233 protein-coding genes and 1 pseudogene (2 of these 234 only partly in view) are annotated in these 226261 nt (G+C 65.3%); 109 read left to right on the forward strand and 125 right to left on the reverse strand.

Annotation, left to right across the window (positions count from 1 at the left end; genetic code table 11):
• The 10 genes from N4S67_RS01105 to N4S67_RS01150 all read left to right on the forward strand — a co-directional run.
• Positions 1–359, forward strand: the final stretch of a protein-coding gene (locus tag N4S67_RS01105; protein WP_260991093.1) for a sodium/solute symporter. 1381 nt of this gene lie to the left of the window's left edge; the window shows 359 of its 1740 coding nt (coding positions 1382–1740); its start codon lies off the left edge, out of view; the stop codon is at positions 357–359.
• A 240-nt stretch (positions 360–599) separates the two neighbouring features.
• A complete protein-coding gene (locus N4S67_RS01110) occupies positions 600–938 on the forward strand; it encodes a DUF485 domain-containing protein (RefSeq protein ID WP_260991094.1) in 339 nt (112 codons plus the stop codon).
• A complete protein-coding gene (locus N4S67_RS01115) occupies positions 935–2575 on the forward strand; it encodes a solute symporter family protein (protein WP_260991095.1) in 1641 nt (546 codons plus the stop codon). Before N4S67_RS01110 ends, N4S67_RS01115 begins: the two co-directional genes overlap by 4 nt.
• A gap of 58 nt (positions 2576–2633) precedes the next feature.
• Positions 2634–3821 (forward strand): MFS transporter, encoded by a 1188-nt coding sequence (locus tag N4S67_RS01120; RefSeq protein WP_260991096.1) that lies wholly within the window; start codon positions 2634–2636, stop codon positions 3819–3821.
• 108 nt (positions 3822–3929) lie between these two features.
• Positions 3930–4952 (forward strand): amidohydrolase family protein, encoded by a 1023-nt coding sequence (locus N4S67_RS01125; RefSeq protein WP_260991097.1) that lies wholly within the window; start codon positions 3930–3932, stop codon positions 4950–4952.
• Positions 4949–6076 (forward strand): Gfo/Idh/MocA family protein, encoded by a 1128-nt coding sequence (locus N4S67_RS01130; protein ID WP_260991098.1) that lies wholly within the window; start codon positions 4949–4951, stop codon positions 6074–6076. The genes N4S67_RS01125 and N4S67_RS01130 overlap by 4 nt, the downstream gene beginning before the upstream one ends.
• Before the next feature lie 14 nt (positions 6077–6090).
• Positions 6091–7170 carry a Gfo/Idh/MocA family protein gene (locus N4S67_RS01135; protein WP_260991099.1) on the forward strand — a complete coding sequence of 360 codons (1080 nt, stop codon included), beginning with the start codon at positions 6091–6093 and terminating at the stop codon, positions 7168–7170.
• Positions 7167–8243, forward strand: a complete 1077-nt coding sequence (locus N4S67_RS01140; RefSeq protein ID WP_260991100.1) for an amidohydrolase family protein — start codon at positions 7167–7169, stop codon at positions 8241–8243. The genes N4S67_RS01135 and N4S67_RS01140 overlap by 4 nt, the downstream gene beginning before the upstream one ends.
• Entirely contained in the window at positions 8240–9301 is a 1062-nt protein-coding gene (locus tag N4S67_RS01145) for an Ldh family oxidoreductase (protein ID WP_260991101.1), read from the forward strand. Before N4S67_RS01140 ends, N4S67_RS01145 begins: the two co-directional genes overlap by 4 nt.
• Positions 9298–10170, forward strand: coding sequence for a fumarylacetoacetate hydrolase family protein (locus tag N4S67_RS01150; protein WP_260991102.1), 873 nt, complete (start codon positions 9298–9300; stop codon positions 10168–10170). The genes N4S67_RS01145 and N4S67_RS01150 overlap by 4 nt, the downstream gene beginning before the upstream one ends.
• A 74-nt stretch (positions 10171–10244) precedes the next feature.
• Here N4S67_RS01150 and N4S67_RS01155 read toward each other — a convergent pair whose 3' ends face one another.
• From N4S67_RS01155 to N4S67_RS01175, 5 genes are all read right to left on the reverse strand, one after another.
• On the reverse strand, positions 10245–11099 hold the full coding sequence (locus N4S67_RS01155; protein WP_260991103.1) for an endonuclease domain-containing protein: 855 nt from the start codon (positions 11097–11099) through the stop codon (positions 10245–10247).
• Between the two features lie 128 nt (positions 11100–11227).
• A complete protein-coding gene (locus N4S67_RS01160; RefSeq protein WP_260991104.1) occupies positions 11228–11971 on the reverse strand; it encodes an ABC transporter ATP-binding protein in 744 nt (247 codons plus the stop codon).
• A complete protein-coding gene (locus tag N4S67_RS01165; RefSeq protein WP_260991105.1) occupies positions 11964–12944 on the reverse strand; it encodes an ABC transporter permease in 981 nt (326 codons plus the stop codon). Before N4S67_RS01165 ends, N4S67_RS01160 begins: the two co-directional genes overlap by 8 nt.
• A complete protein-coding gene (locus N4S67_RS01170; RefSeq protein ID WP_260991106.1) occupies positions 12941–13780 on the reverse strand; it encodes an ABC transporter permease in 840 nt (279 codons plus the stop codon). Before N4S67_RS01170 ends, N4S67_RS01165 begins: the two co-directional genes overlap by 4 nt.
• 59 nt (positions 13781–13839) lie before the next feature.
• Positions 13840–14901 (reverse strand): ABC transporter substrate-binding protein, encoded by a 1062-nt coding sequence (locus N4S67_RS01175; RefSeq protein WP_260991107.1) that lies wholly within the window; start codon positions 14899–14901, stop codon positions 13840–13842.
• A gap of 227 nt (positions 14902–15128) precedes the next feature.
• On the opposite strand from N4S67_RS01175, the gene N4S67_RS01180 reads away from it, so the two are divergent.
• Genes N4S67_RS01180 through N4S67_RS01190 form a run of 3 tightly spaced genes read left to right on the forward strand, consistent with a single transcriptional unit; the run spans position 15129 to position 17472 of the window.
• Entirely contained in the window at positions 15129–16217 is a 1089-nt protein-coding gene (locus N4S67_RS01180; protein WP_260991108.1) for an LLM class flavin-dependent oxidoreductase, read from the forward strand.
• A complete protein-coding gene (locus N4S67_RS01185) occupies positions 16217–16762 on the forward strand; it encodes a carboxymuconolactone decarboxylase family protein (RefSeq protein WP_260991109.1) in 546 nt (181 codons plus the stop codon). The genes N4S67_RS01180 and N4S67_RS01185 overlap by 1 nt, the downstream gene beginning before the upstream one ends.
• Positions 16759–17472, forward strand: a complete 714-nt coding sequence (locus tag N4S67_RS01190; RefSeq protein ID WP_260991110.1) for an alpha/beta fold hydrolase — start codon at positions 16759–16761, stop codon at positions 17470–17472. The genes N4S67_RS01185 and N4S67_RS01190 overlap by 4 nt, the downstream gene beginning before the upstream one ends.
• Here N4S67_RS01190 and N4S67_RS01195 read toward each other — a convergent pair.
• Complete coding sequence (locus N4S67_RS01195; protein ID WP_260991111.1) at positions 17469–18767, reverse strand: PucR family transcriptional regulator; 1299 nt, start codon at positions 18765–18767, stop codon at positions 17469–17471. The genes N4S67_RS01190 and N4S67_RS01195 overlap by 4 nt on opposite strands.
• Positions 18768–18793: 26 nt before the next feature.
• Positions 18794–19786, reverse strand: a complete 993-nt coding sequence (locus tag N4S67_RS01200) for a Gfo/Idh/MocA family protein (RefSeq protein WP_260991112.1) — start codon at positions 19784–19786, stop codon at positions 18794–18796.
• Positions 19787–19930: 144 nt separating this feature from the next.
• Between N4S67_RS01200 and N4S67_RS01205 the strand changes: the two genes are divergently transcribed.
• The gene (locus N4S67_RS01205) at positions 19931–21082 is read left to right on the forward strand and encodes a flavin reductase (RefSeq protein WP_260991113.1); all 1152 of its coding nucleotides are present in this window, start codon (positions 19931–19933) and stop codon (positions 21080–21082) included.
• 33 nt (positions 21083–21115) lie between these two features.
• On the opposite strand, the gene N4S67_RS01210 is transcribed toward N4S67_RS01205, so the two are convergent.
• Both N4S67_RS01210 and N4S67_RS01215 read right to left on the reverse strand, forming a co-directional pair.
• Positions 21116–21283, reverse strand: a complete 168-nt coding sequence (locus tag N4S67_RS01210) for a DUF5302 domain-containing protein (RefSeq protein ID WP_260991114.1) — start codon at positions 21281–21283, stop codon at positions 21116–21118.
• A gap of 35 nt (positions 21284–21318) precedes the next feature.
• Positions 21319–21762 (reverse strand): PPOX class F420-dependent oxidoreductase, encoded by a 444-nt coding sequence (locus N4S67_RS01215; protein WP_260991115.1) that lies wholly within the window; start codon positions 21760–21762, stop codon positions 21319–21321.
• 31 nt (positions 21763–21793) lie between these two features.
• On the opposite strand from N4S67_RS01215, the gene N4S67_RS01220 reads away from it, so the two are divergent.
• The 3 genes from N4S67_RS01220 (at position 21794) to N4S67_RS01230 (ending at position 23996) form a co-directional block, all read left to right on the forward strand.
• Positions 21794–22624 (forward strand): class I SAM-dependent methyltransferase, encoded by an 831-nt coding sequence (locus N4S67_RS01220; protein ID WP_260991116.1) that lies wholly within the window; start codon positions 21794–21796, stop codon positions 22622–22624.
• Positions 22621–23142, forward strand: a complete 522-nt coding sequence (locus tag N4S67_RS01225; RefSeq protein WP_260991117.1) for a DUF1697 domain-containing protein — start codon at positions 22621–22623, stop codon at positions 23140–23142. Before N4S67_RS01220 ends, N4S67_RS01225 begins: the two co-directional genes overlap by 4 nt.
• An 83-nt stretch (positions 23143–23225) precedes the next feature.
• A complete protein-coding gene (locus tag N4S67_RS01230) occupies positions 23226–23996 on the forward strand; it encodes a class I SAM-dependent methyltransferase (RefSeq protein ID WP_390893240.1) in 771 nt (256 codons plus the stop codon).
• Here N4S67_RS01230 and N4S67_RS01235 read toward each other — a convergent pair.
• Entirely contained in the window at positions 23993–24358 is a 366-nt protein-coding gene (locus tag N4S67_RS01235) for a GntR family transcriptional regulator (RefSeq protein WP_260991119.1), read from the reverse strand. The genes N4S67_RS01230 and N4S67_RS01235 overlap by 4 nt on opposite strands.
• A gap of 36 nt (positions 24359–24394) precedes the next feature.
• Between N4S67_RS01235 and N4S67_RS01240 the strand changes: the two genes are divergently transcribed.
• On the forward strand, positions 24395–25108 hold the full coding sequence (locus N4S67_RS01240) for an NAD-dependent deacylase (RefSeq protein ID WP_260991120.1): 714 nt from the start codon (positions 24395–24397) through the stop codon (positions 25106–25108).
• A gap of 9 nt (positions 25109–25117) precedes the next feature.
• Here the strand turns inward: N4S67_RS01240 and N4S67_RS01245 are convergent, their stop codons facing one another.
• The 3 genes from N4S67_RS01245 to N4S67_RS01255 are packed head-to-tail and all read right to left on the reverse strand — an operon-like array spanning position 25118 to position 28693.
• Positions 25118–25756, reverse strand: a complete 639-nt coding sequence (locus tag N4S67_RS01245) for a class I SAM-dependent methyltransferase (RefSeq protein WP_260991121.1) — start codon at positions 25754–25756, stop codon at positions 25118–25120.
• Positions 25737–26435 carry a TetR/AcrR family transcriptional regulator gene (locus tag N4S67_RS01250; RefSeq protein ID WP_260991122.1) on the reverse strand — a complete coding sequence of 233 codons (699 nt, stop codon included), beginning with the start codon at positions 26433–26435 and terminating at the stop codon, positions 25737–25739. The genes N4S67_RS01245 and N4S67_RS01250 overlap by 20 nt, the downstream gene beginning before the upstream one ends.
• Positions 26432–28693, reverse strand: coding sequence for an MMPL family transporter (locus tag N4S67_RS01255; protein WP_260991123.1), 2262 nt, complete (start codon positions 28691–28693; stop codon positions 26432–26434). The genes N4S67_RS01250 and N4S67_RS01255 overlap by 4 nt, the downstream gene beginning before the upstream one ends.
• A 149-nt stretch (positions 28694–28842) precedes the next feature.
• On the opposite strand from N4S67_RS01255, the gene N4S67_RS01260 reads away from it, so the two are divergent.
• Positions 28843–29382 (forward strand): DoxX family protein, encoded by a 540-nt coding sequence (locus N4S67_RS01260; protein WP_260991124.1) that lies wholly within the window; start codon positions 28843–28845, stop codon positions 29380–29382.
• Positions 29383–29496: 114 nt separating this feature from the next.
• On the forward strand, positions 29497–29628 hold the full coding sequence (locus N4S67_RS01265; protein WP_260991125.1) for a hypothetical protein: 132 nt from the start codon (positions 29497–29499) through the stop codon (positions 29626–29628).
• 78 nt (positions 29629–29706) lie between these two features.
• Here the strand turns inward: N4S67_RS01265 and N4S67_RS01270 are convergent, their stop codons facing one another.
• From N4S67_RS01270 to N4S67_RS01280, 3 genes are read right to left on the reverse strand one after another with little or no spacing between them, the layout of a single operon-like run.
• A complete protein-coding gene (locus tag N4S67_RS01270) occupies positions 29707–30705 on the reverse strand; it encodes an NAD(P)H-dependent flavin oxidoreductase (protein WP_260991126.1) in 999 nt (332 codons plus the stop codon).
• A gap of 28 nt (positions 30706–30733) precedes the next feature.
• Positions 30734–31486: a 3-hydroxyacyl-CoA dehydrogenase gene (locus N4S67_RS01275; RefSeq protein WP_260991127.1), complete on the reverse strand. Its 753-nt coding sequence runs from the start codon at positions 31484–31486 to the stop codon at positions 30734–30736.
• 18 nt (positions 31487–31504) lie between these two features.
• Complete coding sequence (locus N4S67_RS01280) at positions 31505–32608, reverse strand: CaiB/BaiF CoA transferase family protein (protein ID WP_260991128.1); 1104 nt, start codon at positions 32606–32608, stop codon at positions 31505–31507.
• 94 nt (positions 32609–32702) lie between these two features.
• On the opposite strand from N4S67_RS01280, the gene N4S67_RS01285 reads away from it, so the two are divergent.
• Together N4S67_RS01285 and tet(V) are read left to right on the forward strand one after the other, a co-directional pair.
• The gene (locus N4S67_RS01285; protein ID WP_260991129.1) at positions 32703–33512 is read left to right on the forward strand and encodes an enoyl-CoA hydratase; all 810 of its coding nucleotides are present in this window, start codon (positions 32703–32705) and stop codon (positions 33510–33512) included.
• A gap of 75 nt (positions 33513–33587) precedes the next feature.
• Positions 33588–34868 (forward strand): tetracycline efflux MFS transporter Tet(V), encoded by a 1281-nt coding sequence (gene tet(V), locus N4S67_RS01290; RefSeq protein WP_260991130.1) that lies wholly within the window; start codon positions 33588–33590, stop codon positions 34866–34868.
• Here tet(V) and N4S67_RS01295 read toward each other — a convergent pair.
• The 3 genes from N4S67_RS01295 to N4S67_RS01305 are packed head-to-tail and all read right to left on the reverse strand — an operon-like array spanning position 34865 to position 37296.
• Positions 34865–35587 carry a CPBP family intramembrane glutamic endopeptidase gene (locus N4S67_RS01295; protein WP_260991131.1) on the reverse strand — a complete coding sequence of 241 codons (723 nt, stop codon included), beginning with the start codon at positions 35585–35587 and terminating at the stop codon, positions 34865–34867. The genes tet(V) and N4S67_RS01295 overlap by 4 nt on opposite strands.
• Positions 35584–36723 carry an NAD(P)H-binding protein gene (locus N4S67_RS01300; RefSeq protein WP_260992004.1) on the reverse strand — a complete coding sequence of 380 codons (1140 nt, stop codon included), beginning with the start codon at positions 36721–36723 and terminating at the stop codon, positions 35584–35586. The genes N4S67_RS01295 and N4S67_RS01300 overlap by 4 nt, the downstream gene beginning before the upstream one ends.
• 39 nt (positions 36724–36762) lie before the next feature.
• Positions 36763–37296 (reverse strand): gamma carbonic anhydrase family protein, encoded by a 534-nt coding sequence (locus tag N4S67_RS01305; protein ID WP_260991132.1) that lies wholly within the window; start codon positions 37294–37296, stop codon positions 36763–36765.
• Positions 37297–37344: 48 nt separating this feature from the next.
• On the opposite strand from N4S67_RS01305, the gene N4S67_RS01310 reads away from it, so the two are divergent.
• Positions 37345–37923 (forward strand): TetR/AcrR family transcriptional regulator, encoded by a 579-nt coding sequence (locus tag N4S67_RS01310; RefSeq protein WP_260991133.1) that lies wholly within the window; start codon positions 37345–37347, stop codon positions 37921–37923.
• Here the strand turns inward: N4S67_RS01310 and N4S67_RS01315 are convergent.
• Positions 37911–38867: a GlxA family transcriptional regulator gene (locus N4S67_RS01315; protein ID WP_260991134.1), complete on the reverse strand. Its 957-nt coding sequence runs from the start codon at positions 38865–38867 to the stop codon at positions 37911–37913. The genes N4S67_RS01310 and N4S67_RS01315 overlap by 13 nt on opposite strands.
• A 39-nt stretch (positions 38868–38906) precedes the next feature.
• Between N4S67_RS01315 and N4S67_RS01320 the strand changes: the two genes are divergently transcribed.
• Entirely contained in the window at positions 38907–40220 is a 1314-nt protein-coding gene (locus tag N4S67_RS01320; protein WP_260991135.1) for an MFS transporter, read from the forward strand.
• Between the two features lie 81 nt (positions 40221–40301).
• The gene (locus N4S67_RS01325; RefSeq protein ID WP_260991136.1) at positions 40302–41003 is read left to right on the forward strand and encodes a fasciclin domain-containing protein; all 702 of its coding nucleotides are present in this window, start codon (positions 40302–40304) and stop codon (positions 41001–41003) included.
• 19 nt (positions 41004–41022) lie between these two features.
• On the opposite strand, the gene N4S67_RS01330 is transcribed toward N4S67_RS01325, so the two are convergent.
• The 5 genes from N4S67_RS01330 to N4S67_RS01350 all read right to left on the reverse strand — a co-directional run bounded on the left by N4S67_RS01330 (position 41023) and on the right by N4S67_RS01350 (position 46546).
• Positions 41023–42165 carry an acyl-CoA dehydrogenase family protein gene (locus N4S67_RS01330; RefSeq protein WP_260991137.1) on the reverse strand — a complete coding sequence of 381 codons (1143 nt, stop codon included), beginning with the start codon at positions 42163–42165 and terminating at the stop codon, positions 41023–41025.
• Complete coding sequence (locus tag N4S67_RS01335) at positions 42165–42971, reverse strand: crotonase/enoyl-CoA hydratase family protein (RefSeq protein ID WP_260991138.1); 807 nt, start codon at positions 42969–42971, stop codon at positions 42165–42167. Before N4S67_RS01335 ends, N4S67_RS01330 begins: the two co-directional genes overlap by 1 nt.
• Positions 42968–44113: a thiolase family protein gene (locus N4S67_RS01340; protein ID WP_260991139.1), complete on the reverse strand. Its 1146-nt coding sequence runs from the start codon at positions 44111–44113 to the stop codon at positions 42968–42970. The genes N4S67_RS01335 and N4S67_RS01340 overlap by 4 nt, the downstream gene beginning before the upstream one ends.
• Positions 44114–44218: 105 nt before the next feature.
• On the reverse strand, positions 44219–45967 hold the full coding sequence (locus N4S67_RS01345; RefSeq protein WP_260991140.1) for a DUF3556 domain-containing protein: 1749 nt from the start codon (positions 45965–45967) through the stop codon (positions 44219–44221).
• A 57-nt stretch (positions 45968–46024) separates the two neighbouring features.
• A complete protein-coding gene (locus tag N4S67_RS01350) occupies positions 46025–46546 on the reverse strand; it encodes a DoxX family protein (protein ID WP_260991141.1) in 522 nt (173 codons plus the stop codon).
• Between the two features lie 150 nt (positions 46547–46696).
• Between N4S67_RS01350 and N4S67_RS01355 the strand changes: the two genes are divergently transcribed.
• The gene (locus tag N4S67_RS01355) at positions 46697–48202 is read left to right on the forward strand and encodes an HNH endonuclease signature motif containing protein (protein WP_260991142.1); all 1506 of its coding nucleotides are present in this window, start codon (positions 46697–46699) and stop codon (positions 48200–48202) included.
• On the opposite strand, the gene N4S67_RS01360 is transcribed toward N4S67_RS01355, so the two are convergent.
• From N4S67_RS01360 to N4S67_RS01375, 4 genes are read right to left on the reverse strand one after another with little or no spacing between them, the layout of a single operon-like run.
• Positions 48199–49458: a WSD1 family O-acyltransferase gene (locus tag N4S67_RS01360; RefSeq protein ID WP_260991143.1), complete on the reverse strand. Its 1260-nt coding sequence runs from the start codon at positions 49456–49458 to the stop codon at positions 48199–48201. The two genes, N4S67_RS01355 and N4S67_RS01360, sit on opposite strands and share 4 nt — an antisense overlap.
• A gap of 24 nt (positions 49459–49482) precedes the next feature.
• Complete coding sequence (locus tag N4S67_RS01365) at positions 49483–50382, reverse strand: alpha/beta fold hydrolase (protein ID WP_260991144.1); 900 nt, start codon at positions 50380–50382, stop codon at positions 49483–49485.
• Complete coding sequence (locus tag N4S67_RS01370; RefSeq protein WP_260991145.1) at positions 50382–51089, reverse strand: hypothetical protein; 708 nt, start codon at positions 51087–51089, stop codon at positions 50382–50384. The genes N4S67_RS01365 and N4S67_RS01370 overlap by 1 nt, the downstream gene beginning before the upstream one ends.
• A complete protein-coding gene (locus N4S67_RS01375) occupies positions 51086–51766 on the reverse strand; it encodes a tetratricopeptide repeat protein (RefSeq protein WP_260991146.1) in 681 nt (226 codons plus the stop codon). The genes N4S67_RS01370 and N4S67_RS01375 overlap by 4 nt, the downstream gene beginning before the upstream one ends.
• 157 nt (positions 51767–51923) lie before the next feature.
• Here N4S67_RS01375 and N4S67_RS01380 point away from each other — a divergent pair, with 157 nt between their 5' ends.
• Complete coding sequence (locus N4S67_RS01380) at positions 51924–52397, forward strand: Zn-ribbon domain-containing OB-fold protein (RefSeq protein ID WP_260991147.1); 474 nt, start codon at positions 51924–51926, stop codon at positions 52395–52397.
• Here N4S67_RS01380 and N4S67_RS01385 read toward each other — a convergent pair.
• The 6 genes from N4S67_RS01385 to N4S67_RS01410 all read right to left on the reverse strand — a co-directional run bounded on the left by N4S67_RS01385 (position 52369) and on the right by N4S67_RS01410 (position 56308).
• Positions 52369–52995 (reverse strand): TetR/AcrR family transcriptional regulator, encoded by a 627-nt coding sequence (locus tag N4S67_RS01385; protein WP_260991148.1) that lies wholly within the window; start codon positions 52993–52995, stop codon positions 52369–52371. The genes N4S67_RS01380 and N4S67_RS01385 overlap by 29 nt on opposite strands.
• Before the next feature lie 10 nt (positions 52996–53005).
• Positions 53006–53272 (reverse strand): cytochrome C oxidase subunit IV family protein, encoded by a 267-nt coding sequence (locus tag N4S67_RS01390; RefSeq protein WP_260991149.1) that lies wholly within the window; start codon positions 53270–53272, stop codon positions 53006–53008.
• Between the two features lie 3 nt (positions 53273–53275).
• A complete protein-coding gene (locus tag N4S67_RS01395) occupies positions 53276–53884 on the reverse strand; it encodes a cytochrome c oxidase subunit 3 family protein (RefSeq protein ID WP_260991150.1) in 609 nt (202 codons plus the stop codon).
• Positions 53881–54615, reverse strand: coding sequence for a hypothetical protein (locus tag N4S67_RS01400; protein WP_260991151.1), 735 nt, complete (start codon positions 54613–54615; stop codon positions 53881–53883). The genes N4S67_RS01395 and N4S67_RS01400 overlap by 4 nt, the downstream gene beginning before the upstream one ends.
• Before the next feature lie 59 nt (positions 54616–54674).
• Complete coding sequence (locus tag N4S67_RS01405; protein ID WP_260991152.1) at positions 54675–55412, reverse strand: Gfo/Idh/MocA family protein; 738 nt, start codon at positions 55410–55412, stop codon at positions 54675–54677.
• An 83-nt stretch (positions 55413–55495) separates the two neighbouring features.
• Positions 55496–56308 (reverse strand): NAD(P)-dependent oxidoreductase, encoded by an 813-nt coding sequence (locus N4S67_RS01410; protein ID WP_260991153.1) that lies wholly within the window; start codon positions 56306–56308, stop codon positions 55496–55498.
• A gap of 91 nt (positions 56309–56399) precedes the next feature.
• On the opposite strand from N4S67_RS01410, the gene N4S67_RS01415 reads away from it, so the two are divergent.
• A complete protein-coding gene (locus N4S67_RS01415; RefSeq protein WP_260991154.1) occupies positions 56400–57182 on the forward strand; it encodes an enoyl-CoA hydratase/isomerase family protein in 783 nt (260 codons plus the stop codon).
• Positions 57183–57200: 18 nt separating this feature from the next.
• Positions 57201–57938, forward strand: a complete 738-nt coding sequence (locus N4S67_RS01420; RefSeq protein WP_260991155.1) for an alpha/beta fold hydrolase — start codon at positions 57201–57203, stop codon at positions 57936–57938.
• Between the two features lie 7 nt (positions 57939–57945).
• On the opposite strand, the gene N4S67_RS01425 is transcribed toward N4S67_RS01420, so the two are convergent.
• The 8 genes from N4S67_RS01425 to N4S67_RS01460 all read right to left on the reverse strand — a co-directional run bounded on the left by N4S67_RS01425 (position 57946) and on the right by N4S67_RS01460 (position 65944).
• Positions 57946–59175 (reverse strand): CaiB/BaiF CoA transferase family protein, encoded by a 1230-nt coding sequence (locus N4S67_RS01425; RefSeq protein ID WP_260991156.1) that lies wholly within the window; start codon positions 59173–59175, stop codon positions 57946–57948.
• Positions 59176–59510: 335 nt separating this feature from the next.
• Entirely contained in the window at positions 59511–59792 is a 282-nt protein-coding gene (locus tag N4S67_RS01430) for an alpha/beta fold hydrolase (RefSeq protein ID WP_260991157.1), read from the reverse strand.
• Positions 59789–60349: an alpha/beta fold hydrolase gene (locus N4S67_RS01435; protein ID WP_260991158.1), complete on the reverse strand. Its 561-nt coding sequence runs from the start codon at positions 60347–60349 to the stop codon at positions 59789–59791. The genes N4S67_RS01430 and N4S67_RS01435 overlap by 4 nt, the downstream gene beginning before the upstream one ends.
• Before the next feature lie 5 nt (positions 60350–60354).
• Positions 60355–61110 carry an enoyl-CoA hydratase-related protein gene (locus N4S67_RS01440; protein ID WP_260991159.1) on the reverse strand — a complete coding sequence of 252 codons (756 nt, stop codon included), beginning with the start codon at positions 61108–61110 and terminating at the stop codon, positions 60355–60357.
• 10 nt (positions 61111–61120) lie between these two features.
• Complete coding sequence (locus N4S67_RS01445; RefSeq protein WP_260991160.1) at positions 61121–62263, reverse strand: acyl-CoA dehydrogenase family protein; 1143 nt, start codon at positions 62261–62263, stop codon at positions 61121–61123.
• Between the two features lie 6 nt (positions 62264–62269).
• Positions 62270–63562 (reverse strand): FAS1-like dehydratase domain-containing protein, encoded by a 1293-nt coding sequence (locus tag N4S67_RS01450; RefSeq protein ID WP_260991161.1) that lies wholly within the window; start codon positions 63560–63562, stop codon positions 62270–62272.
• 10 nt (positions 63563–63572) lie between these two features.
• Complete coding sequence (locus tag N4S67_RS01455; RefSeq protein ID WP_260991162.1) at positions 63573–64424, reverse strand: mycofactocin-coupled SDR family oxidoreductase; 852 nt, start codon at positions 64422–64424, stop codon at positions 63573–63575.
• A gap of 11 nt (positions 64425–64435) precedes the next feature.
• Complete coding sequence (locus N4S67_RS01460; protein WP_260991163.1) at positions 64436–65944, reverse strand: class I adenylate-forming enzyme family protein; 1509 nt, start codon at positions 65942–65944, stop codon at positions 64436–64438.
• 93 nt (positions 65945–66037) lie between these two features.
• On the opposite strand from N4S67_RS01460, the gene N4S67_RS01465 reads away from it, so the two are divergent.
• A complete protein-coding gene (locus tag N4S67_RS01465; protein ID WP_260991164.1) occupies positions 66038–67027 on the forward strand; it encodes an acyl-CoA dehydrogenase in 990 nt (329 codons plus the stop codon).
• Between the two features lie 5 nt (positions 67028–67032).
• On the opposite strand, the gene N4S67_RS01470 is transcribed toward N4S67_RS01465, so the two are convergent.
• The 4 genes from N4S67_RS01470 to N4S67_RS01485 all read right to left on the reverse strand — a co-directional run bounded on the left by N4S67_RS01470 (position 67033) and on the right by N4S67_RS01485 (position 71234).
• Positions 67033–68217 carry an acyl-CoA dehydrogenase family protein gene (locus N4S67_RS01470; protein ID WP_260991165.1) on the reverse strand — a complete coding sequence of 395 codons (1185 nt, stop codon included), beginning with the start codon at positions 68215–68217 and terminating at the stop codon, positions 67033–67035.
• Between the two features lie 2 nt (positions 68218–68219).
• Positions 68220–70478, reverse strand: coding sequence for an acyl-CoA dehydrogenase family protein (locus tag N4S67_RS01475; protein WP_260992005.1), 2259 nt, complete (start codon positions 70476–70478; stop codon positions 68220–68222).
• 89 nt (positions 70479–70567) lie between these two features.
• Positions 70568–70762 carry a ferredoxin gene (locus N4S67_RS01480; RefSeq protein WP_260991166.1) on the reverse strand — a complete coding sequence of 65 codons (195 nt, stop codon included), beginning with the start codon at positions 70760–70762 and terminating at the stop codon, positions 70568–70570.
• A 22-nt stretch (positions 70763–70784) separates the two neighbouring features.
• On the reverse strand, positions 70785–71234 hold the full coding sequence (locus tag N4S67_RS01485) for a lipoprotein LpqH (RefSeq protein WP_260991167.1): 450 nt from the start codon (positions 71232–71234) through the stop codon (positions 70785–70787).
• A gap of 66 nt (positions 71235–71300) precedes the next feature.
• On the opposite strand from N4S67_RS01485, the pseudogene N4S67_RS01490 reads away from it, so the two are divergent.
• Positions 71301–71423, forward strand: a pseudogene (locus N4S67_RS01490) (CAP domain-containing protein); the annotation flags it as partial.
• Here N4S67_RS01490 and N4S67_RS01495 read toward each other — a convergent pair.
• Positions 71420–71800: a DUF732 domain-containing protein gene (locus N4S67_RS01495; protein ID WP_260991168.1), complete on the reverse strand. Its 381-nt coding sequence runs from the start codon at positions 71798–71800 to the stop codon at positions 71420–71422. The pseudogene N4S67_RS01490 and the gene N4S67_RS01495 sit on opposite strands and share 4 nt — an antisense overlap.
• Positions 71801–71829: 29 nt before the next feature.
• Here N4S67_RS01495 and N4S67_RS01500 point away from each other — a divergent pair, with 29 nt between their 5' ends.
• On the forward strand, positions 71830–72318 hold the full coding sequence (locus N4S67_RS01500) for a CAP domain-containing protein (RefSeq protein ID WP_260991169.1): 489 nt from the start codon (positions 71830–71832) through the stop codon (positions 72316–72318).
• Here N4S67_RS01500 and N4S67_RS01505 read toward each other — a convergent pair.
• The 3 genes from N4S67_RS01505 to N4S67_RS01515 are packed head-to-tail and all read right to left on the reverse strand — an operon-like array spanning position 72315 to position 75507.
• Complete coding sequence (locus N4S67_RS01505; RefSeq protein ID WP_260991170.1) at positions 72315–73835, reverse strand: class I adenylate-forming enzyme family protein; 1521 nt, start codon at positions 73833–73835, stop codon at positions 72315–72317. The genes N4S67_RS01500 and N4S67_RS01505 overlap by 4 nt on opposite strands.
• Positions 73836–73837: 2 nt before the next feature.
• On the reverse strand, positions 73838–75031 hold the full coding sequence (locus N4S67_RS01510; protein WP_260991171.1) for a thiolase family protein: 1194 nt from the start codon (positions 75029–75031) through the stop codon (positions 73838–73840).
• A gap of 17 nt (positions 75032–75048) precedes the next feature.
• Positions 75049–75507, reverse strand: coding sequence for a MaoC family dehydratase (locus N4S67_RS01515; protein ID WP_260991172.1), 459 nt, complete (start codon positions 75505–75507; stop codon positions 75049–75051).
• Between the two features lie 94 nt (positions 75508–75601).
• Here N4S67_RS01515 and N4S67_RS01520 point away from each other — a divergent pair, with 94 nt between their 5' ends.
• From N4S67_RS01520 to N4S67_RS01530, 3 genes are read left to right on the forward strand one after another with little or no spacing between them, the layout of a single operon-like run.
• Positions 75602–76789 (forward strand): thiolase family protein, encoded by a 1188-nt coding sequence (locus tag N4S67_RS01520; protein ID WP_260991173.1) that lies wholly within the window; start codon positions 75602–75604, stop codon positions 76787–76789.
• A 1-nt stretch (position 76790) separates the two neighbouring features.
• On the forward strand, positions 76791–77216 hold the full coding sequence (locus N4S67_RS01525; RefSeq protein WP_260991174.1) for a Zn-ribbon domain-containing OB-fold protein: 426 nt from the start codon (positions 76791–76793) through the stop codon (positions 77214–77216).
• 2 nt (positions 77217–77218) lie between these two features.
• Complete coding sequence (locus N4S67_RS01530) at positions 77219–77728, forward strand: DinB family protein (RefSeq protein WP_260991175.1); 510 nt, start codon at positions 77219–77221, stop codon at positions 77726–77728.
• Here the strand turns inward: N4S67_RS01530 and N4S67_RS01535 are convergent.
• On the reverse strand, positions 77706–78302 hold the full coding sequence (locus tag N4S67_RS01535; protein WP_260991176.1) for a TetR/AcrR family transcriptional regulator: 597 nt from the start codon (positions 78300–78302) through the stop codon (positions 77706–77708). The two genes, N4S67_RS01530 and N4S67_RS01535, sit on opposite strands and share 23 nt — an antisense overlap.
• A gap of 146 nt (positions 78303–78448) precedes the next feature.
• On the opposite strand from N4S67_RS01535, the gene N4S67_RS01540 reads away from it, so the two are divergent.
• Positions 78449–79684, forward strand: a complete 1236-nt coding sequence (locus N4S67_RS01540; protein ID WP_260991177.1) for an amidohydrolase family protein — start codon at positions 78449–78451, stop codon at positions 79682–79684.
• Between the two features lie 46 nt (positions 79685–79730).
• Here the strand turns inward: N4S67_RS01540 and N4S67_RS01545 are convergent, their stop codons facing one another.
• Positions 79731–81122 (reverse strand): WS/DGAT/MGAT family O-acyltransferase, encoded by a 1392-nt coding sequence (locus N4S67_RS01545; protein ID WP_260991178.1) that lies wholly within the window; start codon positions 81120–81122, stop codon positions 79731–79733.
• Positions 81123–81236: 114 nt separating this feature from the next.
• Between N4S67_RS01545 and N4S67_RS01550 the strand changes: the two genes are divergently transcribed.
• Positions 81237–82043: a 1-acyl-sn-glycerol-3-phosphate acyltransferase gene (locus N4S67_RS01550; RefSeq protein ID WP_260991179.1), complete on the forward strand. Its 807-nt coding sequence runs from the start codon at positions 81237–81239 to the stop codon at positions 82041–82043.
• A gap of 2 nt (positions 82044–82045) precedes the next feature.
• Positions 82046–83605, forward strand: a complete 1560-nt coding sequence (fadD12, locus tag N4S67_RS01555) for an acyl-CoA ligase FadD12 (protein WP_260991180.1) — start codon at positions 82046–82048, stop codon at positions 83603–83605.
• 77 nt (positions 83606–83682) lie between these two features.
• Here fadD12 and N4S67_RS01560 read toward each other — a convergent pair whose 3' ends face one another.
• From N4S67_RS01560 to N4S67_RS01570, 3 genes are read right to left on the reverse strand one after another with little or no spacing between them, the layout of a single operon-like run.
• On the reverse strand, positions 83683–84573 hold the full coding sequence (locus tag N4S67_RS01560; RefSeq protein WP_260991181.1) for an alpha/beta fold hydrolase: 891 nt from the start codon (positions 84571–84573) through the stop codon (positions 83683–83685).
• Positions 84574–84575: 2 nt separating this feature from the next.
• Positions 84576–84875, reverse strand: coding sequence for a hypothetical protein (locus N4S67_RS01565; protein ID WP_260991182.1), 300 nt, complete (start codon positions 84873–84875; stop codon positions 84576–84578).
• Between the two features lie 11 nt (positions 84876–84886).
• On the reverse strand, positions 84887–86386 hold the full coding sequence (locus N4S67_RS01570) for a class I adenylate-forming enzyme family protein (protein WP_260991183.1): 1500 nt from the start codon (positions 86384–86386) through the stop codon (positions 84887–84889).
• A 118-nt stretch (positions 86387–86504) separates the two neighbouring features.
• On the opposite strand from N4S67_RS01570, the gene N4S67_RS01575 reads away from it, so the two are divergent.
• From N4S67_RS01575 to N4S67_RS01590, 4 genes are all read left to right on the forward strand, one after another.
• Positions 86505–87656 carry a thiolase family protein gene (locus N4S67_RS01575; protein WP_260991184.1) on the forward strand — a complete coding sequence of 384 codons (1152 nt, stop codon included), beginning with the start codon at positions 86505–86507 and terminating at the stop codon, positions 87654–87656.
• Positions 87657–87957: 301 nt separating this feature from the next.
• A complete protein-coding gene (locus tag N4S67_RS01580; RefSeq protein WP_260991185.1) occupies positions 87958–88104 on the forward strand; it encodes a hypothetical protein in 147 nt (48 codons plus the stop codon).
• 122 nt (positions 88105–88226) lie between these two features.
• Positions 88227–89711: a class I adenylate-forming enzyme family protein gene (locus N4S67_RS01585; protein WP_260992006.1), complete on the forward strand. Its 1485-nt coding sequence runs from the start codon at positions 88227–88229 to the stop codon at positions 89709–89711.
• The gene (locus tag N4S67_RS01590; protein WP_260991186.1) at positions 89708–90844 is read left to right on the forward strand and encodes an acyl-CoA dehydrogenase family protein; all 1137 of its coding nucleotides are present in this window, start codon (positions 89708–89710) and stop codon (positions 90842–90844) included. Before N4S67_RS01585 ends, N4S67_RS01590 begins: the two co-directional genes overlap by 4 nt.
• 8 nt (positions 90845–90852) lie before the next feature.
• Here the strand turns inward: N4S67_RS01590 and N4S67_RS01595 are convergent, their stop codons facing one another.
• Together N4S67_RS01595 and N4S67_RS01600 are read right to left on the reverse strand one after the other, a co-directional pair.
• The gene (locus N4S67_RS01595) at positions 90853–91767 is read right to left on the reverse strand and encodes a TIGR03619 family F420-dependent LLM class oxidoreductase (protein WP_260991187.1); all 915 of its coding nucleotides are present in this window, start codon (positions 91765–91767) and stop codon (positions 90853–90855) included.
• 1 nt (position 91768) lies between these two features.
• Entirely contained in the window at positions 91769–92578 is an 810-nt protein-coding gene (locus N4S67_RS01600; RefSeq protein ID WP_260991188.1) for an SDR family NAD(P)-dependent oxidoreductase, read from the reverse strand.
• A 176-nt stretch (positions 92579–92754) separates the two neighbouring features.
• Here N4S67_RS01600 and N4S67_RS01605 point away from each other — a divergent pair, with 176 nt between their 5' ends.
• From N4S67_RS01605 to N4S67_RS01630, 6 genes are all read left to right on the forward strand, one after another.
• Complete coding sequence (locus tag N4S67_RS01605; protein WP_260991189.1) at positions 92755–93387, forward strand: TetR/AcrR family transcriptional regulator; 633 nt, start codon at positions 92755–92757, stop codon at positions 93385–93387.
• Positions 93388–93550: 163 nt separating this feature from the next.
• Entirely contained in the window at positions 93551–94702 is a 1152-nt protein-coding gene (locus N4S67_RS01610; protein WP_260991190.1) for an amidohydrolase family protein, read from the forward strand.
• Complete coding sequence (locus tag N4S67_RS01615) at positions 94699–94941, forward strand: hypothetical protein (protein WP_260991191.1); 243 nt, start codon at positions 94699–94701, stop codon at positions 94939–94941. The genes N4S67_RS01610 and N4S67_RS01615 overlap by 4 nt, the downstream gene beginning before the upstream one ends.
• Before the next feature lies 1 nt (position 94942).
• Positions 94943–96100 (forward strand): acyl-CoA dehydrogenase family protein, encoded by a 1158-nt coding sequence (locus tag N4S67_RS01620; RefSeq protein ID WP_260991192.1) that lies wholly within the window; start codon positions 94943–94945, stop codon positions 96098–96100.
• A gap of 59 nt (positions 96101–96159) precedes the next feature.
• Positions 96160–97287, forward strand: a complete 1128-nt coding sequence (locus N4S67_RS01625) for an acetyl-CoA hydrolase/transferase C-terminal domain-containing protein (RefSeq protein ID WP_260992007.1) — start codon at positions 96160–96162, stop codon at positions 97285–97287.
• A 10-nt stretch (positions 97288–97297) separates the two neighbouring features.
• Positions 97298–98218, forward strand: coding sequence for an SDR family NAD(P)-dependent oxidoreductase (locus N4S67_RS01630; protein WP_260991193.1), 921 nt, complete (start codon positions 97298–97300; stop codon positions 98216–98218).
• Between the two features lie 14 nt (positions 98219–98232).
• Here the strand turns inward: N4S67_RS01630 and N4S67_RS01635 are convergent, their stop codons facing one another.
• Positions 98233–99792, reverse strand: a complete 1560-nt coding sequence (locus tag N4S67_RS01635; RefSeq protein WP_390893171.1) for an MFS transporter — start codon at positions 99790–99792, stop codon at positions 98233–98235.
• 60 nt (positions 99793–99852) lie between these two features.
• Here N4S67_RS01635 and N4S67_RS01640 point away from each other — a divergent pair, with 60 nt between their 5' ends.
• Positions 99853–100482, forward strand: coding sequence for a TetR/AcrR family transcriptional regulator (locus N4S67_RS01640; RefSeq protein ID WP_260991194.1), 630 nt, complete (start codon positions 99853–99855; stop codon positions 100480–100482).
• On the opposite strand, the gene N4S67_RS01645 is transcribed toward N4S67_RS01640, so the two are convergent.
• The 3 genes from N4S67_RS01645 to N4S67_RS01655 are packed head-to-tail and all read right to left on the reverse strand — an operon-like array spanning position 100483 to position 104134.
• Positions 100483–101433 (reverse strand): VOC family protein, encoded by a 951-nt coding sequence (locus N4S67_RS01645; protein ID WP_260991195.1) that lies wholly within the window; start codon positions 101431–101433, stop codon positions 100483–100485.
• On the reverse strand, positions 101433–102644 hold the full coding sequence (locus tag N4S67_RS01650; RefSeq protein ID WP_260991196.1) for a CaiB/BaiF CoA transferase family protein: 1212 nt from the start codon (positions 102642–102644) through the stop codon (positions 101433–101435). The genes N4S67_RS01645 and N4S67_RS01650 overlap by 1 nt, the downstream gene beginning before the upstream one ends.
• Positions 102641–104134 (reverse strand): aldehyde dehydrogenase family protein, encoded by a 1494-nt coding sequence (locus tag N4S67_RS01655; RefSeq protein WP_260991197.1) that lies wholly within the window; start codon positions 104132–104134, stop codon positions 102641–102643. The genes N4S67_RS01650 and N4S67_RS01655 overlap by 4 nt, the downstream gene beginning before the upstream one ends.
• A 113-nt stretch (positions 104135–104247) precedes the next feature.
• Here N4S67_RS01655 and N4S67_RS01660 point away from each other — a divergent pair, with 113 nt between their 5' ends.
• From N4S67_RS01660 to N4S67_RS01680, 5 genes are all read left to right on the forward strand, one after another.
• Positions 104248–105468 carry an acyl-CoA dehydrogenase family protein gene (locus tag N4S67_RS01660; protein ID WP_260991198.1) on the forward strand — a complete coding sequence of 407 codons (1221 nt, stop codon included), beginning with the start codon at positions 104248–104250 and terminating at the stop codon, positions 105466–105468.
• A gap of 44 nt (positions 105469–105512) precedes the next feature.
• Positions 105513–106463, forward strand: a complete 951-nt coding sequence (locus tag N4S67_RS01665) for an acyl-CoA dehydrogenase family protein (protein ID WP_260992009.1) — start codon at positions 105513–105515, stop codon at positions 106461–106463.
• A 13-nt stretch (positions 106464–106476) separates the two neighbouring features.
• Positions 106477–107619 carry an acyl-CoA dehydrogenase family protein gene (locus tag N4S67_RS01670; RefSeq protein WP_260991199.1) on the forward strand — a complete coding sequence of 381 codons (1143 nt, stop codon included), beginning with the start codon at positions 106477–106479 and terminating at the stop codon, positions 107617–107619.
• Between the two features lie 104 nt (positions 107620–107723).
• Positions 107724–108464 (forward strand): FadR/GntR family transcriptional regulator, encoded by a 741-nt coding sequence (locus tag N4S67_RS01675; RefSeq protein WP_260991200.1) that lies wholly within the window; start codon positions 107724–107726, stop codon positions 108462–108464.
• Positions 108461–109294 (forward strand): PaaI family thioesterase, encoded by an 834-nt coding sequence (locus N4S67_RS01680; protein ID WP_260991201.1) that lies wholly within the window; start codon positions 108461–108463, stop codon positions 109292–109294. Before N4S67_RS01675 ends, N4S67_RS01680 begins: the two co-directional genes overlap by 4 nt.
• A gap of 3 nt (positions 109295–109297) precedes the next feature.
• Here N4S67_RS01680 and N4S67_RS01685 read toward each other — a convergent pair whose 3' ends face one another.
• From N4S67_RS01685 to N4S67_RS01695, 3 genes are read right to left on the reverse strand one after another with little or no spacing between them, the layout of a single operon-like run.
• Positions 109298–110107 (reverse strand): enoyl-CoA hydratase/isomerase family protein, encoded by an 810-nt coding sequence (locus tag N4S67_RS01685; RefSeq protein ID WP_260991202.1) that lies wholly within the window; start codon positions 110105–110107, stop codon positions 109298–109300.
• A gap of 7 nt (positions 110108–110114) precedes the next feature.
• On the reverse strand, positions 110115–111275 hold the full coding sequence (locus N4S67_RS01690; protein ID WP_260991203.1) for a thiolase C-terminal domain-containing protein: 1161 nt from the start codon (positions 111273–111275) through the stop codon (positions 110115–110117).
• Entirely contained in the window at positions 111272–112489 is a 1218-nt protein-coding gene (locus N4S67_RS01695) for a Zn-ribbon domain-containing OB-fold protein (RefSeq protein ID WP_260991204.1), read from the reverse strand. The genes N4S67_RS01690 and N4S67_RS01695 overlap by 4 nt, the downstream gene beginning before the upstream one ends.
• A gap of 110 nt (positions 112490–112599) precedes the next feature.
• On the opposite strand from N4S67_RS01695, the gene N4S67_RS01700 reads away from it, so the two are divergent.
• From N4S67_RS01700 to N4S67_RS01730, 7 genes are all read left to right on the forward strand, one after another.
• Positions 112600–113469, forward strand: a complete 870-nt coding sequence (locus tag N4S67_RS01700; protein ID WP_260991205.1) for an SDR family oxidoreductase — start codon at positions 112600–112602, stop codon at positions 113467–113469.
• A 6-nt stretch (positions 113470–113475) separates the two neighbouring features.
• On the forward strand, positions 113476–114624 hold the full coding sequence (locus tag N4S67_RS01705) for an acyl-CoA dehydrogenase family protein (RefSeq protein WP_260991206.1): 1149 nt from the start codon (positions 113476–113478) through the stop codon (positions 114622–114624).
• A complete protein-coding gene (locus N4S67_RS01710; protein ID WP_260991207.1) occupies positions 114621–115697 on the forward strand; it encodes an acyl-CoA dehydrogenase family protein in 1077 nt (358 codons plus the stop codon). Before N4S67_RS01705 ends, N4S67_RS01710 begins: the two co-directional genes overlap by 4 nt.
• 29 nt (positions 115698–115726) lie before the next feature.
• Positions 115727–116506: an SDR family oxidoreductase gene (locus tag N4S67_RS01715; RefSeq protein ID WP_260991208.1), complete on the forward strand. Its 780-nt coding sequence runs from the start codon at positions 115727–115729 to the stop codon at positions 116504–116506.
• 81 nt (positions 116507–116587) lie between these two features.
• Positions 116588–117415: a mycofactocin-coupled SDR family oxidoreductase gene (locus N4S67_RS01720; RefSeq protein ID WP_260991209.1), complete on the forward strand. Its 828-nt coding sequence runs from the start codon at positions 116588–116590 to the stop codon at positions 117413–117415.
• On the forward strand, positions 117415–118218 hold the full coding sequence (locus N4S67_RS01725) for an SDR family oxidoreductase (RefSeq protein WP_260991210.1): 804 nt from the start codon (positions 117415–117417) through the stop codon (positions 118216–118218). Before N4S67_RS01720 ends, N4S67_RS01725 begins: the two co-directional genes overlap by 1 nt.
• 75 nt (positions 118219–118293) lie before the next feature.
• Positions 118294–119406, forward strand: a complete 1113-nt coding sequence (locus N4S67_RS01730; RefSeq protein WP_260992010.1) for a cytochrome P450 — start codon at positions 118294–118296, stop codon at positions 119404–119406.
• Here the strand turns inward: N4S67_RS01730 and fadD4 are convergent.
• Positions 119397–120959 (reverse strand): fatty-acid--CoA ligase FadD4, encoded by a 1563-nt coding sequence (gene fadD4, locus N4S67_RS01735; protein WP_260991211.1) that lies wholly within the window; start codon positions 120957–120959, stop codon positions 119397–119399. The two genes, N4S67_RS01730 and fadD4, sit on opposite strands and share 10 nt — an antisense overlap.
• A 114-nt stretch (positions 120960–121073) precedes the next feature.
• Here fadD4 and N4S67_RS01740 point away from each other — a divergent pair, with 114 nt between their 5' ends.
• Complete coding sequence (locus N4S67_RS01740) at positions 121074–121691, forward strand: cysteine hydrolase (RefSeq protein ID WP_260991212.1); 618 nt, start codon at positions 121074–121076, stop codon at positions 121689–121691.
• A 4-nt stretch (positions 121692–121695) separates the two neighbouring features.
• Here N4S67_RS01740 and N4S67_RS01745 read toward each other — a convergent pair whose 3' ends face one another.
• The 8 genes from N4S67_RS01745 to N4S67_RS01780 are packed head-to-tail and all read right to left on the reverse strand — an operon-like array spanning position 121696 to position 131358.
• Positions 121696–123162, reverse strand: a complete 1467-nt coding sequence (locus N4S67_RS01745; protein WP_260991213.1) for an MCE family protein — start codon at positions 123160–123162, stop codon at positions 121696–121698.
• 1 nt (position 123163) lies between these two features.
• A complete protein-coding gene (locus N4S67_RS01750) occupies positions 123164–124300 on the reverse strand; it encodes an MCE family protein (RefSeq protein ID WP_260991214.1) in 1137 nt (378 codons plus the stop codon).
• Positions 124297–125694, reverse strand: a complete 1398-nt coding sequence (locus tag N4S67_RS01755) for an MCE family protein (protein WP_260991215.1) — start codon at positions 125692–125694, stop codon at positions 124297–124299. The genes N4S67_RS01750 and N4S67_RS01755 overlap by 4 nt, the downstream gene beginning before the upstream one ends.
• On the reverse strand, positions 125694–127136 hold the full coding sequence (locus tag N4S67_RS01760; RefSeq protein ID WP_260991216.1) for an MCE family protein: 1443 nt from the start codon (positions 127134–127136) through the stop codon (positions 125694–125696). The genes N4S67_RS01755 and N4S67_RS01760 overlap by 1 nt, the downstream gene beginning before the upstream one ends.
• The gene (locus tag N4S67_RS01765) at positions 127133–128161 is read right to left on the reverse strand and encodes an MCE family protein (RefSeq protein ID WP_260991217.1); all 1029 of its coding nucleotides are present in this window, start codon (positions 128159–128161) and stop codon (positions 127133–127135) included. The genes N4S67_RS01760 and N4S67_RS01765 overlap by 4 nt, the downstream gene beginning before the upstream one ends.
• Positions 128158–129729, reverse strand: coding sequence for an MCE family protein (locus N4S67_RS01770; RefSeq protein ID WP_260991218.1), 1572 nt, complete (start codon positions 129727–129729; stop codon positions 128158–128160). The genes N4S67_RS01765 and N4S67_RS01770 overlap by 4 nt, the downstream gene beginning before the upstream one ends.
• 4 nt (positions 129730–129733) lie before the next feature.
• Positions 129734–130588, reverse strand: a complete 855-nt coding sequence (locus N4S67_RS01775) for an ABC transporter permease (protein ID WP_260991219.1) — start codon at positions 130586–130588, stop codon at positions 129734–129736.
• On the reverse strand, positions 130585–131358 hold the full coding sequence (locus N4S67_RS01780) for an MlaE family ABC transporter permease (protein WP_260991220.1): 774 nt from the start codon (positions 131356–131358) through the stop codon (positions 130585–130587). The genes N4S67_RS01775 and N4S67_RS01780 overlap by 4 nt, the downstream gene beginning before the upstream one ends.
• A 1117-nt stretch (positions 131359–132475) precedes the next feature.
• Here N4S67_RS01780 and N4S67_RS01785 point away from each other — a divergent pair.
• Positions 132476–132895, forward strand: coding sequence for a hypothetical protein (locus tag N4S67_RS01785; RefSeq protein WP_260991221.1), 420 nt, complete (start codon positions 132476–132478; stop codon positions 132893–132895).
• A gap of 8 nt (positions 132896–132903) precedes the next feature.
• On the opposite strand, the gene N4S67_RS01790 is transcribed toward N4S67_RS01785, so the two are convergent.
• Together N4S67_RS01790 and N4S67_RS01795 are read right to left on the reverse strand one after the other, a co-directional pair.
• Complete coding sequence (locus N4S67_RS01790) at positions 132904–133515, reverse strand: TetR/AcrR family transcriptional regulator (protein WP_260991222.1); 612 nt, start codon at positions 133513–133515, stop codon at positions 132904–132906.
• Entirely contained in the window at positions 133508–134518 is a 1011-nt protein-coding gene (locus N4S67_RS01795) for a Rieske (2Fe-2S) protein (protein WP_260991223.1), read from the reverse strand. Before N4S67_RS01795 ends, N4S67_RS01790 begins: the two co-directional genes overlap by 8 nt.
• Before the next feature lie 143 nt (positions 134519–134661).
• Here N4S67_RS01795 and N4S67_RS01800 point away from each other — a divergent pair, with 143 nt between their 5' ends.
• From N4S67_RS01800 to N4S67_RS01820, 5 genes are all read left to right on the forward strand, one after another.
• Positions 134662–135657: an LLM class flavin-dependent oxidoreductase gene (locus tag N4S67_RS01800; protein ID WP_260991224.1), complete on the forward strand. Its 996-nt coding sequence runs from the start codon at positions 134662–134664 to the stop codon at positions 135655–135657.
• A gap of 75 nt (positions 135658–135732) precedes the next feature.
• Complete coding sequence (locus N4S67_RS01805; RefSeq protein ID WP_260991225.1) at positions 135733–136524, forward strand: FadR/GntR family transcriptional regulator; 792 nt, start codon at positions 135733–135735, stop codon at positions 136522–136524.
• A 115-nt stretch (positions 136525–136639) separates the two neighbouring features.
• On the forward strand, positions 136640–137872 hold the full coding sequence (locus tag N4S67_RS01810; protein WP_260991226.1) for a CaiB/BaiF CoA transferase family protein: 1233 nt from the start codon (positions 136640–136642) through the stop codon (positions 137870–137872).
• A complete protein-coding gene (locus N4S67_RS01815; RefSeq protein WP_260991227.1) occupies positions 137869–138567 on the forward strand; it encodes a TetR/AcrR family transcriptional regulator in 699 nt (232 codons plus the stop codon). Before N4S67_RS01810 ends, N4S67_RS01815 begins: the two co-directional genes overlap by 4 nt.
• A gap of 1 nt (position 138568) precedes the next feature.
• Positions 138569–139777: a cytochrome P450 gene (locus N4S67_RS01820; protein ID WP_260991228.1), complete on the forward strand. Its 1209-nt coding sequence runs from the start codon at positions 138569–138571 to the stop codon at positions 139775–139777.
• 22 nt (positions 139778–139799) lie between these two features.
• On the opposite strand, the gene N4S67_RS01825 is transcribed toward N4S67_RS01820, so the two are convergent.
• From N4S67_RS01825 to N4S67_RS01855, 7 genes are all read right to left on the reverse strand, one after another.
• Positions 139800–141368 carry an AMP-binding protein gene (locus N4S67_RS01825; RefSeq protein ID WP_260991229.1) on the reverse strand — a complete coding sequence of 523 codons (1569 nt, stop codon included), beginning with the start codon at positions 141366–141368 and terminating at the stop codon, positions 139800–139802.
• Positions 141369–141370: 2 nt separating this feature from the next.
• Positions 141371–142528: a thiolase C-terminal domain-containing protein gene (locus N4S67_RS01830; RefSeq protein ID WP_260991230.1), complete on the reverse strand. Its 1158-nt coding sequence runs from the start codon at positions 142526–142528 to the stop codon at positions 141371–141373.
• On the reverse strand, positions 142525–142974 hold the full coding sequence (locus tag N4S67_RS01835; protein WP_260991231.1) for a Zn-ribbon domain-containing OB-fold protein: 450 nt from the start codon (positions 142972–142974) through the stop codon (positions 142525–142527). Before N4S67_RS01835 ends, N4S67_RS01830 begins: the two co-directional genes overlap by 4 nt.
• Positions 142975–142978: 4 nt before the next feature.
• Positions 142979–144187 carry an amidohydrolase family protein gene (locus tag N4S67_RS01840; protein WP_260991232.1) on the reverse strand — a complete coding sequence of 403 codons (1209 nt, stop codon included), beginning with the start codon at positions 144185–144187 and terminating at the stop codon, positions 142979–142981.
• A gap of 76 nt (positions 144188–144263) precedes the next feature.
• Complete coding sequence (locus N4S67_RS01845) at positions 144264–145073, reverse strand: enoyl-CoA hydratase/isomerase family protein (protein WP_260991233.1); 810 nt, start codon at positions 145071–145073, stop codon at positions 144264–144266.
• On the reverse strand, positions 145073–146176 hold the full coding sequence (locus N4S67_RS01850; RefSeq protein WP_260991234.1) for a serine hydrolase domain-containing protein: 1104 nt from the start codon (positions 146174–146176) through the stop codon (positions 145073–145075). Before N4S67_RS01850 ends, N4S67_RS01845 begins: the two co-directional genes overlap by 1 nt.
• Complete coding sequence (locus N4S67_RS01855; RefSeq protein ID WP_260991235.1) at positions 146173–147819, reverse strand: AMP-binding protein; 1647 nt, start codon at positions 147817–147819, stop codon at positions 146173–146175. Before N4S67_RS01855 ends, N4S67_RS01850 begins: the two co-directional genes overlap by 4 nt.
• A gap of 57 nt (positions 147820–147876) precedes the next feature.
• Here N4S67_RS01855 and N4S67_RS01860 point away from each other — a divergent pair, with 57 nt between their 5' ends.
• Positions 147877–148653 (forward strand): enoyl-CoA hydratase/isomerase family protein, encoded by a 777-nt coding sequence (locus tag N4S67_RS01860; protein ID WP_260991236.1) that lies wholly within the window; start codon positions 147877–147879, stop codon positions 148651–148653.
• A 34-nt stretch (positions 148654–148687) separates the two neighbouring features.
• On the opposite strand, the gene N4S67_RS01865 is transcribed toward N4S67_RS01860, so the two are convergent.
• The 7 genes from N4S67_RS01865 to N4S67_RS01895 are packed head-to-tail and all read right to left on the reverse strand — an operon-like array spanning position 148688 to position 155191.
• Entirely contained in the window at positions 148688–149803 is a 1116-nt protein-coding gene (locus N4S67_RS01865) for an acyl-CoA dehydrogenase family protein (RefSeq protein WP_260991237.1), read from the reverse strand.
• 7 nt (positions 149804–149810) lie between these two features.
• On the reverse strand, positions 149811–150989 hold the full coding sequence (locus N4S67_RS01870; protein WP_260991238.1) for an acyl-CoA dehydrogenase family protein: 1179 nt from the start codon (positions 150987–150989) through the stop codon (positions 149811–149813).
• Positions 150989–151777: an enoyl-CoA hydratase-related protein gene (locus N4S67_RS01875; protein WP_260991239.1), complete on the reverse strand. Its 789-nt coding sequence runs from the start codon at positions 151775–151777 to the stop codon at positions 150989–150991. The genes N4S67_RS01870 and N4S67_RS01875 overlap by 1 nt, the downstream gene beginning before the upstream one ends.
• Positions 151770–152606: an enoyl-CoA hydratase-related protein gene (locus N4S67_RS01880; protein WP_260991240.1), complete on the reverse strand. Its 837-nt coding sequence runs from the start codon at positions 152604–152606 to the stop codon at positions 151770–151772. Before N4S67_RS01880 ends, N4S67_RS01875 begins: the two co-directional genes overlap by 8 nt.
• Positions 152599–153492, reverse strand: a complete 894-nt coding sequence (locus N4S67_RS01885) for an SDR family oxidoreductase (protein ID WP_260991241.1) — start codon at positions 153490–153492, stop codon at positions 152599–152601. The genes N4S67_RS01880 and N4S67_RS01885 overlap by 8 nt, the downstream gene beginning before the upstream one ends.
• A 20-nt stretch (positions 153493–153512) precedes the next feature.
• Positions 153513–154391: an amidohydrolase family protein gene (locus N4S67_RS01890; RefSeq protein ID WP_260991242.1), complete on the reverse strand. Its 879-nt coding sequence runs from the start codon at positions 154389–154391 to the stop codon at positions 153513–153515.
• Between the two features lie 8 nt (positions 154392–154399).
• Positions 154400–155191 (reverse strand): enoyl-CoA hydratase/isomerase family protein, encoded by a 792-nt coding sequence (locus N4S67_RS01895; RefSeq protein ID WP_260991243.1) that lies wholly within the window; start codon positions 155189–155191, stop codon positions 154400–154402.
• Positions 155192–155237: 46 nt separating this feature from the next.
• On the opposite strand from N4S67_RS01895, the gene N4S67_RS01900 reads away from it, so the two are divergent.
• Genes N4S67_RS01900 through N4S67_RS01910 form a run of 3 tightly spaced genes read left to right on the forward strand, consistent with a single transcriptional unit; the run spans position 155238 to position 158723 of the window.
• A complete protein-coding gene (locus tag N4S67_RS01900) occupies positions 155238–156461 on the forward strand; it encodes an acyl-CoA dehydrogenase family protein (protein ID WP_260991244.1) in 1224 nt (407 codons plus the stop codon).
• The gene (locus N4S67_RS01905) at positions 156458–157660 is read left to right on the forward strand and encodes a CaiB/BaiF CoA transferase family protein (RefSeq protein WP_260991245.1); all 1203 of its coding nucleotides are present in this window, start codon (positions 156458–156460) and stop codon (positions 157658–157660) included. Before N4S67_RS01900 ends, N4S67_RS01905 begins: the two co-directional genes overlap by 4 nt.
• A gap of 22 nt (positions 157661–157682) precedes the next feature.
• Positions 157683–158723 (forward strand): hypothetical protein, encoded by a 1041-nt coding sequence (locus N4S67_RS01910; protein ID WP_260991246.1) that lies wholly within the window; start codon positions 157683–157685, stop codon positions 158721–158723.
• On the opposite strand, the gene N4S67_RS01915 is transcribed toward N4S67_RS01910, so the two are convergent.
• Genes N4S67_RS01915 through N4S67_RS01930 form a run of 4 tightly spaced genes read right to left on the reverse strand, consistent with a single transcriptional unit; the run spans position 158720 to position 161648 of the window.
• Entirely contained in the window at positions 158720–159469 is a 750-nt protein-coding gene (locus N4S67_RS01915) for a FadR/GntR family transcriptional regulator (protein WP_260991247.1), read from the reverse strand. The genes N4S67_RS01910 and N4S67_RS01915 overlap by 4 nt on opposite strands.
• A gap of 29 nt (positions 159470–159498) precedes the next feature.
• Positions 159499–160245: a FadR/GntR family transcriptional regulator gene (locus N4S67_RS01920; protein WP_260991248.1), complete on the reverse strand. Its 747-nt coding sequence runs from the start codon at positions 160243–160245 to the stop codon at positions 159499–159501.
• A 48-nt stretch (positions 160246–160293) separates the two neighbouring features.
• Positions 160294–161112 carry a mycofactocin-coupled SDR family oxidoreductase gene (locus N4S67_RS01925; RefSeq protein WP_260991249.1) on the reverse strand — a complete coding sequence of 273 codons (819 nt, stop codon included), beginning with the start codon at positions 161110–161112 and terminating at the stop codon, positions 160294–160296.
• Positions 161109–161648 carry a PaaI family thioesterase gene (locus N4S67_RS01930; RefSeq protein ID WP_260991250.1) on the reverse strand — a complete coding sequence of 180 codons (540 nt, stop codon included), beginning with the start codon at positions 161646–161648 and terminating at the stop codon, positions 161109–161111. Before N4S67_RS01930 ends, N4S67_RS01925 begins: the two co-directional genes overlap by 4 nt.
• Positions 161649–161795: 147 nt before the next feature.
• Between N4S67_RS01930 and N4S67_RS01935 the strand changes: the two genes are divergently transcribed.
• From N4S67_RS01935 to N4S67_RS01960, 6 genes are all read left to right on the forward strand, one after another.
• The gene (locus N4S67_RS01935; RefSeq protein WP_260991251.1) at positions 161796–163271 is read left to right on the forward strand and encodes an aldehyde dehydrogenase family protein; all 1476 of its coding nucleotides are present in this window, start codon (positions 161796–161798) and stop codon (positions 163269–163271) included.
• 37 nt (positions 163272–163308) lie between these two features.
• Positions 163309–164196, forward strand: a complete 888-nt coding sequence (locus N4S67_RS01940) for an SDR family NAD(P)-dependent oxidoreductase (RefSeq protein WP_390893241.1) — start codon at positions 163309–163311, stop codon at positions 164194–164196.
• Entirely contained in the window at positions 164186–164587 is a 402-nt protein-coding gene (locus tag N4S67_RS01945) for an acyl-CoA thioesterase (protein ID WP_260991253.1), read from the forward strand. Before N4S67_RS01940 ends, N4S67_RS01945 begins: the two co-directional genes overlap by 11 nt.
• A 217-nt stretch (positions 164588–164804) precedes the next feature.
• Complete coding sequence (locus tag N4S67_RS01950) at positions 164805–165581, forward strand: hypothetical protein (RefSeq protein ID WP_260991254.1); 777 nt, start codon at positions 164805–164807, stop codon at positions 165579–165581.
• Between the two features lie 3 nt (positions 165582–165584).
• The gene (locus N4S67_RS01955) at positions 165585–166217 is read left to right on the forward strand and encodes a cytochrome c oxidase subunit 3 (RefSeq protein ID WP_260991255.1); all 633 of its coding nucleotides are present in this window, start codon (positions 165585–165587) and stop codon (positions 166215–166217) included.
• Between the two features lie 2 nt (positions 166218–166219).
• Positions 166220–166483 carry a cytochrome C oxidase subunit IV family protein gene (locus tag N4S67_RS01960; RefSeq protein WP_260991256.1) on the forward strand — a complete coding sequence of 88 codons (264 nt, stop codon included), beginning with the start codon at positions 166220–166222 and terminating at the stop codon, positions 166481–166483.
• Positions 166484–166521: 38 nt separating this feature from the next.
• Here the strand turns inward: N4S67_RS01960 and N4S67_RS01965 are convergent, their stop codons facing one another.
• The 6 genes from N4S67_RS01965 to N4S67_RS01990 all read right to left on the reverse strand — a co-directional run bounded on the left by N4S67_RS01965 (position 166522) and on the right by N4S67_RS01990 (position 173682).
• Positions 166522–167919, reverse strand: a complete 1398-nt coding sequence (locus tag N4S67_RS01965; protein ID WP_260992011.1) for a phosphotransferase — start codon at positions 167917–167919, stop codon at positions 166522–166524.
• A gap of 145 nt (positions 167920–168064) precedes the next feature.
• Positions 168065–168946: a spirocyclase AveC family protein gene (locus N4S67_RS01970; RefSeq protein ID WP_260991257.1), complete on the reverse strand. Its 882-nt coding sequence runs from the start codon at positions 168944–168946 to the stop codon at positions 168065–168067.
• Between the two features lie 207 nt (positions 168947–169153).
• Entirely contained in the window at positions 169154–170275 is a 1122-nt protein-coding gene (locus N4S67_RS01975; RefSeq protein WP_260991258.1) for an ABC transporter substrate-binding protein, read from the reverse strand.
• A gap of 22 nt (positions 170276–170297) precedes the next feature.
• On the reverse strand, positions 170298–171305 hold the full coding sequence (locus tag N4S67_RS01980) for an NAD(P)H-dependent amine dehydrogenase family protein (protein WP_390893174.1): 1008 nt from the start codon (positions 171303–171305) through the stop codon (positions 170298–170300).
• Between the two features lie 41 nt (positions 171306–171346).
• Positions 171347–172450 (reverse strand): dihydrodipicolinate reductase, encoded by a 1104-nt coding sequence (locus tag N4S67_RS01985; RefSeq protein ID WP_260991259.1) that lies wholly within the window; start codon positions 172448–172450, stop codon positions 171347–171349.
• Entirely contained in the window at positions 172447–173682 is a 1236-nt protein-coding gene (locus N4S67_RS01990; protein ID WP_260991260.1) for a cytochrome P450, read from the reverse strand. The genes N4S67_RS01985 and N4S67_RS01990 overlap by 4 nt, the downstream gene beginning before the upstream one ends.
• A 139-nt stretch (positions 173683–173821) precedes the next feature.
• On the opposite strand from N4S67_RS01990, the gene N4S67_RS01995 reads away from it, so the two are divergent.
• Both N4S67_RS01995 and N4S67_RS02000 read left to right on the forward strand, forming a co-directional pair.
• Positions 173822–175114: an amidohydrolase family protein gene (locus N4S67_RS01995; protein ID WP_260991261.1), complete on the forward strand. Its 1293-nt coding sequence runs from the start codon at positions 173822–173824 to the stop codon at positions 175112–175114.
• 44 nt (positions 175115–175158) lie between these two features.
• Positions 175159–175824 carry a TetR/AcrR family transcriptional regulator gene (locus tag N4S67_RS02000; RefSeq protein WP_260991262.1) on the forward strand — a complete coding sequence of 222 codons (666 nt, stop codon included), beginning with the start codon at positions 175159–175161 and terminating at the stop codon, positions 175822–175824.
• Position 175825: 1 nt separating this feature from the next.
• On the opposite strand, the gene N4S67_RS02005 is transcribed toward N4S67_RS02000, so the two are convergent.
• From N4S67_RS02005 to N4S67_RS02020, 4 genes are read right to left on the reverse strand one after another with little or no spacing between them, the layout of a single operon-like run.
• On the reverse strand, positions 175826–176278 hold the full coding sequence (locus N4S67_RS02005; protein ID WP_260991263.1) for a nuclear transport factor 2 family protein: 453 nt from the start codon (positions 176276–176278) through the stop codon (positions 175826–175828).
• 38 nt (positions 176279–176316) lie between these two features.
• Complete coding sequence (locus tag N4S67_RS02010; RefSeq protein ID WP_260991264.1) at positions 176317–178692, reverse strand: CaiB/BaiF CoA transferase family protein; 2376 nt, start codon at positions 178690–178692, stop codon at positions 176317–176319.
• Positions 178693–178702: 10 nt separating this feature from the next.
• Positions 178703–179545 carry a hypothetical protein gene (locus tag N4S67_RS02015; RefSeq protein WP_260991265.1) on the reverse strand — a complete coding sequence of 281 codons (843 nt, stop codon included), beginning with the start codon at positions 179543–179545 and terminating at the stop codon, positions 178703–178705.
• On the reverse strand, positions 179542–180651 hold the full coding sequence (locus N4S67_RS02020) for an amidohydrolase family protein (protein ID WP_260991266.1): 1110 nt from the start codon (positions 180649–180651) through the stop codon (positions 179542–179544). The genes N4S67_RS02015 and N4S67_RS02020 overlap by 4 nt, the downstream gene beginning before the upstream one ends.
• 117 nt (positions 180652–180768) lie before the next feature.
• On the opposite strand from N4S67_RS02020, the gene N4S67_RS02025 reads away from it, so the two are divergent.
• A complete protein-coding gene (locus tag N4S67_RS02025) occupies positions 180769–182055 on the forward strand; it encodes an acyl-CoA dehydrogenase family protein (RefSeq protein ID WP_260991267.1) in 1287 nt (428 codons plus the stop codon).
• Between the two features lie 39 nt (positions 182056–182094).
• Positions 182095–182796 (forward strand): TetR/AcrR family transcriptional regulator C-terminal domain-containing protein, encoded by a 702-nt coding sequence (locus N4S67_RS02030; protein ID WP_260991268.1) that lies wholly within the window; start codon positions 182095–182097, stop codon positions 182794–182796.
• 7 nt (positions 182797–182803) lie between these two features.
• Here N4S67_RS02030 and N4S67_RS02035 read toward each other — a convergent pair whose 3' ends face one another.
• From N4S67_RS02035 to N4S67_RS02070, 8 genes are all read right to left on the reverse strand, one after another.
• A complete protein-coding gene (locus N4S67_RS02035; protein ID WP_260991269.1) occupies positions 182804–184015 on the reverse strand; it encodes a cytochrome P450 in 1212 nt (403 codons plus the stop codon).
• Between the two features lie 152 nt (positions 184016–184167).
• On the reverse strand, positions 184168–185028 hold the full coding sequence (locus N4S67_RS02040) for a hypothetical protein (protein ID WP_260991270.1): 861 nt from the start codon (positions 185026–185028) through the stop codon (positions 184168–184170).
• Positions 185025–186008 (reverse strand): LLM class flavin-dependent oxidoreductase, encoded by a 984-nt coding sequence (locus N4S67_RS02045; protein ID WP_260991271.1) that lies wholly within the window; start codon positions 186006–186008, stop codon positions 185025–185027. The genes N4S67_RS02040 and N4S67_RS02045 overlap by 4 nt, the downstream gene beginning before the upstream one ends.
• Positions 186005–187048, reverse strand: coding sequence for a Rieske 2Fe-2S domain-containing protein (locus tag N4S67_RS02050; protein WP_260991272.1), 1044 nt, complete (start codon positions 187046–187048; stop codon positions 186005–186007). Before N4S67_RS02050 ends, N4S67_RS02045 begins: the two co-directional genes overlap by 4 nt.
• 25 nt (positions 187049–187073) lie before the next feature.
• Positions 187074–187646 (reverse strand): hypothetical protein, encoded by a 573-nt coding sequence (locus tag N4S67_RS02055; RefSeq protein WP_260991273.1) that lies wholly within the window; start codon positions 187644–187646, stop codon positions 187074–187076.
• 110 nt (positions 187647–187756) lie between these two features.
• Complete coding sequence (locus N4S67_RS02060; protein WP_260991274.1) at positions 187757–188005, reverse strand: hypothetical protein; 249 nt, start codon at positions 188003–188005, stop codon at positions 187757–187759.
• Between the two features lie 118 nt (positions 188006–188123).
• Positions 188124–188714 (reverse strand): TetR/AcrR family transcriptional regulator, encoded by a 591-nt coding sequence (locus N4S67_RS02065; RefSeq protein WP_260991275.1) that lies wholly within the window; start codon positions 188712–188714, stop codon positions 188124–188126.
• Between the two features lie 90 nt (positions 188715–188804).
• Complete coding sequence (locus tag N4S67_RS02070; RefSeq protein WP_260991276.1) at positions 188805–189299, reverse strand: MarR family winged helix-turn-helix transcriptional regulator; 495 nt, start codon at positions 189297–189299, stop codon at positions 188805–188807.
• Between the two features lie 54 nt (positions 189300–189353).
• On the opposite strand from N4S67_RS02070, the gene N4S67_RS02075 reads away from it, so the two are divergent.
• Positions 189354–190268 (forward strand): spirocyclase AveC family protein, encoded by a 915-nt coding sequence (locus tag N4S67_RS02075; protein ID WP_260991277.1) that lies wholly within the window; start codon positions 189354–189356, stop codon positions 190266–190268.
• 15 nt (positions 190269–190283) lie between these two features.
• On the forward strand, positions 190284–190469 hold the full coding sequence (locus N4S67_RS02080; protein ID WP_260991278.1) for a DUF7156 family protein: 186 nt from the start codon (positions 190284–190286) through the stop codon (positions 190467–190469).
• Between the two features lie 8 nt (positions 190470–190477).
• Here the strand turns inward: N4S67_RS02080 and N4S67_RS02085 are convergent, their stop codons facing one another.
• A complete protein-coding gene (locus N4S67_RS02085; RefSeq protein ID WP_260991279.1) occupies positions 190478–190951 on the reverse strand; it encodes a VOC family protein in 474 nt (157 codons plus the stop codon).
• A gap of 29 nt (positions 190952–190980) precedes the next feature.
• Positions 190981–191580 carry a TetR/AcrR family transcriptional regulator gene (locus tag N4S67_RS02090; protein ID WP_260991280.1) on the reverse strand — a complete coding sequence of 200 codons (600 nt, stop codon included), beginning with the start codon at positions 191578–191580 and terminating at the stop codon, positions 190981–190983.
• Positions 191581–191678: 98 nt separating this feature from the next.
• Here N4S67_RS02090 and N4S67_RS02095 point away from each other — a divergent pair, with 98 nt between their 5' ends.
• Genes N4S67_RS02095 through N4S67_RS02105 form a run of 3 tightly spaced genes read left to right on the forward strand, consistent with a single transcriptional unit; the run spans position 191679 to position 195843 of the window.
• Positions 191679–192539 (forward strand): alpha/beta fold hydrolase, encoded by an 861-nt coding sequence (locus tag N4S67_RS02095; RefSeq protein ID WP_260991281.1) that lies wholly within the window; start codon positions 191679–191681, stop codon positions 192537–192539.
• Complete coding sequence (locus N4S67_RS02100; protein ID WP_260991282.1) at positions 192536–195433, forward strand: aminotransferase; 2898 nt, start codon at positions 192536–192538, stop codon at positions 195431–195433. Before N4S67_RS02095 ends, N4S67_RS02100 begins: the two co-directional genes overlap by 4 nt.
• 35 nt (positions 195434–195468) lie before the next feature.
• On the forward strand, positions 195469–195843 hold the full coding sequence (locus tag N4S67_RS02105) for a nuclear transport factor 2 family protein (RefSeq protein ID WP_260991283.1): 375 nt from the start codon (positions 195469–195471) through the stop codon (positions 195841–195843).
• 2 nt (positions 195844–195845) lie between these two features.
• Here the strand turns inward: N4S67_RS02105 and N4S67_RS02110 are convergent, their stop codons facing one another.
• Entirely contained in the window at positions 195846–196796 is a 951-nt protein-coding gene (locus N4S67_RS02110; protein ID WP_260992013.1) for a hypothetical protein, read from the reverse strand.
• A 31-nt stretch (positions 196797–196827) separates the two neighbouring features.
• Here N4S67_RS02110 and N4S67_RS02115 point away from each other — a divergent pair, with 31 nt between their 5' ends.
• Positions 196828–197610, forward strand: coding sequence for an adenylate/guanylate cyclase domain-containing protein (locus N4S67_RS02115; protein ID WP_260992014.1), 783 nt, complete (start codon positions 196828–196830; stop codon positions 197608–197610).
• Here the strand turns inward: N4S67_RS02115 and N4S67_RS02120 are convergent.
• Positions 197607–197762, reverse strand: a complete 156-nt coding sequence (locus N4S67_RS02120; protein WP_260991284.1) for a hypothetical protein — start codon at positions 197760–197762, stop codon at positions 197607–197609. The genes N4S67_RS02115 and N4S67_RS02120 overlap by 4 nt on opposite strands.
• A gap of 43 nt (positions 197763–197805) precedes the next feature.
• On the opposite strand from N4S67_RS02120, the gene N4S67_RS02125 reads away from it, so the two are divergent.
• Complete coding sequence (locus tag N4S67_RS02125) at positions 197806–198495, forward strand: guanylate cyclase (protein ID WP_260992015.1); 690 nt, start codon at positions 197806–197808, stop codon at positions 198493–198495.
• Here the strand turns inward: N4S67_RS02125 and N4S67_RS02130 are convergent.
• A complete protein-coding gene (locus N4S67_RS02130) occupies positions 198484–199782 on the reverse strand; it encodes a glycosyltransferase (RefSeq protein ID WP_260991285.1) in 1299 nt (432 codons plus the stop codon). The genes N4S67_RS02125 and N4S67_RS02130 overlap by 12 nt on opposite strands.
• A 47-nt stretch (positions 199783–199829) precedes the next feature.
• Between N4S67_RS02130 and N4S67_RS02135 the strand changes: the two genes are divergently transcribed.
• Positions 199830–200483, forward strand: a complete 654-nt coding sequence (locus tag N4S67_RS02135) for a TetR/AcrR family transcriptional regulator (protein WP_260991286.1) — start codon at positions 199830–199832, stop codon at positions 200481–200483.
• Here the strand turns inward: N4S67_RS02135 and N4S67_RS02140 are convergent.
• Positions 200480–201487: an LmeA family phospholipid-binding protein gene (locus tag N4S67_RS02140; protein WP_260991287.1), complete on the reverse strand. Its 1008-nt coding sequence runs from the start codon at positions 201485–201487 to the stop codon at positions 200480–200482. The genes N4S67_RS02135 and N4S67_RS02140 overlap by 4 nt on opposite strands.
• An 80-nt stretch (positions 201488–201567) precedes the next feature.
• Between N4S67_RS02140 and N4S67_RS02145 the strand changes: the two genes are divergently transcribed.
• From N4S67_RS02145 to N4S67_RS02160, 4 genes are all read left to right on the forward strand, one after another.
• Positions 201568–201744: a hypothetical protein gene (locus tag N4S67_RS02145; protein WP_260991288.1), complete on the forward strand. Its 177-nt coding sequence runs from the start codon at positions 201568–201570 to the stop codon at positions 201742–201744.
• Between the two features lie 132 nt (positions 201745–201876).
• Positions 201877–202506, forward strand: coding sequence for a TetR/AcrR family transcriptional regulator (locus tag N4S67_RS02150; RefSeq protein ID WP_390893177.1), 630 nt, complete (start codon positions 201877–201879; stop codon positions 202504–202506).
• A complete protein-coding gene (locus N4S67_RS02155; protein WP_260991289.1) occupies positions 202503–203327 on the forward strand; it encodes a hypothetical protein in 825 nt (274 codons plus the stop codon). Before N4S67_RS02150 ends, N4S67_RS02155 begins: the two co-directional genes overlap by 4 nt.
• Before the next feature lie 34 nt (positions 203328–203361).
• The gene (locus N4S67_RS02160) at positions 203362–203529 is read left to right on the forward strand and encodes a hypothetical protein (RefSeq protein WP_260991290.1); all 168 of its coding nucleotides are present in this window, start codon (positions 203362–203364) and stop codon (positions 203527–203529) included.
• On the opposite strand, the gene ychF is transcribed toward N4S67_RS02160, so the two are convergent.
• The gene (gene ychF / locus N4S67_RS02165) at positions 203526–204599 is read right to left on the reverse strand and encodes a redox-regulated ATPase YchF (protein WP_260991291.1); all 1074 of its coding nucleotides are present in this window, start codon (positions 204597–204599) and stop codon (positions 203526–203528) included. The genes N4S67_RS02160 and ychF overlap by 4 nt on opposite strands.
• Before the next feature lie 84 nt (positions 204600–204683).
• On the opposite strand from ychF, the gene N4S67_RS02170 reads away from it, so the two are divergent.
• Complete coding sequence (locus N4S67_RS02170) at positions 204684–205718, forward strand: DUF6542 domain-containing protein (RefSeq protein ID WP_260991292.1); 1035 nt, start codon at positions 204684–204686, stop codon at positions 205716–205718.
• On the opposite strand, the gene N4S67_RS02175 is transcribed toward N4S67_RS02170, so the two are convergent.
• Both N4S67_RS02175 and N4S67_RS02180 read right to left on the reverse strand, forming a co-directional pair.
• Positions 205715–207469, reverse strand: coding sequence for a penicillin-binding transpeptidase domain-containing protein (locus N4S67_RS02175; protein ID WP_390893178.1), 1755 nt, complete (start codon positions 207467–207469; stop codon positions 205715–205717). The two genes, N4S67_RS02170 and N4S67_RS02175, sit on opposite strands and share 4 nt — an antisense overlap.
• Positions 207469–208470, reverse strand: coding sequence for a 4-hydroxy-3-methylbut-2-enyl diphosphate reductase (locus N4S67_RS02180; protein ID WP_260991293.1), 1002 nt, complete (start codon positions 208468–208470; stop codon positions 207469–207471). The genes N4S67_RS02175 and N4S67_RS02180 overlap by 1 nt, the downstream gene beginning before the upstream one ends.
• Positions 208471–208534: 64 nt before the next feature.
• Here N4S67_RS02180 and N4S67_RS02185 point away from each other — a divergent pair, with 64 nt between their 5' ends.
• From N4S67_RS02185 to N4S67_RS02200, 4 genes are read left to right on the forward strand one after another with little or no spacing between them, the layout of a single operon-like run.
• Positions 208535–209098, forward strand: coding sequence for a lipid droplet-associated protein (locus N4S67_RS02185; protein WP_260991294.1), 564 nt, complete (start codon positions 208535–208537; stop codon positions 209096–209098).
• Positions 209095–210336, forward strand: coding sequence for an exodeoxyribonuclease VII large subunit (gene xseA, locus N4S67_RS02190; RefSeq protein WP_260991295.1), 1242 nt, complete (start codon positions 209095–209097; stop codon positions 210334–210336). The genes N4S67_RS02185 and xseA overlap by 4 nt, the downstream gene beginning before the upstream one ends.
• A complete protein-coding gene (locus N4S67_RS02195; protein ID WP_260991296.1) occupies positions 210323–210535 on the forward strand; it encodes an exodeoxyribonuclease VII small subunit in 213 nt (70 codons plus the stop codon). Before xseA ends, N4S67_RS02195 begins: the two co-directional genes overlap by 14 nt.
• A 51-nt stretch (positions 210536–210586) precedes the next feature.
• Positions 210587–211714, forward strand: a complete 1128-nt coding sequence (locus tag N4S67_RS02200) for a 3-beta-hydroxysteroid dehydrogenase (RefSeq protein WP_260991297.1) — start codon at positions 210587–210589, stop codon at positions 211712–211714.
• Between the two features lie 15 nt (positions 211715–211729).
• Here N4S67_RS02200 and N4S67_RS02205 read toward each other — a convergent pair whose 3' ends face one another.
• Complete coding sequence (locus N4S67_RS02205; RefSeq protein WP_260991298.1) at positions 211730–212155, reverse strand: DUF5994 family protein; 426 nt, start codon at positions 212153–212155, stop codon at positions 211730–211732.
• 236 nt (positions 212156–212391) lie between these two features.
• On the opposite strand from N4S67_RS02205, the gene N4S67_RS02210 reads away from it, so the two are divergent.
• Together N4S67_RS02210 and N4S67_RS02215 are read left to right on the forward strand one after the other, a co-directional pair.
• A complete protein-coding gene (locus tag N4S67_RS02210) occupies positions 212392–213108 on the forward strand; it encodes an alpha/beta fold hydrolase (RefSeq protein WP_260991299.1) in 717 nt (238 codons plus the stop codon).
• 50 nt (positions 213109–213158) lie between these two features.
• Positions 213159–213776 (forward strand): dihydrofolate reductase family protein, encoded by a 618-nt coding sequence (locus N4S67_RS02215; RefSeq protein ID WP_260991300.1) that lies wholly within the window; start codon positions 213159–213161, stop codon positions 213774–213776.
• Here the strand turns inward: N4S67_RS02215 and N4S67_RS02220 are convergent.
• On the reverse strand, positions 213773–214237 hold the full coding sequence (locus tag N4S67_RS02220) for an SRPBCC family protein (protein WP_390893179.1): 465 nt from the start codon (positions 214235–214237) through the stop codon (positions 213773–213775). The genes N4S67_RS02215 and N4S67_RS02220 overlap by 4 nt on opposite strands.
• 64 nt (positions 214238–214301) lie before the next feature.
• On the opposite strand from N4S67_RS02220, the gene N4S67_RS02225 reads away from it, so the two are divergent.
• Genes N4S67_RS02225 through N4S67_RS02240 form a run of 4 tightly spaced genes read left to right on the forward strand, consistent with a single transcriptional unit; the run spans position 214302 to position 218477 of the window.
• A complete protein-coding gene (locus N4S67_RS02225; RefSeq protein ID WP_260991301.1) occupies positions 214302–215066 on the forward strand; it encodes an SDR family NAD(P)-dependent oxidoreductase in 765 nt (254 codons plus the stop codon).
• A 2-nt stretch (positions 215067–215068) separates the two neighbouring features.
• The gene (locus N4S67_RS02230) at positions 215069–215896 is read left to right on the forward strand and encodes an SDR family NAD(P)-dependent oxidoreductase (RefSeq protein WP_260991302.1); all 828 of its coding nucleotides are present in this window, start codon (positions 215069–215071) and stop codon (positions 215894–215896) included.
• A gap of 11 nt (positions 215897–215907) precedes the next feature.
• Positions 215908–217137 (forward strand): AI-2E family transporter, encoded by a 1230-nt coding sequence (locus tag N4S67_RS02235; protein ID WP_260991303.1) that lies wholly within the window; start codon positions 215908–215910, stop codon positions 217135–217137.
• A 53-nt stretch (positions 217138–217190) separates the two neighbouring features.
• Positions 217191–218477, forward strand: a complete 1287-nt coding sequence (locus N4S67_RS02240; protein WP_260991304.1) for an HNH endonuclease signature motif containing protein — start codon at positions 217191–217193, stop codon at positions 218475–218477.
• A 6-nt stretch (positions 218478–218483) separates the two neighbouring features.
• On the opposite strand, the gene N4S67_RS02245 is transcribed toward N4S67_RS02240, so the two are convergent.
• Entirely contained in the window at positions 218484–219311 is an 828-nt protein-coding gene (locus tag N4S67_RS02245; protein WP_260991305.1) for a dienelactone hydrolase family protein, read from the reverse strand.
• Between the two features lie 9 nt (positions 219312–219320).
• Entirely contained in the window at positions 219321–219992 is a 672-nt protein-coding gene (locus N4S67_RS02250; protein ID WP_260991306.1) for a DUF4245 domain-containing protein, read from the reverse strand.
• Between the two features lie 54 nt (positions 219993–220046).
• Between N4S67_RS02250 and glpX the strand changes: the two genes are divergently transcribed.
• From glpX to N4S67_RS02270, 4 genes are all read left to right on the forward strand, one after another.
• Positions 220047–221075 (forward strand): class II fructose-bisphosphatase, encoded by a 1029-nt coding sequence (gene glpX / locus N4S67_RS02255; protein ID WP_260991307.1) that lies wholly within the window; start codon positions 220047–220049, stop codon positions 221073–221075.
• Between the two features lie 32 nt (positions 221076–221107).
• The gene (locus tag N4S67_RS02260; protein ID WP_260991308.1) at positions 221108–222532 is read left to right on the forward strand and encodes a class II fumarate hydratase; all 1425 of its coding nucleotides are present in this window, start codon (positions 221108–221110) and stop codon (positions 222530–222532) included.
• A gap of 22 nt (positions 222533–222554) precedes the next feature.
• Positions 222555–225272 (forward strand): AAA family ATPase, encoded by a 2718-nt coding sequence (locus N4S67_RS02265; protein ID WP_260991309.1) that lies wholly within the window; start codon positions 222555–222557, stop codon positions 225270–225272.
• An 81-nt stretch (positions 225273–225353) separates the two neighbouring features.
• Positions 225354–226261, forward strand: the start of a protein-coding gene (locus N4S67_RS02270; RefSeq protein WP_260991310.1) for a helix-turn-helix transcriptional regulator. It continues 1849 nt past the right edge of the window; only the first 908 of its 2757 coding nucleotides appear in the window; its start codon is at positions 225354–225356; the stop codon falls past the right edge of the window.

Here is a 226261-nt window from a genome sequence, read left to right on the forward strand (position 1 = left end):
TCGGTCTGGCCTTCGCCGTCGCCGCGTCGACCTTGTGCCCGCTGTTGGTCCTGGGCATCTGGTGGCGCGGGCTCACCGCGTTCGGCGCGACATGCGGGTTGGTAGTCGGCGGATTGCTGTCTGGGACCGCGGTCACGGTCGCGCTGGCGGGCGGCATCGACGAGGACGTCCTCGGCGGCTGGCCCGCGGTGCTGATCGGCTATCCGGCAGCGATCAGCGTGCCGGTCGCGTTCGCGACGATGATCCTGGCCAGCCGCCTCGGCCCCGGCTCCGCGCCCGCGGACGTCGCGCAGATCTTCGCGCGCATGCATGTGCCGGAACGGCTCGGGATGGGAATCGAGCGCGTGCCGCGGGGATGAGCGCTCGCGCGAAGACCAGAAAGTTCGGATGAGCGCTCGCGCGAAGACCAGAAAGTTCGGATGAGCGCTCGCGCGAAGACCAGACAGTTCGGATGAGCGCCGTTTATCGCAGGGATCGACCGCTCACCGCACCTTTCTCGGGCTTCGCCGTGTCGCATTCGTGAGCATTGGGTATGTGACCTGCATCTCATCTACCTTGCACAGTTGAGCCGTTCACACCTCGAGGGCAGGAGTCCGCAGATGACGCCGCGAACAGAGACCGCCGTCAGCGGTCAGGAGTACTTGGCCACGGAGGCCAGTCCGGAGTTCCAGGAGTTGCGAAGGAGACTGCGCCGCTTCGTCTTTCCGATGAGCGCGGTGTTCCTGCTTTGGTACTTCGCGTACGTGATGCTCGGCGCGTTCGCCCACGACTTCATGGCCATCAAGGTGTGGGGCGACATCAACGTCGGGATCCTGGTCGGCCTCGGCCAGTTCCTGTCCACGTTCCTGATCACGGCGATCTACGTGCGATTCGCCAACCGCGAACTCGATCCGCGCGCCGAGGCGATCCGCAACAAGCTCGAAGGAGGCGCGGCATGACCACCAGCCTGTTCGCCCAAGCCGACGCGACCGTCGGCAATCCGGTGGCCAACATCGGTATCTTCCTGCTGTTCGTTGCGGTGACGCTGTTCATCGTCATCCGGGCCAGCAAGAAGAACGCCACGGCAGCGGAGTTCTTCACCGCGGGCCGCTCATTCACCGGCCCCCAGAACGGCATCGCGATCTCCGGCGACTACCTGTCGGCCGCCAGCTTCCTCGGCATCGCAGGCGCCATCGCGGTCTACGGCTACGACGGCTTCCTGTACTCGATCGGCTTCCTGGTGGCCTGGCTCGTCGCGCTGCTACTTGTCGCCGAATTGCTGCGCAACGCAGGCAAATTCACGATGGCCGACGTGCTGAGCTTCCGGCTGAAGCAGCGACCGGTGCGGATGGCCGCCGCAACGACCACCCTGGCGGTCTGCCTGTTCTACCTGCTGGCGCAGATGGCGGGCGCGGGCGGCCTGGTCGCGCTGCTGCTCAACATCACCAGCGACATCGGCCAGGCCCTCGTGATCGCGGTGGTCGGCGTGTTGATGATCGTCTATGTGCTGATCGGCGGCATGAAGGGCACCACCTGGGTACAGATCATCAAGGCGGTGTTGCTGATCGGCGGCGCGGCGCTGATGACGGTGTGGGTGCTCGCCAAGTTCGGCGCCAACTTCTCCGAGATCCTCGGGGCGGCGCAGACCGCTGTGTCGGGTTCGTCGAGCGAAGCGGTCGCGGGCCGCGATGTGCTGGCACCGGGCGCGCAGTACGGCGCCTCGCTGACGTCGCAGATCAACTTCATCTCGTTGGCCCTGGCCCTGGTACTCGGCACCGCGGGACTGCCGCATGTCCTGATGCGCTTCTACACCGTGCCCACGGCCAAGGAGGCCCGTCGCTCCGTGGTCTGGGCGATCGTGCTCATCGGCGCCTTCTACCTGTTCACCTTGGCGCTGGGCTACGGTGCGGCGGCGCTCGTCGGACCCGACACCATCCTCGCCGCTCCGGGCGGGCAGAACTCGGCGGCGCCGCTGCTGGCGTTCGAACTCGGCGGCGTGATCCTGCTGGGCATCATCTCCGCGGTCGCGTTCGCGACGATTCTCGCGGTCGTCGCCGGGCTGACCATCACGGCCGCAACATCATTCGCGCACGACATCTACGCCAGTGTGCTGAAGAGCGATCAGGTCACCGAGAACCAGCAGGTGCGGGTCTCGCGCATCACGGTCGTGGTGATCGGCGCGCTGTCGATCGGCCTCGGCATCCTGGCCGCCGAACAGAACATCGCGTTCCTGGTGGCGCTGGCGTTCGCCGTGGCCGCCGCGGCGAACCTGCCGACCATCATCTACTCGCTGTACTGGCCGCGGTTCAACACCCGCGGCGCGTTGTGGAGCATGTACGGCGGTCTGATCTCGACGATCGTGCTGATCATCTTCTCGCCCGCCGTGTCCGGGGCGAAGACCGCGATGCTGCCGAACGTCGACTTCGCTTGGTTCCCGCTGGCCAACCCCGGCATCGTGTCGATCCCGCTGGCGTTCATCCTCGGCATCGTCGGCACGCTGAGCTCTTCTGACCGCGGTGACCCGGAGATCAACGCCGAGTTCGAGGTGCGGTCGCTGACGGGCGTCGGCGCCGAGAAGGCCATCACCGGCCACTAGGTGTGATCTCACACAGCGCACGGGATTAGGACGCCCCCCGAACGGGTTACATTGCCCCGTGAGCCTGCGACGATTCGCCTTCCCGCTGCTGGCGTACGCGTTCGCGGCCATCATGGGGGGCACTACCCTGCCGACCCCGATGTATGCCCTGTACGGCGAACGTCTGCACTTCTCGGTGCTGACCACCACCGTGGTCTACGCGACGTACGCGGGCGGCGTGCTGGTCACGCTGCTGGCGTTCGGCCGGTGGTCCGATGCGATCGGCAGGCGGCCCATTCTCCTGGCTGGGGTGGCGTCGGCACTGGGCAGTGCAATCGTGTTCCTGTTCGCCGACTCCGTGCCCGACCTGCTGATCGCACGGGTGCTCTCCGGCGTGTCGGCCGGGTTGTTCACCGGCACCGCGACGGCGGCGGTCATCGAGGCCGCGCCCGAGCGCTGGCGGGGCAGGGCGGCCGCGGTCGCCACGGTGGCCAACATCGGCGGCCTCGGCGCCGGACCGGTGCTGTCCGGTCTGCTGGTCGAGTACGCGCCCGCGCCGTTGCACCTGTCGTTCATCGTGCACATCGCGATGCTCGCGCTGGTGAGCGTCGCGGTCCTGGCGAGTCCGGAGACGTCGCCGCGTAGTGGGCACATCGGTGTGCAACGCCTCTCGTTGCCCGCGGAGGTTCGCGGCGAATTCGCCATCGCGGGCGTCGCAGCATTCGCGGGCTTCGCAGTCACCGGGCTGTTCACCGCCGTCGCACCCGCATTCCTCGCCGACGTCGTCGGCATCAGCAACCACGCCGTCGCCGGACTGATCGTCGGCCTCATCTTCGGCGCGTCGGCCGTCGCGCAGATCGCCTCGGACCGATTCGACCCACACCGCGCTATTGCGGCGGGCAGCGTGCTGCTGATCGTCGGCATGGTGATTCTGGCTGCGGCACTGCACTTCTCCTCGCTCACGGGCCTGATCGTCGCGGCGGTGGTTGCCGGCGTCGGCGTCGGCGTGAGCTTCAGTCGGGGCCTGGCCGCCGTTGCCGATAAGACGCCGCCCGAGCGCCGCGCGGAAGTCAACTCCACCTACTTCGTCGTCGTCTACGCCGCGATCTCACTGCCGGTCGTCGGCGAAGGGTTCGCCTCGCAGGCGCTCGGTCTGCGCACGGCCGGTGTCAGTTTCGCGGTGGCCGTCGCATTGCTTGCCGTCGTCTGCCTGGTCACGATCACGGTCCGGTTGTCGCGCGGGCGCGCGGCAGCGGCGAGGGCCTGAGGCGACCATGGCGTCGGCCGGGAGACCGATCGGCGGACATTCACGGTCGGCGTGAGTGTGCGCGCCCCTCAGCCGTCCTAGGCTCCGCAGTGAGACCCAGGAGGTTATGTGGACAAGGTCAGGGCGTCCCGCAACGACGGTCCCGTCATCGACATCCACTGTCACCGTGAATGCGCGCCGGTCGCGGAGTTCATGACGGAGCCCGCAAGGGCCGCGGGCAAGGTGGCACTCGGGCACGGCAACCCCACCACCCAGGCGGTGAACCGGCGCCAGCTCGAAGCGATCCGGCCGAAGATGGACCTGCTCGACGTGCGCCTGGCCGACATGGACGCGATGGGCGTGGATGTTCAGGCGGTCGCCGTCGCGGTCTACCAGTACTACTACTGGGCCGACCCCGAACTCGGGGCCAAGGTCGCGCGAATGATCAACGAGGAGTTCGTAGAGTCGACGTCACGCTATCCCGGCCGCTTCCTGCCGCTGGGCACCGTACCGCTGCAGGACACCGACGCGGCCGTCGGCGAATTGCGTTATCTCGCCGAGGAACTGGGCATGCGTGGCATCGAGATCGGCACCCATGTCGAGGGTGAGGAGATCTCCAGTGCGCGACTCGAGCCGTTTTGGGCCGAGGTGGAGAGACTCGGCCTGGTCGCCGTCGTCCACACCCAGGGTGCAACGCATCCGCAGCGCATGCAGGACCACAACTTCGTCAACATCGTCGGACACGCGTTCGAGGCGACCCTGGCCACGGCGCATCTGATCTTCGACGGCGTGGTCGAACGTCACCCGGACCTCAAGGTCGTCGTCGTACACGGCGGCGGCTACCTGCCCGCCTATGCCGCGCGGCTCGACCACGGCTGGCGGGCTCGCGAAGACGTCCGCGAAGGGGTGCCCGACCTGCCGACGACCTATCTGCGCAAGTTCTACTTCGACACCATGGTCTTCGAGCCGGGCCAACTGCAGTACCTCGTCGACACCTACGGCGCCGATCACGTGCTGCTCGGCACGGATTATCCGTACGACATGGGCGACGACGATCCCCTGGCGTTGCTGGGCGCGACGACCGGCCTCAAGCAGGACCAGATCGACCTCGTCGCGGGTGGCAACGCGGCGCGGCTCCTGGGGCTGACGTGAAGGCCCACGGCACAGTCGGATTGGCCGTTATCGGCTGCGGGACGGTCGGGCGCATCCGCGCAGTGCTGGCACGCGAATACCCGGGGATCGGCTGGCTCGGGTTGTGCGACGTCGACGAGCCGACGCTCAAGGGCCTGACCGACCACACCGAAGCCGACTTCGCCACCACCGACGTCGACGAACTTCTCGCGCGTCCCGAAGTGGGCGCGGTCATCGTCGCCACCGACGAACAGGAACACGTGGAGCCGATCCTGCGCTCCGTCGAGCTGGGTGTGCCGCTGTTCATCGAGAAGCCGCTGGCCACTCATCCTGTCGAGTCGGCGCGGGTGCTCGCCGCTATCCAGGACGCGGGCGTCGACGCCGTCGTCGGTTACACCCAGCGCTTCCGCCGCAGGTTTCAGACGGTCAAACAGCGGCTGCGCGACGGCCAGATCGGTGACGTGACAACGGTTGTCACACGTGCGTTCATGAACCGGATGGTGCCCGAGGCCACGTTGCGAAAGGTCGCCGACCCCGTTGGCTTGACCCCGATGGTGGTCTCGGGCACACACAGCCTCGACATGTGCATGTGGCTGATGGAAGGCCGCAAGCCGGTCCAGGTGTACGCCCGCTCGACCGACCGCACGCTCGGCGAGATCGGAACGAAGGACGGCACGTCGGGCATCTTCACGATGGACGACGGCGTCGTGTTCTCGATGAACATCAACTGGGCGCTGCCGACGGTATGGCCTGGCGCGGTGTACGGGTTGGAGATCGGCATCGTCGGCACGCAAGGCGTCATCGACGTCGAGGACACCCACCGCGACGTCATCCTCGCCTCGGAGATCGGCCAGCCGGCCGGCTATACGAGTCGCGGGTTCGCGCCGCCCACCGCCCGCCATGTCGACTTCATCGGAAGCTATCCGCCCGGCGACGTGTCCGGCGGCATGCTCTGGGGGCCGATGCGCGAGGAGACCACCACATGGTTTGCGCGCGTCTGCCGCGGTGTCGAGACGCCGCATGCGACCGCCGCCGACGGCCACCACAACCTGATCAACACGATGGCGATGGACCTTTCGGCCCGCACCGGTCGACCGGTATCGCTCCCGATCAGTCCCGAGGAACTCCTCGAGGGACTCACCTAGCCGGAAGGACGCGCATGCAGCAGATCAACCTCGGCATCATCGGCACCGGATGGTGCGGCGGAATCCGCGCCGTCACCGCGTCGCGCTGCCCGCTAGTCGGCGAGCTGCATCTGGCCGAGATCGACAGTGCTCGCCGGGACGACATTGCCGCGCAGACGAACCCGACGATAGTCACCGCCCGGTGGGAGGACCTCGTCGAGAATGCCGACATCGACGCGGTCGTCGTCTCGGCCACGCCGGAGCACCTGCACCACCCGATGACCAAGGCCGCACTCGAGGCCGGAAAGCACGTGCTCTTGGAGAAGCCGATCGCGCTCACCCTCGACGAGGCCGACGAACTGATCGAGATCGCCGATTCGCGAAAGCTCAAACTCACCATCGGTTACTCGCAGCGGTTCAACGCCAAGCAGGCGATGATCAAACGCGCAGTCGACGACGGCACACTGGGCCGCGTCACCAGTATTCTGCTGAGCCGCCACATCACGCGCTCGCTCGGCGCGAAAATCGGGTCGCGCACCAAACTCTCGCCTGCCGCGATGGAGGCCACCCACGACCTGGACTTCGCGTTCTGGTGCCTCGAGCCGCGCAGGCCGGTGCGCGTCTACTCGCAGAACGCCTGGGGCGTGCGCAAACCGACGCTCGACGTGCCCGATACCCAGTATCTGGTGGTCACCATGGACGACGGCGTCGTCGTGGCCGTGGGCGCGGGAATGTCACTGCCGCCGGGTTACCCCAACGCCTCGACCACATGGATGGAGGTCATCGGCACCGACGGCGCCGTGCTGGCCGACGCCAGCCACCGCGACATCGTGCTCAACACCGTGGCCGACGGCGTTCAGTTCCCGCTGTCGACGATGCCCGGCGAGTTCGTCGACCATGTGTACGCGGGTCCGATGGAAAGAGAGACAACGCATTTCATCGAAGCGGTAGCACTGGACCGCCCCGTGATGGTGGATCCGCACCTGGCACGAGTCACCATGGAGGTCTACCTGGCGGCGGACCTGTCCGCGGAGCTCAACCAGGTGGTCGAGCTGCCCCTGACGCGTGAACAGATTGGCGGCGCCCTCACCGGTTCGGCGGTCGGCCGGGCGTGACCGAGCAGGCCGAGTGGTGGCCCGACCTCGCGCCGCGGATCCTGCCCTCGGCCGCAGCGCGTCCCGCCTGCCTGTGCGTCGACGCCCACTCGCACCTATCGGTGCCGCCGGCCGCCGCGATCGCAAAGCCCTACTTCCGGCCGGAGTTCGAGCCGCGCGCGCTGTACTCCTCGGCCGAAACGCAGCGTTACAACGCCGAGTACCGGGCCAGCCCCCTGAACACGGCGCAGTTCGAACACGCCGAGCAGCGACTTGTCGACATGGACGCCCAGGGTGTGGACGTCCAGGTGCTGTCCGTGCCGCCCACCGAGTACTTCTACTGGCTTCCGGAACAGGAGGCGTTGCGCGTCAACCGGATTCAACATGAGCGCTTCGCCGAGGTGGTGGCGCGGTGGCCTGACCGTTTTGCGGCGGTGGCCAACGTCCCCCTCGCGCATCCCGCCCTGGCCGTCGAGATGCTGCGGGAAGCACGGCGTGACTTCGGTTTCGGCGGTGTCGAGATTAGCGCCGATGTGCTGGGGCGCGACCTCGATGACCGGCGCTTCGACCCGGTGTGGGAGGCAGTCGTCGAACTCGACATGACGGTGATCCTGCACCCGCAGGGGTTCACCCACGGCGAGCGGTTTCGCGACTACTACCTCGTCAACGTGATGTGTATGCCCCTGGCCTCAACTCTCGCGGTGACTCGGATGATCCTCGGTGGGGTGTGGGCCCGGCATCCGGCACTGCGGGTCATGGTGGTGCACGGGGGCGGGTACCTGCCCTTCTACGTGGCCCGCACCGACCACGCCTGGCGGGTCCGGCCTGAATTGCGCCACCACCTCGATGTGCCGCCCAGCGAAGTGCTGCGCTCGATCTATGTGGACACCAACGTGTTCGACCCGCCGATGGTGGAGCAGCTGGTGGCCGACCTCGGCGCCGACCATGTGTTGATGGGCACCGACTATCCGTTCGACATGAGCACCGTCGACCCGGTCGCATTCCTGGCGCAGGTCGATCTGGACGACGACACTCGAGCACTCGTGTTGGGCGGCAACGCAGCACGCCTGTTCGACATCAAGGTCGACGAATGACCACGCGCTTGCCCGCCGCCGAGCTGACCGAGTTCGCCGCGGCGATCCTTCGCGCCTGCGAGGTGTCTCCTGAGCACGCTGAGGTGACGGCATCGCGCCTGGTCGAGGCAGACATGCGCGGCCGGTCAGGGCACGGCCTCATCCGGTTGCAGCCGTATGTCCGCCGCATTCAGGCCGGTGGCATCAATGTGCGACCCCACATCCAGGTGGTCCACGAGACGCCGGTGTCGGCGCTGGTCGAGGGCGACAACGGGCTGGGACAGGTTGTGATGACGCGGGCCACCGAGCTGGCGATCGCCAAGGCGGCTGAAGTGGGAATCGCCTGGGTGGGTACCGTCGCATCCAACCACGCCGGGGCAGCCGGCCTGTACGCCGAAATGGCTGCCGAGGCAGGGCTTGTCGCGATGTACTTCGCGGTGGCCAACGCCAACGGCATGCCGCCGTGGGGCGGCCGCAACCCGATGCTCGGCACGAATCCGATCGCCATCGCGATTCCCACCGGCGATGTCCCGTTCCTCCTCGACATCGCCACCACCGCGACGTCGCACGGCAGCATCAAAGTGGCGGCGCGCGAAGGACGGCAACTGCCGGAGGGGTGGCTCGTCGACGCCGAGGGCCGTCCGATCACCGATCCGGCCCGCGCGCACGAGGGCTATCTCGTGCCGATGGGCGGGTACAAGGGATCGGGGCTGACGATCGCGATCGGCCTGCTCGCCGGTGTGCTCAACGGCGCAGCGTTCGGGTCCGACGTGGTGGATCACCGCAAGGATCAGGTCACGCCGACGAACACCGGGCAGTCGATTCTGGTGTTGCGTGCCGACCTGTTCCGTCCCGCCGACGAGGTACGCGCCGAGGTGACCCGGCATCTGAACGAACTGCGCGACTCCGGCGGCCACGACGGCGAGCGGGTGCGGTTGCCCGGTGACCGGGCGGCCGAGACGCGCGCGGACAACGAGGCGCTCGGACTGCCCGTGCCGCCGCAACTCGCGGCCGAGTTGAGTCAGCTCGCGACCGAACTCGGAGTCGACTCACCGCTGAAAGGGACGCAAAGTCAATGAGGCTGCTGACGTTTCGTTCGACCGCAGGCACGGGCATCGGCGTTCTCGACGGTGACGAGGTCGTGCCGCTCGCCGCGGATGCCGACCTACCCTCAAGCATGGTCGAGTTCGTCGCGCTCGGCCCGCAGGGGTTGGCACGTGCAGCGGCGGTGTTGGCGACGGCGCCGCGCCTTTCGGTCGACGAGGTGCGCGTGCTTGCGCCGATCCGGCCGCGCAACAACGTGATGTGCGTCGGGAAGAACTACGCCGAGCACGCAAGGGAGTTCGCGGGCAGTGGTTTCGACGCGTCGCAGAAGCAGGCCGTTCCGGAGGCGCCGGTGATCTTCACCAAGGCCCTGTCTGCGTTGGCGGGTCCTGGCGATGAGGTGAGGGTCAGCGACGACACAACCGCCACAAGCGATTACGAGGGCGAACTCGGCGTCGTCGTGGGTCCGGGAGGCCACAAGGTGGCCGAGGCCGACGCGTGGTCGCATGTGTACGGGTACACCATCGTCAACGACGTCACGATCCGCGACCTGCAGAAGCGGCATGTGCAGTTCTTCATCGGCAAGAGTGCGGCGACGTACTGCCCCGTCGGACCGGTGATCGTGACCGCCGACGAGGTCGACGATGTGACGGCGCTGCGGGTGCAGACCAGGATCAACGGCGACCTGCGCCAGGACGCGCCCGTCAAGGACCTGATCTTCGACATACCGCGACTGATCGCCGCGATATCGGCGGCCGTGTTTCTGGAGCCCGGTGACCTGATCGCGACCGGCACCCCCGCGGGGGTGGGCATCGGGTTCGCGCCGCCGAAGTTCCTGGCGCCGGGCGACCTGATGCAGGTCACCATCGACGGTATCGGCACGCTGACGAACCCCTGCGCCTGACGCCACCTCCGCCGAACGTTCCTTACCACCGGACAACTGGCGAAAATGTCGCGCGGTAAGGAACGTTCGCGGCACTAGACTGGCGCACCCGCAGCACGCAATGCCGCTCGCGTGCGCTCGACGATGACGTGCGGCCGGCGACGAACCATATCGCTGCTCACGCGGACGATCCGCCACCCCAGCGCTTCATACTCGGCTTGCTTATCGATGTCCTTGGCTCGGACATCCGGATCCTCCCAGTGTTGGGCCCCGTCGTACTCGACGCCGACCAACCAGTCATCCCAACCCATGTCGATTCGGCCGACGAACTCGCCGTCGTTGTCGAAGACATTGATCTGGGTCCGCTTCGGACGAAGACCGGCGTCCGTCAAGATCAATCGCGTGAGCGTCTCCTGCGGCGACTCTGACCCGGCGTCGGCAAGGCTGACCGCTTCTCGTAACTGCAGAAGACCACGGGCGCCGCGGTGGCGATCCGCCATCAGCTCGATATCGACCGGCTTCAGATCGGTCGCCTGCATCAAAGCATCCAGTCGGATGACCGCGGTTTTGAGCCCGCGTCGACGGCCTATGTCATATGCGGTGCGCGCGGGCGTGGTAGCGGGCAGCCCACCGACGACACAGATCTCGTCGTCGGTCAGCGCATCACTGTGCAGCAGAATGCCGTTCGTCTTGTGTCGATGCGGCTGGTTCAGTTCGGCCGGAAGGTGCGCGTCGATCCATTTCGAGCCGTGCAGCGCAGCGGCGGACAGACCCGCCAATGTCGCCCGCCGCGCTGCCCAAAGCCACGCTGCGAATGCCTTGTCGGCGGATGTCATCCGGTACCCCCGCGGAACATACACGTTCCGGTACACCTTTTCGTAGCGTGTCGAGAGCTGATACCGCGTGACAACCCCCGCCGAAACTGCCTCGCTGCCCATGAATGGACCCATGGCGATAGGACGCGCAGAACCTCAATCGCGTTCCACCCTCGCCGAACGTTCCGTACCGCTCTAGGAGTCATCAAGAATTCGAGCGGTACGGAACGTTCGCGGGTAGGTACGGGTAGGTACGGGTGGGGCTACGTAACCGCCATGGCGCCGAGGTTCTCGAACGTCTTGAACACGTCGGCCTTCATCAGTGCGACATCGGCGTCGGTGACGTCCCGCGGGAACGGCAGCGTGACGGTCACGTCGTCTGCGAGGCGACCGCCCTTGGCGAACACCAGGATTCGGTTCGACAGCTCGACGGCCTCACCCACGTCGTGGGTCACGAACACCACCGTCTTGCCCGTCTCCGCCCAGATCGTGTGCAGCTCCCTGCGCAGTGTGCGCGCGGTGATCGCGTCGAGGTGACTGAACGGCTCGTCCATGAACAGCACATCGGGTTCGGTCGAGAATGCGCGCGCGATACCGACGCGCTGCTGCATACCCCCGGACAATTCTCCGGGATACTTGCCGCCCTTGTCGCCGAGCTGCACCATCTCCAGATAGTGCTGGCACCTCGCACGCGTCGACTCGGAGCGGTCCTTCTGCACGAACAGCATGTTCTCCATCACGCTGCGCCATGGCAGCAGCCGCGCCGCCTGGAACACATAACCGGCCTGCGCAGGCTTTCCATTCTGCGTGATGCTCACCCGTCCGCTGGTTGGGACGTCGATACCGGACAGGATGTTCAGCAAGGTCGACTTGCCGCATCCCGACGGTCCGACGACCGAAACGAACGCGTGACCGCTGATGTTGAGGTTGACGTTCTCCAGGGCCACCACTTTGTCGGTGCCGAGGCCGAACTCCTTGTGCAGGTTGTCGATCGCGATGTCAGCCATTGTCGTTCTCGCTCCTCGAGTCGTCGGGTCCTTCGGTTGCCAGTGAGATGCTGCCCAGCGCCGCACCGGTGGCGGTCGCCGCGGCGACAGCGGCTTTCGTCGGTGCGTCGAACTGCTGCTCGACGACATCACCGGAGTCCAGGGAGGGCCGCCACTTGAACATCCGCTTGGAGAGTTGGTCGAACATGAACTTCTCGAACACCAACGCGAAGATCACGAAGAACAGCGCGTATCCGATGACGCCGTACGCGCGGTGCGCGTCGTACCAGAACTTGATCGTCCACCCTGCGCCGTCCATGCCGCCGAAGACCTCGGCGACGACCAGACCTTTCCAGCCCAGTGCGAAGCAGTACCGGGCCGCGGCGAACAAGAAGGGCAGCAGCGACGGGATGAGCACATGGCGGATGACCCGCTGTCGCGGCACATCGAACGCGCGCGCCATATCGAACAGGTCGGCAGGCGTATTACGCACTCCCTCACGGACGTTGATGATGACGAATGGCACCCCGGTCAACACGACGGTGATGATGGGTCCGATGTCACCGAAGCCGAACGCCAGGCTGCAGAACAGCGCCCAAGCGAGGTTCGGCATGGCGAGAATGGCCACCACCCAGTCGTTGAAGAACGCGTTGACCGCCTTGGACAGACCCATCGCGACGCCGATGATCGTACCGATCACCAACGCGATGACCATGCCGATCGCCAAGCGCTGCAACGAGATGGCAAAGGTCTCGTACAGGTTGTACGGCGCCACCGTCTTCAGCGTGATCTCGTCCCACATGAACTCGACGACCTGCAGAGGCGTCGGCAACACGTCGACGGCGAAGGGCCAGATGGTGGTCACCAGTTTGATCGCCAGCAGCCAGAAGACCACGCACACCACCGGGAACAGCAGCCGGCCGGTCAGTGAGGCCCGCCGGAACCTGCGCCACAATCGATCTGCGGTCGTCACGGGACGTTTCGGTGATGTCATGACTTGAGCTCCCCCCGCCACGCGAAGAACCGTCGTTCCAGCGACTCGAGCACGATCTTGTCCAGGAACAGCGCGAGCACGTAGAACGCCAGTATCCAGGTCAGGAATTCATCGAGTCGGAATAGCTGTGTGGCTGTCCGCATCTCGAAACCGATGCCCTCAGACGCGGCGAACACCTCGGTCAACACCGTGACCTTCCACGCAATGGAGAAGCCGAACCGCACACCGGTGAAGATGAACGGCGCAAGGTGCGGGATCACGATGTGCCGGTTGCGTTTGTACAGCGACACACCGAATGACTTCGCCATGTCGAGCAGGTCTTTGGGCAGGGACTTGATGCCTTCGGACACGTTGACGGTGATGATTGCAAAAGTCGTCAGGACGATCGCAAGGAGCGGCCCGACGGTTCGATTACCGAAGATGATGGCCGTGATCAGCGCCCAGATGAGACCGGGCGTCGTCACGCCGATCGTCACCGCGTCCCGGAAGAACCCGTTGAGGAAGCGGTTCTGCATCAGGATGCCGATGCCGACACCCACGACGAACGCGATCGTGAATCCGACCGCGATGCGCGACAGCGTCGTGGCGAAGGCGCCTGGCACCTCGCCGGTCGCCCACAGCTCGCCGAAGGTTCGAAAGACCGTCGACGGACCCGGCAGCAGGTTCTCGTCCATGACGCGCCCTGAGGCGAGTTCCCAGATGCCGAGGAAGAACACGTAGCCGGCGATGCGCCAGCCCCACGTCGTCATGCGGTCTTTGCGCTTGGCGGCGCGGACGAGGTCCTCCTCGCTCGTCCGCTTCGCCGGTGTCGGCGGCGAATCCAACGTCGTTGCCACGATGGCCTTTCGGTGTCGGTGGTCAGCCGGGGACGGCTGGCGCCGGCCCCGGCCCTACATCACTGGGGTGTGATCGCCTCGAAGCGAGGGGTCGGCGCGTCTGCGGCGAGGTAGTTCGGGTTGTCGGGATGCAGATGCTTCATGAGCTCCCACAGCTGCGTTTCGTTCTTGATCCACGCCTCATCCATCGCGACCTTGTCGACGAACCAGTCGGCGTCTCCGGACATGTAGTCGATGAGGTAGTTGATGTCCTCTTCGGACTCGACCGAGAAGTGCTGCGGATACTTCTGGATGATCTCGGGTTTCTGTTCCTTCCATTGGTCGACGCCCTGCTGCCACAAATCGAGGAACTTCGCGGCGAGATCCGGGTGGGCGTCGTACCACTCCTGCGTGGCGACGAAGTTGTTGCCGCTGACGTGGTTCAGTCCGTCGTTGTTGGGCGCGAACTCCTTGTAGAGCTGGAACGGCGACTTTCCGTCGTACATCAGTTCCAACTCGCCCTTGCGCATCTGCGGGATGGCGGCCTCGGGAATGATCGCTGCGGCCTCGCAGTCGCCGCGCAGGAGGTTCGTCGGGTTCACGAAGTGGTCGTTGACGAGCAAGTCGAAGTCACCGCCGCCGACCCGGTAGTCCAGATCGTGCATCTCCTTGGCGAGTACGCCCCAGAATGCGGCGTTGGATGTCGGCCCGGACACGCAGATCTTCGAACCCTTAGGGATGTCGGCGAGTGTCTTGTAGGGGTCGCCCTTGCGCTTGAACATCGGGACGCGCTGGTAGTTGTATTTGCCGAAGGTCACCGTCTTGATGCCGGTTTCGGCCTCGAGGACGGGCGTCTCCTGGGTGGACATCGAGACGATGTCGCCGTGGCCGCCGGCGAAGTAGGTGAACTCGTCCCACGTCGTGCTGGTCTCGATGCGGACGTTGTTGTCCTTCTCCCACTTGGCCAGGGTGCCGTTGTCCTTCATCATGTCCCACACCGCCTCGGGCGCGAACGCGAAGCGGATGACCTGCGGGTCGCCTTCGGAGCCACCGCCGCCACCCGACCCACCACTACAGCCCGCCACGAGTGTGAGCGCCAAACCCGCGGCCGCGGCAATGCGCATGGTTTTCTGGACTTTCACGGTGGCCTCCTGTTGTGCCCGTCTGTGATGCGTACCACTGCTGAGTACAGTGCCAGCGCGACCGGTGGCCTATGTCGTGGACCGTGAATTTCGGTCCCGACGGGTGTCGCGCCCTGTGACGGCTTCCGTCACGCAGGACTGCGGTGACGAATGTCGTGATCGAGGCGGCCGGGAATTCGCGGCCGACGCCACTGACCGGTGGAGTTCGGCGGCATTGACTTGACGTCATGCGACTCGGCTACTTCTCGATGCCCCTTCATCCGGCCGGCCGGAACTGGTCGGAGACCCTGCGGGAGGACCGTGAGGCGGTCATCCTCGCCGACCGGCTCGGCTTCCACGACGCGTTCATCGGCGAGCATCTCACCGACCGCCACGAGAACATCACCAACAGCCTGGTGTTCCTCGCGACGCTGATCTCCGACACCGAGCAGATCCGGCTTGGCACCGGGACGACGAACCTGTCGCAGCAACACCCCGTGCTGGTGGCCGCGAATTCGGCGATGTTCGACCACCTCGCCGACGGCAGGTTCATCCTCGGCATCAGCCCTGGCGCCCTGCCGTCGGACGCCGAAGCGCTCGGAATCCTCGACCAGGACCGCAACGAGATGTTCGCCGAGGCCATCGACGTCATCACCGCGATCTGGGAGGGCGAACCCCCGTATTCACTTGTGCGTGAGGGCGGCCGGTTCAACGTCACGACCGAACGCACCCTCGACCTGGAGCTCGGCGTCGGAATCCTGCCAAAGCCGCTGCAGCAGCCGCGTCCGGAAATCGTCGGCACCGTCGTCGCGCCCTTCTCGAAGGGCGTCATCGCCATGGGTGCCCGCAACTTCCATCCGCTGTCGGCCAACTTTCTTCTACCGCAGTGGGTTGCGACGCACTGGCCGAACTACGTTCAGGGCAAGGAGTCGGTAGGCGAAGCGGCCAACGCCGACGACTGGCGGGTAGCCCGCACCGTGTTCGTCAACGACGATCAACGAGTCGCCGAGGCATACGGGCGCAACGACACCGGCAGTCCGTATCGCTTCTACTACGACAAGATGCTGACCAAGATGCGCAAAATCGGCCGCCTCGAGCTGTTCAAGACGCACCGTGACCAGCCCGACGACGAGGTGACCCTCGACAGCGTGGTCGATCAGCTGGTGATCGCAGGCACTCCGGATCACGTCGCCGAGCAGCTGCTCGCATTTCGGGACCAGACCGGCGACTTCGGCGAGCTGGTCTACGCCGGGTTGGACTGGGCCGACCCCGAATTGGCGCGCCGATCGATGGAGTTGATGGCCGAACAGGTCATGCCGCGGATCAACGCGAGCTGATGGGCGGACCGGACCGGCTGCCGCTGCCGTCGACGCTGACCGCCGATCAGCGGGCCGCCGTCGAGAAGATCGAGTCCGGGCCGCGCGGCGCGCTGTTCGGACCGTTCGTCCCGCTGCTGCGCAGCCCGCACCTGATGACACGACTGCAGTTGGTCGGCGAACACCTGCGTTTCGACGCCGCGATCGCCCCGCACCTGACCGAGTTGGTGATCCTGATCGTTGCCCGACGCTGGGGTCAAGACTTCGAATGGGGTCATCACGCGCCACTGGCCAGGGCCGCCGGGCTGGGCGACGACGTCATCGCCGCGATCCGCGACGGCGCGGACATCACCGGACCGGACGACGTCCGTGCCGTGTGGCGACTCGTGGACGAGCTCGAAAACACCCGAGCGCTCAGCGATTCGACCTTCGCCTCGGCCCTCGGGACCGTCGGCGACACCGGCGTCGTCGAGGTGATCGCCACGGTGGGCTACTACACGACACTGGCGATGGTGATGAACGCCGCGAGAACACCGGTCCCCCACGACTACGAGCGACTGCCGTGAGCGCGCCGTTTCTCCTCCTGCACCCACTGGGGGCCGACGCGCGGTTCTGGGACCCGGTGCGCGCCGAACTCGGACCGCACCCGAGCACCGCACTCGACCTGCCCGGGCACGGTGCGTGCGCGCTACCGCCGCTCGGAGCCGGCGTCGACGCCTACGCGGCGGCCGTCGCCGAACAGGTGGACGAGCCGGTGCATCTGGTCGGCATGTCGCTGGGCGGTCTGGTGGCCCAGCAGCTCGCGGCCACGCGGCCCGACCTCGTCGCCTCCGTCGTGCTGGTGGACACCGTGTCGGTGTATCCGCAACCCATGCAACAAATGTGGCGAGATCGCGCCGAGATCGCCCGGTCGGGCGGGCTGAGCTCCCTGGTCGAGCCGATGGCCGCCATGTGGTTCAGCGCGAACCTGGCCGCGGCCGCGGATCCGCGGGTCGAGCAGGCGAGGCGCACATTCGCCGCGACGGACCCGGAGGGTTACGCGCGCAGCTGCGACTTGCTGGCAGGGGTCGACGTACGCGACGGCGTCGCCGCGCTGACCGTGCCCGTCGTGGTCGTCTGCGGCGAGGACGACGCGCCGCCGTTCCGCGACGCCGCGACGTGGCTGGCGCGCATGACCGGCGACGGGACGGTGTACTGGCTTCCCGGCCGGCACGCGTGTGCGATCGAGGAGCCCGAGAAATTCGCCGGCCTGCTCTGCGCCACCGTGCTGGACTAGCCCCGCTCGACGCCCTGCAGCAACCGCATCAGCCGCGCGGCGACCTGAAGCTCGGTGCGGCGTTCGCTCAGCGAATGACCAAGCAGCTCTTCGGCTTTGTGCAGACGGTTGCGCACGGTGTGCTCGTGCAGCTGCAGGTGCTCGGCGGCGGCCACGTGCGACCCGAAGCGGAACGAGGCCTCAAGTGTTTCGCGCAGCCGCGCCGCTTCGACGGTGTCGCCCGCCAACGCGCCGAGCTCGCGTTCGACGAATTGGCGTGCCTGCGACGGGTCGCGCATCAGCAGGATCTCCAATCCGACATCACGGTGGTGCACCACCGAGGGCGCCGAGGGCCGGTCCCATGCCGCCCTGATGCGTTCGGCGTCGAGTGCCTCGGCGAGCGTGGCTCGGAAGCCGTCGATACCGGCGTGCGAGTCGCCGACGGTCGCGGGCACGCCGGCCTCGACCAGGACGGCGTCCAGCGCCTCGAGCACCGTGCGCTTCCACTCGCCGATCCGGCCGAGCCACACCACCGTCGATGACAGCGTCAGCGGGTAGACCAGCGAGTGCTGACAGCTCACGGCGGCGCGGAGCCCCACGGCCAGCTGGGTGGCGGCGCCTTCGGCGACTGTCGGCAGCAGCACCGCGATGTGCCTGCTGGTCAGGTCGTAGGACAGGATCGCCGCGTCCGACGCCGACAGGACGCCACCCTCGTCGCGCAGGATGTCCCTGACCATGCCACGCCGCATGTGCGCCCGCGACCGGTTGAGCGCCTCGTAGTCACGGGTGTAGGTCTCGGCGACCTGGGATGCCACGAAGTCCTGATAGCCGAGGATCGTCTGGGTCAGCAGCTGCTGCGCCAGCGCCGCTTCGTCGCGGTCGATGTCGCGCTCGGCGATGACCTGGCGCAGGTGCGCGCTCCACGCCTCCCACATCGTGAAGAAGCTGACCCGGTACGACCGCTGCATGGCCTTCTGCGGAATCCGTAGCTGCGCCTGCACTTTCGCGAACGACAGCACCTGCTCGAGGTACACGTCCTCGAGGACCAGCTCGCCGGCGATGACCGAGCGCAGGCAGCGGGCGTTGGCCCGGATGCTGGCCGTCAGGTAGCCGCGGAACTCGTCGTCGTGGGCCTGGTTCGGGAACGCGATCGACAAGCACCGGCCGATGATGACGTCGGCCAGCTCGTCGACGTCGAACTCCTCGGCCAACTGTTGCACCCAGTCGGGCAACGGCCGCTCGTCGCGCCACAGGTGCAGCGGCGCCGGCATCGGGATGTCGGCGGACTGTGCGTCGGGGTCTCGATCAAGCGTCATGGACATGGCGATCCTAGTGGGCCGCACTACTGCACGGCCTCTACCGACCCACTGAGCGCCGAGCGGGTGATCGCCTCGAAGGTGCGTGCGTTGGCCACCATCTCCTCCGGCGGGATCGGATAGCTGGTTGCGCCTGCGGCCGCCCGGGCGAACGCTTCGATGTTCTCCCGCACCGATGGGTGCGGTGGGTAGAACCGCGACTGTGCCCTCGCACCGCGGACCTGACGGGTGACGTCCCAACCGTGCGGGTCTTCTGGGTGGGTGCGGTCGCGGATCTCCATCCATCCTTCGGAGCCCAGCAGTGCCACCCGGCCGACGAACGGTGTCGCGAGGATGGCCGTGATGAGTGCCGTCTGGCCCTTCTCGAATCCAAGGGTGATCGCCAGGGTGTCGCCGTTGGCGAAATTGGTGGCCTGTGTGGACAACCGCGCCCACACCTGCGTGGGTCGTCCGAAGATGCTGATCGCCAGATCCACCAGATGAATTCCGGTCGCCGACAGCGGGCCGACCGGCGCCTCGACGGCCGATAGCCGCCAGTTGTCGGCGGGCAGGTCGAGGAACTTGTCCTGGCTGAAATTGCCCTCGAAGACCAACGGGGTGCCGAGTTCACCGTCGGCGATCGCCTGCCGCATCGCCATGACGGCCGGCTCGAAACGCCGTTCGTGTCCGATACCGAGTTGCAGGCCCGCCGCAGTGATCGCATCGACCGCACGCTGCGCGTCGTGACCTGTTGTGCTGAGCGGCTTTTCGCAGAAGACGTGTTTGCCCCGGCCTGCGGCGGCGACGATCTGATCGGAGTGGAACTTGTGCGGGGTGCACAGGATCACCGCGTCAACCCCGTCGTCGCGCAACACCTCGTCCAGGTCGATCCGGATGTCGGTCAACCAGGGCTGCATGGCCGTCCGCGCGTCCTGGTCGACATCGACACCGGCAACGACCTGCACGTATTCGCTTGCGTCGAGGTCGCGCACCACTTTGCGGCCCCACCAGCCCAGGCCCACCACGGCAGCTCTGATCACAACGATCAGTCAAGGGGCCACTCAACGGGTGCGCATTGTCGCCGGACGTGAACTTCGCGCGCCGACGTGCCGCATTCCGTGAGTGATTGCTGTGGACGTCCGACGTTCAATTGACGTACCGACCCGAACGACGGGAGATCTGTCATGACGCAGGAGTACGTGAGCACCGCGGACGCGGTCGACGCGGACCTGTTCCGTCATGTCGTCGGTCATCTGGCCACCGGAGTGACCGTGGTGACCACCAGGGTCGACGGCCGAGACCACGGCATGACCGCCAGTTCCGTGACGTCTCTGTCGATGGACCCGCCGATGATGCTCGCCTGCGTCAACAACTCCGTGCCCACTGCGGCCGCCATCGAGCGTAGCGGCAGGTTCACGGTGAACGTGCTCGGTCAGTCGCACGGCGATCTGGCGTACCTGTTCGCCACCCCGCGACCGGACAAGTTCGCCGGTGTGCAGATCGTCCGTGGCGTCGGCGAGGTGCCGATCCTCGCCGAGGCGATCGCCGCGCTCGAATGTGAAGTCACCGAGCAGGTTTCCGGCGGCACCCACTCGGTGTTCCTCGGCCACGTGGTGGCCGCGACCGCGCGCGACGGCGCGGCCCCGCTGACCTACTTCCGAGGCGGCTTCGGGCGTTTCGAATTCGAGCGCAACGACCGCGCCTACGAGCAGGCCAGGGACATGGTGCTCAGCCGGGTGTTCGCCGCCGGTCAGGTGATCACGGTCGACGAACTCGCCGACGTCATCGACGGAGACCGGGCCCGTGCGTTCTACGCGCTCACCCGCTTGGCGACCGACGGCCTCATCCGGCGCGACCCCGAACGTGGCTACGTCATCGCCCCGTTCGACGTGCGCACCTCCGACGACACCTTCGAGGCGCGGCTGGCCATCGAACTGGGCGTCATCGATCGCGTTGCGGGTCAGGCCGATCCGAAGCAGCTCGACGTCGCGCGGCACCACCTAGACACCATGGCCCGCTACCTGGTCGACGATCACTTCGAGGACTTCCACGCGTACCTCGACGCCAACTACGCCTTCCACGAGTCGATCGTCGCGCTGTCGAAGAACCCGTTGCTGATCGCGGCGTTCGGGGCGTTGAGCATCAAGAACGTCATGGCCAGAAGCTTCGGCGTCACCGCGCAGTCGTCGGCGGCGTTCCTGGCCGTGCAGCGCGACCTGCTGACGGCCCTCGAGGTGGGCGACGCCGACGCCGCACGTGTGGCCGCGCGGTCGTACTGCGACCTGGCGAAGGCCCGCACGCGCCAGCTGCTGGCTTTGACCGGAGGGCAGGTGTGAGAGCCGCCGCCCTGGTGCTGGTGCGCCGGCTGGCTACCCGCTCTTACGGCGGAACTCCCGACGGTTCTCGAGTGGCCCGTGAGCTTTCGGCTGCTTAGCTCCCCTGTCCTTGTGGTCAGAACCGCCCGCCGCCTGGGCCTTCTTCCGCTCCAGCGCTTCCCGGAACCTGCGCTTTGTGTCGTCTTCCGGTTCATCGGCCATGACGGCAGCGTAGCGCCTGCCGATCGTCGAGTGCTCTACCTTTTCCCCGGCGGCATGCCGTACAGGTGCGCGATCGGCAGGGTCATCATGACGCGGCGATCTTCGACCATGGCGCGCCGGTAGTCGTCCCAATCTGGGTGTTCACCGGCAATGTTGCGGTACAAGGCAATCAACGCCTCGACCGTCTCGTCGTCCGGCGATGCGGCGGGCGGGGTCAGGACCGCATCGCCCTCGGCGACGGCGTACGACCATCCGTCGTCGGAGCTGACGTGAAGTGACGCTCGTGGATCGCGCCGCAGGTTGCGGGTCTTGGCCCGCGGTTCGGTGATCGACACGGCGATCGTCTGCTGACGCGGATCGAAGTAGTAGGAGACATGGGACAACTGCGGCCTGCCGTCGCGCTTGATGGTGGCGAGGACACCCAGCGAGTTCCCGCTGATCACCGCCAAAAGCTTGTCGTCGAAAACCTGCCGTCCCATGCTTCGAGCGTACGTCTCTACGATCGACTCGATGAGTGAGTCCACGATCGACGGCAACATTCTCGAAGGCGTCTCGGCCACCACGCTGTGGACCCTGCACAACCGCGCCAGCGAGGCCAAGCGCTCCGACGGGGTGATCCGCGACCCGTGGGCGGTCACGTTGTTCGACGCGATCTCCTACGACTACCTCAAGTTCGGCAACCCCAACCAATCGCACGCGTTGCGGGCGGTGGCTTTCGACACCGAGGCGCGGCGCTATCTGAGCGCTCACCCCCGGGCGGCGGTCGTGGCGCTGGCCGAGGGTCTGCAGACCAGCTTCTGGCGCCTGGCGCGACACGGCGTCGCTGACGAATTGATCTGGTATTCGGTCGATTTACCGCCTGTCATGGCGCTTCGGGAGACGCTCTTGCCGCACGACGACCGGATCGTCGCGCTGGCTCAATCGGCACTGGACCGCAGCTGGATGGACCGGGTCGACGCAGAGCACGGCGCGTTCATCACCGCCGAGGGTCTGCTGATGTACCTCGAGCCCGCCGACGCGCTGGGCCTGATCCGTGACTGCGCGGCCCGCTTCCCCGGCGGGACGATGATGTTCGACTCGATTCCGCAGTGGTTCAGCAAGCGCACGGTCAGCGGGAAGCTCAGGCTCTCCGATCGCTACCTCGCGCCGCCGATGCCGTTCTCGATGTCCGCCGACGAGGGTGAGGCACTTGCGGGCACGATCCCCGGGGTACGTCTCGCACGCGACATCGCCTATCCGCCCGGGCGCGCAATGTTCAAGATCGCCGCATGGCCGCCGCTGGACCGCATCGCCCTCTACCGCCGCGGCAGGCCGAGCATCACGCTGCTGGAGTTCGGATGACGCGCTACGCGGCGTTCCTGCGCGGAGTGAACGTCGGCGGAATAAACCTGAAGATGGCCGAGGTGGTCTCGGCGTTCGAGGACGCCGGATTCACCGACGTGCGAACGATTTTGGCCAGCGGGAATGTTCTCCTCAGCAGCCGCTCCGACGTCGCGGCCGTGCGGAAGAAAGCCGAGAAGGCGCTGCGCGACACGTTCGGCTACGACGCCTGGGTGCTGGCCTACGAGCTGGACGTCGTGCGGGCGATCTCCGAGGCCTATCCGTTCGACCGCGAGGTCGAAGGACACCACTCCTACGTCACGTTCGTGACCGATGAGCAGGTGCTCTCCGAACTCGCCGCGCTCGCGGGCGACGCCCAGCCCGACGAGAAGATCGAGCGCGGCGAAGGTGTCATCTACTGGCAGGTGCCCAAGACGGGAACGCTGGACACCACCATCGGCAAGACGATGGGCAAGAAGCGGTACAAGTCGTCGACGACCACCCGAAACCTGCGCACGCTGGACAAAGTGCTGCGGTAGGTAGATTCACTGGTGTGACACCGACCGCTCCCACGTCCAAAGCCGACGGCACCGTTTTGACCGGCGTCTCCGAAACAGCGCTGATGACGTTGCAGGTCCGCGCGAACGAGGCACGTCGGCCCGACTCGATCATCGATGATCCGATGGCGATCCAGTTGGCCGACTCCATCGAGTTCGACTTCGCCAAGTTCGGTTTCACGAGGCGTCAGGACATGGCGGTCCGGGCACTGGCATTCGACCGTCAGGCCCGCCGCTACCTCGCCGATCATCCGAAAGCCACCGTGGTGGCGCTCGCTGAGGGTTTGCAGACCAGCTTCTATCGCCTCGAGAGTGTCAGCGATCAATTCCGTTGGCTGACCGTCGATCTGCCACCGATGATCGACCTGCGCCGCAAACTTCTGCCTGCGTCGGACCGTGTGCAGTTGTGCGCGCAGTCCGCGCTGGATTTCAGCTGGATGGACCGGGTCGACTCGGATGACGGGGTGTTCATCACCGCCGAGGGACTACTGATGTACCTGCAGCCCGAGGAGTCGCTGGGTCTGATCGCCGAATGCGCGAAGCGGTTCCCCGGTGGACGGATGATGTTCGACCTTCCACCCGCGTGGTTCGCCAAGTGGATCAGCCGGGGCATGCTTCGGCCGTCGTTGCGCTACCGCGTGCCGCCGATGCCGTTCAGCCTGACGCCGTCGGAGGCCGCGAATCTGGTCAACGACATCCCCGGCATCCGTGCGGTGCACGACGTCGCGCTGCCGCCCGGTCGCGGCAAAGTGTTCAACGCCCTGACGTGGACTGTGCAACGGGTCACGCTGTTCGACAACGTGCGGCCGGTGCTGACGCTGCTGGAGTTCGGCTAGTCGAAGGCCGTTTCGATGTAGCGCAGGGCGTCGACCTTGCCCACCCCCAGCGCCTTGGCCGCTGAGACGAACGAGTGCGCCGCGGAGGCCATCGCGGCGTCTGCCGGATCCGCTCGCGCCACGAAAGTACCGAAACGGCCCCGTGTTTCGAGTATGCCTGCCGATTCCAGCTCACGATATGCACGAGCCACGGTGTTGACTGCGAGTCCGAGCTGACCAGCCAGTTCGCGCACCGTCGGCAAGCGCGTCCCCGGCGCCAGGCGGCCGTCGCGGACACCGTCGATCACCTGTGTCCTGAGTTGGTCGAACAGCGGCCCCGCAGCCTGCTGGTCGAGGCGAACCCAATCCCCCAATTCGGTCACGTGCCCCAGTATCACCCAAGCGGCTAGTTTGGTCATGTGCAGGTGACGGTCCTCAGCGGTGCGGGTATCTCGGCCGAAAGCGGTGTGCCGACGTTTCGCGACGCCGAAACCGGGCTGTGGGCAAAGGTCGATCCCTATGAGATCTCCAGCTCGGACGGGTGGAAGGCAAACCCGGAGAAGGTGTGGGCGTGGTACCTGTGGCGGCATTACATGATGGGTTCGGTACGGCCGAACAACGGGCACCTGGCCGTGGCGGACTGGCAGGACTACGCGGACGTGCACGTGGTCACGCAGAACGTCGACAACCTGCATGAGCGCGCAGGCAGCAAGAACGTCTACCACCTGCACGGCAGCCTGTTCGAGTTTCGTTGCGACTACTGCCAATCGGCATACGACGGCGAGCTGCCCGCCATGCCCGAGCCGGTCGAGACGGTCGACCCGCCGCAATGCCCGTGCGGCGGGCTGATCAGGCCGAATGTGGTCTGGTTCGGCGAGGCGCTGCCCGAGGATGCGTGGCAGCGTTCGGTGTCGGCGGTGACCGGCGCCGACATCGTGATCGTGGTCGGCACGTCGTCGATCGTGTACCCGGCGGCGGGCCTGCCCGAACTGGCACTGGCGAACGGCACGGCCGTCGTCGAGGTCAACCCTGAGCCCACGCCGCTGTCGGAGGCCGCGACGGCGGTAGTTCGGGAGTCGGCGGCCACCGCGCTGCCCGGCTTGCTGCAGCGCCTGCCCACTCTCCTCGGTTAGCGGTCCCCGTCACGACTTGACCGCGCGACCGATCGCGAACTCCGCCACCGGCAGTGGCACCCAGGCCGGCATAGTCCACTCCCGCCGGGCGCCGGACACCGCGAAGCCTGCACCGCTGATGATCTGCTCGGTGTGCCGATGCGTGTGACAGTTGCCGAGCAACCTCGGCCACAGCGTGGCGTCCGCTGCTTTTTGCAACCCGGCGCGCAAGCCGCCGCTCGCGACGTGCTCGAGGTAGCGCAGCTCTCCGCCTGGGCGCAGCAGCGAGTGCAACTGCCGCACAACGCTGTTCGGATCCTCAACCGAGCACAACACCATCGAGCACACCACCGCGTCGAACGGCGCTCCCCCCAAAGACAGCGCGAAGTCCTCGACGGCGTCACCGCTGACGGTCACCGGGACCGGCGCCTCAGCGGCCGCCTGATGCGCCATCGCCGCTAGCCGCTGTTCGGGTTCGACGGCCACCACCTCGGTGACCGTCGGGGGGTAGAACGCGAAATTCGTCCCGGTCCCTGCGCCCACCTCGAGCACGCGCCCGGTCAGACCCGCGAGGTTCTCCCGGCGCAACCGCTGGATCGCGTCGGTTTCGTGCCGAGAAAGATACATCCACACCCGCGCGAAGAACGGGTTATCCACGCTGCTGCTCATCCGTTGTCCCGTCTACGCTCAGTCGCCCCTTGAGCCACGTTATCGCCTCGTGCGCGGGCGCATCCAGGTCGACCATGTCGACGACGATGTGGCCGAGGCACGCCGCGGCAAGTACGCGGTCGGCGAAGGCCTCGACATCGCCCCAGGGCAGATAGGGCTTCGAGACCACCAGCGCCGCGACGCCATGGGCGACGCTCCACATCTCCATGGCCGCGGCCGTCGGGTCACCGGCGGGAAAGACGCCCTCGCGAATCAAACCCTCCACCGCACCGCGCATGTGGAGGAACGCCGAGCTGTTCAGCGCCACCTCCACATCGCTGCCGGGCCGGCCCTCGCCCATGGTGGCGATGCGATACAGCTCCGGGGTTTTCATGGCGAAGCGGACATACGCCAGGCCCTGCTCGCGCAGCACGTCGACCGTCGACGGCTGGCCCACCGCGGCCTGCTGCATCTCTTCGTCGAGCTTCTCGAAGTATCTGGCACACACCGCGTCGAGCAGTGCGTCCTTGTCGGCGAAGTGCAGATAGATCGACGGCGGAGTCACCCCGACACGCTGAGCGACCGACCGGATCGACACCTCCTTGGCGTGACCGGTCTCCAAGAGCAACTCTGTTGTCGCGTCGAGGATCTCTTCCCGTAACTGCTCACCGGAACCCCGCGGTGCGCGCTTTCGTCTCATCGGGTTGCGACGGGTTCCTTCACCGGCGCCACCTCGTCCGCCGACTCGCGCAAACCGATGCGTTCGTGCAGGCGGGCCAGCGGTTTGGGCGCCCACCAGTTCCACCTGCCGAGCACATGCATGAACGCGGGCACCAACGCCATGCGGACCAGTGTCGCATCAGCCAGCACCGCGAGGGTCAGACCGACACCGAACATCCGCATGAACGCCACCTGCGCGGCGATCAATGCCGCGAACGAGATCGCCATCAGCAGTGCCGCGGCGGTCACGACGCGCCCCGTCTTCGCCAATCCCAGAGCGACGCTCTCGTCGTTGTCCTCGCGGGTCCGCCCCGACTTCAGCCAGTACTCGCGGATGCGAGAGACCAGGAACACCTCGTAGTCCATCGACAATCCGAACGCGATGCAGAACAACAGCACCGGCATGTTCGCCACCAGCGTGCCGGTGGGCGTCGTGCCCAAGGCGCCGAGGTGGCCGTCCTGGAAGATCCACACCAGCGCGCCGAACGCCGCAGTGAGTGACAAGACGTTGAGTACCAACGCTTTCAACGGCAACACGACACTGTCGGTCAGCAGGAACAGCAACACGAATGTGATCGCCGCGATGACGCCGAGCACAAGGGGCAGTCGCGAGGTGATCGCCGACGAGCTGTCCCGGTTGATCTGCGCGACACCCGTCAGCTGGACCGGCACCCCGCCTGGCGTTTTCACTGCCCGCAGCTGGTCGAGCTGGGCCTCCGAGGCGTCGGAGAACAGCGGCGCGGCACTCGCCACTGTGAGGAACGCGCTGCCGTCGGCGAATCCGGTGGCCGCCGACGGCGGGCCCGCGGGTCTACCATCGGCGAAGGTGCCGCCGGGCGCCGACACCGACGACACGTCGGGCACCTGTGACAGCGCGGCCGCGTAGCCGTCGAGGTCGCTCGGCGCGATCTGTCGGGTGTCCGGAATGACAACGGTGACGTTGCGCGCGGAGTCCACTTCGAACTCGTCGCGAAGTTGGTCGCCGACCTGTCGTGCCGAGGCGGACTCCGGCAGCACGCGGTCGTCGGGAAAGCCCCACTTGGCGCCGAGGAACGGCGCTCCGAGCAACAGCAGCAGGGCGATGATCGCCAGACCGATTGGAACAGACCGTCGTACAACGAATTTGGTTGAGCGGTACCAGAACATCTGCTCGACGGGTTTGCGGACGGGGTCCGGCCGGTTGAACACCCAGCGGGCGAGGCGGCGGGCGTCGAGGGAATCCATCCGGTCGCCGAGCAGCACGATCGCCGCGGGCGCCACCACGATCGCGGCTACGGCCGCGAACGTCACCACCGCGACCCCCGCATACGCGAACGACTGCAGGAAGTACATCGGGAACAACACCATCGCCACCATCGAGAGCGCGACCGTCAGCGCCGAGAACAACACGGTGCGGCCCGCAGTCGCCATGGTGCGCACCAGTGCCCGGTCGCGGTCGGCGCCCTCGGCCAGTTCGTCGCGGTAGCGGCTGATGATCAGCAGTGTGTAGTCGATGGCCAGTGCCAAACCCATCGCGATGGAGAGGTTCATCGCGAAGATCGACACGTCGGTGATGAACGTGATGCCCCGCAGCACCGCCATCGACCCCAGGATCGCGAACCCGCCGACGGCCAACGGCAGCGCGGCGGCCATGAGCCCACCGAACACCCAGACCAGCACGACGAAGCTCAGCGGGATCGCGATGGCTTCCATCATCAGCAGGTCTTTTTCGCTCTGCGTGTTGATCTGGACGTACGTCATCGCCTCGCCGCCCGCACGCACGGTGACCCCGTCGCGGTCGTGCACGAGTCGGTCGGTCAGCTCTTTGGCGTGTTTCTGGGCCTCGCTCTCGCCGCCGGTGATCCCGGCGACGATCAGGCCCGTCTTGCCGTCCTTGCTGACCATCGCCGGCGCAGCGGTCGGCGGCGCGCTCCACGCGGAGACGACGTCGGCCACGTACGGGGAGGCCTGTAGCTGCGCAGCGATGTCGGCGCCGACCGAGCGCGCGGCGGGGCTCTGCGCGCCCTCGGTGCCGTCGTCGGTCACGCTGATCAACAACTCCATGTCGCCCTGGCCGAACTTGTCGACCAGCAGCTTGGTGGCGTGCGCCGATTCGGAGGTGGGGTCCTGGAATCCTCCAGCGGACAGGTGACCGGCCACCGGAATTCCGAAGAACCCGCAGGCCGCCATCACCAGCGCCGCGATGACGATGATCCGCCGCGGGGCGGCGATGGCCAGGTGTGCGATCCGTTGCAGCACGTCGCAATCCTTCCGCTGAGATACCAGCGCTAACTTAACAGTGATAAGTCAATATCGTCAACATCCGACCCGGACACGTTTGAGTTACCCCCGAGGTTCACCGTGATTCGGCCCGATGACTTTTTGCCCCTCTGGTAGTCGTATTCGGCATGACAACCACGGACCTCGCCCCAGCCACCACCCGCAACACCACAGCGGACGTCGGACTGCTGATTCTGCGCATCGGGGTAGGCGCAGCGATTCTTCAGGCGGGTCTGATCAAAGTCTTCGATTTCAGCACGACGGTTGGCTTCATGGAGTCCGCCGGATGGCGGCTCCCTGGGCTGGCCGCCTTCATGGTCACCGCGGCCGAGACGCTGGGCGGGCTCGGCCTGATCTTCGGCGCAGCCACGCCGTTGGCGGCGTTCGCAGTGATCAGCGCCATGGTCGACGCATGGGCGGTCAACGTGTCGGGCGGCGCGTTCTGGTCGGAGCCGTTCAACGTGCCGTTCCTGATCGGTATCGGCGCGACCGCGCTCCTGTTCACCGGTGCGGGCGCCTACTCAATCGACGCGAAGGTCCTCGGCCGCACGACCTTCTCGACGCGCCTCGCCGTCGGACTGCTCGTCGCGGCGTTCGCCGCGGCGATACTGACCTGGATCGCGCTGCTGGGGTCCAATCCGATCCACTTCACCGCGCCCGCGGGCTGACCAGCGCAAACTTACTTGCCGGTAAGTCCGGAACCTACTTCCCGGTAAGAATTGCCACCATTTTCCGAATCGAGACTCAATGATTCCTTAATGGTGATGGTTACTCTCCAGTACATGTGGATCGACGACACCAGTGCCGACGTCATCAAGGTTGACTTCGACGCGCTCTACCACGGCGATGTCCTGGTAGAGGGCGACACCTCGGAGCAACTCAACGACGAGCACACGCTGCCAGAAGCAGTGTGATCGAATGCCCGCCTTTGGCGGGCATTCAGTTTGCCCGCCGCGGGCGTACTTCGTTGATGCCTCTTTTTCTGTGACCTCTTACGCGACGTTTTCCTTCTCGACGGCTTCCACCATGCCGCCCAGTCGCCCGGTGATGATCTCCTCCGCCTCGTCGACGATCCGCGACACCAGTTCCCCGCAGGTCGGGATGTCGTTGATGAGACCCATCGACGTTCCCACGCTCCAGATGCCGGCGTCGAGATCGCCGATCTCGTAGACCTTGACGCCGCGCTTGCCGGCAACCAGATCCTTGACGTCCTCGAACTGACCGCCGTTGTCGAGAATCTGTACCACCTCACGTGACACCGCGTTGCTGGCCACCCGGGCCGTGTTGCGCAGCGGTCGGAAGATCAGCTCGGTGTCGAGCTCGCTGCCCGCCACGATCGCTTCCTTCACCTTCTGGTGGATCGCCGATTCGACGGTGCACATGAAGCGGCTGCCCATGTTGATGCCGTCGGCGCCCAAAGCCAGCGCGGCGACCAGCCCACGCGCGTCGGCGAAGCCGCCGGAGGCGATCATCGGAATTTCGATCTTGGTTGCCGCGGCAGGGATCAACACCAGACCGGGGATGTCGTCCTCGCCGGGATGCCCCGCGCACTCGAAGCCGTCGATGCTGATGCCGTCGACGCCCAGGCTCTGCGCCTTGACCGCGTGCCGCACCGAGGTGCACTTGTGCAGCACCTTGATGCCGTTGTCATGGAACATCGGAAGGTGCGGCGCCGGGTTCGAGCCCGCGGTCTCGACGATTTTGATGCCGGAATCGACGATCACCCGGCGGTACTCGTCGTACGGCGGGGGGTTGATCGTCGGCAGGATCGTCAGGTTGACGCCGAAGGGCTTGTCGGTCAGCTCACGGCACTTGGCGATCTCTTTGGCGAGGTCGGCCGGTGTCGGCTGCGTCAACGCCGTGATGAACCCCAGCGCGCCCGCGTTGGCCACGGCCGCAACGAGTTCCGCGCGGCCGACCCACTGCATGCCGCCCTGCACGACAGGATGCTCGATCCCGAAGGTCTCGGTGAACTTCGTGTTGATCGTCATCTGTGCTCCTCGCTCTTCGCGCAAGCGCTCATCGGGGCGCCATCCGGATCGCGCCGTCGAGGCGAATGACCTCGCCGTTGAGCATCGGGTTCTCGACGATGTGCACGGCAAGCGCGCCGTACTCGTCGGGATCGCCGAGCCGCGCCGGATGCGGTACCTGCTTGCCCAGCGAGGCCTGCGCCTCCTCCGGCAACGAGCCGAGCAGCGGAGTTTTGAACAGACCGGGGGCGATGGTGACGACGCGAATGAACTCGCGCGACAGGTCGCGGGCGATCGGCAGCGTCATGCCGACCACACCGCCCTTGGACGCCGAGTACGCCGCCTGACCGATCTGCCCCTCGAAGGCCGCGACCGAGGCGGTGTTGATGATGACGCCGCGCTCACCGTTGACGGGCTCGGTCTTGGCGATCCGCTCGGCGGCCAGGCGCAGCACGTTGAACGTGCCGATCAGGTTGACCTCGACGACCTTCTTGAAGCCGTCGAGCGGGAACGGCCCGTCCTTGCCCAGCGTCTTGACCGCGTTGCCGATGCCCGCGCAGTTGACGTTGATGCGCAGCGGACCCATCTTCTCCGCCGCGTCCAGCGCCGCGGTCACGGCTTCGGGATCGGTCACGTTGGTCTCGACGAACTGGGCGCGATCACCGAGTTCGGCGACGGCGTCCGCGCCCCTGAGGTCGATGACGACCACTGATGCGCCCTTGTCGAGCAGTCGTTTGGTGGTCGCCAGGCCCAGGCCTGACGCGCCGCCGGTCACAACGGCTACGGCGTCCTTGATCTCCACTACAGCGGATTCCTTTCTCTAAACCCAGTCTCGTAAGACGGCTTCGGTGTCGGCCCCGGCGTCACCGGGCGGGGTGGGGGTGGGCGGCACGCTGCGCGAGAACCGTGGCGCGGGCATGGGCTGCAGGTAGTCGCCGTCAGCCGAATCATCCCGGTAGAACGTGTCACGTTCGGTGACATGGGGTTCGGATTCGACCTCGCCGAAGGACAACACCGGCGTCACGCACGCGTCGCTGTCGGCGAACACCTTGGCCCAGTGATCGCGGTCCTTACTCGCGAAGGCCTCGGCGATGCGAGCCCGCAGTTCGGGCCAGCGGCTCATGTCGTTCTGGTCGGGCAGGTCCGCGCCGTCGAGACCCAGACCCTTGAGCGCCTCGGCGTAGAACTGCGGTTCGATCGCCCCGATGGCGACATGGCGACCGTCGGCGCAGGTATAGGTGTCGTAGTAGGGGGCGCCACCGTCGAGCATGTTGACGCCGCGCTCGTCGGACCACAGTCCGTCCTGGCGGAAGCTCCAGATCATCTGGGCCAGCACGCTGGAACCGTCGATCATCGCGGCGTCGACCACCTGGCCCTTGCCCGACGTCTGGCGCTCCCAGAGCGCCGAGAGGATGCCAACGAGGAGGAACATCGACCCACCGCCGAAATCACCGGTGAGGTTCAGCGGCGGCACGGGGCGTTCGCCCGCCCGTCCGATCGAGTGCAACACGCCGTTGAGCGAGATGTAGTTGATGTCGTGGCCGGCCTGCAGTCGGCGCGGTCCGGTCTGGCCCCAACCGGTCATGCGCCCGTAGACGAGTCGCTCGTTGACCTTCGCGCAGTCCTCCGGGCCGAGGCCGAGTCGTTCGGTCACGCCGGGTCGAAGCCCCTCGATCAACACGTCGGCCTTCGCGACCAACTTGAGCACGAGTTCGCGTCCCTCGTCGGACTTCAGGTCGGCGGTCACCGACCGACGGTTGCGCAGGGTGGCCTCGCGCTTACTGGTCGGGATGCCGCCGAGCTTGCCGGGGCGTTCCACGCGCACGACGTCGGCGCCGAGGTCGCCGAGGATCATCGCGGCGTGCGGGCCGGGGCCGATGCTCGCGAGTTCGATGACTCGCAATCCGTGAAGTGGTCCCGCCATGGTTGACCGCCCTTCCTTCGACAGACCGACGAACGTTGTCGACCGCGACATAGCTTACTTGTATAACCAAGTGGGTCCGACCTAGGGTGCAGCCATGACATCCGTCGACTCATACGTCGGTATCGACGACCTCACTGTCGCGTTGGTGGACGGCGTCCTGAGCGTGACCATGAACCGGCCGGACAGCTTGAACTCGCTGACGGCGCCGATGCTCACCACCATCGGCGACACGCTCGAGCGTGCGGCATCCGATCCGCGCGTGAAGGTCGTGCGACTCGGCGGCGCGGGGCGCGGCTTCTCCTCCGGCGCGGGAATCAGTGAAGAGGACCATGCCAATCCGGGCGCGAGCGGCACGCCCGCCGACGTGCTCGACGCGGCCAACCGAGCGGTACGGGCGATCGTGAACTCGCCGCAGCCTGTCGTCGCGGTTGTGCAGGGGCCCGCGGCGGGGGTGGGAGTGTCGCTGGCGTTGTCGTCGGATGTCGTATTGGCCTCCGAGAAAGCGTTTTTCATGCTTGCATTCACCAAAATCGGGCTGATGCCCGACGGCGGCGCGTCGGCGTTGATCGCTGCGGCGATCGGTCGCATCCGGGCGATGCGGATGGCGTTGTTGGCCGAGCGCATCACGGCCGCCGACGCCTACGAGTGGGGGCTGGTGACGGCGGTTCATCCGGCCGACGCGCTCGACGCCGAGGTGGACAAGGTGCTCGCGACGCTGGTGTCGGGCCCCGCGGTGGCTCTGCGCAAGACCAAGGACGCCGTCAACACCGCGACGTTGACCTCGTTCGAGAGCGCCCTCGAACTCGAGAAGCGCGGCCAACTGGAACTGCTGAACTCTCACGACTTCCGCGAAGGCACCAAGGCGTTCCAGCAGCGGCGCGCCCCGGAGTTCACCGACTCTTAGTCGTCGCGGGGACGACGGCTCACAGGGCCGAAATTCGGTGGACTCGCCCACCCCTCGTCGGCGACTATCCATTGTGTGAGCACGCAATTCGAACTCGAACAGCCGGTCCGCACCGGCGGCTGGCGTGTGCTCGCACCCTTCCGGATCCGCGAGTACCGCCTGCTGATCACCGCGGTCTCGTTGTCGATCTTCGCCGAAGGCATGTGGGCCGTCGTCATGGCCTTACAGGTCATCGAGCTGTCCAACGATCCGACGTCGCTGTCATTGGTCGCGACATGTCTCGGCGCAGGCCTCGTCGCCTTCGTTCTGGTCGGCGGCATCGCTGCGGATCGCATCAATCAGCGCTCCATCATCATCGCCGTCGAGGCGGTCAACCTTGTCGCGGTGTCGGCGGTCGCGGTGCTGGGACTGCTTGACCTGCTTCGGATCTGGCACATGGCGGTGGCCGCGGCCGTACTCGGTATCGCGGCGGCCTTCTTCTTCCCCGCCTACAGCGCGATCCTGCCCCGCATCCTGCCCGCAGAACAGCTGTTGGCCGCCAATGGTGTCGAAGGTGTCGTGCGACCGGTCTTCCAGCGCGCCGTCGGCCCCGCGATCGGGGGTGTCCTCATCGGTGCGACCTTCCCCGCACTCGGCGCCGTGACGGTGGCCGTACTGTTCGCCATCGGACTGGCGCTGCTGGTGGCGACCCGGCCTGCGAAAATCGCAGCGACCGAACCGGATCCAGAACGCCCGCACGTGTTGCGCGATCTGCGCGAAGGCTTCGTCTTCGTGCTCGGCACGCCGTGGCTTTTGTGGACCTTGCTGTTCGCCAGCGTGTTCGTGCTCGTCGTCCTGGGTCCGATCGAGGTGCTTCTGCCGTTCATCGCCAACGACCGCTTCGAGGACGGCGCGCGGATGTACGGATTCGTCCTCGCGTTCTTCGGAGCCGGCAGCGCCCTCGGGGCGTTGAGCGTCTCGTCGTGGCGGCTGCCGCGTCGCTACCTGACGGTCATGATGGCGATGTGGAGCGTCGGCGCCGTTCCGCTGGTGGTGTTCGGGTTCACGTCGTCGTTCGCGTTGATGGCGGTGGCGACGTTCGTCATCGGCTTCACCGACGGCGCCGGGATGGTGATCTGGGGCACGCTGCTGCAGCGGCGCGTGCCGACCGCGATGCTCGGCCGAGTGTCCAGCCTGGACTTCTTCGTCTCGCTGGCGTTCATGCCGGTGTCGTTCGCGATCGTCGGGCCGCTGTCGAAAGTCGTTTCGATGCAGACGATCTTCCTCGTCGCGGGCATCGCCCCGGTCATTTTGGCCGCCATCGCGATGTGGGCGGCCGGAATGCGCCGCGACGAAGTCGCCAATCCGCTGCGCTAGACGCCGAATATCGGCGGCAGTGCGAGCACCAGGATGAGGCCCCAGAAGAAGTGGGTGAGCATCGGTGCGAGCACGCCGCCGGTGATTCGGCGCAGGAATGCGCAGACCAGACCGAGGACGATCGCCGCGAAACCCAACATCGGGTTGCCGGTCGTCGCTGCTGTTGCGGCCACATAGAGGACCGTGGATATCAGTATCTGATGATGACGCCCCAGCGCCGTGTACAGCGAGCCACGGAAGAACATCTCCTCGGCCAGTCCGTTGATGACCGTGATGAACGTGACGAGCACCAGCGGCCCGTAATCGGCGAATTCCAGTACCCGCGTGATGTATTCGCGCACGCCGGGGATCTCGCGGGCGATGAGTCCTCCGACGACGAACACCGCACCGAGCGACAGGCCGACCGCCGTACCGGTGATGAAGGGCCGCTGATTGCGGCCCCGGAACTTGATACAACCGAGATGCAGCGGACCGGACACTAATGCGCCCAATGCCCACACACCCGCAAGGGCCAACGTCAACCAGTAAAACGAATCGTCCCCCGGCGGACGGGTCAGCGAATAGCCAAGCAGCGCAGCACCGATCACCAATACCACCGACACGACGATGCGCCTGCGACGGACCAACGAGGGCGGTTCGTGATGCGGAACCGGGCAGGCGTCGATGATCTCCTTGACCTCGGCGCGCCAGCGCGTTCGGCCCGTGCCGACTTCGGTCATGCCGGCGTCACCTTCGGCACGAAGTCGGCCAGCGTGTCGAGCCCGGTGCGGACCGCGGCCGCGACGGGCCCCGGCACCGCTTCGAGCAGGCCGAGAGCGGCCTGGGCGAACGACGGCATGAACGGCTCGGCCAGCTGCCGGATGCGCAGCGTGTCGCCGCCCGCCCACGGCGGGTCGGAATCGGCAAGGTGGTGCGGATCGGTGAGCTGATTCACCGGCGTGCGGCTGCGGCTCGACAACGCGCGCCGCATCGCCTCGTCGATCCCGACCAGACCACCCGGCGGGTCGGGGATGAGGTCGCGCAGTCCTGTCTCGGAAGCCACCATCGAATGGTCCAGCGACTCAACGAGGTCGGAGGCCAGGCCACCCGGCACGGGCAGCACCGCGGCCGTTACCTTCGACACCAACGAGGTGTCGATACCGATAACCGGCAGTTCGGCGCGCCATTTGCCCGCGTTTCGCGCGTATGCACGCAGCAGGTCGGCATACGACGAGGTCTCCGGGCCGTAGATGTCGTACGCGCCTGCAGGCACCCGGTCGCCGTCGGCCGCGGCGACGAGGTAGTACAGCACGTCGCTGATCGAGATCGGGTCGATCGGGTTCGACGACCAACCGGGCAGCGGCATAAGCAGGAACCGGTCGCTGACGTAACGCAGCATCTCGAACGACGTCGACCCAGCGCCGATGATGAGCGCCGCGCCCAGCCACACCACGTCCGGACCGCCCTCCACGTTCAACGCGTGAGCGACCTCGGCCCGGCTGGTCAGATGCTCGGAGAGCTGATCGCCTTCGGGCACGAAGCCGCCGAGGTAGACGATGCGCCGCACTCCTGCGGCCTTGGCCGCGTTCGCCACATTGGCCGCTCCGCGGTTGTCCGCCTCGCGAAAGTCCGGCTGACCGATGCCGTGCACCAGGTAGTAGATGACGTCGATGGGCCCCGCCTCGGCGAAGGCGTTGGCCACCGAGTCCTCGTCGTGCGCGTCCAGCGCGACGCCGTCGACCTCGTCGTACCAACCGAAATCGGCCAGACGCTTCGGATTTCGGGTGGCGGCAACGACCTCGTGGCCCTCGCTCAGAAGGGCGGTGACGAGGCGGGAACCGATGTAGCCGGTCGCGCCGGTGACGAGGATGCGCAAACTCACCGTACGGCTGTACCCGGTACGCCCCGCTCAGAATCAGTGCAACGCGTCACGGTGCAGTTCGATCAACTGCTGGTAGACCAGCGCGTTGCCCGAATTGTGGGCGACCTCGTCGTCGCTGAGGTCCCGGCGCACCTTGCCTGGGACGCCGGCGACCAGCGACCGCGGCGGCACCACGAATCCCTGCGGCACCAACGCGCTTGCCGCGATCAGAGATCCTGCACCGATCTTGGCCCCGTTGAGAATGACCGCCCCCATACCGATGAGGCAGCCGTCGTCGATCTCGCATCCGTGCAGTACGGCGTTGTGTCCGACGCTCACGTTCGCGCCGATGCGGACCGGAAACCCCGGATCGACGTGTACGGTCACGCCGTCCTGGATGTTCGTGCCCGCCCCGACCTCGATGGGTTCGGCTTCGGCCCGCAGCGTGGCGCCGTACCAGACGCTCGACAAGGACCCCAGCGATACCCGACCGATCAGGCTCGCGTTGGGCGCCGCCCACGACTCGGCGTCCAGTTGGGGCACATGGCCACGAATGGGCACGATCAGCGGCGCAGGCATGCGCGTCATCGTATGCGCCCTCTTGTAGCGTGGCATGCGTGACCATGGCTGACGCAGATGGCTGACGTCGTGTATCTGCGGTCATACGACGATCGTGGCCGCGTCGACGACACCGACGCACGCAGGGCGCTGAACGCCACCGTGGAGCTGCTGCGCGAGATCCCCTACGAGAACGTCACCATGTCGATGATCGCCAAGCGCGCGGGAGTCCGATATGGCGGCATCCGAGCACATTTCGGGTCCAAGGACGCGATCGTCGCCGAGATCTACCTGGATCGGTTGCGTGCGGCCCCGTTGACCGTCGACGTCGAACAGGACGTTCGGGCGCGCATCGCCGAACAGTTCTGCGAACTGGTGATGCTGCTGGCCGACGAGCCCGGCCTGGCCGCCGCGTGTTCGGCCGCGCTGATCGGTGACGAACCGGGAGTGCGGTCCATCCGCCACCGCATCAACGCCGAGTACCACCGGCGCGTGTGCACGGCGCTGCGCTCCGGGGCCTGGCCCGAGGTCACCGAGACGCTGCACTTCGGGCTGATAGGAGCGCTCGTGCAGGCCGGCTGCGGGCGCGACACCCGCGAGACGGCCGACGCACTGGCGGGTGCGGTCGCCGCGGTGCTGCCCGACTACACGCCCTGAAACACCTTGCGGTAGCCCGTCGGTGACATGCCGACCCCGCGCCGCAGGTGATGGCGGAGGTTGCCGCCCGAACCGAGTCCGGACAGCCGGGCCACCTCGTCGACACTCAGATCACGCGACTCGAGCAGTTCGCGGGCGCGGTCGATGCGGCGAGCGCGCACCCACACCCCCGGCGACTGTCCGGTCTCCGCGCGGAAGCGCCGGTTGAACGTGCGCGCGCTCATCTTTGCGTGCCGGGCCATCCGCTGCACCGTCAGTTCCTCGTCGAGTCTCCCCATGGCCCATTCGCGTGTCGCGGCCGTCGAGAAGTCGTCGGGTGCCAGTACGTGCCGGTCGATGAACTGTGCCTGACCGCCTTCGCGCCACGGCGGCACAACGCAGTACTTCGCGACGGCGTTGGCCACCTGCGTGCCGTGATCGGAGCGAATGATGTGCAGGCACAGGTCGATTCCCGCGGCGAGACCAGCCGAGGTCAAGATGTCGCCGTCGTCGACGAACAACACGTTCTCGTCGACCCGCACCTGAGAATGCATCTCACGAAGTGTGTCGGCGTACTTCCAATGTGTGGTGGCGGGCCGACCGTCGAGCAACCCGGCGGCCGCGAGGACGAAGGCGCCCGTACAGATCGACACCAACCGGGTACCGGGCCGAATCAAAGCCAGCGCTGCCGATACCTCGGATGCGAGCACTCCGTCGGCACGGGCAGGTGGGTACCGCGTGCCGGGGATCACCACCGTGTCGGCGCTCGCCAAAGCCTCCGGTCCGGCTTCCGGCAGCACCGCGAACCCCGCCGTCGCCGCGACGGGATCCGTCGACAGGCCACAGGTCACCACCTTGTACAACGCCTCCCCGCCCGCATCCGCGGCGTTGCCGAACAGGAGAGTCGGAATCGTCGCGTCGAAGCCGACCACCGGCGGCAGCAGGAGGACGGCAACGCGATGCATGCCGCCAGTTTGGCATGTTTTTGATGCATGGTGTCGTTCATGCCACTAGTCGACCGAGAGCCGGTCGGCGACAGTGGTTCGGTGACGCTGACCGCCGCGCGCAAGAGCGCCCCCCGCATCCACTGGGCCTGGGTCGTTGCGCCGGTGAGTTTCGTGGCCATCCTCGGCGCGGCGGGCTTCCGGTCCGTGCCGGGCGTGATGATGAACCCGCTCCACCACGAGTTCGGGTGGTCGCACGGCACGGTGGGGCTGGCGATGTCGGTCAACATGACGCTCTTCGGGCTCACGGCGCCATTCGCCGCGGCATTGATGGACCGTTTCGGCGTGCGGCCGGTGCTCTCGGCGGCTCTACTGCTCATCGCGTCTGGTTCGGCGCTCAGCGTGACGATGACGACGAGTTGGCAACTCGTCCTGCTCTGGGGCGTGCTGGTCGGGGTCGGGACCGGGTCGATCTCGATGGGATTCGTCGCCACGGTGGCGACCCGCTGGTTCGAGGCGCGCCGCGGTCTGGTGACCGGCGTGCTGACAGCAGCCAGCGCCACCGGGCAGCTGATCTTCCTGCCCGTGGTGGCGGAGGTGACGACCCGCCACGGCTGGCGGTGGGCGTCGCTGATCGTCGCGGCGGCGGCGCTGAGCGTCATCCCGCTGGTGCTGGTGTTCATGCGCAACTACCCGCAGGACAAGGGCCTGACGGCCTACGGCGCGACGACGACCGAGCCCGCCCCGGTGCCCGCGTCGAGCTTCCGTGCCGCCTTCGAGGGGCTGGTGATCGGCGCGCGAGTCCCCGCTTTCTGGCTGCTGGCGGCCAGCTTCGCGATCTGCGGCATGACGACCAACGGGCTGATCGGCACCCACTTCATCCCGGCCGCCAACGACCACGGCATGCCCACGACGGTCGCGGCAGGCCTGTTGGCCACGATCGGGATCCTCGACGTAGCGGGCACGGTGTTCTCGGGCTGGCTCACCGACCGGGTGGACCCGCGGCTGCTGCTCGTCGTGTATTACACGGGCCGCGGACTGTCGCTGCTTCTGCTGCCGTCGCTGTTGTCTCCGCAGGCCGAGCCGAGCACATGGGTGTTCGTCATCTTCTACGGGCTGGACTGGGTGGCGACCGTGCCGCCGACGATCGTGCTGTGCCGCAACTACTTCGGCGCCCGGACTCCCGTCGTGTTCGGCTGGGTATTCGCCTCTCACCAACTCGGCGCGGCGATTGCCGCGGGCGGTGCCGGTTGGCTACGCGACCTTCAGGGCGACTACGACCTGGCGTTCTACCTCGCGGCGGGGCTTTGCCTGGTCGCCGCGGGGTTGTGTGCGCAGATTCGCAAACCCCAGGTCAGCGCGGGTGCGGAGTGACTTCGGCGAGGTAGTGACTTTGGTGATCGTCGACTCAGGCCCTTACCATTCGATGCGACCTGACTAGCTGAGGAGCCGCAAGTGAAGACTCGCACCAGCAAGGCTGTTGCCGCCGCGGCGGGAGTGGCCGCGATCGCCGTTTCCGTGCCGCTGGCCGTGACCGCCTATGCGCAGCCGGCATCGCCGACGCCCACCAAGCCGGCGGAGCCGGTCATCCCGGGCCTCGAGGGTGACTGCGATCCGTTCCGGGCCGCAAACCCGAATTGGAAGGGCTTCATCAACCAGCCGGTGGGCCAGGTGCTTTCCCAGATCGCGGACGTCAGCACGTTCAATGCGGCGATCTCCGGCGGGTTGAACCCCGCCGTCAACGTCGTCCCGGTGCTGGAGAACGGACCGTACGTCGTGTTCGCGCCGACCGACGAGGCGTTCGCGAAGCTGCCGCCCGGACAGCTCGACGCCCTCAAGAACGACCCGAAGGCACTGACCGACCTGGACTTCTACCACGTCTTCCTCGGCCTGCTCGGCCCCGCCGACGTGAAGGGTCAGCGACCCACGCAGCAGGGCGCGGAGATCAAGGTCGAAGGAACCAACGGCGACATCAAGATCAACGACACCGCCAAGGTGATCTGCGGCGGCATCGCTGCGCAGAACGCCCGCATCTATCTGATCGATACCGTGCTCGACCCGGCCACTCCGCCCGAGGCAATCACGCCGTCGGCGACGTCGACCAGCGAGACGACGACGACCGAGCCGACCCCGGCCGCGGACGTCCCGATCGGCTGAGCCCACGCCGGCGAGCCGGCTAGAGCCCGAGGTCGCGGCCGATGATCTCCTTCATGATCTCGGTCGTGCCGCCGAAGATGGTCTGGATGCGCGAGTCGACGTAGTCGCGCGCGACGCGGTACTCCATCATGTAGCCGTATCCGCCGTGCAACTGCACGCAGCCGTCGATGACCTTCTTCGCGGTCTCCGTGGCCCACCACTTCGCCTTGGCGGCTTCCACCGCGGTGAGTTCGCCGTCGACGACGCCCTGCAGGCACCGGTCGATGTACTGCTCGGTGACATCGAGTTCGGTGTCCATCTCGGCCAGCACGAACCGGTTGTGCTGGAAGCTGCCGATCGGCTGGCCGAACGCCTTACGGTCCTTCGCGTACTGCAGTGTCTGACGCCACGTTTCACGCGCGCCGGCGACCGCGGTGATCGCGATCGACAGCCGCTCGGACGGCAAATTGGTCATCAGGTGGTAGAAGCCACGACCCTCCTTGCCGAGAAGATTGGCGTTCGGCACCCGGACGTTCTCGAAGTGCAGTTCCGAGGTGTCCTGGGCGTGCAGGCCCATCTTGTCGAGCTTGCGACCGCGGGTGAATCCGGGCATGTCGCGCTCGACGACCAGCAGCGTGAAACCCTTGTGTCCGGCCTCGGGATCGGTGCGGGCGACCACGACCACGAGGTCGCTGTTGATACCTGACGAGATGAACGTCTTGGATCCGTTGACGATCCAGTCGTCGCCGTCCCGCACAGCCGAGGTGCGGATGCCCGCGAGGTCGCTGCCGGCGCCGGGCTCGGTCATCGCGATCGCGATGATGGTCTCGCCGCTGGCGATCCCGGGCAGCCACCGCTCCTTCTGCTCGTCGTTGGCCAGTTCCTTGAAATACGGTGCGACGACGTCGTTGTGCAGGCTTAGTGCGGGCGCGGGAACGCCCGCCTTGGCGATCTCCTCGTCGATGATCGCGTTGAACCGGAAGTCGTCGGTGCCGCCGCCGCCGTACTCCTCGGGCATGTTGAACCCGATGAGCCCGTGCTTGCCCGCCGCCACATAGGCGGACCGGTCGACGATCCGCTCGGCCTCCCACTTCTCGGCGTTGGGGATGAGTTCACTGTCGATGTATCCGCGGACGGTGTCGCGGAATGCCTCGTGCTCGGCGTCGTAGATCGTTCGCTTCATTACTTCGCTTTCCAAACTGGCTGGCGCTTCTCGGCGAAGGCCAGCGGTCCTTCCTTGGCGTCCTCGGAACGCATGACTGAGACGATCTCGCGCAGGGTCCGTGCCCAGCCGGGTTCGTCGCCGACGATGACGCCGTTGTCGACGCCCATGGCCACGCGCTTGCTCGCCCATACCGCGAGAGGCGCGTTGCAGGTGATGCGCTCGGCGAGCGCGAGCGCCGCATCGACTGCGGCGCCGTCGGGCACCACCTGGTTGATCAGGCCCCACTTCGCGGCGTCGGCCGAACTCAACGGCTCGCCGGTGAACAGCAATTCCATCGCCACCTTGCGAGGTAGATGGTCGACAATGCGGAACACCCCGCCGGCGGCGGCGATCAGACCCCGCTTCACTTCGGGCAGACCGAATTTCGCCCGCTCCTCGGCCACGACCAGGTCGCTGGCCAGCGCGAGCTCGGTACCTCCGCCCAGCGCGGTGCCGTTGACGGCGGCGATGGTCGGCTTGTCGATGTAGTGGTGCACGTATCCCGCGAACCCCCACTCGCTATGGTCGGGATGAAACAGATTCTCCCGACGCGAAATCGCCTTCAAATCCGCTCCGGCGCAGAACGATTCGCCGGCACCGGTGAGCACCACAGCGCGCACGTCGGGATCGTCCTGAGCTGCCTGGAGCGCGTCGCCGACCGCAGTGCTCACGGCGCTGTTGATCGCGTTGCGGGCCTCCGGCCGGTTGAGGGTGATAAGCAGTACGTCACCATTCCTGCCCCGCCGCTCGGTGAGAGCGGCTGGGGCCGCGGCGGCAGCTGTCACAGCAGCTCGATGATGGTGGCGTTGGCCTGGCCGCCGCCCTCACACATGGTCTGCAGGCCGTACTGAATTCCCTTGTCGCGCATGTGGTAGAGCATGGTGGTCATGATGCGGGCGCCCGATCCGCCGAGCGGGTGGCCCAATGCGATCGCTCCACCGTTGGGGTTCAGCTTCTTCTCGTCGGCGCCAATGTCCTTCAGCCACGCCATGGGCACCGGGGCGAACGCCTCGTTCACCTCGAAAACGCCGATCTCGTCCAGGCTCAGCCCGGACCTCTTGAGCGCCTTCTGCGTGGCCGGAATCGGCGCGGTGAGCATGATCACCGGGTCAGCGCCGGCCAGAGTGGCGGTGTGCACCTTGGCGAGCGGCTTGAGGCCCAACGACTTCGCCTTCTCGGCCGACATGAACAGCAGGGCGGCCGAACCGTCGGAGATCTGCGACGAGTTCCCGGCGTGGATCACACCGTCTTCCTTGAACGCGGGCTTGAGCTGACCCATCTTCTCGAGGGTGGTGCCGCGACGGATGCCCTCGTCCTTGAGGACCGGGCTGCCGTCCTGATCCTTGATCGCCACGATCTGATCGTCGAACGCACCGGAATCCTGTGCTGCCGCGGCCTTCTCGTGTGAGCCCAGCGAGAACTCGTCGACCATGGCGCGGTCGAGGCCCCACTGCTCGGCGATCATCTCGGCACCGATGCCCTGGTTCGGAGTCCGGTCGTAACGCTGCTTGAAGCTCTGCGGATAGGGGTTGCCGCCGTTGGCCAGCGACGCGCCCATCGGCGTGCGCGACATCGACTCGACGCCACCTGCAACCACGACGTCGTAGTGCCCCGCCACGACACCGGCCGCTGCGAAGTGAATGGACTGCTGGCTCGACCCGCACTGCCGGTCGACGGTGACGCCCGGGATGGTCTCCGGCCAGCCGGCCGCCAGTACCGCCGTGCGCCCGATGTCGAGGGCCTGCTCCCCCGCCTGCATGACGCAGCCCCAGATGACGTCGTCGATCACCTCGGGGTCGATGCCCGTCCGGTCGACGAGACCCTTGAGCACCTGCGCGGAGAGCTCGGCGGGATGTACGCCCGACAGTCCACCGTTGCGCTTGCCGATCGGCGACCGCACGGCCTCGACGATGACGGCTTCAGCCATGACTTTCTCCTTTGAAATGTGGTCTTCCCCGAAGGTAGATGAACAAAGTTTACTAGGTCAACCTACTGGTTGGTAGGCAGGGCCCCGGCTCTACCGCGCGTACGGTCACGGGGCGTCGGCACTGTCCTTCTGCCACGTCACGTGAACCGGGATGTCGTCGGTCCACGGCTGCCCCATGACCATGTCGGCGACGTTGCAGTAGCCCCGCTCGAACTCCCCGGTGGCGGCGTCGACGAGGCGGTATTCCTGTCGCTGCCGGTGGATCGGCTGTGCGTCGAGCAGGATGACGCGCACCTCGCCCGGCTCGAACTGACAACGATTCTGCATCGCCGCGATCAACTGTTCGTTGTGCATGTGGCCGTCGCCGAAATTCCAGCCGACGGCGGTGCTGCACAGCCGCTCGCCTTCGGTGATGACGTAGTCGTCCTCGTTGCGTCCTGCCAGCGCGTGGTGCACGAGCGTCAGCAGGGCCTTGCCGTGAGAGTTGAACCCGCGGAACGCATATCCCTTGTACAGGTAGATCATCGCCTGCTCTGGGCTGCCGTAGACCTTCTCCAGTTGAGACGCCGGCATGCTGGCGATGGCCACGAGGCCGCGCTCGATCTTCTCGTTCGCTGAGGGCTTGATGCACCACCACGAGGTGTCCCAGTTGCCTGCGTAGTACCGCATGCCGGGCAGGAACGAGATCTTGCGCGGGAACAGATTTCCGAGAATCACGATGATGGCCAGCGTCGCGAACAAAAGTACCGGCAACGGCGTACTCATCTGCGACAGGCCGAGATCGGCATGGCCGACGAACAGCGTGACCACGCAGAACATCATGAAGACGTTCCACTCCAGCGGTACGCCCATCGGAATGGCGGACAGGATGCCGAAGTGGAAGACCAGCATCACAAAGGCGGCGATCGCCGTCGGCCATCCGCCATGCGAGAACAGCAGCGCCAACGGGACCAGCATTTCGATGGCGGTGCTGAAGTGTGCGATGAACCGCGATACCGGTCCTGGCCGAAGGTCGTCGGGAAACTTCTCGAAGAACTTCCGCTTCAGCGACTTCGTCCGAATCAGCGGGTTGTTCGACATCATCGTCGAGATCACGAACGGGAAGTGCTTGTTCAGCTTCGATGTCGCGGCGCCCATCCAGATCGCCACGCACACGAGCTTGGCGGCCAGCAGCATGTCCACGCCGTATCCGACGAACAGGAACGCGACGGTGAACGAGCCGTAGACCTCGCCGCGGGCGGCCAGGAAGATCACCTTGTCCCGCAGGCCCAGTACCAACAGGAGCCCAAGGATGGTCCAGATCTGCCAGAGCGGCAGCACGCCGACCGTCGTGCCGAGCGCGGGAATTGGCCCGGTGCCGTCGGAGAACAACGCGACGATCAGGACCACGAGCAGCGCGGCGTACAGCGCGGCGTCGAGCGGCGTGCGCGTGTCCCCCTTGGTGAGCGGCACCCGATTGGGCCACGGTGGGAGCCGAATCGTTGATGGCCGCAACCAGTACAAAGCCGAGCCCATCGGCGGGAAGAACCGGTTGTTGAGCGGGCCGAAGCCGCATCCGAGGCCGACGACCTCGAACAGCATGGTGTAGAGCACGACCTTCTCGAACACGATGGGCTCGGTCCACCACTGCGCGACGTTGGTGAACCCGTCGACGCCCTCGGTGGCCAGCGCGAACAACCAGCCACCGAGGATGTAGAGCAGGATTTTGACGACGTAGAAAAGGTGCATCACCACGGGGGTGCCGAAGCCGACCTCGGCCCAGTGCCGGGCCATCGGGCGGATCTTTTCTGAGCGTGTGCCCTTGCTCCACTCGGCGAAGTCGACGACGGGCATGTCGGGCTTGAGAAATCCCATGGCGGCAAGACTAGAACGTGTTCTAGCTCCTGCGGTGCGGTTCGGCGCGCTCGCCGACTACGCGTCGGTCTTGGCGGGTGGGCGGTAGAAAATCGCCAGCTGACCGATCCCGCCGACGAGACCCAGCGCTACCGCGACGGCCAGTCCGCGCCAGCCCTGCACCCAGTCCCACAGTGCGGTGCCGGAGAAGAACGCGTAGTCGAGGCTGAGCTTGCCCGCGCCGAGACCGGCGATCGCGATGGCCGCCACCGCGAGGATCAGGTTGTACTCCCAACCCTCCTTGACGATGAAGAAGCCGTTCGCCCGGTGCACGGTCCAGGCTGCGACCAGCATGAGGGCCACGAAGCCGGCCGCCGGGACGGGCGTCAGCAGTCCGACCGCCAGGCCGATACCGGCCGCCATCTCGGTGGTTGCGGCGACGCGAGCGTGGAACACGCCGGGCTTCATGCCGATGCTTTCGAACCAGCCGGCCGTGCCGGGGATGCGGCCCCCGCCGAAGAACTTGTTGTAACCGTGCGCAGCCATGGTGAGGCCGAGTGCGACGCGCAGGATCAAAAGGGCGAAGTCGTAGGCAGTCACGCAACAGAATCTAGGCCATCTGTTAAGCGGCTGCCCAGCCCCCTCCTCGCGGCTGATCGGCTTATCCCCAATTGCGGATTCATCCACAGGTTGGGGTGTGGGGTGGCTGCTCATCGGTGGTGTGTCTGGGGTGGTTCGTAGGTTCGGGGCGTGGTCGATGAGTTGGTTGCTGCAGCGGGTGGGGCGGGTGGTCCTGCTGGGGTGGGGGCGTGGGCGCGGGTGGAGAACGCCGCGGCGGCGCGGCGGTTGTGGGCTTCGGCTCAGGTGTTGGAGGCGGCCTATGCCGCCGACGGGTCGGCTGAGCGTGAGCAGTGGTGTGTGGACAATTGGGATGCGGTGTGCGCTGAGATCGCCGCGGCGCAGAACGTGTCGCTCGGGGTGGCCTCGCATCAGTTGTTGTTGGCGATCGCGCTGCGTGAGCGGCTGCCCCGGCTCGGTGAGGTGTTCGCGGCCGGGTTGGTGTCGTTGCGGTTGGTCAACGCGATCGTGTTCCGCACCGGTCTGGTCAAGGATCCGGGCGCGTTGGCCGAGGTCGACGCCGAGGTCGCCGGGGCGGTGAGCGGATGGGGAGCTCTGTCGGTGGCCAAGGCCGAACAGGCCATCGATTACTGGGTGCAGCGCTATGACCCGTTGGCGTTGCGCCGTGTCGAAACCTGCGCGCGTGGGCGTCATGTGGATATTCATGTGGCGCGTGACGGGTCGGGGGTCGCCTATCTGGAGGCCGTGTTGTTGGCCCAGGACGGCCAGGCGCTCGATCAGCGGTTGGACGCGATGGCCGCCGCGGTGTGCGCCGGTGATCCGCGCAGCCATGAGCAGCGCCGCGCCGATGCGGCCGCCGCCCTCGGTCACGGCGCCGACCGGCTGAGGTGCGGCTGCGGGTCGCCGGACTGCGCGGCCGCCGGTGAACAGCCCAGCGCGGTGGTCGTGCATGTCATCGCCGAACAGGCGGCCCTGGACGATGACACAGCGGTCGCATTCGACGGGGCCCCTGAACCCGGGCCGCCGTCGGCCGAGCTGCAGACGATGACCGTGGCGCAGGCGCTAGCGCCGGACCCGCCGACCGGCCCCGCCGCGCACCAGCCGGGGATGATTCTGGGTGGCGGGTTGCTGCCCGCGCCGCTGCTGGCCGCCAAGCTGGCCGGCACTACGGCCAAGCTCGTGCCGATCGTTCATCCCGGTGCCGCGCCACCGCAGCAGCGCTACATCCCCACCGCGGTGTTGGCGTGGTTCATTCGGGCGCGAGATCTGACCTGCCGCTTCCCGGGCTGCGACGCCGCGGCTCACCTCTGCGACATCGACCACACAATCCCGTACCCACACGGCCCGACCCAAGCGTCGAACCTCAAATGCCTGTGCCGAAAACACCACCTACTCAAAACATTCTGGGGTTGGCGCGACCACCAGCACCCCGACGGGACAGTGGTGTGGACCTCCCCCAGTGGGCAGACCTACACCACCCACCCCGGCAGCCGCCTGCTGTTCCCGAGCCTGTGCCGCCCCACCGCACCAGTCACCGCCACCGACACCCCCGACACCAGGCCCAACCGCACCCTGATGATGCCACGCCGCACCACAACCCGCGCCCACGACCGCGCCGCCCGCAACGACGCCGAACGCCAACGCAACCGGATTAACGCCGACCCAGCTCAGTTCTAACTGCCGGCTCTCAGTGCGGCGTCCAATCTGTTGACGTACGAGTCGATGTCACCGATGGCTGATTCGGCCGCGTGCACGCTGATCGCGACAGTGTCGCCGATGCCGTGTACCCCGTGCGCAAGGCCCATCATCGGAGAGAGACCCGGGTAGCCCGCGGTCACTACGACGGGCAGACCGCCGAAGCGTAGATCGGCTGGACCCCGGTTGACACTGGAGACCACAGTATTGCCGATCACCGTCGGCGAACGCACCGACGGGTCGAACTTCCCGACGCCCCAACGCAACAGCGCTGCAGGCATGGCCGCGAACGCCTCGCTCTCGGCGCGCATTGCGGGATGAGCAGCCCGCCGCCGCCGACACGCCAAGTCGGCCGCGATCCGCGCGACGCGCGCTTCGAACCCTAATTCGGGATACAAGCCAACGCCGACGTTGCCGAAGTGGTTATGCGCCTGACGGGCACCGGATCTCGCCATCGGCACCTCTGCCCTCAATTGGGAGACGTCGTCGCCTAAGCCGCGCAAGTGGTCCGACAGAGCCGTCGACACCGCGGCCAGTACGCCGACGGTGACCGTGGGCCCCGCGATCTCCGATCGCCTCAGGACCACCGTGTGAATGCTCAGCGATCCTTCCGGACGCGTATTGCTCCTCAAGGCCGGACAGGAATCCGCCTGCGGCGGAACCGCTCCGGTCTCAACGTCGTGAACCAGCCGCCCATGCGCTCGCGCGGCGCGCACGCCACGCCGCGGCAACGACGCACCATGAACCCGCGGGGCCCACACCGCGGGCACCGGCTCGTCACGACCGAACAGGTACGCCGCCAGCGCAGCAGACCGGCTCCCGTCGCCCAGGGCGTGCGCCACCTGCACCACCGCGACCGTCCCACCCCCCGCACCCGGCACGCCGTCCACGCCTGGAAACACATGAAGCCGCCACGTCATCACCCGCGTGTCGAGTTGGTCTTCACTCAGGCGTGCGACGGCCTCCAGACAGCCCTCCCACGAGCCTGCGTGGTGCACGACAACCTGATCCGTCGCGACCTCGCCCACCACCCATTCCGGGTACCTCAACTTGCCGCGATCCCGCACCCGCAACATGAGCTCCGCAGACCGCCGCGCCCGCGACCGCACCGCCTCGACCGCATGGTCGACGTCCACAGGCACACCCGCGAACCCGTAGAGCAGGAACTGGTCGTTGGGCACCTTCACCGACATCCAGTAGGTCTGCGCATCCACGGCATGCAGTCGGCGGACGGGCATGGTCTCAGGTTAGGAAATGATGATTTAGTCCGCCTGGCCGACGAAGTCGATGACGTGGCGGGCGACGACCTCGGGCTGTTCCAGCTGCAGGAAGTGGCCCGCCTCATCAACCAGCGCGAGCTGGCTGCCCTCGGGCAGCACCTCACCCACCCAGCGGGCGTAGTTGGACGTGGCGCAACCATCCTGAGTGCCGTGCAGATAGAGGGTGGGTAGCACCAGGCCCGACAGCCAGTGGCTGTGCATTTCGGCGTACTGCGCCGGCGGCTTGCTGTTACGCATCATCGCGCGGTAGTAGGCCAGCGCGGCCCGCCAGTTCTCGGGCGCACTGATCGCGTCCAACACGTGACGCACATCCTCGTCGGCCTGATACCCCGGCGACCACTGCCGCCAGAGCCGCGGAACCACCCAGTTCGTCGAACGCTCAGGGAGCGCGGGCAATTGGAAGTACATGATGTACCAGCTGCGCAGCAGCTGTAGCGGCAGTTGACCGGCGAGCCGGGCCGGCTCAGGCACCCTGCTCAGCGGCCGGAACGTCGCGGGCGGCGGTACGGACATGATCACTGCCTTGTCGAACGGGCTGTCCGGCATCGCGGCGAGCCCCGCGCCGGCGATGGCTCCCCAGTCGTGCCCGATGAGCACATCGCGGCCGGTCGGCCCGGCAGCGTCCAGCACCCGCAGCGCATCGTCCATCAAGGCGCCGACGTGATAGCTGCCGTCCGAAGCGAGCGACGACGGCGCATATCCCCGCATGAACGGCGCAACAACCCGCCAGCCCGCGTCGACCAACAGCGGAGCGATCTTCCGCCAGCCATGCGCGGTGTCGGGAAATCCGTGCAGACACAACGCAATCGGCGCATCCTCGGGGCCCCAGGACAACGCGCGCAGTGTGACGGCAGGCGTCGCGACGTCCAGTACCTCGGGCATTAGACGGGATCGAATTTCGAGATCAGCCAGCGATCACCCGTCTTCTCCAGCGTGACGCGCACGCTCGAGGCGGTGTCGGTCGGCGCGTCCTGCCCCACCACCACGGTCTGATTGACGAAGACCAGCACCACGGCCTTTTTCGGGTCAGCCGAAACCGACGCCGCCGCAGGCACCGACGCCACCGCCGAGATCTGCTTTTCCCTCGCCCCCGGAATGACCACATCGTTGATCAGACCGGTGTAGGACTCTTGGAATTCGCCGGTCAGCAGATTGCGCGCCTCGTTGAGTTGTTGTTCAACGGTGTCCGGTTTGTACGACAACATCGCCACCGTGGTGTCCTTCGCGGCCTGCAAGGACTCGGCGGCGGGCGAACTCTGTTCTGAAAGGTCGGAATAGCGCGCTGTGTCATCGACCCACTTCAGGTATCCCGCCGCGGTCGCCAGCAGCAGGGCCACCGCGGGCAGCACTCCGTAGGCGAAGACGCGCGCCCAGTTGACCTTTCGCTTGGCTATCAGTGAGGATTCGTCGACGGCATCTCCGGCCGACTCGGCGGTCACCTCGGCAGTGACTTCTGTTGACTCGCCGGACTTCTCCGTCGAGGCTTCGGCCTCGTCGACAGCGGTTGATTCCGTCACCTCGCCGGGTTCAGTCGCTTCTGCCGGTTCGGCGCTTCCACTCCGTTTGGGCAGTCGGTGTCTGCTACTCATGGGACAAACTCCACGTTGGACACCTTGGCTTCGTCCTCCACTTTCTGCACCGTTATGCGCATGCGCCAAGATCGCGGCTGCTGTTCAGGCGCTCCCGCATTGGTGGTGTTGACGGTTACGGCGACGAGTACTCGACCTTCGGTGTCCGTCGCGGATTCCAGGCCCGCCTCGGTGATGTTGCCCGATGATTTCGACTGTGCCTGCTTGACGACCTCGATGAATGGGCGCGCCCGAGATTGGAAATCGTCGTAGAACGTACCGGTGGCCGAGTCCAGGATCCGCTGGACGTCAGCATCCGCTTGCTGGAAGTCAATGGTCGTGAGGTTGAGCGCACCCTGCCGGCCCACCTGCAGGTACAGGTTGCGCTGCTCCTCGGATTGATGCGACTGATAGGCCCTAAAGCCCAGCCACCCCGTAAGCCCACCCAGCGCAACCATCAAAGCGAGACCGGCGATCGTCGCCAACCGCACATGAGACAGCGGCGGCTTGCGCGGCGCTGTGACATCGCGGTCGGCAAACTCGGCATCGGAAGTCTCAGCAGCCAGGTTGTCCGGGCCGGAGTCGCCAGGCTCGTCTTCTTCGGCATCGGCTGGGACAGCATCATCCGCGCCGTCGGTCTCGCCGTCGGCGGTCACCCCGCCTTCGTTCACCTCATCGGGGTTCACTGCATCTGCCATCTAGATTCCTCTGCGGCCCCATAGGCCAGGTCGGGTCATCACCAGGGTTGGCTACAACCTACGTGCACGACACCTTAATAGTCGGTGCCTGGCAGGTTTTACGACCAGACCTCTCGCACTCTCCTGCCAAAGCGATAAATAGTTTACTCTTTGAGGTATGTCCCGCGACGCGGCCTACCTCAGACCACAGTTTCGGCTGGCGCCGAGCCCTACGGCCGAGTCGCGCGAGTTCTGGACGGGTGGACGGCGCGGCGAACTGATGATCTGCCGGTGCCACGCGTGCGGTCGCTACTATCACCCGCCCGCGCCGGCCTGCTGGCGTTGCCGGAGCACCGACGTTGCGCCCCAGCGAGCCTCCGGACGCGCGACCGTCGCGGCCTACACCGTCAACCGGCAGCCATGGATACCCGGACTCGATCCGCCCTACATCGTGGCCATGGTAGAACTCGACGACGAACCTGACGTCCGCCTCATCACCAACGTGGTCGACGTGTCGCTGGACGACATTCGAGTGGGCCTGCCCGTCGAGGTGTTCTTCGAGGATTGGACCGACCCGTCGGGTGATCAGGACACCAGGGTCTGGTTGCCGCTGTTCCGTCCGGTCAGTCCGCGCGAAGACCGTTCGAGATGAATCGGGACAGCTCGTCGACGATCTCATCCCTGCCGGGCACCTCGTCATCGGCCGGATAGGTATTGCGCAAAAACGTCGCGGCGACGCCGACGAACAACATCGCGAGGCGCAGCTGTAGTGCCGGCGACGAGTGCCGCAGCCCCTCGGTCGCCAGGTATGCGTCGATGGGCGCCACCATGGGTGCCAGCGTGTCGCTGACCCGTTCGCGAAGCCGTTCGACTTCACCCTCGGTCGACTCGCTGACGAACAGATGCACCATTGCGCGCGCGATCGGCTGATTCGCCGCCATGAAGTCGTAGAAGCCTACGGTGAAGCGTCGGATCATCCGGTCATGGTCCATTGTTGCCAGGACGGGATCGTCCAGCCACCGTTGATGCAGACCGCCGACCGCATCCAGCAGTGGTGTCGCGACAGCATCGAAGAACAGCTTCTCCTTACTCTCGAAGTATCGGAAGATCAGGTCGTGCGATACCCCTGCGCGCGTGGCGATCTCACGTGTCGTCGCGGCATAGCCGCGTTCGGCGAACAGTTCACGGGCGGCCTCCTGCAGCAGCCCGGGAGCAGCGCCCCTGCGCACGCGTTGGCTTTCCCCCGCCATCGCATAACCCTCAGAGCCAGAGGTACATGCCGGCGAGAACCATCCACACGATGATGCAGTACCCCTCGAAGACGGCTCGCAGCACCAGCGGCGCACTGCGCAACTCCATGAAGTCAAGGCCGACGAAGCGGACCTTGATCAGTGCGAGGGCCAGAACGACGATTGCGACAACCGAGCCGATACCGTGCTCGGCACCCACCGCCCACGACACGACCGTGACGGCGACGAGCCCCAGCCAGACGTACGTCGAGCGGGCGTTGAAGAGCGAACGGGTCATCGGTCAACTCACCAGGTAGAGAAGCGGGAACAAGACGATCCACAACAGGTCGACGAGGTGCCAGAAGCATGCCCCGCCCTCGACGACGCCCATTCTGGTGGCGCTGAGTTCGGGCCGTCGGGCCTGCACGAACAGCAGGAACAGCACGGCGATACCGATCAGCACGTGAAGGAGGTGCAGGCCGGTCAAGATGAAGTAGTAGAGGTAGAAGTCGTTCTGCGTAGGGACGTGGCCCTCGTTCACCTTGACGGTGTACTCGACAGCTTTGAGCCCAACGAACGCGAGGCCGCAGACGAGCGCCCCGGCGAACAGCAATTGTGCGGCCGCGCGCTGAGACTTCCGGATCGCGCGGATGGCGGTCACCACGAACAGCGAGCTGGTCAGCAGGACGAGCGTGTTCGTCAGCCCAATGCCGATGCTGAGGGTGTGACGCGATTCGTCGAACAGTTCGGGCGCCAGTGAGCGCTGGTACATGAAGGTCGCGAAGAAGACGCCGAAGACCACCATGTCGCCGAGCAGGAAGATCCACACACCGGGCTCGCCCGGCACATGACGTGTTCGAGTTGGCGACTGGTCGCCGCCGTCAATCGGTCGTAGCGTCACCTGGCTCACGCCGCCGGTTCCCATGTTTTTTCTGCCGCCGCTTTCTCGCGCTCAGCCGCCTCCACGTCGACCGCCTTAGAAAGCATCACGGAGGTGACGACCTGCCATATGCAGAACACCGTCAGCGGAATCCAGAAGGCGAACATCCCGTTCCACGCCAGCGGCCCGGACTTGAACAGGTAAACCGCGCAGCCGGGCACGCCGAGGACCGCATACCAGATGTTGAAGTAGCCGAACCAGCGCGGAAAGCTCGGCACAGCACGCCTTTCGACGAAGAGCACGACCGCCGCGAGAATGACGACCTGGGTGATCAGCGGACCGACGAGACCGACGAAGATCAACCAGAAGACGTCGTTGAGCGCTTGTGTCACATCAGGATTGCGTTCCGGGCGATAGCCGGCGGCCACGGCGAAGATCGCGCACAGCGAGAAGCCGAACATGAACGTCACCCCCAGCATGACCTGGGTGAGTGACAGGACACCCCAATAGCCCTCGACGCGGCGCACCTGCCGGGCAAGCAGTCCCCAGAACGGGGTCCAGATGAATACGAACAAGATCATCAGGGCCATGCCGATGCGAATGCGCAGGCCGTCCTCGGTGTATCGCGTCGCGATCTCCACTGCGGTGTCGCTGGGGTCGATCGGCGGGATGACTCCGGCGATGAACCAGAACATCACAAGAAATGCGAGCAACATGGCGGTGCCTGACCAGGCAGCGGCCTTCTCGATCTTCACGTGCATGACGCACTCCCATTGTCGTGGCGGCAAGTCGCGAGTCACCGTAAGCAGGAGGGCCCGCGTTAGTCAACCGGTGGTTGATTAACGGGCTCCCGTCCGCCACCCAATGCCGAGCGCTGCGCCGCGTCGATCACGGCGAGACTGAGCAGCCCGGCATCGAACGTCAGTGCTGTACTCCCGCCGCGATCGAACGCGGGCAGCCAGTCCTGCAGCATCATTGCCATCGCTCGGGCGGCGTGCCCCGCCAGCCCGTCAGGGCAACCGATCGGGGTGGCAGGTTCACGTTCGGCGACCGTCAGTGCATACACAGGAAGTCGAGGTCGTGCAACAGCATCCCGGCGAGGTATCCGCCGCCCTGGCCGCGGTCGTACATCCAACGCGCCTGGGGCGGATGAATCGGATGCCAGTACGCGGCGCTCCGGCTCACCCTTGCGAAACACTGCTTGCCGAGAAACCTCGTCGACCAACGCGGCGACCGCCAACCAGTCCGGATTCCAACGGTTCTCGAAGCAACATGCGGTGGGACGGCTCGATATTTCCGCAGCGCGCACCATATCGCGTGCGGCGTCCAGGTCACCGGCCAACGGCTTCTCGCACAGCACTGCCTTGCCCGCGTCAAGCGCCGCCAGCGTCATATCGCGGTGCGGCACGGTCGGTGTCGCCCCGGAGATGACGTCGAGATCGTCACGGGCGACGAAGGGATTCCCAGTCGGTAGGCGTGTCAGCGATTCCGAGCTTGTCTGCAGCTCGTTGCAGCCACTCGGGCCTGCGCGCGCATAGCGCCACTGGCTCAAAGCCATTCGCTGCACGGAAGCCGGGGACCTGCACGTGTCTTTCCCAGACCCACCCCGATGATGCCGACCCGCCAGGTCCGTCGTTGGTGTCACAGCGCCAACGGTCCCGAATCCACGACCACACCCAGCAAGCCGAGATCGACACCTGCCTCGCCCGCCGCCTCCAGAGCGGCGGCGATGTCCTTGCGGAGAAACGGTGTGGCCCGCTCGGTGAAGTTTTCGATTCCACCGACGTGATGAGCCTGTGCGGTCGCGTGACTCGCGCCGCTGCACACCTGCAGCGCCGAGAGCAACGCGTCGGCGTCGACCCCGAGGGCTTGGCCCAATTCAATTGCAGCAGCGAGAAGTTGAGCGTTGCAGGAGAACAAGACATTGTTGACGAGTTTGATGGCCAGGGCGCTGCCCAGCTCGCCCGTCGGCACGATCGGATCTGCGTATGCGGCAAGCACCGGCGTCACTTCGCGGACCGCATCGCTCGGCCCGCCGAGCAGCACCGTTAAGTTGCCGGCGTCGATGTTCTCGACGGTGCCACTGACCGGGGCATCGAGGATGACGGGCGGCGAGGGGTGGCTGTCGCGCAGCGCCGTCAGCGTGGACACCGTGCCAGTCGTATGCGAAACGAATACCGAACCAGCTTTGGCGTTGGCAATCAGGCCGTCGGGACCGAGACCGACCTCGATGAGTTGCGCGTCGGAGAACAGACAGGAGACCAGAACGTCGCTGCGCCGGGCGAGATCCGATGCCGACTCGGCGACCGTCGCACCCTGCGCCGCCACGCGGTCGCGCCTGTCGGGTCGGCGGGCGTACACCAGCACGTCGTTGCCGGCGGCGAGCAGCCGTGACACCATCGGCTCCCCAAGGTTCCCCGCACCGATAAATCCGACGACCTTTTGTCTGCTCAAACTGCGACTCTCCGTGCGCAACGCCCATCCAGTCTTCAGGCGCCACAACAATAACCCGAAAACCGCTAGATAGTTATCTATATTAGCTTCTATGAATAACCAGGCCGCCTTCAGGACCATCGACTTCGCGGCGTCCGGCCACGTCGCCACCGTGACGCTGAACCGGCCCGAGAAGATGAACAGCTTCACCCGTCAGATGGCCGACGAGCTTGCCGCGGTGTGGGCCCTAATCCGCGACGACGACGAGATCCGGGTCACGGTACTGCAGGCCAACGGGCACCACGCGTTCTGCACCGGCATCGACGTGTCCGAAGGCACGTGGTGGACCCACAAGCCAATCTTCAACCAGGAGGACCCCGGGGCCTTCCTCGGGCCGAAGGCACACAAGGTGTGGAAGCCGGTGATCGCCGCCCTGCACGGAATAGTGGCCGGCGGCGCGATGTACTTCGTCAACGAATGCGACTTCTCGATCTGCAGCGAGACTGCCACTTTTTTCGACCCCCACCCCAACGCGGGCATCGTCTCCGCGCTGGAACCGATGGGCATGTTGGCGCTTGGCGTGCCCTACGGCGAGGTGATGCGGTGGGCCCTGCTCGGCAGCGAGGAACGGCTGACGGCGCAAACCGCGCTGCGGATCGGACTGGTCACCGAGGTCGTCCAGGATGACCAACTGCGAGCACGAGCGGCCGAATTGGCGGGCGAGATCGCCGCCCGACGACCCGAAGGCATCCAGGGCACGGTGCGCGCAATGTGGGAAGCGCGCGATCTGCCACCGACGACCGCTGCCCGCCACGGCATGGCCTACACCCACATCGGCAATGCAGGCGCCGCTCCTGATCCCCTGAGCAACAAGAAAAAACCGCGAACTCGATGACCGGAAGGACTCGGCCACGTGGCAATGCCCGACCTCGTCCTCGTCCACGGCGGTGAGCATGCGGGCGACTGCTGGGAATTCACTGTCGCCGCATTACGCCGACACGCCCCGGAAATGCGCACACTCGCGGTCGACCTTCCGGGCCGTGGCGCCACGCCGGGGAATCTAGCCACCGCCACCATCGCAGCGTGGGTGGCGTCGATCGTCGCGGACATCGAGACGGCCGGCCTCGGCGATATCGTGATCGTCGGGCATTCCATGGCCGGTGTGACGGTGCCGGGTGTAGTCGCCAAGCTCGGCTCCACCCGGGTGCGGGAGATGATTCTGGCGACGGCGTTCGTGCCGCCGCAGGGCGGAGCAATCGTGGACACGCTCGGCGGCCCGCTGGCCTGGTTCGCTCGACGTGCCGCGAGGCGAGGAACGCCGACGGAGGTCCCGAAGTTCGTTGCGCGGTATGCCTTCTGCAATGGCATGACACCGCAACAACGAGACTTCACGATGGCACGCCTCTACCGGGAGTCCGCGCTCATTCCCGCCGAGCGAGTCGATAGAAGCGACTTGCCTGCCGATGTGCCCCGCACCTGGATCCTGACAACCCGGGACCGGGCGCTCTCGGTTGCCTCGCAGCAGCGGAGCATCGAGGCGCTCGGCGGCGTCGATACCGTGATCTCCATCGACGCGTGTCACGAGGTGATGATCAGCCACCCGGAACGCTTGGCGCAGATCCTGATCGAACGCTGCCGCCTGCGGCAGTGACGCGGGGTCAGCCAATCGCGCCGTCGAACTTGAGGTTGAACAGTTCGTCATCGCCGATCCCCAGTTCACGCAGTACCTCGTCCGTGTGTTCGGCGAACATCGGCGCTCGGCGTAGGTCGCTGGATGCCTCGTCGAACTGCGCGGGGCTAGCCACCAATTTTTGCGTGCTCCCCTGCGCATCAACGATTTCGGCGATGCGGCCGTTGGCGATCAGCGACGCGTCGTTGGCGACCTCCCAGGCGTCCTGAACCTGCGCCCACGGACCGTCAGCCTGATTGAGCAGCCGGGTGCAATCGTCGAGGGTTCGGGACCCGATCGCACCGGCGACCAAGGCGATCGCCTCCTCGGCGTGGCCCGCTAACGACTCCAGCGACGCGAATCGCTCGTCCGTCGCCGCATTCTCTAGACCGAACAGTCGGCAAAACTGTGGCCAGTAGCGCGTCGGCTGCAGCATCGACAGCTGAATGAAGCGGCCGTCGGCGCAGCGATATGCACCCGTCAGCGGATTGCCGATGGCCTGCGTGCGGGAGCCGACCTTAGGCAGCGAGCATCCGTACTGCATGGCGAGGTTCACGTCGAACTGCATGGTCCATGCGCCGACGGCAAGGAGCGAGACATCGATGACGGACGTCTGCCCCGTCGCCAGCCTGCCGAACAACGCCGCAGCCACCGCACCGGCGATCGTGAGGCCGCCGATATTGTCGCCATAGGCTCCCGCGGGCATGTAAGACGGCGCATCAGCGTCGTCTGCGGTAACGCCCGCGGCACTGCCGCCCCGAGCCCAGAACGCCGTCGCGTCATAGGCCCCCGCATCGCGGTCGGGCCCGCGGGCGCCGAATCCGCTGCCAATGACGTAGATGATGTCGGGATTGATCCGCCGGACGTCGTCGATGTCCATGCGAAGTTTCGCCCGGGTCTGCGGCAGATGATTGGTCAGGAAAACGTCGCTGCGCCGTACGAGCTCTTCGAATGCCGGACGCGATTGCTCGAGCGCAAGCGACAGACCCACACTGCGCTTGCCACGATTGGGGGCCTCGATGATGGGCGCAAAGGATGCGCCGGGCTTGAACGCAGAACGCCCGAGAACCGTCACCAGGCCGCGCTGTGCGTCACCGGTGACCGGGTTCTCGATCTTGATGACGTCGGCTCCCCAGTCGGCGAGCACCGCACCGGCGGCCGGCACGAAGGTGAACTGCGCGACCTCAAGAACGCGCACACCTGTCATCGGTTTTTTCATCGCCCCACATCCGTTTTTGCGCGGTCCCGGGTTGTCTACGACATAGTTGACTAGGTTACCAATGTTCCGTAGATCGGCCACATGAAAGTCACCGCCTTCGGAGGGGCCACAGATCGGCTAGCTGGTCGGCGGCGACCGGCTGGCGTAGGGCCACGACGTGACTGCCTACATGCGCGACCACGCGCAAGCGTGGACTTCGGCAACCCCGCGGAGTCAGCAACTGACATCAGGCGAGAAAGAGTATCCGCCGCCGACGCTGATGTTGGCTCCACTGTGTATGTATTTCGTTGCGGGGCAGAGACGCTCCGGCCAAACCCACGTCCATCCTGCTCCTTTCAGGCGATTCGTGTACCGCTGCGGATCGCGTCGGCTAGCACCTTCGGTGCATCGAGCATGACGAACGCCGAGCAATACGGGACCTCGATGAGCGTGGCGTTCGGGAACGCGTCGTGCAGTCGGCGAGCATGGTCAAGCGGGAACAAATCGTCGTCCGTGCCCCATGTCAGGGCGACGGGCCGGTCGAACGCCTCGATCGCCGACGCCGCACGCAGTGTGAGCGCCGGATCCAACGACGCGGTGACCGTCACGGCGTCCCTACGCGCCGCTGCGCTGGTCACGAAAGCTCCGAATAACTCGCGTTGTCGCGCGGGCTTCGGCGGGTGCTTGGCCACCGCCTTGAGAAAAACTTCTGACCGGGACCGGTCGCCAGCAGTCTCATGATCAGCCCGCCTGCCGCAGAACTCAGACGACACAGCCTGACGACCTGCGCGAACGAGCTCGGCGGAAAGTGTTCGTAAGTGTCGCAATTCGTGAGCACCAGGCGAGCAATCCGGGAGGTGTCCAGTGACGGATCGCCCAGCGTGCTGAGGACGAGACCGCCCCCGGTGTCGTTGGCGACCACGGTGACATCGGTCAGATCCAGCGATTCCATGAAATGAACGATGCGTTGCGCCGCGGCTTCGGCGCCGATGTCCGCACCCGCGGTTGAGGTGCTGTGCGCGCCCAGTGGCCACGTCGGCGCGATACAGCGAATCCCATCCCCCAGTTCGCAGATGACGTCGTTCCACAGAGCTCCCGTGACGTACACACCGTGTACGAACAGCACTGTTGGCCCGCTGCCGGTATCGGTGTACTCGACATCCAGGCCGTCGACCCGGCAACGCTTAGTCGTCATGTTCCTCACCGCCCTGTGAATTCGGCATCGCGACGTTCCCGGAAGGCGCGCTTGCCTTCGGCGAAGTCCGACGACCCGACTAATCGCTGTTGCCCTTCGGCCTCGACGGCCTGTACCGCCTCGAGATCGGGCAGTGCGGCGGCGGCCAGCGCGCGCTTGATCCAGCGATGGGACTGCGTCGGACCCGCAGCCACAGGCTGGATCACTCTCTCGAGCTCACCCGCATAGCCTGCATCGTCGACCACGTGCGAAATCATTCCCCACTCGAATGCTGTTGTTGCCGAAACCTTTTCGGCTGTCATCGCCATTCGCGCGGCGCGGGCCCGGCCGATCGAAGCGGGTACCAACGCCGACGCACCGCCGTCAGGCATCAGACCGACCTTGCTGAACGCGAGTTGAAAGAACGCTGATCGGGCCGCGACCACCAAGTCACACGCAAGCGCGAGGGAACAGCCGAACCCGACGGCCGGTCCATGCACGCCTGCGACCACCGGCTTGGGCAGATCCGTGATCGCCCGCACCACTTCATTGGCTGCCAACACGGCACCCTTCGTGTCTCCGCCGGTCAGATCGCCGCCTGAACAGAAGGCACGCCCAGCACCCGTCAACAGCACCACGCGCACCGAATCGTCCTCGCCGGCATCGCGAAACGCAGCCAGCAGTGTGTTGAGCAGTGGGGTGTCCACGGCGTTCAACTTCTCCGGACGATTCAACGTCAGCCGCAGCACCGCGCCCTCGCGACCGGCCGAGACGCCGTTCACTGTGCTCCCGTCACAAACCCAGGTCGCGGCCGATGATGTCCTTCATGATCTCAGTCGTGCCGCCGAGGATGGTCTGGATTCTCACGTCGACATAGTCACGGGCGACCCGATATTCGTTCATGTAACCGTAGCCGCCGTGCAACTGCACGCACCCGTCGATGACCTTCTTCGCTGTTTCGGTGCACCACCATTTGGCCTTCGACGCCTCAACTGCGGTCAGTTCGCCGTCCACTACCGCGCGCAGGCAGCGATCGAGATACTGCTCGCCGATCTCGAGTTCGGTGTCCATCTCCGCGAGCAGGAAGCGGTTGTGCTGAAAGCTGCCGATCGGCTGGCCGAATGCCGTTCGATCCTTCGCGTACTGCAACGTCTGACGCCAGGTTTCACGTGCACCATAGATGGCCGAGATCGCAATGGACAATCGTTCAGAGGGCAGGTTCTGCATCAGGTGATAGAAGCCACGGCCCTCTTTGCCGAGCAGGTTGGCCGCGGGTACCCGCACATTCTCGAAGTTCAGCTCGGCGGTGTCCTGTGCGTGCAGGCCCATCTTGTCGAGCTTGCGCCCGCGGGTGAAGCCGTCCATCCCGTCTTCGACGACCAGCAGGCTGAAACCCTTGTGGCCGGCCTCGGGATCAGTACGGGCAACGACCACGACGAGGTCAGCATTGATACCCGAGGAGATGAAGGTCTTGGAGCCGTTGACGATCCAGTCATCACCGTCGCGTACACCGTTGGTCTTGACACCCGCGAGATCGCTCCCAGCACCGGGTTCGGTCATCGCAATCGCCACGATGGTCTCGCCGCTGATGATGCCCGGAAGCCAGCGTGCTTTCTGCTCGTCGCTCGCGAGGCTCTTGAAGTACGGGCCGACGACGTCGTTCTGCAGCGACAGTGCTGGCGTCACGTTGCCCCACTTGGCGAATTCCTCGGTGATCACGGCGTTGAACCGGAAGTCGTCGGAGCCTCCGCCGCCGTATTCCTCGGGCATGTTGAACCCGATCAGCCCGTACTTGCCCGCGGCGATATAGGCCGACCGGTCGACGATCCGCTCACGCTCCCATTTGCCGGCGTGCGGTGCCACCTCGCGCTCCAGGTACTGCCTGGTGGTCTCCCGAAGCTGCTCGTGGTCCGCATCGTAGATAAGTCGCTTCATGTCACATCACTCTCCATATAGTTGTCGTAGCTCTTGTCCGACCCTGCCTGCGATCCGCGAGACGACCTGTGCCCCGCGTCTTCTCAGCTCCATATCGGGGACCGGCAGAACGACCGCACCGGTTTCCCTGGATGGCAGCAGAACCTTGGCAGTGCCCTTGGTGGTGGCTTCGTCGCGTTGGTTGGTGGCGAACACCTCCAATGAAACCGCGTCGTCGGGGCTTTCGCCCTTCGCCGTCACCGCCCCCGTACAGCGGTGGATGTCGCCGTGGTAGTTGAATCCGCGCATCTGAAGGTCCATCTCGGCCAGCCATCCATCGTCGCCGATCCAGTTGGTCATCAGGTGGCTGACCCACGCCGCCCGCATCTGGCCGTAGTCATAGGGCGCCGGGATACCCAGCGCTCGGGCGCGTTCGGGATCCCAATGCAGCCGCTGCACCACATCCGGCACTCCGTACTCGTCGGGCTGGTAGAACGCAGGCATTCGCTTACGGAGCTGATGGGCGAACTTCAGCGGGCCGACCCCGTAACCGCCCCATCCCCAACCCATGTGCATGCTGATGATGTCCACGACCGTCAGCGGGCCCTTGATCACCAATGGCAACTCGTCGCCGACGTGAATGTCCTCCAACCACCTGGGCTCCGCGCCGCGGCGTTGTTCGGCCTCGTAAGCCGCTTCAACCTCGGCGAACTCCTCGTCGGTCCAGCGCTGGCGCTCGATGCCCGCGAGCTTGCCGGAGCTCTTCGAGCCGTGCCGCTCCGCACTGATGTACGACTCGTCCCGGGTGGCGATCGGGTTTCCGTCGGCGTCGACATAGAGATACCGGAAGGTCTCCTTGACAGATCGTCCTCCGGAGAATTGGCTTTCCTTGACCTCCACGTCGACGGTAAAGGCCTCCATCAGCACCGGGCGGCCAGGGTAAACCGGTTGATACCACGTCCATTTGACGCCTGAGTAGTACTTGCCCGTGCCGCGGAACAGCCCGCGAAACAGTTTCTTGCGCTCGGAATCGGTGAACTTCGGCGTCTGGTCGAGACCTGTGCTGATGGGAAACGTCGGAGACGCGATCTGGCCGTGCCAGCGGGTGCCGCGCCCGTAGTCCTGGTCGTGGTACAACGGGTTGTCATCTCCGCATCCGAACGCGAAGTGGGTGATGGCATCGGCGCTCGGCAGTTTGTTCCAGGCCTCGTCGCGCTGGTTGACGGCGATGCCGATCTGCGCCCTGGCGCGTTCGATGTCTTCGTCGGTGATGCGACCTTCGACTGCCGCGGTATCGGCACCGGATTCAGTAGTCGTCATGGCAATGCTCCTAGAACTTCAACATGGCGCCGGCATCGACCTTGAATTGGCCGCCGGTGACATAGCGGGACTCGTCCGACGCGAGGAAACAGACCATGTTGGAGATGTCCTGAGGTTCCACATAGGGAACGGGCATGGACTGCATGGCGGGGAAGGCCAACATTGCGTCCTCTCGTGTCGGACTCTCGAGGTCCGGCCGGAACTGCCGGAACATCGGGTCACTGTTGAGCATGCGGGTGTTGACATTCGTTGGATGTATCGCGTTGACCCGAATTGATTGTGGCGCAAGCTGTCCGGCGAGCTGGAGGGTGTAGGAGTCCACCAATTGCTTGGCGTAGCTGTAACCGGCTCCACCAGGACCCTGCGGCCCAGCAGCGCCGGCGGGCATCCTCGCCGCCAGCAGCCCGGCGATCGACCCAGTCGTGATGATCGACGCGCCCTCCTGCAAGTGGGGCAGTGCGGTGTGAACGGTGTTGACCACCCCGATGAAGTCGACGTCGAATGCGTCGACAAACGCTCGCACGGACAAGTGCGCGCCAAGAGGACAGATGCCGGCATTTGCGACGACGACGTCGAGTCGGCCGAATTCCGAGACCGCGTTGGCTAATTCGCGGCTCATCGCCGCCCGGTCACGCACATCGACCTGCGCGGTGTAAGCCCGCCGTCCGGTCTTCTCGACTTCAAGGCCGGCCTCTTCGAGGTCGTGCGGTGTCGCCAGCGGATACTCGTTGGTGTCGATGTCGTGGCAGATGTCGAAGAGGATCAGGTCGGCACCCTCCTCGGCCAGTTTGACCGCGTGGCTGCGACCCTGACCCCTTGCCCCGCCTGTCACCAGAACGACTTTGTCCTGTACCCGTCCCATGACGTCACCTTTCAATCGGATTGAGCTACGGCTGTGAGCTTCTCGAGAGCCGCAACGAGCAGGCGACGATCGACCTTGAGCGCCGCACCACGCGGTAACTCGTCCACGACGAACACCCGGGCGGGCACCTCGTACGGCGTGAGCGATGTCCTGCAGTGTGCCCGCAGCTCGTCGCTGGTTGCCGTCAGTGGCGATCTCAGCTCGACGGCGGCGACCGGAACCTGCCCGAGCCGGGCGTCGGGTAGACCCGCCACCGCGGCGTCGGCCACTGCGTTGTGGGTGCGCAGCGCCCGCACGACGATCTCCGGCGCGATCTTGAAACCGCCTCGGACGATGACGTCGTCTGCGCGACCATCGAAGTAGAGGTATCCATCGTCGTCGATGTGCGCGAGATCGCTGGTGGTGACCCAGTTGTCGGCGGTTCCGCCGACCTGTGGTGAGGCGACCTGCAACCGTCCCGTTTGTCCGGCGGGTAGCACGGTGCCGTCCTCGTCGACCGTCCGGAGGCGCACACCGGGGAATGGTCGACCCACGCTGCCCTTCTTGTCCGCCCACGACGCGTTGAAGTCCTTCAAAGTCCAGCCGGCCACGGCACCGGCGAACTCGGTAGCGCCGTAGGTGATCAGAATCGGGATGCCATAGCGCTCGACGAAGGCGTCCACCATGATCGGATCGACGGGCGCGGTTCCTGAATTGACAGCCCGCACGCTGGCCAGATCTTCGGGTGGGATGTCGGAGTCGAGCACCGCTCGGATCGCAGGCGGAGGCAGTCCGACCACGACGGGCCGGTGTTCCTTGATGGCGTGGTGCCAGCCGGAGAGGGTGAACCGGTCCAGCATCACGATAGGTCGCGCGGCCGCGAGTGACTGCAGCAACGAAAACAGTCCCCCGATATGGATGATCGGCAGAGTCACCATGCCGACCGCACCGGTGAACGGCGGCTTGTCACGGGTTTCCGGACGGTCGTTGTGTTGCAGCGCCGACGACAGCGATACCTCGATCTGTTTGCGTTGCAGTGGAACACGTTTCGCGGGCCCGGTCGTGCCGGAGGTGAGCATCTCGATGGCGATCGACGGATCGCCGCTCCGAGCCGCACCCTCCCCATCAGCGCGCGACGTCACCTCGCCGCCGTCGACGCTGTAGGCGGCGGCGCCGAGTTCTGCGACGGCGTCTGCGAATACCGCTTCGCTCCAGAGAATCCGGGGTGCCAACAAGTAGTCGGCGCCGGAGGCGACGAGATCGGCACTAAGCCGCGGTATCGGTTGGAGCGGGCTGATCGACACCAGCGTGCGTTGTGCACGGAAAATCGCGATGATGGCGGCCACCGACTCCATGCGGTTACCCAGGACTACGGCGACGCGGCCGCCGGGTCCGCAGCCCCCGGCGGTCAATTCCCGGTCGATGCGATCGGCGAGGTCACGGACCGTACGCCAGGTCACCCACCGCCCGTCACACTGGAGCATTCGTGCGTCGTCGGCGGCGCTCCACAGCCGTCCCAACGCGTCTCGAATGCTCGTCATCGCCACTTTCTGGAGAGCCTGGCGCCATGGCGCTATCTAGTTAAACGTATACCGACATGGTTTACTAGGTCAACTTACTGGAAGGTGTCAGTTGTGGACTTCGGATTGACCGATGAGCAGGAGCAACTCGCCGATTCGGAACGGTCCTGGCTGGAGCGCAACGACCCGATCGCTCGCCTGCGGCAGACCCTCGACCAGGCTCCGATCACCATCGACCGGGCGGCAGTGACCCACGCGGCCGAGTCCGGGTTGTTGGCGATGTTGACATCGGACATCGGCGGTACCCACGTCGACCTGGCGGTCTGCAGCGAGGCGCACGGATATGCCGCCAGTTCGTTGCCGATTGCCGATCTTGCCGTCGGCATCTGGTTGCTAGACCGAGCCGGAATGGACGCCGCGACCGCCGCCGCGTCGGGCGAGCAGCTCATCGGCCCGGCGCGGGCGAGCGATCAGGTCATCAGTCCCGTCCCGATGGCGGCAGAGCTGGACGGCTTCGCCGTCGTGCGACGAATCGATGACGGCGACTTCGTCGCAGTCATCCCCGACGCGAATTCGAGTCGCATGGCGACGCTGGATCTCACCAGGTCCTGGTCGCGGCCACACCTCGATGCGGGCGTGGTCGACTGGAAGGCACTGCCCGCCGGAACCGTGCGATACGTGCGAGATGCACTTGCGGTGCACCGTGCTTTCGACGCGCTCGGCGGTGCCGCGCGCCTGCTCGATTTAACCGTGGCGTATGCGTTGCAACGCGAACAATTCGGCTCCGCGATCGGAACGTTCCAAGCCGTCAAACACCACTGTGCAGACATGGCCCTCGGCGTGGAGGCCAGCCGGGCTGCGTTGTGGGGGGCCGCGCTGTCATTGGACACTGCGCCCGATGACGCCCGATCGCGCGCGGTGTCGGCGGCGGTCGCGTACGCGAAGTGCGCGGCCAGCGCTGCCGCCGGTACTGCCCTCCAGGTTCACGGCGGTATCGGCTTCACCTGGGAGCACGATCTGCATCTATTCCTGCGCCGGATCAAAGTCGACGAAGCTGTCGACGGCAGCGTCGCCGAGCACCGCGCGGTCCTGGTACCCGCGTAACCACATCATCGGCGCGGCAGACCCAGTCCGCGTTCTGCGATGAGGTTGCGCATGATCTCCGAACTGCCGCCCGCGATCGTGTAGGCGCGCGCGTACAGCCATTCGTCCTGCCACCGTCCACCATCGATTGCGTTGGGGTCGCCCTCGACCAGCACGCCCGCCTCGCCACCCAACTCGACCGCAAACCGTGCCAGCTCCACGTTGATTTCGCTGAACATCAGCTTGCCCATCGCCGCGTCGTGCATGCGCTCCCTGCCTCGAAGCCAGCGGGTCAGGTTGGCGTAGGTCAACGCCGACAGCGCTTCGATCTCGGCGCTGAACTGGCCGATCCGGTCGCGGACGCGATCGCTCTCGATCGCCGGGCGTCCGTTGATCTGGACGCGCGACGCCAATTCGACGAGTGCCTCGACCGCCAATCTCAGCTTCACCACGATGCCGCCGACATTCGTGCGCTCATGGGCCAGCGTCGCATTCGCAATCGCCCAACCCTGGCCCGGCGCACCGATGATCGCGTCGGCGGCCACCTCGACGCCGTCGAAGAACACTTCGTTGAAGTCCGAGGTGCCGGTCAGCTCACGCAGCGGTCGGACACTGACACCCGGTGCCGACATGTCGAGGATGAACGCGCTGATGCCCTTGTGCTTGGGCGCTTCGGCATCGGTGCGCGCCAGAAGGTACCCGTAACGCGCCCAGTGCCCATCGGTGGTCCACACCTTCTGGCCGCTGACGATGTAGGCATCTCCGCTTCGCACGGCCTTGGTCCGTAGCGACGCCAGGTCGCTGCCCGCGCCGGGTTCACTGAAGAGCTGGCACCACAGTTCGCGGCCGGCTCGGATCTCTGGCAGGTGTCGACGCCGCTGTTCGTCCGTTCCGAAATGGATCAACGCGTGCGACGCCAGCACGCTGCCGCTCTGTGCGCCGGGCACCTGCGCACGAGCGAGCTCTTCGCCGACGATGATCGAGTGATCCGGTGAGCGATCGTCGCGCCCACCGTATTCCGCAGGCCAATCCGAACCGGCGTAGCCCGCGCCGTACAGCCGCGCTGTCCATTCCTGCAGTGCGCGGTGCTCTGACTCGTTCTCAGCGCTGCGCACACCCGCGCGCGGCGGGATCGATGGTGCGTATTCGGCGATGAAATTCCTTACCTCGCTGCGAAACTCCGCCAGTTCCGGTGTGGTGCCGTATTGCATCGTCAGGCTTCCGTTCGATGCAGGAGGTTCCGTGCGGCGCGGTCACGGAGTGCACTTGCGCGGCCGACCAGCACGGCGTTCGCCCGTGCCCGGCGCAGCAACAGGTGAACGGGGTGCTCCCAGGTGAAACCGATGCCGCCGTGAACCTGCAGCGCGCCTTCAGTGATTGCCACTCCGGCGTCGAACGCTGCGGCTGCCGCCAGCTCGACTGCGCAGTCCGCATCGTCGCTGTCGATGTCCGCCTCAGCCGCAGCCAGCACCTGGCTGCGGGCGCCCTCGAGTGCGACCAACATATCCGCGCAACGATGCGAAATGGCCTGGAACCTACCAATGGGTCGACCGAACTGCTCACGCTCGCAGGCCCATTCGACGGCCATCCCCAATGCTCTGGCACCCACTCCCACAGAGTCGGCCGCCACGGCGAGCAAGCCGTTGCGCCGGGCGCGCCGCAGCGCCTCCCGCAGCCCGGGTCCGTCGGCGAGCACTTCACCGGCCGCTCCCGACAGTTCGATCGAGCCGACCGTCGCACTGAGGTCGAGCGGCTGAAGAGCCGTGATGCCCACACCGTGAACGCCGCGATTCACGCTGACCAGCACCTCGCGGTCGTCGAGTCTCGCCAACACCAGTAGCAGCTCGGCCGCCGGTGCGCCGGCCACTATCGGCAAAGTGCCCGTGAGTCGTCCGCCGTCCCACTCGGGCAGCGCGAGTCCGTCGATCTGCCAGCCCTCATCGTTGAGAGGCACTGCGAAAGCAGCGCTCGCACCTGCGGCAATGCGCCCGGCAACCCCCTTGGCGCCGACCGCAATTGCCAGGTCGAGCGCGATCACCGTCGGGACCAGAGGCACGGCGGCGATCGACTTGGCCGTCTCTTCGATCGCGGCATACAGCAGCCGCCGAGGCGCGCCTGCGCCGCCGAGGGCCTCGTCGACCGCCAGGCCGGGCAGGCCGAAATCGACGAGTGAGGACCAGGACGCGGCGTCGGTGGCGTCGAAAGCGCGGGCGCGGTCCAGCAGTTCGGACACATCGACAGTGCACTGCAGCGTGTCGGCCAGCACTTGGCGAAGCTGTTTTTCGTCCTGTTCGGGTGTGGTCAGCGGAGCGCCGGGCGCTACTGTCGCGACGCGGGTGCCCTCGCCACGATGCGACGGCATACCGAGTACTGACTCAGCGATGGTGTTGCGGTGAATCTCGGAAGTTCCGGCGCCGATCGTGGTGGCGCGACTCATCAGATAACCGAAAGTCCAGCGGCCACCGTCGACAGCGCCCTGCGCGCGACTGCCGAGCGCGGCGTGCGCGCCGGTCGCGCGCAATGCGAGGGCGTGCAACTGCTGCTCGAACTCGGACCCGACCAACCTGTTGACCGAAGTCACCCCGCCCGGATCCTCACCTCGAAGGACGGCGTCGAGGGCGCGAGCGCTGTTGGCCGCGATGGTCCGGACTCCGGATTCCAGCCGAGCTACCTCTTGCCGCACCAGTGGGTCGTCGTCGAGTCCGTGCGACACCGCCAAGCCGATGACCCTGTCGACCGTCTTGCGGTACTTGAATTCGTTGGCAAGAAATGCCGTCGCCCGCTCATGGCCGAGGGAGGTTCGCATGATCGACCAGCCGTGGCCCTCTTCGCCGACGCGATTGCCCACATCGACCTTCACGTCATCGAAGAACACCTCGGCGAAATGCGCTGCTCCGCTGATGTCGCGCAGCGGCCGGACCTCGATGCCGGGGCTGTCCATGGGAATCAGCAGATAGGTGATGCCGTCGGTGCTGCGACCCGGTGGTCCGGTTCGCACCAAACCGAACATCCAATCGGCGCGGTCAGCCCCCGTCGTCCAGACCTTTTGACCGGTCACCCGGTATACGTCGCCGTCGCGGACCGCCCTGGTCGACAACGACGCGAGATCGCTGCCCGCGCCGGGTTCGGAGAAGCCCTGGCACCAGAACTCGTCGGCGCGCAGCAGCGGCTCGAGGAACCGATCCCTCAGTTCCTCTGTGCCGTAGGCGATCAACGTGGGCGCGACGATGAAAGACACCGGGCACGGGTGTCCCGGCGCTCCCGCAGCTGTGGTGATCCGGTAGTAATCAAGCTGGTCCTCCAGCGACAGCTCCAGTCCACCAACCGATTTCGGCCAACCCGGTGCCGCCAGCTTCGCGTCGACCAGCTGGGAATGCCAGGCACGCGCCGCCTCGAGGCGGTCGGCGCCGTGCGCGCGGCCGTGGTCGGTGAGAAACCGTTCCAGCCGCGCCCGCCAGTCGGCAGAGGACATCTGCACCCCACAAAGTTAACTTGGTTACTTATGTGCCAGTGTCGACTGCCGGGTGCGGGTTTGGCAAGTACCGCGTCGCGCCCGGCGGTTCAGTCCCCTTCGAGAACAATGGCCAACTCGGGGCAGGCGGCTACGCCGTCGCGGACCCGGTCCTCGTCTTCCGGCTTCACGTCGTGCGCCTCAAGGACGCTGTAGCCGGAGTCGTCGATCGGGAACAGATCCGGATCTACGGCGTAGCACTGGGCGTGGCCGACACACCTCGCCTGTTCGAGTCGCACTTTCATGGTCGATCCTCCGTCGTCGTAATCAGCAGGCCACTCGAATCGAAAAGGTCTGTGTAATGCGGGCACTCGGATTGCTGGCGTTGAATCCATTTGCGGTGCCGTTGACGTGGAATGTCCTTCCGGCAACCTCGACCTCGGCCGCCGGGTCGATGTCGGCCCAGTAGCCGCCGGTGAACCCGCCGAGATCGCGAATCTGCGCGAACTGCAGAACCATGCCTTCGGACGTGTCGACGGCCGACGTCGTACCCGCGTTTTCGTCCCCGGTGTTGATCGTCGTGACCGCACCTTCGGACGTACAGCGCACACTGTGCGTGGTGTCCACCCGCGCGCCGTCGATCGTCACCTCGGCCGTGCCGTTCGACAGGCTGCCCGGCGGAGCCGGGGCCGGTTCGGGGTCCGAGCAGCCGCTGAGCATTGTTGCTGCCGTTGTCACAAAGACCCCGGCGAGGAGGCGAATACGGCTGACCGTCACCCGAACATAATCCGCTAAATATCTTCCCAATTCAACCGTGATGTAGTTGACTGAGGACACCAGGGAGAAAGGACGGCCGTGGACCCCAACCCCGACTACGACGCCAGCGACGAGCTGGAGTACGGAATAAGTTACTTCGCGTGGATATTGCGAGGGGTCTATCCGCCACCCGCGTATCCCCCCGCCTAGGGCGAGGCGGTATAGCCGGCAGCGGAGTTCCTGAGCTGCCAGATCTGCGCGGGACACAGTTCGTTGGCAGCCTGCGAGATCAGGTACGACGCCTGGTACTCGTCGTTCGTGCGGAAGTCGTTTTTTATGTCGCGGACGAGCTGCCCATACGGCAACCCCGCAGTGATCTTGTCGCAGACCCCGCGCCCGTAGGCAAGCGCGTGATCGGCGCTGGCGAAGTTGTAGCCCGGGCGCACCGTGACATTGACCAGATATGCCACCGGGTCGGCCGAAACCGGCGCCGCGGGCAATGCGAACCCGCCCAGCACCAACGGCACTGCGAGGACTGCGGTGAGGATCGACCTTTTGGGGCTCATACGCAGGAAAGCGTAATTCATTTAGCTGATTGTTGTTAGTCTCTTCACTCATGAGGTTCATCGGCAGACGCGGCGTGGTCATGCTGTTCCTGATGGTCGCCTTCGCGGCAGGCGTCGCCGTACCGCCCGCCCACGCGGACAACAAGCGGCTCAACGAGAGCGTCTTCGTCAACATCTACACCGCGCAGAAGCAGAACGGCTGCCCGACCGAGCCCGAACTCGACGGCAGGCTCGTCGAACTTGCCCGCCTGCACACTCTCGACGTGCTCAACAACAGGGCACTCAACGGCGACATCGGTTCGGACGGCTCCACACCGCAGGACCGAGCCAATCGATCCGGCTTCGTCGGCAAGGTGTCCGAAACCGTTGCGATCAACCCGGCGCTGGCGATCAGCGGCATCGAGATCCTCGGTCAGTGGTGGTGGAATCCGGCCTACCAGGCAACGATGAAGGACTGCGGCAACACCTCAATCGGCGTGTGGTCGGAGAACAGCCTCGACCGGTCCGTGGTGGTCGCCGTGTACGGCCAGCCCGGCTAAAGGTTCGCGAGGTCGGCCCGAAGTCGCTTCTTGTCGATCTTCCCGCTTGGTAACACCGGCAACTCGTCGACGATGACGAGCCTGCGCGGGATCTTGTAAGCAGCCAACCGCAACCGTGCGAAGTCCTGTACCGCATCGAGCGTCAGGTCGGCATTGGGCCTCAATACGACGACGGCGCAGACAGTCTCGCCCCATCTCTCGTCCGGCGCGCCCACCACGACACACGCCTGGACGGCGTCGAGCCGGCTCAGCGCGTCCTCGACCTCGGGCGAGTAGACGTTCTCGCCGCCGGTGATGATCACGTCTTTCTTGCGGTCGACGAGGTACAGCAGCCCACGTGCGTCGAACCGGCCGACGTCCCCCGTATGGCACCAACCGTCACGCAAGGTCGCCAGGGTCGCGGCGTGGTCGTCCCAGTAACCGCGGAACTGGGAATCGGTGCGCACCACGATCTCGCCCGGCTGCCCCACCGGCGCCTCGGTGCCGTTGTCGGCGACGATGCGCACCTCGATACCCGGAAACGGAAAACCGACCGAGCGCAGTGCATCGCCGGCATCGGAACCATCGACCGTATGCAGTTCCCGGGGCAGTCCCGACACAATCACTTCGGTCTGCCCGTACAGATTGAGGAAGCCGGCCGACGGCAGCATCGACAACGCCCGTTCGAGGACGGCGACGGTCATTGGTGCGGCAGCGTAGATGACAGTGCGGAGCGTCTCGACGGAAGCGACGTCGGACACCGCGTCGAGGAGCGCCCGCAACATCACCGGCGCGAGATGCACGAGCGTGATGCGCTCCTGTTTGATCAAGTGGACGGCATCAGTCGCGTCGAACTGCTTTTGCAGCACCACCGTTCCGCCGCGAGCGTGCAGACCACCGATGATGGCCATCGCGCCGATGTGGAACATCGGCATGTTGATCAGCCCGCGATCCATTGATCCGGTACACATCTCGGCGTTCATGGTAAATGCGACGCGGCGCTGCTCGCGCTGTCCGAGGATGCAGCATTTCGACGCGCCGGTGGTCCCGCTCGTGAAGATCAGGCACGCGATGTCGTCGGATTGCGCCTCGAACGGCAACTCGTCGTGGCCGCTCGAGAGAAACCCGTCGAGATCCTCCAGACGGACCACCTTCGCGCCCGGTTCGAGTTCGTCGATCATCGGCGCGAACTCGTCGGCGACGAACACGATGGACGGGCGAACCCGGTTCAGTACTTCGCGGACTTCGTTTGCAGCGAGGCGAAAGTTGACCGTCGCCATGATGATGCCACTCAACTGGCATGCCGCCATCACTTCGCCGAATTCGATGCTGTTGCGGCTCAGTAACGCGATGCGGTCCTGCCGCCGCACCCCCGCGGCCGCCATCGCCGACGCCAAGCGCACCGCACGTACGCGCAGTCGTGCATGGGTGATGCTGCGGTCGCCAAGCCGGTACGCCACCACGTCGGGAAACCGTCGGGCGTTGTCGGTGACGATGTCGCCCAGCGTCATCCCCGCATCACCCGCGTTGGCCGCCATGGCTACCGGCTGCTCAACAACATCGAACCGGCCACCGGCCCCCCGCCCACGCCGACTGCCACCACTTCCGGAGTCTTCGGCGCCTGACGGTCACCGCCCTCACCCCACATCTGCACGCACGCCTCGTGGAGGAACCCCATACCGTGTAGCCTGCCGCCGGACAACTGGCCGCCGCTCGTGTTTATCGGCAGCGGTCCGTCGAGCGCAATCCGTTCACCGCCTTCGATGAACTCACCGACACCGCCGTGCTTGCAGAATCCCAACGCCTCGAGCCACATGACGGTGAGGAACGAGAATCCGTCGTAGATTTGGGCCATGTCGACGTCGGCCGGCGTCAATGTGGTGTTCTCCCAGAGTGTTTCGGCGGAGTCGTGGGCGGCCATCGTGGTGATGTCCGAGCGCTGATCCCACGTTGCGCGCTCGAACATTCCCGGCCCGACGGACTCCACGGTCAACGGGTGGCGGTTCAGCCCGCCGGCGGCGTCGCGGCGGGACACGATGACGGCCGTCGCGCCGTCACAAGGTACGTCGCAGTCGTAGAGGCACAGCGGCTCCGAAATCATCCGGGCGTCGAGGTACTCATCCATACACATCGGCTGGCGGTAGACGGCATCGGGGTTGAGCCCGGCGTTGCGTCGGGCATTGAGCGCGATCGAACCGAGCTGTTCGCGCGTCAACCCGAAATCGTGCATGTACCGCTGGGTCGGCATCGCCAGCCAGTTCGCCGCCGACAATGCACCGAACGGAGCGACCCACTCCAGATGTGAAGGCAGCTTGCCACCGCCGAACAGCACCGAGGCTCGGCCACCGCCGGCCTCGGCCGCCGCCGTTGATTCCCACACCGAACGGAACACCACGACGTGGTTCGCCAGACCGAGGGCAACCGCCATACACGCCTCGATGGCAGGTCCGATCTGGCCCGCGGTTTCCAGGCTCGACATGTACCACCGGCAGCGCAGGCCGAGCGCGTTGCGGACCTCTTGCACGCCGGCGCCGGAGAACCCGGGGTCGGGTACGCCGGGCCCCGGGTAGCTGGCGATACCGTCGATGTCGTCGACGTCCAGACCGGCGTCGGCGATGGCGCGGAGGACCGCTTCCAGGGTCAGGTCCAGGCCGGTGCGGCCCAACCGGCGCCCGACCTGAGACTTGCCCGCACCGGTCAGCACCGCCTTGCCCTCAAATGGACCGCCGGTCATCCTGGTGACATTAGCCATCAGAAGACGAACCTCGCGATGAGTTCGGCGACAGCGGCGGGCCTCTCTCCGCCGTCGATCTCCACCGTGTGCTGCACCGTCAGGTTGACGGTGTCATCGGCGACCTTGACGGCGTCCAGGAGTTTCGAGCGCACCCGCACACGACTACCCGTGGTGACCGCGGCGAGGAACCGAACCTTGTTCAGCCCGTAGTTGATCCCCATCTTCGCGTTCTCGACGCGGTAATTGTCCTTGCTCACGCCGGGGATGAGCGACAGCGTGAGGAACCCGTGCGCGATCGTCGCGCCGTACGGGCTCTCGGCCTTGGCCTTCTCGGCGTCGACGTGGATCCACTGGTGGTCCATCGTCACGTCGGCGAACGCGTCGATGCGGCTCTGGTCGATCTCCACCCATCGGCTGACTCCGAGTTCGGCCCCAATCAACCCGATTCCCTCGTCAACGGACCCAATCGTCTTCATGACTTCTCCTGTCGCGAACCGCTCCCCACAATTTATTTATCTATTTAACGGTATAGACTGCCGATGGCTTATCCGACAACCACCGGGGAGAGTTATGCCGTCCACGACATCTCGCGCAGCCATCGTCGCCGCCGCACGTACGCCAATCGGCACGGCGCGGAAAGGCTCACTGGCCAACATGCCTGCGGTTGAGCTCGCCAAACCGGTGGTGGCGGCAGTCATCGAGAGGTCCGGCCTGGACGCCGCCGACTTCGAAGACCTGGTTCTTGCCGAGGTGATGCAGGGCGGCGGGGACAGCGCACGCTACATCGCGGTGTCGCTCGGCTTACTCGACATTCCCGGCTTGGCGGTCAACCGCCAGTGCGCATCGAGTCTGTCGGCCATAGCGGTCGGCGCGGGACAGATCGCCTCCGGCATGAGCCGCGCCGTACTGGCCGGCGGCATGGAGTCGCTGTCCACCTCTCCGATCCTGCAGAAGCGCAAGCCATTCACCGCGGGCAAGTCCGCGCAGGACTATGCGCAGTGGTTCCCCGAGTCGCATCCGCCGACCGACGACGCGCCGGCGATGGACATGTCGATCACCGTCGCGCACAACTGCAACGTGCAGTACGGCATCACCCGCGAAGATCAGGACGAATGGGCCCTGCGCAGCCACCAGCGCGCAATCAAGGCCATCGACGCCGGGTCGTTCGTCGACGAGATCGTTCCGATCGAGGTGCCCCAGGCCGACGGCTCGACGGTCACCTTCACCGAGGACGAGCATCCGCGCCGCGGCAGCTCGATGGAGTCGCTGGCAGGCCTGAAGGTGTTGCACCCCGAGATCGAAGGCTTCAGCGTGACCGCTGGCAACTCCTCGGGTATCAACGACGCCGCAGCAGTTGTCGCCTTGGCCACCCCGGACACTCAGCAGGAGGTGCTGGCGAGTGTGTTGTCTTGGACGCAGGTCGGGCTGGAGCCGAAGCGCACCGGCAGCGGGCCGATCAAGGCTATCCCGAAGGCGCTCGAGTTGGCGGGACGCAAGATCGAAGATGTCTCGCTCTTCGAGATCAACGAGGCATTTGCAGCGCAGGCTGTCGCGTGCGCCCGCGAGCTTGGCCTCGACGAGGAGATCGTCAATGTGTACGGATCGGGCATCAGCCTGGGGCACCCGATCGCCGCGACCGGCGCACGCATGGTGACGTCGGCGATTCACGAATTGCGCAGGCGCGGTGGTGGAATCGGAGTGCTGTCGATGTGCGCCGGCGGCGGAATGGGCGCGGCAATGGTTGTCGAGGTGGCGTGAGATGACGAATCTGATCACTGACGGACTGTTCCGGGTCGACGGGGATCGCACCGTTCTGCTGGGTTCACGGCGCGCCTCGACGGGCGTCGTCAAGTTTCCTGCTGAACGTGCGGACTTGTTCGACGCCAACCCCGACATCCAGACCGACATCGAAGCGCTCGAATTGTCCACGGAAGGAACGCTTTACACGTTCACGACCCAGGAGTTCCCGCCGCCCCTGCCGTATAAGGGCCACCGAGATCCGACAGTGTTCAGGCCTTATGTCGTCGGCTTCGTTGAGCTGGCGGAAGGGCTGCTGGTGGAGTCACTGATCGTCGACGTCGCCGCAGACGATCTCCGGATCGGCCAAGGCATGGTGTCGACCACCACCACGCTGGACACCGAGGCCGGCGAAAAGTTCACCACCTTCGCCTTCCGCCCGGCATAGTCATGGAGGAGGTCTGCGCCGACTGCGGCTTCGACCAATCGACGACGCCACCGCGGGAGGTGGCAACCGCCCTGCCGCCGCTGGCGCTCGCGATCTCAGATAGTCTCCGGATCCTCACGGACGACGAGCTCCGAAGACGTCCCGCCTCCACCGTGTGGTCGCCGCTGGAGTATCTGGGGCACCTCCGGGAATCGATGGCGTTTCACCGCTGGCTCATCGAACGTGCGCTCACCGAGGACAACCCGGTCGTAGCGATGGTCGATCCCGATGAGTCCGTGGCACTGGCGTCGTACAACGACACCGAGCGCGAGATGCTCATCGGGCAGTTCGATCGCCGGATCCAACGCCTCGGCGATGCGCTGATCTCGTTGGACAGCGACGCCGCGGGTCGCACTCTGGCCCTCGGCGATCGGCAGATCTCGGTAGCACTCGTTGCGCGCAGTGCCTGGCATGAGTGCCACCACCACCTCGGCGACATCCGACGTACGGTCAGCCGCGCGCCATCGCCGTGATGCTATCGGCGATCACCGCGATGATCTCGCCGCGGTCCACCGCAACCGATTGCATTTCCACGGCGTACCACGAGCGGTCCAGCAGCCCCATCGCCGCGATCCCGATCACCTCCGGTGAGTGTTTCCCGTCGGCGCGGATCGCATGACCCAGCTTCCAGGCAGCCCGAGTCATCATGTGGTTGCGCGAGCGCCGGAACTCCTCATTGTCCGGAGCGGTGTGGGCGGCGGCCGTCACGAACGCGCCGTGCCGGTCCATGTAGTCGAAGTACTCGCGCACCCATTCGGTGACTGCGTCGGCCCGGTCGGAGCGGACCGCCGCCGCGCAGTTCTCGATCACCGCCAACGCATCGTGGTACGCGGTCTTGCCGAGGACGTTGAAGACCTCGGTCTTGTCCTTGAAGTAGGTGTAGAAGCCGGCGCGCGAAATGCCGCAGGCATCGGTGATGGCGTTGATCGACGTGCCGCCGAAACCACGTTCGAGGAACAGACGCCGACTGGCGTCCAGGATCGCCGAGCGAGTCCGCTCACCGCGACTGATCTCGAGCGGGTTGAGGAGTCCCTCCGCCGTCGTCATATCCGCACTTTATCTGACGATGTCGTTGGTACGCAATATTTGCAGCTCAAAACCACTGTTTGCGGCGTTGCGGCCCATTTACTTGACACTATCGTCAAGTTCCGTCAGACTGCTGAGAGAAGCCCACGCGATTTAGGAGACGGCCCATGGAGCAGTTCACCGATGCACCGATCTTCGACGCCGACCAGCACATGTACGAGACGCCGGACGCCTTGCTCAAGTACCTGCCAGAGCAGTACAAGAAGGCCGTGCAGTTCGTCCAGATCGGCCGTCACACGCGGATCGCGATTCTGAACAAGATCACCGATTACATGCCGAATCCGACCTTCGACCGCGTCGCCGCTCCCGGCGCGCACGAGAAGTTCTACTCCGGCCAGAACCCTGAGGGTCTGACCATGCGCGAGATGTCGGGCCGCGGCATCGACACGCCTCCGGGAGCGCGCAATCCCGAAGATCGGATCGCCGAACTCAACGGCCAGGGTGTGGACGCGTGTATCAATTACCCGACGCTGGCGAACCTCGTCGAGCACTCGTCGGCCGAGGATCCTGAGCTGACCGCGGCCATCATCCACTCGCTCAACCAGTGGATGCTCGAACACTGGGGTTTCGCCCATGAGAACCGGGTCTACTCCACGCCCGTCATCAATTTGGGCATCCTCGACGAGGGCCTTCGCGAGCTCGAGTACATCCTGAACAACGGCGCAAAAGTCGCGCTGATCAAGCCCGCACCCGTGAAGGGGTTCAAAGGCTGGCGCTCTCCTGCCCTGCCCGAGTTCGATCCGTTCTGGCGCGAGGTCGAGGCCGCGGGGCTGCCGATAGTGCTGCACGCCAGCCAACCTCCGCTTCAGGAGTACATCGAAAAATGGGAGCCTGCCGACACGGCCAGCGCATTCGAGATGTCCGCATTCAAGTGGACCGCGCTGGGCCACCGCGAGATCGCCGACATGCTGACCAGTCTGATCTGTCACGGCACCCTGACCCGGTTTCCGAAGCTGCGCATCGCCAGCGTGGAGAACGGAAGTGCCTGGATCAAACCGCTTTTCGACGATCTGGAGATGACCTACGGGAAGATGCCGCAGAACTTCCCCGAACATCCGCACGAGGTGTTCCGCCGCAACTGCTGGGTCAGCCCGTTTTGGGAGGGGTCGGTGGCCGACGTCGTGCAGACCGTCGGCTGGGACAAGGTGATGTTCGGCTCCGACTGGCCGCACCCCGAAGGCTTGGCCGAGCCGAGGGGCTATTGGAAGTATGCCGAGGGCATGGATATTCGACGCACCTACGACTTCATGGGCGACAACGCCCGGCGCTTCATGGGGCTACCGCTCGCCAATCCCGATCCGGACGCCGTCAAGCCGCCGGCGCTGGAGACCGCGAGCGCCTAGCGCCGCGATTCCAGGCAGCCTGAGCTCAGTGCGCGCAGATCTGCGATCACATTCGGGGCACGGCGGCAGTAGGTAGGCCGGCCGCCGCGCGGATCAGACCGAACGCTTCGACCATCGCGTCGGTCACCTCGTGCGGATCATCGAAGGTCACATCGTCGGCGAGCACACAGATGTTGAGCTGGTCGACGTAGCTCCACACGGTGATGTTCACACCGACTCCGAACGTGAGCGGGCCGACTGACAGGAACTGCTCGACAGGCGCGCCTGCGATCCGGCCCGGTACGCGAGGGCCCGCTACGTTGGATACCGGGACGTTGATCAGCTTGCTCGGTCCGCTGGTCGCGATGCGGCGAAACAACAGTTCGGTCGTCCGCGGCGGCGCATAACTGGCCCACCGGCTGACGAGGTCGGGTCCGAGAAGCTGGGTGTTCCTCTTGCCGATCTCCGAACCGACGCGGGCAAGGCGAACCCAATCGAGTGGATCGGTGACATGCACCGGCAGCGACACGACGATAGTGCCCAGCGCGTTGCCCGACACCCGCTCCGGTGAGGTGTCTAAGGCCATCGGCACACCGCCCAGCAGCGGCTCGTCGGCGTGTCCGTCGTATTTCAACAGCAGCGAGCGAACGGCTCCTGCGACGGTGGCCAGGACGATGTCGTTGATCGTGACCCCGAGTTGCTTAGCGGTCTCCTTGACTTTGGCGAGCTCGAGAGTGGCGCTGGCGAACGTGCGACCGGGCGACACGACGTGGTTGAGAAACGTCGACGGAGGCCGGAAGTTTCGAGCCAGGTCCGGCCCGGACGCTGACCGGCGGTGCACCCGCCGAATACCCTTGGCGGTATCGAACACCAGGCGGGGAAGGTCTCTGGCGTGGTCCACGTGATCGCGTAGCGCCGCGCGAATCAACCGGCCCCTCGACGGGATCGGATCAGCGCAGTAGTCCTCCCTTTCCGGCTGCGGCGCATTCGGAAGGTCCATGCCGCGCGCCATCAGATTGGCCGACGCGACGCCATCGGCCAGCGCATGATGGACCTTTCCGATGACGGCGAACCGGTTGTCCGGCATGCCCTCGACGAAGTAGAACTCCCACAGCGGCTTGCTGCGGTCCAGCGGTGTGGCAGCGACAGAAGCGATCGCGGCGTTGAGTTCCCGTCGACCACCGGGAGGTGCGATCTGTAGCCGCCGAACGTGGTAGTCGATGTCGACGTCGCAGTTCTCCAGCCACATCGCGCGATGCACCCTGCCTGGGATGTCGACGAGTTGATAGCGCAAGGGTTCGAGGAGGTGCAGTCGCCGCGCCAACGTCTGTCGGAAGCGGTCGAACCCGAAGTCGGAGCGGTCCGACGCGTCGATCACAGCGATTTTCAGGGTGTGTTGGTGCAGGTTGGGAGTCTCGTTGTACAGCAGGACCGCGTCCCAGCCGCCAAGTCTTTTCAACGTCCCTCCCAGGCCCTACCTCGATCCCGCGCGTGATGATTCAAGGCTATTGGGGTACCCCGCCCTCACGCGGGTTAATATTTAAATATCTAACGACTTCTTAGGAGGGAGCTCGTGAGCGCGCCCGACACGAAACCGTCGGCGATCTCCAAGTGGGACCCGGTGCTGACTGAGCGCGCGATGGGCTTGATACGGCCGATCATCAAGGGCTGGCATCGGGCCGAGGTACGCGGCCTCGACGACTTTCCACCGGGCGGTGCCCTGGTGGTCGCCAACCATTCAGGTGGCTTGATCGCCGTCGACATACCGGTCTTCGCGACAGACTTCTACGCCACGTTCGGGTACGGCCGACCGGTCTACACGCTCAGCCACGACATCCTTTTCGGAGGACCCCAGGGTGATGTTCTGGCACGGACCGGCTTCATCCCGGCCAGCCACGACAACGCCGACGAGGCGCTGCGCGCGGGTGGCGTCGTTGTCGTCTTTCCCGGCGGTGATTACGACGTCTACCGACCCACTTGGTCGGCGAACAAGGTCGATTTCAACGGGCGGACCGGCTATGTCCAAGCGGCGATCAACGCGGGTGTGCCGATCGTGCCGTCGGTGTCAATCGGCGGTCAGGAGACCCAGATCTACCTCACCCGCGGCGAGTGGCTGGCCAAGCTGACCCGTATCGACAAGCTGGTCCGAACCAAGTTCCTGCCGATCTCGTTCGGCTTTCCGTTCGGCTTCAGCGCTGTGCTCCCAGTCAACCTGCCACTGCCAAGCAAAATCGTGACCCAGATTCTCCCGCCGATCGACGTCGCGGCGGAGTTCGGCGAAGCCCCCGACGTCGACGACGTCGATGCTCATGTCCGCGGCGTCATGCAGCGGGCCCTCGACCGACTTGCTTCCGAGCGCAGACTTCCGGTGATCGGTTGATCATGCTGGAACGTCTCAAGCAGATCGCGGGCTTCGCCGGCACGCTGTCCCGCGCCCGGGTGATCGCCCCGTTGCGGCCTGACCGGTACGTACGCATGGGAGTCGCGGTCCGGCGCGCCGGGATGAATGCGACATCCGGGTTCGCGATCGCGGCCCAGCGCTGCCCCGACCGACCCGGGCTCATCGACGAGTTGGGCACCCTGACCTGGCGCGAACTGGATGAGGAAAGCGACGCCTTGGCCACCGCGCTGCAGACATTGCCCGGCGCGGCTCCGAAGGTCGTCGGCATCATGGCGCGAAACCACCGGGGCTTTGTCGAATCGTTGATCGCCGCCAACCGGATCGGCGCCGACGTGCTGCTGCTGAACACATCGTTTGCCGGGCCGGCGCTGGCTGAGGTCGTGGTGCGCGAGGAGGTCGACGCCGTCATCTACGACGAAGAGTTCGCGGGGTCGATCGACCAGGCGCTGAAAGACCGTCCGCGGGCCGCGAAGATCGTGGCGTGGACGGACGCCCCCGGCGCCCACGAAGTCACGGTCGCGGGCCTGGTCGATGAGCACCGCGGCCGACGTCCATCGCAGGTCACACGGACGTCGAAGATGATCCTGCTGACCTCCGGCACCACCGGATCACCCAAGGGCGCGAAGCACTCCGGCGGTGGACCCGAGGCGCTGAAGTCGATTCTCGACCGGACACCGTGGCGCGCAGAGGAGACCGTGGTGATCGTCGCGCCGATGTTCCACGCGTGGGGATTCGGGCAACTCGGCATCGCCGGGCTGATGGCGTGCACGATCGTCACCCGTCGCAAATTCGATCCCGAGGCGACCCTCGCCCTCGTCGACACGCACCGCGCGACAGGTCTGTCGGTCGTCCCGGTGATGTTCGACCGGATCGTGGACCTGCCCGACGATGTGCTGTCTCGCTACAGCGGGCGCTCGCTGCGGTTCGCCGCCGCATCGGGTTCGCGGATGCGCCCGGATGTCGTCATCAAGTTCATGGACCGATTCGGCGAGGTGATCTACAACAACTACAACGCCACCGAAGCAGGGATGATCGCGACCGCCACACCGTCCGACCTCCGTGCGGCACCCGATACTGCGGGCCGACCCGCCGAGGGAACCGAAATCCGTGTCCTCGACGGCGATTTCCGCGAGCAGCCCGCTGGGGAGGTCGGCACCATATACGTGCGCAGCACCGTCCAGTTCGACGGATACACCTCGGGCCAGACCAAAGACTTCCACGGCGGCTTCATGAGCTCAGGAGATGTCGGCTATCTCGACGAGGCCGGCCGATTGTTCGTCGTCGGTCGTGACGACGAGATGATCGTCTCGGGCGGCGAAAACGTGTATCCGATCGAAGTCGAGAAAACGCTCGCGGCGCACGCCGACGTTGCCGAGGCAGCGGTGCTCGGCGTCGACGACGCCGAGTACGGCCAGCGGCTTGCGGCGTTCGTCGTTCTGTCCGACGGCGCCTCAGCGACACCGGATGGGCTCAAGGCACACGTACGCGAGAACCTCGCGAACTACAAGGTGCCGCGTAGCATCACGATTCTCGACGAATAGCCCCGAAGCAGCACAGGAAAGATCCTGCGGGGTGACCTGCAGACACTACTGGAAGCCGACGGCGACACGTGACATCGTCATGTCTGTCGCCCCTCCAACAACGTCAATCGCGACCGCACCCGCCGCTCCAGGAAGTCGCCGAGCACCTCTTCGAAGACAGCGTTGTCGTCGCCGGCCACCATGTGGTGCGCGCCGGCAACGGTGGCGAACTCCGCGTGCGGCACCAGTTCGAGGAAACGAACCGAATCGTCGACGCTCAGCACGTCTGACTCGCCGCCGCGCACCAGCAGTGTCGGCAACCGCAGGCTGCTGGCTGCCGCACCCAGATGTGCGGGATCGATGAGCTGGTTCCGTTGCACTGCCTGGTCTTCGGGAGAACCCATGAACGCCGGATCCCAGTGCCAGTAGAACCGGCCGTCTCGCAGACGCACATTCTTTCGGAGGCCCTCGAGATTGTTCGGCCGGGGCCGGTGCGGAACGTAGCCCGCGACCGCGTCCGCGACCTCTTCGAGCGAGCCGAAACCTTCTTCAGCGTGCGAGACCATGAAGTCGCGGATCCTGCTGGTTCCCGACGGCTGGAGGAACGGTGACACGTCCACCAGAACCAGGCCGAGTGCGAGGTCGGGCCTCGCGCCGATTGCCGCCAAGGAGGCGTTGCCACCGAGCGAGGCGCCGACGAGAACGGGCGGGCGGCCGAGAAAGTCGACGATGCGTATCACGTCATCGGCGAAGCGGTCGAGGCCATAACGCCCGTCGGGTGACCAACCACTGTCCCCGTGGCCGCGAAGGTCGACCGTGAGTGAGTACCACCCCTGCCCGCCCAGATCGGCAGCCGTCGATTTCCACGAATGTCGGGTCTGTCCGCCACCATGCAGGAAAACCACGGGAGGATCCGCCGCATCACCGAAGGCATCCGCGGCCATGGTGATGTCGCTCGCGGGGATCGTCGACGCCGCGGGAACGGTCATCGTCAGTCGCTGGCAGGCAGCGGCTTGGCTTCTTTGAGCGTGAGCGCGGTCGACCCGATGCTCAGGGTGCCTACGCCGGCCTTGGTCACCAGGACCTCGGCGCCGCTGTCACCGACATAGCGCTTGCCCATCGCATTGCCGTCGCAGAACGCCGGATCGGGCTCTCCGCCTGATTTCTCGGCGTCCATCGCCACCATGGACTGACCGCCGCAGCGGAGGTCGTCGAGGCTGTCGTCAGCTCTGACGACGATGATCTGGGTATCACACACTTGGCTCTTTAGCCGCGTGCCGTTCTTGATCATGTTGTATCCCTTCATTTATCGGCTGTCGCATTGCGTAAGCTATCGACGATCTCGCGCCGCAGGAGTTTGCCTGTAGCGTTCGTCGGCAGCTCGTCTCGAAAGACGACCCGGTCCGGGGTGCGCGAACCCCGGAGTACCTTTCGGGCGTGGCGACGAATCTCCTCGGGGTCCGGATCGACGCCCGCGGCGGGGACCACCACCGCGACGATGGCCTGGCCCCACTGCGCATCCTCGACACCGACGACAGCGACCTCGTGTATGTCCGGGTGTTCGATGAGCACATCCTCCAGCTCGGCCGGCGCGATGTTCTCGCCGCCGCGGATGATGGTGTCGTCGGAACGCCCGCCGATGAACAGATAGCCCGCACCGTCGAGTGTCGCAATATCCCGGGTGGGAAACCAGCCTTCGTCGTCCAGCACCGATCCGAGTCCCGTGTACTTCCCGGAAACCTGTTCACCGCGGACGAAGAGCTCACCGGTCTCCCCCGGTCCCAGCACCGCGCCCTCTTCGTCACGGATCTGCAGCTCGATGCCGGGCACCGGCAGACCGACCGATCCGAGCCGCCTGGCGACGGTCGCGTCGGTGTTGCCGTGCGCCTCGCGATGATCCTCTGGTGTCAGCACCGCAATGGTCGAACTCGTCTCGGTGAGGCCGTAAGCGTTGACGAAGCCGACGTGCGGCAACAGTGCCAAAGCCTTGCGTACCAACGGCAGTCCCACCTTCGAACCGCCGTAAGCCAAGTTGCGCAGCGACGGGAGTTCGGTCGACTCGCGCTCGAGTTCGGTGACGATGCGGTCCAGCATGGTGGGGACCACGGTGGCAGTCGTCACCTTTTCTTCGACGGCTAGCCGTACCCACTCGCGGGCCTCGAAATTGGTCAGGTAGACCATCTTTCGACCTGCATATAGGTTCGACATCGCTGCATTGATTCCGGCGATGTGATAGGGCGGCACGCAGATGAGGGCTGCGTCATCCGGGTCGGCCGAACCGAATTCGACGGTTCCGGTGATGTAGCTGCTCAGGTTGCCGTGTGAGAGCTCGACGGCTTTGGGCTTTGCAGTCGTGCCCGAAGTGAACAGCACGATCGCGACGTCGTCGGGATCGGCGAACTCTGCGACGGATTCTGCGGTGCGCGCTGCGGTCAGGAAATCCTCGGACGACACCACGGCTTTGCCAACGCCGTCCAGCATGTCGCGGTAGCGCCCGTCGACGACGACCAGCGGATCCGGTAGCCGGTCGACCAGCTCCGAGATGCCCTCGACGCTCAACCGGTAATTAATCGGTGTGTACGGCTTCTTTGCGTGCGCTGATGCGAAGATCAGCAGCGGCGCCATGACGCCGCCCGCGCCGACGTAGGCGACGTGCTCGGCGCCCGACGCGGCGATCACCCCTGCGCCACCGTCGGCCAATTCGCTGAGCTCACCGACGGTCAGCCTGACGTCGCCGTCCACGACCGCGTCGCGATCGCGATCACCCGACATCGCCATCTCCAGCAACAACGCAATACTCAACGCCCTCAGCCTTTGCTCGCTTCAACACCGTCGCCCAATAGAGGGCACGGTGATAGTAAACACGAAAACAGATATATAGTTATAGGGTTAAAGCACCGGCCGTCGTTCAAGGAGCAGCATGAGCACACCTGACATCGCAATAATCGGTGTTGGACTCCATCCGTTCGGCCGCTACGAGGACAAGTCGGCCCTCGAGATGGGTGCGGTCGCGATCAGCAGGGCGCTCCGCGACGCCGGAGTGGCCTTCTCCGACGTGGGCAGCCTCTACGCCGGCAGTCTGGAAGTAGCCAATCCGGAAGCGATCACGGGCCTGGTCGGTATGACGGGTATCCCCGCCCGTGCGACGTTGAGCGGATGCGCCACCGGGAACTCGCTGCTCACCCTCGCCGCGCGCGACGTTCAGCTGGGCGAAGCGGAGATCGCGGTAGGCGTCGGACTCGACAAGCACCCGCGCGGCGCATTCGGCGCCGACCCGTCCGTCGCGGGGCTGCCACAGTGGTACGGCGATCAGGGCATGTTTCTCACCACGCACTACTTCGGCACCAAGATCATGCGATACATGCACGACCACGGCGTCACCGAGCAGACACTGGCTCGCGTCGCCGCGAAGAACTTCGACAACGGCGCCAAGAATCCCAACGCCTGGCGCCGAAAGGCGATGAGCACGGAAGCCATCCTCGCGTCGCCGATCGTCAACGCCCCACTGCGGCAGTACATGTACTGCAACCCCAATGAGGGAGCTGCGGCCGTGGTGGTGTGTCGCGCCGATGTCGCCAAGAAATACACCGACAAGCCGATCTACATCCGCGCGAGCGCTCTGCGCAGTCGCCGCGAAGGCGCCTACGAACTGCTGCGTACCTCGATCGAACTGCCCATTGTGCCCGGCACCACCGCCGAAGCCGCCAAAGCGGCATACGAGCAGGCGGGTATCGGGCCCGGGGACATCGACGTTGCGCAGTTGCAGGACACCGACGCCGGTTCGGAGATCATTCACATGGCCGAAACAGGCCTGTGCAAAGACGGTGAGCAGGAGGCGCTGTTGCACGACGGCGTCACCCAGATCGGCGGCAGGCTGCCGATCAACACCGACGGCGGGCTGCTCGCCAACGGCGAGCCGGTCGGCGCGTCCGGTCTGCGGCAGGTGTACGAACTGGTTCACCAACTCCGCGGCACCGCGGGCGACCGACAGGTGCCCAACGACCCGAGCGTCGCGCTGGCGCAGCTCTACGGGTCACCCGGCACGGCGGCAGTTGCGATTCTGTCCAGGTGAGAGAAACGCTTGATGACCCATGCTGATTCGCGTCACCGCACGGAGGTCGACGTCGACCATCACTCCGCCGGGCTCCGCGACGACCCGTTCGGCACATTCCGCCGAATGCGCGAGTCACGCTGCCCGGTCGCGCATTCCGACCAACACGAGGGCTTCTGGGCGCTAGCTGACTATGTGTCGGTGTTCGACGCGTTCGTCGAACGCGGTGAGTGTGACATCGTCGGGGAGTTGACGACCGGCAAGCAGATGGCCTTCGGGGGTCGGTATCCACCGTTGCCTCGGTTCACATTTCGCGAAGACAATGTTTCAAGTCGTGCTCGGCGAGGTGGTCGACCGGCAGCCCGACTTCTCGCGGGCCGGCCCGTACGAACGGTTCGAGGACGCCGGCGAGGTCTACGTCGTGCGCAGACTGCCGATCCGCTTCGCTTCCGGCTTCCGCAGGGGTTGAACCTCACCGATGACCGACTCTGTCATCATCGACACCGCCCAGCCCATCCCGGTAATTGTCGACATGCGAGCCGAGCAATTGGTTAAATGTTTTAAGCTTAAATGTGGTCAGGGGGCATGCCAGTGACGGTTGACACCATCGCCGGGCTGCTCGACCAATCGGCGCTGTCCCGGCCACATCAGCCAATGATTCTGGACACCGCAGGTGCCGCGCTCACTGTTTCGGAAGTCGCGAAGCTCGCCAAAGCGGGAGCCCGATGGCTCGCCGAAGCCGGCGTAAGGCCGGGCGTGACGGTGGCTTGGCAATTGCCCTCGCAGAGTTCGGCAGCGGTGCTCATGCTGGCGCTCGCCCGCATGCCGGTGGTTCAGGCGCCGGTCCTGCACCTCTACCGACGGCGCGAAGTTCGTGCCGCACTCGACGCCGCCGGCGCGCAAGTTCTGATCGTAGACCGCTCCACCGCGGACAACGCGCCCACCGACGTTCCCACCATCCGGTTGCCCGATGAATTCCTCGGGCTGCTGGGCGGGCAGCCCGACCTCGCAGTGCCGGATGACACGCACTCGGGCCACGACGTGCGGTGGACCTATTTCACCTCCGGCACTACCGGTCACCCCAAGGGTGTTCGACACACCGATGCCACGCTGCTGGCCGCCGCGCGGGGCTACACAACGCATCTCGGCCTTGGTGACCACCCAGCCGAAGTGGGTACGATCGCTTTTCCGATCGCCCACATCGGCGGAATCCTCTATGTGGCCTGCGCGTTGATCGGCTCGTTTCCCGTGCTGATGGTGCCGAAGATCGACGCCCAACTTCCCCGTGTGCTGGCGGCCAATCGCGTCACTCTGTCCGGATCGAGCACTGCCTTCTATCAATTGCTCCTCGACGCACAACTGGCGTCCGGCCGCGACGAGCCGATCATCCCGTCGCTGCGCATGCTCATAGGCGGTGGCGCGCCATGCCCGCCCGAACTTCACCGCGAGGTGCGCAGGCGCATGGGCGTGCCGATCGTGCACGCTTACGGCATGACCGAGGCGCCCACGATCTGCGTCAGCCAGGCCACCGATACCGAAGAGCAGCAGGTGAACAGCTGTGGTCGGCCGATCCCGGGTGCGCAGATCCGGACGGCGGCGACAGGAGAGATTGAGCTTCGCGGAGCGAGTGTGACACCAGGCTACGTCGATACCGAGCAGTGGACGAATACGACGACACCCGACGGCTGGTTTCGTACCGGGGACCGCGGGAGGCTGCGGCCCGACGGGCGCATCGAGATAACCGGACGAATCAAGGACCTGATACTTCGCAAGGGCGAGAACATTTCGCCCGACGAGGTCGAAAATGAGCTGCTCGCACACCCCCTCATCGACGCGGTCGCTGTGGTGGGCCAACCCGACGCTCAACGCGGTGAGATGGTTTGCGCGGTTGTCCGACGCTCATCCCGGCATCGTGATATCACCCTCGACGAACTCTGCGCGTTTCTGGACGAACGCGGGCTGATGAAGCAGAAGTGGCCTGAGCGCCTGGTCATCGTCGACGAGTTTCCGCTGACGGGATTAGGCAAGGTCGCGAAATCGCAACTTGTCGAACAGCTTTCAGGAGGCACAAGATGACGCAGCTGGACGTCGAGCAACGCCAGCAGCTCGCGGACGCTGTCCGCGCCGCCTGCGAGCGGCTCAGTCCTGAAGGGCGGGTGCGCGCAGTCGCCTACGACGGCAAAAGCGATACCCGCGGCGTCGACAGCGACCTGTGGAAAGTGCTGTGCAGTCAGGTCGGGGTGACCGCGATCGCGCTGCCGGATCATCTCGGTGGTGCAGGCCTGGGCGCATCGGCGCTCGGCGTCGTCGCTCACGAGTTGGGCCGCGCCCTGGCCCCAGTACCGTTCGTCGCGTCAGCGGTACTTGCCACGGGCTTGCTGACCGAATTGCGTGGTGCAGACGCGGGTTCGGACAGCCGGCTGGCCGGCCTCATCGACGGCAACCGGACAGCCGCGGCCGCCCTCACCAGCGATGGCGGGCTGTGGCGGAGCGGCGCGGCGAGCCTGCGCGCGGAGCGAATGCCCGACGGCTGGGTCATCCGCGGCGTGGTGCGCCACGTCCTCAACGGCGACGCCGCCGACGACCTCGTGGTGGCTGCGAACGCCGACGGAGAGCTGAAGCTGTTTCTTGTCGAGGGCAGGCCCTCCGGAGTGAGCGCCGCGCCAGAGCCGGTGTTGGACGGCACCCGTCCAATGGCGACGCTGACGTTCGACGGCGCGCCAGCGGTGTTGCTGTCGGGCGACGGTCAGGCAGAAGGCATCATTGGACGCGCCGTCGATCTCGCCATCGCCGTCATGTCTGCCGAACAGGTCGGCGCGTGTGAGCGCGTGCTGGAGATCGCCACGGACTACGCCAGGACGCGTGAACAGTTCAACCGTGCGATCGGCAGCTTCCAGGCCATCAAACACAAGTGCGCCGACATGCTCGTCGAGCTCGAGTGGGCGCGTTCGGCATCGCAAGCCGCGTTGGAAGCCCTCGATGGCGCCGTTGCAGGCGAGTCGGGATGGCGCGCCAGCATGGCCAAGGCCGTGTGTTCAGAAGCATTGCGCAACGCGGCGAACGCCAATGTGCAGATTCACGGCGGCATCGGATTCACCTGGGAAGACTCCGCACATCTGTACGTCCGCCGTGCCCGCACCGACGAGGTGCTGTTCGGAAGGCCCACGGACCACTGGAACCGATTGGCCGTCGAGGCCAAAATCATGTGAGAGAGTCCCTAGTCGCCGATGCCGAAATGGTCGGCGAGACGAGTCATGGACTTATCAGCCGCCGACGCCGAGCCGGCGTCGACATGGGCGAGAATCCGCGTGGCGCCGGCACATCGCATTTCTGCGATGTATGTGTCGAGTGCCGCCAAGGCGCTGGGATCGTCCAAGTCGACAGCCGGTGCAGCAACTTGTATCTCGATGCTGTCAGGATGGCGGCCCGCCGCAGTGAGCAGCTCCCGCAACCTTTCTACCGCACGCGAGAAGTCAGCCACGTTCTCGATAGACGCGGTACGGACCGCCGACGCCACAGCGGCGGGGCCCACCATCGGACACCATCCGCTGCCGTGTTCGACGACGCGCCGCAACGTGGCGATGCTGTTGCCGCCGATCCACAGCGGGGGATGCGGCTTCTGAGTCGGCACGTCGAGGTTCAGCTCCCCGGTGGCGGCGAATGTCGATCCCGTTACCGGCCGTTCGGGATGCGTCCACACCTGGTGCAGCGCAACGAGATATTCGTCGAAAAGCCGGATGCGATCGTCAAAATCGACGCCGAGAGCGGCGAACTCAGAACGCAGGTAACCGGCTCCGACACCGGCGATCAACCGCCCCCCCGACACGATGTCCACTGATGTGAGCGTTTTCGCGGCCAGGTAAGGATTTCGGAAGGGCAGCACGTAGAGGTGGGTCATCAGGCGGATCGTTTCCGTCGCCGCGGCGAAGAACGCGAGTGCCACCGCCGGCTCGAAGGTGTTGTGTCCTCCCGCGCGCCGCCATTTCGCTGACGGGGCCGGATGATCAGCGAGCGCGATCGCGTCAAAGCCCAGTTCCTCGGCACGGCTGCTCAGCGCCCGCATGACCGCGGGTTCGCGCAGTTGGGGGTTCGCCGTCGGGACGTCGCTCGGGTATTCGACAGTGAACTTCATGTCAGTAAATTGATCCGGTCGCGCCGCCGTCGATGTGGAGGTTCATCCCGCTGAAGAACTCCGCGTGCGGACTCGCGAGCAACGCGACGGCATAGGCAACATCACTGACCTGGCCGATCCGATGGACGGTCTGGCCGGTTCCCTTGAGCACGTATTCCGCGGCCCGCTCGAGATCACCTGCCCAACCGCGCCGCTCGGCGAAGATGCGCAGGAAATTACGCAGCCCGTCGGTCATGATCATCCCCGGCATCACAGTGTTCACTGTGATGCCGGTGCCCGCCAGGGCTTTTGACAAACCCATCCCCATGTTGATCATCGCCGCCTTGGATGGGCCGTAATCCGGTTGACCCGAGGTTGGAATGATCCCCGCCGCGGAGGCGATCTGGATGACGCGGCCCCATCCGTTCTCCTTCATCGCCGGCACCAGCGCGTGAATGAGGTATCCCGCCGACAGCACGTTGCGTTGATATGTCACCCCCCATTCGGCGACTGGCAATTCGAACCACGATTGCACCCCTGTCGCTGACGCACCACCGGCGTTGTTGACCAGGATGTCGATACCGTCGAATGCTGCGGCTGCGGTTTGAGCGACGCCGACCGCGCCCTCCTCGGCGGCCAGATCGCCTACGGCCGTGTCCGCCCGCCCGCCGCCTGCCCGTATCTCGGCGGCGACCGATTCGACTCGTCGCACATTGCGTCCGTGGACGACCACCGACACTCCCTCCGCGGCGAGGGCCATGGCGATCCCGGCGCCGATCCCCGAGCTGCTACCGGTGACCAGGGCCCTCTTGCCTTCGAGATTGAATTTCATGACCGTCCTCGGATCGAATTACTTGCCGGCACAACGCCACACGCTCATTGATGCCGGGCCGTTCACCACCGGCGTCCACTCAGCGTGCCACCGATGCCGACAGTTTGTCTAGCGTCACTGAACAAGTTTCGGCTGAACCGCGTCCCGACGGCGCCGAGGTCACTATCGTGGACACGATGACCAAAGGCCCGAAGGCACGACGCGGCCACGCCCGAACCGCTCTGGTCGACGCCGCACGCGCACGGTTTCAAGAGGTGGGTTTCGCCAAGGCCACCACACTCGAGATCGCGACTAGGGCTGAGGTGTCCGAGACGCTGATTTTTCGTTACTTCGGCTCCAAGACGGGTCTGTTCGTCGAAGCTGTGCTCACCCCGATGGCAGCGTTCGTCGAAGACTTGGTGAGAAGCTGGGACGCCGGCACTTTGCCCGGCGAGAGCTCGATACAGGAGACGATCGGCCGCTACATCGACGACCTGTCGGCTGCGCTGCCGGATCGCAGTGCCCTCGCGCGCGCCGGCGTCGAAGCGGTCGTGACCCACGGTGACTCCCCGGAGATCGCGGTGTTCCGTACCCGCCTGGCTTCGCTCTTTGATGAGCTCGCCGTGGACATGGGCGCCTATCTCGGCGAGCATGGCCTGCGTGACGCGGATCCCCATCTCATCGTGCGCATCGGCTTCTTGGCCGTCGGCGCGGTCGCGGCACTTCTGCCGCTGACCTATCCGGACGGGCATGAGCCGCCCACCCAGCGCGAGGTTAAGGCCGAACTGACCGACTTCATCCTGTTCGGCCTGCAGTCGCGACGCGCGTGACCAATCACGGTCTCGCCGATCTTCGCTGTCGCAGAGGTTCATGTGCCTCAATCTCCGCTGCGTTCGGGCAAGCAGGCGGTCTCCGCTTGCCCCATCCTCGTGTCCTGACTACGCTACTAAATAACTAAATGTTTTTCTGTTTAGGCCATCAAAGGAGCCGCTTGTGCCACTGCAGCCCCATATGCAGCTGATATCCGTCGACGATCATCTGATCGAGCATCCCAAGGTGTGGAGCGACCGCCTTCCGGCGAAGTACTTGGACGCCGGTCCCAAGATCATCGAGTGGGAGCGCCCCGACAACGGTCAGATGTGCCAGGTGTGGCAGTACGAGGGACGCATTTACCCCTACATCGGCCTGAACGCGGTCGCGGGCAAGAAGCCCGAGGAGTACGGCATCGATCCGGTGCGCTACGACGACATGATTCCGGGCTGCTACGACCCCAAAGCACGTGTCGCGGACATGGACGTCGACGGCGTGCAGGCCATGACGTGCTTTCCTTCGTTCCCCCGTTTCGCAGGAGCAGTCTTCGCCGAGGGCGAGGACAAGGACCTGGCGCTGTTGTGCTCGCAGGCGTGGAACGATTTCCACATCGATGAGTGGGCCGCGACCGCTCCGGACAGGTTCGTCCCGGTCTCCGTACTGCCGTTCTGGGATCTCGACGCGAGCATCAAGGAGCTTCATCGCGTGGCGGCGAAGGGCTCCAAGTGCGTGAGCTTTCCCGATCTTCCGGACAAGCTCGGGCTGCCGTCGCTGCACAGCGACCACTGGGATCCGCTGTGGTCGGCCTTCGAGGAGACCGATCTGGTCCTGGCCCAGCACTTCGGCTCCGGCGGCTTTCCGCCGCCGATCGCGTCCGATGCGCCGTTCGCGGTCTTCATTGTGCTGATGGGCACGATCAGCATGGGAGCGATGACCGACTGGCTCTTCTCACCTGCGCTGCACAGGCACCCAAAGCTCAAGATCGGGCTGTCCGAAGGTGGGATCGGCTGGATTCCCTACATCCTCGAACGCTGCGACAGCGTCTGGCGCAAGCACCGCTTCTACCAGAACATCAACCAGGAGGTGCTGCCCAGCGACCTGTTCCGGCAGCATTTCCACGGCTGCTTCATCGAAGACGACTTTGGTGTCGAGTCGCGGCACCGGATCGGTATCGACAACATCACCTGGGAGTGCGACTACCCACACTCGGACTCGTACTGGCCGCAGAGCCGCGAGCGTGCCGCGCAGGCGTTCGAGCATGTGCCCGACGACGAGGTCCACCAGATGGTTGAACTGAATACGCGCAAGCTCTACAACTTCCCGCGTGCGTCATGACCAGCGGCGGCTTGGACCCCGTCGAGCAGCTGCCGGTCTCCGACTGGACCGATCAGGACCTGCTGACGAAAGACGAGGCGCGCGACCGCCTCATCGGCGAGATCGACCGTACCAGAGAGCAGTTGACGCAGCTTGAGGCCAACGACGCCGATGAGGCCGAGATCAGCTTGGTCGCACGTCGTCTCAATGCGATGGAGTCGATCCGAGACGAGTACGGCGCCTACCTCGGCGGCAAGTGAGGTGACGGCAGCGCCGGGCGGCACCCTGGACCTGGAGGAACTCAGGTCGCGGTGCCGGTCGTTCCTGGAGAACGCACCACGACCCGACGGGCTGCGCAACTACGGTCCGACGCCGACCGTCGACGACATCGCTCCGGGCCGGGCATGGCACAGATACCTGGCCGAGCACGGCTATGCCTGCCTGCATTGGCCCGCCGAGCACGGCGGCGCCGACGCGTCGGTGGCATACCAGGCGATCTTCGCCGAGGAGTGCGCTCGCGCGGGTGTGCCCCGCCAACTCGCCATCACGGGCATCGATCTCGCCGGACCGATCCTGATCAAATTCGGTTCTGCCGAACAGAAGTCGCGCTATCTCGAACCGATTCGGCTGGGCGATCACGTCTGGACACAGCTGTTCTCGGAACCGGGCGCGGGCTCGGACCTTGCGGGTGTCCGCACCAAGGCCGAGAAGACTGACAAGGGATGGCGGATCAGCGGACAAAAGGTGTGGAGCTCGGCGGCCAACTCTGCAGAGTTCGGTCTGCTGCTCGCCCGCACCGGGCCGGAGTCGCACCGCGGTCTAAGCATGTTCATCGTGCCCATGAACACCCCCGGGATCGCGGTACGCCCACTGCAGCAGATGGACGGCGAGAGCAAGTTCAACGAGGTCTTCTTCGACGGCGCCGAGTTGTCCGACGACGCGCTGATCGGTGAGCCCGGCCAAGGCTGGGCGATCGCCATGGTGACGTTGGGCCGCGAACGGCTGACCCTCGGCTCGCAGGCAGTGACCATGTTCAGGCTGCACGATCGTATGGTGCAGGCCGCCCGCGACCGCGATCAACTGGATCCGTTGCTGGCGCGGTCGATGACCAGACTGTGGGCGCGTATGTGGTTGCTGCGCTACACCTGGCAGCGGGCCATCGACGAAGGCGACACGGCGTCGGCGGCATTCTCGGTGCTGAAATTGATGACGTCGGAAACCGACCAGGATCTGGGCGATCTCGCGACGGAGGTGCTGGGCACCGATGCGTGTGTCGACCCGTCCGACGGGTCCGATGACGCGGAACTGGTGCGCGCCATGCTGGTGGGGCGCGCCCAGACGATTCTCGGTGGTACCAGCGAGATTCAGCGCAATATTCTCGGTGAGCGGGTCCTGGGCCTTCCCAAAGAGCCGCGGTGACAGACGGCCTCACCGAGTCCGGAGTGCAGGCCGCGCTACGCAGGAAGCTGCGTCCGGGGATGACGGTCGCGCTCGGTGACGGCGTGGGCGCGCCACGATGCGTTGAGGACGGCACGTCGATCTGCGCGGCCCTCAGCGCGGTCGCCCGCGAACTGGGCGGCGTTCGGCTGGTGCTCGGCTGGCTTACCGCTCCGCTCGACGGGATTGTTGCAGATGCGTTCGCCGAAGTCGTGGCCTTGATGCCAGGGTGGGGGGTACGGAACGTATTGAGCACCCCCACAGCGCGTTTCGTTCCGACCCGGCTCAGCGGCATCGCGGCATTGCTCGCCGGGCCGCTGCGTCCGGATGTACTAGTCACGCGCGTCGTCGAGCGCAATGGTGAATTGCATTTCGGGACCGAGGTGTCGTGGCAGCGGGAGATCGTCGACGCCGGCGCACTGGTGTTGGCGGTCATCGATGGCAATGCACCCAACGCCGACGCCGGCCCACCGTTGGACTCGGTGGCGGTGCAGATCATCGGCCACAGCGCCGATGGCCCGGTTCGGCACCCGACGCCGGCTCCCGAACCGGTGCACGAGGCGCTCGCCGACGCGGTCCTGGCCTTCGTACCCGATGGTGCCCGACTTCAATACGGCCCGGGCCAGCTGGGCACGGCCTTGCTGACGCAGACGCAGCGCACCGTGCAGATCGACACCGGCTTGCTGGTCGACGCGGCAGTGGACCTCGATTGTCGCGGGCTGCTGGCCGCAACCCCCTCGGCGACTTACTTGTTCGGCACCGACGTGCTCTACGACTGGGCCGACGGCAAGCCGATTCTGCGGGGCGTCGAATACACCCATGACGTCACCCGGTTGTCGCGGGGCGCTCCGCTCGTCGCGGTCAACACCGCGATCGAGATCGATCCGGTCGGTCAGGTCAACGTCGAGGGTGTCGGCGAGAAGGTCGTGGGCGGCATCGGCGGACATCCCGATTACTGCGCTGCGGCCCGCATCAGCCGCGGCGGGCTGTCCATCATCGCCGTCCCGTCCACTGTCAGGGGCCGCTCGCCGCTCGTCGAACGGCTCAGCAGGCCGGCGTCCACGCCCGCCTACGACGTCGACCTGATCGTGACCGAATCGGGCCACGCAGACCTGCGGGGCGCCGACTGGAATCAGCGTGAGCGACTGATCGCCGCACTGTTCGACTGAGAGGATGATCATGGCCCCGGGGATTGACGGTGCACTGTCCGGACGTGTCGTTCTGGTCACCGGAGGGGGCCGCGGGATCGGACGCGGGCACTGCCTGGCACTGGCCGCCCACGGTGCCGCGGTCGTCGTCAACGACCCGGGGGTTGGTCGCGACGGGACAGCCGGCGACTCCGGCCCCGCCGCCGCGGTTGTCGCCGAGATCGAGGCAGCGGGCGGAAAGGCATCGGCTCATACCGGCTCGGTGTCGTCGTGGGACGACGTCGCCGACATGGTCGGGACGGCCGTGGACACCTTCGGCACGCTGACCGGGGTCGTGAACAACGCAGGCATCGTGCGCGATGCAACGGTGGCCAATGCGACGGAGGCCGACTGGGATGCCGTCATCGCGGTACACCTCAAGGGGACGTTCGCAGTGACGAGGCACGCGTGCCAGTACTGGCGTGCACAGTCCAAAGCGGGTAACCAGATCGATGCGCGCATCGTCAACACGGTGTCTGGCGCCGGCCTGTGGGGCAACGTGGGCCAGAGCGCCTACGGCGCAGCCAAGGCGGCGATTGCCAACCTGACGGTGGTCACTGCGATGGAGGGGCGCCGCTACGGCGTTGTCGCCAATGCGATCTCACCGCTCGCTGTGACACGCATCAGCGAAGACTTCTTCAAGGGCGACAGGGCGGCCGATCCAGCGCTCGATCCCGCGCGCAGTTCGGAAGTTGTCGCGTGGCTGCAGTCGGCCGAGTCGTCATGGCTGACCGGACAGATCCTTCGGATCGACGGACACAAGTTAAGCCGCGTCGAGGGCTTCTCCGAAGCCCGTGCGCGTTATCACGCCAAAGACGGTCAAACGCTGACATTCTCGGAGATCGGTCAGGCGGCCAGTTGGCTGTACGGCACCGCCCCGCGAGGACTCATTGGCCCTCTCCCCACGGGATAGCTCTCTTACGATCCCTACCCGACCGGCGTCGGTTCCTGCAGCGGCTCGTTGTCCGCTTTCGCGTGACGTCCATACCGAGCCGGCTCGCGTTCCGGTGCCCACAGCGCCAGGATGATCGCGCTGATGACGGTGATGATCGACAGAATCAGCATCGCCTGGCTGTAGCCCTGGACGAACGCGTCTTTGGCCGAATCTGCGAGTTGTTGCGCCGCGGGGCCGAGATTCGGGGCGATCTGCAGGGCGGAGGCGAGGGAATCGGAGAACGGATCCCTCACCGGCGGCGGGAGCTGCGCGACGACTGATTCGACTCGACTCGAATAGCCAGCCGCTAGAACGCTTCCGACGATCGCGATACCAAGTGCGGCGCCGACCTCGCGGGCGGCATCGTTGACCGCCGCCGCCACCCCTTGATCTTCCTCCGGAGTCGCGCTGACGATGGCGGTCGTGGCTGGGGCCATACACAGACCCATCCCTGTTCCGATGAGCAGAAGCGCCCACAAGATGTCCAGATAGACGGCGTCGACAGTGAGTCGGCTCATGAGATAGAGACCCGCTGCAATGAGAAGTAAGCCAGGGACAGTAAGCAGGCGCAGGCCTATCCGAGGTCCTAGCCAGGACGACAACACCGAAAAGGTCAGCAGTGGCGCGCCGACGGGCGCCAGCGCCAAAGCCGACTGCATGGCGCCGTAGCCAACGATCAACTGCACGTGCTGCACGATGAGGAAGGCCATGCCGAACATCACCATGAATTGCAGGCCGACCGACAACGTCCCGCTACCGAAACCGCGATCGGCGAACAGTCGCAACTGCAGCAAGGGGTGGGCGATCCTGAGCTCGACGACCACGAACACCACGGTCGCGAGCGTTCCGGCCCCGAACAGTGCAACAACCACCAGGTCGGTCCACCCCTTGGCGGGCGCCTCGGTGAGGGCGACAACGATCAGGCCGATGGCCGCCATCACCGATACCGATCCCACCAAATCCATTGGGTGACGGTTCTGTTGGCGCGATTCCGGCAGTGTGCAGGCGGCGATCAGCAAAACGACACCGCCGATGGTGAAGCCGACGAAGATCGATTCCCACGACCAGAACTGCAGCAGTAGGCCCGAACACAGCATGCCGAAAACCGCTCCGGAGCCGGCTACACCTGCCCAGATTCCGACCGCTCTTCCGCGCTGCTGGCCTCCGAAGGTGGCCGTCATGATCGAGAGGGTCGAGGGCATCACGAACGCGGCGCCGACACCGGCGATGGCGCGCGCCGCGATCACCCAAACGGGGTCCGATTCGAACAGCGGCACCGCCGAGGCCGCGGCGAACACCACCAGCCCGAAGACGAGAACCCAGCGGCGGCCGTAACGGTCACCAAGCGCACCTGCGGGAAGGAGCAGACAGGCCAGCGCCAGGGTGTAACCGTCAACGACCCAGGTCAGCTGGGTTTGCGTGGCGCCGGTCGCGATGGCGATATCGGCCAGCGAGGTATAGAGCGCGGCCATCGACCCGATCACCAGCGCGACCGCGAGGCACGAGACCGTTAGCGTCCACTTCTGCCGCCGCGATAGCTTGGCCGATTCCAACTGACACTCCCGACAATTTATGCTACTCTGCGTAGCGGTACGCTACTATCCGTAGCATAGATGCGAGCAGGAGGCACGTCGATCGCAGTTCAGACCCCGCATGTCGGCGGCGACGAGGACATCGATCCCCGGCGCCTGCGGTCCCGCGCGCGGCTTCTGGACGCCGCCGCGCGATTACTGACGACAGGCGGTGTGGAAGCTGTCACGATCGATGCGGTCACGCGAGCATCGAAAGTCGCGAAGACGACGTTGTACCGTCATTTCGACAGCGCCACAGAACTTCTCGCTGCGACCTTCGAACGGCTGCTCCCGCAGGTCGAGCCACCTCCCGCGACGGGTCCGTTGCGCGATCAGCTGGTCGAGTTACTCAGCAGGCAGGCCGCCCTCTTGCAGGACGTACCGATCCAGCTAACGCTACTGGCGTGGGTCTCCATGGGTCCCACCAACGACAGTGCAGGCGAGCCTCGCAATACATTGCGCGCCCGCGTGATCGAGCAGTACCGGCAACCGTTCGATGTGCTGCTCGACAGTCCGCAGGCCAGAGCCGAACTCGGAGACTTCGATCTGACGCTGGGGCTCGCTCAACTCCTCGGCCCACTGGTGTTCGCGGTGATGACGGGCATCCACGTCATCGACCGCGACGACTGCGCACGGATCGTCGAGGATTTCTACACCACGCACCAGCCGTAGCTACCGGCTGAAGAAGGCGAGCGGGCGCTCGACGAACTCGAACACCACCCCGTCCGGCGAGCGCAGAAACGCGATGTACAGCCCCTCGATCTTTGTGCCCGGCAACGGGCACCACACCGGATCGCCGCGCACCTCAACGGAATCCGGCAGCGCGGCCAGAGCCTCGTCCACGCTCTCCACACGGAGGGCGCACCGGTAGAGGCCCTGGCGGTTGCCGCCCCACGGCACCGGCTCCTGGGCCACCGTGTCTGGATGCTGAACCACCGACACCGTGAACCGGTGTGCGTCCTCCGGCAATGCGAAGCGGGCGACGACGCACTCTGCTGAGTCCGCCGCTGCTCCCGGCGCCAGCTGATCACTGGCGATCGTCATCGTCGTCGGCGCCTCGACTTCCGCGAAGCCAATCGTCGTCAGGAACTCCGCGGTGGCGACTGCGTTGATGGCCGAGATCCGCACTCCCGAAAACAGAGCGCCATTGGGCGCGTCGACGTCCGGCGGACACTGCGCCAACTCGACGACCACGCCGTCCGCATCGACCGCCAGCACGGCTTTGACGCCCGAGATCAACCCGTCGACAGGGTCCCCGACCGGGATTCCAGAATTCCGCAGCACACCAGCCGTGGTGTCCAGGTCGGCGACCCACATCAGCGCGGCCCTAATACCGGGCCTCGTCGGATCGGTGTTCGAATCCCGCTTCAAGCCGGGATCGTGAAACTCGATCGCCTCCAGCGCGCAGCCGTCCCGGCCTCCTCGGGAATCGTAGAAAAACGCGGTCTCACAAAATGTTTCGTCGTCCATGCCCAGAATGGCGCCGTTGGTCGGCACCGAATGGTCGGTACGCATCCGCACGGACAATCCGAGCGCGCCGACGTACAGCGCTTCGGTTACCCGCAGCGAGTCGCAGTTGAGGTTGACGTGCAGGAACCGCCGGGCCAGATCGTCTGAAACCACTACAACACAACCGATTTGACCTTGAGGTCGATGATCTCCTCCTCACCGAATCCCAACTCGGCAAGCAGCGCGTCGGTGTGCTCGCCGTGGCCAGGCGCACACTCAAGATCCATTGGGGTCTCGTCGAATTGCACGGGACTGGCCGCCAACGCGAACTCGTTGCCGTTGGCGTCGGTGGTGCGTGGCAGATAGCCGTTGGCGATCGCCTGCGGATCGTCATGGATCTCCCGGGCTGTCCGCATCACGTCCCACACGCCATCGAATCCTTCGAAAGCCTTCTCCCAGTGTGCGAGGTCGTGTTCACCGAGTGTTCTTCGTAGTTCGGTGATGCAATCGGCACGATTACCGAAGCGCACCATCGCGTTGGCGAACCGCTCGTCGTCGATGAGATCGGTACGGCCCAGGCGCGTGCAGAAATCGGCCCAGAATCGGTCTGCCTGTAGCAGGACGAAGGCGATGTGGCGGCCGTCGCGGGTCTTGTAGATGCTGGCGACGGGATTGGGCATCTCGGAGAGCTGGAATCGGGGGATGTCCTCGCCAGTGATACCCGCACCCACCACATCGGGACCGAGTTGCCAGATCGCGGCGTTGAGTAGAGAGACGTCCACGACCGACGGCTCGCCGGTGCGTTCCCGCTTGAACAATGCGCCGACAATGCCCGCAGCGATCGACAGGCCGCCGTAGACATCGCCGAACGCCGGTCGCTGGATCGGCGGATACGAACCATCCCCTGCGGCGTAAGCCTCACCGATTCCCCCGCGTGCCCAGTAGGCGGCCAGGTCGTACCCGCCTTGGCCTGCGAGATCGCCCTTGGTTCCGTAGCCGTGGCCACGAGCGTAGATGATCTTCGGGTTGCGCGCGCGCACCTGATCGATGTCGATGCCCATCCGTGCCCGCGAGTCGGGCAGCAGGTTCGTCACGAAAACGTCGGAGGTCTCGATCAGCTTCATCAGCACCTCGAGGCCTTCGGGGCTCGATGTGTTCAACCCGAAGCTGCGCTTGCCCCGGTTCGGTTGCTCGATGAAGTGGTTCACGCCACCCGCGCCGGGGACCAGTCCCGAGTTGATCAGCCCGCGCTGCGGGTCCCCGGTCTCGGGATGCTCGACCTTGATCACGTCGGCGCCCCAGTCGGCGAGCACGGCGCCCGCCGCCGGGACGAACGTCCATGCGGCTAGCTCGATTACGCGGACACCGTGGAGAATGTCGGTCATTTCGGGTAGCCGATCGTCTTGGTCTGCAGATGCTGTTCGAAGCCCTCGACGCCGTTCTGGCGGCCGATGCCACTCATCTTGTAGCCTCCGAACGGGGCATCGGCGCCGTAGAACATGCCGCTGTTGACCATCAGCGACCCGGTGCGGATGCGGCGGGCCACGGCCATCGCCCGGTCGTCGGAGCCCATGATGGCGCCGGCGAGCCCGTAGGTGGAGTTGTTCGCCATCTCGACGGCGCCGTCGTCACCGCCGTCGTAAGGCGTGATCGACAGGACCGGCCCGAAGACCTCTTCTTGGAAGATGGTGTGGTCCGGTTCGACATCGGCGACGACCGTCGGGGCGACGAAGTATCCGCGGTCCAGGCCTTCGGGAACGCCGCCGCCGGCGGTGATCCGACCGCCGTCGGCCTTCGCGATCTCGATGTAGCCCAACACCCGCTCGCGTTGTTTGGCGGACACCAGCGGACCGCAGAAGGTGTTCGGATCCGCAGGGTCGCCGACCGTGAGCGCACCGAACGTCGCCGATGCCACCTCGACGGCCTGATCGTAATGTGACCGTGGTACAAGCATTCGCGTCGCGAGCGCACACCCCTGACCCGAATGCATGAGCGCGCCGAGACAACCGGGCAATGCGATGTTCATGTCTGCGTCGTCGAGAACCAGGTAAGCCGACTTGCCGCCGAGCTCGAGCATGTTGCGCTTCATGCTGTCGGCCGAGAGCCGCTGGATCAGCTTGCCGACCGCGGTCGAGCCGGTGAACGAGATCATGTCGACGCGCGGATCGGTGACCAGCCGCTGCGCGATGTCGTTGTTCGAGGCGGGAACGATGTTGACGACCCCGGGTGGGATGTCGGTCTTCTCGGCGATGATCCGGCCCCATCGCAATGCGCTCCACGGCGTCTCGATGGCAGGCTTGAGAACCATCGTATTTCCGGTCGCGAGGACCTGCCCCATCTTGTTGCTGATGATCTCGAACGGGAAGTTCCATGGCGTGATGGCGCCGACCACTCCCATCGGCTCCTTGACCACCATGCGGTTGTACGGGACGCCCATCTTGGCGTCCTCGTCGAGCATCCGCTCCCACGCGAACTCGGAGATGTGCTGGGCGGGCCACCGCACGGCGTCCGCGAGCGGCCATTCCAGCTGGGCGATGAACGTCATTCCGACCGTCGCGCCGACTTCGGCGATCAACTCGGCGCGCATGTCCTCCTTCTCCTCCTGCAGCGCATCGTGCAATTGCATGAGGCAGCGCTGGCGGAACTCGTGGTTCGTCGACCAGTCGGTGGTGTCGAACGCGCGGCGCGCGGCGGCGATGGCGGCATCCATGTCGTCGGCCGACCCGTCGGTGCACGTGCCGAGCAACTCTTCGGTCGCGGGATTGATGTTGTCGGCGGTCTCCCCGGTCGACGACTCACGCAGCTGCCCGTCGATGTAGAGACGGCTCTCCGGATTAAATTGGACGGTTGTTGCGGCGACCGGCGAAGCCGTCATTGTCGCTTCCTCTCACTGGACTGTCGGCGTGGGCTAGTGTACCTCTTATAGATAATTGTTTAGCTGATTCGTCCGGCCGGCCGAATCCCCGGAAGGTCATGGAAGGGCGAGCGGTGTCGGTCCCAATTGACGATGCGGTGAACGATAGTCGCCGCGGCGACTACCTCGAGGATGTTGCGCTCTATCGCCACGACTTCCGTCAGTATCTGCGCACGCTGGACTGCGCGGACCAATGGCGGTCGGCGGCGAGCATGACCGCCGAGGATGGCTTGGCGCACGACGCCACGGTGATGGCGCGGCTGAACGCCGATGGCTGGAACCGCTACGGATGGCCCGAGTCCGCCGGTGGGCACGGTGGCAACGAAATTTATCGCGCCGTCTACTTCGAGGAACTCGGCTACGCGATGCTCCCGATCCCCGCCCAGGCGTGGACGCTGGAGGTGATGGGCCCAGCGGTGCTGAAGTTCGCGCCCGCCCTGGCCGCCGAATTTCTACCCGGCTACCTCAGGGGTGCGGAGTGGTGGGGCCAGGGGTTCTCCGAGCCCGAATCGGGGAGCGATCTGGCGTCCCTGCGCACGCGAGCGACCGACGACGGATCCGGCGACTTCGTCGTCAACGGCCAGAAGATCTGGACCAGCCAGGGCAGCACCGCCAAACGCCTCTGCGTGCTCGTGCGAACCGGCGCGTCCGATAGCCGTCATCGCGGGCTGTCGATGCTGTTGATTGACACCGACGCGCCCGGCATGACGGTGCGGCCGATCGCACTGGCAAGCGGCCGCCGCGAGCTGTCTGAGGTGTTCTTCGACGATGTGCGTGTCCCCCGCGAGCGGTTGGTCGGCGATGTCGACGCCGGCTGGGCCGTGACGATGTTCCTGATGCAGTACGAGCGCGGCATGTACGGCTATGCGGTCCTGAACAAGGTCCTCACCGAGTTGGGACGGCTGCGCGAATACATGGTCACCCGCGGCGCCAGTACGTCGCAGCGCGAACGGTTCGCCCGCGTGTACGTTGACGTCATCGCCGCCCAGGCCCGTGCCGCGACGACGGTGCGCAAACTCGCGGCAGGCGAGCCCGTGGGTGCCGACAGCAGCATCGACAAGCTCCTGTTCAGCCGCGCCGAGCGCGACGTGAACGACCTTCTGTTGGATGTCGCGCGCGACCACATGATGGTCGGTGCCCGTGCCGGTGTCGGACAGGAAGCCGAACTCGACACCGCCCGCGCGGAGTGGTGGTACTCGCGCGCCGCAACGATCATGGGAGGCACCGCCGAAGTGCAGCGCGGGATCATCGCCGACCATCTGCTCGGGCTGCCCAAGGAAAGGCGGGCATCGTGAACATCCGCCCGCAAGGAGCACGTTCGGCGGATGAGGCGTGGCCGATGGTCGAAGAGGCGGTGTTCCGGCTCTTCGACGACCTGGCCGCCAAGCAGGAACACGTCGTCCTCGGTCCCCGACTCGACGAACTGGGCTGGGCCGAGATCGAATCCGAGTATCCGATCGAAGCCTGTGGGCTCCTGTTCCGGGCGCAGGGCCGTTCGTTGGCAGTCACCGATGCGCTGGATCGCGTGATGATCGCCGAGTTGAGATCGCTGTTGGACGGGGAGGTCAACGCCATCGTGCTGCCGGGGCTCAGCCACGGCTACGCCCCGAGCTCAAACGAAGACCAGGTCAAAGGCATCGTGCTCGGTCCGCTGCGCGGCCGCGTCGCCGTGCCGGTCTCTCGCGCAATGGGCACGGTCTCCATCGCCGTTCTCGATGCCGACAGTCTGCGCGGTGAACGCATGGACACCTTCGATTCGTCGGTCACGTGGACTCGCGTCGACGGCTCGGTCGACGGCGAGTTGGTCGACGCGTCGACCGAATGGGGTCGGGCAATCGCCGCGGCGCACCGCGCGATCGCGACCGAGCTGATCGGGCTGGCCGACCAGGGACTGCGGATCGCCGTCGACCACATCAGCGTGCGCAAACAGTTCGGCGTGCCAATCGGCTCGCTGCAATCGCCTCGCCACGCCCTCGCCGATGCCGCGGCAACGCTGGAGGGTGCCCGGGCGCTACTCGGCGAATCCTGGTGCTTCGGGGGGGTTCTGTCGGCACAGACCGCGAAAGTGGCCGCGGGCCGCGCACACCGGGCCGTCAGCGACGCGGCGCTGCAGGTGTGCGGGGCAATCGGCGTCACTGCCGAGCACGACCTACATCGCTATGTCGCACGCGGACTCCAGGTGGACTCGCTGTGCGGTTCCTACCTTCAGCTGGAGTCGCTGCTCGCCGACCGCTTGTTCGACATCTACGAACCAGGTCGCGCGCTGCCCGCGATCATCAGTTGGGAATGACGAAGGAAAAACTTTGCGCCGCAATATCTTCGAAGAGATTCACGACGACTTCCGTGCCACCGCCCGGGAGTTTTTCGAACGGGAGTGCGTCCCGAACGTGGAGAAGTGGGAACGCGACGGGAAGGTCGGCCGTGAGGCCTGGCTGGCCGCCGGTGAACACGGATTGATCGGCTGGGAGTTCGACGAGAAGTACGGCGGGCTCGGACTCAAGGACTACCGGTTCAACCAGATCATCTCCGAGGAGATGTTCATGACCGGATCCGTCGGCATCGGCCTGGGTGTGCAGAACGACATCCTGATGCCCTACCTGAACAACCTCACGACCGACGAACAGAAGGAACGCTGGCTTCCTGGCTTCATCTCCGGCGAGTTGATCGGGTCGGTGGCCATGTCCGAACCGGCCGCGGGTTCCGACCTTGCGGGTATCAAGACCACCGCGCGCGACAACGGCGACCACTGGGTGGTGAACGGGCAGAAGACATTCATCAGCAATGGCCTGCTTTCCAAACTGGTGCTCACCGCCGTGAAGACGGACCCCTCGGCCCGCCACAAGGGCATCAGCCTGCTGATGATCGAGGACGGCATGGAGGGCTTCACGCGCGGTCGCAAGCTCGACAAGATCGGCCAGTACTCCGCCGACACGGCCGAACTGTTCTTCGAGGACGTCAAGGTGCCCAAGAAGAACCTCGTCGGCGAATTGAACCGAGGCTTCTACCACCTGGTGTCCAACTTGCCCAGCGAGCGCGTCGGGGTGGCCTGCTACGCGCTGCCCGCCGCGCGGCGAGCGCTGGAGCTCACCAAGGCATACGCGCTGGAGCGCACGGCGTTCGGGCAGCCGATTGGCACCTTTCAGGTCAACCGGCATTTCCTCGCCGAGATGCAGACCAAGCTCGACGCCGCGCAGACCTATCTCGACCAGTGTGTGTTGTCGGTCAACGACGGGACGCTGTCCGATGCCGACGCGGCCGGGCTGAAGTGGTGGACGTCGGAGGTCCAGTGGGAGATCATCGACCGCTGCCTGCAGCTGCACGGCGGCTACGGCTACATCAACGAGTACGAGGTGGCCCGGTTGTGGCGCGACTCGCGGGTGCAGCGGTTGTATGCCGGGACCACTGAGATCATGAAAGATCTGATGGGGAGAGCAATGGGGTACTAGCGATGAGCTTGATCACGATGCTGGCGCGGATGCCCGAGTCACTGGTGCAATTCAGTTAACCTGCCAAACAGTTAGTTGATTCAACCGAGCGGTGGAGGGTCGATATGGAGGTCACCAGCCTTCGGGAACCGAAGATGGCCGATCGGGTGGCCACCGTGCTGCGCAAAATGTTCATCCGCGGTGAGATCACCGAGGGCACCATGCTGCCACCCGAATCGGAGCTGATGGAGCGCTTCGGCGTGTCCCGGCCGACCCTTCGCGAGGCGTTCCGCGTCCTCGAATCCGAATCGCTCATCGAAGTACAGCGCGGTGTTCGCGGCGGCGCCCGTGTCACCCGGCCCCGGCGCGAAACGTTGGCCCGGTACGCCGGCCTGATCCTCGAGTACGAGGGTGTGACCCTCAAAGACGTCTACGACGCCCGTATGACGCTCGAGACGCCGATGATCGTGGAGCTGGCCAAGAGTCGCAACGCAGCCGTGATCGCCGAACTGGAGGGCATCGTCGAGCGTGAGGCCCAGCTGAAGCCTGGTAGTGACGCCGTCGACCAGCTGACCGACTTCCATGCCGCGGTCGCCCGATTGTCGGGCAACAAGACCCTGCAGATCATCAGCGCCATGCTCCACCACATCATCGAAAAGGCCAACCGTTCGCTTCAGCCGACGAAGGGCGACCGGGCGGAGGGTGCGGTACGCCGCTCGGCCAAGACACATCGCATGGTGCTGGATCTGATCAAGGCCGGTGAGGCTGAGAAGGCCGGCGAGCTGTGGCGCAAGCACCTGCAGAAGGCCGAGGAGTTCGTCCTCGCCGGTGCCGAATTGTCGACAGTCGTCGACCTTCTCGAATGACGCGGACAGACCGGCGCCCCGATGTTCTCATCGAGACCCCAATGCACGTGCTGCGGCGTTTCGGTATCGAGATGATCGACGCGAACGTCGAGAACGAGACCGCGGCGATGTCGATGTCGTTGGCGGGCATGCGCAATCCGTTCAACGATACGCCGACGGTCGGGCCACTTGGTGTGCTCGTGGATGCAGTCAGCGGGTTCGTGAACCACTTCCGGCACGACACCGGCGAGTGGACGGTGTCCACCGAGTTGACCCTCGAGCTGAGTCCGGACGGAAGCGACCGCGCCAGCGCAGACGATGCCGCACCGGTCGTCGCACTCGGCCGGTTGTTGGGTCCCCGGGGTAGCACCTCCCTGTCGTTCTGCACGCTGACGTGTGACGACGTCGTGATCGGTGGCGGCACCGTACGGTCCTTCTTCGTCACCCCCGACCAAGTCGTCCGCGACGAACCCGACGAGACGCTGCACCGGACCGAATCGACACCGCTCTCGGAGTTGCTGGCCGTGGAGACGGGCGTCGCCTCCGCCGATATATGCGTTCTTCGCCAGCGGCCGGATCCCTTCCTCGACAACGCCGTCGGGGTCGTCAACGGCGGCGTCGCCTCGGCCGGTCTCGAACTCGCAGCATCCGCGGTGATGAACAACGGTGGGCGGACGATGCGCACGGCATCGGTCAGGGTGAACTTCCTGCGCCCCTTCCTCGCCGGCGATCATTCCCGCTACGAGGCCTCGCCCCTGAGGATCGGCAGAGCGATGGCAGTCGCCGATGCGCAGGCGCTCGCCGAGGACGGCAGGCCCGCGTTAGCGGCCCGCGTCACGGCCTATCGTTAGCCGCTACTTCTTCGATCGCGCGCGGAACGCGGCGACCCTCTCCTGGAATTCCGGCGTCGAGAACGATGTGAGTTCCTCGGCCAGCGCGTATTCGAGCACACCCTGCGCGGCGCGGGCCAGGTGCATGTTCAGCGCCACTTTCGACGACCGCAATGCCTGCGGCGGCAGCGCGGCGAACCGCTCCCCCAGAGCCAGTGCCTCGTCGAGCACCTCGCGGTCGGGTACGACCTTGGTGACCAGGTTCAGCTTTTCGGCGATCGGTGCGGTGATGCGGTCGCCGAGAAGAACGTACTCCTTGGCCTTCATCATGCCGATCAGCAGAGGCAGCATCGCGGCGCCGCCGTCACCGGCAGTCAACCCCACCGCTACGTGCGGGTCAGCGAGGTAGCTGTTCTCCCCCATCACCAGCAGGTCGGACAGCAGAGCGATCGAACAGCCCAGCCCCACCGCCGGGCCGTTGACCGCGGATACCAAGGGTTTGGGGAAGTTGATCACCTCGAGGAAAACCGTTCGCGCCTCGTGTATTTGAAAGGTGCGCGCTACCTCGTCTTCGATGAGGCGGCCGAACATCACCATGTCCCCGCCCGCTGAAAAAGCTTTACCGACACCGGTCGTCACGACCGCCTTGACGTCGTCGTCGGCATCGAGCACCTTCCAGACGGTCGCGAAGGCATGATGCACCTCCTCGGTGACGGCGTTCAGCGCCTCCGGCCGGTTGATGCTCACGACATGGACATTGCCGCGCTTCTCCACCAAGAGCCACGGCGCAAACTGCTCGTAGCCGGCGAGTGTCGCGATCTGCGAGGTGGTCATGAAGCTCCTAATTCTTGTCGCTGGAAAGAATGGTGACCGCTGATACCGCGGTAGGACCACCGATGTTGTGCGCTAGGGCAACCCGGGCGCCGTCTACTTGATTCTCGGCCTGACCGCGAAGCTGGTTGAACAGTTCGTAACACTGCGCCACCCCGGTTGCCCCCGGCGGATGCCCCTTGGCCTTCAACCCACCGCTGGGATTGATCGGTATCGATCCGCCGACATAGTGTTCGCGGCCTTCGACCAGCTTGTACGCCTCGAAGCGGTTGGCGAATCCCAGGTCCTCGTAACTGATCAGTTCGACGCCGGTGAAGCAGTCGTGCACCTCGGCGACATCGATGTCACGTGGTGTCAAACCCGCCATTTTCATAGCGGACTTCGCGGCGCGCACCGTGGGCGGGAAGGTCGTCATATCCGATTTGTGTTGATGCATCACGCGATCCATGCCCAAACCGACACCGCGCACCCACACCGGCCGATCGGTGTACCGGTCCACTACGTCTTCGGCGGCCAGGATGACCGCGGCGGCACCATCGCTCTGTGGCGTGCAGTCATACAGACCGAAGGGCTCGACCACGATCGGGGCGGCCAGCGCCTGCTCGACGGTGATCTCATACCGCAGTTGTGCCTTCGGGTTCTTCAGGGCGTGGAAATGATTCTTCACCGCCACCATCGCCATGTGCTCCTTCGTCGCCGGCGACTCGTGCAGGTAGCGGATCACGTGCAGCGCGAAGTTCGCAGGAGCAACCAGCCCCAGCGGATAGTCCCATGCGTTGTCGCGTGTCATGGCCGCCCAGTCCCAGAACGTCGTCGTCGACGACGTCTCGCGGACCTTGTCGGCGCCCACCACGAGTACAACGTCATACAAGCCGGACGCGATGGCCATGGTGCCGTTGCGAATCGCGTCATTGCCCGTCGCACAGGCATTTTCGATTCGAGTCACGGGAATTTCGGTGAGATCCAGGGTGTCGGCCAGAATGCCGGACGGGAAGCCGTCGGTGGTGGACAGCTCGCCGAACCACGCGGCTTCGATCTCGGATTTCGTGATGCCCTTGTCGACGCCCGCGACCGCCTCGGCATACGCCATCGGCACCAGATCCTTCAGGCCGAGTTCGAAATGCTCCGCGAACGGCGTCATTCCCGCGCCGACGATGGCAACGTTCCTCACGTGAGAACTCCTTCTGCATTGCGGCCCGGCCAGAACGCATACCCGTAATCGGGTATGCCCGAACGGATCGCAATCCTGCGCAACACCACGGCCCCGGCCTGCCCGATTGCCGCCTCGCCCGCCGGTACACCGGTGACCTTCATCAATGCCCGGACCGGGCTGCCGTCGAGCTGTACGACTGCCAGCGAGTACGGGCTCGGCAAGTCGGGCACCGGAATGCGAATGGTCGTATGGGTGTAGACGGTGCCGGTGCGCGGCAGTGGTTCGAGGCGATAGTCGCCGGCCAGTGTGCCGGAATCGTCCACCCGCGCCCGTGGCGGGAATTGGGGTGCCGAATCGATGCCTGGTCGCTCGTCGAAAACAGCAGCCTCCCAGCGGATCTTCGGCTCGAACGCGCGACTGTAGGCCGGCATCGAGATCGGGATGCCGACACCTTCCGCCGTGGTGAACTTCGGCAGTTCCCGGGGTTCGACCTCATCGCGCGTGATCCGGGTGTCGCCCGGGGCGATCTCGGCCACGCTCATCGCGGCCTGCTCCACCGCGAGCAGCAGTCCGGCCTGCTCGATTGCTCCGGCGAGGACCCGTATCACTCCGGCAGCGCTGGACGCCGGCTCCTCGATGGCGCTCGACGTGTCGAAGACACGGCCGAGTTGTTTCGCGGGCACGCCGACGACGCCGGCCACGGCCCCTGCTTCCAGCTCGAGCTTCGCCAGTGTCCCCAGGAAACCGACCTCCCGTTGCAGCCGAGGGTCCGGGTAGTTGGAACGGGTTCCATCGTCGCGACGGGCCACCAACGGCAGGCTTCGGCTCCGGCGCCCCCTGGCCGTCACGTCGGCACCCCCCTCGCCGGTGAGCACCGCGGCCGCGCCGACGGCGGTGTCGTTGTCGTCGGACCCGATCACGAGCGTGCCGGGGCTGGCGTCGACAATCTGATCCAGTACGGCGGGCGCGCCGCCGAGCACCTCGGTGACGGGAACGTCCCCCGGCAATCCGAGCGCCGCGAGCAGCACGGCGCCGTTACCACCCTCGACGAGCGGGAAATTCCGCGAGACGTGCACGACGCGCCGCGCTATGGCCGCCGAATCGGCGGCCCGACCTGCGGCCACGGCCATCGTGAGCGCATCCTCGTCGGGTCCCTTGACGCGACGCTTACCGCCCGATGTCCCCGAGGTCCATGGCGGCAGGTATGTCCCGATCGACACGATTGAGGTCACGTCATCTCGCTTCGCTGGGCCGATAGGGCCCGAACTCGGATTGGTCAATAAGCTATATAGTTATAGCATTCGGCACAAGCGATCCAACGATGGGGCAAGGAGACAACACTGTGGCTGAGTCCACGCCGCGCACCCTGCGCGACTGCGTCGTCATCGTCACCGGCGCCAGTCGCGGCATCGGGCGGGAGATCGCCGTACGCGCCGCCGCGGACGGCGCCCGCGTTGGCCTGCTCGCCAAGACCGACACGCCCAACTCCAAGATCGCCGGGACCCTGGGCGAAACGGCACAGGCTGTGCGCGAGGCGGGCGGGCAGGCGCTGTCAGTCGTCTGTGATATCCGCGACGCCGATGTGACCGCCTCGGCGGTAGCCGAGATCGCCGACGCATTCGGTGGCATAGACGTCGTGATCAATAACGCGGGTGCGCTGGATCTACGCTCCACACAGAAGCTGCCGCCCAAGAACTTCCGCAAGTTGCTCGAGATCAACGTCGAGGGGCCGTTCGCGGTCGTGCAGTCAGCGCTGCCCTACCTGCGTCAGTCGGACAACGCGCACATCGTCAATGTGTCGCCGCCGTTGAACCTCGACCCGTCGTGGGTGGGCGCACACGTTGGCCACACCGTGGGGAAGTACGCGGAAAGTCTTCTGACGCTGGGTTGGTCAGCCGAGTTCGCCTCGATCCCAATCGCGGTGAACTCGCTGTGGCCGGCCACCACCGTCGCAAGCACCGGCATGATCGTCGCGATGGGCGAGGACACGGTCCGTGCTCAGGCCCGCGATCCGCGCATCATGGCAGAGGCGGTGGTCACCCTGGTCACCCGCCCCGCGGCCGTGTGTACGGGCAACTTCTACAGCGACGAAGAGGTGCTGCGTGGAGAAGGCGTAGACGACCTGTCCTCCTACCGCCTGGCTGCCAGCGAGGAAGATCTGACACCGAACTTTTACCTCCCCTCGACACCGCTGCCCAAGATTCGAGGTTGAATCACCGTGACCTCCTTTGCCGCCTTGAGCGCGAACGAGCCCGAGCTGGGAAGGCTGCGGGCCTCGATACGCGAATTTCTGCACGCCGACCGGGCCGAGCACGGCTGGCGCCCCGCCGTCGACTCATGGCTGGGCCAATGGGACCAAGACTTCAGCGCACGCCTCGGCGACGCCGGATTCGTCGGCATGATCATCCCGAAGCAGTACGGCGGCCAGGGACTCAACCACCTGCATCGGTACGTGGTCACCGAGGAATTACTCGGCGTAGGCGCGCCGGTTGCCGCCCACTGGGTCGCCGACCGCCAAGTCGCCCCAGGCCTGTTGGCCTACGGCACCGACGAACAACGCGAACGGCTGCTGCCACGCATCGCCGCGGGTCGGTACTTCTCGTCGATCGGAATGAGCGAGCACACCGCGGGATCCGACCTCGCCGCGGTACAGACAAAGGCGACCAGGACCGACGGCGGCTGGCTGCTCAGCGGCACCAAGGTGTGGACCAGCGGCGCTCACCTTGCCCATCAGGTTGTTGTGCTGACCAGGACGAGCCCGCCGGATCCCGACCATCGGCACGCCGGTTTCAGCCAGTTCATCGTGCCGTGCGATGCCGAGGGTGTGCGCATCGAACCGATCCGGCTGATGAACGGCGAACATCACTTCAACGAGGTCACGTTCAACGACGTGCTCGTGCCCGACGTTGACGTGCTAGGCGAAGTCGGCAACGGCTGGCACCAAGTCACCTCCGAGCTGTCTTTCGAGCGCAGCGGTCCCGAGCGACTGCTGTCCACCGCTCCGCTGATCGTCGCCGCGATCCGGGTCCTGAGCTCCGGACCGACGCCCGATGACCGCACTGCCGAAGGTGTGGGCGACCTTCTGGCACGGTTGATCTCGTTACGTCAGCTCTCGGTCTGGGTGGCCCGGATGCTCACCGATCACGCGGACGCAGCCAACCAGGCGGCTCTGGTCAAGGATCTCGGCACCCGTTTCGAGCAGGACTCGATCGAGGTCGTCGCCGACCTCGTCGACAGGGTGCCCGCGACGCCGGAACTGGCCGAACTGCTGACCACCGCGCGACTACACAAGCCGGTGTTCACTCTCCGCGGCGGTACCAACGAGGTGTTGCGCGGTGTGGTCGCGCGCGGTATGGGATTGCGATGAGCGCACTTTCGGGTGGCGTGTTCGACACCGGACCGGTCGACGACGACAACGCCGAGCTTCGCCGTCTCGTCGACGACATCGGCCGGCAGTCCTTCGATGCCCGACTGGGTTCGCGCCGCGTGCCCGAGCAATTCGACGATGACCTCTGGCGCAACCTCGATGAGACCGGTCTGGCGCGGCTGACGAGTACGCCGGATCTGGGCGCGGGACCCGAACAGCTCGCCGTCGTACTGCGCGGCATCGCCCGGCATGCCGGCGCGGTTCCGATAGCCGAAACAGACGCTCTGGCAGCATGGCTGGGCCACACAGTCGGGCTCGACCTGCCAGCGGGGCCGCTCACCGTCGCCATCGCCGATCCCGGCGACTCGGTCGGCCGAATCGCCGGGACGGCGACGGACGTGCCGTGGGCGAGGGCGAGCACGTCGGTGCTGCTTCTGGCACGCGGCGCGGGTACGGCGCGCGTCGGGATCCTCGACGTCGAGGGTGCGCGGGTCGAGGACGGCCATAACCTCGCGGGCGAACCACGTGACCGGCTGACCTTCGATGTCGCGGCCGACGAACTGACCGACGTCGATCCCGCGATCGCCGACGAACTGGTTCTGCGCGGTTCATGGTGCCGCTGCATGCAGATCATCGGTGCGCTAGATGCCGCTGCAGCGATGTCGGTGGCGCACACTCAAGACCGGATCCAGTTCGGGCGACCGCTGAGCAAATTTCAGGCGGTGCAGCATGCACTTGCAGCGATGGCTGGGGAGATCGAACGTGCTCGCGCCGTCACCAGTCTTGCCGTCGCGGCAGCTAGCGACTACGGGTTCACCATGTCTGCAACCGACTACGCCGTCACCGCGGCGCGGGTTGCGGTCGGTCGTGCGGTCACACCGGTCACGACGATCGCTCACCAGCTTCACGGCGCCATCGGTGTCACCGACGAGCATGCGCTGTGGTCGGTGACCACCCGCGCGCAAAGCTGGGCGGCCGAATACGGCTCGACGGTGAGTCACGCGCGGCGACTGGGCCGCATGGCGCTGGCCGCCGTCGAGCCATGGGACCTGGTCGTCGGCAACGTGTCGTAATCGGAATCAATTGAGCTGGAGGAGAACGGGTGGTCATCGGGAAGTTCGAGGGTGCATCGGCCATTGTCAGCGGCGGTGCAGGCGGGCTCGGCGCAGCAGCCGTGCGCCGGCTGCATGCCGAAGGCCTCGGTGTGGTTATCGCGGACCTTGCGGCGGACAACGGCAAGGCGCTGGCCGATGAGTTGGGCAGTCGGGCCTTGTTCGTCAGCACCGATGTAACGAGTGAGGACTCCGTCCACCGCGCGATCGAGCAGGCCAATCAGCTCGGCCGATTGCGCTACGCGGTGGTCGCACACGGCGGGTTCGGAGTCGCACAGCGCATCGTGGGTCGTGATGGCAGCCCTGCGGATTTCGGCGGGTTCACCAATACCATCGACCTTTATCTCAATGGCACCTACAACATGGCGCGCTTGGTAGCGGCGTCTGTCGCAGCCGCCGATGCGGACGAAGGCGGCGAGCGCGGTGCACTCGTCCTGACCGCATCGATCGCGGGTTATGAGGGCCAGATCGGTCAATCCGCCTACGCCGCCGCCAAGGCGGGCGTCATCGGCTTGACTATCGCGGCGGCGCGCGACCTGAGCTCGCTCGGCATTCGTGTCAATACCATCGCCCCCGGGACGATGAAGACGCCGATCATGGAGTCGGTCGGCGAAGAGGCGATCGCCAAGTTCGCAGCCAATGTGCCGTTCCCCAAGCGGCTCGGCACCCCTGACGAGTTCGCCGACGCCGCCGTGTTCCTGCTGTCGAACGGGTACGTGAACGGCGAAGTCATGCGGCTGGACGGGGCTCAGAGGTTCGGGCCCCGCTAGGGACCCTCTAAACAGACAAATAGTTGAATGATTCAAGTGGCTCCGCGTAGCATCGAGGCACCCGACGAGAGGATTTGCACGATGGGCTTGCTTGACGGCCGAGTCGTCTTCATCACCGGAGCGGCCCGCGGACAGGGCCGGTCACACGCGGTCATGTTCGCCGAGGAGGGTGCCGACATCGTCGGTGTCGACATCTGCGAAGACCTCGACGTCGCGCCCTACAAGCTGGGTACGTTCGACGAACTCGAGGAGACGGCGCGCCTCGTCGAGAAGACGGGGCAGCAAATGGTCTTTCAGAAGGCCGACGTCCGAGACCGGGCCGCGCTGCAAACGGCATTCGACGTCGGCGTGCAGCAGTTCGGCCACATCGACACAGTGATCGCCAACGCGGGCGTCATCCTGACCAATCCCGACGAGGTCGACGCTGACGCAGCGTTGCGGATCGGGATCGACATCATGCTGATCGGCGTGTGGAACACTTTCCAGATCGCCATTCCCCACCTCAAGAAGCGCGGCGAAGGCGGCAATCTGATCGCCACCAGCTCAATGGCAGCCCTGCTGAACGTCACTGACGGCAGAGGCGGCTCCGACGCCTACAACATGTCGAAGCTCGCGATCACCGGCTTGGTGCAGTCCTATGCCAATCTCCTTGCACCGGATCGTATTCGGGTAAACGCCGTCGCGCCGACCAATTGTATGACACCGATGGTCACCGAGAACCCCGCGCTGTTCAAGGTCATCGAACAGACGCCACACCTGGTGAACGCCATGCAGACGGCGCTGCCGGACCTCCCCGTGATCGAACCGCGGGACGTCACCAACGCCATCTTGTTCCTCGTCTCCGACAAGGGCCGCTCGTTCACCGGCAGCGTGCTCAAGGTCGACGCGGGCATGGACGTGCGCCGATAATGCCTATCGACTACGGTATCGCGGGCAGGCCGGCTCTGATCGTCGGCGGCAGCAAGGGCATGGGTTTCGGAGTCGCCAAAATACTTGCTGCGCAGGGCTGCCCGGTGGCAGTGCTTGCCCGCACCAAAAGCGACGTCGATGCAGCGGTGGACGTCCTGCGTGCCGACGGGGGGACGGCGGTCGGTGTATGCGCTGATGTCAGCCACGAGGAGCAGATCCAGAATGCCGTCCGTCAGATCGGCAATGACTTGGGTGCGCCACTGATCGTGATCGGTCAGGCCATCTACCAAAGGCCGGGTGACTTCGCCGACATCAATGATCTCAACGTCTATCGCGAGTCGTTCGAGGCGTACACCATGAGTTCGATTTTTCTTCTACGGTCAGTGCTGCCGGCAATGCAGAAAGCGGGCTGGGGTCGCTTTGTGCACATCGGGTCGGGCACCGCCAAGGAACCTGCGGGCAATATCCATCATGCGGTGGCAAACGCCACTCGGCCGTCCACCGTTGGTCTGCTCAAGACAGTGTCCGACGAATACGCCCGCTACGGCATCACGGTCAACACCGTCGCGCCCGGGTGGATCGAAACCGACAATGCGAACGCCTACATCGAGAAGAACCTGGGCGTGACAACTGAGGAGGCGCGCCGCGACTTCATGCTGAGCCAGGCGCGGGTGCCCGCGGCGCGGATGGGCAAACCGCACGAAATCGCTTCGCTGGTCGCGTATCTGTGTTCGGAGGCTGCCGGCTACATCACCGGGGCCTGGATTGAAGTGGACGGTGGCCTGCATCGTTCGGCGTTCTGAGAGCGAGGAAGTTTCGTGAGTAGCGTGCATTCGATCATCGACGGCGCGACCGAAGTGGACTGGGCGGCGCTGCCCATGGCCGGTGATCGCGGCGTCGGGTGGAAGGTGGTCCGGGATTTGGGCCCAGTCGTGTATGCGGACGGCTGGCACTACCTGACACACCGCGAAGATGTGCTCACTGCGTTACGGGATCCGGGGATGTTCTCGTCGAAGAAGGCCTTTGATGAACTCGGCAGCCCGCTGCCCCTGGTACCCATCTCATTCGACCCTCCCGAGCACACCCGATTCCGAAAGATCCTGCAGCCGTTCTTCAGTCCGCACACGCTCAAGGACATGCTGCCGTCGCTGCAGAAACAGGCTGTCAACATCATTGATGCCGCCGCATCCAAAGGCGAGTGCGATGTGATGGCCGATATCGCCATCCCCTACCCGTCACAGGTGTTCCTGACACTGTTCGGCCTTCCCTTGGAAGATCGTGACCGGCTGATCGCATGGAAGGACAATGTCATCGCTCTCTCGGAGCTCCCGTCGATGGAGGGCGCCGATCTCACCCCCGCTCTCGAACTGGTCACCTATGTCTCCGAGGCGATCAACGAGCGACGCGCCAATCCGGGCGACGATCTGTTGTCGAAGGTACTCACCGGAGAGGATCCACTCGACGATGCCGAGGCCATCGGGCTGAGCTTCCTGTTCGTGCTGGCCGGATTGGACACCGTCACCGCATCGATGGGATTCGCGATGCTGGAGCTGGCGCGCAATCCCGAATTGAGGCGGCAACTGCGCGAGAACCCGGACGACATCAGGGTGTTCGTCGAGGAGATCGTCCGACTCGAACCTCCGGCCCCGATAGTGCCGCGCGTCACGACCGGCGAAGTGACCATCGGCGGCGTGACATTCCCCGAAGACACGCGGCTGCGACTGTGTCTTGGCGCGATCAACCGCGACGACAGCGACGCGATATCCGCCAATGATGTGGTGATGGACGGGAAGGTGCATCCGCACTGGGGTTTCGGCGGCGGGCCGCACCGCTGCCTCGGCTCCCATCTGGCGCGCATGGAGCTCACACTGATCATCAAAGAGTGGCTCAAGAGAGTTCCCGATTTCGAGCTGGCCACCGACGGCGTACCAGAGATCATCTTCCCTGCCAACACTTTTGGGCTCGGATCTCTACTTCTGCGCTACGGCTGACCTCCAGGGGACGAGGAATACTTCTCCACGAGTTCCCGCTTGACGAGCTTTCCGGTGTCGGTCCGCGGCAGCGCCACCTCGAACGAGATGGAGCGCGGGCACTTGTAGTGCGCCATCCGTTCTCGCAGCCAGACCAGTAGGTCGTCGCCGAAGGCTCGGGTGGCGTCGGCTTGATCGACGGTCTGCACTACGCCTTTGACGGCCTGGCCCATCTCGTCGTCCGGAACACCGAAGACCGCGGCGTCGAGCACCTTCGGATGGGTCACCAACAGATCCTCAGCCTCTTGCGGATAAATGTTCACTCCACCAGAAATGATCATGTGGTGCCGACGGTCTGTCAGGAACAGAAAGCCGTCGTCGTCCAGGTAACCGATGTCGCCGACGGTCACCCAGCCGTGCGAGTCGCGTGCCGCTTCCGTCTTCGCCCGGTCCCTGAGGTACTCGAACGAATAGCCGCCGTCGAAGTAGATTTCGCCAACCATGCCCGGCGGCAGCTCCTCACCGTCTTCACCGACAATGTGGGGGATCCCCACCAGCGGACGGCCCACGGACCCCGGGTGGGTCAGCCACTCATCGGCACGGATGAACGACGCGCCCGCCGCCTCGGAGGACGCGTAGTACTCGTCGATGATCGGACCCCACCAGTCGATCATCTGCCTCTTGATGTCGACCGGACACGGTGCAGCGGCATGCACTACTCGCTGGAGACTGGACACATCGTATGAATCACGGACGGCGAGAGGCATCTTGAGCATCCGCACGAACATCGCGGGAACGAACTGGCCATGGGTGACGCGGTAACGCTGAATGCAATCCAGCGCAGACTCGGGATCGAACCTCTCCATCACGACCACTGTGCCCCCCAGCGACTGCACCGCCATCGACCAGAACCCGGGCGCGGTGTGATAAAGGGGCGCCGGACTCAAATACACGGCCTCGCCGGTGATCCCGACCGCATTCATCAGCGGAGTCAACAGGTTTGGCGCCTCGGCAGGACTGACGTGCGGGAGGTCGCGGCGGATTCCTTTCGGTCGGCCGGTGGTGCCCGACGAATATTGCAGCAGATCACCTTCTGACTCATCGGCGATCGGCCCCGACGGTTGATCGGCAACGCATTCCGGATAGCGTTGCCAGCCGTCCATGTCGTCGTCGGCGATCATCAACAGCTTCGGGAGTTCCCCGGTTGGTGCCCCACCTTCGGGCGTGGTCCCCAGCTCTGAAAGTCCCTCGCACACCGCGCGTGTGGCCCGGGACCCGATCACCGCCTTTGCGTCGCTGTTGTTTACGATGTAAGCCACTTCCAACGCCGTGAGATGGGTATTGACCAGGGTGTAGTACAGGCCGCTCCGCCGTGCCGCCCACATCACCGCATGCGCGTGCTGGTTGTTCTCCAAGATCGCGGCGACTGTGTCGCCCTCACGCAGACCCGCCTTCCGGAAGAAGTGTGCAAGCTGGTTGGCGCGGCTCTCCAGTTCGGCGAAGTCGACCGTGGTTCCGGATGGATACAGGATGATGGCGGGCTTGCCGGAGCCGATGTGCTCACGGATCTGCATGACCTCGATTCTACGGTCCGAGCATCACGGTTCGTCACGAATTGCATTCGATGCTAGCTGTTTTGGTGTTGATTCCCTGACATCTGTGTCTTAAGTTGCATACGCTGATGATCCATGTCACCCTCACCGAGCAGCCCTGAACTCGCCCACGTTGCGGTCCTCTGCGTGGAGTGCCAGAACGGAGTTCTCGGACCGGGCTCGGCGCTCCCTCAGTTGGCCGCTGACAGTGCCGGTCTAGTCACGAACCTGCGCCGTCTGCTCGACGCCGCGCGCGGGTACGGTGCGCGAGTGGTCCACGCCACATATGAGGGCAGCGTGGGTGGCGGGCATCCGGGTACCGCTCGCCTTTGGCGCACACTGGGACCGCTGACCGCTTCATGGAGGCCCCGTTCCCCCGAAACGCAGGTGCTGCCAGATCTTTTGGGACCGACCGATCTGGTGTTGCCGCGGCACCACGGCCTCTTCCCGACGATTGACTCTGAGCTGTTGCCGGTTCTACGAGGACTGGGTGTGCACACGGTTGTGCTTGCGGGTGTTTCGCTGAACCTCGCGCTGCCTATCACCGCGGGCCACATCACCCAGGCCGGCTTCGAGCTCATCGTCCCCCGCGACGTCGTCGGCGGAACGCCTGTCGAATACGGGATTCAGGTGCTGGACCACACTATTGCGGTACTTGGCCGACTCACCACCGCAGACGCTCTCATCTCCGAGTGGGCCGTCGCCAGAGCTTGAGCGATCACCGACCCGGCGGGGTCAGCATGTCCTGCCAGCTATCCGGGCCGCCGTCGCGCGCCAGATTCGACTGTGTATAGACCTTGCCGTCGGGACCCACGTAGGTGCCGGTAGCCGGGTCGTATTCTGCAGCCGCGATCGGAAGAGCCTGCGTCGGTCCCGTTCCGCCCGGCGGAATGCCGGTCGAGCCAGGATTGCCCGGAGGTGGCTGCGGGATAGGCTGACCGGTCGTCGTCGCGTTCGGGTCGCCCTTCCAGTTCCAGCCCTCGTTGAGCGGGACGTAGACCTCGTCACTCTCACACATCGCGGCCGTCGGCGCGCGTTTGCCCGGCTTCGTCACGCACGGAATATTGCGCTGCCCACGCACATTGACCGAAGAATCCTGCGGGATCCGGCAGTACACGGGGTCCGCCGGCGGTGGTGGATAGTCCTCCAGGGCCGCCCCTCGCTGCTGCTGGGCCGGAAGAAATCCAGTGGTACACGTCGGCGGCAGGTTGATGTTGAGATTGAAAGAAAGGAACGCGCCGTTGTAATCCTGTTTGGTGTTGCGGTTGGGTACACCGACAGCCTGGATAGCCTCTGTACCAGTAGGCAACAGAACCAACAGATATTCGATGTTGGGTTGATATGCCAGCGCGACGTCCCCCACCGAGACCAGGTTCGTCAGCAGCACCGGCAGTGTTGGTTTGACCCTGTCGAAGAGCGCACGAATTTCGTCGGCGGCTCTGGGAGCACCCTGAAGTGTGCCGCGTACCGCGGCGTCGTTGGTTCTCAGCTGGTCGGTGACCGTGCCCAGGTGATCCGCCCACGCCTGCACGGAATCGGCGGTGTCGGTCTGAGTTTCGAGGATTGGCGCCACGTTGTCGGTCAGGTTCGTGAGGTCGCCGAGATTGGCCGTGGCGTCGATCGCCAAGTTGGACCCACCTTTGAAAAAGCGCGCCAGCTCAGGACCCAGCCCGCCGAGGGCCGTATATGCCTCGTCGACCGCGGTCTTGAGGTTGTCCTGCGGAATCGCTTGGAGTCCTCGATTGGTCGCGTTGAGCAGTTCATTGATGTCCGGTGGTACCGAACTCCGGTTGCGCGCAATGACATCGCCATCTTTCAACGGTGGCGATGTGGCGTTGTTCGGCAAAAGCGCGATGTACTGCTCGCCGACGGCGCTCTGGCTGTGCACCTCGACATCGAGATCCGACGGGATCGCGATGCCGGAATCGAGGATGAGCTCCGCCTCGACGCCGGTGTCAGTCAATGCGACTTTCTTCACCGTGCCCACCTCGGTACCGCGGTAGGTGACATTACTGCGTTCGTACAGCCCGCCCGCCTCGGGCAACTCGACGGTGACCGAGTAGCGGTTGACGCCGAATACCAGACTCGGGATCTGCACGAAGCCCAGGCCCATGATCGTCAGCGCGGTCAGCGACACTACGCAGAAGATGATGATCTGAATCCAGACCCGCCTTGTCATCCGCATGTCAGGGCCCCTGATTGAAGTGGTAGGGCACAACGAGCGGGTTACGCGCCGTGTAGGGACTGGGCATCTGGCCGATGGTGCGGCCCCACTGCAGCTCCAGCTCGGTGAGCTCGCCCTCGAGTGCGGTGCCGGTGAGGAATGACGCGTCGAGTCGGCTCAGCGTCAGGTCGACAACGGCGGTGAGATTCGCGTAATCGCCCCGGAGCCATTTGGTTAGCGTGGGTTTGGGGAACGGAAAGGTCGTGTAGAAGTCCAGCGAGCGGGTCAGGGCCGGACCGGCGTCGGCGAGCGATTTCAGCACGGGCGCGATGTTCTGCAGGTTCTTGACGAGATTGTCTTTGCTCTGGTTGGTCACGTCGGCGGCAAGGGCCGCGAACTTGCCCAGCTGGTCGAGTGCGTCGGCCAGCGTGTCGCGCTGATTCCTGAGGACGTCGAGGGCCTGCGGGATGGTCCTGAGCGCTTTGTCCACCACCGGCTTCTGTTCTGCAACCTGTCCGGCCAGCCTGTTCAGGCTGTCCGCGGCCGCGATGATGTCGCCGGTCTGGTCGTTGAGATAAGTAACGAACGTGTCCAGTTCGCCGATCAGGCTTCGCAAGTCGGATTCGCGACCGCGAAAAGCGGTACTCAGTTCGCGGGTGATCTCCTGGACCTGGGCGATACCGCCGCCGTTCAGCAACAGCGACACCGATGCCAGCGCCTGCTCGGTGCTCGGGAAGATGGACCCTGAGGCCAGCTGAATTAGCGCCCCGTCCTTCAACGTGCCCTCGGAGGGGGCGTCGGTCGGCGGCGCCAATTCGATATGAAGCGACCCGAGCAAGCTGGTTTGGCCAACCGCGGCGGTCGCATTGGCCGGCAGATTCACATCGCCGTTGATCGTCATCGTCACCAGCGCGTTCCAGCCCTGCCGCTCGATCTTCGTCACATTGCCGACCGTGACGTCGCCGACGCGGACCCGGGAGTTGCGCTCGATGTTGTCGACGTCGGGCAGCTGCGCCTGAACGGTGTAGGAGCCCGCTCCCCCACCTTCGGTGCCTGGCAACGGCAGCGAGTTCGCGCCGCGCCATTGGCTACACCCTGACAGCCCCGCCACGGCTGCCAATGCGAGCGCAGCTGCTGCGATTCGCCTCTGCCGAATCATGGCCCACCTACCGGCGGAACCATCATGCCGTGCAAGCCGGCATTCGGATCGGTTGCGACGGGCGCCGGGCCTGATGCCGACTGGTCTACCGGCCCAGCGGGAGGAGGGGGCATCGTCGGTACGAACGGTGGATTGCCCGGCGGGTTGGCAGCCGGCTCTCCGAATCGGGTGAAGACGTTGCCTGCAGGCGGCAGGGGCGGTTGCGGCGCACCGGCGGTGCCGGCGGGCGGCGGGATGTAGTCCGGCCGCAACCAATCCTCGCTGTAGGTGACCTCGTTGGGTCGAGCTTGCGCGCCTACGAACGGATTCAGTCCCAGTGGCGGAAAGTTGTATTGGCGGTTCTTGATGATCGGTGCGAGGTACTGAACGCACAGCTTCGCGGACTGCTCGGCACCCATCCGCGAGGCGGCCTGCACGGCGCCGCAGATGAACTGGATCGTGTTCGCGAAATTGTTGAGTCCCAGAATGCCGGTCAGTGTGCCCTGCGCGGGTTGGTAGATGTTGAGGAAGTTCTGGAACGAGTTCGGGGCGACATGCAGAAGCTGCTTGAGCTCGCCGAGATTATCGACCAGCACTTGCGTCGTCGTCGCGAGCTCATCGGTTGTCGCGCCGACGGTTTCACGGTTCTCGGCCAGGAAGCTTTGGAGATCGCCGACGACCTCGTTGATCGACGCGACCGCCTCACCCACCTCGTCGGGATCGTCGGCGAGCAGGCCGGTCACACCGGCGAGATTGCCGTTGAGCTGACGCAGGAGGTCTTGGCTGTCTTGTAGTGCCGAGACCAGGGTCGAGAGATTTTTGAAGGTGCTGAACAGGTCGGTGCTTTTGTCGCCGAGCGCCGAGAACGCCTGCGACAGCTTGATGACAGTATCTCTGATGTTGACGCCCTCGCCGCGAAGGTTGTCGGCCGCGGTGTTGATGAAGGCGCCCAATGTGCTGACGCCGCCGGGCTGCGTCGGCTGCAGCGTGTCAGCCAGCCTCTCGAGTTGGGCTCGGAAATCGTCGAATTCGACCGGCACCGCCGTGCGTTCCTGCGGAATCACGGAGTTGTCGGCGAGCACCGGGCCGCCGGTGTAGGCGGGCGTCAGCTGAACGGCCCGCACCGGAACCAGTGACGGCGACATGATCACCGCGTTGACGTCCGCGGGCACCTTGTACTTCTGGTCGACGAAGAACGTCACCTTCGCGCGCTCGGGTTGCGGCTCGATCGTGTCGATCGTGCCGACAGGCACGCCGAGAATCCACACGTCGTCGCCCTCGAACAGTCCGTTGGTGTTGGCGAAGTACGCGGTGACGCGGGTGTGGTTGACGGTGCCCGCCGTCCCGCTCACCAGGAGGATTCCCGCCACCAGCATGACCACCAGCCCGGCCACCAATGCGATCTTCTTCTTCATCACTGACCCCCTTCCGGGGTGAGCGGCACCGGGGGACCGACGACGCCGGGGACGCCCGGACCCACCTGCGGCGGACCCGGGGGCGGTGGCGGCACCGCGGCGTTTTCAGTCACCGGAGGTTGCTGACCCGGCGCGGGATACAGGTTGGGCAGCGGCGGCGTGTCCGTCGGCCGGACGCCCGGCGGCGACTGCGCGGGGGGACCTGGCGGTGGCCCGCCGGGTGGGGGCGCGGGCAGCGGTTCCCGGTACGGGTAACAACCGGTAGGACCGGGAAGGGGTACGCCGGGCGGACCGCAGCCCTGATCGCCGGGATTGCCCGTGATCGCGTCGGGAAGCGTCATGCGCGGCTCGCCGCCCTGGCCCGTGCGCGGGTGCGGAATCGGCAGTGCCGGGGTGCCCGGCTGGCCGACTTGTGGATCGCTGCGCTGCGACGGCGCCAATACGTTGGGATCCAGTCCAAGGTCGGAGAACGCCGCATCGACGAAGGGCTGGACGAACTGTCCCGGGAACAGGTTGACCACGTAGGCCTTGAAGAAGGGGCCGCCGCCGACCGACTCGCCGAGGCCTGCGGCGTAGCGGTTGAGGCCGACGAGCGCCTGTGCGACCTTATCCTTCCGCTCATTGACGAGCTTCAGAACCCCGTTGAGCTTCTCCAGTGCTGGTTTCAAAGTGGATCGGTTCTCGCCGATGAAACCCTTGATCTGCTGGGTGACGGCGGCGATGTTGTTGGAGATGGCGCCCAGCGCGGCGCTCTGCGTCTGCAGCTGGGCCAGTAGCGAATTCGTCTTCACCACGAGGTTCACCACCTGGTCGCTGCGCTCGGACAGCACCCTTGTGGTCTTGTTGGCGTCGGTGAGCAGATCCCGCAGGGCCTGATCACGCTTGTCCAGCGTCTCCGAGAATCGCGCGATTCCTTCGACCGCTACCTTCAAGTCCGGCGGAGTGTCGGCGAACGTCTCTGCCAGCACGGCCAGGGATTCGGAGAGCTGATCGGTGTCCAGGCCGCTGATGGCCTCCGTCACGTCACCGAGCGCGTCGGGTAATTGGTAAGCGGGACGGGTGCGGTCGATCGGGATCGGACCCGATTGCTGGCCGTCGCCGCGGGGGGTGACTTCGACGACCTTCGCTCCCAGCAGGCTTTTGGTTTTCACCGCAGCCTCGGTGCGATCGCCGAGCCGGATGTCTTTGGCGACATTGAAGGTCACCAGAACCTGGGCGCCGTCGAGCTCGATGGTGTCGACCTTGCCAACTCGTAGCCCGGAGACTTGGACCGGCGAGCCGGGGATCAGACCACCGGCCTCCGCGAAATACGCTGTGTAGGTTTTGTCCGAATCCAGGAACGGCAGCTTGTCATAGTTGAGGGCGGCGACGACCAGTGCGCCCACGATGCCCACACCGACGGCGCCGATGACGAATGGGTTCCGCTCGGCGAAGGTTTTCATCGTGGCGTGCACCTGCCCGTCGATTGGCCCGCCAGCTTGACGAAGACCGGTTGTCCGCCTTTGCCGTTCAACTTCAGGACGAGGTCGCACAGATAGAAGCTGAAGAAGTCGCCGTAGAGGCCCTGCCTGTTGAGCACCTTGTAGGCGTCAGGCAGCGTGTCGATCAGATTTTCCATGTAGTCCTTATCCGCCATGACGAGGCCGGCGGTGCGGTCCGTCTCGGCGACGACGCGCTGCAGCGGCGGCCGTGCTTCGGCGAGCAGCTCGGCGACGCCTCCCGCAGCTTCGTTGGTGTAGGCAATCGAATTGCTGATGTCCTGCTTGCGTCCCTCGAGCCCGTCGACGAGTTGATCGAGCGACGTCACCGCCCTGCCGAACTGATCCCCCTGATCTGCAAGCGATTTGAGGACGACGTTGAGATTGTTGATCACCTCGCCGATCAACCGGTCGCGGTCCGCCAGGGTGTTGGTCAGTTGGGCGGTCGTGCGAAGGAACGACCCGATCGTCGCACCCTGGCCCTGGAAGGCGGCGATCAACTGGCCCGACAGCGCGTTCACCTGCTCGGGATTGAGCGCCGTGAACAGAGGTTTGAAACCACCGATCAACGCGTCCAGGTCCAGCGCAGGTGCAGTCCGAGAAACAGGGATGGTGTCGCCCGGGTTGATCCTGTTGGTACCGCCCGCGCCTTCATCGAGCGCCATGTAGCGGCCACCGATCACATCGTCATACCGGATCACGGCGCGGGTGCCCTCGGTCATGACGAGCGAGTCCTCGGCCGAGAACTCGACCAGCGCAGTCGAATCATCCTGTATCCGAATTGATTTGACCTTTCCCACTTCGACGCCGGCGACGCGGACGAACTGGTCTGGCTCCAGCCCGGTCACGTTGGTGAATACAGCGTTGTATGTCTTCTCCGGTTGGAATCGCATCTGTCCGAAGATGGCGAACATGGCGAAGATGCCGAACGTGCACAGCGTCAGGAACACGGCCAGCCGCCAGATGGCGCCACCCAAGTTGTCTTTCATGGTGCCGGCTCCTCTGCGGGCAGCGGCGGTGGCGCCCCTTCCAATGGCGGCGGCGCCGGTGCGGGCGCCTCAGCTCCGAGGGGTGGCGGTGGCGGCCCTTCAAGCGGTGGTGGCGGCGGCTTAGGTGCCGAGGGCCGCGGCAACGGAGTCGGTTGAACCTGGGCCGGGAACGGCGGCGTATACGGTTCGGAACCGGGGGCGGGCTTCGGGTCGCGCGGCGCACCGGGAGGTGGCGCGGGTGGCAGACCCGGGTACAGCGGCGTGCCGTCAGGTGCGTACTGCGGTGCCCCGTATGGCGGCGCGCCAGGATATGGAACCGGTCCGATCGCGGGGCCGTTCCTGTTCCGGATACTCGGGGGTTCCGGCACTCCGCGAGTGGTGGGGAAGTAGTTGGCGTAACCGGGAAATCCGATGCCTGGATTGGGTCGCACGTCGACTCCCGTGCCCCAACCGGAGTTCGTCACCAGGTAACGCACTGGCCAGTTCTTGGCAACGTCGGGCAGCGATCCGCAGCCGGGCTTGCCGCCGGGACCGCCCTTGCCGCCGTAGATCGGCAGATTATCGGGGTACCTGTAGGAGTCGTCGCCGAACAGCAACGCGACGTCCAAGATCGTCGAATAACCGTTGGCGCCGCCGGTAACCGGAACGAAGTCGTCGAGGACCAATTTGCCGCCCTGCAGTAGGCAAGTCAACTGCGGGTCGTACTTGAGCAGCAAGCTTGTTGTGGGTTCGAGGACGTTGATCGCGCGCACGAGGTTGTCCTTGCTGGGAGCAAGCACGTCGATACCGCTGCGGGACAACCCGATAACGCTCAGCAGGAGGTCGTCGAGTTGCTTTGAGTGCTCACTGATGGTGGTGCTGGTCGTGCTGGCGGCATCCAGCACCGTGAGTATGTCTTCTGCTGCGGCGCTGTACGTGTCGCTGAACCCCTTCAGCGCCTGCCAGTCTCGCCGAATTGTGTCCGCGCGCGGATTGATGGCCTTGAGCACCTCGGTGCCGCCCGAGATCGCCTCACCGATGCGCTCGCCTTGGCCCTGCAAGCCCTCAGCGAGCGCAGTGAGCGCACCGTTCAACTTGGGTGGATCGATTTCGTGGAGGACGTTCGTCAGGTTCTCAAAGACGGTGTTGACCTCAGTGCTGACGTTCTGTGATCGGATCACTTGACCAGAGACGAGGCGATCCGGGCTCGGATCGCGCGGGTAGAGCAGGTTGACGTATTTGGCGCCGAACGCTGTTGTGGCGCGAATCTCAGCGCCGATGTTGGCCGGGATGTACTTGACCTGGTCCGGGTAGATCTCCAGCTTCAGCGTGGCGGGATTCTGCCCCCCCTTGATGGTGGTCACCTGACCCACCTGGACGCCGTGGAGCTTTACCTTGGCGCCCGATTCCATCACCAGGCCAGCACGATCGGACGTCAAAGTGACTGGGACATATGACCGGAACGTGCCGGCGAACATGACAGATGTCACCGCGATTAGGGCGCCGACGGCCGCGAGGAGGAACAACGTCCAGACGGCCGGGGTGATCCGCGCTTCGATGCCTCGCCGCTTGGGGCGTGCAGGTGCCATCTCGCTACCCCGAAAGGTTGAAGTTGCCGGACTGGCCATAGATGGCCAGTGAGACGAACAGGGTGACGAACACGGCGGCCACCAGCGATGCGCGCACGGCGCGACCGACGGCCTCGCCTACGCCTGCCGGACCGCCTGAGGCGTTGTAGCCGTAGTAGACGTGTACGAGCATGACCACGACTGCCATCGAAATCGCCTGCAGGAACGAGTATACGAGGTCGAGCGGGTTGAGGAATGTGTTGAAGTAATGGTCGTAGACGCCCGTCGACTGGCCGTAGATGGCCGTGGTGGCGACGCGGGTCGCGAGGAACGCTGCAAGCACGGCGATGCAGTACAGCGGGATGACGACGATCACGCCGGCGATGACTCGCGACGACGCCAGATACGCCACCGACCGGATTCCCATGACCTCCAGGGCATCGATCTCTTCGCTGATCCGTTGGGCGCCGAGTTGCGCCGTCGCGCCGGCACCGATCGTGGCGGCCAGACCAATGCCCGCGACCAAAGGTCCGACCAGGCGGACGTTGAGAAACGACGAGATGAAACCGCCCAGTGCTTCAACGCCAACTTCCTGCAGCTGCGTGTAGCCCTGAATGCCGATCAACGAACCCGCCGACAGTGTCAAGAAGGACACGATGACTATGGTGCCGCCGATTACGGCGAGCGCACCGGAGCCGAGGCTCATCTGCGCGATCAGCCTCACCAGCTCGATTCGGTAGTGCACGAACACGTCCCACGTCCCCCGCAGGGTGCGGACGTAGAACTGAGTCTGCTCACCGAGTCGATTCCAGCCGTAATACCCGGACCGCAGTGCGCCCGCCACCTTCGGTAGCGGGCTATACGTGGCTACCTGACTCATTGGCCGAACGTCGCTTTCACCGCGACGGCTGTGGCGATGACGTTGATGACGAACAGCGCCATAAACGTGTAGACGACGGTTTCATTGACCGCGTCTCCCACACCCTGAGGTCCGCCTCCTACGGAAAGCCCTTTGTAACAAGCGATCAGGCTGGCTGCCAGCCCGAATATCGCGGCCTTAATCAAGTTGATGGCCACCTCGGTGGGACCCACCAGGAAGGTGAGCCCCGCGGCGAAGGCGCCCGGCGTCACGTTCTGGAAGAACACCGAGAAGACGAAGCTGCCGATGATCCCGACCATGGTGACGATGGACGTCAGCATCAGTCCGACGAGCGTGGCCGCTAATACCCGCGGCACCACCAACGCCTGCACTGGGTTGATACCCAGCACGCGCATCGCGTCGATCTCCTCACGAATCGTGCGTGCTCCGAGATCGGCGCACATCGCCGTCGCCCCAGCGCCCGCGATCACCAGCACCGTGACGATCGGACCGATCTGAGTTACCGCGCCCAACGCCGCGCCGGTGCCGGAGAAGTCAGCCGCACCGATCTCTACCAGAAGGATGTTGATGGTGAAGACGGTCAGCACGGTGAAGGGGATCGCCAACATGATCGTCGGGAACATCGACACCCGTGCCACAAACCAGGTCTGCAGGAGGAACTCCCGCCACGCCCACGGCGGGCGGAACATCTGGACGAAGGTGTCCAGCGACATCGCGAAAAAGTCACCGACCGATCGGACCGGCTTGGCGAGAGCGCTCGTGTTGACCACTACTGACCACTCCGATGCTCAGTGCTCATTCGCATATACAGCTGATTCCCTCCGAGTACCCGCGGCCACTGAACTCAAGTACTGCCGAGAAACCGTACACCACGATTTTCGCAACGAGCAACATTCTCCGGCTTTTGTATAAGTTCGCGAGGCGGCCGCTGAAGAACTCGTGGGCTTGACCCAAACCGCTGCGGCAACCCCACCCGAAAGGTCCGGCGGGGATGTGGCGTTCGCTAAAAGCGCTAACTATATCGCGCACCGTCCGATGATCCGTACAGCATCACCACAGGTCCACAGGTCACAGAGCCGCCAAGGCGTTTCGGCCTGCGCGACCCCAGGTCTGCGTCCAGGTCCCTTGACGCTCACGACAATAAATCGGCCATGTTCGACAGCCACGCGCAATCAGCTGGGGTACAAATGCGAGCGACCATTTTTCGAATTAGGCGTGGGTACCCTTCAGTGAATAACACACGTTTGATTCATCCCGCCGAATAAATGGCTGTCGGCGTGAATAGAGAACCCCTAAAACTCCGCCATTCTATCGACAATCGAAACGCTTCATTCTCTTTAATCATCCGGTCGATCAGCGCTCAAATGCTGCCTTATTCCGCGCTCCGAACGCGACCGGCCGCCGCCGGCTCGGAGGCGGGTCACGGCCGACGACCGGCGCTGCGCCTCGTCAGGTGCCCCACGAGACACCCGGCCAGACGGCCGAATGACTACCGAGAACAGCCGCTCCAGGACGTTATCGCCACGGCACCAGAAATTTGAGTCGCACGCGCGGCGTCAACCGACTGATTTGTGACGATCGATCGGATTCGCCCGCGGCATGGTGTGGACATGGTCAGAATCAACGCGCGAGGCAGCGCTACTGGCTAATAAGCAAATTATCTATCCATTTATCGGATTAACCATTTGCCTGATACCCGTCTCATCGGCCGGGTGCTGACGCGCACTCTTTTCCACTCGCGCTCCAGAGACGTCATTGAGCCGATATGTCGTCCCGACAAACACGGTAGGTCGAATCTGCCCTCGGCCCTCCGTCGCACGAGTCCGCCGCGGACGGCCAGCGCAACGAACGGCCTCCCCTGAGGGCGATCACTTGTAGTATCGGACCATGATTCGGTGTCTGACCCTCACCGTCAGCATGCTCGCGGCGGCCGTCACCGCGCTCGGTGCCGGGCCCGCAACGGCGCAACCGACCACCGAACCGGCGCCCGAGCCGTCATGTGTCTACACGCTCTCCGAACCATCGTTGGTATCAGTCTCGGGGGTGCTGATGGTGACGGCGTCGCTCGCCCCCTTCCCCTGTACCGGGTCGATCAACCCGAACTCGATGACGGTATGCGTCTCGCCCAAGGGAGATGCCGGCAACGGCAAGTGTGGTTTTGCATCGCGCTCGATTCCGGCGCAGGTCTTTCTCACCCCCTATCGTCCGGGCACCACGTACGAGTCGACCGGACGAGGTTGTGGCGGGGTGTACACACTGGTCGGCGCAATCTGCGCGACAGTCGGGCCGAAGACGGCTACGCTCTGACGGATCCGTCAATTGGGCAGGGTGTAATCCACCGTCCGCCAAACGAGTTCAGACGCGGCGGCGCGAGCCTCATCACGTGGCATCGTCGAGACATTGTTGTGCCGAGCCAATAGCCAGGACCGCTCGAGCAGCGCCATGACGGCTAAGCCCGTCGACGTTGCGTCGGCCCTCGGGGGCGTCGCAGCAATCTTGGCGATGCGTCGGCCGAGCACCGTCGCCGCACGGCGGTGTGAGCGCGCCACAGCCGCCCGGAAGGCGGCATCCTGCGGCATGTCCTCCTCCGAGCGGGCAACGAATGCCCCGTTGCGGTCCAAATACTCGAAGTATCGACCCACCCACTCCTCGATAGCCTGTTGCGTGGGCGGTTCTCCCTGCGCGCCAAGCGTTTCAACGACACCCATTGCCTCGCGATAGGTCGCGGTTCCAAGTTCAATGAACAGCTCGGTCTTATCGCGGAAGTAGTAGTAGAAGGACGCGCGGGTCACACGCGCGAGATCAGTGATGTCGCGAATCGTGACACCAGAAAAACCTTTACGGGCGAAAGCGATTCGCGCAGCATCGAGAATCGTCAGCCGGGTGCGGTCAGATTTTCGTGCACCCTCATGCCCGTCCTCAGACACCTTGTCCGACAGGGTCGGGGTAAAAACCGCGCGCCCACTCCCGCAGCGCAGCGAAGCCGTCTGCCTCGGACTGCGCCAGAGCCGGTGAATCCATGTATGCCTGATGTTCCCAGATCCTGATGTCGTCCGGAAGAGCCAGTTGTGCTGCGGCCAGCCGCTGGGCGAAGTCATCGGGGGCCTCGTCGCTGATCCAGTATCCGGCGAAGATGTCCGACCGCGTCTCGTCCACCGGCGTCGCGCAGATCGATATGACGCGGATCCCTTCCCGCGTGTGTTCGCCGTTGAAACTGACGCCGAGGCCCGACCAGTAGATCTCGATGGTGTTCAGCGTCTCGTCCGGACGATCGGTACCGTCGGCCCACCGCTTGCCGAAGCCGACTTTGGCCGACCACGTCGAGTCGTCACGTTCCTCGCGCAGCACAGTCGGGCTGATGGGGGTTCGGTGAACGAAGCGGAAATGGTGTGGGTCGACGGCGTTTTCGGCGATAACCTGCGGGTGCACCTTCACGTTCTCGAACCGGGTCCGGCACTCGGCGGACAACGGATGATACCGGCGAGACGAAACGTGTTGACCGAGAACCTCGAAACCATCCGGCGCCCCCCACGCGGGTGCATCGGCGGCGGCGTCATGCCAGATGTAGATCGAGTCGTTTATCTCCGCCACGGGATAAGACCGGATTCGGCGCCCCCTATTGGGCCGCTTCTCATAAGGGATGCGCACGTTTCGGCCGCCACCGTCCCACACCCAGCCATGGAACGGGCATTGAATTCCGTCGTCGACCACGCAGCCGCCGTGGGCAAGGCTCGCACCGAGATGCTGGCAGTGTGCGTCCAGGACACTGACCTGCCCGCCGGACTGCCGAAAAGCGACGAGGTCGCGATTGAAGTAGTGCAATGGAACAACCGCACCGTCTCCGATATCGGCGCTCCAAGCCACTTGAAACCAGCCCGTCGGCAGCATGCTCGGCAGCGTCGTCTTCGTCGAACTAGTCAAGGTCGTCATCGAACCGTCTTTCAGGACGCGGAATCTCAGTGCTCCAATGCTATCAAAGTTTTTGACAAAACTGTCAGAAAGCTGCCGCAGCTCGTTAGACAGTATACTGTCACATATCTTACTAAGTAATCGATGTTGGATGGGTTGACCGAATGCGGTGGGGATTGCCTTGGCCAGGTGAGGCGATGGCCGCCGGTGCCGAGGCCGAGGGCGCGACTGCGTTCTGCTCAGGCGAATTCGCCGACATCAGCGCGTACGTAACCGCCACGGAGATGGCACATTCCACGTCGGCAGCGATGATCGGACCCGGGATCGCCTATGCGTTCGCACGGTCCCCCTTCGTCCACGCGGCCGCGGTGCGGCATCTCGCAAAGTACGCGCCCGACCGGATCTTCCTCGGCTTGGGTGCGGGCACGCCCCGAATGAACCGGGATTGGTTCGGCGTCGACGCCGACCATCCCGCGTTGCGGATGGCCGAGTTGATCGACGTCATCAAGTTGTTCCTCGATGCCGAAGACGGCGAACCGATCCGCTACGAGGGGGACTACTACCGCATCGACGCTGACATCCGTGCGCCCGTCTTCGGCAGGCTCGACATACCGATCCTCGTCGGCGCCTTCAACAGGATCATGCTTCGCACCGCAGGTCGGGTCGCCGACGGCGTACTCGGCCACGGTTTGTTCACCGACCGCTGGTGGGAGGAGGTGGTCGACGCCGAACTCGCTCGCGGCGCCGCAACCGCAGGACGCAGCGCCGACTCCCTGAACCGCTGGGGCTGGGTGATCACCGCGATCGACGACGCGGATCCCGAACGTGCCATCGACGATGCGCGCCGGCAGATCGCCTTCTATCTGACCGTGCGCACATACGACTCCCTGGTCGAACTGCACGGGTGGCAGGATCAGGTGGCTTCGATTCGCGCGGCGTTCCGCAATGGTGATTTCAAGGCCATCGCCGAGCACGTCACCGACGAGATGCTGTGGGCAGTGGCGATCTGCGGAGACACCGACCAGGGCCGAGCCATGACGTCGAGCCGTACGAGGTTGCCCGATACCTCCTTTCTGGCACCGCCGAGCTTCCTGGTCAGCACACGCAGGCGCTCCTCCTACGACGCGGCTGCGATTCGACTCGCTCGTGACCTCGGCTGACCTACGCGAGCGGCCGTGGCCGTCCTCGTCTACATGGTTTACTGAGTAGTACAACTGACAGCAAGGAGGGGCCTGGTGTCTCGACCTGAATCACTCGCGCCGATGATTTCGCCCGAGTCTGGGTCAGGTGCCGTTCGATCACCGAAGACGGCCGAGTTAGTGGCCCGCACGTTGCGCCGAATGGTTGTCGACGGCCAGCTCAAGGACGGCGATTTCTTGCCGCATGAAGCCGACCTCATTGCACACTTTCAGGTCAGCCGTCCGACCCTGCGCGAAGCCGTCCGGGTATTGGAGTCGGAACGACTCGTAGAGGTTCGACGTGGTTCGCGAACCGGGGCGAAGGTCTGCGTGCCAGGACCCGAGATTGTCGCCCGGCCCGCCGGTCTGCTCCTGGCGCTCTCTGGCACCACGCTCGCCGACGTCATGACGGCACGCACAGCAATCGAACCCGCGGCTGCCAAGCTGCTGGCCGAGAACGGGACAGACGAGGCCCACCAGGAACTTCGACGACTCGTCGAAGATGTGCCCCGGGCGTACGCCGCAGGAACCTTGGCGCCCGCGTCCGCCCTGCTACATCGCCGCATGGTCGAGCTATCGGGTAACGCAACCCTTGGGATCATCGCCGGAATGCTGCATGAGATCGGTGAACGCCACACGGCCGCAGCCATTTCCGGGGCCGACAGTGAGAACAGGGTCGCGAAGGCCGAATACGCGAAGCTCATCAAGTCGTACGCCCGTCTCGTCGACCTGGTCGAGGTGCGCAGGGGCGATGCGGTCGAAGCGCATTGGCGTCGGCATATGGAGGCGGCCAGCGCCGCCATGCTTAGGGGCCACGAGAAGACCAGGGTCCGCGACATCATGGATTGAGGAGTCTCCAGATTGTTTTACGGCGCGTCTCGCCGCACCGATGAATCAGTGATACGTTTATCTCATTGAGTCGCAACGATGAGACGGTCGATCGTTGAGGATCGCAGGAGGCTCTGTGGTACCGAAACCACTTGAGGGAGTTCGCGTTCTCGAGGTGGCACAGTTCACGTTCGTGCCGTCCGCCGGGGCCGTCCTCGCCGATTGGGGTGCCGACGTCGTCAAGATCGAGCATCCGGTGAGCGGAGATGCCCAGCGCGGACTCGTCCGGATACTCGGCGCCGCCGTGACCGCGCCGGGGTCGTCTTTCGCTCCCATCATGGAGGCCCCCAACCGAGGCAAGCGCAGCGTCGGATTGGCGCTGGACAATGCCGACGCTCGTCCCCTGCTCGAGCAACTCATCCAGCGCAGCGACGTCTTCCTCACCAACTATCTGCCGTCCGCGCGGAACAAGCTGACTATCGACATCGACGACGTGCGCAGCGTCAATCCGGACATCATCTATGCGGCGGGTAGTGGATTCGGTTCCAGCGGGCCCGACCGCGACACCGGCGCCTACGACGCCACGGCGTTCTGGGCCCGCGGCGGCAGCGCGGACGGCGTCATGGCTCCGGGTGCCGACGACGTACCGTTCATGCCCTCGGGCGCGTACGGCGACAACATCGGCGGCATGTCGATCGCAGGTGGCGTCGCAGCCGCGCTATACAAGCGGGCCACCACGGGCGAACCCTCTGTTCTCGACGTGTCGCTGCTTGCAGTCGGAGCGTGGGCGACTCAGTTCAGTGTGAACATGGCGATGCTGGTCGACGGCCCTCTTCCCAAAACGCAGCGTAAGACTGCCGCGCCCGGAAACCCGCTCACCGGTGCCTATCGCACCAGCGATGGCCGCTTCATCCAGCTGTCCATGCTGCAGCCGACGAAGTACTGGCCGGAGTTCTGCCGCCTGATGGGGCTCGACGAATATGCGGAGGATCCGCGCTTCGTCACTTTGGAATCCATGGTCACCAATGCTGACATTGCGTATCGCATCGTCTGCGGCGCAATCGCGAAGATGACCGTCGCTGAGTGTAGGAATCGGCTGAGCAACGGTACCGGACAGTGGGCCCCGGTTCAGGACGCCTGGGACCTGGCCAACGATGAATCGCTGATCGCCAACGGACGGATCGCCGAAATCATTGATGCTGAGGGCAGTACGCGGAAGCTGGTAAACAATCCGGTGAAGTTCGACGAGGCTGCACCCGGGCTGACCCGCGCACCCCAGTTCGCAGAACACACCGATGAGGTGATCAGAGAACTCGGTGTGGATGAAGACCGACTCATCGAGTTGAAGATCGCCGGGGCCATCACGTGACCGCGGAGCCCATCAGTCCCATTGACGACGGCACCGTCCGAGATCGGCTGATCCGCGCGGCAGATACTGAGATCACCGAGCGTGGGATCGAGAGCATCCAGATGGAGACGGTCGCGGTCAGGGCCGGCGTGTCGCGCGCCACCGCGTTCCGGCAACTGGGTAGCGTCCCCGAACTGCTGGTGCAGGTCGCTCTGTTGCGTGCCCGCCGCCACACCGCGGCGGTCGAGTCCTTGATGGCGAAGAAGGCCGGGGTGTTCACCAAACTTGAGGCAGCGCTGCTGTATACGACACAGCAGCTGCCAACCGACCCGTCGATCACGGCGTTGATCGCCCAGCGGTCTTCGGTGCACCACCCGCGGGTGCACCAAATGGCCGTTGAGGCTATGGGGGCCGTCATCCAGGAAGGCCAACGCAACGGCGAGGTGCGGACCGACCTGGAGATCGATGAACTCACCGATTTCATGGTGGAACAAACGTATATCGCGGCTGAGGAACTAGACCGCTCAGATGCCGCTGTGCGCAGACGCTTTCGGCATTTCATCGTTCCAGCGCTCGCCGCGTCCAGTTCAGCCGGGGAACGCCTGGCATTGACGCGAGAAGCCGAAGACGCCGTCGGAGTGGCGCTCGACGCCCTGACCAACCTCGCCCGCCACTTGCAGCGCGACGAACAGCCCCAGAAAGATCAGGAAGGATGACATGGCCGACAACGAGACGGTTTCAGAGTGTCCCGTCAAGCATGTGGAGTTGATGGCGGGAGTCTCCTCGTCAGCGCTGGCCAACTTCCGGATGCTCGACTCGATCCAGGACGACATTCGTCCCGTATTGCGCAGCACCGAGGCCGACGGATACTGGATGTTCACCGACTACGCCACGATCCTCGACGGCCTGCAGCACCCGGAGCTGTGGTCGAGCAGCGTGATCACCCCCACCGAACCGGACCCGCCGTTCAAGTGGATCCCGGTGATGGTCGACCCCCCGGATCATGCCAAGTGGCGCAAGGTACTGGCGGATTACTTCTCCCCTGGCCGCGTGAAGGACATGAAAAAGGGGCAGCACCGCCTCGTCGGCGGCCTGATCGACAAGCTCAAACCCGAGGGGGGTTGCGAATACGTCACTCAGGTCGCCCGGGTTTTCCCCTCCATCGTGTTCCTCAACATCATGGGCATGCCTACTGATGACCTCGACCAGTTCCTGGCGTGGGAGGACATGATCCTGCACCAGGAGGGCATCGGCGAGGAGGTCAATGCGCGCAGGCTCGAAGGCATGACCCATGTGATGGGGTACTTCCAGAAGCTGATCGAGCAACGGCGCGCCGAGAGCAATCCGGACGCCGACGACATCGTGAGCGCAGCCATCAACTGGAAACTCGACGGTGAGCCGATCAACGACATGGAACTGTTGAACTGCCTGCTGCTGTTGTTCATGGCCGGCCTCGACACGGTCGCGGGGGAATCCTCCTACGCGATGCTGCATATGGCCACGCACCCCGACGACCGCAGGCGCATCGCCACCGACCCCTCTGTGATTCCGCGGGCGGTTGAAGAGCTGTTGCGCGCGTACTCGATGGTGCAGACCGCACGGAAAGCCACACAGGACATGGATTTTCACGGCTGTCCGGTGAAAGCAGGCGATATGGCGGCGTTCCCGATCGCCATGGCGAACCGTGACGATCAGATGTTCCCCGACGGTAGACGAGTCGACCTCGACCGTGGAGTCACCCGCCACATCGCATTCGGCGCCGGGCCGCATCGGTGCCTCGGATCGCACCTGGCCCGACAGGAGATGGCGATTCTGCTCGAAGAGTGGCACAAACGCATTCCCGAGTACGAACTGGCGGTCGAACCGATTGAACACGGCGGCCAGATGTTCGGGTTGAACGCGCTCGAACTGCGTTGGAACACATAGCCTCGATGTTCTAGGGCGTTCCTCAGCCGCCGCGTAGCTCCCTGCGCAGGATCTTGCCCGTCGCGGTTTTCGGTATGCCTTCGACAATGTCGACCTGCCGTGGGTATTTGTAGGCTGCCAACCTTTCTCGGCAGTATGCGATGAGTTCGTCGGGGTCGGCGGAGCGACCGTTGCGCAACGACACGTACGCCTTCACCGTCTGGCCCCGGTACGCATCCGGCACGCCGACGACGCCCGCCTCCAAGACGGCATCATGGGTGTACAGCACGTCCTCGACTTCACGCGGCCAGACCTTGTAACCACTCGCCACGATCATGTCCTTCTTGCGGTCAACGAGATAGAACCAGCCATCCTCGTCCGCATAGCCGATATCGCCCGTCAAAAGCCAACCGTCTCGCATCGCGGCATCGGTCGCACCCGGGTTGCGCCAATAGCCCGGCACGACCTGCGGACCCGCAACCGCGAGCTCACCGAGTTGTCCTGGCGGCAGGACCTTTCCGTCATCGTCCAGTACAGATACCTGCGCGCTGAGCACGGGGACGCCGACGGACAACGCTTGCGTTTCCGGCTCCACTGGGGCCGTAGCGTCCAGCGGGACCGCCAGCACCGGCGAGGTGGTCTCAGTCATCCCGTAGACGTTCTGGATGTAGATCCCGAACCGTTCCTCGAATCGGTCGGCGGTGGCGGCCGCGACCGGTGCTCCGCCGGAAGCGATCTTGCGCAGTGAGGCGAGGTCGGCAGCGTCGACGTCGGAGTTGCCGAGCGCGATGAACACAGTGATCGCACCGACGGTGAAAGTCGGTCGGTGCCGCCGGATCATGTCGAGGGTGACGTCGACGTTGAAGCGGTACGACAACACCAGGGATGCGCCGGCGGCGATGCTGCAGGCAATATGCCCAGATAACCCTGTGACGTGGAACAGCGGCGCGACGCCGAGCACGACATCGTCGTGGCCGAGGGCGAACCACTCGAGGTAGGCGGCCCCGCCGGTCTCGACGTTGCGATGGGTGTTCATCGCACCCTTCGGCACGCCCGTGGTGCCGGAGGTGTAGGTGATGACCGCGACCTCGTCGGCCTCGACCGTCACGGGCACGGGGGCCCGGCCGTCGCATGCTGCGATGAGTCGGCATAAGTCCTCTGCGCCTTCGGGAGTCGGGAGCCGCGCTTTGGGCAGCACCCTGTCGTCGCCTTCCGACTGGAAGTCCAGCGGGCTGGTCGTGATGACCCGCGTGACCGACGACCGGTCCAGCATATCCGCGAGTCCCGGCGAGTGAAGTTCGTCGAGTGCCACCAGCACGACCGGCGTCGAGTCGGCGATCAGTTTGGCGACCTCCCTGGCTGTGTGCATCGGGTTTATCGACACCGCGACGCCGCCGAGTTTCCACGTCGCCAGCAGCGCGAGCACAAACTGCGGGACGTTCTGTAAGTACAGCGCCAGGCGATCGCCACGACCGAAACCGTTGTCGGCCAATGCGACCGCGAATGCGTCCGACAGCCTGTCGACCTCGCCGAACGTCAGCGTCGAGTCGAAGTACAGCAGGAACGGACGATCCCCTGCCGACGCGACGGCCGAACGGAAGGTGTCCAGCATGGTCACATCCTGTGCAAAGTGATGCCCTGGGCGTTGAAGAAGAAGCCGCCGGCGGTGATCAGCGCGCGCTTGGCGTCCGTAACCTGGCGATCGCCCGCGAGGCCCTGCAACTGGTGGACCGCTTCGCGCAGATGGCCGGAGGCTTGCGTCGCCCCCTCAGCCAGCGACCCCCCGTGCGGGTTGATCGGGATTCGACCGTTGATCACTGCGCGGTTCTCTTCGGCGACCCAGTGCTGGCGCAGGAACGCGCCCGCCTCCCCCGGCTTGCACCAGCCCGCGTTGTCGATCCAATTCAACGTGATAGGAGTAAAACCGTCGTACGGAAAGTAGAGGTCGATGTCGTCGATCCAGAAGTCTCCCTTGCCCTTCAGAGTCTCGACGACAACCTGCTGACCGTTTTGGCGCAGGCTCACGGTCTGATCCTCTTCGTTGTGTCTGACCTGACCGAGCACCGCGGCGTTGATGAGCACCGGCGGTAACGCCATATCCTTGGCGCGCTCGGTCGTGGTGACGATGAAGGCGTCGGCGCCATCGACGGCGGGGTCCATGTCATATAGACACAGCGGCTCGCGGATCATCGGGGCGTTCAGATAGTCATCCATCGACAACGGCTCCCGCATCGCTGCGGCCGGATTCTGTGCGGCGTTGGACCGCGCGTTGATTGCGACCAGGCCGAAATCTTCCCGGGCCACGCCGTATTCGTACATGTAGCGTGAGGCCCAACCGGTGTACCCGACGGCATTCGCCATCGTGTCAGGACCAGGCTGCGGATCCGACAAACCAGGCGTCGCGATCCTGCGGAAAGGATCCCTGAGCGCCGAACCGCTGTTCCACGGTGCCCGGTACGCAGCGTGATAGACGAGTACCACCTCGCACAGCCCGGCGTGCACCGCCGCCGCCGCCGTTGCCACGTGATCGACCATCGGAATGACCGGGTTGCCGAACCAGGTGACTTCGGGGATCCCGAGTACCGACTGCAGAGCCGACGTCGACGGCCAACTGCCGCAGAGCCCGTCGATGTCCTCGCGGATGATCCCGCAATTCCTGATGACATCGACGCACGCTTCGGCTGCCAGCGATGCCTGAGTACGGCCGGAGTTTTTCGCGACGAAGCCAGTGGTGGACGCCCCCGCGATCGCTACCCGGTCCTTCATCGTCATGACGGGGAGCCCCTCAACGCGAACACAGGCGTTGGCACACCTGCGCGGTCGATCCAGTCGAGCCGGACCGGCGCACCGATATGAATGTCATCATTGTCGGCGCCGACGACCGTCGACGTGAAGCGCAGCCCCTCCTGTTCGGCGAGTTCGACCGCCACCACGGGATAGGGCACCCGATAATCGATGCCCGGCGCGGCCGGGCCGCGGTGCAAGAAGATCGCCATGAAAATCACTCCGTCGCCACTGACGGGTTGGGCAGAGACACGAGACGACCAGCAGTCCGGGCAAATCGGCTTGGCGGGCGCGTGCCATCGGCCGCACTCCGCACACCGATTCATCAGCAGCTCGCGATTCAGCCGGCCCCGATAGTGCGCGGCGTTGTCGTGGGTGATCGGTTCACCCGGGAACCGTTGCACGAGCTCGTCATCGGAGACGTCGACGGGCATGCGTTCAGCTGATTCCGCTGGAGAGCTTCATGCCGTTCTCTCGCAGGAAATCCCTGCGGGTCGCCTCGTCGAGGGTGTCCACCTTGAGGTAGAAGTCCGCGGGCTCACGCAAGCCCTCTGCATGCGGCCAGTCCGACCCCATCAGGAGCGTCTCCGAGGTACCGAGCCGTTCGATGAGATGGACCGTATCGTCCTCGGGATACGGCACCACCCGGACATGCTTTTTGAAGATCGCACTAGGCCGTTCCGTCAACTGTCCGCCCAGCCACGGGCCGAGCCTGCCCATACCGCGACTCTTGTCCATGTGGCGGATGAAGTGCGGTACCCACTCCGCACCGAACTCGCTGACCAAGACTTTGATGTTCGGGAAACGGCCGAAGAGGTTGTCGAATATCAGCGCCGAGAGGGTGTCGGTGATCGGCCGCTCACCATAAGTGTTCTGCCACTGCCACGCCGAGAACTGGAACGGCGGACGCAGACCCCAACCCCATTGCGACGCTACGTTGTTCTGATAGTGGAACTCGGCAATGTGATAACAGACCACCGCGCGCGCCTCGTTGATACGGGCCCAGAAGGGGTCGAAATACGGGTCTCCTGGAGACCGACCGTACGCGGGACCGGCGGGCAGCACGATGAATCGGGCGCCCGCGTCCAGCACGCGGTCGAGTTCCTCGCAGGCGCGGTTCAGGTCGCGCATCGAGATCATGGCCGGAGCGTAAATCCGATCCTGGTAGGCGAAACCCCAGTCCTCGTTGATCCACTTGTTGAACGACTCGATGTTGTCGTAGAGGGGGTCGATTCCATCGAGATACTCCTCGGCCATCAATGCCCAGCCACCGGGATACATGATCGAGCGCTCGATCTGCTGCTCGGTGAGTTGTTTGAGCCGGGCGTCGCGGTCGAGGTATTCAGGCTGCATCGGTTCGTAGAACCGCTCGGCATCGGATGCATCGCCCGACGACCGTTGTTTCAGCATCTCCACCAGCGATCCCGGCACGTACGCCTGGTCGAGGTCGTTCTCCAGCGCGGTGACGATACGGTCGTTGGCCAGCAGCACCTTGCGTCCTGACGGTGCCACGATGGGCCGGACTGCTGTGTCCAGCTTCGCTTTCGGCATGAAACGTGTGAAGCAGTCCTCGGACTCGTACGAATGCTGGTCGAAGTCGGTCAGCTTGTACGGGAGTTCACCGACGGTGTTCTCGATTAGTGCCATGGGCGGCTTCCTTCCCTTGGTAGCTCAAGCTTGACTATACAGTGTCAAGTTAATAGATGAAACAGGCGTTGACGTGCTAACAGCCGGTGAACTTCGGTGGCCGCTTGGCCAGAAAGGCCGCTTTTCCCTCGGCGGCGTCCGCGCTGGGCCCGACCCAGAGGACCGCCTGCTGCGCGTCGCCGAGCGACGATTCCAGCGTGGACTCCAGCGCGCGGCGCATCATCAGCTTCACCGCTCTCAGCGCCAACGGGGCACCGGCGGCGAGTCCATGTGCGACCTCGAGCGTGCGGCTCTCGAGTTCGTCGTCAGGCACCACTTCGGTGACCAGACCCAGTGTGACAGCGGTCTGCGCGTCATAGATCTCTGACAGCGCCACCATGCGAAACGCTCTGTCGTAACCCATGGTTCGGGGAAACAGCCAGGCCCCGCCCTCGTCGGACAGCAGGCCGGCGCGCGCGCTGGTGTCGCCTAACCGTGCGCTCGCAGCGACGATCCGGATGTCGCACGACAGCGCGAATGCGAGCCCCCCGTTGACCGCGATGCCGTTCACAGCGCAGACGACCGGCTTGTCCAATCTGTGCAACGCCGTGACCACCGCATGGGAGTCCTCCCGTAATTCCCTGGCCCTGCCGATCTGGTGGGCGGTGTGGTCATCGAAGCCGGCGTCGGGCGAGACGTCAGCACCGGTGCAGAACCCGCGTCCCGTGCCCGTGAAGATGAGCACACGAATCGCGTCGTCGAGGCGGACGGTGCGCAACGCCTCGAGGATCTCGGAACACATCTGCGGCGTGTAGGCGCCCAGCCGCTCGGGGCGGTTGACAGTGAGGCGAGCGATGCCCGTATCGAGCATCTCGTAGCGCGCATGCGGTGTTTGCGGCGCCGTCATCAGCTGAAGCAGTCCGCGGCAAGGTTGCCGATGTTGATGATGCGGTTCAGCCCGATTCTCGATTGCTCGTATCCGGTGCTCGGGTAGCCGTTGGTCAGAAACGCGAACGACAGGCCGGTCTCCGGATCGGCGAAGCCGATCTGGCACGCGGCGCCGCCATGGCCGAAAGTCCGCGGTCCCGTTGCGGTGGGCAGGAATCCGTGGGATAGGCCGTCGTCGCCCACGACCTGGACGAATAAGGCGACGTTGCCGGGGACACTCGGACTGCCTCCGCGTTCGCCGGTGATCGGCAGCGTGACCCGGATCCGCGTTGCGTCCTCGACGACCTCTCGCCGCCACAGGTCCGACGACATCAGTGCCTGATACCAGCCCGCGAGATCGGAGGCCGTCGACACCGTCGAGTGGCTCGGCTCTCCCGCGGCCAGGATTTCCGGTCGCGCGAGATACCATGGGCCCCAGACAAACACGTCATCGTCGCTGCCACCGTCGGTGCGGACGAACGGTGCCACGTCGTGCTGGCGTTCGAGTGACGGTCCGACCTCGATGCTGTCGAGTCCCAGCGGCCCGGACAGCGCCGATCGAAGATAGTCGCCGATCGGCTCACCGGTGAGCCGCTCACACAATTCGGCAATGACCCACGCCGCCGACGTCAGGTGGAATTGAAGTTCGGTGCCTGGCTCATAGGTCAACCGCCACGTGGAGAATGCTTTGAGGCGTTCGCTGCGATCGAGCATCGCAGGATATCCGAGTGGCGCTAGCGGAAATCCGCCCACGTGCGTGACGACTTGTTCGACGGTGACGCCATCCTTGCCGTTCGTGCCGAATTCCGGGATGTACGAAGCGACTGTTCGCGACGGGTCGAGCAGCGCGTCGGAGATGAGCTTCCACAGCACACCAGCGACTATGCTCCGGCCGGTCGACTGCAGAACATAGCGCGTCGATGGCGTTGCGGCACCGAACGTCTCCGAGACGTACTCCTCGCCGTCGACATGAACGGCAATCTGCGCCGAAGGGAGTGTGCCGTTGTCGACCTCGAGTCGGCACCTGTCGATCAGGACGTCAAGCCTGCGCTGATCGGGTTTGACGTGCTGTCTGTCTGTCACCTTGTGTCCTCTTTCGAGTGTTCGTGTCGCGCCGCCCACACCGCGCGCAGTTCGGTCTTGCGGACCTTGCCCGCGGGGGTTCGGGGAAAGTCGTCGCGATAGCCGCAGATCTCCTCGGGCCACTTGTATTTCGCCACTCCTGCCGTCGAAAGATGTTGGCGCACACGGTCGAGCGTCGGGGGTTCTCTGCCCGGCACCGGCCTGACGAACGCACACGCCCGCTCCCCCGTCCTGGCATCGGGCACGGCGATGACGGCGATGTCCGCAATGTCCAGCATGGAGGTCATGGCCGCCTCGATTTCAGCCGGGCTGATGTTCATCCCGGCCCGGATGACGATGTCCTTCTTGCGGTCGACGACGGTGAGGTATCCCTCGTCGTCGAGGCGGCCGATATCGCCCGTGCGATACCAGCCGCCGTCAAATACCGCGGCATTCAAGCTGGGATCGGTATAGCCGCAGAATAAGTCGGGACCCCGGCTGTAGATCTCGCCAGGGCCGCCCACCGGCACGTCCCTGCCGTCATCACCGACGATCCGCACGTCGACACCCGCGCACAGTCTGCCGTCGGTGTGGGCGCGCTTGGGCGCCGGGTCGTCGGCCATCCCGAGCGCGATGCTGGGGTGTTCTGTACATCCGTAGCCGCGCATCGCGACGATGCCCGCACGCTCGGCGCGTAGGACCAGTTCGTCGGGAACCGCCGCGCCGCCCAGTGAGCTCATCTCGATGAGCTCGTGGTGCTTGGCGGTGCATGCCGGATGGTCGAGCAGCGATGCGAGGAACAGCGGCGCACCGGTCCCTGCCGACAGCGACCCCGTTGTCATCAACTCGAGTACCTCGCCCGCATCCCAGTAGTCGAGCAGGTGGATCTCGTGGCCGAGAAGGGGCGGAACCAGCACCGACACAAGCATTCCCGTGACCTGTGCAATCGGTGATGTGCTGGCCAGCGGACGTGACCTGGGAGCCATCATCGGCGACATGTGCACGCGCACCTCGGCGCACAGCGTGCGATGGCTCAGCAGTGCGCCCTTCGGATCGCCGGTGGTACCCGAGGTCCAACCGATCACGGCGGGCTGCATGGGGTCGACGGACGCGGGCTCGTCGAGCATCCCTCTCGCGATCACGTGGTCGAAGTCGACGACCAAGGCCGGCGACGGCGCATCGCCGATGGCCACGATGTGCTCGAGCCATGGGAGGTCGGGAGCCAGCGCGTCGAATGCAAAGGGCCGGTCTGTTTGGTGCCAGACCACGAGAGCTCGGGCACCGGACTCGCGCAGCGCGTGGTTGAGCTCGCGAGTGCCCGCCGTGTATCCGACGGGCACCAAGGTCGCGCCCAGCAGAGCCAACCCGTAGAACACGGCGGCCGCTTCCGCGCTGTTGGGAAGGTTGAACGCGACCGGATCGCCCGCCGCGATACCGCGACGTGCCAGGCCCGCCGCGAACCTACGGGCATGCGCCGTCACGCCCCCCACGGTCCCGCTGAACGGCCGGCTTCGGGAGTGAACGCGAAAGGCTTGGCCGCTCGAGGTGGTCAGCGCGTCGTGCAACAGCATGGGCAGCGCACGATCGTCCCACCACCCGTTGGCCCGATAGCGCTTGCGCACCTCGGCGGTGGGATCAACCGTCGTCCACATGATCATGCCCATTTCATATACACCGTAAAGTACTACCAGGAATCGATGAGCGGATGGAAGAAGGAAGCTATGTCTGACGCGTTGTACGGCCTCGGCGACGAGTTGATCGTCACCGCCGACGGTCCGGTCCGGGTGGTCCGGCTGAACCGACCTGACCACTTGAACGGCGCGAACCGGCCGATGCACCAGTCACTGGCTCGGGTCTGGGATCTCCTCGGCGCCGACACCGACGCGCGCGCAGTCATCGTCACCGGGACCGGTTCTGCGTTCAGTGCCGGCGGTGACTTCGAATACATGCAGGAAAATATCGACGGCGAAGGAATGCGGGCGCAGACCATCGCCGAGGGGCGCGCCATCATCCAGGGCATGGTGCGGTGTCCGCTACCTATCGTCGCCGCGGTGAACGGTCCGGCCGTTGGGCTGGGCTGCAGCATTGCCGTGCTGTGCGATTTGGTGCTGATGTCGGACGACAGCTTCTTGGCCGACCCGCACCTGCGGATGGGCCTGGTACCCGGCGACGGCGGAATGGTGTGGCCGGCTCTGGCCGGACTGTCCCGAGCCAAGGAATACCTGTTCCTCGGGTCCAGAATCACGCCGGAGAAAGCCGTCGAGTTAGGCCTTGCCAGTCGAGTCGTTGCGCCCGCGCAGCTGATGGCGGAGGCGGTGTCACTTGCACACCGTCTGGCGCAGGTTCCGCCGGCGGCACTGCGGCAGACGAAGACCGCTCTGAACGCGTACCTGGAAGTGCAACTGGACGGTGCCTTCGAGTCGGCGCTGACTGGCGAACTCGAAAGCATGGGATCGGTTGAGCACCGACAGGCCGTTGCTAAGGCTCGCGCGCAATGATTTCGGCACGCGGGTCGTGTCGGCGCCGGGCCGGCTAGGTCAGGCCGATCAGCTTCGCGATCCGGTCGCGATGCTGAGCGGGCCAGCCGAACAGCGCCTCCGAACTCTTCGCTCGTTTGAAGTACAGGTGGGCAGGGTGCTCCCAGGTGAAGCCAATACCGCCGTGCATCTGAATGCTCTCGGCCGCAACGTGATAGAACGCCTGCGAGCAGTACACTTTGGCGATCGACGCCGCGACGGAGGCGTCGTCACTTCGCGCCGTCACTGCCGTGCTGGCGTATGCCGCTGCCGACCGGGCGGACTCCACCTCCACCAGCAGGTCCGCGCACCGGTGCTTGATCGCCTGAAACGATCCAATGGGCCGCCCGAACTGATACCGCACATTTAGATACTCGACGGTCATTTCCAGCACGGCCTGCGCACCGCCCGCCTGCTCACACGCCAGCGCAGCCAATGCTTGGTCGTACACGCCGCGCAGCGTCGCCCAGCCCGATCCATCGTCACCGAGCAGGACAGCCGGAGTCTGGTCGAAGCTGACGGCGGCCATGCGACGGGTCTTGTCCATCGACTGGAGCGCCGTGACTGAGAGGCCGTCGGCGCCGGCCTCCACCGCAAATAACGACACCCCCGCCGCCGTGCCTGCGGCGACGAGGATGACGCCGGCCTGCGCGCCGTCGAGAACGTATGGCTTCACCCCCGACAGCACCCACTGATCGCGCGACTGCTCCGCGACGGTCGCGATGTCCTCGGGATCCCAGTGCAGCTTCCCCTCGGCCACTGCAACGGTCGCGATCAAATCGCCGCCTGCGATCCGAGCCAGCAGGTCGCCCGCATGTGGACCACCGACGGCGAGCAGCGTGCTCGTCGCCAGCACCGCGGTCGACAGCAGCGGCGCCGGGAAGAGCGTCCGCCCTGCTTCTTCCATCACGATCGCCAGTTCGTCGAAACCGTAACCGCCGCCGCCCATCTCCTCGGGTATGGCAAGGCCCTGCACACCGATCTGCTCGGCGGCGGTACGCCAGGCGTCTGCGTCGTAACCTGACTCGCCGTCCATCACGGTGCGGATGTCGGATTCTTTCGAGTACTTTTGCAGGAATCCGCGCATCACGTCGCGCAGCGCTTCCTGCTCGTCGGTCGTGATCAGAGCCATGTCACTCCTAGCGGGGTAGGCCGAGGACGCGTTCGGCGATGATGTTGCGCTGAATCTCCGACGTGCCGCCGTAGATCGTTTCGGCCCGGCCGAGAAGGAACAACTTGCGAGCGTTGTCTGCGCGGTTGTCACATCCGAAAATCGCTTCCGTACCGAGGATCTCGACGGCCAGTTCGCCCAGCCGTTGATGGTGAGTCGACGCGAACAGCTTGCTCGCGGTGGCGGCCGCGGTCGTCACCGCGCCGGACGTGTGGGTGTCTAGCAGGTCGCTCACCACCCGCAGGTTCGTGGACCGCATAATGTGCACGCCGATCAGAGCGTCGACCAGACGCTGCCGCAGCCTGCGGTCGTCGAGGGCACCCAAACCTCTGGCCGCCTCGACGAGCTCGCCTACCTCCCGCTCGACCGACAACTGCATCGGCATCAACGCACTCCCCCGCTCGAGGCTCAGCGTGGACATGACAACGGGCCAGCCGTTACCCACGCCGCCCACGACCATGTCCTCCGTCGTCCGCGCGTCGTTGAAGAAGCATTCGCTGAACTCCGCGGATCGCGCGATGTTCTCGATCGGCCGGACCTCGACACCCGGCTGGTCCACCGGCACCAGCAGCAAGGTGAGCCCGCGATGACGCAGCGACACGTCGGGGTCGGTGCGGCACAACACATAGAGCCAGTCGGCACGATCCCCGAAGGTCGTCCACACTTTCTGGCCGTCGATGTGCCATTTACCATCGGCGAGCACCGCCTTCGTCCGCACCGCGGCGAGGTCCGATCCTGCATCGGGTTCGGAGAAACCTTGGCCCCACATCTCCTCGACGGCGAGGATCCTTGGCAGGAAGCGGCGCTTCTGCTCCGCCGAACCGTGTGCCAACAGAGTCGGTCCGACAAGCTCCAGCGCCTGGGTGTTCACCCGGGCCGGCGCGGCCGCCCGCGCGTACTCGTACTCGAAGACGATCTCCTCGGCGAGGCCTGCGCCTCTGCCGCCGTATTCCGCCGGCCAGGTGAGTCCCAGCCAATTGCCCTCGGAGAGTTCGCGTTCCCATGCGAGGCGCACGTCCCACGCAGTGTCGTCGGTGGGGCTGCCGACACCGCGGTGGTCGTGAAACTCCCCGACCAGGTGTTCGGCGAGCCAGGTCCGCACCTCCTCGCGGAAGTCTGCGTGTTCGTCTCCGACGACCGGGTCCATCACAAGTTCAGCCCCGGGTAGGAACGGAAGTTCGGCGGCCGATTCTCGGTGAGACTGGCCGTCCCCTCCGCGAAATCCGGTTGTTCCTTGGCGAGTTTCAAGAGGTACTGGGCACGGATTCGCGCCGCTTCGATGGTGGTTTCGCTGTCCTTCCACACCTGGGACTTGATCATCGCCATCGCGACCGGCGATACATTGGCGGCTAGCCCGCGCGCAAACGCCACGGCGTCATCCAGCACGCTTCCTGGCTCCGAAAGCTGTTGCACGACACCGAGGCGCGCGGCCTCTTCGGCCAGAAACACCCGGCCGCTGGCGAGTAATTCAAATGCATGCGACGGCCCGCACAGCCTGGTGAGCACCCAGGCGGTGGCATCCTCCGCAGGCAAGCCTCGCTTGGCGAATGCGGTCGAGAACTTCGCTCCACGCACCGCGAACCGGTAGTCGAGCATCAACGCCTGCGCCAGGCCGATGCCCGCGCACCCGCCGTTGATCGCACCGACGATCGGCTTCGGCACCGTGGTGGCGTGGGTCTGCAGACGTCGATTGCTGGTGTAGGCAACACCCGAACTCACCGAGGCGAGCACCTCAGGATCGAGGCCCGGCACAAAGGACGTGCCTGCTCCGGTGACGACGATGACACGGACGGAGGAGTCAGCCGATGCGCGGTCCAGGCAGTCGTAGAACTCGGCCTCCATCGCCGCGGTCCACATGTTGCGCCGGTCGGGGCGGCTAAGCGTCAACACCACCACGCCCTGGTCATCGACGTCGTACAGCACAGTGTCAGTCAACGGGACTCCAGCCACGGTCGGCCTCCGGGACCGGAATGTGCTTGGAAAGACCGAAGGTCGGAGAGCGGTGTTCCAGGAACGACGCGACGCCCTCGGTCGCATCGTCCTGGCGGCCGAGCCAGCGGAACACTTCCCATTCGCGATGGAAGGCTGCTTCGCGATCGGTCTCGCCCAATAGCTCGTAGGCGAGTTGCTTGGTGATCCCCACCGCGGCGGGGGCGGTGTTCTGCGCGATCTCGTCGGCGATCGCCAGTGCCCGTGGCAGCACGTCGTCACCCGGCAACGCCTCGGATGCGAGGCCGTACACCTCGGCCTCCGCACCGGAGAAAATCCGGCCGGTCAGCAGCAATTCCACTGCCCGCCCGAAGCCAACCAGCCGCGGCAGCAACCACAGCGAATTCTGCTCCGGGATGAGGCCCCGCCGGGTGAACACGAAGCCATATTGCGCCGCTTCGTTGACGATTCGGATGTCCCACTGCATGGGGAACGTGAGGCCGATCCCGACGGCGGATCCGTTCATTGCACCGATGACGGGGGTTCGCAACCGCCAGGGTCGCGGTCGTGCGCCGAGTTCGGCCCTCGACCGACGGTGTTGCTCATTGTCGAAGGCGAAGTTCGCACCGCCCGGTTCCATGTCGGCGCCGGTGGAGAAGTGCCTGCCGCGGCCGGTGACGACAATGGCCCGGACCGATTCGTCGGCATCGAGCAGCTCGAGCTGGCGGTGCAGTTCGATCTGCATCGCCGTGATGAACGCGTTCCCGCGGTCGGGCCGGTCCAGCCAGACGACCGCAGTGGCTCCGGCCGGTTCGACGGTGATTCCGTCAGGCACGGGGTCGACCGGACCCGTCGGAGTTGGGCCGCGCCTTCGCGACGAGGTCCGGGATGACTGCGCCGAGTTCCTCAGCGGGCCAGCGTGCCTCGATCTCGACGCCGGGGCCTGCAGTCCAGGTCTCGGCCACTGAGATTGCGCCGCCCTTGACATTGAAGACGCGGCCGGTGACATCGGCAGCTTCCGCCGAGGCCAACCACACCACCAGCGGTGAGATGTTCGCCGGGGAACCCGCGTCGAAACCGGTTCGCTCCTGAATCTCCTTCATGCGCGCAACGTAGGTCTCCAACCCTTCGGTCATCTGAGTCAGGGCGCTCGGCGCGATCGCGTTGACGGTGATACTCATCCGCGCGAGTTCGTCGGAGAGGATGACGGTGAATGCGGCGATCGCGGCTTTGGCTGCGCCGTAATTGGATTGACCCGGGTTGCCGTACAAGCCCGACGGCGACGACGTGTTGATCACCCGTGGATGCGACACGAGATCATCGGCCTTGTGCCGTTCGCGCCAGTACGCCACGGCGTGTTTGGTTGGTGCGAAAGTGCCGCGCAGATGTACCCGGATCACCGCGTCCCACATGTCGATGTCCATGTTCACGAACATCTTGTCGCGCAGGATGCCTGCGTTGTTGACCAGGATGTGCAAGTCGCCGAAGGTGTCCAACGCGGTGGCGATCAATCGTCCGGCACCGTCCCAGTCCGAGATGTCGTCGCTGTTGGCCACCGCTTCGCCGCCTGTAGCGACGATCTCGTCGACGACGTCCTGGGCCGGACCGATATCGTTGACGACGACCTTCGCGCCCTGTCGGGCGAACTCCAGCGCGTGTTCGCGGCCGATCCCACCTGCTGCGCCGGTGATCACCGCGACGCGGCCGTCGTGCAGTCCCATGAAAATCCTTTCCCGTCAGCTCAGTTCGGGCGGCCGAAGACCGCGAGTGCGTTACCGCCCAAATATCCGGTGCGGCTCTCGCCCGTCAGTGCCAGCGCGCGCCCCTCGGTCACCGTCCGGTCGATCGGCAGGATCGGATAGTCCGACGCCCACATCAACTTTCGCGGATTGCGCCGCTCGGCGAATCGCAACACTTCCTCCGCCACGTACTTGGGCGCCCAGCCTGCCGTCATCGCGTAGACGTTGGGGTGCTTGAGTAGCATCGCGATGGTCTCGGAGATCCACGGGTCGCCGAGGTGGCTCATCACGATCGCCAACTCCGGGAACGCCAGGGCGACTTCGTCGACGAGGATCGTGCGCTGCAGCTTTGCTGGCTTCATCGGTCCCGGCACGCCGACATTGATCGACACGACGGCACCCTCGTCGCATGCCGCGGTGTACAGCGGGTAAGCAAGCTTGTCGTCGATCGCGATGCCGGTGAACATCGGGATGATGCGGATGCACTTGATTCCGTATTCGCGCACGGCGATTCGCACATGCTTGGCCGCCTCGTAGCCGAGTCGCGGGTCGACGCCTACCGAGGTGACGAACCGTCCAAGATGGTCGCGCGCAAACCCCGCCAGCCGCTCGCACGTCTCGCGCAGCACGGCCTCGCCGGTCTTGGTGCCGTGCACGAACGGCGGGGTGATGTCGCGCGGCGCCTTCGACAGCACGCCGCCGGCGATGCCGAGCCTGTCCATCTCCGCCACCACGTCGGCCAACGTCTCGCCGCCCTCGTAGGCGCTGTTGCCACGCTTGAATCGCGCGACCACCGATGGGTCGGGGGTCACTTCACCCGGCAGATACGGCAGGTTGATCCACGCGTCGAAGACCGCTGGCTCGACATCTGGTTGGGTCATGCCTGCCCCTAACGCCCCTTGTATTGCGGGGTTCGTTTGTCCTTCATCGCCTGCAGCGCCTCTACGGCGTCCTCGGTCGCCGCGACGACCGCGAAATGAGACGAGATCAAGTCGAGCGCCGTGCGCAGATCGGTATTGGCCGACTGGTAGGTCGCCCGCTTGATCATCCGCACCGTGATCGGCGCGTGGTCGGCGATCGTTCGGGCCAGCCGGGTGGTCTCCTCCGCCAGCGCCTCCGGAGCCGCGATGCGGTTGACGAGCCCGATTCGCAGCGCCTCCTCGGCGTCGACGTAGTCGCCGGTGAGCAGCAGTTCCAGCGCCTTGGCCGTCCCCACGATCCGGGGCAGGTAGTACGCCCCGCCGTCACCGGGCGTCAGACCGACCTTCACATAGCCCTCGGACACCCGCGCCGACGTCGACATGATCCGCATATCGCACATCAGCGCCATATCGAGGCCCGCGCCAACGGCGACCCCGTTGATCGATGCGATGATCGGCTTGTCCAGATCCTCGAGTGCGAGTGCGACGCGGTGGATGTCGTCGTGCAGCTGGGCCTTGCGCTGTAGGGGTGTCAGGTTCGGGTTCGCATTCGAGATCGACGACAGATCGACACCTGAGCAGAACGCCTTGTCCCCCGCGCCCGTCAGTACGAGCACGCGGACGTCGTCGTCATTCTTCGCCTCGCGAAGCAGCCGCTCCCACTCGCGGATCATCTCGAAGGTGAAGGCGTTCCGGCTATCCGGCCGGTTGAGCAGGATGGTGCCGATCCCCTCACGGACTGACCAGTCGAGTTCGTTCACTCAGACCCCTCGATCTATATCGTTAACTCATTGTACGATACAGGGCGTGACGCGACGGCTGGACGGGACCTCGGAGATTCCGCTGTCGACGGCCGACGCGGAGTTTCGCGACGAGGTCCGGACCTGGCTCGACGAGCACCTGATCAGCGACTTCACCGGTCAGGCCCACCGCGGCGGTCCTGATGACGACGACAACTGGGAGCTTCGCCGGGCCTGGGAAGCCGAACTGGCCGCAGGCGGCTGGCTGGGGATGAGCTGGCCCCGTGAGTACGGTGGCCGCGAGGCGACGCTCACCCAGGAGATCGTCTTCGCGATGGAGTGCGCGCGGGCAGGTTCTCCCCCACGCGCGGCGTTTCACGGTGAGACCCTGATGGCCCCCGCGGTCCTGTCGCACGGCACTGACGAGCAGAAGCAGCGGCTGCTGCCACCCATGGTCCACGCCGAAGTCGTGTGGTGTCAGGGATATTCAGAACCGGGCGCCGGTTCCGATCTGGCGAACGTCGCGTGCCGCGCCCGCCGGGAGGGCGACGAATGGGTGGTGTCCGGCGAGAAGGTCTGGACGACGTTCGCCCATCACGCCGACTGGATTTTTGCGATCGTCCGCACCGAGCCGGGGTCGGTGCGTCACGCAGGGCTGTCGTATCTGCTGATCCCGCTCGATCAGCCCGATGTGCAGGTGCGACCTATTCGCACGATGCTCGGCGACAGCGGGTTCAACAGCGTGTACTTCGAGGACGCGCGCACGTCGGCCGACAATTTGATCGGAGCCGAGGGCTCCGGCTGGACCGCAGCGATGACGACCCTCGGACATGAGCGGGCCACCTCGGTGCTGAACTACCAGTTCTCGTTCGTCCGCGAGATGAGCCAGCTCCGCGAACTCGCCACCCGCCGCGGCGCGGTCCACGACGAGATGTTGCGGGATCGCCTGGTCGACTCGTACATCGGCCTGGAAATAATGAGCCACAACAACATGCGTTCATTGGCCCGCGCACTGGTCGACGGCGAGTTCGGGCCCGAGGCGTCGATCGGCAAGTACTACTGGTCGCGGTGGCACCAGTCGTTCACCGAGCTCGCCATGGACGTGCTCGGACCGGATGCGCTCCTAGGTACCTCGTGGGGCGACGGTCCCGATGCCGCGTCGGAAGGTATGCGCCGCGCGTTCATCCGGGCGCGTGCCGAGACCATCTACGCGGGCACCAGCGAGATTCAGAAGAACATCATCAGCGAGCGCGTGCTCGGTATGCCGCGCGAACCGAAGCCGGTCACATGAACCGACCGCTGGAGGGCGTGCGTGTCCTCGACCTCAGCCGAATTCTTGCCGCTCCCTTCGCGACCCAGTTGTTGGGCGACCTGGGCGCCGACGTCATCAAAGTCGAACGTCCGCGAGTCGGCGACGACGCCCGCCAGTACGGCCCACCCTTCCTCGACGAGCCCGGCGGCAATGAGTCCGTCTACCTGAGCGCCAACCGCAACAAGCGATCGATCACGATCGACCATTCGTCGCCTGCGGGCGCCGACCTCGTCCGGGAACTCGCCGCGGAGTCCGACGTTCTCGTGGAGAACTATCGCGTAGGCGTCCTCGACAAGTACGGGCTGGGCCATGAAGCGCTGCACGCGCTGAACCCTCGGCTGGTGTACTGCTCGGTGACGGGCTTCGGCCAGGACGGCCCATATGCCGCACGCGCAGGCTATGACGGTGTGTTCCAGGCGATGAGCGGCTTGATGAGCGTGTCAGGCGTCCCCGACGGCCAGCCGGGCGCGGGGCCGATGAAGGTCGGCGTCTCGATGGTGGACATCTTGGCGGGCCTGTACGCCTCGTCCGCCATCCTTGCCGCGCTGCGCGAACGCGACATGATTTCCGGCAGTGGGCAATTCATCGATCTCTCATTGCTCGACTGCGGGGTTGCGGCGCTCTCGCATTACGCGCAGAACTACCTCGTGTCAGGCCAGCCCGCGCCGCGCCGGGGCAACGGTGGCTTCGGTGGCATACCGTCCCAGGCCTTCCGGTGCGCGGACGCCGACATCTTCGTCGTCGCCAGCACGACCCGGCAGTGGTCAGCGCTGGCGGCCGCACTCGGACGGCCCGAACTGGCCGACGATCCACGGTTCGCCGCGGTGTCCGCGCGCATTGCGAACCGCGACCTCGTTTTGGAGACCCTCGAGTCGATCTTCGCCCAGCAGCCGGCCGCACACTGGATCGCCGCGCTGGAAGCCGCCGATGTGCCGGTGAGCCCGGTGAACTCGATGGACGCCGTGTTCGACAATCCGCAGGTACGACATCGAGGTATGCGGGTCGCCGTAGATCACCCCACCGCGGGTTCGGTGAACCTCATCGCCAACCCCATCATCCCGGCGACCACCTACACCGCACCACCGCTGCTCGGCGAGCACACCGAGGAGATCCTCACCCGGCTGCTCGAAAAGACACCCAACGAAGTGAACTCGCTGCGCGAAAGCGGAGCGATCTGACCGAGCGATAGGAGACTCATCGATGGTGACGCACGCGGGGCAGGCCTTCTCGAACGCGGCCGAGTTGTCCCCCACCGGCAGCTTCAACTGCGGCGCGCTGGCTTCAGGACGGAAATTCGACGCCGCAGAGCTGTTGTCCGACGAGCCGATGCTCGGACTGGAGCGCGAAGCGGGCTACATGTGGGGCACGCTGCGTGACGAGGACGGCGACCTGTATTCGGTGATGCGTCGCATCGCACCGCCGGCAGCCGCCCAGGGCACCGGGCTGTCGCTGCCCTCCAAGCTCATCATCGTCTCGACGGGGACCGCGGAGGAGCAGCTTCAGCTGCGGAGGGAGCCGCGCGGCGCTGCTGACAGCACCGACATCCAGCGGCATCCGCACAATGGCAACGCCGTGCGCTTCGCATCGGGCGCCGATGCGCCCGGCCGGTCGATGGAAATGGTGCTGTCCGACGATGAATTCTCCTACGTCGAGGACGGCGTCCTCGATGTCAACGGCCGCCTGGTGGTGCCGCCGCTCCAGTGGTACCTGCCGGGGCCGCAGTCGTCGCTGCTCTACATCAGCCACACCTGGCTGGTGGACGGCGAACTGCTCGGCAAGCAGGCCCGCGGTTTCCTGTTCTGGGAAGAGGCCTGGATGCCGCCCGGCGGTCAGCTCTATGTCAAGAAGGACCCTCTGCACGACGCGGAATACCTCACCTGGTACTCCTGGGCGAACCTCTTCAGCGACGGGCAATGCGAGGTCGGGCATTTCCTGTTCGGGCAGAGGGACTTCCACGTCGGCGTCGTTGCCGACAGCAGCGGCAACATCACCTCGGCACGCACGATGGACGCGGTGATCACCCGCGCCGACGACGGCTACTGGCACGACGGCATCAATTACACGATCGACGGCGTCGACTGGGTCTGCGAACCCGACCCGCAGGGCCGGATGCAGGGTCTTGGCAGGATGCCGAACCCGCAGCAGGAAGGCCGTATGCATCGGGTCGACGACACCCGAGTTCCCGACGTGTGGATGGCGTGGGGTGAGACGGTGCCTGCCGCCGGCGATCGCAGGCGTTAGCTCAGCACCTCGACGAGCGCGGTATCGGATTGGCCCACCATGAACTTCTCGACCGCTTCGAGGTGACGTCGCCAATGTCGTTGCGCCGCGGCACCTTCTCCGTTCTGCAGCAGTTTGACCAGCTTCCGGTAGGCGCTTTGCGCTTTCTTGTTTGCGGTGCGCTCGTAGCCTGGTGGATGCGACGCGATGAACTGGGCGTTGTGAGTGTCGAGTATGTCGAAGAGCATGCGGCCAAGCACTGCGAGCGTCATGCTGCCCCCGCGCTCGACGACGCCGACGTGAAAGCGCAGGCTGTAGTCCGCGAACGCGGCCTCGTTCTCGATGATCGAGTCGCCCTCGCGGACCAGTGCTTCGAGGGCGCGCACCGGCGCCTTGGCCCGTCGGGCCGCGATCATCCCGACCGCCGACACTTCGAGTTCCGTCCTGGCGCGATAGACGTCGCTCAGCGGTGTCCCCTCGTACTGCAGCAGCGTCCCTGTGTACCGTGCGGCCATCGATCCGTCGGGCTCGAGCACCCGCGCGCCACCCCTCGGGCCGCGCACGACCGTGATGATCGACTCGGCCTCCAGGATCCTGAACGCCTCACGCAGGGTCGGCCGCGACACCCCGAACTCGGCCATCAGGATGGTCTCGCTCGGCAGCATCCGCCCGGGTGCCAACTCACCGGTGACGACACGACGCCGCAGGTCAGCGGCGATGAGCGCGCTGGCCTTCGGGACCGTCACCAGAGACGAACTACGGACCATATCGATAGATGATATGGCGCAATGGGGGATCAGCCGAGGACGTCGAGCACCTTCTCCGCGACCCCGCTGCGACGGACCTGTGCGGCGGTCTCCCTGATGTGTTTCCGCCACAGGGTCTCCGCGGCCTCCGCGTCGCCGCGCTCGATCAGATCGACCACGCGTCGGTGTGTACGCGCGCCCGCCGCTACCGCAGGCCCGTGTACCGCCGGTCGGGTGACGGACATGTAGCGACGCGTGGCGGCATCGATGACAACCCGCACCATCTCGGAAAGCACCCGCAACGTGGTATTGCCAGCGCACTCGATCAGCAGCCGGTGAAAGTCGCTCTCCAACAACACGAGTCGCTGTGGATCGTCGGCGGCGTCCGCCTCAGCCACTACCGCCGCGCGCAACCGGTGCAGCTGATCGGCGGTGTGCGACCGGGCGAGCATCGCGACGCACGGCCCTTCGAGCGCGGCCGCTGCTTCAAAGAGGTCGGCCGTCGTCGTCCGCCGATATTCGAGCACCGTCGCGGCATAGCCAGCGGCGGTCTCCACCCGGGGAACGCTGACATGGATGCCGCCCCGGGGGCCGCGGCGCACCGAGACCAGCGACTCCGACTCCAGGATTCTGATCGCCTGACGCAGCGTGGGTTTCGACACCCCGAGATCGGCAAGCAACTCGCCCTCCGGCGGAAAGGACTCACCCTCACTGAGCTCGCCGAGGATGATCTGGCGCCGTAGTGCGGCAGCAACGACGTCGGCAGCCTTGGGCCCCGATCGTTCGGTGCTCACCATCACTCAACACTAACGGCAAGACTCACATGACCCCTACCGAGTGCAACCTCAGACCTTCGTGGCACCCATGTCCAACGTCAGTTGCGTTCCAGTCACGGTCCGCGACAGATCGGACGCCAACCACACCACGGCGTCGGAGATGTCGTCGGGCTCGGCAAGCGGAACCGCGGGCAGCACGCTGCCGAACGACATGGCGTAGGCCGGATGCTCGGTGAGCATGGTGGCGGTCATCGTGTCCTCGGCCATCGGGGTGGCGACACCCCACGGGTGAATCGAATTGACCCGAATCCCGTACTCCCCCAGTTCAAGCGCTGCGCTCTTGGTCAGGCCGACGACCCCATGTTTGGCGGCGCTGTAGTGCGCCTGGCCAGGTAGCGACTTGATACCGGCGACGGAGCTGACGTTGATGATCGATCCGCCATTAGCCGCGGACAGCATGTGCGGCACAGCGGTTTTCATCGTCCGCCAGACTCCAGTCAGGTTGGTGTCAATCAAGGTCTGCCACTGGTCGTCGGGCATCTCCCAGAACCGGCTCCAGTTGCAGATACCTGCATTGGCCACCACGACGTCGAGTCGCCCGCCGAACTCAGCCACTCCCGCCCCGAGCGCATCGCCCATGGTCTCTGTGTCGCGAACGTCGGCGACCCGGGCGATGATGCGCGCCCCTTCGCCTTCGACCAGTCGCACGGTCTCCTGCAGATCGGCCTCGGTCGCTGCGGGATACGTATTCGCGGCGGCGGCAGGCCCCGCGATGTCGACCGCGATGACCGAAGCGCCTTCGCGCGCCAGACGTACCGCGTGACTTCGACCCTGGCCGCGCGCGGCTCCGGTCACGAAGGCCACTCGGCCCGCCAGCAGCGTCGTCATTGGTCTCCGCCTGGGGCATCCAGACTGCGGAGCCATTCGTCATGACGATCGAAATGGTCGGCCGGCCGTCGCACCATGATCGCTTCCGCGGACGCCACGAGGACGTCGGGATGGGCCAACTTCAACTCGGCCTCCACGAACACCCGGCGTCCTTCACTGCGCACGACGTGGGCGCGGGCGATGAGCGGGCGCTCAACGGGCACGGGTTTTACGAACTTCACCTGCAGCGTGCCTGTCACCGCGAGCTGACCTTGCCATAGGAGAACGTGGCCGACGATCTCGTCGAGCACTCCGGCTGTCCATCCTCCGTGCGCGACGTTGCGGCCACCCTCGTGGTCGCGAGGGCATTGGACCTCGCTGATCACGACGCCGTCCGTTCGGAGGGTTTCGGTGTGCACACCCAGGCGGCAGTTCGAGATTCGTCGGCAAGAGCTACACAGCACCACACCCCCGGGCGACCGCACCACGTACAGCGGATCGTCGGGATCGTCGGTGTGCAGCCGACCCAATGGTTGCGCCGCGGCGCCCTCATTCATGGCTTTACCTTACACCGTAATGTTTTCTTCACGGAGCAGTTCGATCCAGCCTGACGACCATCTGTTGTGCTGTGTCAGACGTCACGTTACAGTGTAAAGGAATGGGTCTTTCGCCGGAATAACGCCTGTAACTGGAGGAGGTCATTAATGACGCGGACCGAGTACGAGGGTCGACTCTTCATCGACGGCGAGTTCCGCGAGGCGCGCTCGTCTCGCCGCTACGACGTCATCAACCCGGCGGACGAGTCGGTGGTGGGGACCGCCGCGGACGCCTCCGCCGAGGATGTTGGCGACGCGATCACCGCAGCCCGCAGGACTGCCGACGAGACGTCCTGGAGCACCGATCACGACTTCCGCCGGCACTGTCTCGAGCAACTCCAACAGGGCTTGCGCAAGGAGACCGAGGACATCAAGGCGCTCGTCACCGCGGAAGCAGGCGTGTGCACGTCGGTGATCCCCACCCACGTCGACGTGATGATCGAAGGCATGGACTTCTTCAACGACCTGATCACGTCGTTCCAGTGGGAAGAAGACCTGCCGCCGTACGAGATCATGGGCAACCTGAGTAACCGCCGAATCCGTTACGAGCCCTACGGTGTCGTTGGCGCGATCACGCCGTGGAACGCCCCGTTCATGACGGCCATCTGGAAGGTTCACCACGGGCTGGTGACGGGCAACACCGTCGTGCTCAAGAGCGCGCCGGACACACCGCTGTCGGAAATCATGCTGGCTCGAATCGCCGCTGAGAGCACCGATATTCCTGCAGGTGTCCTTAACGTCATCAGCTCGGAGGACAAGGCCGTGGCGGGCGACGCCATGACCGCGGATCCGCGAATCGACCTGTACCACTTCACCGGATCGCCCGGGGTCGGACAGCGCATCGCCGAACGCGCGGCCAACGGTATCCGGCACTGCGTGCTGGAACTGGGGGGCAAGTCGGCCAACATCATTCTGCCTGACGCCGACCTCGACATGGGTTGCGGTGTCGGCGTGGCGATGTGTATGTCCAGCAGCGGACAGGGCTGCGCCTTGGCGACCCGCATGGTGGTTCATGCCGATGTCTACGACGAGGTGCTGCAGCGGCTAGAGATGATAGTCGGCAACCTGCCGTGGGGTGATCCCACCGACCCGGGCAATTTGGTCGGGCCGATCATCCGTCTGGAGCAACTGGAACGCATCGAGGGACTCGTGGACCGTGCCCGCGCCGACGGCGCACGGGTGCTGTGCGGCGGCAAACGCGGCGACCGCGGCGGCAAGGGATTCTGGTACCTGCCAACGGTTGTCGCCGATGTCGACGAGAACGCCGAGATCGCCCAGAACGAGGTGTTCGGGCCGGTGCTGACCGTCATCCGCTACGAGGGAGACGATGACGAGGCCGTGCGTGTCGCGAACAACTCGCGGTACGGATTGTCGGCATACGTCCAGTCCCGCGACGAAGACCGCGCGTGGGCTGTGGCCAACAAGTTGCGCGCAGGCACCGTGAACATCAACAACTCGTTCTACCTTTCGCCCGATGCCCCATTCGGTGGCTGGGGTATCAGCGGCGACGGCGTCGAGCACGGCGTCGCAGGGTTCCGCGAGTATCTGCGGATCAAGTCCATCGCCAGCCCGGCGAAGGTGTGATCACGAGATGAGCGAGATGACTTCTGCCCGACGGCCGCTGCGGATGGCCGACAAGGTCGTGGTGATCACCGGATCGGGTTCGGGACTCGGGCGGGAGAGCGCGCTACTCTTCTCGGCCGAGGGCGCGACGATCTTCACGAGCGACAAGGTCCCGGGCCGTGCGCAGACGGTGGCCAAGGAGGTCGAGGCCGCAGGGGGCAACGCCACTGGGATCGACGCCGACGTTCGCAACGAAGCCGACATGAAGGCTCTGGTCGACACCGCGATCGACACCTACGGCCGGATAGACGTCATGTGGGCGAACGCCGGTGTGCCGGAACCGGGATTCGGGATGAAGTCGTTCGCCGACTCCGAACTCGACGACTGGCACGATATCCTCGCGGTGAACCTCACCGGGATCTACCTCGCGTGGAAGTACGCGGCGAGATGGATGATCCCCAATGGTGGGGGCACGCTGCTGGCCACCACGTCGGCCGCGGCGTTCAACGCGTATCCGGGGTTCCCGATGTACACCGCGTCGAAGGCAGGCGCCAATGGGCTGGTGCGTGCCGCGGCACTGGAACTCGGTAGATTCGGCATCCGAGCCAACGGTCTGGCGCCCACACACGGGATGTCGGTCAACTTCGCCATGCCGCCAGAATCAGAAGTGCTCGGGAAGTCCTACGAAGAGATGATGCCGTGGGACCCGGACCAGCGGGCGATGCCGCTTCGGCTCAACCGTCCGCCGGTTATCCGGGACAACGCCAACCTCGCACTGTTTCTGGCGTCCGACGAGTCAGCGTACATGTCGGGTCAGGTCATTCAGTCAGCTGACGGCGGTAATTTCGCCCGCACGTCGATCATCTTCCCCACGGACCTCGGCCAGGGCGATGACATCACCGCGGGCGCCATACCCGACGAGATCCGCGACCAGATTGACCGCTGATTCGAACGGGGGCTCTGTCCTACGACTGACACCGAGGTGGACCGATCTGGATCCCATCGGTCACGTCAACAACAGTGTGTTTCTTGTCTACGCAGAAGAAGCGCGGGCCCGGTACCTGCGTGACGCTTTGCCGGGCGCATGGAACTCGGTTGTCGTGGTGCACAACGCCATTGACTACCACCGCCCCGTTGAGGAAACCGACCTCGTCGAGGTGACGTCAGTGGTCCACGGCGTCGGCACCTCGTCGCTCACGACGATCAATGTCATCTCCACCGCACACGGAAAATGCGCCACGGTGCGGACGGTTCAAGTCGTCATGGACGAGGACCGCTCCGGTACCCGACCGTGGACCGAGGCAGAGCGAAAAACGCTCGCCGAGTTCATTGAATAGCGCTCCTGTTAGCTACCGACTTAGTCAAGTATATACTTGACTAAGCGCAGCCGGCGCGCATAGTCTCAAGATCGAGCTGACCGGCGGCCGAGAAGGCGTACATGACATCGACCACCACGGTGGGAGCGGTTACGCGCGGATCGCGCGTGCCGACGTCTCGTAGTCCTTCACAGAGGCGAGCTACCCCGACGGGACGCTTCACGGAGGAGGATTTCGGATGACGATGCGCCAGCCCAGCTTCGACAAGCAATTGGAACGATTAGGGGCATGGTCGGGCATTGTGTGGGTCATCTTTGCGGCCGGAGCATTCCTCGGCGGTCGACTGGTGCCGCCGCGCTCTCCTTCCATGGATCCGGTTGATTTCGCGGCATTTGTCGCCGACCATCGGTACGCGATTCTGATCGGCATGCTAGCGCTGTTCATCGGTGGCTATACGTTCCTGATCACTTGGTCGATCACACTCGCCTATCAAATCAAAAAGTACGCGAACCCATCACCACTGAGCTTCTGCGTCTCGGTTGCGGTAGGTGTGAACGGGGGCATCATCGGAATGCTCTGCGGCATACTGGGAACCGCGATGGCGTACCGGGTCGAGGTTCTCGATCCGGTTACTACGCAACTGTTGTACGACATGATCCTCTTCCTGTTCCTGTCGACCTGGCCGCCTTTCGTGCTATGGCTCTTCGTCGTTGGCTTCGCGATACTCAGTTCAGAGAACCGCCAGACGATGTTTCCGCGGTGGACGGGCTTTATGTCGCTCTGGGCGGGAACTTTGGAGGTCGCCGGTGCCGTCTTGGTGTTCTACTACGAGGGTCCGTTCAGTTATAGCGGCCTCGTATCGTTCTGGGTACCCGGTGCCTCATTCTTCTCCTGGGTTCTGGTGATGGCACTAGTTCAAGTCAGGGGATGGTCCCGAGTGCAAGACGACCAGCCAGGCCAACTTGTGGTGAAACATTCAAGTGCAGAGCCAGATTACGAACGAGGCTCTGTCTGAACCATGAGCGAACATGGAGCAACCGTCTCGGCGACGACAACGTCGAGCGGAGTCGGCGCAGAGGTCCGCCCGATCCCTGGTGAGACGGGGATATGGGTCTTCGCTCTACTCGATGGATTGGTCTTCACGGAGATGTTCTGCATCTTCGCGTGGTATAAGGCGCAGAACCGCGATCTCTTCCAGCTGTCACAGCAGACCTGGATCAATCCAATTTATGGCCTGGTGTACACCCTTCTGCTGCTGACGAGTTCGTGGTGCATCGTGATGGCGGTAAGTGCTGTGCGTAGGCGACGATACGATATCGCGAACCGACTTGTTCTGTGGGGACTGGTATTCGGAACAGCCTTCGTGTTGATCAAGCTGATTGAATACGGTGAGAAGATCTACACCGGAATCACGCCGATAACCAACGAGTACTTCATGTTTTACTTCGTGATGACCGGCATACATCTGGTCCACGTCGCTGTTGGTTTGAGCGTTCTCGCCTATATGCGCAGTCAGATTGCTTTCTCCGTGTTCTCGGTAGATCTGCAGCAATCGACACGTATGCGCTCGGTCACGACGTGCGGAATCTATTGGCATTTCGTTGACTTGCTCTGGATCGTTCTCTTCGCGATGTTCTACCTAAGGAGTTGAGCGTGAGGGAACTGATTAACCATCGTGCGACCTATGTCTTCGTCGCACTCATAGCGTTGACTGGCGTCGGCTATCTGGCTACGGGCCTGCCAGAATCGGAGTCAACAATCTGGGCGCAAGTCGTATTCCTGGCCTGCGTAAAAGTGCGCTGGGTGCTCTTGGATTTTATGGAGTTGCGAGCCGCACCCGTGAGGCTGAGGTTAGTGTTCGAGGGGTGGGTGCTCTTGATGGGCGGCGCTTTGATTGCGATCAACTGGCTGGGCTAGCCGGCGAACCCAGATCATCGGCGGAGGGCTAGTCGGTATCAGAACACCCGCTGCAACGGTAGGCCGGAACGAAAGCCGGCGAAAGTCTGAATCGGCTCGGTGATGAACTCCGCTCTGGAGTGGAAGCGGTGAAGAACGCGGATGGTCTGCTCGAGATCTTTCTCGGGGTCCTGCCGGATTCGCGATTGCAGGGCGTCAAGCCCTTCGAGCTCGCTCGCGAAGCTTCGGTTCATGAGCCGCTCGAAGTCCTCGATGGTCTGTTGTTCGAGCATGGGACCCAAGGTCTGACCGAGCACCGCCGCCTCCGCTACAGCGGCGCCGCACTCGTAATCGAACAGCAGATTGTCGTCGTCCACACCGTCTGGGAAGTAGTCGCGCATCTGACCGACCAGCCACGTGTTGTACCGGGTGTGGGTGTTCACATGAGGCTCGGGCCGTGCAGATGGGTCGAGTTCGAAGCCGTAGAACTCCGCCAACGCTTCGCACGTGCCCCGGAAGTGGATCGGGATGAAGGCGTGAACCTGCGTACCGTCACGGTGGATCTGCGGAATCGGCTGATGCCACAGCGGATAAACGTACAGCGGGCTGGCCATCATTCCGGCCACGGTCCAGTAGCAGAGCGACTGCTTGTCGAGTTCTCGTCCCATCAGTTCGGCCCAGTAGTGCAGGTGGTCAGGCAAACCTGGAAGGGGATAGCACAGATCTCTGAGCCGCATGAGTCCGATGTCCTGCATAGGATCTCCTACGTACGCCATCTCGAGGTCGAACATCCCGGTCATGGTGTCGCCTTCGAACATGAATTGATCGGTGCCGATATCGCCGGTGGTGAGCGAGAAATTGTCCACGGGTTTCGGTGGGTGGTTCTCGAGCCACCACAGAGTCAGTTCGATCAACGGTTCGGGGCCTTTGTCAGGCCAGAAATCGTAGGGCTGCCGAAACTCATCGAGCATCTGATTGACACCCTCTTCGTAGGTGGTGGCCATCGGCAGATTGTCCGGCAGGTCGAGCGTCCGATAGTCCAGCTTCTGCATCGCAACGACGGCCTCGACATACTGACGGAACAGACTCGCCTGCCGGTCCGGATCGTCGACCCCAGTAAGGAATGGCGTGCCAGGGAGGGTGTCCATCAAGAACCACCCCCCGTTCGGTTCGTAGCCGTGGAAGCCGGGGACCTTGCACCCTGCTTCGCCGAGCGCGCGGCAGATGCCTGCTTCCATCCTCAGCCGCTCGCGAAACGACTCCTCGGCCGGCCCTATCGGCGCGCGGAAGCCACGTAGCATGACGTGCTTCACGGTTCCATCGGGCCTTTCGATGTCGAGGTAAAACGTTGGACGCCAGCGCTTCTGACGTTCTTGGCGGATGATTCTCCCGCCGATGGTCTCTGCCGCCCAGGCCAAAGCGGCGTCAGTGTGACGGCCATCATCGTGCGGTGCCATCAAAGCTCCTAACGATTCCGTCGCGGCTGGCGGCGGAAGCGGGCGACCGGCGTGCTTCGGATATCCGAATTGAGCCAGCCGCCCAGAGTGCGCTGCTCTTCGATCTCCTGGTAAACACCTTCTGGCTGGGTCCGCTGACGCTGCACTACCGAACCGGGACGGGCTTCGGCGGCGGAGGCGAGTCCACCGTCGGCCGAATGTATTTGCGGTCCATAGCCTTCGCCCAGTAGACGAACAGAATGACGAACCCGATCAAAAGGCCCCAGACGATCAGTGCGCCGATCGCCCCGTGGGACTGTGGCCCACCGGATTCGGGTTGCAGTCCGATTTCGCCCGGGTAAGGAACCAGCACACCGGTCTGAGTCATCATGCCCGCGTACTTTGTGATCGCGAGCGGGATGTACTTCGAGAAGTACAGCACCATGCAGAAGCCGATGTAGGCGAACGCCTGCAGCCACCGCACCCCACCAGGGGTGGTGGCGCGGGATTTGGCCCATGCATCGAGCACAGAGTCGCCATCGGGTGTGACATTGCCGATGATGTAGGCGGCACCCATCATGAACGAACCCATCGCCAACGCGCAGTACAACGGGTACAGACCCATGTCGTTGCTAACGGCAAGCCCGGGGACCGCGCGAGAAAACGTCCAGAGGTGTAGGTACTGCGCCTGCAGTGCTTCGATGGTGAAATCCCAAACCAGGCCTACGCCGAGGCCGGCCGCAAGCAAGGTGCTCGGTAGTGACCACCCTGTTCGCTTGACCAGCGCCCTGGCTACGACCACAGCGATCAACGCCGGTAACAGGAACCACATGTTGTACCCGACAGGAGCTATCCAAGGGAGACCTCCTTCGGTCATCCCGATCGGCCCCCAGTTCGGCAGGCGATGGAAGTCGGGGTGAAATTGCGCGTACATCGCATTGTCGTACGGCGACTCCAGCCACGACATCGCGACGATGCCAAGCATGAGCCAGATGCCGGGGACGACGCGACCCCTCCGGAAGGAGGCGTATATGAAGCCGCCGAACATGGCCACGAAGGTGACATAGCATGCGGTCTCGAAAACTACTACACCCCAATACATCCCAAACCTCCATGAGGGAACGTGTGTTGCACCCGACGCGGGGTCCGCACTGTCGACACTCTAACGAAAAGCGCTGATCGTAGTCAAGTAACTACCCCACTATTAATCGGCCATGCCGCGCGGTGCTGACGCTGGAGACCGAGGTCACCGGCCTCACCGGCGAAACCGGGCGACCAGTCGTGTGCCGGTCGCGTCGTCGTTGATCTCGCGCATCACCAGGTAGTCCACTCCATGCCAGGCGCGACGATTCCACTTGCCGAACGAGATTCGCGTACCTGGTCCACCCGTCGCAGACGGTAGCGCCTTGACCTTTTCCAAGCCGCGCATGACGCCCATCGGAGTCAGGGTGCTCGCATGACCGATCCCAAGCGCCAGGCCCTGCCCGCAGTCGTACGCCAACGTCGGCACACAATTGTCCTGCCGGTATCCGAAGCGCTTCTCGAACCGGCTGAGCATCGCTGCGCCGACGGTGTTCTCTTCGTCGAACTGATCGACCCCAATCCAGCCCTTCAGTCCAGTCATGTACTGGGGAACGACGTAGCACAGGATGAAGGCCGCGCACATATAGCGCGGGGGATCCCACCCGGCGGCCGACAGCGCCGCGTTCATCTCGACGCCGGGAAGACCGAACCCGAAATACGCCAGAGCATCCGGCTTGCGGGTCATCATGTTGGCGACGGTGGCGCCCATGTCGCGATGAACCTGGCCGACTCCCTCGGAATGAACAATCTCCAAGCCCTCCCGCCGGCATGCATCGGCGAAGTTCTCGGCGTATCCGTAGCCGGGGGCGGCCCGCTCGAACACCACACCGACTGTTTTCAGGCCTCGGTCGGCGATGGATTCTGCGATCAGGAAGGGCTCTTCGGGCAGCGATCCGTTGCCGAAGCCGAACATGTACTCGTTGTACTGGTCATCGGTGCCCGCCCAAGTGAGCGTGGCGATCTTGGTCTGCGCCGCGGTGTCCATGTGTTCCTTCACGGCCAAGCAATTGTCGCTGATCATCGGTCCGATCGACGCCACGCATCCCTCGTCGACGAGTTCCTGCCAGACGCGCACCACCGCGTTCGCGTCACCTCTCGGCAGTCCTTCGGCCTCCTTGACGATGAGCCGGGCGGGTCGGTCGATGATGCCTGCGGCGTAGGCTTCGTCGAATGCCAGCCGGATGCCGTCCAGGAACGGCCGGTGCACGTCGACGATCGGGAAGTCTATGCAAACACCGACTTTGAGGGCGGGTCCGGCGGACACGTCAGCGTTGATGTCCTCGGGATAGGTCACGGCTTCTCCTCGGCGATCGGTATCAAGCAGGGGTGATGACTAGGTCGAGTGCGGTGTGGACCGTGGGCGCGGCGCGGCACACCGCAGGGATGGCGTTGACGGCACGGGACGCGGTGGCTGTCACTCCCGGCAGTTCGCCACCGGTGAGCTCGACCGTGACGGCGATTTCGGGATCGGCGTCGATCGTTATGTGGGTGAAGCGCCGGGCGGCCGACTCCCTCGGCAGTGGCGGCGCCCATCCGTCGCGCAAGTCGTCGGGCATCGTGTAAATCCACGACAGCAACAACCGCGGTTCACCGTCGACCCACCCTTCGAAGCGAAGCCGCACACTGCCTACCGTCCCCTGGCGAATGGAGCCCGCCGCGGATTCGTAGTCACGATCGGCCAGTGCGAGGTCCTGGTACCCGAGGACCTCATCGAGTTGCCAACCGAACCCGTCCGCGAGCATCGCCATGGTCCCTGCGAAATGCGGGGCCCAGTGATCTGCCGGGATGTTGGTGAGATCGCCGTCTGGAACTCTACCGAAACCGAGTGCGGCGAAGGACAGTGGATCTTCGTACGTGCCTTGCAGAATGCGTTCGGCGACTCGCACCTGACCGGGTGCGGCGCAGAGGCTGGCGCAGTACGTGGGCAGCGCGTCGACGGTGAATCCCGGCGAGACGCCGGTGCCGAAGAAGCTCGATTGACCTGTCGTACAGGCCGATTGCAACTTCTCTAACGTCTCGGGGTCGAGCGAGGGCGCGTACACCAGGCGGACGAATGTCGTCGTCACAATATTCTTGCCTGCGGCGAGCAGCAGGCACATCTGGTCGATTACCTCGTCGATCGGCCGTCCGAAGTCTGTCGCCAAGTACGTCACACAGTCGGCATCGAGTGCGCAGAAGGCACCGAAGTCGTCGGTCGCGGTGACTCCGACAGGGTCGCCGCCCGCAAGCACACCGGAATCCTTGCCCACCTTGTCGGGTGAGTGCACGAGATGGCCTACCAGCTCGAGGTCATCGCGCTGCAGCAGTTGCCGGAGAACGACCATGCCGGTGTGGCCAGTTCCAAAGTGCGCCACCCGAATGCGTGTCACGGTGTCGCCCCGGTGCGCGACGCTCGCGCTTGCCGAGAGACGATCTGCGGGCCGTGCAGCGGATGCTCAATGATGCCCGGCTCGGCACCCACAACGGCGGGAATGGCGTTCACCGCGGCCATCGCGGTGAGCGGTATCGCCGAGTTCAGGCGATCCTCACCGGACTGCGGATCGAAGTACAACTGCATCCGCAGGTTCGGCCTCCCCTCGACCCGATACACCAGCGCGCTGGTGGTGTCGTTGGCGGGACGCGGCCACGTGTCCGGCCACGGCGTGGTGCTCAGGGTTGCGAAATATTGTGCGGCGACAACAGATTCGCCCTGCATCATTCCTGAGAGTCGCCAGCGGTGCCCGGCTATGGTGCCGGCGGCAACGACGCCGATCTCACTATCGAGGTCAGTGGGGGTGATGATGGATTCCCAATCCAGCTCAATGCTGTCGAGTTCGATGCCGAGCAGATGGGCGATGTAGCGGACGACCGTCTCCCAATCATTGCGGACCTTTCCGCTGGCGATTCGCACCGGTACGTGCCCATCCGGTTTGCCGAAGCCCATCGACTCGTGCAAGACGTCCCTAATCGGGTAGACGACGTCGAGTCCGAGCGCGTAGATGTCCATCCGGTAGGCGTCGACCTCCCCGGCGGAGGCCAGCAGGGCGGTCGGGATGTTTAGGCTCCCCACACCGGGTTCGCTCCCGGTGGCGTAGAAGCTGGTGCCGCCCTCGCGGCACGCGTCGGCGACGATCTGCCGCCAGTGCTCCGGTGCGGCAGGCGGATAGATCATGGGGATCGTGGCGATGGTCACTACGTTGATGCCTGCTCGCAGCAGTCGCGCCATGTCGGCGATGGCGTCCTCTTCACGACGAACTGCGGTGGCGCAGTAGCAGAAGCAAGCAGGTTTGGCCGCCAGGATGTCGTCGAGATTGCTTGTCGCCGGCAAACCGACCTCCGCCATGCCGGCCAGTATTCCGGCGTCGACTCCGGTTTTGTCCGCGGTGCTAGTCAACAGCCCGACCAATTCCAGATCAGGATCTTTGATGATGCCGCGCAATGCCTCCCGGCCGGTCAGCCCGGTCCCGTTGTGGGCGACTCGCACGCTCACCGTGGGGACTCGGCTTCTGCGAACCGCGGTTCCCATTGCAGTGGAAGACTTTTTGCGGTGCGGATCCCCGGCATGAAGTCCGCCTGCTTGCCGTCAGCGAGCCGGAATTCGCCCAAGATGGCGAAGATCTCCTCGAAGGCGACCGTGAGTTCTAATCGGGCCAGATGTGATCCCAGGCAACGGTGGATGCCGCCGCCGAACGCCATGTGGCGAGTGTTGTCTCGTTCCGGGTCGACGGTCATCGCGTCGGCGAAGACGGTGTCGTCGGTGTCTGCCGCGCCGATGAGCATCATCACCATGTCTCCCGCAGAGATCTGTACACCGTGCATATCCATGTCCTGCGTGGCGTACCGGAATACCATCGACACCGGAGTCTCGACTCGCAGCAGTTCCTCGATCATCTTGCGCAGCGCGTCGCCACTTCCCCGGGCCTGGCGCTGCAGCTCGGCGTCTCCGGCGAGCCGTGCCACCAGGCAATCCAGTGATGCGCTTACGGTGTCCAAGCCCGCCGCCATCTGTAGGTAGAGGATGTCGACCATCTCGTGGCGCGTCAGCGGCACGGCGTCGACTTCGGCCTGAAGGAGCCGGGTCGCGAGGTCATCAGCAGGTTCCTCGATGCGCCGGTCGAGCAGGACGTTGAAGTAGCCGTAGACCGCGTCGGCAGTATCCGACCAGAGCTGTGCCAGCACCTCGGGATCCTCGGTGCCTGCCACGATCTCGGCATGGATCAGGGAGTCTTTCCACAGGAGGAACTTGTCGAGATCATCGGGCGGGAAGCCGACGATGTCGAGGAACACCCGGCACGGGAACGGCTCCGTGAAGGCGGCGTGCAGGTCGGCCTGCCCCGAATCCGCGACGTCACTGAGCAGCTCACGGGCGATGCGCCGGGTGCTGTCGGTCAATTCCCTGACCGCGCGTGGAGAGAAGAGCGGGTCGAGCAGCTTGCGGTATTTTCCGTGGTCCGGCGGGTCGGTGTTCAACGGAATCAGCGGCCGCTTCTGTCCCATGAAGTTGGCAGGGTGCGCTTCGCCGTAATTGGCCGCGAACAACTCCGGTGAGCGCAGCGCCTGATGGATGTCGTCATATCTCGTGAGGATGACGACGGTGCCCGACTGCGAGCGGCTGAAGGGAGCGGACATCGCAGGCGCATGCTCGCGAAGCCCTGCGTAGATCGGCCATGGACAGTTCGCCAGCGCGGGATCGGACATCATGCTGTTCAGGTCCAGTTCCATGCGTACCTCCCGATCGATGTGACGGGTCTCACCGTACGAACACGGTGGAGGATTAGTCAAGTATATACTTGACTATAACTCGCATGAGTGCCTACCGTGTCGATGAGACCGACCGTGGATAAACCAGCTAGGAGCCGTCATGCCATTGCAGGCGTCGATGAAACTGCTCTCTGTCGATGACCATTTGATCGAGCACCCGCGGGTATGGGAGGACCGTCTGCCCACCGCGCTGCGCGAGCGCGGTCCGCGCATTGTCGAGGTGCCCCGCCAAGGCTTGCCGCCGATGCAGTCGTGGCTGTACGAGGATCGGCCCTATCCGTATATCGGTCTTAATGCCGTGGCGGGTAAGAAGCCCGAGGAGTACGGACTGGAGCCAGTGCGCTACGACGACATGATCCCCGGCTGCTACGACCCGAAGGCCCGGCTGGTGGACATGGACGTCGACGGGGTCGACGCAATGCTGTGCTTCCCGTCGTTCCCGCGCTTCTGCGGCACCATCTTTCTTGAGGGCGAGGACAAGGAACTGGCGTTATTGTGCGTCCAGGCGTGGAACGACTTCTCGCTCGACGAATGGTGCGCCACCGATCCCGCCCGCTTCATCCCGATGGCGATGGTTCCGCTATGGGATCCGACCCTCATGGTGACCGAGATCCACCGCGTCGCCGAAAAAGGCGTCCGCGCAATCGGTCTACCCGACAACCCGGTAGCGCTGAAGCTGCCCAGCTACCACACGCCGTGGTGGGACCCGGTGTTCTCCGCGATGGAGGAGACCAACCTGACCGCCGTCATGCACTTCGGCTCCGGCGGATTTCCTCCGCAGATCGCCCCTGAGGCGCCGTTCGCGGTGATGATCACGTTGATGGGAACCACTTCGATGGCTGCCTGCACCGACCTGATCTTTTCGCCCGTGTTCCACAAGCACCCCAACTTGAAGGTGGCGTTCTCCGAAGGCGGTGTCGGGTGGATGCCGTACCTCATCGAACGGGCTGACTACGTGTGGCGCAAGCACAAGTTCTATCAGAACATCCATCCGACGATCGCGCCGTCTGAATTGTTCCGCCGCAACATCTCCGGCTGCTTCATCGAGGACGAAGTCGGCGTTAACAACCGCTACGCCATCGGCGTGGGAAACATCACCTGGGAATGCGACTATCCGCATTCGGACTCGTTCTGGCCGAAGAGCCGCGCGCGGGCCGAAGAGGTCTTCGCCGACTGTCCCGACGATGAAGTGCTCCAGATGGTCGAACTGAACACCAGGCGTTGGTACAACTTCCCGGAGGCCGGGTTCAAGGCTCACCGAGCCGACGAAGGAGCGGCATGGCGACCCAATGACGGTGTGCCCGCCGACACCTCGGATGCGTTCGTGCGCGGCCAGGCCGGCGACATCGACGCGCTCAAGAATTCCCTCGGTGACCTGTTCACGGCCGACTAGGGCGATGCCCCGGCAGGGCGGACCGGTCACCTAGAGTGTCGACCATGCCGGTGAAAAAGGATGCATCCGAGCGCACCTACGCGCCCCGGACAGGACCGCGCGTCCGGCGTGGTTCTGCTCCTAAGCTGCTTCTGGAGGCCGCCCAGCAGCTGTTCGCCGAGCGTGGTCCGCACGCTGCAACCACCAAGCAGATCGCCGAGCGGGCGAAGGTGTCCGAAGATTTGATCTTTCGCTACTACGGCTCCAAGAACGGTCTTCTCAAAGAAGCGGTCTTCCGTCCGATGATCGAGATGATTGAGTCGGTCACTCCTGAATGGGTTGCCGCTCAAGCCGAATCGTCAGACAGTGCCCATGAGCGTTCGAAGGCGTTCGTCGGAATGCTCTACGACATGGTGCACAACAACCGCACCATCGCGATGAGCATGGTGCAGGTCCTGCTCGGCGACCCTGGTCAGTTCGACGACGAGGATCTGCACCGACTGTCAAGCTCGCTCTTCGAACCCGAAGCACCGTGGTTCGACCAGTTCCTCATCGATCGCGGTCTGCGGCGCGGTGACGCGAAGCTGCAGCTGAGAATGATCATGATCTTGATCGGTTCGGTCGCGGCGTTCCTGGGCGGCACCTACGTCAACGACGAGGTGCCCGACCGGGACGCGATCATCGAAGAGTTGGTGCAGTTCATACACGTCGGGCTGAAGTTCCCCGACTAGCTCAGCCCCCCACGGCCCCTGTCCAGGGAGTCAGGCCGTCCAGTGCTACAAGCCTGCCGTTCAGTCCCTCGGGTCGGCCCATTGTCCTCGGAAGCAGCGTGCGTCGCGCGAACCGCCATCCCTCTGATGTCCGGATGCAGTCGTCTTCGTAAACGCCGAGGAACTGAATCGGGCGGGCGTCGGAGCGACGCCGCGCCCACTCGGTAATCGGGAAGCGAGCACGGGCGAGATCACTGTCGATCTGCACCAATCCCTGGTGCACTGTCTGAAATACGAACTCCAAGCTAGCGCAGGTCGCCGCGATGGTGGCAGTTACGGCAACGCGGCCAATGGCCGGTTCGGTTGTGGGTGAATGCCGTTCGCCGTCCTCGGCGTACGTCAAGCACGCTTCGGCGATCTCCCCGCGGGACACCGCGTCGGCATAGGCCGCCGCGAGATGGCCGATGGCCAGCATGTCGCACGCCTCGGTGGCATTTTGTGGTTCCCTCGGGATCATGACGGTGGGATCACGGCGTTGAGCTCCTCGAGCTTGGCGATGTCAGCATCGCTATAGCCCAACTCGGTCATGATCGCGCGGTTGTGCTGGCCGCGCACACACGACGGGGCCACCCGGCCAGGCGTCTCCGAGAATGCGACCGGCGGTGCCGCTCGGACCATCTCGCCGAAGACCGGGTGCTCGTCTGTCACGGTCAACCCGGTTTCGCGGAGCACGGGGTCGAAGACGGTGAAGATGGGCTGGCCCATCGTATTGACCTCGACGCAGCCCACCCGGGCGGCGGTCAACTGTGCCTCCCATTCGGCCGCCGTCTTCTGGGCGAAACGCGCTGTAAGAGCCGACTCGAGCGCATCATCATCCGCGGCAGTCACGTCGCCGAGGCCCATCATGTCTCTCAAGGCTGCGAACTCAGCGTCGCTGCGCACCGCGAGGCACACCCAACCGCCCTCGCTAGCGGGGTACACCCGATCGAGCGCGCTCGTGCCGTAATACTCGCTGTCGCACAGTGGGATCGTGGGCTTGCCCTCGTAAGTGCAGAAGTCGTCGGAATAGGCCCAGGCGTTGCCACCGATCATCGACGTCCGCAGGAACTGGCCGACGCCGGTCTTCTGCGATTGATACAGCCCCAGCGACAGCGCGGCCAGCAGTACAAGCGCTGCGTTGCTGTCTCCATCGACGAGCATGTTCAACCGGGGAAGCACCACGGCTTGCAGCTCCATTACTGAAAAACCTTCGCTCTGAGCCGGATCCATCCAGTAGCCGACCTGCCTGCCGAAGCTTCCGGCCACCGTCTGCGCAGCCTGTGCGTAGAGCGCACGGTGGGCGTACGGGCCATCGGTGCCATAGCCGGCGGCATGTACGTAGAGCAGCTTGGGATTGAGTGCGGACAGTTCCTGATATCCCAGGCCCAGTTTCTCGGCGACGCCCGATCGATAACCGTCCACGAAGGCGTCGGCGTTGGCCACCACCTGTTGCGCAACCGCACGCCCCTCCGCCGTGCGCAGGTCAACCGACAGACTCTCCTTAGCCGCCGTGGTTTTCGTGCTCGCCACCTCAGGGCCGAAAGAATTGCGGTGCGGATCGCCCTTGCCGTCCTCGATTTTGATCACTCGAGCACCGAGCGCTGCGAGCATCGCGGTCCCGTAGGGCATGGCGTAGAAGCAGCCGAACTCGACGACCGTGATGCCCTCGAAGGGGTGCTTCGGCGCTGACGACCCGCCGGCCGGGAACTCGTGAGCCACGAGCGGACCGGCGTTGTCGTCGAGTTCGGGCGCTGATCGCTTCGGCCCGATCGGCGTCTTGTCGAAATGCCCCACGGGTCCGACCTGGCGGATCGGTCCGCGCCTGGGATCTTCAATAGTCACCACGTCGCCGTTGTGCAGGATTTGCGGATGATTCAAACCATCCTCGCTCGTGACGGCCACCTCGAACGCGACGTTCGGACTGGCCTCCAACAGCGGTAGCCAGTGATCGAGGTCCTCCGCCCGAAAAGCCTCCAACAGCAACTCTTCCCACTCCTGGGCGTCATCGACGTTGGCGAAAGTCGGCAGGCCCGTAAATCGAGGATCCTCGAGACAGTGAGCCACTCCAGCTACCTCACACAGTGCCTTGCCCTGGTGGGGCAGCATCGTCGAGGTCTGCACAAACCGGCCATCGCGGGTGGCCAGCAGCACGCCGAATCGGCTCGCGGCCGTCGCCGCACGCGCATCGGCGTTGGGCTTCTCGCCACGTTTTGCCATCACCTGGACGATGGTCGAAACGAAGTAGTCGATCGGATCGAGTCCTGCCACCAGTGTGGCGTCCAGCGCCTGTCCTCGGCCGGTTTTCTCCCGCACCATCAACGCGCCCATGATGCCCGCCACCGACTGCATGGCGGCGCCGAAGCTGGCCCATGGGACGGGGAACATGATGGGGCCGTCCCGGTGCCCGAACGCGCCACGCGCCCACAGTCCCGCCTTCGCGGCGACCAGTGAGTCATACGCTTTCAGCGGTGCGTAGGGGCCAGCTGACCCGAAGCCCGTTATCGCGCAGTGGATCAACGCCGGATTAGCCGCCCGGAGCTCGTCGGCTCCGATCCCCCACGCCGCGGTCCTGCCGGGGGCGAACCCTTCGATGACCACGTCAGCGTGCGCGGCCAGGTCACGGATTGTCTGCTGTCCCTCCGCGGTTCGCAGATCAGCAACGAGGCTCTCCTTGCCTCGATTCCACACGAGGAATCCGCTGGGATTGTGCGCGCGGAGCCGATCGCCCTCGGGGGATTCGACCTTGAGGACGCGCGCGCCAGCGTCGGCGAGCACGACGCCGGCGATCGATGCGGCAACACTTCCCGAACCGAATTCGACCACGTTCAGTCCGGCGCAGATCGATTCCATACAAGCCTCCTCAGTCGTACATCTGTATACGCACGAATGTCGCGGCGATCAGGCGATCGCCGCGCCCGGCGTCGCGCAGTTCGACTCTGCACCCAACGGCGTCGCCCGCGGTTGCCATGTACACCGGCGCTGCGGTAAACGGTCCCGTGCGACCCGGCGCCACCACTGTCATCGCCAGGTGGTCGACGACGACCTCGTCGGTGCCAAGCGCTTGGGCGGCACACTCCAAAGCGACTGCTTCCGTAACGGCGAGCATCGGAGCGTGGTGCAGTCGCTCTTCGCCGACTTCGAGTGGCAGGCGCGGAATTTCCATCGTGCCGTCGCCTCGCCGGCGACCGGAGTACGCGTGCCACAGTGGCGGCAGTCCGGACCAGCCGGATTCTGGCATGCCCGGTTGCGGGAAGCAGAATCGGTGCGGCGTTCCGCTCAGCACAGCCCAGTTCGCGGTGCCGAAGCCGATGTGCCGGTCGGGATCATCGGCGTCTGCACATCGCGCTTCGGTGAACAACTGCGAGCGCATCTCTGTGGTGATGCGCCCGGCAATATGTGCATGACGAACATCTAGCGCGTAATCGACGACGTTGAAGTCAACCTGGGTCACCGCGAGAACCCGCATCCCCTCGACGTTGACGGTCGCGGCGTCGAGCATCGCTATAGCCAACGGTGCGGCCAGTACGGCCCCTGCGGGCGTACGCAGATCCGGCCGCAGGTGGAGCACGTTCGCAGCGCTGCTGGAGTCGATCGCCTGCGGACGGGATCCGAGGTACGCGTAGCTCATCAGCACGCCCCGTGTGGCCGCCCAATCCTCCTGCGGGTCGGGCGCGGGCCGACGTGCGGCAGCTGTGTCGGTCACTGTGTAACGGAGTTGTCGTCCATCTTCGGCACTGTGAAGAGTTCTTCGAACGTGCCCCGCAGTACCCGGTCCTTGATTCGGGGATCAACTGAATCGAACAGCTGATGCAGCGTCTCCTGGGTGTGGCCGTAAGTGCCCTCGAGGTGCGGATAATCGTCCCCCCACAAGACGTTGTCGTATTGGGTGTCCTCGATTATCTGGACCGCGCTGATGTCGTGCTGGAAGGACGCATAAACCTGCTGGCGGACTATTTCACTGGGCAGCCGGTTCAACCTGGGCCGCACGAACATTCCGTGTTGTCGGTATGCCTCGTCCATCCGGTCACCGATCGCGGGAACCCAACCGGCGCCACCCTCGGCGATCAGCACCTTCAGATCAGGGTGCCTGTCGAGTGCCCCACCGGCGACCAGATGCGACACCACCCGCATACCGGGGTAAGTCGTCTCCATGTAGTTCACGACGGCACCACCGGGCCCGCGGTACACGACGTTCTCGCCGCCGGTGCCGATGTGATAGGCCAACACCATGTTGTTGGCATCGGCGGCTGACCACAACGGCTCCCAGAGGTCGAGGCCCCAGTCTTTCTCGTCAGACATCGTGCAGGGGAGAAAAATCGATTGAAATCCTTGCTCGGCAGCCCATTCCACCTCGGCAGCTGCATCGGCCGGTTCCACGAGGGGCACGATCGCCGGCGTGAAGATTCGCTTCTGCCAGGACATCACTTCGTCGCGTGACCATTCGTTCCATGCCCTGGCCGCCGCGCGAGCCAGTTCGGCGTCCTGGATGTTGACGGTCCAGAATCCGGCTGAGGGAAAAGCGAGCTGGCATTGCACGCCTTCTCGGTCCAAGTCCTGCAGCCGTATCTCGATGTCGGATGCACCCGGCGGTCGGATCGCGTCCATGAAGTCGTTGAGCTGACGACTCAGCTGCTGGCCATCGACATAGACCAGTTCGTATTTCTCGCCGCGCTCGGTCCGCGGGGCGCGGTCTGCGAGCCGCTTAGGCAGCCGCGACGTCCACAGGTCGTCGGGCTCCATCGCGTGCGAGTCACCGGAGTGAGCCCAGATCTTTTCCCGCTCGGTCGTCTCGGTCGATTCTTGCGTCATTTGCGTCACGGTCGAGGGCTCCTTCTTTTGAGCGTCACCACGTGCACCTATCTGACCTTACACTGTAACGTTGAGGTTGGCCATGGCGACAGCGGGACAGAACTGGGAGGTTCGACAGTGGGAAACGGCACCGCGACGCAGCCAGGATCGGTCGATCCAGCTCATCATGAGTTCGAAAAAGCGCTGAACCCCGACACGCTCACGGCCCTGATGCGCTCGACCTGGACATGGGACGACCGCGCGCTGCGGCGTGACCTCAGCTCGCTGCTGGTTGACGTCGCCGCCGCACACGGCGATATTTCCGACGAGGCGATTGGGAGGACATTGCGCGCCCGCAGTCTGGCGGCGGGGGCGCGTTTCGCCGCCGACGTTCTGGGTCCCCATCTGATCGCCGACGCCGGTAGCGCATTGCGGAGCCAATTCCTGGCGGCCGCGAGCGACCCGACGGCATTCGACCGCTTGGCGAGTACGGCGTACGCCCAAGTACGGTGCAGTGCAACGGATTACCTTCATGCACAGTCTGGGACCGACTATCCCGATGGGTCAACGTGGCTGAAACTTGCCGCGGTACAACAAGAGGGACTCGGCGCGGCGATGCGTAGCTACGGGTACTCGCTAGGCGCCTCGCCGCTGTTCTCGAACATCGGGTTGGCTTGGCAGGCACTGTGGGCGCTCGGTGCAGACGGCGATGAGCACCGCGAGCGCATCGAAAGTGGCGAGCTACGAGCGACAGTCGCCGCGGCAGAAAAATCGGGCTCCTGGGATCCCGCGCTCGTGCGTACGAAGGCCCAGCCCGACGGCGACAGTTGGCGGCTGTCGGGGACGAAGCTCTTTGTGCCCGATGCGGCCGGTGCTGACGTGATCTTCGCGGTCGCGCGTTCCATCGCGGGACCCTCGCTGTATGCCGTGGACGCAGATGCGGCCGGGTTGTCGGTCGCCGAACTCGACTCGATCGACGAAACCCGGCCACTGTTCGCCGTTGAGTTGAACGACACGCCGGCAAGACTGCTCGGCAAGGAGGGTCGCGGCGGTGCGCTGATGCGCGACACCGTGGATTTGGCCATGACCGCGTTGGCCGGTGAACAAGTCGGACTCATTGAACGGGCCGTCACCGTGCTGCTCGCGGGCGATGCGGAACTCGACCTCGCTCAAACGGCGCTGGATCACGCGACCGCGGTATCTCTGTGGACGCAAGCGCGCAGTGCGAACGCTGCACCGGGATCTGCTGCAATGGCGCACATCGGGTGCTCGACGGCCGCGTTGCGAGTAGCGAGCCGGACCGCCGAGGTCATCGACGATTCCGCGGATGCCGCAGCATTATTCCGACGTGCACTGTCGTCGAGCCTGCTGCTCGGCGGGCCTGCCGTGTTCTACGAACGGTTTCTCGACCGCCTCGGAATCTGAAGTGCCAAACGTGCGAGCCCGTGATCTAACATCATTGGATTGATCGGGGCGAGAGAACGGAGTGCGCAGATCGCCGCTAAGGAGGCCGCCGCGGACACAGCGTCGCGAACCGCGAAGCGGGGTAAGCCACCGACGTTGACCGAAGAACAGATTGTCGACGCGGCTCTGAACATCATTCGCGCTGAGGGGCTCGACGCGCTGTCCATGCGCCGGCTATCTCGCGAACTCGGCCGATCGGCGATGGCGCCGTACTGGTACGTCAGCGACAAGCGCGAACTACTCGACCTCGTGGCTCGCAAGCTTCTCTCGGAAGTTGCCATTCCTGAACCCGATTCGGGACCGTGGGAGGATCGCTTACGAGCGGTCGTGACCGGGATCGATGCGCGCTTGCACGATCATCCCGGCATAGCCACGGTCATGCTGGAACGCATGCGCAGCACCGACCAGCGCCTGATGAACGGGATTCTGGAGATACTGCTCAGCGCGGGATTTGAGGGGCCGCGGGTGTTCCTGTCGTACGCGATGATCCACACCTATCTGTTCGGCCGTTACCAGGTGATGGAATTGGACACCCCCGACCCCAGCGAAGTGGACCCCGACGAACTGGACGACACATTGGCCAGACTGGTGCCTCACCTGACCGGTCTGCGCGGGCGCGACTTCTTCAACTACGGCGTCGACACCATCATCGAAGGACTGCGCGCGCAGCTCGCAGCCAAGAAGTCGAAGAAGTCGCGTTGACGCCGAGTCAGCGCTTCGAATGCCTAGCTGGGGTGAACTTCACCGGCAGGCTGGTTGCCATCCGGACCGAGACGTTGTCGTAAACCAGATCCTCGACTGCGGGAACGGTGTAGTCGGGTATGCGAGTGAGGATTTCGTCCAGCGCGATCCTCAGCTCCATCCGTGCGAGGTGGGACCCGAGGCAGCGGTGCGTGCCGCTGGCGAACACGATGTGGCTCTGACGCCCACGGTCGAAGTTCACCGTCAAGGGGTCCTCGTAGTGGGTCGGGTCGACATTGGCGGCTGCCCAGAACGCGTGAATGGGCTCACCGGCCTTGATGACCAGACCGTCGCCAAGATCGATGTCCTCGGTGGGGTGTCGCTGCCCCGATGGGACCGGGGACTCGTAGCGCATGATCTCCTCGATGGCCGCGGGGAGAAGTGACCGGTCCGCGATCAGACGGTCCCGCTCCATGGGGTGTTGGCCCAGCCACGCGAAGATGCATGACAGCGACGAGGTCACTGTGTCGAGGCCGGCGAACATCAACAGAAACATGATGTTCAGGAGGTCGAGTTCGGAGATGGGTTCACCGTCGACCTCCGACCGCAACAGCACTGAGATGACGTCCTCCTTCGGTTCGGTCTCCTGCCGACGCTCCGCGAGGAACTTGACGAAATAGTCGAGCAACTTGGCGCCCGCCACCGCCATGTTCGCATTCATCTCCTCGACCGTGTCTCCCTCGGGATGTATCACACCGTCTTTGAAGTCAAGGAAAAAGTCCACGTCCTCGATCGGAGCCCCGACGAGACGCAGGAACGTGAGTGATGGCAGCGGCACGCAGAACTCGTCGTGCAGTTCGGCTTCGCCGCGGGCAGCGAATTTGTCGATGAGTTCTCCCGCGAGCTTCCGGATCTGCGCCTCCAACGGAAACATCTGCTTCGGTCCGAAGATCGGGTCCAGCAGCTTTCGCCACTTCTTGTGGTCCTCACCGTCAATCTCCAAAGGGATCAGCGGGTTGTCGTTGCCGAAGCTGCCGCCCTGGCCGCCATTGCCGAGGATCGCCGGGTGCCGATTGATCTTGACAATGTCGTCGTGGCGATAGAGATTCCAGACCCCGTTGGACTTTTCAGCGCGAACAGTGCCGGCCTTTTCGCTGAATAGCGCCTGGGGACTCGCCATTGACTTGACCTGTTGGGTCAGCGGGGCCAGTCGCGGATCGAACTTCGTCGCTTGATCCATCAGTCCTCGTCTCTGGGGCCGTCAGAAGGGCCGGTCGTCGTCTGACCTTACACTGTAACGTGACCAGTAACGCACGAAAAGACCCGGCGGTCCACAGGTATTCCGCGCTTGCCCCGCGGCAGTTGTTTGGGACGATGTCGACCTCTCGTCGATCACCCGCCATGCAAGTACCGACGGAGCCGGCTGATCCGCACAACGCAGGTAGCAACGACTCGGCCAGCTCGCCCGTTGTCCCGAAGTTCAATACGGCACGCCGCGCTGTCACCGCTCGTCCCGACCGATACCGGCATCGCGACGAAGGGACCTGTCCGACCCGGTGCCACGATGGTCATTGTCAGCTGATCGACGCCCACGTCATCGGTGCCGAGCGCACGCGAGCCCGCGTCGATTGCGGCGGCTTCGGTCACGACGAGCATCGGTCCGTGATGGAGGCGCTCGGCGCCGATTTCCGGCCGCAGCCCCGGAATCTCGAGCAGGCCATCGGCACGTCTGTTCCCTGTGTAGGCCTGCCACAGCGGCGGGAGGTCGTCCGATTCGTCGACGCCGGCGCCCGGTTCCGGATAGGCGAACCCCTCGGGCGTCGGACAGATCACCGACCAGTTAGCCGATCCGAATCCGACAATCCGCTCACGGTCACTCGCGTGGTGAATCACTGCCTCGGTGAAGATCTGCGACCGCGCCTCAGTGGCGACACGTCCTGCCATGAACACGTCGTCAATCCCCTGCCCGTGGTCGATGACGGTCAGGTTGATCTGGGTCAGCGCCAGGATGTTGACCGGGTCGACGTTGACGCCCGCGGCGTCGAGCATCGCGATCGCCAGCGGGGCCGCCAGCATTGCCCCACCCGCCGTGCGGAGGTCGCGGCGGAGGTGCAAGGCGTTCTCAGCGTGGGTGCGATCGATGGGCCGCGGAGCCGAGGCCAGGTAGCGATAGCTCATCAAAACGTCTTTGCTGCTTGCCCATTCGCCGAAGGGGTCGGTCGCTTCGCGGCGGGTCGTCTGCGGTTCGGTCATCGAGAATCCTTTTGTTCGGCGAGCAAGGGTGCGAGCCGGGTGCAGATCGTTGCGATGTTACGCATGACCAGCTCGTCGGCCATCCCGCCGATGGATGCCCAGAGGAAGACGGTGTCGACCGGGGCGCCTGCAGTACCGGCTCGTATCGCCTCCGCCACGTGTTCGGGGGTGCCGTACGTGAAGGACCCCAGCGGACCCGCGCCGTCGGTGTTGACGACGCGGCCGAGATCCACGGGCTTGGGCGGCGGATGACCGGTGCCCTCGACCATGTGGCGACGATACGAGTTGAGTTGATGCGACAGGTGTTCGGAGACCGTCGGCCAGTCGCCGTCGGGGTCCTCGGTGGCCCATCCCTGGATACCGCCCGCCATCACCCCCACGGCCAGAGAATGTCCCGCCTCGGCCAGCCCCTTTGAATAGGGGCCCCACAGCGCCCCATCCGCCGACAGTAGTCCCTCACCAAGCAGACCGGCGCGCCTCGCACCCTGTGGTCCCTGATACCCCATCCAGATCGGCAGCGGATCCTGCACCGTCCCCGGCCGGATGCCGTCCTTTCCCCACAGCTCGCGGAGACGACGCGCCGTACCGTCGGTCTGCGCATATCGCGCGTTCGGCGTTGCGTCGTAAAGGTCGAACTCTGGTATGCGATAACCGGTTCCGAGGCCCAGATCGAGTCGACCGTCGGACACGAGGTCGACGACAGCACACTGCTCGGCGATCTCGGCCGGATGGTGCAGCGGCGCGATCACGATCGCCGTTCCGAGCCGGATCCGCTGCGTCCGCGCAGCGACCGCGGCCGCAAACGTCAACGGTGCGGCGAGGTAGTCATCGTCGAAGAGGTGGTGCTCGGAGAACCATGCCGAGCTTGCACCCAGCCGTTCCGCCTCCTGGCACGCTTCGATGGTGAAGCCGTAGAGGCGCGACGGATCTTGTCGCCACTGGCGCGGGTTGCGAAGGTCGAAATAGACGCCGACTTTCACGGTCGCATCTCGCCCTCGAGCTGAACGGTTCCGTTCGCCGCTGAAAGTAGGCGCGGCGCCCCGGCGGATTCGGGGTAAAAGCGTCGGGCCCAGAGCCGCAAATCGGCGAACGCGCGACCTTCGACGGTGGCCAGGGCCGGCGGGTCTTCGAACCGTTGGTGGCTCCAAATGGTGATGTCGTGCGGCAATTGGGCGGTGGCCGCATCGATACGTGACTCGACCGCGCCCGGGACGTCATCGCCGGGCAGCCTCTCGAGCCACACCGTCTGGAACATTTCACTGGTGCCGACGTCAACCGGCGTCGTGGACAACAGGATCAGCGTGTTCGAGGAACCCGACAGCGACGTAAAGCTGAGTCCGACGCCGGCCGCGAGTATCGACAGGGTGTCGCCGTTGTGGCTGTCAGGCTCCATCTCGCGCCATCGGGATCCGAAGCCGATCTGGCTGAACCAATGCGCATCGTCCTCCCATCGCCGCAGGAAAACCGGATGGTGCCTAGTGCCGTGCACGTACCGGAAGTGGATAGGGTCCGCGGCGTTTTCGAGCACGAGTTGCGGGTGCAGCGGCAGGGCGCCATAGCGGATCAGACCGTGCGGTGACGCTGGGTGGTAGTCGAGTGCGGCGGTGTGCGGACCAGTGTCGGTGAAGATGTTCGGCGGTTCCCAAGAGGGCTCTCGGCTCGCGACGTCGTGCCACAGGTACACCACACCGAACTGTTCGCGCACGGGCCATGCGCGGAGACGACGCGAGCGGTTGGGCCGATCCGGCTGGTAGGGGATGTGCACATTGTTGCCACCGCCATTCCAGTGCCAGCCGTGGAACGGGCACACGACGCAGTCGTCCTGCACACGTCCGCCATATCCGAGGTGCCCGCCGAGATGCCTGCAGTAGGCATCGAGAACGTGGAGCGTCCCTCCGCCATCCCGATAAGCGACCAGATCGCGGCCGAAGTAGCGCAGGGGCCGAACCTCGTCCACCGGGATGTCGCCGGACCAACCGACCTGAAACCAACCGGTCGGCAGCCAGTGCGGCGTCAACATCTCGATGGCGGCATCCGGCGGTCAGTCAGCGACACCATCGGCTCTTGTCCACGGTGTAGAGGTAGGGCAGCACGAAGACCGGTGAGAGGTAGAAGAGGTTGAACAACCACCAGCCGAGTCCGAATTCTGAAGTGGCCATGCGCTCTTCGAAGTCCATACTCATCGCCATCGTGTAGCCGGCCCACAGGAACAGATACAGCCACGCTGACACCTTCATGAAATGCAGACCCCAGGTGCGCATCTGCATGAACGCCCAGACGCTGACCACCCGCATCGGCATCAAGATGAACACGGCGAGGTATTGCCACATCTTCTCAGCAGTGTTGGGGATTCCGCCGAGAGCACCGCTGTTGTAGTCGACGTAGAAGGCGCCATCGAAGAATCGGCCATAGCCGGTGATGAATGTCTCGCCCAGTACGGTGTTATGCGCGAAGGTGTCAAATGACCACGGCGAGAAATTGATCAGGCCATCGACCATACAGAAGGTCGCGATGACCGTCGCTGCCCACGGTCGCACATTCGTCCCAGCCTTGACCGACTTGTACAGCTTCCATAGCGCGATGCCCAGCACGATCGGGCCGATGGGCCCAAGAATCATCGTGCCGGACAGGATGCAGCCGACGAGCAACCAACCGTCCGCTGCCTCAAGAAACCGTCTTGGCTTCCCGGAGGGGACTTCGTCAGGACCGACGTCTACGGGGTTCTCTTTCAGGACCATCCGAACCTCACCAGGATCGCGGGGAACATTGCCATACATTCAACGAGAAGACCGATCAGGAGCATGAAGCAGATGACGGTCAAAACCTTGTGCAGCCGAGGCGTTTTCGTCAGAGTCGACTCCGCCGCGGGTGGACTGGATTCGGCGGGCACCAACCTGCTGCCCAAGAACCACCACACCGCTAGAATCAACGCGTCGGCCGCAACCATGCCGGCCAGAAGTAGTGCATCCTGCAACATGGTGCTTCCTATCGGTAGTGAGCGACCTGCAGCGCCTGGACCGTCACGATCGTGATGATCCAGGCCGCCGCCAATATGAAGAACAGGGCGACTGCCGCACCCTTGGAAGTCGGTAACTTCATCGCAACTCCTGACTTGTCGATCGAACGAGTTCGGTTGCCTCCATGTGGCTTTTGAGTCCCCGGATCAAGACGTCCAGGGATTCGGCGAAGGTGTCGATGTCCGCCTGTCGCCGCGCCCGTCCCTCCAACGCCGCCCGCGAGCCCAGCCACAGCCACGTCACCGCGCGATAGACCTTGTGAGCCTCATCGATCGTGAGCCCCTCGTGCTGCAACGCGGTCATGCCCTCGTCGCGAAGTTCGTTGGCTTTCGGCGAATTCGGCGAATGCGCGATCACCGCGTCGTCCAGCCCCGGATACCGGTCCATCAGCGCTTGAATGCCCAGAACCTGGGCGCGCAGAGCCAGCCAACCGTCGCTGGCGTCAGGGTGAATCCGTGGAGCTTGGCCTAAGATTTCCTCGACCACGAGCGCCAAGAGCTCGTCTCGTCCGACCACATGCTTGTACAGCGCCCCGACGGATACCTTCAGTTCGTCGCTGACTGCGCGCATGGTCAAGTCGGACACGCGCTTCCGGGCGATCTTCAGTGCCGCGTCAACGATCGCCTGCTCATCGAGGCGCTCTTTGCGCACCTTTGGGCGGCCTGCCATACGCCGTATAGTAAACAGTGTTCGCCATGGGCGCAAGCTTGCGGCGATTACTGGCCCGAGAACGTGGCGCGGCTCGTCAGCGCGCCTTAATCAGGGCGCCGGTCCGATACCGAGGTGACGGCAGATCTCAGCGAGCGTCGACCGTAGGTCGGCAAGCTTTCGCGCGCCGATGATTGCCTCGATTTCAGCGTCGAGTCGTTCGGCGATGGTGGCCGCGTCGGCGATCAGCGCTCTCCCCTCGCGGGTGTAGCGGACGATTTTGGCTCGCCCATCGGCGGGATCGGAAGCCCGTTCGACATAGCCGAGATCTTCGAGTTCCGTCACAAGCTGGCTGACGGCGTTCTTCGAAACATCCTGCGCCCGAGCGATGTCGGTGATCCGGCTGCCGTCCCAGCCGAGAAAGACCATCAACCGCGCATGTGCCGGTCGCAACTGGCGGTGGCCCAGTGCGCGGGCCCGCTCGTTGCTGGCCCGCACCATCCATTCCCCGAACTCGATGGCGTGACGCTGTAACGAGGCTGCCTGAAACTCGCGCACCCGACGTTCGTCCACGCGCCCTCCAGCGGTCGAATCGATGGTTGACACCTGACTGATTTTAGTGAAGGTTACTTCACTAAAGCCGAACCGCAAAGGGGTGCCATGGTTCTCGTAGCGCAGGAACTAATCCCTCCGGTGACGGCGGACCCTGTTGGGGTGTGGTTCTTCAACTGGGTGATCCCGATTGCGGGCAGCGTATTCATCGTTCTAGCGATCGCCGATGTCGTCCGTCGACGCCGACTTACCTGGGGATTCCTTTTTCTGTTCAACAGCATGGCGGTGTACTGGATGGAGACCGCAGGCGACTGGGGTCAAATGCTGTTCTACAGCCCCGCATTCGCAGAGCATCACCTCCTGGACTGGCTGCCGTTGAAGACGCCGAACGACCCGCTGTTCATGCCGTTCGCTTACGCGGCGTACTGGGGCGTGCACGCCCTGCTCGTGCTGTGGCTAAGCCAGTGGGTGTCTTCGCGGTTCGGCTGGAGCATGCTCAAATCCATGATCGTGCTGGCTATTCCGGTCAATTACGTGTGGGACTTCGTCGTCGAGGGCACGGCCACCGCGATGGGATGGTGGACCTACGACCCCGGCATCGGCCCTGTGCTCGAGTGGGACAGCGGTGGTCGTATCACCCTGTTGTGGACCATCGGCATCATGTGCACGTGGCCAAACCTCATCGCCTACTGGGCCGGCAAGCCCCCTGTTCGCGGCCTCAACCATCTGGAACGATTCTTTGGCCTTGAACGATTCACCAGTCCTAAAGTTCTGGTACGTGAGCCGGTGTCGGCGGTTGGATCCGGTTCCGTTGCACTGAGCACCGAACCTGCACGGCTCACCAAGACCCAGGAATACGACCACTTCCTCAACTACGACGTCACCATCGCACGGTGGAAGTTCGAGTTGATGCGTCTGGGCGCCTGGTGCGTCGGCTTCCAGCTCAGCTTCGCCTTATTCCTCGTCGGCCCACTACTGATCCTGCGCTCGGTACTCGGCGCTGACAGTGTCTACGTCCCCTGACCGGAAGAGCGTGCCATGACTGACTCATCGGACTTCCAGCGCAAGAGCATGAAAGATATGCCCGCGGAGTTCTTCCTGCCCCCACCCACCAAGTCGGGTTTGTGGCGCGAGACCCGCCGACTGACAGTCGGCTGCTACGCGTTCATCCTTGCGCTGGCAGTCATCGTTACGCTGACCCAGGGCATCGTCGTACGCGTGTAGCCCGAGCCTCAGGCGTCGCGGACAGCGTCCTCCAGCTCGGCGACGATGATTTTGCGCATCCCGAGCATGGCCTTGGTCGCCGCCGCGGCGCGGGCCGGGTCGGGATCGGCGATCAACTCGTTGAGCCGGTTGGGCACGATCTGCCAGCTCAACCCGAATCGGTCCCTGAGCCAGCCGCACTGCGACTCTTCGCCGCCGTCGCCCAACCGGTCCCAGTAGTAGTCGACCTCGGCCTGGTCCGTGCAGCTGATCGTGAAGGACACAGCTTCGGTGAACGGGAACTGCGGCCCGCCGTTGATCCCGATGAACGTCTGCCCGTCGAGTACGAACGTGCCTGACACCACCTCACCGGGCGTGCCCGGCCCGGCGTCGGTGTAGCGCTCGAAACCTTCTATCGACGAGTTGGGGAAGATCGACGTATAGAACTGTGCGGCTTCTTCGAGGTCGTTGTCGAACCACAGCGAGGGCGTAATGGATGGCATGCCCTATAGACCGACGCGGTGGTGAAGAGTCATCGGCGGGCGCCGAGGGCCCGCAACGCGAAGTCGAGGATCTGATCCTGCGCCTTCTGCATCCGGTCCCGATCCTGGTAGGACTGGCTCAGCATCAACTTGCTGGTCACCGCGCTGATCGCGACCGCATCCTGCTCAGGATCCGTCAGCGGGAAAGTGCCGTCGTCGCGGCCGCGGCGCAGGATCTTGACCAGGGAGCGCTCCCGGTCGGCATGCGCCTTCTCCCGCGTCTCGCGGTAGCCCTTGGCCGCGCGGACCTCGTCGGAGTCGATGACCGTGAAGTGCATGCGCGTCTGGTCGTCGTGGATCAACCCGAACATGCCGGCGATCCAGGTCTTGAGCGCGTCGACCGGACCTCCCTGCGCCTCCGCGCAGACCTGATCGAGCCTGCCGGCCAGCGCATCGGTCTCCTCACGCAACATCGCCAGGAACAGCGCGTCCTTGGATTCGAAGTGGCGATAGAACGCCCTTGTCGAGACGCCGGCGCGCTGCAGAATCGCGGCGACCGGGATCGGCCCGCTGTGCGGCTCGGACAGGCACTCGTAGGCAGCGTCGATGATGCTGCTGCGGTCGTCGTCGGAGACGGTGTCGGGCTGCACCGGCAAAGTATATTGACGCGCTCATCAATCAGGCCGGGGATCCCCCTAAATTGTCTCCTGAGTAACGTGACCCTTCGGGGTCAGCCGAGAGGACGTCTGTGAGCACTACCCGCAGCGAACCGCACACCGTGACGTTCCGCGGCGTCGAGGACCTAGCCCTCGCCGCAGACGAATGGAACCCCGACGCACCGGCCGACACGCCCGCCGTGCTGATGTTGCACGGCGGCGGTCAGAACCGCTTCTCGTGGAAGAACACCGGCCAGATCCTGGCCGACCGGGGGTACCACGTTGTCGCGCTGGACAGTCGAGGGCATGGCGACAGCGACCGGGCACCCGACGCCAATTACACGGTGGACGCGCTGTGCGCGGACACGTTGCGGGTTCTCGAGCAGATCGGCCGGCCGGCGATCCTGATCGGCGCGAGCATGGGCGGCATGACCGGGATGCTGGTCGCGCACGCGGCGGGCCCGGAAAAGGTCACCAAGCTCGTGCTCGTCGACGTGGTGCCACGCTACGAGAAGGGCGGCAGCGCCCGCATCCGCGAGTTCATGGCCAGCGGCATGCACGGATTCGCGACTCTGGATGAGGCCGCCGACGCGGTGGCGGGGTACCTGCCGCACCGGGCCCGGCCGCGCAGCCCCGAGGGGTTGAAGAAGAACCTCCGGCTGCGCGACGACGGCCGCTGGTACTGGCACTGGGACCCGGCGTTTCTGACGGCCCCGATGGACGATCCGTTCGTCCGGGTGGAGAAGCTCGAGCGGGCGGTGATCGAGTCGACCATCCCGATCCTGCTGATCCGCGGCAAGCTCTCCGACGTGGTCAGCGCCGAGGGCGTCAAGGACTTTCTGGAGAAGGTGCCCCGCGCCGAATTCGTCGAGTTGTCCGAGGCCGGGCACACCGCCGCAGGCGACGACAACGACGCGTTCTCCGAAGTCGTGGTGGAATTCGTCAGCCGGTGATTGGCTTCAACTTCCTGGCAGAGCCGGAGTTGCCCGCACCGCGAGTGAGCGTCGAGCAGGCCGAACAGATCCTGGCCGAGCATTTCGGCCGCAGGGCAACGGTCACTTCACTGGGTAGCCAGCAGGACAAGAACTTTCTGGTGACCGCCGCCGACGGCGACGTCGCCGGCGTACTCAAGGTCGCCAACCCGGTCTTCAGCGCCGTCGAGATCGAGGCTCAAGACCTGGCGGCGCAGCTGATCGCGGCGACCGAACCGTCATTGCGCGTCGCGGTTCCGTTGCCGAACCTCGCCGGCGAGAACTGCACGGCGGTAACGGGATTGCTCGCGGACACCGCCTACGTGCGGTTACTTCGATTCCTGGCCGGCGGCACACTGGTCGATTCGGGATACCTGTCGCCGACGGCGGTGGCGGGACTCGGCGAGGTGGCAGGTCGGGTGAGCCGGGCGTTGGCCGGGTTCACGCACCCGGGTCTGGACCGCATCCTGCAATGGGACCTTCGGTATGGCGCCGACGTGGTACGTCAACTCGTTTCGCACGTCGACGCGTCGCGTCGATCGCTTGTCGAGGCGGCCGCCGGCGCGGCCTGGGCGCGCATCGCGCCACTGGCCGACCGGCTACCGCGCCAGGCGGTGCATCTGGATCTCACGGACGCGAACGTCGTGCTATCGGGCGGACGACCCGACGGTGTCATCGACTTCGGCGACCTCACCGGCAGCTGGGCGGTTTCCGAACTCGCGGTCACCGCGTCGTGTGTGCTGGGCCATCCCGGTTCCGATCCGACCGCCGTGCTGCCTGCGATCCGGGCATTCAACGAGATTCGGCCACTGAGCGTCGTCGAGGCCGAAGCGCTCTGGCCACTGCTGGTTCTGCGTACCGCGGTGCTGATCGTCAGCGGCGCGCAACAGGCGACACTTGACCCGGACAACGCCTACATCACCGAGCAGTCTGACGACGAGTGGCGGATGTTCGAGCAGGCGACCTCGTTACCGCTCGACGTCATGACCGCGGTCATCCAAGCGGACTTGGGGATGGCGCCCGCGCCGGATCCCCTACGCCCAGCCGTTCCGGTTGTCGACGTCGACCCCGCCTCGGTGGTGACCTTGGACCTGTCCACGACATCTGATGCCTTCGACGCAGGCCGCTGGATGACGCCTACCGTCGTTGACGAGTTCGCTGATGCCGCAACGCAAGACGACACACACCTGGTCGTCACGACGTACGGTGAGCCGCGGCTGAGCCATGCGCCGAAGCTGAGCCACGACAGTCCGGCCGTCATCCCCACCGGCATCGGCGTTCGGCCCATCTCGGCTCTGCGGATGGTCGCGCCGTGGGACGGCGAGGTCGTCGACGCCTCCGCCGAGGCCCTCACATTCCGGGGCCGCGAGCACGAGTTGACCCTGACGGGTGCGCGGACGGTCGGGGCGGGCACCCTCCTGACGGGTGAGCCACTCGCGGAAGCCACGGGCGGACAATGGGTCGAGATCGGCGTGCGCCCGACCGGCGCACCTGCCGCGCCACCGTTCACCACGGCGGAGCTCGCCCCGGGTTGGCTTGCGCTGACCCGCGATCCGCGACCGTTGCTCGGATTGCAGGCGCGGGAGCTGGCCCCCGACGCCGACCTGCTGTCGCGCCGCGACGCGAGCTTCGCGCCGGTCCAGGAGCACTACTACCGCAAGCCACCGCAGATCGAACGCGGTTGGCGCAACTACCTGCTCTCGACCGCGGGCCGCTGCTATCTCGACATGGTCAACAACGTCACCGTGCTGGGGCACGCTCATCCGCGCGTCGCCGACACCGCGGCCCGCCAGCTGCGCAAGCTGAACACCAACTCGCGCTTCAACTACGAAGCCGTTGTCGAGTTCAGCGAGCGACTGGCCGCGACGCTGCCCGAGCCGTTGGACACCGTCTTCCTGGTCAACTCGGGCTCGGAGGCAAGCGATCTGGCGATTCGGCTGGCCACCGCAGCGACAGGCCGCCGCGATGTGATGGCGGTCAGGGAGGCCTACCACGGGTGGACGTACGGCACCGACGCGGTGTCGACGTCGATCGCCGACAACCCGAATGCGCTTGCCACACGCCCGGATTGGGTGCATACCGTCGAGTCACCGAACAGCTTCCGCGGCAAGTACCGGGGTGAGCAGGCCGCTCGGTACGCGGATGACGCGGTACGTGCGATCGAGGCATTGATCGCCGAGGGCCGCGCACCGGCGGCATTCATCTGCGAAAGCGTTTACGGTAATGCGGGCGGCATGGCGCTACCGGACGGCTACCTGCAGCAGGTGTATGCGGCCGTGCGAGCCGGTGGCGGGCTGGCGATCTCCGATGAGGTGCAGGTCGGCTACGGCCGGCTGGGCCAATGGTTCTGGGGCTTCCATCAGCAGAACGTCGTGCCCGACATCGTGTCTATCGCGAAGTCGACGGGCAACGGTTATCCGCTGGGCGCGGTGATCACCAGCCGCGCGGTCGCCGACCGATTCCGCTCGCAGGGGTACTTCTTCTCGTCGACGGGCGGAAGCCCACTGTCGTGTGCGATCGGTCTGACGGTGCTCGATGTGCTGCGCGACGAGGGATTGCAGCAGAACGCCGTGACCGTCGGTGGGCACCTGAAGTCGCGGCTACTGGCGCTGCGGGACAGCCATCCGATCATCGGCACCGTGCACGGCATCGGGTTGTACCTCGGTGTCGAGATGGTCCGCGACTGCGAAACGCTGGAGCCGGCGACCGAGGAGACCGCGGCGATCTGCGATCGCATGCTCGAACTCGGCGTCATCATCCAACCGACCGGTGACCACCTGAACATCCTGAAAACCAAGCCGCCGCTGTGCATTGACCTCGAGGGCGCGGACTTCTACGTCGACACCCTGGACCGGGTGCTGACCGAAGGCTTCTAGCGCGAATGGCCGGATCGGGCGTCTAGCATCGAGGAATGACACGCTCCCCCGACGATGTGGTCACCGAGTTCTGCAAGAAGTGGGCCTCACCCGATCCGGCCGAGCTGGCAGGATATTTCACCGAAGACGGCGTCTATCACAATATTCCGATGGAACCGGTGCAGGGCCCCGACGCGATCAGGGAGTTCATCGCCGGGTTGACCGCGGACTTCGACGGCATCGACTTTCAGGTGCACCGACAGGTCAGTGACGGCAACACCGTCATGAACGAGCGCACCGATGTGATGCGCCGAAGGGACGGTGGCCGGCTCGCGCTGCCGGTCATGGGCGTCTTCGAAGTCGTCGACGGCAGGATCGCCTCCTGGAAGGACTACTTCGACCTCGCTACGGTCACCAACGCCTTCGCCTAGGCCTAGGCCAGCAGCGGCACCGCGTCGTGGCGGACGTCGGAGAGTATTTCGAACATCGCCCGGCGCGTGGCGGTGAGTTCTGCCCGCTCGAACGCCTTGCCCGCCAACTCGACTCGGCAGCTTGCGATCGCCGAGTTGTAGCAGTACTTCGACCCGCCGTCGGTGTCGGTGTACGTCAGACCGATCACATCCGAGGGTTCGGCGACAATCTCTCCCTCGATCATCTGCTCGCCGACCCGCCCGCCGAACGTCCAGTGGAACGGTCGGTACCGGCCGTGCGTCTGCAGGCTGCCGAGCACTGAACGCACAGCGATCTCCACCCTCTCGTGCCGGAACACCAACAGCGTGACCGACGGTGTGAGCAGCGGCCCGACCCGTGCGCGTGCGGTGACGATCTCGAGCGTCGTGTCCGGCGCATCGTCGAAGCCGCACACCTGGCCGAACGCGTACGCCGGCGTGTGTCGGGTGCCCCAGTTGTGGTTGACGCTGCCCGTCCACCCGTCGACGAAGAGGCTGACGCCGTCGACTTCGACGATGCCGTCGAACTGGGCAAGCGGATCGCGCACCATCGTCTTCGCGGTCGGGATCTTCGCGCGGTACCCACGTTCGGTCAACAGCCTCACCGGCTCCTGACCGCTTCGGTTGATCGTGAGATCCCAACGTGCCGAACCGCTTCTACTGGCGATGGCGCCCTGCGCAGACCGGTCGTCGAGAGTGGCGTCGCCGATGCGCGCGGTCCAGTCGTCGTAGTCGTAGGTCGCGGCGCCGACCGGATAAGGCTCCTTGCGCGCACGGTTGCCCTCCCCTTCTGGATCGAACATCATCAGCCATACGTCGGCGACCGGGTCACCGGCCGTCGGCAGCAGCAGCGTCTGGCGCAGCCACAGCGCCTGCGCACGATGGGGGTGGTTGGCGCGGATGTATCGGCTCTCGTAGTAGGGCGCCTCGGGCATCACCGAACCAGCATCCAATACTTAGACGGTGATGGGTACGCAGATCGCCGCTTACGTTCTCGGCGGCATCGCGGCGGTCGAGGCCGTCGCGCTGGCCGTGGTGTCGGTCCTGTGGATGCGCAGCAGGCGCGAAGCCGACGAGCTGCGCCACCGGGTCGACACGAGAAACATGCTGTTCAGCGGTGGTCGGGAGGCCGTCAAGCACGTGTGGCAGACCGCGAACATCCTGCGCAAAGACGGCCTCGGGGCGGCGGTGCGGTCCTCGGTCGAAGACCTCGCGGACTGGGCCGAGGTCGAGCGCCCTGACCTGGCCCGGCTGGCATCCAACGGCAGAGTGGCGATCCTGTTCTCCGACATCGAGGAGTCGACCGCGCTCAATGAACGCATCGGCGACCGCGCGTGGGTGCGACTTCTCGGAAGGCACGACAAGCTGGTACGCAGGCACGTCAAGCAGCACTCGGGTCATGTGGTCAAGAGCCAGGGCGACGGGTTCATGGTGGCCTTCGCGCAGCCCGAGCAGGCGGTGCGGTGCAGCCTGGATGTGCAACGCGCGCTGCGCAAACGGCCCGGCGGTATCCGCGTGCGCATCGGCATTCACACTGGCAAGTCAGTACGACGCGGCGACGACCTGTTCGGCCGCAATGTCGCGATGGCGGCGCGGGTGGCAGGCGAGGCCGACGGCGGCGAGATACTTGTCAGCGAGGCGGTCCGCAATGCGCTCGGCGACACCGAGGACATCTCGTTCGACGACGGCCGCGACGCCAGCCTGAAGGGCTTCAGCGGCTCGCATCGGCTCTACGCCGTCTCGACCTAGTCTTTCGCTTCGGCCACCCGTTGGTGCAGCCGCGCCCGAATGTCCTCGGGGGTGTAGGCGTTACGGCGGCGTTGGTCGCGAGCGACCAGCACACCGCCAGCCACCACACCTGCCACGCCGGCCAGTCCGACCCACTTCCATATGCCGCGCATAAGGCATCAGTCTGCCTAAGCTGCCCGGGTGAGCGAAAGCACCGTGTCGTTGGAGAGGGCACTCGACGAGACGCGGACCGGGGATCTGTGGTTGTTCCGCGGCAGTTCGGGTCCTGACCGCGCGATACAGTCGATGACCAACGCCCCGGTCAACCACGTGGGCATGACGATCGCGATCGAGGATCTACCGCCGCTGATCTGGCACGCCGAACTCGGCGACAAGCTGACCGACATGTGGACGGGCGACAACCACCGCGGGGTTCAGCTCAACGACGCGCGCCAGGTCGTGGAGCGGTGGGTGCACAAGTACCACCAGAGGTGCTGGTTTCGAGAGCTCACGCCCTTCGCCAACCGTGACCAGGAGGACCGCGCACTCAAAGTCGTTGCGCGCATGGATGGTACGCCGTTTCCCACCACCGCCCGCCTCACCGGACGCTGGTTTCGCGGACGGCTCGCCGTCGCCGACTTCACCCGCGGATTACCGTTCGTGCACAGCAAGGTCCGCGAAGCCACGCAGCGCAGGAAGGTCGAGAGGCTACAAGTGGGCCTCGAGACCGCCTACTGCGCCGAGACCGTTGCCATCACCTACGAGCAGATGGGCTTGTTGTCGACGGAGAAGCACTTCAACTGGTTCGACCCGGGTTCGTTCTGGAGCGGCGACGAGCTGCCGTTGGCACCCGGATACCAACTCGGCAAGGAGATTGCCGTCGTGGTGAATTCATCACCGGTCTGAGTTGGTCGCACCCTGGGGCGCGCACTCGCGGTCGACGATGCCGGCAAGGCCGGCGAAGCCCGGCGCCGCAGCCATCTCGTCGGCGATGCGCCTGCTGGCCTGCCGGTAGCACGGCTCGTTGAGGACGCCGAGGATGGCCCGCCGAAGAGCCCGTACCGTCGGCCGTTCGGTCCGCAGCCGCCTGCCGACGCCCGACCACGCTACCCGCGCACCGACCTCGGGTTTGTCCTCCTTGCCGCCGGTGGCGACGATCGGCACGCCGTAGCGGAGGGCGTACTGGACGCCGCCATACCCGCCGTTGGTGACGTAAACCGCGGTGCGCGGCAACAATTCGTCGTACGGGAGGTAGCTTGCCGCGCGAGCGTTCGACGGCAGCGGCGGCAGCGTGTCCACCGGGCGGCCACCGGTCGTGACGACGACCAGCACGTCTTCGTCAGCAAGTGCGCGCAGTGTCGGCCCGATGACTTGGCCGTAGTCGGCGTTGGCCACCGTGCCCTGCGTGACGTGCACGACGGGCAGTTTGCCGTCCAGGTCGCCCCACCACGACGGCAGCGGAGCCTGCGAGCCGGTCGCCGACAGCGGGCCGACGAAGTGCAGAGTGGAAGGCGCGTCGGACATCGGGTATTCGAACGACGGCACGGTGAACTGCACCAGCGCGTCGGCGCGTCGACCCCAGTCGGTGAGCGCGCCCGTCATCGGAGCGCCGTGGATTGCGGTGTGCAGGTCGTCAACGACTTTGGCAGGCCGGCGAAGCACCCGGCGGTTCAGCGCCGCGAGCATGGTGTTGCGTTGGCGGTTGAGAACGCGACTCGGTTGCAGACCCATGCCATAGGGAGCGGTGTCTCGACTCTCGATCGGAAGCGGAATCACGCCGCACTGCACGACGGCGGGCCGCAGAGCGCGCTCGTGCCCGAGGACCAACGCGGCACCAAAGAATGCGGGATCGGCAAGGATGGCGTCCGCGGGCTGTGCCGCCAGGGCCGCCATGATGGCGCGGTACTGAGCTTCGGCCGGCCGAATGAACACATGCTCGAGATCGAAGGCGATTGCCCTGGCGCCTCTGACCTTCGCCCGCTCGGGGAAGAGTTCCAACAGTGGCGTGTCGTCGAAGTCGGCCTCGTCGGGGAGCGGCAGGTACGTCGCGCCCGTTGCGACGACCTTCTCGGCGAACATCGAACCGGTCAGGAACCGCACGTCGTCGCCGCGCTCGACGAATTGCCGGGCGAGGAACAACAACGGCGTCACATGGCCGACTGCAGGAAAACTTCCGATCAGGATCGATGACATGGCCGCCCCCCGGCAGATATGGATACTGTGCTGTAGTATTCATTACTGTGTCACCCAAGTCAATATCCCGCGGCGCATCTCGTCCCTATCGGTCGGCGCTGCGCCAGCAGCAGGCCGATGCGACCCGATCGCGGGTCGTGGCCAGCGCGGCGAAACTGTTCGCCGCCGACGGGTACGCGCGCACCACGCTCGCGAAGATCGCCGCCGACGCGGGGGTGTCCGCCGAAACGGTCCAGGGTCAAGGACCCAAGGCCGCTTTGCTCATCGCAGCCATCGAGTATGCGGCGTTCGGAGTGTCCGGTGAGGAGAACCTTCTCAATCTCGATGTCGGCCGCCAGTTTCTGGCCATCGATGACCCCGCACAGGCGCTCGACTTCCTCTCCGCGGCGCAGACGGAGGTCCACCAGCGGTGCGCCGAGTTGGGCTTGGCGCTGATCGGCGCCGCTACCGCCGACCCGGAGTTGGACCGCTATCAGAACGATCTGACGGCAAGCGTCACATCACAGATCCGGCGAGTGCTCGAGGTATTCCGCGACCGCGGGTGGTTGCGCGACGACGTTCCGTTCGACGAGTTGGTCGAGACCGCCGCTGTTCTCGGTGGTTTCGAGGTCTTCCTGCGGGTGACGCGCGGCGACGGCTGGAGCGTGGACGCATACCGCGCCTGGAACAGGCGCGTGATCGGCGAAGCCCTACTGCCCTAGAGGCGCGCGAAGCAGGGGTTGTCGTCTTCCCTGGGGATCGACGCGTTCTGGCTGGAGAACTTGCCGACGACTCCCCCGTCGGTGACCTCGACGCTGTCGGCGTGGATGCCAAGCGGATAGTTGTCGTTGAGTTTCTTCGTCAGGTCGTTCAGGGCGGACTGCACCGCATCCTTGGGTAGCGGGCCGACGACCTCTAGCACCTCGAGGTTGAGATCACCGTCGGCGACGACGGGCTTGGCCGTCACGCTGTTGTCGCCGGCTTGCAGGACGACGGTGCCCGCGCCCGGCTCGGTGGTCACGCCGGTGATCAGGTTGCCGACACCCGGAAGGTTCTCGGCCACAGTGTCTTTGATGCCGGCTGATTTCCAGCTGAGGGTGGCTTCGAGCGAGCCGATGGTGCCCTTGGAGTCCGCCGTCTCCTGCAATCGGACGTCCTTGAGTGTCACGTCGGCGGTCATACCGTCCGCACTCTGGACGCGATCGCCGGCGGTGACGACCGAGATATTGGTGTAGTGGCCGGTGATGTGCTGCCAGAGGAACGGCGGGTTCACGCCGAACGAGATGGTGGCGCCGTCCTCGACGACGCACTGGGCGACCTCGGTCAGAATGCTGTCGGCCCGCTGGCGCGCATACAGTTCGCCGCCGGCGAGACCGCCGACGAGGAGGGCGACGACGATGATTGCCGTGAGGATGACCGTCGTGCGGTTGCGCCGGCGCGGCTTCCCCGGCGCGGCTGGCTGCTCAGGCGGCGGTGGCGGTGGCGGTGGCGGCGGCGGTGGATAGCGCTCGAACTGCTGGGTGGTGCGCACATCGGCGGGCGACGGCGGACGCGGATACCGCTGCGGCGGGCTCGGCGGCGGCGGACCGACGTTCGGAGGGCGCTGACGAGCGCGGATCTGCTCAGTGGGCGCTTCGGGCGGCACCGGCCGGCCCGGGGGGCGAGGTGGCGGTTGTCCCCTGCCGCGCCAGTCAGGCTGACCGGGGTGCTGCGGCGGCCGTGTCACTTCCGCAATTCTGCCTTATCGAGCCCCTCTCGTGTTTGCGGACATGCTCGCGCTCGGACCCCGGGCGTAAAGTTCCGGCCATGGCCGAGCCCGATCCTCGCGAGAAGTATCGCCAGCTGCCGCCCAGTGTCGACAGCGAGGACCTGGTGATGGAGGTCGACGCCGAGCTGGCTGAAGTCGAACAGGCAGGCAGACCCGATGCCAACAGCGGCGCAGAGCCGTATCTGCGCATCACCGGATGGCTGCCGCCGCGCTAAACGCCATCGGCCGAGAGATCTCCCCGCCACCGCTGCTCGTATTCGTCGACCACCGGCTCACTTCCTGTGCCCTAGGACATTCACTGACGGCCGTCATTGACGAGTGCCAATGAGTGTGGTTACGTTGCCCGCGTGAAGTCGCAGAGCGCCGTCGCGGAGACCCGCGCAACGCGTGGCGGCGTTCGACAGGTACGAATGCAGGAAACGCGAGCACGTCTGTTCGATGCCGCATTGGCCGAAATTGGCCGGTCTGGGCTGGCCGGTGCTGACGTCACCGCCATCGCCAGCGGGGCGGGTGTCGTGCGTGGCACCTTCTACTTTCACTTCCCGACCAAGGAACACGTTCTGGTCGAGTTGGAACTCAACGAAGAGGCCAGGATCGTCGCTGAACTCGACGTCGCACAGACCGATTCCGAGGACCTCGTGTCAGTCCTGACGCTCCTGGTTCGTCATGTCGTCGCCGCCGAGCACCGTTTGGGTCCCGTGGTGTTCCGCGAGATGTTGGGGTTGCACTTCTCCGCGAACCGACCAGTCGAGGACGAAGTGTCGCAGCACCCCCTGGCGGAGTTCGTCATTGCTGCGATCGCCAGAGCACAGGGGGCGGGCCGGGTTCCTGCGGAGTCTGACGCCGCCGAACTTGGAGTGTTCTTCATGACCGGACTTTTCGCGCTGCTCGCGACTGGCGGTCAATCTTCCGCGACGTCGGATGCCCTTGTGGGCCGGTATGTCAGGACCATCGTCAAAGGAATGGAGACACGATGAACGACACCAGAATCGACGGCTACCGGGAATTCCTGAAGAGGCGTGATGGCGAAGCCGATCTACTCAACCGCCGCTTGGCCAATCGGGAAGACTTCTTCGACGACCTTGAAACGAACCCCGTCAGATCCCTGCACCCCGCTGACAGAACGACGTTCCTGCGGAACATGCGACGAAGGAAACCCGAACCGGGCTTGGACAGGAAGATGCTGTTTCTGCTGGCCACCGCCAAGCTCAATCAGGCCGAACGATTTGGAGTCGGCCTCGGCGAGACCTACGGCCTCAACAGCGACGAGAGCCTCCCGCCCGAACGGGTTTATCTCGAACTCGAAGAGCACTACCACACCCGACTGCTGGCCTACGTGCTGGACGTATTCGAGCTGACGTTCCAAGTCGTCCCACCACCGTTCGTCATGCGTCAGTTCGTCAAGACCGGGGTCTTCCTGCCGGAGCGGCTGGGGTTCGTTTTCGTCGGAGCGGCGGAGATGGCCGGCTGCATCATGTTCGACGAACTGCGCCGCGTCGGTGTTGAGCTGTTCGCCGACGAACCCGAAGTCTGCGAGCGAATCGAGCGGCTTTACAGCGAAATCCTGACCGATGAAATCGGGCACGTCGGCTATTGCGCGTCGCGATGCACGTCAGCGGAACGCGCCGTCATGCGTTGGCTCTACCCAAGAATCGGAAGGCTGTTTGCGCGCCAGACTGCTGAGATCAGCCTGCTCATCGACCCTGCTGAATTGCGCGCCCGTTTGGACCGGCCCTTCATCGTCGAGGAACTGACCGCTGGACTGACCAACGAGACCTATTTGGTCACCCATCCGTGACACCGATCTGAGACAACGAGCGCCAGGTCACGACATGATCGCTCTCGACTTCCGCGCCCGCGACGACGAGCCCAGTGTGATCCACGTCGATCAGGAAGTTGGTTACCGGATCACTACTCTCGCACCGGACTTCGCCGCGTTCGTCAACGGCCTACGACACGCAGAAGACTTCGACGAGGAATATGTTGCTCGGGACCGCTAAACGTTGAAGCGGAACTCGACCACGTCGCCGTCGGACATCACGTAGTCCTTGCCCTCCATCCGGACCTTGCCCGCGGCCTTGGCCGCCGCCATCGAGCCGGCTTCCATCAGGTCGTCGTAGGAGACGATTTCGGCCTTGATGAAACCCTTCTCGAAGTCGGTGTGGATGACGCCGGCTGCCTTGGGCGCCGTGTCGCCCTGGTGAATCGTCCACGCGCGCGACTCTTTTGGTCCCGCCGTCAGGAAGGTCTGCAACCGCAGGGTGTGAAAACCTGCCCGTGCCAGCGCATCTAGGCCGCGTTCGGTCTGGCCGATGGACTCCAGCAGCTCGGCGGCCGACTCCTCGTCGAGCTCCTGCAGCTCGGCCTCGATCTTTGCGTCGAGGAACACCGCATCGGCGGGCGCGACCATCTCACGCAGCGACGCCACCCGCGCCTCGTCGGTCAGCACCGCCTCGTCGGCGTTGAACACGTACAGGAACGGTTTGGTGGTCAGCAGATTCAGCTCGCGCAGCAGTGATGCGTCGAAGCCCGCGCCGAACAGCGTCGCGCCCCCGTTCAAGATGTCCTGCGCCGCGACCGCGGCTTCGTGCATCGGCCGGCGGTCCTTGTGCGTGCGCGCCTCTTTCTCCAGCCGCGGTATCGCCCGCTCCAACGTTTGCATGTCCGCCAAGATCAATTCGGTCTCGATGACCTCGATATCGGACTTCGGGTCGATGCGGCCGTCGACGTGGGCGACGTCGTCGTCGGTGAACACCCGCACGACTTGGCAGATCGCGTCGCTCTCACGGATGTTGGCGAGGAACTTGTTGCCGAGGCCGGCCCCCTCCGAGGCGCCCTTGACGATTCCGGCGATATCGACGAATGTGACCGGCGCATGGACGATCTTCTCCGAGTCGAACATTCTGGCCAGCTCGCCCAACCGCGGATCGGGCAGCGGCACGACTCCCTCGTTCGGCTCGATCGTCGCGAACGGGTAATTGGCCGCCAGCACGTCGTTGCGCGTCAGCGCGTTGAACAGAGTCGATTTGCCGACGTTAGGCAAGCCGACGATTCCAAGGTTGAGGCCCACAGGGTCGACAGTCTAGGAGACTGTGACGGGCGCGCCAGAACCGCGCTCACAGCCACTTCAAGCAGAAGCCGGTACGGTCTACCTGTGTCAGCACAGCGTGCCAGGTCGGCGGTAACGCCCGACCATCGCTCTGCGCATCCCAGTTTCCCCGGTATCCCGTCGTGGGGTGCTGTTGTGCTCGCCGTCACAGCGACCGCGATCGGGTTCGCGTTCGACGCCGGATCGGGCAACAAAGATCTGAGCACGGTGTTCGCTGCCGTGTACGTCATCGGCTGTGTGGCCGCCGTGCTCGCGGTGCGCCAGTCCGGCGTCTTCACCGCCGTCATCCAGCCGCCGCTCATCCTGTTCGGCGCCGTGCCGTCGGCCTATTTCCTGTTCCACAACGGCGAGCTCGACGGCCTGAAGGATCTCGCGATCAACTGCGGCTATCCGCTGGTCGAACGGTTCCCGTTGATGTTCTTCACCTCTGCCGGTGTGCTGCTGATCGGAATGGCCCGCTGGTACTACGGGATGTCCACGCGCCGAGCGACGCCGCGGACCACCGCACGGGACACCAAGGACGCCAAAGCCGCCAAGGACAGCGCCGCCGGCGGGCTCAAGTCAGCGGTGACCTCGAAGATGTCGTCGCTGCTGACCCACGACGCCGACGAGGACGAGCAGGACGACGCCGAAGCCGTCCCGGCCCCACGCCGCAAGCGCAGCACCGAGCGTTCCACGCGCACCGCCGCCTCGAAGAGCCGCACCGCCAAGCGCACGACGTCATCGCGATCGCGCCAGAACCGGGCGCCCGAGACCGAGATCATCGAGCCGGTCGTGGAGCGGACGCGTCGCGCCCGCGCCAGCCGGTCCACCGAGCCCCCGGTCGAGCCACGCCGCAGGTCCCGCACCTCGTCGTCGAACCCGCGCAAATCGGTCCCTCCCGCCGACCGCACCTACGAGCGCCCGCCGCGGCGGCGACGTCTCGACGACTACGAGCCCCTGGAACCGCACGGCACCAATGGGAACGGCACGCACCATCCGGTATCGCGGGTGCGCTACCGCGGTGCGGAGGAGACCCCGGCGCCGCGGCGACGGACAGCGCGCGACTGGGAGCCCGAGGGCTGGAAGTACGACGTCTAGCCTTGGGCGCGCAGGAAGCGGCCCGCCGCGTCCACAGCGGGACCCGAACTACCCGCATCGCTGATGAACACCGCCAGCGCCAGGTCGCCACGTATGCCGACGAACCACCCGTGCGCGTGCTGGTCGTCGATGTACTCAGCGGTTCCGGTCTTGCCCAGCATGTCGGGAATGTCCTGCAACTGAGACGCGGTGCCGCCCGTAATAGTCTCGCGCATCATCGTTTTCACCTGCTCGGCGACCGTCGCAGGTAGCGCGTCCGGTGTGCGGTCTGGCGTCCCGGGCGCACCCGACACGATCGTCGGCGGGGGCACAGAGCCGCGCGCCAAGGCCGCGGCCACCAGGGCCATGCCGAACGGCGTCGCCGTCACCTGGCCCTGCCCGATGCCCTCCTCGACCCGCAGCGCCGACGTGTCGGCGACGGGAACCTTGCCGGTCACCGTTGTCATGCCGGGCGAGGTGTAGTCGATACCGAGGCCGAGCTGCGCGGCCGCCTTGGTCAGGGCGTCGGGCGGCAGATTGACCGCCAGCCGGCCCATCGTCGTGTTGCAGGACCGCGCGAACGCCGTGTGCAGCGGCACCTGCCCGAGTTCGAAATTGTCGTCGTTCGGGATCTGTCGACCCTCGATGTTCTCGGTGCCCGGGCACGCGACGACGCTGTCCGGCGTGACCTGGCCGGCCTGCAGCGCGGCGGAGACGGTCACCGTCTTGAAGGTCGATCCGGGCGGGTAGAGGCCTGTCAACGCGATCGGGCCTTGCGCGTCGGCCTGCGCATTTTGGGCGACCGCGAGAAGGTCGCCGGTCGACGGCTGGATCGCGACGAGCGCGGCCGGGGTGGGGATCGGCGTCAGCGCACCTTCGGCGGCCCGCTGCAGAGCGATGTCGAGGGTGCTGGCGATGTCGCCGACGGGTCGGGGCTCCTGCCCGCCGACCTTCTGGACGCCAGCGGCGGTCTGTGCGGTGACGGCCCACCCGGCGGCGGCGTCGGTGCGCTCTTGCCACAACTCGGACAGCCCCGAGAAGGTCGGCGACGTCAGCGTCTTGTCGGTGGCCAGCAGCCGGGTCTGCGGCGCCAGCGTCACACCGGGTAGGGCCGACAGCTGCGCCTCGATCGGCGCGAGATCCTCCTGACGCAGGGTGATCGCCGTGAACGGTTGACCGTTCGCGGCGGTCAGGCCATCCTGCAGGGACTGCGCGGTGATTCCGGGAGCAAGCGGGTTGACCAGCGCTGCAACGGCGTTGAGGTCCGCATCCGGCGACAGGTTGACCAGCGTGACGACATGCTGGGTCAGCAGTTCGGCGCCGGTGCGATCCAGCACCCGCGCCGCCGGATCGGGGGCGAGGGTGGTGTAGGACAGCGGACCGCGGTTCAGGCCCGGCGCGACGGCGGCGGCGTCCCAGTCGATCTTCCAGTCCTCGCCGGACTCGGTGGCTGTGCCGTTCGTGGTGTACGTCCACTGGGTCCTGCCGTCGCGGAATTTCCACGTCGTGTTGAGCGTGAAGGTGGCGGCGTTGTCCTTGCGCTCGATATCGCCGGCTTCGACCTGCAGGTCCGTGCCGAGGCTCTCGAAGAGCGGACGCAGCGTGTCGCTCGCGGGACCCGGGTCGGAGGTGACGGCAGCGGCTGCCGCGGCGTCGCCTTTGGACAGCGCGTCGGCGAACGCGCGAACGGCGCTGTCCAGACGGTCTTCCGAAGCCGAGCAACCGGCCAGGATCAGCACAACGGCGACGAACGCCGCGAGTAGGGCCCGCACTAGGTTCGGGCGGGTCGGATCTCCCGCGGCAGCGCGAAGACCAGGGTCTCGTTGGCCGTCGTCACCGGCTGCACCATGTCGTAGCCGTATTCGGCGAGCCGCTCGAGCACACCGCGCACGAGGATCTCGGGCACCGATGCGCCGGAGGTCACTCCGACCGTCGTCACCCCCGACAGCCAGGCGGGATCGATGTCGTCGGCGTAGTCGACGAGGTAGGACGCGTTGGAGCCGGCGTTCAGCGCGACCTCGACCAGCCGCACGGAGTTCGACGAGTTGCGCGACCCGACCACGATGACCAGCTCGCACTCCGGCGCCATGGCTTTGACCGCGACCTGACGGTTCTGGGTCGCGTAGCAGATGTCGTCGCTGGGCGGGTCCTGCAGCGTCGGGAAGCGCTCGCGCAGGCGCCGCACCGTCTCCATGGTCTCGTCGACCGACAGCGTGGTCTGAGACAGCCAGATGACCTTGTTCTCGTCCCGGATGCTGACGTTGTCCACCGCTTCTGGGCCGTCGACCAGCTGGACGTGGTCGGGCGCCTCTCCTGCGGTACCGACGACCTCCTCATGACCCTCGTGGCCGATGAGCAGGATGTCGTAGTCGTCGCGGGCGAAGCGCTTGGCCTCGTTGTGCACCTTGGTCACCAACGGGCAGGTCGCGTCGATGACTTTGAGGTCGCGTTCCTTGGCGGTGATGTGCACGGTCGGGGCGACGCCGTGTGCCGAGAACACCACGATCGCGCCGTGCGGGACCTCGTCGGTCTCGTCGACGAACACCGCGCCCGCCGCGGCGAGCGTGTCGACCACGTGTCGGTTGTGCACGATCTCGTGGCGGACGTAGACCGGGGCGCCGTGCTTCTCCAGCGCGCGCTCCACGGTCTCGACTGCACGGTCAACCCCGGCGCAGTAGCCTCGCGGTTCGGCGAGCAACACCCGCTTGCCGGTGACGCCGCCAGTGACCGAGCTGGAGGAGCCCGGAATCCCCATGTTGATTGTCGACGGCATGGTTCCAGGGTACGCATCCACGGGCTTGCCGGACCAGCGGAGAGCCCCGCCGTAGGCTGTGGTCATGGCAACCGCACCGTTTGGGGTCCGTCTGCTGGTTGGTGCGGCGGTGACCGCCGTCGAAGAGACCCGCAAGCTGCCGCAGACCATCCTGACCTATCCGATGACCGTCGTGAGCCAGATCGCGCACCTGGTGATGAAGGTGCAGCAGGACGTGGCCGACCTGGTCAACAAGGGCGACGAGACGCTCGAGTCGATCTTTCCGCCCAAGGACGAGCAGCCCGAGTGGGCCACGTTCGACGAGGATCTCGACGACGGCCCACCGACCGCGTCCGCCGGTGACGGCGAGCGGCTCACCGAGGGACGGTTCGCGCTGTTCAGCGGCGGCGAGCCCGAGGCTCCCACCGAGCCTGGGCAGAACGGCGCGCCGACCGCGCCCGCCGATGCACCCGAGATCGTCACCGAACTGGACTACGAGTCGCTCACGCTGGCCCAGCTGCGGGCCCGCCTGAACACCCTGCGGGTCGCCGACCTGGAGGCCCTGCTCGCCTACGAGGACGCCACCAAGGCGCGCGCACCCTTCCAGACCCTGCTGGCCAACAGGATCACCCGCGCGACCGCGAAGTGACCGACGGCGAGCCGGGTAAGTCGCCAGACAACCCCTGGCCGGTGCGCGCCGTCGCAATGCGGGTCGCGAAGTACATCGACCGACTGGGCACGGTGTGGGTGGAAGGGCAGCTGACCGAGCTGAAGCTGCGCTCCTCGACCGCGTTCATGGTGTTGCGCGACCCGGCCGCCGACATGTCGCTGACGGTGAGTTGCCCGCGTGACCTCGTCGCGAACGCCCCCGTGCCGTTGGCGGAGGGCACCCAGGTGCTGATGCACGGCAAGCCGCAGTTCTACACCCGCAACGGCTCCTTCAGTCTGCGGATCTACGAAATCCGCGCGGTGGGCCTCGGCGAGCTGCTCGCGCGCATCGAGCGGCTGCGCCGCCTCCTGGACGCCGAGGGCCTCTTCGATCCCCGCTTGAAGCGCCCCATCCCGTTTCTCCCGCGCACCATCGGTCTGATCACCGGGCGCGCCAGCCACGCCGAACGCGATGTCGTCTCTGTTGCCTCCGACCGTTGGCCCGCAGTGCATTTCGCAATTCGCAACACCGCCGTGCAGGGCACCAACACCGTGCCGCAGGTGGTCGCGGCGTTGCGTGAGCTCGACGCCGATCAGGACGTCGACGTCATCGTCATCGCTCGCGGCGGCGGCAGCGTCGAGGACCTGCTGCCGTTCTCCGACGAGACGTTGTGCCGGGAGATCGCCAAGTGCACGACGCCGGTGGTCAGTGCCATCGGCCACGAACCCGACAACCCGCTGTGCGACCTGGTGGCCGACCTGCGGGCGGCGACGCCGACGGACGCGGCCAAGCGCATCGTGCCCGACGCAGCGGCCGAGCAGGCGCTGATCAGCGACTTGTGCGGCCGCGGCGGGCGAGCTCTGCGCAACTGGGTCCACCGCGAGGAGCGGATCATCGACCAGCTGCGCAGTAGGCCGATATTGGCGCAGCCGTTGGCGGCCGTCACCGCGCGAGCCGACGAGATCCACCGCGCCCGTGCCGCCGCCCGTCGTGACATCACCCGCCTGGTGGCCGCGGAGTCCGACCGGATCGGGCACTTGTCGGCTCGGCTGAGCACATTGGGACCGGCGGCCACGCTGGCGCGCGGCTACGCGGTCGTGCAGTCCATGCCCGACGGCGACGTGCTGCGCACGACGTCCGACGCGCCGAAGGGTGCCCGGCTGCGGGTGCGGGTGGCCGACGGTGCCGTCACAGCGATCAGTGAGGGTCCAGAGAGGGTGGGTAGTGAAGCCCATTAGTGAGCTGGGGTACGAAGAAGCCCGCGACGAGCTGATCGCAGTTGTACAGCAGCTCGAACAGGGTGGACTGGATCTGGATACGTCGCTGAAGCTCTGGGAAAGAGGCGAGGAGCTGGCTAGACGTTGCGAGGAGCACTTAGCTGGTGCGCGGAAGCGAGTCGAGGACGCGCTGGCCGCCAAGGAACCGGAAGAAAGTTGATTTAGGAACCGGTTTTCGGCTGAAGGCTCGAAATTAGAACACGTTTCACTTATGCTCTGCGGCATGGGTGATTCAACGCTGACCACTCCCGATCTGGGCGTCGTGTTCGTCACCGGCGGTTCCGGCTTCGTCGGCGCCAATCTGGTGACCGAACTGCTCGAACGAGGATGCACCGTCCGCTCCTTCGACCGCGCCCCGTCTCCGCTGCCGGCACGTCCGGGGCTCGAGGTCGTTGTGGGCGACATCTGTGACGCCGACACCGTGGCCGCGGCCGTCGAGGGCGTGGGCACCGTGTTCCACACCGCGGCCATCATCGATCTGATGGGCGGCGGGTCGGTCACCGAGGAGTACCGCAAGCGCAGTTTCGCGGTCAACGTCACCGGCACCGAGAACCTCGTGCATGCCGCGCAGAAGGCGGGGGTCAAGCGGTTCGTCTATACCGCGTCCAACAGCGTCGTGATGGGCGGGCGCAGCATCTCAGGCGGCGACGAATCCTTGCCCTACACCGAGCGCTTCAACGACCTGTATACCGAAACCAAGGTTGCCGCCGAGCGATTCGTGTTGTCACAGAACGGTGTTGGGGGCTTGCTCACCTGCTCGATCCGACCCAGCGGCATCTGGGGCCGCGGTGATCAGACAATGTTCCGCAAGGTGTTCGAGAGCGTGCTCGCCGGGCACGTCAAAGTGCTCGTCGGCACCAAGAACGTCAAACTCGACAACTCCTACGTGCACAACCTGATCCACGGATTCATCCTCGCCGCCCAGCACCTGGTGCCCGGTGGAACAGCCCCGGGTCAGGCGTACTTCATCAATGACGGCGAACCGGTCAACATGTTCGAATTTTCGCGCCCGGTGGTCGAGGCGTGCGGTCAGCGCTACCCGAAGCTGCGGGTACCGGGCCGGCTCGTATTTGTCGCGATGACGGTGTGGCAGTGGCTGCACTTCCGGTTCGGCCTGCCGAAGCCGATGATCGAACCGCTTGGGGTCGAGCGGCTCTACCTAGACAACTACTTCTCCATCGCCAAGGCCAAGCGCGACCTCGGCTACGAGCCGCTGTTCACCACCGAGCAGGCGATGGCCGAATGTCTGCCCTACTACGTCGAACTGTTCCATCAGATGAAGTCCGAGGCCGAGGAGCCTGCGCTCAGCATCGCAGCCGCGCCGCCGCCGGAAGGCTGACCCCAGCGCTGCGCCCTACGTCGAGGCTTGTGCCGGCGCCTCCGTGGAATTGCGAACCAGATAGCGCAACACCGACACACTCATCGGCTGCGACGCATCGGCGACCGCCTGGAGGATGCCATCGGCGCCGGATCCGGCGGTCGACGGCGGCACGATGTAGAGCACCGCATCACGCGCATGGGTGCCGACCAGAAGAATGGTGTCGCGCGCGACCATCGCATAGGGATCGACAGAGATCACCGTGGAGCCGCGGATGATTCGCGACGGGGCAGGCATCCAAGTGGTCGGGTCGAAGACCACGCGGCGCACCGGGCCGATCAACCGCCCGAACACCGCGATCAGATCCGGCAGTTCGGTCCGAAGTTCCAGGGTGCGCGGCCACCAGGCGCCGTCGACGGCGCCCGGGTCCTCGGATCGATCACACAATGCCAATCGGTTCACGCGTGGAGCCTGGGAAGCGACTTGCACCATCGACGGTGCTCCCGTCCGCTATGGAGTAAATCGCAGACGGTAACCGAAATGGCGGGCACGCGACGAACCTACGATCACATCAGCATATCTCATGACGATCGCCGGCCACTCGACATCCGCTGCATCAGGCGGAATCGGTTCGGACACAATCGCTTTCCCGAATCATCCAATACGGTCCCCGTCGGGCGGGCAAGGTACTGACTGTCATGACATCACGGTTTGCTGACAGCGACGGTGCCCGCATTCACTTCGTAGAAGTGAACAGCGCCGACACCAGGGCGCCGGTCGTCTTCGTGCCCGGAATGACCGACGTCGCCGACGACTACGTCGAGGTACTGCCCTTTCTCGGCCGTCGTGCGGTGGTGCTGGACCTTCGCGGTCACGGCCGAAGCGGCGTGCCTGCCGACGGCTACGACTCCGCGACGCTGAGCCGTGACATCGGCGCGATCGTCGACGCGGTCAGCGACGGGCCGGTGCACGTGATGACATTCTCCCGCGGGACTGCCTACGCGCTCCGTTGGGCCGTCGAGCATGCCGACCGCGTGCGCTCGATCTCGATCGGCGACTACATCCCGGAGGAGATAGCCGTTCCGGAGGAGAGCTATCTGCCCCTGCTCGACGGACGTTGGCGCGGTTCGCCGGTCAGTGAGCGTCTCGATCGCCAGGCGGCGATCCACACATTCCGCGCGGCACGTGCGCAGTCGTTCTGGGAGCCGTTATCGCGTTGGCAGCCACCGCTTTTGGTGGTCCGCAGCCCGAACAGTCCATTGGTCGACGACGACTCGTGGGCGCGTTACCATCGGCTGTTTCCCGACGCCCGGCTGTGTGAATTCGCCGACTCGCCGCACGACATTTTCCGACCCGACCGCGGCCGCTTCCCCGCGCTGGTACGAGAGCACGTCGAATCAGTGGACGGCGCATAGCTGTACGCCGGTCGCGATGAGTTTCGGCCCAGCACACGGTCAGTAGTGGCATGAAGAAACTCACCGCTGGCCTGTTCATCTCGCTCGACGGAGTCACCGAGGCGCCCGACGAGTGGCACTTCCCCTACTTCAACGACGAGATGGGGGCCGCCGTCGGCGGCCAGTTCGGCGCCGCCGACACGCTGTTGCTCGGCCGCGTCACCTATGACAGCTTCGCCGAAGCGTGGCCCGACCGCGAAGCCGGAGGCGGTGAGGACGCGGCCTTCGCCAAATCCCTCGGCGACACGCGCAAGATCGTCGTCTCCAACCAGGATCTGACCTTTACCTGGCGCAACTCCGAACTACTCACCGGCGAGCTCGTCGAGGCCGTCACCGCCCTGAAGAACGAGCCCGGCGACGGCGATATCGCGATGAGTGGATCGGTGTCCGTCGTGCGTCAGCTGCTCACCGCCGGACTGCTCGACGAACTACACCTCCTCGTGCACCCGATCGCCGTGGGCAAGGGCGCGCGCCTGTTCGACAACGACGTCGCGGCCGACTCGCCGATTCCGCTGAAACTGTTGTCCTCGAACACCTTCGAGACCGGTGTGATGCATCTGGTCTACACCCTCGACCCTGACGCGCCGACCGGCGACTACGAGGACGCCAAGCAACACATCAAGGACTAACCGCCCTCGGCGGCCTTCTTGATCGCGGCGAGAGTGGCCGGGATGCCGTCGCGCGCGGCGTCCCGGCGTTTCTCGATCTCGGCATCCGCGTCGGCGCCGAGGCGCTCGCGGAACCCGGCGATACCCTTCGGCAGGAACTCCCACGACTCGGTGAGGCGGGTGCCCTCACCTTCGGGCTCGAAGGTGTAGCCCCAATACACCCAGCCGTTATTCACCTCCCACGCGAACTTGCGGCCGGGGTCGGCGGCCACCACCTGGCAGCGGGCCTCCCACGTCCGTTCCGGCGTCACGTTGCGGCCGGTGAACCACGCGCCGACCTGCGGGCCGTCACCCTCGTCCCACCAGCAGGCCCGGCAGACCGGGCTCCACTCGCCCATCCTGGTCACGTCCGACACCATCGCGTAGAGCTGATCCGGCGACACCTCGACATACGTCGATTCCGACATCTTCAATTCGGTCACGGGTCGAGTGTGTCAAAGCGCTAAGTTGGAACGCGTTCCACTGCGCCTTCGAAAGGGCAACTGTATGAGCAACGGGCGGGTGGCAGTCGTCATCGGCGCTGCGTCCGGCATCGGCTGGGCCAGCGCCAAGGCACTTGCCGCCGACGGCTGCCGCGTCGTAGTGGCCGACCGCAACGCCGAGGGCGCACACGCGCGCGCAGGCGAACTCGGTGATCCGCATACCGCAACCGAGGTCGACGTCACCGATGAGGCCAGCGTGCAGCGACTGTTCGACGACACCGGGCAGGTGGACGTCGTCGTCAACTGCGCAGGCTTCGGCAGCCTTGGCCTCATCACGGAGTTGTCCGTCGCGGATTTCCGCTCGGTGGTCGACGTCTGTCTCACCGGGGCGTTCATCGTCGCCAAGTACGCGGGGCAGAACCTGCGAGAGGGCGGATCGCTGGTCTCCATCAGCTCACTCAACGGTCGCCAACCGGCAGTGGGGATGAGCGCCTACTGCTCGGCCAAGGCCGGCCTGTCGATGCTGACTCAGGTGGCCGCGCTCGAACTGGGACCACGGGGTATCCGCGTCAACGCCGTGTCGCCCGGATTCGTCGAAACGCCGCTCACCGCGGGGTCGTCGCTTGTCCCCGGCCTCGTCGAGGACTACGCGGACAACACCGCACTGGGCCGCGCGGGACAACCGGAGGAGATCGCCGACGCGGTGGTTTTCCTCTGCTCCCCCAAGTCCGGGTGGCTGACCGGCGAGGTGCTCGACCTCAACGGCGGTGCGCACCTGAAGAAGTATCCCGATGTCCTCGGTCATGTGATGAAACTGGCGGAGGCATAGCGATGGGCTTCGCGGGCAAGACCGCCGTCGTCACCGGCGCGGGATCGGGTATCGGCGCGGCGCTGTGCCGGGCGTTGGCCGTCGCCGGCGCGGACGTGCTCTGCACCGACGTCGACGGTGCGGCCGCAGCGCGCACCGCGTCGGCGCTGGGTGCCAATGTTCGTGCGGCGCAACTGGATGTCACCGACGCCGTGGCCGTGCAGGAAGCTGTCGACCAAGTGGTGCAGCGGGCCGGACGCCTCGACCTGATGTTCAACAACGCAGGCATCGTCTGGGGCGGCGACACCGAACTGCTGACGCTCGACCAATGGAACGCCATCATCGACGTCAACATCCGCGGCGTCGTGCACGGCGTCGCCGCGGCCTACCCGCAGATGCTGCGGCAGGGACACGGGCATATCGTCAACACCGCCTCGATGGCGGGACTGACGGCGGCAGGTCAGATCACCAGCTATGTGACGACCAAGCACGCCGTCGTCGGCCTGTCGCTCGCCCTGCGCTCGGAAGCCGGACCGCGCGGCGTCGGTGTGCTCGTCGTCTGCCCGGCGGCCGTCGAGACGCCGATCCTGGACAAGGGCGCGGTGGGCGGATTCGTCGGACGCGACTACTTCCTGCAGAACCAAGGCGGCAAACCATATGACGCCGACCGCTTGGCGCGCGACGTCTTGCGAGCGATCGAGAAAAACAAGGCGATCCTGGTGAAGCCACCACTCGCGCGCGCTCAGTGGCTGTTCGCACGGCTCACGCCCACGCTGATGAATCGTCTGTCGATGCGGTTCATCGAAAGCCAACGGGCCAAACAATCGCGCGTGCGCACCGAAGTTCGTTAGACATGGCCGCAATGAACACTGAATTCACGCTGTCCCAGAAGCGCGCGCTGGCCATCGCGACCGCCATCGCGATCGTCTTCGGCGCCTACTTCCTGCGCGGTTACTTCATTCTGATCGTGGTGGCTGCCGTTGCCGCGTACCTGTTCTCACCGCTCTACACCCGGCTCAACCGGCGCATGGGCACCGGGTTGTCGGCCACACTGACGCTGCTGACCGCGACGGCGGTGGTGGTGGTGCCGATGACGCTGTTCGTCTATCTCGCCGTCGTCCAGATCACCAACATGGTCGAGCGGGTGGCGGAGTGGGTCGGCCGTACCGATCTGTCCGCACTGGGCGACCGGACGCTGCGACTCGTCAACGACGTTCTAGCGCGGGTGCCGTTCATCGATACTACCGTCACCCCGGAGTCGCTGCGTGGCTCGATGGCGACCGTGGCGCAGGACGCCGGCCAGTGGCTGCTCGGCCTTCTGCAGGGCGCGGCGGGCGGGCTGTTCGGCGGGATCACCGCGGCGATCCTGTTTTTCTACGTGTTCCTCTCACTGCTGACCAACCAGGAGAAGGTGCTGCTGCTCATCCGCCGGCTCAACCCACTGGGCGAGGAGATCACCGACCTCTACATGTCCAAGATGGGCGCGATGGTGAAGGGCGCCGTGATGGGCCAGTTCGTCATCGCGGTCTGCCAGGGTGTCGCGGGCGCGGCGTCGATCTACATCGCCGGATTCCACCAGGGCTTCTTCCTGTTCGCGGTGCTGCTGAGCGCGCTTTCGGTGATTCCACTGGGCAGCGGCATCATCACGATTCCATTCGGGATCGGAATGATGTTGTTCGGCAACGTCTTCGGCGGCGTGTTCGTGATCGTCTTCCACCTCATTGTGGTGACGAACATCGACAACTTCCTGCGACCGATCCTGGTGCCGCGCACGGCCCGTCTCGACTCAGCGCTGATGCTGCTCGCCGTGTTCGCAGGCATCGCGATGTTCGGCGCGTGGGGCATCGTGATCGGCCCCGTGCTGATGATCATCATCGTCACGACGATCAGCGTGTACCTCGCGGTGTACAAGGGCGTGCCGATGGAGCAGGCGGACGAGGCCGACGAGAAGCCGAAAAAGCGAAACCCGTTCTGGTGGCTGGGTCGTCGTCTCAAGGAGAAGCGTGACGAGAAGGCCAACGCCAAGCTGGCGGGCGACGACGGGCCCGCTGCCGACGAGAAGGCACCCGCCTCCACGTCGGATGCCGACTGAGCTCACGATGCTGCCGGTCGGAACTTGTCGTACCCCGCTGCAAGGATGCAGTTATGTCCTCGAGCGCTACGGAGTCGGATGCGTTGGCGACCAACGACGACCGGCTTGAGGTGTTGTTCGGCGAATTGGCGGAGCTGACCGGTCAGCGCAATGCGATCGATGGGCGCATCGCCGACATCGTGGCCGCGATCGACCACGGCAACATGTGGGGCGCGACCGGCGCGCGGTCGGTGGCGGCGCTGGTGGCCTGGCGAACCGGGTGGTCGCTGACCAATGCCAAATCGATGGCCGCGGTGGCGCATCGGTTACCAGAGTTCCCGCGCTGCGCCGAAGGGATGCGGCAGGGGCGGCTGTCGCTGGACCAGGTCGGAGCCATTGCGCACCAGGCTGGGCCGGACTCTGATGAGCACTACGCCAAGCTCGCCGCGGTGGCCACTGTTAGCCAACTGAACAAGGCACTCAGCCTCGAACCGCGGCCTGACCCGAAGCCGAAGCCGCGGCCGGAGCCGACCCGGTCGGTGACCAAGACCAACGATGAGCACGGCACCTGTTGGCGGATCCGGTTGGGACCGGGAGATTCGGCGAAGGTCGACGCCGCGCTCAACTCGCATCGGGATGCGCTGATCGCCGACTGGAAACGCGACCACGAATCGGTCGAGGGCGATCACGGCGAGGACAGCAGCCAGGACAACGATGCGGAGGTGCGGGCGCCGATGCCGAACACCGGTGATGCGTTCATGAGCCTGGTGGAGGCCGGGTGGGACGCCGAGGTGGCGCGCCGTCCGCACGGGCAGCACACCACCGTGGTCGTCCACGTCGATGTCGAGAAGCGGATCGGCGCACTGCATTTGGGGCCGCTGCTGTCCAACGCCGACCGCCAATACTTGACCTGTGATGCCACGTGTGAGGTGTGGTTCGAACGCGACGGCCAACCCCTTGGGGCGGGCCGGTCAACCAGGACGATCAGCCGCCGGCTACGCCGCGCCCTGGAATACCGCCACCGGACGTGTGCGGTGCCCGGGTGTGGCGCCACCCGCGGTCTGCACGCTCATCACATCCGGCACTGGGAAGACGGCGGGGCGACCGAGTTGGACAACCTGGTGCTGGTGTGTCCGTATCACCATCGGCTGCACCACCGCGGTGTCATCACCATCCGCGGACCCGCCGACAACCTGACCGTCACCGACAGTGATGGCCGACAACTGGATTCAGGATCACTGGCCCGTCCACCGAACCGACCCCCACCCGCGGTCGCGCCGTACCCCGGCCCGACCGGCGAACGCGCCGACTGGTGGTGGTACCAACCCTTCGAACCGCAGACACCACCGACCAACAACTGAGACCGGTTACGTCAGACGCTGAGTGAGGAACTCGACGACGCGCTTGAGCGCATCGTGGGTGGGATGGCCCTCCTGCTGCCGCAACTCCAGCGTCAGCACCGAGTGCGCCATCTTGGTGAATCCGTGCTCGTTGCCCTTCTTCGAGTCGATCTCGATGACCTCGAACGCGTCACCGAGGCGATCCTTGAGTGTCTTGAAGCGCTGGGCGGGCACCAGCGGGTCCTCGCTGAACCGCAACCCGAGCGCACACAGTCCGTCGTTGGCCGCGCGGCGCTCAACAATCTTCAGCTCGGCCTCGGACAGCCCCGGATCGCGCCGCTGCTTCGGCGTCACCGCCAGCGGCAGTGACGGCTGGCTGAGCACCGGAGCCAGCACGCTGTCGTCGACAGCGGCGGCGAGCGCGAAGCCACCGGTGAAGCACTGCCCGATGACGCCCACTCCCTTGCCCGGCGTCTTCTCGTTGAGGTCACGCGCAAGCGCACGGAGGTAGTGCGCCACCGGCCGATCGGCGTTGGTGGCCAGACCCGCGAATTCCTTTGCCACACAACCACGCAACATGACCGGAACCGCGCCGGGCCGCATCGCCGGTGCGCCGGGCGTGCCGAACAGCGACGGCATGGCGACGGTGAACCCGTTGTCCACCAGATGGTCTCCGAGCGCGATGACGCCGGGGTGCATGCCGGGCATCTCCGGGATCAGCACGACACCGGGTCCCTGACCTTTGCGATAGACGTCGTGGGTGAACCCGGCTGCGCTGAACGGCGCGGCACTCCATCCGCTCAGATCTGCTTGCGGCGCCGCGCGGCCCGCGGCATTGGGCTCTGGCGCCGTCATGGCGACCTCCTACGAGGCGGGCAGCGGCGAGGCGGTCTGCGTCGCCGCCGCAAGCGTACGGTACTCGTCGGTACCCGCGGCGCCGGTTATCGCGATCTGTGCAGGTCCAGTCGGGCCTCTGAGCCGCGCCGTCCACACCGGCTCCTGCTCCTCGTCGCCCTCGTAGACGACCCAGCTTATTCCGCCCACGTCCTGGACCCCGGTCGGAATCACGTCGGAGCTCACGGACTGGACCAGCTTGTCCTCGTCGGCATTGCTCTGCGTCAGGCTCACATACATTCCGCTCGGCGCGAGGTAGCCGACTGTTGAGCTCACGGCCCGGACCGGTTGACGCGACACCGGGTCGGTGCGGCCGCCGTCGATGCCCTTGCGACTGCCGGAATTGGACTGCCACCCGTCGGGCAGTGCGGGTACGCGGATCGGAATCTTGAGTGCCTCCGCGTCGGCCTGCAGTGCGGCAGGGGCGTCGTAATCCGGCGCAGGCCCTTTTCCAGGCCCGCTGGCGGTGAAGGAACACATCCCGAGGAGCCCGGCCAGCACCACGCAGGCCAGCACCAACGGGCCCATCGACCAGAACATGTCACGGCCGTCCTGCAGCAGCCGGTTCTTGGCCGCCGGAGCCGGAGGGCCGGCGACATTCGGCCGGCGCGGTGCCGGCTGAGGTTGCGGCTGCGTCGTCATGCCCCCAGTATCCCAGCTCCCGAAGGTTGACCGGGTAATGGGAGAATCTGGCGCATGACCCCCTCGCGCGGAGAAGCCCCGGACCGCAACCTGGCACTCGAATTGGTTCGCGTCACCGAAGCAGGAGCGATGGCGGCGGGCCGCTGGGTGGGCCGCGGTGACAAGGAGGGCGGCGACGGCGCCGCTGTGGACGCCATGCGTGAACTGGTCAACTCCGTGTCGATGCGCGGTGTCGTGGTGATCGGCGAGGGTGAGAAGGACAACGCACCGATGCTCTACAACGGCGAGGAGGTCGGCAACGGCGACGGACCGGAGTGCGACTTCGCCGTCGATCCGATTGACGGCACCACGCTGATGAGCAAGGGCATCTCGAACGCGATCTCGGTGCTTGCGGTGTCTGAGCGTGGGACGATGTTCGACCCGTCGGCGGTGTTCTACATGAACAAAATCGCCGTCGGGCCGGAAGCGGTTGACGCGATCGACATCACCGCGCCGATCGGCGAGAACATCCGCAACGTTGCCAAGGCCAAGAACGTTTCGGTCTCCGACCTCACCGTGTGCATCCTTGACCGCCCGCGCCACCAGCAGCTGATCGCCGACGTGCGCGACGCGGGCGCCCGGTGTCGGCTGATCTCCGACGGCGACGTCGCCGGCGCGATCTCGGCGTGCCGGCCCAACACCAGCACAGACATGCTGGCCGGTATCGGCGGTACCCCGGAGGGCATCATCGCCGCGGCCGCGATCCGCTGTATGGGCGGCGCGATCCAAGGTCAGCTGGCGCCCAAGGACGACGACGAGCGGCAGAAGGCCCTCGACCGAGGCTATGACCTGGACCGCATCCTGAGCACCGAGGACCTGGTGTCCGGGGAGAACGTCTTCTTCTGTGCGACCGGCGTCACCGACGGCGACCTGCTCAAGGGTGTGCATTTCTACAGCGGCGGCTGCACCACCCAGTCGATCGTGATGCGGTCGAAGTCGGGCACCGTGCGGATGATCGAGGCCTACCACCGGCTCTCCAAGCTCAACGAGTACTCCGCCATCGACTTCACCGGCGACAAGAACGCCGTCTATCCATTGCCGTAACCCCGACGAACCCTCGACGAAAAGGACCCACATTGACCGCCGACAGCGCCGTCGATCCCCAGGCCGAATATCGCATCGAGCACGACACCATGGGCGAAGTGCGGGTGCCCATCGCCGCGTTGTGGCGTGCGCAGACTCAGCGAGCCGTGGAGAACTTCCCGATCTCCGGCCGTGGACTGGAGCGCACGCAGATCCGCGCCCTCGGCCTACTCAAGGGCGCCTGCGCCCAAGTCAACAAGGACCTCGGATTGCTCGATGCCCAGAAGGCCGACGCGATCATCGCCGCCGCCGGTGAAATCGCCGACGGCAGGCACGACGACCAATTCCCCATCGACGTGTTCCAAACCGGTTCGGGCACAAGCTCGAACATGAACACCAACGAGGTGATCGCCAGCATCGCCGCGCAGAACGGCGTCACGGTTCACCCCAACGACGACGTGAACATGTCGCAGTCGTCCAACGACACCTTCCCGACCGCCACCCATATCGCCGCGACCGAAGCCGCGGTGCGCCACCTGATCCCGGCCCTCGAAGTGCTGCACGAGGCTCTGGATTCGAAGGCCCGGCAGTGGCGCACGACGGTCAAGTCCGGCCGCACCCACCTGATGGACGCGGTGCCGGTGACGCTGGGTCAGGAGTTCAGCGGCTACGCCCGCCAGATCGAGGCCGGCATCGAAAGGGTGCGCGCGACCCTTCCCCGCCTCGGTGAGCTCGCGATCGGCGGCACCGCGGTCGGCACCGGCCTCAACGCGCCCGACGACTTCGACGAGCGAGTGGTCGCCGTCCTGACCGAGCAATCCGGCCTGGCTGAACTGCGTGTTGCGGCAAACCATTTCGAGGCACAGGCGGCTCGCGACGGGCTGGTCGAGGCCTCAGGCGCGCTGCGCACCATCGCGGTTTCGCTGACCAAGATCGCCAACGACATCCGGTGGATGGGATCGGGCCCGCTGACCGGTCTCGGCGAGATCCAGCTTCCGGACCTGCAGCCGGGTAGTTCGATCATGCCGGGCAAGGTCAATCCCGTCATCCCCGAGGCCATCACCCAGGTGGCCGCGCAGGTGATCGGGAACGACGCGGCCGTCGCGTGGGGCGGCGCCGCAGGCGCGTTCGAGCTCAACGTGTACATCCCGATGATGGCACGCAACCTGCTCGAGTCATTCAAGATCCTGAGCAACTCCTCGAAGCTGTTCGCGCAGCGGTGCATCGAGGGCCTGGTGGCCAACGACGACCGCCTGCGGGAGCTGGCCGAGTCGTCGCCGTCGATCGTCACCCCGCTGAACTCGGCCATCGGTTATGAGGAGGCCGCCGCGGTCGCCAAACAGGCGCTCAAAGAGAAGAAGACGATCCGGCAGACCGTGATCGACCGCGGACTGATCGGCGACAAGCTCTCGGAAGAGGAGCTGGACAAGCGCCTCGACGTGCTGGCCATGGCCAAGGTCAAGGACGGGGACCGCTAAGCACACCGACTTCTTCGAAGCCATGGCTGGTACGTCGACCCGCCCTGGCGAAGAAGCCGTCGTAGACGAGTTCCTGCGCACCGCGGGGCGGGCGCCGTCAGCCTTGGTGATCGAAGGCGAGCCGGGCATCGGCAAGACGACGCTGTGGCTGACCGCCCAGCAGCGTGCCCGCGGACGAGATTTCCGTGTGCTGGCGTGCCGGGCATCCGCCGCGGAGTCCGTGTCGGCGTACACCGCCCTCGCTGAGCTTCTAGCGGGAATCGACCCCCTGGTGTGGGCGGACCTGCCTGCGCCGCAGCAGGTTGCGGTCGACCAGGTCCTCTCGGGGACAGCGGCGTCTGCCACCGATCAGCGCGCCGTCGCGGCGGCTTTCCTGTCGATCGTCGAGCGACTGCTCGATGACGGACCTGTCCTGCTGGCCGTCGACGACCTGCAATGGCTGGACCCGTCGAGCAGGCACGCCATCGGGTATGTCGCGCGCCGGTTCCACGGACCGGTGGGACTCGTCGCGACGGTTCGCACGCATCTGGGCAGCAGTGACGCCTCGTCGTGGCTGAACCTTCCCCGACCCGAGTGGGTTCAACGGATCACTCTGCGCTCATTGCCATCTCGTGCGTTACAGGCAGTCGTGGCGGAGAATCTCGGCAGGCCGCTGCCGCGCGCGACCCTCGCACGCGTCCATGAGATGTCGGGTGGAAACCCGTTCTACGCCATCGAACTTGCCCGCGCCCTCGTGGAGAGAACGGACAGGGAGCTGCCCGGAACCCTGACTGAGCTGGTACACGTCCGGCTCGGCTATCTCGAGCCCGAGGTCCGTGTCGTGCTGCTCGCCGCCGCCGCGCTCGCAGTCCCGACGGTCGATCAGGTAGCGGCGGCCACCACACACGAGCGTGCGGTCGAACTGCTCGAAATCGCAGAGTCAAAAGGCATTGTCGCGATCGAGGGTAACCGGATCCGTTTCACCCACCCGCTGTTGGCCGCCGGGGTGTACGCCGACGCGACGCCGGCACAACGCCGGGCCGTGCACGCGCGCCTCGCCGACATCGTCACGGAGCCCGAACCGCGCGCGCGCCATCTGGCGCTGTCGACGAGCGCAGGCGATCCTGAAACGCTGCGCGCGCTCGACGACGCTGCCGACTCGGCGCACAACCGCGGTGCACCCGTGGCCGCTGTCGAACTGGTCGCCCTTGCCATCGAACTCGGTGGCGACACCGCTGAGCGTCGAATCCGCCTTGCTTCATTGCATTTCGACGGCGGTGATCCTGGCCGGGCGCGGACGCTGCTGGAGTCGACGATCGCCGACATGTCACCAGGGCCGTTGCGCGCCGAGGCGCTGCACACGCTGGCGATCGTGCGCTTCATCGAAGACGGATACCTCGAGGCGTCGCAGCTGCTGCAGCGCGCGCTGGCCGAGGACGACCCCGACCCCGCGCTGCGCACCCGCATGCTGACGTCCTCAGCACACGCCCTGTTCAACATCGGCGAGCCCGAAACCGCGTGGCGGCAAGCCGAAGCAGCCGTGGCGGCCGCCGAGCAGCTCGGCGATCGCGGCCTGCTGAGCCGGGCTCTCGGGGTCCGCGCGATGTTGCGCTTTCTGCGCGGCGACGGCCTGGACGAGCCCGACCTCCAGCGCGCGTTGGATCTCGAAGATCATGCGACGTTCACCCCCATCGTGCTTCGCGCGAGCGTCGTGCACGCGCTGATGCTCATGTGGACCGGCGATCTCGACCACGCGTACGACCGGATGCGCACGATCCGACGTCGCTGCATCGACAAGGGCGAGGAAGGCGAATTGATCTTCATCGACTTCCAGGGCGTCATGAACCGCATCTGGCGGGCCGACTTCGCCGAAGCGGAGCAGCTGGCCGCGGAAGTCACCGAACTGTCGCGCCAACTCGGCGGCGAATTCCCCGCCATGCTCGGCCAGGTCTGCCGGGCATGGCTGGCCGTCTTCCGCGGCCGGCAAGACGACGCACGGCCCGCGGTGGCTGACGGCATCGACGCCAGTAAGCGCGTGGGGTCGGCCTGGCATGAGGATTGGACGCTGACCGCGCTGGGCTTCTTGGAGACGTCGCTGGGCAACCACGAGGCCGTGGTCACCTCGCTCGAGCCGTTGTTGTCACGGCCGGAGTTTGGTTCGACCGAGATCTTCGCGGCCTCCTTTATCCCCGACGCGGTGGAGGCACTCGTCGTGCTCGGCCGGGCCGACGAAGCCGAACCACTGGCCGACGCCCTCGAACGCAACGGCCGTCGCCTCGACAGACCATGGATGCTGGCGGTGGGCGCCCGGTGCCGGGCGCTGGTACTGGCCGCGCGGGACGACCACATCGGGGCCCTCACCGCCGCGGAGCAGGCGATGGCCCACCACGACCGGCTGCCGATGCCGTTCGAACGGGCACGCACTGAACTGCTGCTCGGCGATCTCCACCGTCGCCGACGGAAGCCGAAGGCATCGAAGTTGCTGCGCAGCGCGCTGAGGACCTTCGAGGAACTCGGCACGCCGCTATGGGCCGCCCGCGCCCGAGCCCTCCTGCGCGCAGAACCCGTCGCGCCGGCCTCCGGCGAACTGACAGCGACCGAGCAGCGGGCCGCGGAACTGGCGGCCTCGGGCATGACGAATCGCGATATCGCGGCCGCGCTCCTCATCAGCAGCAAGACGGTCGAGGCCGCGCTGGCCCGGGTGTACCGCAAGCTGCACATTCACTCCCGCGCGGAACTCGGGCGGCTGATGAGCGAGTGATCACGTTGCCATTGATTGACGGCAACGTGAATTAAGTCAAATGTATCGCGGCCAAGGCGCTTAGCTGAGATTCTTTCTGGTATGGCGGCGGCTGGATCGCGACGGCGTCCGGCGGAGAACCGCACGGTAGCCGGCTTCTTGACCTCCGCTGCCACCGGTCCGTCTGCGTTGCTGATCGAAGGCGAGCCGGGCATCGGCAAGACCACGCTCTGGTTAGCTGCCATCGAGCAAGCGCAGACCAGCGGCTTTCGCGTTCTCACCGCGCGCGCGGCTGCGGCGGAGTCGGTGATGGCATATGCGGCGCTGGCCGATCTGCTCGAGGAGGTCGACGCGGGCGCGTGGGCCGACCTGCCCGCGCCGCAGCTCGCCGCGGTGGACCAGGTGTTGTTGCGCGCGGACAACAGTGCAGTCACCGACCAACGCGCCGTGGCGGCCGCGTTCCTGTCGGTCGTGGAACGGTTGACCGACGAGGGACCGGTGCTGCTGGCCATCGACGATCTGCAGTGGCTCGATCCGTCGAGCATGCACGTCATGGCGTTCGTGGCGCGCCGGCTGGCCGGGCCCGCGGGGATTCTGGCCAGCGTCCGCACCGAGGCCGACGGCGGAGCCACCGCCACGTGGCTGCAGATGCCACGCCCCGAGGCGGTCAGCCGAATTCGACTCAGTCCGTTGACTCTTCAGGAACTCCACGCCGCCGTCACCAGCAGGCTGCGCCGACCGTTCTCCCGGCCCACCATCGGTCGGATCCATCAGCTGTCCGGTGGCAATCCGTTCTACGCGATCGAGTTGGCCCGGGCCATCGACTCGCGCGCACCCGGCGCCGACACGATGCTTCCGCGCACCCTGACCGACGTGGTCAAGGCGCGCATCGCCGGCCTCGATCCCGAGGTTCACGACGCGCTGCTGGCGGCCTCATGCCTTCCCGCTCCTACGGTGGAGGCAGTCGCGCGCGCCACGCTCAGCGACCCCGACCGGTTGATGGATCAGCT

Source organism: Mycobacterium deserti (assembly GCF_025345615.1).
In the GTDB taxonomy this organism is placed as follows: domain Bacteria; phylum Actinomycetota; class Actinomycetes; order Mycobacteriales; family Mycobacteriaceae; genus Mycobacterium; species Mycobacterium deserti.

Coding starts and splice junctions, on each gene's coding strand:
- N4S67_RS01110 (WP_260991094.1), top strand. CDS start 600: ATGACGCCGCGAACAGAGACCGCCGTCAGCGGTCAGGAGTACTTGGCC.
- N4S67_RS01115 (WP_260991095.1), top strand. CDS start 935: ATGACCACCAGCCTGTTCGCCCAAGCCGACGCGACCGTCGGCAATCCG.
- N4S67_RS01135 (WP_260991099.1), top strand. CDS start 6,091: ATGCAGCAGATCAACCTCGGCATCATCGGCACCGGATGGTGCGGCGGA.
- N4S67_RS01145 (WP_260991101.1), top strand. CDS start 8,240: ATGACCACGCGCTTGCCCGCCGCCGAGCTGACCGAGTTCGCCGCGGCG.
- N4S67_RS01150 (WP_260991102.1), top strand. CDS start 9,298: ATGAGGCTGCTGACGTTTCGTTCGACCGCAGGCACGGGCATCGGCGTT.
- N4S67_RS01155 (WP_260991103.1), bottom strand. CDS start 11,099: ATGGGTCCATTCATGGGCAGCGAGGCAGTTTCGGCGGGGGTTGTCACG.
- N4S67_RS01160 (WP_260991104.1), bottom strand. CDS start 11,971: ATGGCTGACATCGCGATCGACAACCTGCACAAGGAGTTCGGCCTCGGC.
- N4S67_RS01165 (WP_260991105.1), bottom strand. CDS start 12,944: ATGACATCACCGAAACGTCCCGTGACGACCGCAGATCGATTGTGGCGC.
- N4S67_RS01180 (WP_260991108.1), top strand. CDS start 15,129: ATGCGACTCGGCTACTTCTCGATGCCCCTTCATCCGGCCGGCCGGAAC.
- N4S67_RS01185 (WP_260991109.1), top strand. CDS start 16,217: ATGGGCGGACCGGACCGGCTGCCGCTGCCGTCGACGCTGACCGCCGAT.
- N4S67_RS01195 (WP_260991111.1), bottom strand. CDS start 18,767: ATGACGCTTGATCGAGACCCCGACGCACAGTCCGCCGACATCCCGATG.
- N4S67_RS01205 (WP_260991113.1), top strand. CDS start 19,931: ATGACGCAGGAGTACGTGAGCACCGCGGACGCGGTCGACGCGGACCTG.
- N4S67_RS01210 (WP_260991114.1), bottom strand. CDS start 21,283: ATGGCCGATGAACCGGAAGACGACACAAAGCGCAGGTTCCGGGAAGCG.
- N4S67_RS01215 (WP_260991115.1), bottom strand. CDS start 21,762: ATGGGACGGCAGGTTTTCGACGACAAGCTTTTGGCGGTGATCAGCGGG.
- N4S67_RS01220 (WP_260991116.1), top strand. CDS start 21,794: ATGAGTGAGTCCACGATCGACGGCAACATTCTCGAAGGCGTCTCGGCC.
- N4S67_RS01225 (WP_260991117.1), top strand. CDS start 22,621: ATGACGCGCTACGCGGCGTTCCTGCGCGGAGTGAACGTCGGCGGAATA.
- N4S67_RS01230 (WP_390893240.1), top strand. CDS start 23,226: ATGACGTTGCAGGTCCGCGCGAACGAGGCACGTCGGCCCGACTCGATC.
- N4S67_RS01245 (WP_260991121.1), bottom strand. CDS start 25,756: ATGAGCAGCAGCGTGGATAACCCGTTCTTCGCGCGGGTGTGGATGTAT.
- N4S67_RS01250 (WP_260991122.1), bottom strand. CDS start 26,435: ATGAGACGAAAGCGCGCACCGCGGGGTTCCGGTGAGCAGTTACGGGAA.
- N4S67_RS01260 (WP_260991124.1), top strand. CDS start 28,843: ATGACAACCACGGACCTCGCCCCAGCCACCACCCGCAACACCACAGCG.
- N4S67_RS01265 (WP_260991125.1), top strand. CDS start 29,497: ATGTGGATCGACGACACCAGTGCCGACGTCATCAAGGTTGACTTCGAC.
- N4S67_RS01270 (WP_260991126.1), bottom strand. CDS start 30,705: ATGACGATCAACACGAAGTTCACCGAGACCTTCGGGATCGAGCATCCT.
- N4S67_RS01280 (WP_260991128.1), bottom strand. CDS start 32,608: ATGGCGGGACCACTTCACGGATTGCGAGTCATCGAACTCGCGAGCATC.
- N4S67_RS01285 (WP_260991129.1), top strand. CDS start 32,703: ATGACATCCGTCGACTCATACGTCGGTATCGACGACCTCACTGTCGCG.
- N4S67_RS01295 (WP_260991131.1), bottom strand. CDS start 35,587: ATGACCGAAGTCGGCACGGGCCGAACGCGCTGGCGCGCCGAGGTCAAG.
- N4S67_RS01305 (WP_260991132.1), bottom strand. CDS start 37,296: ATGACGCGCATGCCTGCGCCGCTGATCGTGCCCATTCGTGGCCATGTG.
- N4S67_RS01310 (WP_260991133.1), top strand. CDS start 37,345: ATGGCTGACGTCGTGTATCTGCGGTCATACGACGATCGTGGCCGCGTC.
- N4S67_RS01315 (WP_260991134.1), bottom strand. CDS start 38,867: ATGCATCGCGTTGCCGTCCTCCTGCTGCCGCCGGTGGTCGGCTTCGAC.
- N4S67_RS01320 (WP_260991135.1), top strand. CDS start 38,907: ATGCCACTAGTCGACCGAGAGCCGGTCGGCGACAGTGGTTCGGTGACG.
- N4S67_RS01330 (WP_260991137.1), bottom strand. CDS start 42,165: ATGAAGCGAACGATCTACGACGCCGAGCACGAGGCATTCCGCGACACC.
- N4S67_RS01340 (WP_260991139.1), bottom strand. CDS start 44,113: ATGGCTGAAGCCGTCATCGTCGAGGCCGTGCGGTCGCCGATCGGCAAG.
- N4S67_RS01345 (WP_260991140.1), bottom strand. CDS start 45,967: ATGGGATTTCTCAAGCCCGACATGCCCGTCGTCGACTTCGCCGAGTGG.
- N4S67_RS01360 (WP_260991143.1), bottom strand. CDS start 49,458: ATGCCCGTCCGCCGACTGCATGCCGTGGATGCGCAGACCTACTGGATG.
- N4S67_RS01365 (WP_260991144.1), bottom strand. CDS start 50,382: ATGCCCGAGGTACTGGACGTCGCGACGCCTGCCGTCACACTGCGCGCG.
- N4S67_RS01370 (WP_260991145.1), bottom strand. CDS start 51,089: ATGAGTAGCAGACACCGACTGCCCAAACGGAGTGGAAGCGCCGAACCG.
- N4S67_RS01375 (WP_260991146.1), bottom strand. CDS start 51,766: ATGGCAGATGCAGTGAACCCCGATGAGGTGAACGAAGGCGGGGTGACC.
- N4S67_RS01380 (WP_260991147.1), top strand. CDS start 51,924: ATGTCCCGCGACGCGGCCTACCTCAGACCACAGTTTCGGCTGGCGCCG.
- N4S67_RS01385 (WP_260991148.1), bottom strand. CDS start 52,995: ATGGCGGGGGAAAGCCAACGCGTGCGCAGGGGCGCTGCTCCCGGGCTG.
- N4S67_RS01390 (WP_260991149.1), bottom strand. CDS start 53,272: ATGACCCGTTCGCTCTTCAACGCCCGCTCGACGTACGTCTGGCTGGGG.
- N4S67_RS01400 (WP_260991151.1), bottom strand. CDS start 54,615: ATGCACGTGAAGATCGAGAAGGCCGCTGCCTGGTCAGGCACCGCCATG.
- N4S67_RS01405 (WP_260991152.1), bottom strand. CDS start 55,412: ATGGCTTTGAGCCAGTGGCGCTATGCGCGCGCAGGCCCGAGTGGCTGC.
- N4S67_RS01415 (WP_260991154.1), top strand. CDS start 56,400: ATGAATAACCAGGCCGCCTTCAGGACCATCGACTTCGCGGCGTCCGGC.
- N4S67_RS01425 (WP_260991156.1), bottom strand. CDS start 59,175: ATGAAAAAACCGATGACAGGTGTGCGCGTTCTTGAGGTCGCGCAGTTC.
- N4S67_RS01435 (WP_260991158.1), bottom strand. CDS start 60,349: ATGACGACTAAGCGTTGCCGGGTCGACGGCCTGGATGTCGAGTACACC.
- N4S67_RS01445 (WP_260991160.1), bottom strand. CDS start 62,263: ATGAAGCGACTTATCTACGATGCGGACCACGAGCAGCTTCGGGAGACC.
- N4S67_RS01450 (WP_260991161.1), bottom strand. CDS start 63,562: ATGACGACTACTGAATCCGGTGCCGATACCGCGGCAGTCGAAGGTCGC.
- N4S67_RS01455 (WP_260991162.1), bottom strand. CDS start 64,424: ATGGGACGGGTACAGGACAAAGTCGTTCTGGTGACAGGCGGGGCAAGG.
- N4S67_RS01460 (WP_260991163.1), bottom strand. CDS start 65,944: ATGACGAGCATTCGAGACGCGTTGGGACGGCTGTGGAGCGCCGCCGAC.
- N4S67_RS01470 (WP_260991165.1), bottom strand. CDS start 68,217: ATGCAATACGGCACCACACCGGAACTGGCGGAGTTTCGCAGCGAGGTA.
- N4S67_RS01475 (WP_260992005.1), bottom strand. CDS start 70,478: ATGTCCTCTGCCGACTGGCGGGCGCGGCTGGAACGGTTTCTCACCGAC.
- N4S67_RS01480 (WP_260991166.1), bottom strand. CDS start 70,762: ATGAAAGTGCGACTCGAACAGGCGAGGTGTGTCGGCCACGCCCAGTGC.
- N4S67_RS01495 (WP_260991168.1), bottom strand. CDS start 71,800: ATGAATTACGCTTTCCTGCGTATGAGCCCCAAAAGGTCGATCCTCACC.
- N4S67_RS01500 (WP_260991169.1), top strand. CDS start 71,830: ATGAGGTTCATCGGCAGACGCGGCGTGGTCATGCTGTTCCTGATGGTC.
- N4S67_RS01505 (WP_260991170.1), bottom strand. CDS start 73,835: ATGGCGGCCAACGCGGGTGATGCGGGGATGACGCTGGGCGACATCGTC.
- N4S67_RS01510 (WP_260991171.1), bottom strand. CDS start 75,031: ATGACCGGCGGTCCATTTGAGGGCAAGGCGGTGCTGACCGGTGCGGGC.
- N4S67_RS01515 (WP_260991172.1), bottom strand. CDS start 75,507: ATGAAGACGATTGGGTCCGTTGACGAGGGAATCGGGTTGATTGGGGCC.
- N4S67_RS01520 (WP_260991173.1), top strand. CDS start 75,602: ATGCCGTCCACGACATCTCGCGCAGCCATCGTCGCCGCCGCACGTACG.
- N4S67_RS01525 (WP_260991174.1), top strand. CDS start 76,791: ATGACGAATCTGATCACTGACGGACTGTTCCGGGTCGACGGGGATCGC.
- N4S67_RS01530 (WP_260991175.1), top strand. CDS start 77,219: ATGGAGGAGGTCTGCGCCGACTGCGGCTTCGACCAATCGACGACGCCA.
- N4S67_RS01535 (WP_260991176.1), bottom strand. CDS start 78,302: ATGACGACGGCGGAGGGACTCCTCAACCCGCTCGAGATCAGTCGCGGT.
- N4S67_RS01540 (WP_260991177.1), top strand. CDS start 78,449: ATGGAGCAGTTCACCGATGCACCGATCTTCGACGCCGACCAGCACATG.
- fadD12 (WP_260991180.1), top strand. CDS start 82,046: ATGCTGGAACGTCTCAAGCAGATCGCGGGCTTCGCCGGCACGCTGTCC.
- N4S67_RS01560 (WP_260991181.1), bottom strand. CDS start 84,573: ATGACCGTTCCCGCGGCGTCGACGATCCCCGCGAGCGACATCACCATG.
- N4S67_RS01565 (WP_260991182.1), bottom strand. CDS start 84,875: ATGATCAAGAACGGCACGCGGCTAAAGAGCCAAGTGTGTGATACCCAG.
- N4S67_RS01575 (WP_260991184.1), top strand. CDS start 86,505: ATGAGCACACCTGACATCGCAATAATCGGTGTTGGACTCCATCCGTTC.
- N4S67_RS01580 (WP_260991185.1), top strand. CDS start 87,958: ATGTTTCAAGTCGTGCTCGGCGAGGTGGTCGACCGGCAGCCCGACTTC.
- N4S67_RS01590 (WP_260991186.1), top strand. CDS start 89,708: ATGACGCAGCTGGACGTCGAGCAACGCCAGCAGCTCGCGGACGCTGTC.
- N4S67_RS01595 (WP_260991187.1), bottom strand. CDS start 91,767: ATGAAGTTCACTGTCGAATACCCGAGCGACGTCCCGACGGCGAACCCC.
- N4S67_RS01600 (WP_260991188.1), bottom strand. CDS start 92,578: ATGAAATTCAATCTCGAAGGCAAGAGGGCCCTGGTCACCGGTAGCAGC.
- N4S67_RS01605 (WP_260991189.1), top strand. CDS start 92,755: ATGACCAAAGGCCCGAAGGCACGACGCGGCCACGCCCGAACCGCTCTG.
- N4S67_RS01615 (WP_260991191.1), top strand. CDS start 94,699: ATGACCAGCGGCGGCTTGGACCCCGTCGAGCAGCTGCCGGTCTCCGAC.
- N4S67_RS01625 (WP_260992007.1), top strand. CDS start 96,160: ATGACGGTCGCGCTCGGTGACGGCGTGGGCGCGCCACGATGCGTTGAG.
- N4S67_RS01630 (WP_260991193.1), top strand. CDS start 97,298: ATGGCCCCGGGGATTGACGGTGCACTGTCCGGACGTGTCGTTCTGGTC.
- N4S67_RS01640 (WP_260991194.1), top strand. CDS start 99,853: ATGCGAGCAGGAGGCACGTCGATCGCAGTTCAGACCCCGCATGTCGGC.
- N4S67_RS01650 (WP_260991196.1), bottom strand. CDS start 102,644: ATGACCGACATTCTCCACGGTGTCCGCGTAATCGAGCTAGCCGCATGG.
- N4S67_RS01655 (WP_260991197.1), bottom strand. CDS start 104,134: ATGACGGCTTCGCCGGTCGCCGCAACAACCGTCCAATTTAATCCGGAG.
- N4S67_RS01665 (WP_260992009.1), top strand. CDS start 105,513: ATGGTCGAAGAGGCGGTGTTCCGGCTCTTCGACGACCTGGCCGCCAAG.
- N4S67_RS01675 (WP_260991200.1), top strand. CDS start 107,724: ATGGAGGTCACCAGCCTTCGGGAACCGAAGATGGCCGATCGGGTGGCC.
- N4S67_RS01680 (WP_260991201.1), top strand. CDS start 108,461: ATGACGCGGACAGACCGGCGCCCCGATGTTCTCATCGAGACCCCAATG.
- N4S67_RS01685 (WP_260991202.1), bottom strand. CDS start 110,107: ATGACCACCTCGCAGATCGCGACACTCGCCGGCTACGAGCAGTTTGCG.
- N4S67_RS01710 (WP_260991207.1), top strand. CDS start 114,621: ATGAGCGCACTTTCGGGTGGCGTGTTCGACACCGGACCGGTCGACGAC.
- N4S67_RS01720 (WP_260991209.1), top strand. CDS start 116,588: ATGGGCTTGCTTGACGGCCGAGTCGTCTTCATCACCGGAGCGGCCCGC.
- N4S67_RS01725 (WP_260991210.1), top strand. CDS start 117,415: ATGCCTATCGACTACGGTATCGCGGGCAGGCCGGCTCTGATCGTCGGC.
- N4S67_RS01730 (WP_260992010.1), top strand. CDS start 118,294: ATGGCCGGTGATCGCGGCGTCGGGTGGAAGGTGGTCCGGGATTTGGGC.
- fadD4 (WP_260991211.1), bottom strand. CDS start 120,959: ATGCAGATCCGTGAGCACATCGGCTCCGGCAAGCCCGCCATCATCCTG.
- N4S67_RS01740 (WP_260991212.1), top strand. CDS start 121,074: ATGTCACCCTCACCGAGCAGCCCTGAACTCGCCCACGTTGCGGTCCTC.
- N4S67_RS01745 (WP_260991213.1), bottom strand. CDS start 123,162: ATGCGGATGACAAGGCGGGTCTGGATTCAGATCATCATCTTCTGCGTA.
- N4S67_RS01750 (WP_260991214.1), bottom strand. CDS start 124,300: ATGATTCGGCAGAGGCGAATCGCAGCAGCTGCGCTCGCATTGGCAGCC.
- N4S67_RS01755 (WP_260991215.1), bottom strand. CDS start 125,694: ATGAAGAAGAAGATCGCATTGGTGGCCGGGCTGGTGGTCATGCTGGTG.
- N4S67_RS01760 (WP_260991216.1), bottom strand. CDS start 127,136: ATGAAAACCTTCGCCGAGCGGAACCCATTCGTCATCGGCGCCGTCGGT.
- N4S67_RS01765 (WP_260991217.1), bottom strand. CDS start 128,161: ATGAAAGACAACTTGGGTGGCGCCATCTGGCGGCTGGCCGTGTTCCTG.
- N4S67_RS01770 (WP_260991218.1), bottom strand. CDS start 129,729: ATGGCACCTGCACGCCCCAAGCGGCGAGGCATCGAAGCGCGGATCACC.
- N4S67_RS01775 (WP_260991219.1), bottom strand. CDS start 130,588: ATGAGTCAGGTAGCCACGTATAGCCCGCTACCGAAGGTGGCGGGCGCA.
- N4S67_RS01785 (WP_260991221.1), top strand. CDS start 132,476: ATGATTCGGTGTCTGACCCTCACCGTCAGCATGCTCGCGGCGGCCGTC.
- N4S67_RS01795 (WP_260991223.1), bottom strand. CDS start 134,518: ATGACGACCTTGACTAGTTCGACGAAGACGACGCTGCCGAGCATGCTG.
- N4S67_RS01800 (WP_260991224.1), top strand. CDS start 134,662: ATGCGGTGGGGATTGCCTTGGCCAGGTGAGGCGATGGCCGCCGGTGCC.
- N4S67_RS01820 (WP_260991228.1), top strand. CDS start 138,569: ATGGCCGACAACGAGACGGTTTCAGAGTGTCCCGTCAAGCATGTGGAG.
- N4S67_RS01825 (WP_260991229.1), bottom strand. CDS start 141,368: ATGCTGGACACCTTCCGTTCGGCCGTCGCGTCGGCAGGGGATCGTCCG.
- N4S67_RS01830 (WP_260991230.1), bottom strand. CDS start 142,528: ATGACGATGAAGGACCGGGTAGCGATCGCGGGGGCGTCCACCACTGGC.
- N4S67_RS01835 (WP_260991231.1), bottom strand. CDS start 142,974: ATGCCCGTCGACGTCTCCGATGACGAGCTCGTGCAACGGTTCCCGGGT.
- N4S67_RS01840 (WP_260991232.1), bottom strand. CDS start 144,187: ATGGCACTAATCGAGAACACCGTCGGTGAACTCCCGTACAAGCTGACC.
- N4S67_RS01845 (WP_260991233.1), bottom strand. CDS start 145,073: ATGACGGCGCCGCAAACACCGCATGCGCGCTACGAGATGCTCGATACG.
- N4S67_RS01855 (WP_260991235.1), bottom strand. CDS start 147,819: ATGGGCATGATCATGTGGACGACGGTTGATCCCACCGCCGAGGTGCGC.
- N4S67_RS01860 (WP_260991236.1), top strand. CDS start 147,877: ATGTCTGACGCGTTGTACGGCCTCGGCGACGAGTTGATCGTCACCGCC.
- N4S67_RS01865 (WP_260991237.1), bottom strand. CDS start 149,803: ATGGCTCTGATCACGACCGACGAGCAGGAAGCGCTGCGCGACGTGATG.
- N4S67_RS01870 (WP_260991238.1), bottom strand. CDS start 150,989: ATGGACCCGGTCGTCGGAGACGAACACGCAGACTTCCGCGAGGAGGTG.
- N4S67_RS01885 (WP_260991241.1), bottom strand. CDS start 153,492: ATGGGACTGCACGACGGCCGCGTCGCGGTGATCACCGGCGCAGCAGGT.
- N4S67_RS01890 (WP_260991242.1), bottom strand. CDS start 154,391: ATGACCCAACCAGATGTCGAGCCAGCGGTCTTCGACGCGTGGATCAAC.
- N4S67_RS01905 (WP_260991245.1), top strand. CDS start 156,458: ATGAACCGACCGCTGGAGGGCGTGCGTGTCCTCGACCTCAGCCGAATT.
- N4S67_RS01910 (WP_260991246.1), top strand. CDS start 157,683: ATGGTGACGCACGCGGGGCAGGCCTTCTCGAACGCGGCCGAGTTGTCC.
- N4S67_RS01915 (WP_260991247.1), bottom strand. CDS start 159,469: ATGGTCCGTAGTTCGTCTCTGGTGACGGTCCCGAAGGCCAGCGCGCTC.
- N4S67_RS01920 (WP_260991248.1), bottom strand. CDS start 160,245: ATGGTGAGCACCGAACGATCGGGGCCCAAGGCTGCCGACGTCGTTGCT.
- N4S67_RS01925 (WP_260991249.1), bottom strand. CDS start 161,112: ATGACGACGCTGCTGGCGGGCCGAGTGGCCTTCGTGACCGGAGCCGCG.
- N4S67_RS01930 (WP_260991250.1), bottom strand. CDS start 161,648: ATGAATGAGGGCGCCGCGGCGCAACCATTGGGTCGGCTGCACACCGAC.
- N4S67_RS01935 (WP_260991251.1), top strand. CDS start 161,796: ATGACGCGGACCGAGTACGAGGGTCGACTCTTCATCGACGGCGAGTTC.
- N4S67_RS01950 (WP_260991254.1), top strand. CDS start 164,805: ATGACGATGCGCCAGCCCAGCTTCGACAAGCAATTGGAACGATTAGGG.
- N4S67_RS01955 (WP_260991255.1), top strand. CDS start 165,585: ATGAGCGAACATGGAGCAACCGTCTCGGCGACGACAACGTCGAGCGGA.
- N4S67_RS01965 (WP_260992011.1), bottom strand. CDS start 167,919: ATGGCACCGCACGATGATGGCCGTCACACTGACGCCGCTTTGGCCTGG.
- N4S67_RS01970 (WP_260991257.1), bottom strand. CDS start 168,946: ATGTTCGGCGGCTTCATATACGCCTCCTTCCGGAGGGGTCGCGTCGTC.
- N4S67_RS01980 (WP_390893174.1), bottom strand. CDS start 171,305: ATGGTCGTTCTCCGGCAACTGCTGCAGCGCGATGACCTCGAGCTGGTA.
- N4S67_RS01990 (WP_260991260.1), bottom strand. CDS start 173,682: ATGGAACTGGACCTGAACAGCATGATGTCCGATCCCGCGCTGGCGAAC.
- N4S67_RS01995 (WP_260991261.1), top strand. CDS start 173,822: ATGCCATTGCAGGCGTCGATGAAACTGCTCTCTGTCGATGACCATTTG.
- N4S67_RS02000 (WP_260991262.1), top strand. CDS start 175,159: ATGCCGGTGAAAAAGGATGCATCCGAGCGCACCTACGCGCCCCGGACA.
- N4S67_RS02005 (WP_260991263.1), bottom strand. CDS start 176,278: ATGCTGGCCATCGGCCATCTCGCGGCGGCCTATGCCGACGCGGTGTCC.
- N4S67_RS02010 (WP_260991264.1), bottom strand. CDS start 178,692: ATGGAATCGATCTGCGCCGGACTGAACGTGGTCGAATTCGGTTCGGGA.
- N4S67_RS02020 (WP_260991266.1), bottom strand. CDS start 180,651: ATGACGCAAGAATCGACCGAGACGACCGAGCGGGAAAAGATCTGGGCT.
- N4S67_RS02035 (WP_260991269.1), bottom strand. CDS start 184,015: ATGGATCAAGCGACGAAGTTCGATCCGCGACTGGCCCCGCTGACCCAA.
- N4S67_RS02040 (WP_260991270.1), bottom strand. CDS start 185,028: ATGACCGAACCGCAGACGACCCGCCGCGAAGCGACCGACCCCTTCGGC.
- N4S67_RS02050 (WP_260991272.1), bottom strand. CDS start 187,048: ATGTTGACGCCGCACTGGCTGCCGACCGGTTGGTTTCAGGTCGGTTGG.
- N4S67_RS02055 (WP_260991273.1), bottom strand. CDS start 187,646: ATGATTCTTGGGCCCATCGGCCCGATCGTGCTGGGCATCGCGCTATGG.
- N4S67_RS02060 (WP_260991274.1), bottom strand. CDS start 188,005: ATGTTGCAGGATGCACTACTTCTGGCCGGCATGGTTGCGGCCGACGCG.
- N4S67_RS02065 (WP_260991275.1), bottom strand. CDS start 188,714: ATGGCAGGCCGCCCAAAGGTGCGCAAAGAGCGCCTCGATGAGCAGGCG.
- N4S67_RS02075 (WP_260991277.1), top strand. CDS start 189,354: ATGGTTCTCGTAGCGCAGGAACTAATCCCTCCGGTGACGGCGGACCCT.
- N4S67_RS02080 (WP_260991278.1), top strand. CDS start 190,284: ATGACTGACTCATCGGACTTCCAGCGCAAGAGCATGAAAGATATGCCC.
- N4S67_RS02085 (WP_260991279.1), bottom strand. CDS start 190,951: ATGCCATCCATTACGCCCTCGCTGTGGTTCGACAACGACCTCGAAGAA.
- N4S67_RS02105 (WP_260991283.1), top strand. CDS start 195,469: ATGACACGCTCCCCCGACGATGTGGTCACCGAGTTCTGCAAGAAGTGG.
- N4S67_RS02110 (WP_260992013.1), bottom strand. CDS start 196,796: ATGCCCGAGGCGCCCTACTACGAGAGCCGATACATCCGCGCCAACCAC.
- N4S67_RS02115 (WP_260992014.1), top strand. CDS start 196,828: ATGGGTACGCAGATCGCCGCTTACGTTCTCGGCGGCATCGCGGCGGTC.
- N4S67_RS02120 (WP_260991284.1), bottom strand. CDS start 197,762: ATGCGCGGCATATGGAAGTGGGTCGGACTGGCCGGCGTGGCAGGTGTG.
- N4S67_RS02130 (WP_260991285.1), bottom strand. CDS start 199,782: ATGTCATCGATCCTGATCGGAAGTTTTCCTGCAGTCGGCCATGTGACG.
- N4S67_RS02145 (WP_260991288.1), top strand. CDS start 201,568: ATGGCCGAGCCCGATCCTCGCGAGAAGTATCGCCAGCTGCCGCCCAGT.
- N4S67_RS02155 (WP_260991289.1), top strand. CDS start 202,503: ATGAACGACACCAGAATCGACGGCTACCGGGAATTCCTGAAGAGGCGT.
- N4S67_RS02160 (WP_260991290.1), top strand. CDS start 203,362: ATGATCGCTCTCGACTTCCGCGCCCGCGACGACGAGCCCAGTGTGATC.
- N4S67_RS02180 (WP_260991293.1), bottom strand. CDS start 208,470: ATGCCGTCGACAATCAACATGGGGATTCCGGGCTCCTCCAGCTCGGTC.
- N4S67_RS02185 (WP_260991294.1), top strand. CDS start 208,535: ATGGCAACCGCACCGTTTGGGGTCCGTCTGCTGGTTGGTGCGGCGGTG.
- N4S67_RS02200 (WP_260991297.1), top strand. CDS start 210,587: ATGCTCTGCGGCATGGGTGATTCAACGCTGACCACTCCCGATCTGGGC.
- N4S67_RS02210 (WP_260991299.1), top strand. CDS start 212,392: ATGACATCACGGTTTGCTGACAGCGACGGTGCCCGCATTCACTTCGTA.
- N4S67_RS02215 (WP_260991300.1), top strand. CDS start 213,159: ATGAAGAAACTCACCGCTGGCCTGTTCATCTCGCTCGACGGAGTCACC.
- N4S67_RS02225 (WP_260991301.1), top strand. CDS start 214,302: ATGAGCAACGGGCGGGTGGCAGTCGTCATCGGCGCTGCGTCCGGCATC.
- N4S67_RS02230 (WP_260991302.1), top strand. CDS start 215,069: ATGGGCTTCGCGGGCAAGACCGCCGTCGTCACCGGCGCGGGATCGGGT.
- N4S67_RS02235 (WP_260991303.1), top strand. CDS start 215,908: ATGAACACTGAATTCACGCTGTCCCAGAAGCGCGCGCTGGCCATCGCG.
- N4S67_RS02240 (WP_260991304.1), top strand. CDS start 217,191: ATGTCCTCGAGCGCTACGGAGTCGGATGCGTTGGCGACCAACGACGAC.
- N4S67_RS02245 (WP_260991305.1), bottom strand. CDS start 219,311: ATGACGGCGCCAGAGCCCAATGCCGCGGGCCGCGCGGCGCCGCAAGCA.
- N4S67_RS02250 (WP_260991306.1), bottom strand. CDS start 219,992: ATGACGACGCAGCCGCAACCTCAGCCGGCACCGCGCCGGCCGAATGTC.
- glpX (WP_260991307.1), top strand. CDS start 220,047: ATGACCCCCTCGCGCGGAGAAGCCCCGGACCGCAACCTGGCACTCGAA.
- N4S67_RS02265 (WP_260991309.1), top strand. CDS start 222,555: ATGGCTGGTACGTCGACCCGCCCTGGCGAAGAAGCCGTCGTAGACGAG.